Annotated in this window: 208 protein-coding genes (1 of these 208 cut by a window edge); 107 read left to right on the top strand and 101 right to left on the bottom strand. The window is 59.3% G+C overall.

Annotation, left to right across the window (positions count from 1 at the left end; all coding sequences use genetic code 11):
• The 3 genes in view from nusA to infB are tightly spaced (at most 30 nt apart) and all read left to right on the top strand, a layout consistent with a single transcriptional unit that may run on beyond the window.
• A protein-coding gene (gene nusA, locus ACSHXH_RS03580; RefSeq protein ID WP_435670393.1) for a transcription termination factor NusA crosses the window boundary here: on the top strand, positions 1 to 1259 show its 3' portion. The gene continues 433 nt to the left of window position 1, outside the view; only the last 1259 of its 1692 coding nucleotides appear in the window; the start codon falls outside the window, past its left edge; it ends in the stop codon at positions 1257 to 1259.
• Positions 1260 to 1289: 30 nt separating this feature from the next.
• A complete protein-coding gene (locus ACSHXH_RS03575; protein ID WP_435670392.1) occupies positions 1290 to 1937 on the top strand; it encodes an RNA-binding protein in 648 nt (215 codons plus the stop codon).
• Entirely contained in the window at positions 1934 to 4420 is a 2487-nt protein-coding gene (gene infB / locus ACSHXH_RS03570) for a translation initiation factor IF-2 (RefSeq protein ID WP_435670391.1), read from the top strand. The genes ACSHXH_RS03575 and infB overlap by 4 nt, the downstream gene beginning before the upstream one ends.
• 311 nt (positions 4421 to 4731) lie before the next feature.
• On the opposite strand, the gene mutT is transcribed toward infB, so the two are convergent.
• The 3 genes from mutT to ACSHXH_RS03555 are packed head-to-tail and all read right to left on the bottom strand — an operon-like array spanning position 4732 to position 7211.
• On the bottom strand, positions 4732 to 5130 hold the full coding sequence (gene mutT / locus ACSHXH_RS03565; RefSeq protein ID WP_435670390.1) for an 8-oxo-dGTP diphosphatase MutT: 399 nt from the start codon (positions 5128 to 5130) through the stop codon (positions 4732 to 4734).
• Positions 5127 to 6356: a bifunctional glutamate N-acetyltransferase/amino-acid acetyltransferase ArgJ gene (gene argJ / locus ACSHXH_RS03560; protein ID WP_435670389.1), complete on the bottom strand. Its 1230-nt coding sequence runs from the start codon at positions 6354 to 6356 to the stop codon at positions 5127 to 5129. The genes mutT and argJ overlap by 4 nt, the downstream gene beginning before the upstream one ends.
• 3 nt (positions 6357 to 6359) lie before the next feature.
• Positions 6360 to 7211, bottom strand: a complete 852-nt coding sequence (locus tag ACSHXH_RS03555) for a peptidylprolyl isomerase (protein ID WP_435670388.1) — start codon at positions 7209 to 7211, stop codon at positions 6360 to 6362.
• Positions 7212 to 7386: 175 nt separating this feature from the next.
• Here ACSHXH_RS03555 and secA point away from each other — a divergent pair, with 175 nt between their 5' ends.
• From secA to ACSHXH_RS03540, 3 genes are all read left to right on the top strand, one after another.
• Positions 7387 to 10101: a preprotein translocase subunit SecA gene (gene secA / locus ACSHXH_RS03550; protein ID WP_435670387.1), complete on the top strand. Its 2715-nt coding sequence runs from the start codon at positions 7387 to 7389 to the stop codon at positions 10099 to 10101.
• A gap of 106 nt (positions 10102 to 10207) precedes the next feature.
• Positions 10208 to 11167, top strand: a complete 960-nt coding sequence (locus tag ACSHXH_RS03545; RefSeq protein ID WP_435670386.1) for a translocase — start codon at positions 10208 to 10210, stop codon at positions 11165 to 11167.
• A gap of 24 nt (positions 11168 to 11191) precedes the next feature.
• Positions 11192 to 12751, top strand: a complete 1560-nt coding sequence (locus ACSHXH_RS03540; RefSeq protein WP_435670385.1) for a substrate-binding domain-containing protein — start codon at positions 11192 to 11194, stop codon at positions 12749 to 12751.
• A gap of 8 nt (positions 12752 to 12759) precedes the next feature.
• Here the strand turns inward: ACSHXH_RS03540 and radC are convergent, their stop codons facing one another.
• The 3 genes from radC to dnaK form a co-directional block, all read right to left on the bottom strand.
• A complete protein-coding gene (gene radC / locus ACSHXH_RS03535) occupies positions 12760 to 13536 on the bottom strand; it encodes a RadC family protein (RefSeq protein WP_435670384.1) in 777 nt (258 codons plus the stop codon).
• 111 nt (positions 13537 to 13647) lie between these two features.
• Positions 13648 to 14802, bottom strand: coding sequence for a molecular chaperone DnaJ (gene dnaJ, locus ACSHXH_RS03530; RefSeq protein ID WP_435670383.1), 1155 nt, complete (start codon positions 14800 to 14802; stop codon positions 13648 to 13650).
• A 77-nt stretch (positions 14803 to 14879) separates the two neighbouring features.
• On the bottom strand, positions 14880 to 16799 hold the full coding sequence (gene dnaK, locus ACSHXH_RS03525; protein ID WP_435670382.1) for a molecular chaperone DnaK: 1920 nt from the start codon (positions 16797 to 16799) through the stop codon (positions 14880 to 14882).
• Positions 16800 to 17007: 208 nt separating this feature from the next.
• Between dnaK and ACSHXH_RS03520 the strand changes: the two genes are divergently transcribed.
• Positions 17008 to 17610 (top strand): alpha-ketoglutarate-dependent dioxygenase AlkB family protein, encoded by a 603-nt coding sequence (locus tag ACSHXH_RS03520; RefSeq protein WP_435670381.1) that lies wholly within the window; start codon positions 17008 to 17010, stop codon positions 17608 to 17610.
• Here the strand turns inward: ACSHXH_RS03520 and ACSHXH_RS03515 are convergent, their stop codons facing one another.
• Positions 17611 to 18441: an ABC transporter permease gene (locus tag ACSHXH_RS03515; RefSeq protein ID WP_435670380.1), complete on the bottom strand. Its 831-nt coding sequence runs from the start codon at positions 18439 to 18441 to the stop codon at positions 17611 to 17613.
• A 119-nt stretch (positions 18442 to 18560) separates the two neighbouring features.
• On the opposite strand from ACSHXH_RS03515, the gene cysQ reads away from it, so the two are divergent.
• The 8 genes from cysQ (at position 18561) to ACSHXH_RS03475 (ending at position 27976) form a co-directional block, all read left to right on the top strand.
• Positions 18561 to 19364 carry a 3'(2'),5'-bisphosphate nucleotidase CysQ gene (gene cysQ / locus ACSHXH_RS03510; RefSeq protein WP_435670379.1) on the top strand — a complete coding sequence of 268 codons (804 nt, stop codon included), beginning with the start codon at positions 18561 to 18563 and terminating at the stop codon, positions 19362 to 19364.
• A 7-nt stretch (positions 19365 to 19371) separates the two neighbouring features.
• The gene (locus ACSHXH_RS03505; RefSeq protein WP_435670378.1) at positions 19372 to 20604 is read left to right on the top strand and encodes a glycosyltransferase family 2 protein; all 1233 of its coding nucleotides are present in this window, start codon (positions 19372 to 19374) and stop codon (positions 20602 to 20604) included.
• A 115-nt stretch (positions 20605 to 20719) separates the two neighbouring features.
• Positions 20720 to 21610: a UTP--glucose-1-phosphate uridylyltransferase GalU gene (gene galU, locus ACSHXH_RS03500; RefSeq protein WP_435670377.1), complete on the top strand. Its 891-nt coding sequence runs from the start codon at positions 20720 to 20722 to the stop codon at positions 21608 to 21610.
• A 3-nt stretch (positions 21611 to 21613) separates the two neighbouring features.
• Positions 21614 to 22594, top strand: a complete 981-nt coding sequence (gene galE, locus ACSHXH_RS03495; RefSeq protein WP_435670376.1) for a UDP-glucose 4-epimerase GalE — start codon at positions 21614 to 21616, stop codon at positions 22592 to 22594.
• Positions 22575 to 23792 (top strand): glycosyltransferase, encoded by a 1218-nt coding sequence (locus ACSHXH_RS03490; RefSeq protein WP_435670375.1) that lies wholly within the window; start codon positions 22575 to 22577, stop codon positions 23790 to 23792. Before galE ends, ACSHXH_RS03490 begins: the two co-directional genes overlap by 20 nt.
• Positions 23793 to 23834: 42 nt before the next feature.
• Positions 23835 to 24845, top strand: coding sequence for a glycosyltransferase family 2 protein (locus ACSHXH_RS03485; protein ID WP_435670374.1), 1011 nt, complete (start codon positions 23835 to 23837; stop codon positions 24843 to 24845).
• On the top strand, positions 24842 to 26548 hold the full coding sequence (locus ACSHXH_RS03480; protein WP_435670373.1) for a DUF5927 domain-containing protein: 1707 nt from the start codon (positions 24842 to 24844) through the stop codon (positions 26546 to 26548). The genes ACSHXH_RS03485 and ACSHXH_RS03480 overlap by 4 nt, the downstream gene beginning before the upstream one ends.
• Before the next feature lie 42 nt (positions 26549 to 26590).
• Complete coding sequence (locus ACSHXH_RS03475) at positions 26591 to 27976, top strand: sulfotransferase family 2 domain-containing protein (protein WP_435670372.1); 1386 nt, start codon at positions 26591 to 26593, stop codon at positions 27974 to 27976.
• 26 nt (positions 27977 to 28002) lie between these two features.
• On the opposite strand, the gene ACSHXH_RS03470 is transcribed toward ACSHXH_RS03475, so the two are convergent.
• Genes ACSHXH_RS03470 through ACSHXH_RS03440 form a run of 7 tightly spaced genes read right to left on the bottom strand, consistent with a single transcriptional unit; the run spans position 28003 to position 31762 of the window.
• Positions 28003 to 28467, bottom strand: coding sequence for a PTS sugar transporter subunit IIA (locus tag ACSHXH_RS03470; RefSeq protein WP_435670371.1), 465 nt, complete (start codon positions 28465 to 28467; stop codon positions 28003 to 28005).
• 42 nt (positions 28468 to 28509) lie between these two features.
• A complete protein-coding gene (hpf, locus tag ACSHXH_RS03465; RefSeq protein WP_435670370.1) occupies positions 28510 to 29073 on the bottom strand; it encodes a ribosome hibernation-promoting factor, HPF/YfiA family in 564 nt (187 codons plus the stop codon).
• Positions 29033 to 29236, bottom strand: a complete 204-nt coding sequence (locus ACSHXH_RS03460; protein WP_435670369.1) for a hypothetical protein — start codon at positions 29234 to 29236, stop codon at positions 29033 to 29035. The genes hpf and ACSHXH_RS03460 overlap by 41 nt, the downstream gene beginning before the upstream one ends.
• A gap of 60 nt (positions 29237 to 29296) precedes the next feature.
• Entirely contained in the window at positions 29297 to 30055 is a 759-nt protein-coding gene (gene lptB, locus ACSHXH_RS03455; protein ID WP_435670368.1) for an LPS export ABC transporter ATP-binding protein, read from the bottom strand.
• The gene (locus ACSHXH_RS03450) at positions 30055 to 30537 is read right to left on the bottom strand and encodes an LptA/OstA family protein (RefSeq protein WP_435670367.1); all 483 of its coding nucleotides are present in this window, start codon (positions 30535 to 30537) and stop codon (positions 30055 to 30057) included. The genes lptB and ACSHXH_RS03450 overlap by 1 nt, the downstream gene beginning before the upstream one ends.
• Positions 30537 to 31130 (bottom strand): LPS export ABC transporter periplasmic protein LptC, encoded by a 594-nt coding sequence (gene lptC, locus ACSHXH_RS03445; protein ID WP_435670366.1) that lies wholly within the window; start codon positions 31128 to 31130, stop codon positions 30537 to 30539. The genes ACSHXH_RS03450 and lptC overlap by 1 nt, the downstream gene beginning before the upstream one ends.
• Positions 31131 to 31147: 17 nt before the next feature.
• The gene (locus ACSHXH_RS03440; protein WP_435670365.1) at positions 31148 to 31762 is read right to left on the bottom strand and encodes a ribonuclease D; all 615 of its coding nucleotides are present in this window, start codon (positions 31760 to 31762) and stop codon (positions 31148 to 31150) included.
• Between the two features lie 914 nt (positions 31763 to 32676).
• Between ACSHXH_RS03440 and ACSHXH_RS03435 the strand changes: the two genes are divergently transcribed.
• Complete coding sequence (locus ACSHXH_RS03435; RefSeq protein ID WP_435670364.1) at positions 32677 to 33366, top strand: sugar transferase; 690 nt, start codon at positions 32677 to 32679, stop codon at positions 33364 to 33366.
• Here the strand turns inward: ACSHXH_RS03435 and ACSHXH_RS03430 are convergent, their stop codons facing one another.
• The 3 genes from ACSHXH_RS03430 to ACSHXH_RS03420 all read right to left on the bottom strand — a co-directional run bounded on the left by ACSHXH_RS03430 (position 33367) and on the right by ACSHXH_RS03420 (position 35700).
• Positions 33367 to 33921 (bottom strand): NADPH-dependent FMN reductase, encoded by a 555-nt coding sequence (locus tag ACSHXH_RS03430; RefSeq protein ID WP_435670363.1) that lies wholly within the window; start codon positions 33919 to 33921, stop codon positions 33367 to 33369.
• 129 nt (positions 33922 to 34050) lie between these two features.
• A complete protein-coding gene (locus ACSHXH_RS03425) occupies positions 34051 to 34719 on the bottom strand; it encodes an OmpA family protein (protein ID WP_435670362.1) in 669 nt (222 codons plus the stop codon).
• 123 nt (positions 34720 to 34842) lie between these two features.
• Positions 34843 to 35700 (bottom strand): methylated-DNA--[protein]-cysteine S-methyltransferase, encoded by an 858-nt coding sequence (locus tag ACSHXH_RS03420; RefSeq protein ID WP_435670361.1) that lies wholly within the window; start codon positions 35698 to 35700, stop codon positions 34843 to 34845.
• Between the two features lie 122 nt (positions 35701 to 35822).
• Between ACSHXH_RS03420 and nth the strand changes: the two genes are divergently transcribed.
• Both nth and ACSHXH_RS03410 read left to right on the top strand, forming a co-directional pair.
• Positions 35823 to 36467: an endonuclease III gene (gene nth, locus ACSHXH_RS03415; protein WP_435670360.1), complete on the top strand. Its 645-nt coding sequence runs from the start codon at positions 35823 to 35825 to the stop codon at positions 36465 to 36467.
• The gene (locus ACSHXH_RS03410; RefSeq protein ID WP_435670359.1) at positions 36464 to 37456 is read left to right on the top strand and encodes an adenosine kinase; all 993 of its coding nucleotides are present in this window, start codon (positions 36464 to 36466) and stop codon (positions 37454 to 37456) included. Before nth ends, ACSHXH_RS03410 begins: the two co-directional genes overlap by 4 nt.
• A gap of 27 nt (positions 37457 to 37483) precedes the next feature.
• Here the strand turns inward: ACSHXH_RS03410 and ACSHXH_RS03405 are convergent, their stop codons facing one another.
• Both ACSHXH_RS03405 and polA read right to left on the bottom strand, forming a co-directional pair.
• Positions 37484 to 38662, bottom strand: coding sequence for a winged helix-turn-helix domain-containing protein (locus ACSHXH_RS03405; protein ID WP_435670358.1), 1179 nt, complete (start codon positions 38660 to 38662; stop codon positions 37484 to 37486).
• A gap of 73 nt (positions 38663 to 38735) precedes the next feature.
• Complete coding sequence (gene polA / locus ACSHXH_RS03400; RefSeq protein ID WP_435670357.1) at positions 38736 to 41537, bottom strand: DNA polymerase I; 2802 nt, start codon at positions 41535 to 41537, stop codon at positions 38736 to 38738.
• 237 nt (positions 41538 to 41774) lie between these two features.
• Here polA and ACSHXH_RS03395 point away from each other — a divergent pair, with 237 nt between their 5' ends.
• Positions 41775 to 42293, top strand: coding sequence for a hypothetical protein (locus tag ACSHXH_RS03395; RefSeq protein WP_435670356.1), 519 nt, complete (start codon positions 41775 to 41777; stop codon positions 42291 to 42293).
• Positions 42294 to 42320: 27 nt separating this feature from the next.
• On the opposite strand, the gene ACSHXH_RS03390 is transcribed toward ACSHXH_RS03395, so the two are convergent.
• The gene (locus ACSHXH_RS03390) at positions 42321 to 42506 is read right to left on the bottom strand and encodes a zinc-finger domain-containing protein (protein WP_435670355.1); all 186 of its coding nucleotides are present in this window, start codon (positions 42504 to 42506) and stop codon (positions 42321 to 42323) included.
• A gap of 76 nt (positions 42507 to 42582) precedes the next feature.
• Here ACSHXH_RS03390 and ACSHXH_RS03385 point away from each other — a divergent pair, with 76 nt between their 5' ends.
• Positions 42583 to 43500 carry an ABC transporter ATP-binding protein gene (locus ACSHXH_RS03385; protein ID WP_435670354.1) on the top strand — a complete coding sequence of 306 codons (918 nt, stop codon included), beginning with the start codon at positions 42583 to 42585 and terminating at the stop codon, positions 43498 to 43500.
• Between the two features lie 34 nt (positions 43501 to 43534).
• Here ACSHXH_RS03385 and ACSHXH_RS03380 read toward each other — a convergent pair whose 3' ends face one another.
• Positions 43535 to 43906, bottom strand: a complete 372-nt coding sequence (locus ACSHXH_RS03380; RefSeq protein WP_435670353.1) for a histidine triad nucleotide-binding protein — start codon at positions 43904 to 43906, stop codon at positions 43535 to 43537.
• Between the two features lie 11 nt (positions 43907 to 43917).
• A complete protein-coding gene (locus tag ACSHXH_RS03375; protein WP_435670352.1) occupies positions 43918 to 45495 on the bottom strand; it encodes a DUF5928 domain-containing protein in 1578 nt (525 codons plus the stop codon).
• A gap of 141 nt (positions 45496 to 45636) precedes the next feature.
• On the opposite strand from ACSHXH_RS03375, the gene ACSHXH_RS03370 reads away from it, so the two are divergent.
• Positions 45637 to 46455 carry a sulfotransferase family protein gene (locus tag ACSHXH_RS03370; RefSeq protein ID WP_435670351.1) on the top strand — a complete coding sequence of 273 codons (819 nt, stop codon included), beginning with the start codon at positions 45637 to 45639 and terminating at the stop codon, positions 46453 to 46455.
• An 84-nt stretch (positions 46456 to 46539) separates the two neighbouring features.
• Here ACSHXH_RS03370 and ACSHXH_RS03365 read toward each other — a convergent pair whose 3' ends face one another.
• Positions 46540 to 47130: a DUF1285 domain-containing protein gene (locus ACSHXH_RS03365; protein ID WP_435670350.1), complete on the bottom strand. Its 591-nt coding sequence runs from the start codon at positions 47128 to 47130 to the stop codon at positions 46540 to 46542.
• 69 nt (positions 47131 to 47199) lie between these two features.
• Here ACSHXH_RS03365 and ACSHXH_RS03360 point away from each other — a divergent pair, with 69 nt between their 5' ends.
• Genes ACSHXH_RS03360 through ACSHXH_RS03345 form a run of 4 tightly spaced genes read left to right on the top strand, consistent with a single transcriptional unit; the run spans position 47200 to position 53889 of the window.
• Positions 47200 to 48207, top strand: a complete 1008-nt coding sequence (locus tag ACSHXH_RS03360; protein WP_435670349.1) for an AAA family ATPase — start codon at positions 47200 to 47202, stop codon at positions 48205 to 48207.
• A complete protein-coding gene (locus ACSHXH_RS03355; RefSeq protein WP_435670348.1) occupies positions 48204 to 49079 on the top strand; it encodes a DUF58 domain-containing protein in 876 nt (291 codons plus the stop codon). Before ACSHXH_RS03360 ends, ACSHXH_RS03355 begins: the two co-directional genes overlap by 4 nt.
• On the top strand, positions 49076 to 51847 hold the full coding sequence (locus tag ACSHXH_RS03350) for a DUF4159 domain-containing protein (protein ID WP_435670347.1): 2772 nt from the start codon (positions 49076 to 49078) through the stop codon (positions 51845 to 51847). Before ACSHXH_RS03355 ends, ACSHXH_RS03350 begins: the two co-directional genes overlap by 4 nt.
• Positions 51847 to 53889 (top strand): glutamine amidotransferase, encoded by a 2043-nt coding sequence (locus tag ACSHXH_RS03345; RefSeq protein WP_435670346.1) that lies wholly within the window; start codon positions 51847 to 51849, stop codon positions 53887 to 53889. Before ACSHXH_RS03350 ends, ACSHXH_RS03345 begins: the two co-directional genes overlap by 1 nt.
• 175 nt (positions 53890 to 54064) lie before the next feature.
• On the opposite strand, the gene ACSHXH_RS03340 is transcribed toward ACSHXH_RS03345, so the two are convergent.
• Together ACSHXH_RS03340 and ACSHXH_RS03335 are read right to left on the bottom strand one after the other, a co-directional pair.
• Positions 54065 to 54745, bottom strand: coding sequence for a DsbA family protein (locus ACSHXH_RS03340; protein WP_435670345.1), 681 nt, complete (start codon positions 54743 to 54745; stop codon positions 54065 to 54067).
• A 31-nt stretch (positions 54746 to 54776) separates the two neighbouring features.
• Entirely contained in the window at positions 54777 to 55289 is a 513-nt protein-coding gene (locus ACSHXH_RS03335; RefSeq protein WP_435670344.1) for a DUF721 domain-containing protein, read from the bottom strand.
• 61 nt (positions 55290 to 55350) lie between these two features.
• Between ACSHXH_RS03335 and ACSHXH_RS03330 the strand changes: the two genes are divergently transcribed.
• Together ACSHXH_RS03330 and ACSHXH_RS03325 are read left to right on the top strand one after the other, a co-directional pair.
• A complete protein-coding gene (locus ACSHXH_RS03330; RefSeq protein WP_435670343.1) occupies positions 55351 to 56427 on the top strand; it encodes an A/G-specific adenine glycosylase in 1077 nt (358 codons plus the stop codon).
• Between the two features lie 78 nt (positions 56428 to 56505).
• Positions 56506 to 57648 (top strand): alkane 1-monooxygenase, encoded by a 1143-nt coding sequence (locus ACSHXH_RS03325; RefSeq protein WP_435670342.1) that lies wholly within the window; start codon positions 56506 to 56508, stop codon positions 57646 to 57648.
• Between the two features lie 63 nt (positions 57649 to 57711).
• Here the strand turns inward: ACSHXH_RS03325 and ACSHXH_RS03320 are convergent, their stop codons facing one another.
• On the bottom strand, positions 57712 to 58200 hold the full coding sequence (locus tag ACSHXH_RS03320; protein WP_435670341.1) for a peroxiredoxin: 489 nt from the start codon (positions 58198 to 58200) through the stop codon (positions 57712 to 57714).
• A gap of 93 nt (positions 58201 to 58293) precedes the next feature.
• On the opposite strand from ACSHXH_RS03320, the gene ACSHXH_RS03315 reads away from it, so the two are divergent.
• Genes ACSHXH_RS03315 through ACSHXH_RS03305 form a run of 3 tightly spaced genes read left to right on the top strand, consistent with a single transcriptional unit; the run spans position 58294 to position 60261 of the window.
• The gene (locus ACSHXH_RS03315) at positions 58294 to 59505 is read left to right on the top strand and encodes an NAD(P)/FAD-dependent oxidoreductase (RefSeq protein WP_435670340.1); all 1212 of its coding nucleotides are present in this window, start codon (positions 58294 to 58296) and stop codon (positions 59503 to 59505) included.
• On the top strand, positions 59502 to 60074 hold the full coding sequence (gene rsmD / locus ACSHXH_RS03310; RefSeq protein WP_435670339.1) for a 16S rRNA (guanine(966)-N(2))-methyltransferase RsmD: 573 nt from the start codon (positions 59502 to 59504) through the stop codon (positions 60072 to 60074). Before ACSHXH_RS03315 ends, rsmD begins: the two co-directional genes overlap by 4 nt.
• Positions 60075 to 60087: 13 nt before the next feature.
• Positions 60088 to 60261, top strand: coding sequence for a hypothetical protein (locus ACSHXH_RS03305; RefSeq protein ID WP_435670338.1), 174 nt, complete (start codon positions 60088 to 60090; stop codon positions 60259 to 60261).
• A gap of 75 nt (positions 60262 to 60336) precedes the next feature.
• On the opposite strand, the gene ACSHXH_RS03300 is transcribed toward ACSHXH_RS03305, so the two are convergent.
• A complete protein-coding gene (locus tag ACSHXH_RS03300) occupies positions 60337 to 61380 on the bottom strand; it encodes a TRAP transporter substrate-binding protein (RefSeq protein ID WP_435670337.1) in 1044 nt (347 codons plus the stop codon).
• A 271-nt stretch (positions 61381 to 61651) separates the two neighbouring features.
• Between ACSHXH_RS03300 and ACSHXH_RS03295 the strand changes: the two genes are divergently transcribed.
• Positions 61652 to 62620: an MBL fold metallo-hydrolase gene (locus tag ACSHXH_RS03295; protein ID WP_435670336.1), complete on the top strand. Its 969-nt coding sequence runs from the start codon at positions 61652 to 61654 to the stop codon at positions 62618 to 62620.
• Here the strand turns inward: ACSHXH_RS03295 and ACSHXH_RS03290 are convergent.
• Both ACSHXH_RS03290 and ACSHXH_RS03285 read right to left on the bottom strand, forming a co-directional pair.
• The gene (locus ACSHXH_RS03290) at positions 62617 to 63804 is read right to left on the bottom strand and encodes an MFS transporter (protein WP_435670335.1); all 1188 of its coding nucleotides are present in this window, start codon (positions 63802 to 63804) and stop codon (positions 62617 to 62619) included. The genes ACSHXH_RS03295 and ACSHXH_RS03290 overlap by 4 nt on opposite strands.
• 5 nt (positions 63805 to 63809) lie before the next feature.
• Positions 63810 to 64763 (bottom strand): L-threonylcarbamoyladenylate synthase, encoded by a 954-nt coding sequence (locus ACSHXH_RS03285; RefSeq protein WP_435670334.1) that lies wholly within the window; start codon positions 64761 to 64763, stop codon positions 63810 to 63812.
• A 139-nt stretch (positions 64764 to 64902) separates the two neighbouring features.
• Here ACSHXH_RS03285 and ACSHXH_RS03280 point away from each other — a divergent pair, with 139 nt between their 5' ends.
• Positions 64903 to 66603: an acyl-CoA dehydrogenase gene (locus ACSHXH_RS03280; protein WP_435670333.1), complete on the top strand. Its 1701-nt coding sequence runs from the start codon at positions 64903 to 64905 to the stop codon at positions 66601 to 66603.
• Positions 66600 to 67646, top strand: coding sequence for an MBL fold metallo-hydrolase (locus ACSHXH_RS03275; RefSeq protein ID WP_435670332.1), 1047 nt, complete (start codon positions 66600 to 66602; stop codon positions 67644 to 67646). Before ACSHXH_RS03280 ends, ACSHXH_RS03275 begins: the two co-directional genes overlap by 4 nt.
• Before the next feature lie 62 nt (positions 67647 to 67708).
• On the opposite strand, the gene ACSHXH_RS03270 is transcribed toward ACSHXH_RS03275, so the two are convergent.
• Positions 67709 to 68266: a YqgE/AlgH family protein gene (locus ACSHXH_RS03270; protein ID WP_435670331.1), complete on the bottom strand. Its 558-nt coding sequence runs from the start codon at positions 68264 to 68266 to the stop codon at positions 67709 to 67711.
• A gap of 133 nt (positions 68267 to 68399) precedes the next feature.
• Here ACSHXH_RS03270 and ACSHXH_RS03265 point away from each other — a divergent pair, with 133 nt between their 5' ends.
• Positions 68400 to 69221, top strand: a complete 822-nt coding sequence (locus tag ACSHXH_RS03265) for a protein-disulfide reductase DsbD domain-containing protein (RefSeq protein ID WP_435670330.1) — start codon at positions 68400 to 68402, stop codon at positions 69219 to 69221.
• An 8-nt stretch (positions 69222 to 69229) separates the two neighbouring features.
• Here the strand turns inward: ACSHXH_RS03265 and ACSHXH_RS03260 are convergent, their stop codons facing one another.
• The 4 genes from ACSHXH_RS03260 to ACSHXH_RS03245 all read right to left on the bottom strand — a co-directional run bounded on the left by ACSHXH_RS03260 (position 69230) and on the right by ACSHXH_RS03245 (position 75511).
• A complete protein-coding gene (locus ACSHXH_RS03260) occupies positions 69230 to 72634 on the bottom strand; it encodes an efflux RND transporter permease subunit (protein ID WP_435670329.1) in 3405 nt (1134 codons plus the stop codon).
• Between the two features lie 3 nt (positions 72635 to 72637).
• Entirely contained in the window at positions 72638 to 74095 is a 1458-nt protein-coding gene (locus ACSHXH_RS03255) for an efflux RND transporter periplasmic adaptor subunit (RefSeq protein WP_435670328.1), read from the bottom strand.
• Positions 74096 to 74188: 93 nt separating this feature from the next.
• Positions 74189 to 74731, bottom strand: coding sequence for a molybdenum cofactor biosynthesis protein B (gene moaB, locus ACSHXH_RS03250; protein WP_435670327.1), 543 nt, complete (start codon positions 74729 to 74731; stop codon positions 74189 to 74191).
• A 3-nt stretch (positions 74732 to 74734) separates the two neighbouring features.
• The gene (locus ACSHXH_RS03245) at positions 74735 to 75511 is read right to left on the bottom strand and encodes a uracil-DNA glycosylase (RefSeq protein ID WP_435670326.1); all 777 of its coding nucleotides are present in this window, start codon (positions 75509 to 75511) and stop codon (positions 74735 to 74737) included.
• A gap of 104 nt (positions 75512 to 75615) precedes the next feature.
• Between ACSHXH_RS03245 and ACSHXH_RS03240 the strand changes: the two genes are divergently transcribed.
• The 5 genes from ACSHXH_RS03240 to plsY are packed head-to-tail and all read left to right on the top strand — an operon-like array spanning position 75616 to position 79441.
• Positions 75616 to 76578 carry an aspartate carbamoyltransferase catalytic subunit gene (locus ACSHXH_RS03240; RefSeq protein ID WP_435670325.1) on the top strand — a complete coding sequence of 321 codons (963 nt, stop codon included), beginning with the start codon at positions 75616 to 75618 and terminating at the stop codon, positions 76576 to 76578.
• Positions 76575 to 77123 (top strand): aspartate carbamoyltransferase catalytic subunit, encoded by a 549-nt coding sequence (locus ACSHXH_RS03235; protein ID WP_435670324.1) that lies wholly within the window; start codon positions 76575 to 76577, stop codon positions 77121 to 77123. Before ACSHXH_RS03240 ends, ACSHXH_RS03235 begins: the two co-directional genes overlap by 4 nt.
• Positions 77124 to 77143: 20 nt before the next feature.
• Positions 77144 to 77533: a hypothetical protein gene (locus ACSHXH_RS03230; RefSeq protein ID WP_435670323.1), complete on the top strand. Its 390-nt coding sequence runs from the start codon at positions 77144 to 77146 to the stop codon at positions 77531 to 77533.
• Position 77534: 1 nt separating this feature from the next.
• Positions 77535 to 78830, top strand: coding sequence for a dihydroorotase (gene pyrC, locus ACSHXH_RS03225; RefSeq protein ID WP_435670322.1), 1296 nt, complete (start codon positions 77535 to 77537; stop codon positions 78828 to 78830).
• The gene (gene plsY, locus ACSHXH_RS03220; protein WP_435670321.1) at positions 78830 to 79441 is read left to right on the top strand and encodes a glycerol-3-phosphate 1-O-acyltransferase PlsY; all 612 of its coding nucleotides are present in this window, start codon (positions 78830 to 78832) and stop codon (positions 79439 to 79441) included. Before pyrC ends, plsY begins: the two co-directional genes overlap by 1 nt.
• 34 nt (positions 79442 to 79475) lie before the next feature.
• On the opposite strand, the gene msrA is transcribed toward plsY, so the two are convergent.
• The 6 genes from msrA to mtgA form a co-directional block, all read right to left on the bottom strand.
• Positions 79476 to 79982 carry a peptide-methionine (S)-S-oxide reductase MsrA gene (gene msrA, locus ACSHXH_RS03215; protein ID WP_435670320.1) on the bottom strand — a complete coding sequence of 169 codons (507 nt, stop codon included), beginning with the start codon at positions 79980 to 79982 and terminating at the stop codon, positions 79476 to 79478.
• Complete coding sequence (gene msrB, locus ACSHXH_RS03210) at positions 79979 to 80428, bottom strand: peptide-methionine (R)-S-oxide reductase MsrB (protein ID WP_435670319.1); 450 nt, start codon at positions 80426 to 80428, stop codon at positions 79979 to 79981. The genes msrA and msrB overlap by 4 nt, the downstream gene beginning before the upstream one ends.
• A gap of 65 nt (positions 80429 to 80493) precedes the next feature.
• Entirely contained in the window at positions 80494 to 82503 is a 2010-nt protein-coding gene (locus ACSHXH_RS03205) for a hydantoinase/oxoprolinase N-terminal domain-containing protein (RefSeq protein WP_435670318.1), read from the bottom strand.
• 27 nt (positions 82504 to 82530) lie between these two features.
• Positions 82531 to 83589 (bottom strand): tRNA epoxyqueuosine(34) reductase QueG, encoded by a 1059-nt coding sequence (gene queG, locus ACSHXH_RS03200; protein WP_435670317.1) that lies wholly within the window; start codon positions 83587 to 83589, stop codon positions 82531 to 82533.
• 96 nt (positions 83590 to 83685) lie between these two features.
• A complete protein-coding gene (fzlA, locus tag ACSHXH_RS03195) occupies positions 83686 to 84351 on the bottom strand; it encodes an FtsZ-binding protein FzlA (RefSeq protein ID WP_435670316.1) in 666 nt (221 codons plus the stop codon).
• 122 nt (positions 84352 to 84473) lie between these two features.
• On the bottom strand, positions 84474 to 85259 hold the full coding sequence (gene mtgA / locus ACSHXH_RS03190; RefSeq protein ID WP_435670613.1) for a monofunctional biosynthetic peptidoglycan transglycosylase: 786 nt from the start codon (positions 85257 to 85259) through the stop codon (positions 84474 to 84476).
• A 155-nt stretch (positions 85260 to 85414) separates the two neighbouring features.
• On the opposite strand from mtgA, the gene ACSHXH_RS03185 reads away from it, so the two are divergent.
• Complete coding sequence (locus ACSHXH_RS03185; RefSeq protein WP_435670315.1) at positions 85415 to 85747, top strand: hypothetical protein; 333 nt, start codon at positions 85415 to 85417, stop codon at positions 85745 to 85747.
• 122 nt (positions 85748 to 85869) lie between these two features.
• Here the strand turns inward: ACSHXH_RS03185 and gltB are convergent, their stop codons facing one another.
• Both gltB and ACSHXH_RS03175 read right to left on the bottom strand, forming a co-directional pair.
• Positions 85870 to 90408: a glutamate synthase large subunit gene (gltB, locus tag ACSHXH_RS03180; RefSeq protein ID WP_435670314.1), complete on the bottom strand. Its 4539-nt coding sequence runs from the start codon at positions 90406 to 90408 to the stop codon at positions 85870 to 85872.
• Positions 90409 to 90476: 68 nt separating this feature from the next.
• Positions 90477 to 91910 (bottom strand): NAD(P)-dependent oxidoreductase, encoded by a 1434-nt coding sequence (locus ACSHXH_RS03175; protein WP_435670313.1) that lies wholly within the window; start codon positions 91908 to 91910, stop codon positions 90477 to 90479.
• A 219-nt stretch (positions 91911 to 92129) separates the two neighbouring features.
• Between ACSHXH_RS03175 and ACSHXH_RS03170 the strand changes: the two genes are divergently transcribed.
• Positions 92130 to 92933, top strand: a complete 804-nt coding sequence (locus tag ACSHXH_RS03170; protein ID WP_435670312.1) for an undecaprenyl-diphosphate phosphatase — start codon at positions 92130 to 92132, stop codon at positions 92931 to 92933.
• Positions 92934 to 92987: 54 nt separating this feature from the next.
• Here the strand turns inward: ACSHXH_RS03170 and rlmH are convergent, their stop codons facing one another.
• The 5 genes from rlmH to ACSHXH_RS03145 form a co-directional block, all read right to left on the bottom strand.
• Positions 92988 to 93461, bottom strand: a complete 474-nt coding sequence (gene rlmH, locus ACSHXH_RS03165) for a 23S rRNA (pseudouridine(1915)-N(3))-methyltransferase RlmH (RefSeq protein ID WP_435670311.1) — start codon at positions 93459 to 93461, stop codon at positions 92988 to 92990.
• Positions 93462 to 93827, bottom strand: coding sequence for a ribosome silencing factor (gene rsfS / locus ACSHXH_RS03160; protein WP_435670310.1), 366 nt, complete (start codon positions 93825 to 93827; stop codon positions 93462 to 93464).
• Positions 93828 to 93979: 152 nt separating this feature from the next.
• A complete protein-coding gene (locus tag ACSHXH_RS03155) occupies positions 93980 to 96328 on the bottom strand; it encodes an aldehyde dehydrogenase family protein (RefSeq protein ID WP_435670309.1) in 2349 nt (782 codons plus the stop codon).
• 33 nt (positions 96329 to 96361) lie between these two features.
• Positions 96362 to 97348 carry a deoxyribose-phosphate aldolase gene (deoC, locus tag ACSHXH_RS03150; protein ID WP_435670308.1) on the bottom strand — a complete coding sequence of 329 codons (987 nt, stop codon included), beginning with the start codon at positions 97346 to 97348 and terminating at the stop codon, positions 96362 to 96364.
• Positions 97349 to 97436: 88 nt separating this feature from the next.
• On the bottom strand, positions 97437 to 98120 hold the full coding sequence (locus ACSHXH_RS03145; RefSeq protein ID WP_435670307.1) for a hypothetical protein: 684 nt from the start codon (positions 98118 to 98120) through the stop codon (positions 97437 to 97439).
• A gap of 110 nt (positions 98121 to 98230) precedes the next feature.
• On the opposite strand from ACSHXH_RS03145, the gene ACSHXH_RS03140 reads away from it, so the two are divergent.
• Together ACSHXH_RS03140 and ACSHXH_RS03135 are read left to right on the top strand one after the other, a co-directional pair.
• Complete coding sequence (locus ACSHXH_RS03140; protein WP_435670306.1) at positions 98231 to 98962, top strand: 4'-phosphopantetheinyl transferase family protein; 732 nt, start codon at positions 98231 to 98233, stop codon at positions 98960 to 98962.
• Positions 98963 to 98990: 28 nt separating this feature from the next.
• Positions 98991 to 99308, top strand: coding sequence for an antibiotic biosynthesis monooxygenase family protein (locus ACSHXH_RS03135; RefSeq protein WP_435670305.1), 318 nt, complete (start codon positions 98991 to 98993; stop codon positions 99306 to 99308).
• Between the two features lie 24 nt (positions 99309 to 99332).
• On the opposite strand, the gene ACSHXH_RS03130 is transcribed toward ACSHXH_RS03135, so the two are convergent.
• Genes ACSHXH_RS03130 through ACSHXH_RS03120 form a run of 3 tightly spaced genes read right to left on the bottom strand, consistent with a single transcriptional unit; the run spans position 99333 to position 101367 of the window.
• A complete protein-coding gene (locus tag ACSHXH_RS03130; protein ID WP_435670304.1) occupies positions 99333 to 100130 on the bottom strand; it encodes a metal ABC transporter permease in 798 nt (265 codons plus the stop codon).
• Positions 100130 to 100873, bottom strand: coding sequence for a metal ABC transporter ATP-binding protein (locus ACSHXH_RS03125; RefSeq protein WP_435670303.1), 744 nt, complete (start codon positions 100871 to 100873; stop codon positions 100130 to 100132). The genes ACSHXH_RS03130 and ACSHXH_RS03125 overlap by 1 nt, the downstream gene beginning before the upstream one ends.
• Positions 100870 to 101367: a transcriptional repressor gene (locus tag ACSHXH_RS03120; protein WP_435670302.1), complete on the bottom strand. Its 498-nt coding sequence runs from the start codon at positions 101365 to 101367 to the stop codon at positions 100870 to 100872. The genes ACSHXH_RS03125 and ACSHXH_RS03120 overlap by 4 nt, the downstream gene beginning before the upstream one ends.
• Positions 101368 to 101444: 77 nt before the next feature.
• Here ACSHXH_RS03120 and ACSHXH_RS03115 point away from each other — a divergent pair, with 77 nt between their 5' ends.
• From ACSHXH_RS03115 to ACSHXH_RS03105, 3 genes are all read left to right on the top strand, one after another.
• Entirely contained in the window at positions 101445 to 102500 is a 1056-nt protein-coding gene (locus ACSHXH_RS03115) for a zinc ABC transporter substrate-binding protein (protein WP_435670301.1), read from the top strand.
• 111 nt (positions 102501 to 102611) lie between these two features.
• Positions 102612 to 105596 carry an error-prone DNA polymerase gene (locus ACSHXH_RS03110; protein WP_435670300.1) on the top strand — a complete coding sequence of 995 codons (2985 nt, stop codon included), beginning with the start codon at positions 102612 to 102614 and terminating at the stop codon, positions 105594 to 105596.
• Between the two features lie 45 nt (positions 105597 to 105641).
• Entirely contained in the window at positions 105642 to 105986 is a 345-nt protein-coding gene (locus tag ACSHXH_RS03105) for an antibiotic biosynthesis monooxygenase family protein (protein ID WP_435670299.1), read from the top strand.
• Positions 105987 to 106145: 159 nt separating this feature from the next.
• Here the strand turns inward: ACSHXH_RS03105 and ACSHXH_RS03100 are convergent, their stop codons facing one another.
• From ACSHXH_RS03100 to smpB, 3 genes are all read right to left on the bottom strand, one after another.
• Complete coding sequence (locus ACSHXH_RS03100) at positions 106146 to 107330, bottom strand: aromatic amino acid transaminase (protein ID WP_435670298.1); 1185 nt, start codon at positions 107328 to 107330, stop codon at positions 106146 to 106148.
• Positions 107330 to 108187 carry a 3-mercaptopyruvate sulfurtransferase gene (gene sseA, locus ACSHXH_RS03095; protein WP_435670297.1) on the bottom strand — a complete coding sequence of 286 codons (858 nt, stop codon included), beginning with the start codon at positions 108185 to 108187 and terminating at the stop codon, positions 107330 to 107332. Before sseA ends, ACSHXH_RS03100 begins: the two co-directional genes overlap by 1 nt.
• Positions 108188 to 108357: 170 nt before the next feature.
• On the bottom strand, positions 108358 to 108831 hold the full coding sequence (gene smpB / locus ACSHXH_RS03090; protein WP_435670296.1) for an SsrA-binding protein SmpB: 474 nt from the start codon (positions 108829 to 108831) through the stop codon (positions 108358 to 108360).
• Positions 108832 to 109047: 216 nt separating this feature from the next.
• Here smpB and ACSHXH_RS03085 point away from each other — a divergent pair, with 216 nt between their 5' ends.
• A complete protein-coding gene (locus ACSHXH_RS03085; protein ID WP_435670295.1) occupies positions 109048 to 110433 on the top strand; it encodes a cytochrome ubiquinol oxidase subunit I in 1386 nt (461 codons plus the stop codon).
• Positions 110434 to 110437: 4 nt separating this feature from the next.
• Entirely contained in the window at positions 110438 to 111448 is a 1011-nt protein-coding gene (locus ACSHXH_RS03080; protein ID WP_435670294.1) for a cytochrome d ubiquinol oxidase subunit II, read from the top strand.
• Here ACSHXH_RS03080 and ACSHXH_RS03075 read toward each other — a convergent pair.
• The 3 genes from ACSHXH_RS03075 to ACSHXH_RS03065 form a co-directional block, all read right to left on the bottom strand.
• The gene (locus ACSHXH_RS03075) at positions 111435 to 112172 is read right to left on the bottom strand and encodes a metallophosphoesterase family protein (RefSeq protein WP_435670293.1); all 738 of its coding nucleotides are present in this window, start codon (positions 112170 to 112172) and stop codon (positions 111435 to 111437) included. The genes ACSHXH_RS03080 and ACSHXH_RS03075 overlap by 14 nt on opposite strands.
• A gap of 35 nt (positions 112173 to 112207) precedes the next feature.
• Positions 112208 to 113803, bottom strand: coding sequence for a phosphoglycerate dehydrogenase (gene serA / locus ACSHXH_RS03070; protein WP_435670292.1), 1596 nt, complete (start codon positions 113801 to 113803; stop codon positions 112208 to 112210).
• A gap of 97 nt (positions 113804 to 113900) precedes the next feature.
• Positions 113901 to 115055 (bottom strand): phosphoserine transaminase, encoded by a 1155-nt coding sequence (locus ACSHXH_RS03065; protein WP_435670291.1) that lies wholly within the window; start codon positions 115053 to 115055, stop codon positions 113901 to 113903.
• Positions 115056 to 115355: 300 nt separating this feature from the next.
• On the opposite strand from ACSHXH_RS03065, the gene serB reads away from it, so the two are divergent.
• Positions 115356 to 116246, top strand: a complete 891-nt coding sequence (gene serB, locus ACSHXH_RS03060) for a phosphoserine phosphatase SerB (RefSeq protein WP_435670290.1) — start codon at positions 115356 to 115358, stop codon at positions 116244 to 116246.
• On the opposite strand, the gene ACSHXH_RS03055 is transcribed toward serB, so the two are convergent.
• Positions 116218 to 117216 (bottom strand): asparaginase, encoded by a 999-nt coding sequence (locus ACSHXH_RS03055; protein WP_435670289.1) that lies wholly within the window; start codon positions 117214 to 117216, stop codon positions 116218 to 116220. The genes serB and ACSHXH_RS03055 overlap by 29 nt on opposite strands.
• Positions 117217 to 117391: 175 nt before the next feature.
• Here ACSHXH_RS03055 and ACSHXH_RS03050 point away from each other — a divergent pair, with 175 nt between their 5' ends.
• The 6 genes from ACSHXH_RS03050 to ACSHXH_RS03025 all read left to right on the top strand — a co-directional run bounded on the left by ACSHXH_RS03050 (position 117392) and on the right by ACSHXH_RS03025 (position 124416).
• Positions 117392 to 117922 carry an invasion associated locus B family protein gene (locus ACSHXH_RS03050; protein WP_435670288.1) on the top strand — a complete coding sequence of 177 codons (531 nt, stop codon included), beginning with the start codon at positions 117392 to 117394 and terminating at the stop codon, positions 117920 to 117922.
• A gap of 310 nt (positions 117923 to 118232) precedes the next feature.
• On the top strand, positions 118233 to 119420 hold the full coding sequence (gene rlmN / locus ACSHXH_RS03045; RefSeq protein ID WP_435670287.1) for a 23S rRNA (adenine(2503)-C(2))-methyltransferase RlmN: 1188 nt from the start codon (positions 118233 to 118235) through the stop codon (positions 119418 to 119420).
• A gap of 185 nt (positions 119421 to 119605) precedes the next feature.
• A complete protein-coding gene (locus ACSHXH_RS03040; RefSeq protein WP_435670286.1) occupies positions 119606 to 120052 on the top strand; it encodes a hypothetical protein in 447 nt (148 codons plus the stop codon).
• 98 nt (positions 120053 to 120150) lie between these two features.
• A complete protein-coding gene (locus ACSHXH_RS03035) occupies positions 120151 to 122607 on the top strand; it encodes a heavy metal translocating P-type ATPase (protein WP_435670285.1) in 2457 nt (818 codons plus the stop codon).
• Positions 122604 to 123002, top strand: a complete 399-nt coding sequence (gene cueR / locus ACSHXH_RS03030) for a Cu(I)-responsive transcriptional regulator (RefSeq protein WP_435670284.1) — start codon at positions 122604 to 122606, stop codon at positions 123000 to 123002. The genes ACSHXH_RS03035 and cueR overlap by 4 nt, the downstream gene beginning before the upstream one ends.
• 190 nt (positions 123003 to 123192) lie before the next feature.
• The gene (locus tag ACSHXH_RS03025; protein ID WP_435670283.1) at positions 123193 to 124416 is read left to right on the top strand and encodes an MFS transporter; all 1224 of its coding nucleotides are present in this window, start codon (positions 123193 to 123195) and stop codon (positions 124414 to 124416) included.
• 3 nt (positions 124417 to 124419) lie between these two features.
• Here the strand turns inward: ACSHXH_RS03025 and ACSHXH_RS03020 are convergent, their stop codons facing one another.
• Both ACSHXH_RS03020 and ACSHXH_RS03015 read right to left on the bottom strand, forming a co-directional pair.
• Positions 124420 to 125016, bottom strand: a complete 597-nt coding sequence (locus ACSHXH_RS03020) for a ferric reductase-like transmembrane domain-containing protein (protein WP_435670282.1) — start codon at positions 125014 to 125016, stop codon at positions 124420 to 124422.
• Between the two features lie 24 nt (positions 125017 to 125040).
• Entirely contained in the window at positions 125041 to 125529 is a 489-nt protein-coding gene (locus tag ACSHXH_RS03015) for a twin-arginine translocation pathway signal (protein ID WP_435670281.1), read from the bottom strand.
• 352 nt (positions 125530 to 125881) lie between these two features.
• Between ACSHXH_RS03015 and ACSHXH_RS03010 the strand changes: the two genes are divergently transcribed.
• Complete coding sequence (locus tag ACSHXH_RS03010; RefSeq protein WP_435670280.1) at positions 125882 to 126601, top strand: hypothetical protein; 720 nt, start codon at positions 125882 to 125884, stop codon at positions 126599 to 126601.
• Here the strand turns inward: ACSHXH_RS03010 and ACSHXH_RS03005 are convergent.
• From ACSHXH_RS03005 to pncA, 9 genes are all read right to left on the bottom strand, one after another.
• Positions 126553 to 127347: a helix-turn-helix domain-containing protein gene (locus tag ACSHXH_RS03005; RefSeq protein ID WP_435670279.1), complete on the bottom strand. Its 795-nt coding sequence runs from the start codon at positions 127345 to 127347 to the stop codon at positions 126553 to 126555. The genes ACSHXH_RS03010 and ACSHXH_RS03005 overlap by 49 nt on opposite strands.
• A gap of 168 nt (positions 127348 to 127515) precedes the next feature.
• Complete coding sequence (locus ACSHXH_RS03000; protein ID WP_435670278.1) at positions 127516 to 128937, bottom strand: homospermidine synthase; 1422 nt, start codon at positions 128935 to 128937, stop codon at positions 127516 to 127518.
• Between the two features lie 114 nt (positions 128938 to 129051).
• Positions 129052 to 129783: an amino acid ABC transporter ATP-binding protein gene (locus tag ACSHXH_RS02995; protein WP_435670277.1), complete on the bottom strand. Its 732-nt coding sequence runs from the start codon at positions 129781 to 129783 to the stop codon at positions 129052 to 129054.
• Complete coding sequence (locus ACSHXH_RS02990) at positions 129783 to 130616, bottom strand: amino acid ABC transporter permease (RefSeq protein ID WP_435670276.1); 834 nt, start codon at positions 130614 to 130616, stop codon at positions 129783 to 129785. Before ACSHXH_RS02990 ends, ACSHXH_RS02995 begins: the two co-directional genes overlap by 1 nt.
• Positions 130617 to 130629: 13 nt before the next feature.
• Positions 130630 to 131442 (bottom strand): ABC transporter substrate-binding protein, encoded by an 813-nt coding sequence (locus ACSHXH_RS02985; protein ID WP_435670275.1) that lies wholly within the window; start codon positions 131440 to 131442, stop codon positions 130630 to 130632.
• Positions 131443 to 131559: 117 nt separating this feature from the next.
• Positions 131560 to 132852, bottom strand: a complete 1293-nt coding sequence (gene pncB / locus ACSHXH_RS02980; protein WP_435670274.1) for a nicotinate phosphoribosyltransferase — start codon at positions 132850 to 132852, stop codon at positions 131560 to 131562.
• Between the two features lie 60 nt (positions 132853 to 132912).
• Positions 132913 to 133368 (bottom strand): TerB family tellurite resistance protein, encoded by a 456-nt coding sequence (locus tag ACSHXH_RS02975; RefSeq protein WP_435670273.1) that lies wholly within the window; start codon positions 133366 to 133368, stop codon positions 132913 to 132915.
• Between the two features lie 124 nt (positions 133369 to 133492).
• Positions 133493 to 134194 (bottom strand): YkgJ family cysteine cluster protein, encoded by a 702-nt coding sequence (locus ACSHXH_RS02970; protein ID WP_435670272.1) that lies wholly within the window; start codon positions 134192 to 134194, stop codon positions 133493 to 133495.
• Positions 134191 to 134784 (bottom strand): bifunctional nicotinamidase/pyrazinamidase, encoded by a 594-nt coding sequence (pncA, locus tag ACSHXH_RS02965; RefSeq protein ID WP_435670271.1) that lies wholly within the window; start codon positions 134782 to 134784, stop codon positions 134191 to 134193. Before pncA ends, ACSHXH_RS02970 begins: the two co-directional genes overlap by 4 nt.
• A 112-nt stretch (positions 134785 to 134896) precedes the next feature.
• On the opposite strand from pncA, the gene ACSHXH_RS02960 reads away from it, so the two are divergent.
• Complete coding sequence (locus ACSHXH_RS02960; protein ID WP_435670270.1) at positions 134897 to 135817, top strand: rhodanese-related sulfurtransferase; 921 nt, start codon at positions 134897 to 134899, stop codon at positions 135815 to 135817.
• A 103-nt stretch (positions 135818 to 135920) separates the two neighbouring features.
• Here ACSHXH_RS02960 and ACSHXH_RS02955 read toward each other — a convergent pair whose 3' ends face one another.
• The 3 genes from ACSHXH_RS02955 to ACSHXH_RS02945 are packed head-to-tail and all read right to left on the bottom strand — an operon-like array spanning position 135921 to position 137413.
• Complete coding sequence (locus ACSHXH_RS02955) at positions 135921 to 136253, bottom strand: hypothetical protein (protein ID WP_435670269.1); 333 nt, start codon at positions 136251 to 136253, stop codon at positions 135921 to 135923.
• Positions 136254 to 136288: 35 nt separating this feature from the next.
• The gene (locus tag ACSHXH_RS02950) at positions 136289 to 136999 is read right to left on the bottom strand and encodes a DUF599 domain-containing protein (RefSeq protein WP_435670268.1); all 711 of its coding nucleotides are present in this window, start codon (positions 136997 to 136999) and stop codon (positions 136289 to 136291) included.
• A gap of 3 nt (positions 137000 to 137002) precedes the next feature.
• Positions 137003 to 137413, bottom strand: a complete 411-nt coding sequence (locus ACSHXH_RS02945; RefSeq protein WP_435670267.1) for a CopD family protein — start codon at positions 137411 to 137413, stop codon at positions 137003 to 137005.
• A gap of 122 nt (positions 137414 to 137535) precedes the next feature.
• On the opposite strand from ACSHXH_RS02945, the gene ACSHXH_RS02940 reads away from it, so the two are divergent.
• The 5 genes from ACSHXH_RS02940 (at position 137536) to ACSHXH_RS02920 (ending at position 142977) form a co-directional block, all read left to right on the top strand.
• On the top strand, positions 137536 to 138984 hold the full coding sequence (locus ACSHXH_RS02940) for an FAD-linked oxidase C-terminal domain-containing protein (protein ID WP_435670266.1): 1449 nt from the start codon (positions 137536 to 137538) through the stop codon (positions 138982 to 138984).
• Positions 138985 to 139074: 90 nt separating this feature from the next.
• Positions 139075 to 140178 carry an FAD-binding protein gene (locus tag ACSHXH_RS02935; RefSeq protein ID WP_435670265.1) on the top strand — a complete coding sequence of 368 codons (1104 nt, stop codon included), beginning with the start codon at positions 139075 to 139077 and terminating at the stop codon, positions 140176 to 140178.
• 3 nt (positions 140179 to 140181) lie between these two features.
• Complete coding sequence (gene glcF, locus ACSHXH_RS02930; protein WP_435670264.1) at positions 140182 to 141495, top strand: glycolate oxidase subunit GlcF; 1314 nt, start codon at positions 140182 to 140184, stop codon at positions 141493 to 141495.
• Positions 141496 to 141564: 69 nt separating this feature from the next.
• Positions 141565 to 142392, top strand: a complete 828-nt coding sequence (locus ACSHXH_RS02925; protein WP_435670612.1) for a trypsin-like serine peptidase — start codon at positions 141565 to 141567, stop codon at positions 142390 to 142392.
• Positions 142393 to 142509: 117 nt separating this feature from the next.
• Positions 142510 to 142977, top strand: coding sequence for an Hsp20 family protein (locus ACSHXH_RS02920; protein WP_435670263.1), 468 nt, complete (start codon positions 142510 to 142512; stop codon positions 142975 to 142977).
• Between the two features lie 109 nt (positions 142978 to 143086).
• Here the strand turns inward: ACSHXH_RS02920 and ACSHXH_RS02915 are convergent, their stop codons facing one another.
• Positions 143087 to 145261: an esterase-like activity of phytase family protein gene (locus tag ACSHXH_RS02915; protein ID WP_435670262.1), complete on the bottom strand. Its 2175-nt coding sequence runs from the start codon at positions 145259 to 145261 to the stop codon at positions 143087 to 143089.
• 143 nt (positions 145262 to 145404) lie between these two features.
• Positions 145405 to 145974 carry a carboxymuconolactone decarboxylase family protein gene (locus ACSHXH_RS02910; RefSeq protein ID WP_435670261.1) on the bottom strand — a complete coding sequence of 190 codons (570 nt, stop codon included), beginning with the start codon at positions 145972 to 145974 and terminating at the stop codon, positions 145405 to 145407.
• 96 nt (positions 145975 to 146070) lie between these two features.
• Here ACSHXH_RS02910 and ACSHXH_RS02905 point away from each other — a divergent pair, with 96 nt between their 5' ends.
• Complete coding sequence (locus ACSHXH_RS02905; protein ID WP_435670260.1) at positions 146071 to 146661, top strand: TetR/AcrR family transcriptional regulator; 591 nt, start codon at positions 146071 to 146073, stop codon at positions 146659 to 146661.
• A gap of 75 nt (positions 146662 to 146736) precedes the next feature.
• Here ACSHXH_RS02905 and ACSHXH_RS02900 read toward each other — a convergent pair whose 3' ends face one another.
• The gene (locus ACSHXH_RS02900; RefSeq protein WP_435670259.1) at positions 146737 to 148212 is read right to left on the bottom strand and encodes an NAD-dependent succinate-semialdehyde dehydrogenase; all 1476 of its coding nucleotides are present in this window, start codon (positions 148210 to 148212) and stop codon (positions 146737 to 146739) included.
• A gap of 81 nt (positions 148213 to 148293) precedes the next feature.
• On the opposite strand from ACSHXH_RS02900, the gene ACSHXH_RS02895 reads away from it, so the two are divergent.
• The 5 genes from ACSHXH_RS02895 to ACSHXH_RS02875 all read left to right on the top strand — a co-directional run bounded on the left by ACSHXH_RS02895 (position 148294) and on the right by ACSHXH_RS02875 (position 154261).
• Positions 148294 to 149091, top strand: coding sequence for an alpha/beta hydrolase (locus tag ACSHXH_RS02895; RefSeq protein WP_435670258.1), 798 nt, complete (start codon positions 148294 to 148296; stop codon positions 149089 to 149091).
• Positions 149092 to 149216: 125 nt separating this feature from the next.
• Entirely contained in the window at positions 149217 to 150467 is a 1251-nt protein-coding gene (locus ACSHXH_RS02890) for a sarcosine oxidase subunit beta family protein (RefSeq protein ID WP_435670257.1), read from the top strand.
• On the top strand, positions 150467 to 150751 hold the full coding sequence (locus tag ACSHXH_RS02885; RefSeq protein ID WP_435670256.1) for a sarcosine oxidase subunit delta: 285 nt from the start codon (positions 150467 to 150469) through the stop codon (positions 150749 to 150751). Before ACSHXH_RS02890 ends, ACSHXH_RS02885 begins: the two co-directional genes overlap by 1 nt.
• Positions 150748 to 153702: a sarcosine oxidase subunit alpha family protein gene (locus ACSHXH_RS02880; RefSeq protein WP_435670255.1), complete on the top strand. Its 2955-nt coding sequence runs from the start codon at positions 150748 to 150750 to the stop codon at positions 153700 to 153702. The genes ACSHXH_RS02885 and ACSHXH_RS02880 overlap by 4 nt, the downstream gene beginning before the upstream one ends.
• The gene (locus ACSHXH_RS02875; protein ID WP_435670254.1) at positions 153695 to 154261 is read left to right on the top strand and encodes a sarcosine oxidase subunit gamma; all 567 of its coding nucleotides are present in this window, start codon (positions 153695 to 153697) and stop codon (positions 154259 to 154261) included. Before ACSHXH_RS02880 ends, ACSHXH_RS02875 begins: the two co-directional genes overlap by 8 nt.
• A gap of 6 nt (positions 154262 to 154267) precedes the next feature.
• Here ACSHXH_RS02875 and ACSHXH_RS02870 read toward each other — a convergent pair whose 3' ends face one another.
• Positions 154268 to 156055 carry a sensor histidine kinase gene (locus tag ACSHXH_RS02870; RefSeq protein WP_435670253.1) on the bottom strand — a complete coding sequence of 596 codons (1788 nt, stop codon included), beginning with the start codon at positions 156053 to 156055 and terminating at the stop codon, positions 154268 to 154270.
• A gap of 190 nt (positions 156056 to 156245) precedes the next feature.
• Between ACSHXH_RS02870 and ACSHXH_RS02865 the strand changes: the two genes are divergently transcribed.
• From ACSHXH_RS02865 to ACSHXH_RS02840, 6 genes are all read left to right on the top strand, one after another.
• Positions 156246 to 156866: a helix-turn-helix domain-containing protein gene (locus ACSHXH_RS02865; RefSeq protein ID WP_435670252.1), complete on the top strand. Its 621-nt coding sequence runs from the start codon at positions 156246 to 156248 to the stop codon at positions 156864 to 156866.
• Positions 156867 to 156986: 120 nt separating this feature from the next.
• The gene (locus tag ACSHXH_RS02860) at positions 156987 to 157916 is read left to right on the top strand and encodes a class II glutamine amidotransferase (protein ID WP_435670251.1); all 930 of its coding nucleotides are present in this window, start codon (positions 156987 to 156989) and stop codon (positions 157914 to 157916) included.
• A 1-nt stretch (position 157917) separates the two neighbouring features.
• Entirely contained in the window at positions 157918 to 158595 is a 678-nt protein-coding gene (locus ACSHXH_RS02855) for a protein GlxC (protein WP_435670250.1), read from the top strand.
• An 11-nt stretch (positions 158596 to 158606) separates the two neighbouring features.
• Positions 158607 to 159950 carry an FMN-binding glutamate synthase family protein gene (locus ACSHXH_RS02850; protein ID WP_435670249.1) on the top strand — a complete coding sequence of 448 codons (1344 nt, stop codon included), beginning with the start codon at positions 158607 to 158609 and terminating at the stop codon, positions 159948 to 159950.
• 69 nt (positions 159951 to 160019) lie between these two features.
• Positions 160020 to 161348: a type III glutamate--ammonia ligase gene (gene glnT / locus ACSHXH_RS02845; protein ID WP_435670248.1), complete on the top strand. Its 1329-nt coding sequence runs from the start codon at positions 160020 to 160022 to the stop codon at positions 161346 to 161348.
• 72 nt (positions 161349 to 161420) lie between these two features.
• Positions 161421 to 162419, top strand: coding sequence for an ester cyclase (locus tag ACSHXH_RS02840; RefSeq protein ID WP_435670247.1), 999 nt, complete (start codon positions 161421 to 161423; stop codon positions 162417 to 162419).
• Positions 162420 to 162468: 49 nt separating this feature from the next.
• Here the strand turns inward: ACSHXH_RS02840 and ACSHXH_RS02835 are convergent, their stop codons facing one another.
• The 3 genes from ACSHXH_RS02835 to ACSHXH_RS02825 form a co-directional block, all read right to left on the bottom strand.
• Positions 162469 to 163590, bottom strand: coding sequence for a serine/threonine protein kinase (locus ACSHXH_RS02835; RefSeq protein WP_435670246.1), 1122 nt, complete (start codon positions 163588 to 163590; stop codon positions 162469 to 162471).
• Between the two features lie 24 nt (positions 163591 to 163614).
• Positions 163615 to 163956 (bottom strand): cupin domain-containing protein, encoded by a 342-nt coding sequence (locus ACSHXH_RS02830; protein WP_435670245.1) that lies wholly within the window; start codon positions 163954 to 163956, stop codon positions 163615 to 163617.
• A gap of 126 nt (positions 163957 to 164082) precedes the next feature.
• On the bottom strand, positions 164083 to 164646 hold the full coding sequence (locus ACSHXH_RS02825; RefSeq protein WP_435670244.1) for a hypothetical protein: 564 nt from the start codon (positions 164644 to 164646) through the stop codon (positions 164083 to 164085).
• Positions 164647 to 164826: 180 nt separating this feature from the next.
• Here ACSHXH_RS02825 and ACSHXH_RS02820 point away from each other — a divergent pair, with 180 nt between their 5' ends.
• From ACSHXH_RS02820 to ACSHXH_RS02780, 9 genes are all read left to right on the top strand, one after another.
• Complete coding sequence (locus ACSHXH_RS02820; protein ID WP_435670243.1) at positions 164827 to 165903, top strand: hypothetical protein; 1077 nt, start codon at positions 164827 to 164829, stop codon at positions 165901 to 165903.
• Positions 165900 to 167015, top strand: a complete 1116-nt coding sequence (locus ACSHXH_RS02815) for a hypothetical protein (RefSeq protein ID WP_435670242.1) — start codon at positions 165900 to 165902, stop codon at positions 167013 to 167015. Before ACSHXH_RS02820 ends, ACSHXH_RS02815 begins: the two co-directional genes overlap by 4 nt.
• Before the next feature lie 76 nt (positions 167016 to 167091).
• Positions 167092 to 169026 (top strand): ATP-binding protein, encoded by a 1935-nt coding sequence (locus ACSHXH_RS02810; RefSeq protein ID WP_435670241.1) that lies wholly within the window; start codon positions 167092 to 167094, stop codon positions 169024 to 169026.
• Entirely contained in the window at positions 169023 to 169538 is a 516-nt protein-coding gene (locus tag ACSHXH_RS02805) for a hypothetical protein (RefSeq protein WP_435670240.1), read from the top strand. Before ACSHXH_RS02810 ends, ACSHXH_RS02805 begins: the two co-directional genes overlap by 4 nt.
• The gene (locus tag ACSHXH_RS02800) at positions 169539 to 170873 is read left to right on the top strand and encodes a DUF6638 family protein (RefSeq protein WP_435670239.1); all 1335 of its coding nucleotides are present in this window, start codon (positions 169539 to 169541) and stop codon (positions 170871 to 170873) included.
• A gap of 3 nt (positions 170874 to 170876) precedes the next feature.
• Complete coding sequence (locus ACSHXH_RS02795) at positions 170877 to 171143, top strand: hypothetical protein (protein ID WP_435670238.1); 267 nt, start codon at positions 170877 to 170879, stop codon at positions 171141 to 171143.
• Positions 171144 to 171154: 11 nt separating this feature from the next.
• Positions 171155 to 171799, top strand: a complete 645-nt coding sequence (locus ACSHXH_RS02790) for a DUF1523 family protein (RefSeq protein ID WP_435670237.1) — start codon at positions 171155 to 171157, stop codon at positions 171797 to 171799.
• A 62-nt stretch (positions 171800 to 171861) separates the two neighbouring features.
• A complete protein-coding gene (locus tag ACSHXH_RS02785; RefSeq protein ID WP_435670236.1) occupies positions 171862 to 172386 on the top strand; it encodes an ester cyclase in 525 nt (174 codons plus the stop codon).
• Complete coding sequence (locus tag ACSHXH_RS02780) at positions 172383 to 173381, top strand: LacI family DNA-binding transcriptional regulator (protein WP_435670235.1); 999 nt, start codon at positions 172383 to 172385, stop codon at positions 173379 to 173381. Before ACSHXH_RS02785 ends, ACSHXH_RS02780 begins: the two co-directional genes overlap by 4 nt.
• Before the next feature lie 3 nt (positions 173382 to 173384).
• Here the strand turns inward: ACSHXH_RS02780 and ACSHXH_RS02775 are convergent, their stop codons facing one another.
• From ACSHXH_RS02775 to ACSHXH_RS02755, 5 genes are read right to left on the bottom strand one after another with little or no spacing between them, the layout of a single operon-like run.
• Positions 173385 to 174359, bottom strand: coding sequence for an ester cyclase (locus tag ACSHXH_RS02775; RefSeq protein ID WP_435670611.1), 975 nt, complete (start codon positions 174357 to 174359; stop codon positions 173385 to 173387).
• Positions 174360 to 174371: 12 nt separating this feature from the next.
• Complete coding sequence (locus ACSHXH_RS02770) at positions 174372 to 175244, bottom strand: dimethyl sulfoxide reductase anchor subunit family protein (RefSeq protein ID WP_435670234.1); 873 nt, start codon at positions 175242 to 175244, stop codon at positions 174372 to 174374.
• Positions 175244 to 175993 carry a 4Fe-4S dicluster domain-containing protein gene (locus ACSHXH_RS02765; RefSeq protein ID WP_435670233.1) on the bottom strand — a complete coding sequence of 250 codons (750 nt, stop codon included), beginning with the start codon at positions 175991 to 175993 and terminating at the stop codon, positions 175244 to 175246. Before ACSHXH_RS02765 ends, ACSHXH_RS02770 begins: the two co-directional genes overlap by 1 nt.
• Positions 175990 to 176154: a hypothetical protein gene (locus tag ACSHXH_RS02760; protein ID WP_435670232.1), complete on the bottom strand. Its 165-nt coding sequence runs from the start codon at positions 176152 to 176154 to the stop codon at positions 175990 to 175992. Before ACSHXH_RS02760 ends, ACSHXH_RS02765 begins: the two co-directional genes overlap by 4 nt.
• On the bottom strand, positions 176151 to 178979 hold the full coding sequence (locus tag ACSHXH_RS02755; RefSeq protein WP_435670231.1) for a molybdopterin oxidoreductase family protein: 2829 nt from the start codon (positions 178977 to 178979) through the stop codon (positions 176151 to 176153). Before ACSHXH_RS02755 ends, ACSHXH_RS02760 begins: the two co-directional genes overlap by 4 nt.
• A 180-nt stretch (positions 178980 to 179159) precedes the next feature.
• Between ACSHXH_RS02755 and ACSHXH_RS02750 the strand changes: the two genes are divergently transcribed.
• Positions 179160 to 180020: a phosphate acyltransferase gene (locus ACSHXH_RS02750; RefSeq protein WP_435670230.1), complete on the top strand. Its 861-nt coding sequence runs from the start codon at positions 179160 to 179162 to the stop codon at positions 180018 to 180020.
• Here ACSHXH_RS02750 and ACSHXH_RS02745 read toward each other — a convergent pair.
• A complete protein-coding gene (locus ACSHXH_RS02745) occupies positions 180017 to 181177 on the bottom strand; it encodes an acetate/propionate family kinase (protein WP_435670229.1) in 1161 nt (386 codons plus the stop codon). The genes ACSHXH_RS02750 and ACSHXH_RS02745 overlap by 4 nt on opposite strands.
• A gap of 1 nt (position 181178) precedes the next feature.
• On the bottom strand, positions 181179 to 182957 hold the full coding sequence (gene xsc / locus ACSHXH_RS02740) for a sulfoacetaldehyde acetyltransferase (RefSeq protein ID WP_435670228.1): 1779 nt from the start codon (positions 182955 to 182957) through the stop codon (positions 181179 to 181181).
• A gap of 309 nt (positions 182958 to 183266) precedes the next feature.
• On the opposite strand from xsc, the gene ACSHXH_RS02735 reads away from it, so the two are divergent.
• The 3 genes from ACSHXH_RS02735 (at position 183267) to ACSHXH_RS02725 (ending at position 188139) form a co-directional block, all read left to right on the top strand.
• Positions 183267 to 184661, top strand: a complete 1395-nt coding sequence (locus tag ACSHXH_RS02735; protein ID WP_435670227.1) for an O-antigen ligase family protein — start codon at positions 183267 to 183269, stop codon at positions 184659 to 184661.
• Between the two features lie 14 nt (positions 184662 to 184675).
• Complete coding sequence (locus ACSHXH_RS02730) at positions 184676 to 186013, top strand: glycosyltransferase family 4 protein (protein ID WP_435670226.1); 1338 nt, start codon at positions 184676 to 184678, stop codon at positions 186011 to 186013.
• Positions 186014 to 186186: 173 nt separating this feature from the next.
• Positions 186187 to 188139, top strand: a complete 1953-nt coding sequence (locus ACSHXH_RS02725) for an SGNH hydrolase domain-containing protein (protein WP_435670225.1) — start codon at positions 186187 to 186189, stop codon at positions 188137 to 188139.
• Here ACSHXH_RS02725 and ACSHXH_RS02720 read toward each other — a convergent pair whose 3' ends face one another.
• The 7 genes from ACSHXH_RS02720 to ACSHXH_RS02690 form a co-directional block, all read right to left on the bottom strand.
• Entirely contained in the window at positions 188140 to 189141 is a 1002-nt protein-coding gene (locus ACSHXH_RS02720; RefSeq protein ID WP_435670224.1) for an ABC transporter ATP-binding protein, read from the bottom strand.
• Entirely contained in the window at positions 189138 to 190133 is a 996-nt protein-coding gene (locus tag ACSHXH_RS02715) for an ABC transporter ATP-binding protein (protein ID WP_435670223.1), read from the bottom strand. The genes ACSHXH_RS02720 and ACSHXH_RS02715 overlap by 4 nt, the downstream gene beginning before the upstream one ends.
• Entirely contained in the window at positions 190130 to 191296 is a 1167-nt protein-coding gene (locus tag ACSHXH_RS02710) for an ABC transporter permease (RefSeq protein ID WP_435670222.1), read from the bottom strand. Before ACSHXH_RS02710 ends, ACSHXH_RS02715 begins: the two co-directional genes overlap by 4 nt.
• Before the next feature lie 4 nt (positions 191297 to 191300).
• Positions 191301 to 192305, bottom strand: a complete 1005-nt coding sequence (locus ACSHXH_RS02705) for an ABC transporter permease (protein WP_435670221.1) — start codon at positions 192303 to 192305, stop codon at positions 191301 to 191303.
• A gap of 119 nt (positions 192306 to 192424) precedes the next feature.
• Positions 192425 to 194464: an ABC transporter substrate-binding protein gene (locus ACSHXH_RS02700; RefSeq protein ID WP_435670220.1), complete on the bottom strand. Its 2040-nt coding sequence runs from the start codon at positions 194462 to 194464 to the stop codon at positions 192425 to 192427.
• A 234-nt stretch (positions 194465 to 194698) separates the two neighbouring features.
• Positions 194699 to 196225: a sulfatase-like hydrolase/transferase gene (locus ACSHXH_RS02695; RefSeq protein WP_435670219.1), complete on the bottom strand. Its 1527-nt coding sequence runs from the start codon at positions 196223 to 196225 to the stop codon at positions 194699 to 194701.
• A 72-nt stretch (positions 196226 to 196297) separates the two neighbouring features.
• Positions 196298 to 197173 carry a LysR substrate-binding domain-containing protein gene (locus tag ACSHXH_RS02690; RefSeq protein ID WP_435670218.1) on the bottom strand — a complete coding sequence of 292 codons (876 nt, stop codon included), beginning with the start codon at positions 197171 to 197173 and terminating at the stop codon, positions 196298 to 196300.
• A 70-nt stretch (positions 197174 to 197243) separates the two neighbouring features.
• Here ACSHXH_RS02690 and ACSHXH_RS02685 point away from each other — a divergent pair, with 70 nt between their 5' ends.
• The 6 genes from ACSHXH_RS02685 to ACSHXH_RS02660 are packed head-to-tail and all read left to right on the top strand — an operon-like array spanning position 197244 to position 205028.
• On the top strand, positions 197244 to 198476 hold the full coding sequence (locus ACSHXH_RS02685) for a 2-aminoethylphosphonate--pyruvate transaminase (protein ID WP_435670217.1): 1233 nt from the start codon (positions 197244 to 197246) through the stop codon (positions 198474 to 198476).
• A gap of 10 nt (positions 198477 to 198486) precedes the next feature.
• Entirely contained in the window at positions 198487 to 199746 is a 1260-nt protein-coding gene (gene phnA / locus ACSHXH_RS02680) for a phosphonoacetate hydrolase (protein ID WP_435670216.1), read from the top strand.
• Positions 199743 to 201185 (top strand): phosphonoacetaldehyde dehydrogenase, encoded by a 1443-nt coding sequence (gene phnY / locus ACSHXH_RS02675; RefSeq protein WP_435670215.1) that lies wholly within the window; start codon positions 199743 to 199745, stop codon positions 201183 to 201185. The genes phnA and phnY overlap by 4 nt, the downstream gene beginning before the upstream one ends.
• The gene (gene pbfA / locus ACSHXH_RS02670; protein WP_435670214.1) at positions 201173 to 202528 is read left to right on the top strand and encodes a (R)-1-hydroxy-2-aminoethylphosphonate ammonia-lyase; all 1356 of its coding nucleotides are present in this window, start codon (positions 201173 to 201175) and stop codon (positions 202526 to 202528) included. The genes phnY and pbfA overlap by 13 nt, the downstream gene beginning before the upstream one ends.
• Positions 202525 to 203352: an EamA family transporter gene (locus ACSHXH_RS02665; protein ID WP_435670213.1), complete on the top strand. Its 828-nt coding sequence runs from the start codon at positions 202525 to 202527 to the stop codon at positions 203350 to 203352. The genes pbfA and ACSHXH_RS02665 overlap by 4 nt, the downstream gene beginning before the upstream one ends.
• A 14-nt stretch (positions 203353 to 203366) precedes the next feature.
• On the top strand, positions 203367 to 205028 hold the full coding sequence (locus ACSHXH_RS02660) for a Na/Pi cotransporter family protein (RefSeq protein ID WP_435670212.1): 1662 nt from the start codon (positions 203367 to 203369) through the stop codon (positions 205026 to 205028).
• Here ACSHXH_RS02660 and ACSHXH_RS02655 read toward each other — a convergent pair.
• Entirely contained in the window at positions 205020 to 205889 is an 870-nt protein-coding gene (locus ACSHXH_RS02655) for a MurR/RpiR family transcriptional regulator (RefSeq protein WP_435670211.1), read from the bottom strand. The two genes, ACSHXH_RS02660 and ACSHXH_RS02655, sit on opposite strands and share 9 nt — an antisense overlap.
• A 95-nt stretch (positions 205890 to 205984) precedes the next feature.
• On the opposite strand from ACSHXH_RS02655, the gene ACSHXH_RS02650 reads away from it, so the two are divergent.
• The 7 genes from ACSHXH_RS02650 to ACSHXH_RS02620 all read left to right on the top strand — a co-directional run bounded on the left by ACSHXH_RS02650 (position 205985) and on the right by ACSHXH_RS02620 (position 213751).
• On the top strand, positions 205985 to 206764 hold the full coding sequence (locus tag ACSHXH_RS02650) for an N-formylglutamate amidohydrolase (RefSeq protein WP_435670210.1): 780 nt from the start codon (positions 205985 to 205987) through the stop codon (positions 206762 to 206764).
• Positions 206761 to 207342 (top strand): TRAP transporter small permease subunit, encoded by a 582-nt coding sequence (locus ACSHXH_RS02645; RefSeq protein WP_435670209.1) that lies wholly within the window; start codon positions 206761 to 206763, stop codon positions 207340 to 207342. Before ACSHXH_RS02650 ends, ACSHXH_RS02645 begins: the two co-directional genes overlap by 4 nt.
• On the top strand, positions 207342 to 208667 hold the full coding sequence (locus ACSHXH_RS02640) for a TRAP transporter large permease (RefSeq protein WP_435670208.1): 1326 nt from the start codon (positions 207342 to 207344) through the stop codon (positions 208665 to 208667). Before ACSHXH_RS02645 ends, ACSHXH_RS02640 begins: the two co-directional genes overlap by 1 nt.
• A 55-nt stretch (positions 208668 to 208722) precedes the next feature.
• A complete protein-coding gene (locus ACSHXH_RS02635) occupies positions 208723 to 209760 on the top strand; it encodes a TRAP transporter substrate-binding protein (RefSeq protein ID WP_435670207.1) in 1038 nt (345 codons plus the stop codon).
• A 108-nt stretch (positions 209761 to 209868) separates the two neighbouring features.
• Positions 209869 to 211221 carry a glutamine synthetase family protein gene (locus ACSHXH_RS02630; protein WP_435670206.1) on the top strand — a complete coding sequence of 451 codons (1353 nt, stop codon included), beginning with the start codon at positions 209869 to 209871 and terminating at the stop codon, positions 211219 to 211221.
• A 2-nt stretch (positions 211222 to 211223) separates the two neighbouring features.
• Complete coding sequence (locus ACSHXH_RS02625) at positions 211224 to 212600, top strand: aldehyde dehydrogenase family protein (RefSeq protein ID WP_435670205.1); 1377 nt, start codon at positions 211224 to 211226, stop codon at positions 212598 to 212600.
• A 5-nt stretch (positions 212601 to 212605) separates the two neighbouring features.
• Positions 212606 to 213751, top strand: a complete 1146-nt coding sequence (locus ACSHXH_RS02620; protein ID WP_435670204.1) for an iron-containing alcohol dehydrogenase — start codon at positions 212606 to 212608, stop codon at positions 213749 to 213751.
• 55 nt (positions 213752 to 213806) lie between these two features.
• Here ACSHXH_RS02620 and ACSHXH_RS02615 read toward each other — a convergent pair whose 3' ends face one another.
• A complete protein-coding gene (locus ACSHXH_RS02615; protein ID WP_435670203.1) occupies positions 213807 to 215033 on the bottom strand; it encodes a urate hydroxylase PuuD in 1227 nt (408 codons plus the stop codon).
• Between the two features lie 101 nt (positions 215034 to 215134).
• On the opposite strand from ACSHXH_RS02615, the gene ACSHXH_RS02610 reads away from it, so the two are divergent.
• Both ACSHXH_RS02610 and ACSHXH_RS02605 read left to right on the top strand, forming a co-directional pair.
• Entirely contained in the window at positions 215135 to 216043 is a 909-nt protein-coding gene (locus tag ACSHXH_RS02610) for a LysR family transcriptional regulator (RefSeq protein ID WP_435670202.1), read from the top strand.
• A 352-nt stretch (positions 216044 to 216395) separates the two neighbouring features.
• Positions 216396 to 216611, top strand: a complete 216-nt coding sequence (locus ACSHXH_RS02605) for a TIGR03643 family protein (protein WP_435670610.1) — start codon at positions 216396 to 216398, stop codon at positions 216609 to 216611.
• Between the two features lie 4 nt (positions 216612 to 216615).
• On the opposite strand, the gene uraH is transcribed toward ACSHXH_RS02605, so the two are convergent.
• A complete protein-coding gene (gene uraH / locus ACSHXH_RS02600) occupies positions 216616 to 216972 on the bottom strand; it encodes a hydroxyisourate hydrolase (RefSeq protein WP_435670201.1) in 357 nt (118 codons plus the stop codon).
• A 148-nt stretch (positions 216973 to 217120) separates the two neighbouring features.
• Here uraH and puuE point away from each other — a divergent pair, with 148 nt between their 5' ends.
• The 3 genes from puuE to ACSHXH_RS02585 all read left to right on the top strand — a co-directional run bounded on the left by puuE (position 217121) and on the right by ACSHXH_RS02585 (position 220502).
• Positions 217121 to 218533: an allantoinase PuuE gene (gene puuE, locus ACSHXH_RS02595; RefSeq protein WP_435670200.1), complete on the top strand. Its 1413-nt coding sequence runs from the start codon at positions 217121 to 217123 to the stop codon at positions 218531 to 218533.
• Positions 218530 to 219018, top strand: coding sequence for an ureidoglycolate lyase (locus tag ACSHXH_RS02590; protein WP_435670199.1), 489 nt, complete (start codon positions 218530 to 218532; stop codon positions 219016 to 219018). Before puuE ends, ACSHXH_RS02590 begins: the two co-directional genes overlap by 4 nt.
• 68 nt (positions 219019 to 219086) lie before the next feature.
• A complete protein-coding gene (locus tag ACSHXH_RS02585) occupies positions 219087 to 220502 on the top strand; it encodes a uracil-xanthine permease family protein (protein WP_435670198.1) in 1416 nt (471 codons plus the stop codon).
• A gap of 110 nt (positions 220503 to 220612) precedes the next feature.
• On the opposite strand, the gene bhcD is transcribed toward ACSHXH_RS02585, so the two are convergent.
• From bhcD to ACSHXH_RS02555, 6 genes are all read right to left on the bottom strand, one after another.
• Positions 220613 to 221578 (bottom strand): iminosuccinate reductase BhcD, encoded by a 966-nt coding sequence (bhcD, locus tag ACSHXH_RS02580; RefSeq protein WP_435670197.1) that lies wholly within the window; start codon positions 221576 to 221578, stop codon positions 220613 to 220615.
• A 131-nt stretch (positions 221579 to 221709) separates the two neighbouring features.
• The gene (gene bhcC, locus ACSHXH_RS02575) at positions 221710 to 222873 is read right to left on the bottom strand and encodes a 3-hydroxy-D-aspartate aldolase BhcC (protein WP_435670196.1); all 1164 of its coding nucleotides are present in this window, start codon (positions 222871 to 222873) and stop codon (positions 221710 to 221712) included.
• Between the two features lie 32 nt (positions 222874 to 222905).
• A complete protein-coding gene (gene bhcB / locus ACSHXH_RS02570) occupies positions 222906 to 223874 on the bottom strand; it encodes a beta-hydroxyaspartate dehydratase BhcB (protein ID WP_435670195.1) in 969 nt (322 codons plus the stop codon).
• Entirely contained in the window at positions 223871 to 225064 is a 1194-nt protein-coding gene (gene bhcA, locus ACSHXH_RS02565; RefSeq protein WP_435670194.1) for an L-aspartate--glyoxylate aminotransferase BhcA, read from the bottom strand. The genes bhcB and bhcA overlap by 4 nt, the downstream gene beginning before the upstream one ends.
• A gap of 187 nt (positions 225065 to 225251) precedes the next feature.
• Positions 225252 to 226079, bottom strand: coding sequence for a bifunctional allantoicase/(S)-ureidoglycine aminohydrolase (locus ACSHXH_RS02560; protein WP_435670193.1), 828 nt, complete (start codon positions 226077 to 226079; stop codon positions 225252 to 225254).
• A gap of 130 nt (positions 226080 to 226209) precedes the next feature.
• Positions 226210 to 227214 carry an NAD-dependent epimerase/dehydratase family protein gene (locus tag ACSHXH_RS02555; protein ID WP_435670192.1) on the bottom strand — a complete coding sequence of 335 codons (1005 nt, stop codon included), beginning with the start codon at positions 227212 to 227214 and terminating at the stop codon, positions 226210 to 226212.
• A 179-nt stretch (positions 227215 to 227393) separates the two neighbouring features.
• Here ACSHXH_RS02555 and ACSHXH_RS02550 point away from each other — a divergent pair, with 179 nt between their 5' ends.
• On the top strand, positions 227394 to 228128 hold the full coding sequence (locus tag ACSHXH_RS02550) for a metallophosphoesterase (RefSeq protein WP_435670191.1): 735 nt from the start codon (positions 227394 to 227396) through the stop codon (positions 228126 to 228128).
• 92 nt (positions 228129 to 228220) lie between these two features.
• Positions 228221 to 230428, top strand: coding sequence for an NADP-dependent isocitrate dehydrogenase (locus ACSHXH_RS02545; protein ID WP_435670190.1), 2208 nt, complete (start codon positions 228221 to 228223; stop codon positions 230426 to 230428).
• Positions 230429 to 230686: the final 258 nt, after the last annotated feature.

Here is a 230686-nt window from a genome sequence, read left to right as displayed (position 1 = left end):
TGCAAAAGGTGCGCGAAGCCGAACGGGATCGTCAATACGAAGAATTCCGGGATCGTGCGGGCACCATCATCAACGGTGTGGTCAAGCGCGAAGAATACGGCAACGTCATCGTCGATGTGGGTCGGGGCGAAGGCATCCTGCGTCGCAACGAAAAGATCGGCCGCGAGAGCTATCGCAATGGCGACCGTATCCGCTGTTTCATCAAGGATGTGCGCCGCGAGACGCGTGGACCGCAGATTTTCCTGTCGCGGACAGCGCCGGAATTCATGGCGGAACTGTTCAAGATGGAAGTGCCGGAAATCTATGACGGCATCATCGAAATCAAGGCCGTTGCCCGTGATCCGGGCTCGCGCGCCAAGATTGCCGTGATTTCCTATGACAGCTCAATTGACCCTGTGGGTGCCTGTGTGGGTATGCGCGGTTCGCGTGTGCAGGCCGTTGTGAACGAGCTTCAAGGCGAAAAGATCGACATCATCCCGTGGAATGAGGACATCCCAACGTTCCTCGTGAACGCGTTGCAACCTGCTGAAGTGAGCAAAGTTGTTCTGGACGAAGATGCAGAGCGCATCGAAGTTGTTGTTCCCGACGAGCAACTGTCGCTGGCGATTGGTCGTCGTGGTCAGAACGTCCGCCTGGCATCACAGCTGACGGGCCTCGATATCGACATCATGACCGAAGAAGAAGAATCGGCGCGTCGTCAGAAAGAATTCGAAGAGCGTACGCAGCTGTTCATGGACACGCTGGACCTTGACGAATTCTTCGCACAATTGCTGGTGTCCGAAGGCTTTACCACATTGGAAGAAGTCGCCTATGTCGAACTAGATGAGCTTTTGGTCATTGACGGTGTCGACGAAGGCACTGCCGAAGAACTTCAGACCCGTGCCCGCGAAAACCTCGAAGCTCAGGCGAAAGCCGCGCTCGAAAACGCCCGTGCATTGGGTGCCGAGGAAAGCCTGATCGACTTTGACGGCCTCACGCCGCAGATGATCGAAGTTCTGGCAAAGGACGGCGTTAAGACGCTTGAGGACTTCGCCACCTGTGCGGATTGGGAACTGGCCGGTGGCTGGACCACGATCGACGGCGCGCGTCACAAGGACGAAGGCCTGCTTGAGCCCTTTGATATGTCGCTGGAAGAAGCACAGACATTGGTGATGACCGCGCGTGTTCTGCTGGGCTGGGTCGATCCGACCGAGCTTGAAGCCGAAGCAGAGGCGGACGAAACCGACCCGTCTGACATGGACGACGAAACGCAGGCCTAACCTGCACCTAACCAAGAGGCACAGACACACGTGACACGTGGCGGAAAAGACAAGGACCGGGAAAGCGGACCCGATCGCAAGTGCATTGCGACAGGAGAGGTGCGCCCGAAATCCGAACTGCTCCGCTTTGTCGTGGGCCCCGAAGACCAACTGGCACCCGATCTTGCAGAAAAACTGCCGGGTCGGGGCATCTGGGTGACATGCACGCGCGCCGCCCTGGAAGCTGCCATCAAGAAGAATATGTTCGTGCGGGCTGCAAAAACACAGCTGCGCATCTCTGAAACGCTTGTCAGCGATATTGAACAGCAGCTTGCGCGCCGTGTAGTCGATCTGATAAGCCTCAGCCGAAAATCCGGCGTTGCCGTTTCGGGCTATGAAAAGGTCAAAGACGCGCTTTCCAAGGAAATCGCCGAAGTGCTTTTGCAGGCGGAAGACGGATCAAGCCGCGGAAAATCGAAACTCAGCACGCCGCATTTCGGCCATTACATTGGTTGGCTTACGGCAGATGAGCTTGGAATGGCCTTCGGGCGACAAACTGTGATACATGCCGCGCTTGGCGCTGGTGGACTCACGCAACGTGTTGTAGAGGAAGCCCAAAGATTGAAGGGCTTTCGCATCGGAACGTCTGATGCAAAGACAGCGGCAGGGGCTGCTGGGAAGGAAAAAAGAGCTAAATGAGCGATAACGACGGCAAAAAGACTTTGGGTTTGCGCGGCGGCGGTCCCCGGTCAGGGAACGTAAAGCAGAGCTTCAGCCACGGGCGTACCAAGAACGTCGTGGTGGAGACCAAGCGCAAACGCGTTGTGGTGCCGAAACCCGGTCCATCCCAAACTGGTTCTGGCGCAACCGCCAGCGCAGTGGTTGCGGCCGCCGGGAGCAAACGCCCGGCTGGTATATCCGATGCAGAAATGGAACGCCGCCTAAGGGCGCTTCAGGCTGCCAAAGCGCGGGAAGGCGAAGAAGCTGCCCAGCGTGAGGCCGAGGAAAAGGCCCGTACAGAAGAACGCGACCGCATGCGTGCCGAGAAAGAGGCCAAGGAGCGCGAACAGCGCGAGGCCGAGGATCGCGCACGTCAGAAGGCCGAAGACGAAGAGCGCAAGGCACAGAAAGCCGCCGATGCCGCAAAGCAAGCGGCTGCTGGTCCGGTCGAGACGCCTGTTGCGCGTCAACCTGCGGGTGGCCCAAAGCCATCGCAAGCCGCACCGCGCAAGGTTGACCGTGAACGCGAAGATCGTGGTCGTCGGAAAACCGACGATTCTGAACGTCGTTCAGGCAAGCTGACGCTGAACCAGGCACTTGGTGGCGAAGGCGGTCGTCAGAAATCCATGGCCGCAATGAAGCGCAAGCAAGAGCGGGCGCGTCAGAAAGCCATGGGCGGCAATCAGCCGCGCGAAAAGGTTGTCCGCGAGGTCAGGCTTCCCGAAGCGATCACGGTGGCCGAACTTGCCAACCGTATGGCAGAGCGCGTGGGAGACGTTGTGAAATCGCTAATGAACAGCGGGATCATGGCAACGCAGAACCAGTCGATTGATGCGGACACTGCCGAACTCATCATCGAAGAGTTCGGCCACAAGGTCACACGCGTGTCCGACGCGGATGTGGAAGACGTTATCAACGAAATCGTCGACAATCCCGCTGACCTGAAACCGCGTCCTCCGGTCATCACGATCATGGGCCATGTTGACCACGGCAAGACATCCCTGTTGGATGCGATCCGCGATGCGAATGTGACCTCTGGCGAAGCTGGCGGCATCACGCAGCATATTGGTGCCTATCAGGTGACCACGAAGGACGGCGCAGTTCTGTCGTTCCTCGACACACCCGGCCACGCAGCGTTTACGTCGATGCGCTCTCGTGGGGCACAGGTGACGGACATCGTGGTGCTGGTGGTTGCGGCGGATGACGCTGTGATGCCGCAGACAATCGAAGCGATCAACCATGCGAAAGCGGCGAAGGTGCCGATGATCGTGGCGATCAACAAGATCGACAAACCCAGCGCGAACCCGACCAAGGTGCGCACCGACCTCCTCCAGCACGAAGTCGTGGTGGAACAGATGTCCGGTGATGTTCAGGATGTCGAAGTTTCGGCGAAATCTGGTCAGGGCTTGCCTGAACTGCTTGAGGCGATTGCGCTTCAGGCCGAGATTCTGGAGCTTAAGGCCAACCCGGATCGTGCAGCCCAGGGTGCGGTGATCGAAGCACAGCTGGACGTGGGTCGTGGCCCTGTGGCGACGGTTCTGATCCAGAACGGCACATTGCGTCAAGGCGATATCTTTGTGGTCGGTGAGCAGTACGGTAAGGTCCGTGCGCTGATCAACGACAAGGGCGAACGCGTCAAAGAAGCCGGACCGTCGGTCCCGGTTGAGGTACTTGGTCTGAACGGAACGCCCGAAGCGGGTGACGTTCTGAATGTCACCGAAACCGAAGCGCAGGCGCGCGAGATCGCGGAATACCGCGCCAACGTCGCCAAAGAAAAGCGCGCGGCGGCAGGTGCGGCAACAACACTCGAACAGCTGATGCAAAAGGCCAAAGAGGACGAAAGCGTTTCAGAGCTTCCGATTCTTGTAAAAGCCGACGTACAGGGGTCTGCCGAAGCCATCGTTCAGGCGATGGAAAAGATCGGCAACGACGAAGTGCGCGTGCGGGTTCTGCATTCGGGCGTGGGTGCGATCACCGAAACCGATATCGGCCTTGCCGAGGCGTCTGGCGCGCCCGTCATTGGTTTTAACGTGCGGGCCAATGCGTCTGCCCGGAACACGGCTAACCAGAAGGGCGTCGAGATTCGCTATTACAGCGTGATCTATGACCTTGTGGATGACGTGAAAGCCGCTGCATCGGGTCTGCTGAGCGCCGAGATCAAGGAAACCTTCATCGGGTATGCCGCGATCAAGGACGTCTTCAAAGTATCCAACGTCGGCAAGGTTGCAGGCTGTCTGGTCACCGAAGGTGTTGCCCGTCGCAGCGCCGGTGTGCGTCTGTTGCGTGACAACGTGGTGATCCACGAAGGTACGCTCAAGACGCTCAAGCGCTTCAAGGATGAAGTGTCCGAAGTGCAGTCTGGTCAGGAATGCGGCATGGCCTTCGAGAATTACGATGATGTTCGTCAGGGCGATGTCATCGAGATCTTCGAGCGTGAGGAAGTTGAACGCGCACTCGCCTGAGCTGCGGTTCACCATCAAACAGAAAAGGGCAGCGTCACCGCTGCCCTTTTTCTTTCAACTAACTGTTAAGTCAGGCCGTCTTCAACACCGGTAAGCCGGTAAAAATACGGTTTCCAACTCGCACACAAATGCGCCCGTCCGGCAAAGTGCGTTCGAGAATACCCTGCACAGACATGCAGCTTCCAATAATGATTGTCTTCAACACATCATATCTCCCCCAAGTTGTGACACAACTTTGTTAAAATGTTGCCAAATTCATTGCCAGAAGAAAAGCGCCTGTTGCACACAGAGATGTGCGCAAAAGCGCATTTTCACAGCCAATCGCGCAAAATTGGGATCAATGGAATATCAGCAGCAGGCATTGGATACTCTTTAAGCTGATTTGCCCGCACCCATTTGAGCGCTTGCCCTTCTTTTGATTCGGGGGTGCCTTTCCATTTTCGGCAGGCAAAGAGCGGCATCAAAAGGTGAAAGCTGTCATAGCTGTGCGATGCAAAGGTCAGCGGCGCAAGGCAGCTTTCCCAAGTGTCAATCCCAAGCTCTTCCTGCAACTCGCGGATGAGGGCCTGTTCAGGGGTCTCGTCGGGTTCAACTTTGCCACCGGGGAATTCCCACAGACCGGCCATGGACTTGCCTTCGGGGCGTTGCGCCAACAGGATGCGCCCATCCGGGTCGATCAGCGCAACAGCCGACACCAGGACGATCTTCACGAACGATAATCCGCGTTGATCGAAATATAGCCATGGGTCAGATCACAGGTCCACACGGTGGATGTGCCTGTGCCCATGCCCAGATCAACGGTTATTGCGATGGTCTGTTCCTTCATGATTGCCGCGCCCTCTTCTTCTCGGTAGCCAGGATCAACCCACCCGTTCGACGCGACTTTGACGTCGCCGAACGCAATACTGAGCGTGTCGCGGTCAGCGGGTGCGCCTGATTTCCCAATGGCCATAACTACACGCCCCCAGTTGGGATCTTCGCCCGCGATAGCGGTTTTCACCAACGGCGAATTGGCGATGGCCATGGCGTGGGTTTTGGCATCCCCATCGCTGAGCGCGCCGGTGACAGTGATTTCAACAAATTTTGTGGCGCCTTCCCCGTCGCGGACAACCTGATGCGCGAGGTCTTGCATCACGTGGTGCAGCCCGTCGCGGAACGCGGCGTCTTTGGCCGTGACAGACACGCCGGATGTGCCAGTGGCCGCAACCAACAGCGTATCAGAGGTGGAGGTGTCGCTGTCCACTGTGATGCAGTTGAAGGTCTTTTCATTGAGGTCCAACACAACCGCTTGCAAATCGCCCTGCGCGATCTTGGCGTCGGTAAAGATATAGACCAGCATTGTTGCCATATCCGGCGCGATCATGCCCGAGCCTTTGGCGATGCCCGCGATTTTGATCGGGCCGCGGGGGAGCTCAACAGTGACGGTCGCCCCCTTGGCAAATGTATCGGTGGTCATGATCGCCTTGGCGGCAGCAGGCAGGCCGCTATCGTCCAGCGTCTCGTGCAATTCCTGGACTTTGGCCTGAATACGGTCATGCGGAAGGCGTTCGCCGATGACGCCGGTCGAACTTGTGAAAACGCGCGAAGCCGGAAGGCCCGTCACGTGGGCAACCTCGTCACAGATGGCCTTGACCGACGCATCCCCAGCCCGCCCTGTAAAAGCGTTAGAGTTGCCAGAATTGACGATGATCGCCGCACCCGTTTCACCAGACAAGTGAATTTTCGATTGGCAATCCAACACGTTGGCAGAGCGCGTCGCCGATTTGGTGAACGCGCCCGCCACGCATGATCCGGGGTCAAGCAGGGCCAGCATCACATCGGTGCGCCCGGCATATTTGACACCCGCCGCAGCGGTGGCGAACCGGGCACCCTTGATGACGGGCAGATCCGGAAAACTGGTCGGAGCCAGTGGGGAAACCGATGTGATCTTGGCCAAGATTTACTCCTCCAAGAGGTCGAGATTGCTGAGAACCGATGTATCCACCTCTTCACCAGAGGTGCGCGAAATCTCGGCGGCCGTGGTCAATTCTTCGATTTTTCCAGTCACCGCGTTTTGGCTCAGAACGCTTTCCAGCTCGGCGCGGATCGCGTCCAGTTCGGGGGCTGCCTTGTTGCGCTTTTCATTCAGGATGATGACGTGCCAGCCAAACTGCGTCTGGACCGGAGCAGAGATCGCACCGACCTCCATCGCCTCAACGGCGCTTTGGAATTCCGGCACCATCATGCCAGCTCCGAACCATCCCAGCTGGCCACCGTTGGGGCCGGATGGGCCGGTTGATTTCTCGCGGGCGACCTCGGCAAAGTCTGCACCGCCGTTGATTTCTTCGACAACGGCTGCGGCCTCTTCTTCAGTGGTGACAAGGATATGCGAGGCGTTGAATTCTTCCGTCGGTTCGCCCTGAAGATAGGTTTCTTCGTAAAGAGCCTGGATTGCGTCATCGGTGACGGCCTCGTCCACCAAGCCCTCAATGGCCTGTGCAGCCAAAAGCGCGCGGCGTTCGTTTTCGAGCGCAAGCTGGACGCGGCGGCTTTCTTCTCCGGTTTCAAGCTGGCTTAGGACGGTTTGTTGAACGATTTGATCCATGATGCCATCCCAAAGCACATCATCCGGAAGCGACTGGTACTGGTCCGGCAGGGACGCGCGCACCATAAGCATGTGGCCCAGCGTGATCTCAGTGCCGTTGACGTTGGCCACCACCGAGTCCGCTGTCAGCGTGTCTTGTGCCAGAGCCGGCAGCGCCAGCAACAGGGCGAACGCGCCAGCAGACACTTTCGTGATGAGATTTGTCATGTTTGATCCTTTCAGAGCCCCCCGCAACGGCGTGGCGACATTGACAGTGTATTTCCCTGACCTTACATCGCCTTCAGGCGTTGTTAAGCCAGTCGTTCCCCTGTGACATATGGGCTGTGTGCGAGGCGGGCAAGCAGATGCCGCACACGAAGATGTCAAAGCTGAAAGTGAGTGCATGCTGGGATTAGGTAAAGTCGCGCGCAAGGTGTTCGGAACTCCGAACGACCGCAAAGTCAAGGCGACGCGCCCGCTGATCGAAAAGATCAACGCACTGGAAGCGGAGTTCGAAAAACTGAGCGACGCGCAGTTGATCGAGAAAACGGCCGAGTTCAAAGCGCGGTTCGCCAATAGTGAAACGCTCGATGCACTTCTGCCCGAGGCGTTTGCCAATTGCCGCGAAGCGGCAAAGCGTGCGTTGGGGCTGCGGGCCTTTGATGTGCAGCTGATGGGCGGAATTTTCCTGCATCAGGGCAATATCTCGGAAATGAAGACCGGCGAGGGCAAGACCCTTGTTGCAACCTTTCCGGCCTATCTGAACGCGCTTACGGGGCGCGGTGTGCATATCGTGACGGTGAACGATTATCTTGTGCGCCGCGATGGCGAATGGATGAGCAACGTCTTTGGCGCGCTTGGCCTGACCACCGGCGTTGTTTATCCGCGCCAGCCAGATGTGGAAAAGCAGGCGGCCTATGCCTGTGACATCACCTATGCGACGAACAACGAACTTGGCTTCGACTATTTGCGCGACAACATGAAATCCGAGCTGAGCCAGATGTATCAGCGCGACCATTTCTTTGCGATCGTGGACGAGGTGGATTCGATCCTCGTAGATGAAGCGCGCACGCCGCTGATCATCTCTGGTCCGGCGCAAGATCGCAGCGAAATGTATGTCTCCATCGACAAGATCATTCCGCTGCTGACGGAAGAACACTTCACGCTTGATGAAAAGACGCGGAATGTCACGTTCACGGATGATGGCAACGAGTTCCTTGAACAAACGTTGCACGAGTTGGGGCAGCTTCCCGAGGATCAATCGCTGTACGATCCCGAAAGCACGACCTTGATCCACCATGTGAACCAAGGCTTGCGGGCGCATAAGCTGTACCAGCGTGACAAAGATTACATCGTCCGTGATGACGAGGTTGTGCTGATCGACGAATTCACCGGACGCATGATGGCCGGGCGGCGCTTGTCAGAAGGACTTCACCAGGCCATCGAAGCCAAAGAAGGCTGTGACATCAAACCAGAGAACGTCACTCTGGCCTCTGTCACCTTCCAGAATTATTTCCGCCTTTACGAAAAGCTGTCCGGCATGACCGGCACGGCTGCCACCGAAGCTGCCGAGTTTGCCGAGATTTACGGGCTGGGTGTCGTCGAAGTGCCGACCAATCGCCAGATTGCGCGAATTGACGAAGATGACCGGGTCTATCGCACTGCGCAGGAAAAATACGACGCTGTCGTCAAGGAAATCAAAGAGGCCCACACCAAGGGTCAACCCGTTCTGGTGGGCACCACCTCGATCGAAAAGTCCGAAATGCTGAGCAAGCTTCTTAGTGATGCAGCGCTCCCGCACAACGTTTTGAACGCGCGCCAGCATGAACAGGAAGCGCAGATCGTTGGCGATGCGGGCAAACTGGGCGCGATCACCATTGCGACCAACATGGCCGGTCGCGGCACCGACATCAAACTTGGGGGCAACATGGACATGCAGGTGATGCAGGCCATCGCCGCTGACCCGGATGCCGACCCCGAAGAACTGCGCAAGACCATTCAGGCAGCGCATGATACAGACGAAGAGGCTGTCAAAGCCGCAGGTGGCCTGTTTGTTCTCGCCACCGAACGCCATGAAAGCCGCCGCATCGACAACCAGTTGCGGGGCCGATCTGGCCGTCAGGGCGATCCGGGGCGATCATCGTTCTTTTTGTCGCTGGATGACGACCTGATGCGCATTTTCGGGTCCGAGCGTCTGGACAAAGTGCTGTCCACCCTGGGCATGAAAGAAGGCGAAGCGATCATTCACCCGTGGGTCAACAAATCACTGGAACGCGCGCAAGCCAAAGTCGAAGGCCGCAACTTTGACATCCGCAAGCAATTGCTCAAGTTCGACGATGTGATGAACGACCAGCGCAAGGTGATTTTCAGCCAGCGCCGCGAGATCATGGAAGCGCAGGATCTGGCCGAAGTGGCGCGGGATATGCGCCATCAGGTGATTGACGATCTGGTGGACACCTACGTCCCGCCCAAAACCTATGCCGACCAATGGGACACGCAGGGACTTCAGGACGCGGTCAAGGAATTGGTCGGCACAGAGGCCCCCGTGGTCGAATGGGGCGATGAAGAAGGTGTCGATGCCGAGGTTATCCGCGAACGACTCGAAGAGCTGTCAGATGATGTAATGGCGAAAAAGGCAGAAGCGTTTGGCCAGGACACGATGCGCCAGATCGAAAAGCAAGTTCTGCTTCAGACAATTGACGGTAAGTGGCGTGAGCACCTGCTCACGTTGGAGCACCTGCGGTCGGTTGTTGGATTCCGCGGCTACGCCCAACGCGATCCGCTGAACGAATATAAATCCGAGGCGTTCCAGTTGTTTGAGTCAATGCTGGACAGCCTGCGCGAGGACGTGACCAAACAGCTTGGTCAGGTGCGCCCGATGAGCGAAGACGAACAAAAAGCGATGCTGCAACAACTCGCGGCACAGCAAGCGGCAATGGCGCGCACAGTCGAGGCGGCAAAACCCCAAGATGGGTCCGAAACGGCGCCGACGTTCGAAGACGCGATTGAAGGGTTCGTGGAAGCTGATCCAACAACATGGGGCAACCCCGGCCGGAACGATCCCTGCCCCTGCGGATCCGGCAAGAAGTTCAAACATTGTCACGGACGGCTCACCTAGGCCGTCCATGTCACAAAGCCGACGCAAAGTGACCAAACCTGTGCCCTAGGCGCACCAAATTTATCTGGCATCTCTCCCGGTGCAGCACATGTACCGGGAGCCTTCCATGGACCGCAAATTTACTGTCCGCGTTGCCGCCATCACGATTGTGAGCGCGATTGCAATCGGTGCTGTCATGCAATCCTGGCCGCCAGTCGACGGGGACATCGCAGAACAGCCCATGATCGTGTCTGACGTGCAGACGGTGTCATCTGCCCCACGCACTGCCATACCTATGGATGTTCCGGTTCAGGTAGCGCTCCCCGACGCTGTGGTCAGTGCAGCTTCGGCACAGATCGACATGCCCAGCATTGGTATTCCCGCAACACCGCAGGGCGGCGGGTTTGCCTGCGATGTAGACATGACGGCGACCCCGATTGCTGGTGCCATGATGAACGTGGCCTTGAACGCACCCTGCCACGGAAGCGAACGGGTCACATTTCACCATAGTGGGCTGATGTTTACCGAAACGATGCAACCCGATGGTACCCTTTCAGTAGACATGCCCGCCTTGACGGAAGATGCGCTGGTGATTGCGTCATTTCTTGATGGCACGGGGGGTGTCGCCACGACACAGGTCACCTCGGTTCCATTCTACGACCGGGTTATCCTGCAATGGCGTGGAAATGCTGGCCTGCAATTGCATGCCCGCGAATTTGACGCCGATTACTTTACCGAAGGCCACATCTGGCAAGGCGCGGCATCGGACCCAACCCGCGCCGCAACGGGCACCGGCGGGTTTCTGACAAAACTGGGTGCGGTGGATGCGCCAGAGTCACTTTTCGCAGAGGTCTACACCTTTCCAACCGGGATGACCGACCGGTCCGGCACCGTGGCCTTGACTGTCGAGACAGAGATCCTCGCTTCTAATTGCGACACCAGCGTCGAGGCGCAAACGCTTGAACTTCGCAATGGCAACGCGCTGATGTCACGCGAACTGACCGTTGACGTACCGGGATGCGACGCCGTGGGTGACTTCTTGCTGTTGAAAAATCTTGTCGAAGACCTGACAATCGCCGCAAAATAAGCGGGCGGATCAAAGGCGCTTTTCATGAACTATGTCTGTGCGGCACTTTGGGCCGCACTTTTCCTTTCGATCACCGCGGCTTCGGCAACGGCGGATGACGTGACCCTGCGGTCGCGCGACGGGGCTATCGAGTTGTCAGGCACGTTGCTGGGCTTTGATGGCGAATTCTACAGGGTCGAAACACAATACGGCGAACTCACGGTCGATGGGTCTGGTGTTCTCTGCGAAGGGCCGGGATGCCCGTCTTTGACCGATTTCGTGGCAGAGCTTTCGATCTCAGGCTCTTCAACAGTGGGTGACGTGCTGATGCCCGCGCTTGTTGAAGGGTTTGCTTTGCAAAACGGTCTCAAAGCCAAACGGGTCAACACGGACGAGACGCATTTCGAATACGTCTTGGCGCCAGCAGATGGCGCGCCGCCAGTTGCCCGGTTTCAGTTTCGCGTATCAAGCACCGACGAAGGCTTTGCCGATCTGTTGGCCGATGAGGCAGACCTTGTGATGGCGCTGCGCGAAATCCGCCCCGGTGAACTCGATCTCGCGGCTGAGGTCGGTTTGGGACAGTTGGACGACGTGAATCGCAGCCGAGTTCTAGCGCTGGATGCGATGACGGTGATCGTGTCACCGACCAACCCCGTGTCATCCCTGTCAGTGTCAGATTTGGCCCGCGTCCTGTCCGGCGAGATCGACAATTGGCGCACGTTGGGCGGCGCGGATGCCCCGATTTCGATCCATATGCGGGACGTTCAATCCGGAATCGCGCAGGCGGTAGACGACCGGGTGATGAAACAGGCAGGTGTGCCGCTGATTGAAGACGTGATCCGGCATGCGACGAATCCCGCGCTGGCGCAGGCCGTGGCAGATGATCAACTTGCCATCGGGGTGGCCAGCTATTCCGAGATCGGCAACAGCAAACCACTTGCCCTGAGTGGCCCCTGCGGGTTTCAGCTTCGTGCGAACCGATTGACCATCAAAACCGAGGATTATCCTCTGACTGCACCGATGTTTCTTTACATTCCCGCGCGGCGTCTGCCCAAACTTGCACGCGATTTCTTGGCTTATACCCGGACAGGGCCTGCGCAAATCATCACGCGGCGGGCAGGTTTTGTCGATCAGGCGCCCGAGGAAATTGCGATCAACGCACAGGGTGACCGGTTCGCCAATGCGATTCGCGTGGCCGAAGGGGATGACGGACTGGCTACGCTCAAGCAGATGGTTACCACGTTGAACCCACTACGGCGGTTGTCAACGTCGTTCCGCTTCGAAGCAGGCGCAGCGCGGTTGGACGCGCAATCGCGGTCCAACGTACAGCAACTGGCGCAAGCGATTGAGGCGGGGGTGTATGACGGGCGGCTCTTGGTGTTTGTCGGGTTTTCAGATGGCGAAGGCCCAGCGGACGGCAATCTGCGCATCGCGCAACAACGCGCACAGGCGGTTAAACAGGCGATTGAGGCAGCCGTCGAGGTATCAAACCTGTCTCAGGTGCGTCTATCGACCGACGCGTTTGGTGAGGCTATGCCAATGGCCTGCGACGACACCAGTTGGGGACGTCAGGTGAACCGCCGGGTCGAAGTTTGGGTGCGGTAGGTATCAGCTTAAAGATGGCCCTCGGATTTAAAGCTTACCTCCTTGGATTTTCCGATGATGAGATGGTCATGTACGACAATGCCAACCGCATCGCAGGCGCGAGAGATTTGTTCCGTCATGTCGATATCCGCAGTTGAGGGCGTTGGGTCACCCGAAGGGTGGTTGTGCACAAGGATCACCGCACTGGCGTTGAGGTCTAGCGCGCGTTTGATCACCTCGCGTGGGTAGACAGGAACATGATCAACCGTGCCCTTGGACTGCATTTCATCAGCAATCAGCACGTTCTTGCGGTCAAGAAAGAGGATGCGAAACTGTTCAGTTTCACGGTGAGCCATTGTCACGCGGCAATAGTCAAGCAGGGCGTTCCAGCTTGAGAGGACGGGCCGTTTAAGGACTTTGCCTTGCGACATTCGGTGGGTTGCCGCCTCTATCAGTTTGAGGTCAAGCGCGACTTCAGGGCCAATACCATCCACCTCTTTCAGGCGTTCGATGGGGGCCGATACTACACGATTAAAATCACCAAAAGTTTTGATAAGCCGGTGCGCGATAGGTTTGACATCGCCATTTTTCAGGGATCGAAACAGCACCAGTTCCAGCAGCTCATAATCAGGCAGCGGCTCTGCACCGCCGACAAGGAAGCGGTTGCGCAGGCGTTTGCGATGCCCCCCGATGTAGGACGGTTGCTTGGCACGGGATGGTGGCACGACAGGTTCTGCCAACGGCAGCGTCGGGGCAAGCGCGGCAGTTTCGAACAAAGAGGGTTGTGAAGAACGAGAGCGCACCATGCCATTACGATGGACCCGAAGCTCTTAAAGAAACACTAACAGAGTTGCATTTTCAGCATAGTAATTGATGCTGAAAAGCGGCCCCGGAACATGTCCGGGGCCAACATGCCATCAGCCTTTCATGGAATCCCAAAAGCCCTTTACAGACTTGAAAAAGCTCTTTGATTCCGGGTTGTTATCTTCACTGAGGTCTTCGAATTCGCGCAGCAGGTCTTTCTGTCTTGACGTGAGGTTGACCGGTGTTTCCACAGCCAGTTCGATAAACATATCCCCCTGTCCAGCCCCGCGCAGCGCAGGCATGCCTTTGGCACGCAGGCGCATCTGACGGCCAGATTGGCTGCCATTGGGAATGGCAACGCGGCTGCGGCCACCGTCGATCGTGGGCACTTCGATATTGCCTCCCAGCGCGGCCACGATCATCGAAACGGGCACACGGCAATGCAGATGCACACCGTCGCGTTCAAACAGTTCATGCTGCGCCACCTCGATGAAGATATAAAGATCGCCCGGAGGCCCACCGCGCAGGCCTGCTTCGCCTTCGCCGGCAAGCCGGATACGAGTCCCGGTTTCGACCCCTTTGGGAATGTTGACGGACAGCGCGCGTTCCTTGTGGACACGCCCCGCACCAGAACATTCCTTGCACGGGTTCTTGATCGTCTGGCCCAGACCCGAACAGGTTGGACAGGTGCGTTCAACGGTAAAGAATCCCTGTGTCGCGCGGACTTTGCCCATGCCGGAGCAGGTCGGGCAGGTTGTCGGCTCAGCCCCGCCTTCCGCACCCGAACCCGTGCAAGACCCACATTGAACAGAAGTCGGTACCTGAATGGTCTTCTGGATGCCGGCATAGGCGTCTTCGAGCGTCACGCGCAGGTTGTACCGCAGGTCAGCCCCACGCGAGGCACGTTGGCGTCCACCGCCACCGCGCCCGCCGCCCATCATGTCACCAAACAGGTCGTCAAACACGTCCGAGAACGCACTGGCAAAATCGCCCTGCCCGCCGCCGAACCCACTGGGACGCCCACCGCCGCCGCCCATGCCACCCTCAAACGCGGCATGGCCGTAGCGGTCATACGCGGCTTTCTTGTCCGCGTCCTTGAGAACCTCGTAGGCTTCGTTCGCTTCTTTGAATTGGTCTTCGGCCTTGGGGTTGTCTGCGTTGCGATCTGGATGCAGCTCTTTCGCTTTGGTGCGATAGGCTTTCTTGATTTCGTCAGCAGCGGCGCCTTTTTTGATGCCGAGCACATCGTAATAGTCACGTTTGGACATCATGCCCTCCTTTGCCGGAACGAAAGAGGCCGGCCCGGTGTCCGGTCCGGCCCCATTTCAGTTCCGCCCAACAAGCGTCAGGCGCGCTTGTTGTCGTCGAGATCTTCGAAATCGGCATCGACGATGCTGTCATCGTTGTCACCGCCACGGTCGGCTGCTGCGGGTTCCGCGTCGCCATCCTCAGCTTGGTTCTTGTAGATCGCTTCGCCCAGTTTCATGGCCGCTTCGGTCACGTTCTGAATGCCCGACTTGATCTTGTCGGCTGTGGATTTTTCATCCTCCAAATCGTCCTTGAGCGCCGCAATGGCCAATTCGATCACTTCAACTGTGGTCGGATCGACCTTGTCTCCGTGTTCTTCCACCGACTTTTCGGTCGAGTGAATGAGGCTTTCGGCCTGGTTGCGAGCTTCGACCATTTCGCGGCGGTCCTTGTCCGCCTCGGCGTTGGCTTCTGCGTCTTGGACCATCTTTTCGATGTCCTCATCCGACAGGCCACCCGATGCCTGGATGGTGATGTTCTGCGTCTTGCCGGTTCCTTTGTCCTTGGCCGACACGGACACGATGCCATTGGCGTCGATGTCGAACGTCACTTCGATCTGCGGCATGCCGCGCGGTGCGGGTGGGATGTCTTCGAGGTTGAACTGACCAAGCATCTTGTTGTCAGCCGCCATTTCACGTTCGCCCTGGAACACCCGGATCGTCACAGCGTTCTGGTTGTCTTCGGCTGTCGAGAAAATCTGCGACTTCTTGGTCGGGATCGTGGTGTTGCGGTCGATCAAGCGTGTGAACACACCGCCCAGCGTTTCGATACCCAGCGACAGCGGCGTCACGTCGAGCAGGACAACGTCCTTCACGTCACCTTGCAGAACACCTGCCTGAATCGCAGCACCCAGCGCCACAACTTCGTCCGGGTTCACACCCTTGTGGGGCTCTTTGCCGAAGAACTTGGTCACTTCTTCAACAACGCGGGGCATACGGGTCATACCGCCAACCAGCACGACTTCGTCAATGTCGGACGTGCTTAGACCGGCGTCTTTCAACGCGGCAGCACAGGGCTTCATTGATGCCTTGATAAGATCACCCACAAGGCTTTCCAGCTTGGCGCGAGTCAGCTTCATAACAAGGTGCAGCGGCTGTCCGGTTTTCCCGTCCATCGAGATGAACGGCTGGTTGATCTCGGTTTGGCTCGACGAGCTGAGTTCGATCTTGGCCTTTTCCGCCGCTTCCTTAAGACGCTGAAGCGCCATCTTATCTTTGGTCAGATCGACGCCATTGTCCTTTTTGAACTGGTCAGCAAGGAAGTTGACAATCCGCATGTCAAAGTCTTCGCCACCCAGGAACGTGTCACCGTTGGTGGATTTCACTTCGAACAGACCATCGTCGATTTCAAGGATGGTCACGTCAAATGTGCCACCGCCAAGGTCATAAACCGCGATGGTGCGGGCTTCTTTTTTGTCGAGGCCATAGGCCAACGCCGCGGCTGTCGGCTCGTTGATGATCCGCAGCACTTCGAGGCCGGCAATCTTGCCCGCATCCTTGGTCGCCTGGCGCTGTGCGTCGTTGAAATACGCAGGCACGGTGATGACCGCTTGCGTCACTTCTTCGCCAAGGTACGATTCGGCGGTTTCTTTCATCTTTTGCAGGATGACAGCCGAGATTTGCGAGGGCGAATATTTGTCGCCCTTTGCTTGCACCCATGCGTCGCCATTGCCGCCATCAATCACTTCAAACGGCATGTTCTTGCGGTCCTTGGCCAGATCCGGATCGTCGTTCCGACGACCGATCAGACGCTTCACGCCAAAGACAGTGTTTTCGGGGTTGGTGACAGCCTGACGCTTTGCAGGCTGGCCGACGAGGCGTTCGTCGTCGGTGAATGCCACGATGGACGGGGTTGTCCGTGCGCCTTCGGCATTTTCAATCACGCGCGGTTGCGATCCATCCATGATCGCGACGCAGCTGTTGGTTGTACCGAGGTCAATACCAATCACTTTGGCCATGTTTTCGATCCCTTCATATCTTAAGGCGATGTCACGAGACGATGACCCATTCCGGCATCCCGCCCCGCATTTCAATCCACTGACGTTACCCGTCAGCGGGTCCGGTGGGTATATAAGGAGGCATCAAGACGCCTGCAAGCGCCGCAGGTACCGTGAATTTCTGAAAATTCGGTATGTGTTTCCAGTTTGAAGCACTTATTCTTGCGACATGGCTGTTTTGCGCGTCCGCGACTTCGACATACATTTGGGATATTTCACGGGAGTCGATCAACGGCGGCTGGTCGATCTATTGCGCGCATGCCTTGTCCAGGCACCGCTTGTGCGGCCTGTCACGCCGCGCGGCACCCCCATGTCGGTGCGGATGAGCGCGGCTGGGCAGTTCGGTTGGGTCAGCGACAGGGCGGGGTACCGCTATGAACCGGTGCACCCTTCGGGACAGCCATGGCCTGCAATCCCGGATATGCTGATAAACATGTGGCACGATCTGGTGCCAGACGCCCGGTCACCGGAATGCTGCCTGATCAACTGGTATGACGCGACCGCCAAGATGGGCATGCATCAGGACAAAGACGAGGCCGATTTGTCACAACCGGTGGTGTCCGTATCCCTTGGGGATGAAGCGCTGTTTCGGATGGGCAACCAGACGCGCGGCGGCAAAACCGAGTCGGTCTGGCTTCGGTCCGGGGATGTGGTTGTGATGGCCGGCGCTGCGCGGACCACCCATCACGGGATCGACCGGGTGCGCGCGCAAAGCGCGACCCTGCTACCCAAAGGCGGACGGATCAATCTGACGCTGCGGGTTGTGACCTGATCAGCGACGCGCGAACCACGATGCGGACACATGCCTGCGGGTGTAAAATTCGCCCATAAGGCCGATCATCACCAATGTCAGCGACAGGTACATCACGTATTCCCAATTGCTGTTGCGCGGCACGTAATTGATGAACGCAAAACCACGCGCCTGATCAATCGTGTGAAACAGCGGATTCCAGTCAAACATGGCAATCATGAAGGACGGCAGGGAATTTGCGACAAACATCTTGCCCGAGGCAATCATGTTGGCCCGTTTATAAAGCGTGGACAGCGTTCCGGTCAGGCCGGGAAACCACGGCTTCATCGCCAAGAACACGAGGCCCACAGCACCGCCCGAGAACCACGACAAAAGCAGCATGCCCATGACCGGCACCGGATCAACGATTTCCTTGAGCACATTGGGATTCATGGCCACGTCATAGACAAACAGGATAAAGAACACCGCGAGCATCTGGATGTAGAGCGTCGAAAGCATGCCCGCCGCGATCGAGATAAACGTGTTCATCGGCGCGTGCTGCATCATCGGACTGGAGGGTCCCTCGCTTCCCAGGACAGCGCCAACCGCCTTGTTGTGGGTCATGAACATGAAAATCCCGGTAAGCAGGAAGATCACGAAATCACCACGTAGGGCCATGCCCTTGATGCCCATGATCGTGAACATCGCATAGAAGAAGAGCACGAACATAAGTGATTGAAACACGCTCATCGCAATGGACATGAACGCGTTGCCATGCGTCTTTCGGATCGCACGGACCGTGTTGTGATAGATGAGTTCGGCAATATTCACAGCCGAAGCCGCCCGGTTCATCGGAGCCGTTTTCTGAAACATTGTTGCTCGCCTTTGCCTCAGCCCGCGTTTTTTCGCCAGTTTGCCTGACTGTTGTTGCGGACATTTCTTAAGCAGATGATAAGAGAGGCGCGTTTTTAAATCAATCGACGTGAGGACAGATGGCCATAAACTATGATGCACTGATGCACGCCATGCGCCGTCTTGCGCTCCAAGCGGGCGATAAGATTATGGAAATCTACCATGCCGATGATTTCAACGTGCGCGCAAAATCGGATGACAGCCCGGTGACAGCGGCAGATGAAGCCGCCGATGCGCTGATCTCGGCAGGGCTGCGCGCGGCATTTCCAGAACTGGCGTTGATCACCGAAGAACAGGCCGACACGCATAAATTGACCGCACGCGATTTCCTGATTGTTGATCCGTTGGATGGCACCAAGGAATTCATTCACCGGCGCGGCGATTTCACCGTCAATATCGCGCTTGTCGAAGACGGTGTACCAACGCGCGGCGTTGTCTATGCGCCCGCCAAAGACCGTTTGTTTTACACCGATGCAACCGGCCAAAGCGTTGAAGAGACCGGCGATTTTGCCAAGGACACCATTGGCGCAACAACCCCAATTCATGTGTCGACGCCGGACACGGACGCGCTGATGGTGGTGGCATCGAAATCACACCGCGATCAGGCAACCGATGACTATATCAACCGCTATGCGGTCAAGGATAGCAAGAGCGCGGGATCGTCGCTCAAGTTCTGTCTTGTGGCCACCGGCGAGGCAGATTTTTACCCCCGGCTTGGACGCACGATGGAATGGGATACAGCCGCAGGTCACGCAGTACTGACCGGTGCAGGTGGGCAGGTTTTACGGTTGGATAATCTGCAAACGTTGACCTATGGCAAGCCGACATTTGCCAATCCGTTTTTTGTCGCAACCGCGCCGGGTATTGACCTGACCACGGTGTGACCTCGCAATGGTGCCACTTTCGATCAGTGTCGTTGTTGTAAGCCACAATAGACCGATCTGGTTAAAGCGCTGCCTGCGGGCCATTGGCCAACTGGACTACCCAAGGTTTGAAATCACTGTCGTCGCCTGCCCTGACGGTGCAGGGGTGGCGCGGAATATGGCCGTCAACCAGATCATTCCGTTTGACACTGCCAATATCTCGGCCGCGCGCAATATCGGCGTCGCCGACGCCTCGGGCGATGTTGTGGCATTTATTGATGATGACGCCGTGCCTGAACCTACATGGCTTTGGCACCTCGCGCATGGGTTTGAAGACCCGCTGGTCGCACAAGCCGGAGGCACAACGCTTGGGCGCAATGGCATTACCGTGCAGCACGGTGCGGCAAGGGTCGGATCATCGGGGCAATCGGCGCCGGTGGCACACACTGGCCATGAGCCTGTCGAGATCACCCCAGAACAAGGCCTTTACCCGCGTCTGCACGGTACGAACATGGCGATCCGACGCGCCACGATATTGGAACATGGCGGATTTGATGAACGGTATGCGTTTTACCTCGACGAGACCGATCTGAGCTTTCGCATTGCACAGCAGGCCGGGAAAACCCTCTTTGTTCCCAAGGCCGTGGTGCACCATGCCAGCGGTCCAAGCCAATATCGAGACGATGCGCGCACACCGAGAAGTGTCTTTGAAATCGCAGCGTCTGCTGCGGTATTTCATAAGACGCATTGCGCCGATGCCGATACCATGCGTGCTGCGTTCTTGACTGAGCGCCGGAATTGGATTCTTCGGCATATGGTGCGTGGAACCCTGCCACCGGATCGAGCAAATGAGTTGATCAAAGAACTGGCCAAGGGCTACGCGGCTGGGCTGCAACGCCCGCCACAAACGCACCGGCACCTGGTCACACACGACCAGCGCGAGGTGTCAGACCGCCCAACCCACACGAATGACGTATGGCTTGTCGTTGGCCCGTCCAACAGGCCGGACATTTTGGCAAAGGCCCGCGATTTGGTGCAGGACGGACACAGGGTGACCGTTTTTGACTATGACCGCAGCGCCCGGTTTCACCGGGTGGCCTATACTGACGCTGGATATTGGCACCACACCGGAGGCATCTTTGGCCGCGAGGTTCGAACAGAGCCTTTGTTCCAAAAAAGCACTCAATCAGAGCGTATCCACAAAACTCTGGTGAGACTGGATGGAATACGCGCAAAAAACTGTCCGTTAACGCGGCTTTAGACAAAATTTCGACAAATGACCGCATTAATTCCGCAGTTATGTCATACATCAAAAGCCATTAATGTGGCATAATCAATGACGCGCAGTAAGACGCGACAAAAGAAGGAGCAGCACGATGCGTAGGAAAGTTACAAAGGCCGTTTTCCCCGTTGCCGGGCTTGGAACACGCTTTCTGCCTGCAACAAAGTCTGTCCCCAAAGAAATCATGACACTCGTGGATCGTCCGCTGGTGCAATACGCGATCGACGAAGCTCGCGCTGCCGGGATCAAGGAATTCATCTTTATCACCTCGCGTGGGAAAAGCGCGCTTGAGGATTATTTTGACGAATCCCCGATCCTTGAACAAGAACTGCGCCGCAAAGGCAAAATGGATATCCTCGAAGACCTGAAATCCACCAATATGGACAGCGGGGCGATTGCCTATATGCGCCAGCACAAGGCGCTTGGCCTTGGACATGCCGTCTGGTGCGCCCGCCGTCTGATCGGGAACGAACCCTTTGCCGTGATGCTGCCGGACGATGTGATCTCGGCGGAAAAGCCCTGCTTGCAGCAGATGGTCGAAGCCTATGAAGAAACCGGCGGCAACATGGTCGCGGCAATGGAAGTGCCCCGCGCCAAAACATCAAGCTACGGCATCCTCGATGTTGACCAAGACATGGGGTCCATGGTGTCGGTCAAAGGCATGGTCGAAAAGCCCAAGGTCGAAGACGCGCCATCGAACCTTGCCGTGATCGGACGCTACATCCTCGATCCCAAGGTTCTTAAGAACCTCAACAAGCTCAAGACCGGGGCCGGTGGTGAGATCCAGCTGACCGATGCCATCGCGCAGGAAATCGACGGCACGGGCGTCTATGGCTACCGCTTCCGGGGCCAGCGGTTCGATTGCGGATCGAAAGCCGGGTTTCTTCAGGCGACCGTGGCCTTTGGACTGGCCCGCGACGATCTGAAAGATGATCTGCGCAGTTTCCTTGATTCCGTTATGCAGATCGAAAACGCGGCAGAGTAAAACATGAATATCCTTGTTACCGGCGGTGGGGGCTATATCGGCTCTCACGCTTGCAAGGCACTGGCCCGTGCCGGGTTCACGCCCATCACCTTTGACAATTTTTCAACCGGATGGCGCGATGCCGTCCGGTTTGGTCCATTTGTCGAAGGCGATCTGACCGACCGCGCTGCGATCAACCGTGCGTTTGAAGAATACCGCCCCAAAGCGATCCTGCACTTTGCCGCGCTCAGCCGGGTGGACGAAGCCATGAGCAATCCCGGGCTTTACTGGCGCAACAATGTTTTGGGGTCGCTCAACCTGATCGAAGCGGCGGTAGAGCATGGCTGTCTTGATATCGTATTCTCCTCGACCTGCGCCACCTATGGCGACCAGGACAACGTCGTTCTTGACGAAAACACGGTGCAAGACCCGCTGAACGCGTATGGCGCGTCGAAATTGGCGGTAGAGCGTATCCTGCATGATTTCGGGGTCACGCATGGCCTGCGCCATGTGATTTTCCGATACTTCAACGTCGCCGGTGCCGACCCCGACGCAGAGGTGGGCGAATTTCACCGCCCTGAAACACATCTGATCCCCATCGTGCTGGATGCTGTGGCCGGTATTCGCGACGGCGTGACAATCTATGGCAGTGACTATCCCACCAAGGACGGCACCTGTATCCGGGATTATGTGCATGTCTCTGATCTGGTGGATGCACATATCCTTGGGCTGGGTTGGTTGATGGACGGCAAAGGCAACCGCGTCTTCAACCTTGGCACCGGATCGGGCTTTTCCGTCCGCGAGGTGATCGACTCGGCCCGCCGCGTCACGAACAGAGATGTTCCGACAACCCTTGGTGAGAGGCGCGCAGGCGATGCAGTCAAGCTGGTATCGGGGTCCGTCCGAGCCGCAGACGAACTGAACTGGCGTCCCGAAAAATCGACGATGCCACAGATGATTGAAGACGCATGGCGGTGGCATCAAGTTGCAGATTATCGCAAATAGCCCGGCCTCTGCGCATCTGCTGGATGTGACCCGCACGGTCCGCCGTGCCGGTATGCGCCCAACCGGAATTGACCGGATCGAACGCGCCTATCTCAACCAGCTGATAGCGGACCCTGCCCCACTTTTTGGATTGGTCCGAACCAAGCTGGGATATCTGCTCCTCGACAAGCAGGGCTGCGCTGCGCTGCAATCCCATTGTGATCAGCCAATCTGGGATAAAGCTGACTTGCTGTCGAAGCTATCTCAGAAAAATGATCCAGACCGGAGCAAGACCGAAAGCGGGCTGCGCAAGATAGCGCGGGATTGGTCTATCCCGTCCCGTCTGACCAAGATGCTGGAAAGCCACATGCCGCGCGGCGCGGTGTATTTCAACATTGGGCAGGCCAATTTCAACGACCAGATAGTGCATGCCTTGCGCGCCTGCGCGGACCTACGCATCGTGGTGTATGTCCATGACACGATCCCTCTGGACTGGCCCAAGATGCAAACCCAGAAATCCCGCCTCGCCTTTGGTCGGTTCTTTGACCGCGTGGATCGCCATGCCAATCTGGTGTTGTGCAATTCTCACAACACAAAATCTCATGTGTTGAAACATGCCCGTCATCTGTCTGAGGATACTGTTAAGGTCATTCTGCCAGGCCTTCCAGAGATGCAGTTCGGAACGGCCCCCACCGGTCCGTGGGACGGCAAACCCTATGTCATGGCCATTGGTACGTTGGAGCCGCGCAAGAATATCGGTTTTCTGCTGGATGTCTGGGACATGTTTTCTGGGCCAGACGATCCACATCTGATCCTGTGCGGGCGTCGGGGATGGCTGAATGACGATGTGTTTGCGCGCCTCGATAAAGCGCCGCCCAACGTGCACGAGCTGTCATCGCTGGAAGACGCAGCGATGTGGGCGCTTTTGGACAACAGCTGCGGATTGCTGTTTCCAAGCATCGCCGAAGGCTTTGGGTACCCCGCATTAGAGGCTGCGCAGCTTGGAGTGCCGCTCATCTGCAACCCTTTACCCGTCTTCAAAGAGCTGTTGGGTGAATACCCTATTTACGCAGACGAATCAGATTGCTACGCTTGGAACACAATAATTGGGCAACTGACGCAAAGACGTTGGGCACAAAGCGGTGAGCAAACTAAAGCGGAGCCTTTCAAGGCCCCGACATGGCAGAAACATTTCAACAAGCTGTTTACCGAAATTTGATACCCACGCGGCACGTGCGACGGCAATAACAGGCGACTACTCTTGGGTGTGGTACAAAGATATGGGCTTCGGCTCCAGCGAAAGCGCTGGAGGATTCGCGCGTTTCGCAAACGGCGCGAATTAAAACCTGTTTCCAATCGCACAGACACCATTCGAAAGTCAGATATCCTGCTGTTCTGCACCTTGCGAAACGAAGGCATCCGTTTGCCGTATTTCCTGAAATACTATCGCGAGATGGGTGTCTCGCACTTCTTTTTCGTCGACAATGACAGCACCGATGGCACCGCCGAATTGTTGGCGCAGCAACCGGATGTTTCAGTCTGGCACAGCCGCAAAAGCTATAAGCGGTCACGCTTTGGCATGGACTGGATGAACTGGCTGCTGCGGAAATATGGCCATGATCATTGGTGCCTGACCGTCGATCCCGATGAATTCTTTGTCTATCCCTTTTGCGACTCCCGCCCCCTGCCCGCCCTGACCGATTGGCTGGATGCGTCGTCGATCCGATCGTTTAGCGCGATGCTGTTGGATATGTATCCCAAGGGACGGATTGATGCCGTGCCCTATCAGGCGGGCCAGAACCCGCTGGATATCGCTTCTTGGTTCGATTCCGGCAACTATACGCTCAAGCGCAATCATCTGTTGGGCAATCTGTGGATACAGGGCGGTCCGCGCGCACGGGTGTTCTTTGCCGATCAACCCGATGCGGCACCGGCGCTGAACAAGATACCGCTGGTGAAATGGCACAACCGCTATGCCTATGCCAGCTCGACCCACATGCTTTTGCCGCGCGGCCTGAATTACGTCTATGACGAATGGGGCGGCGAAAAAGCGTCAGGCGCTCTGTTGCACACGAAGTTCATCAGCACTTTCAACGAAAAGGCAATGGAAGAGCTTAAGCGCCGTGAACACTACGCAGGCAGCCGGGAATATGTGGCCTATTCCAACACGCTTCAGGACAATCCTGAACTGTGGTGCAAGTGGTCCGAGAAATACATCAACTGGCGCCAGCTTGAAATTCTGGGTCTCATGTCGATGGGCAATTGGGCATGAGCATCGGCATCATCATGCTGTGCCACACAGCGCTGCACCGCGCGGAACAGGTGGCCCGCCATTGGACCAAGGCGGGTTGTCCCGTGGTGATCCATGTCGACAAAATCGTGTCAAACAAGCGCTTCAAGATATTCACCGAACGGCTAAGCGATGATCCGTTGATCCGGTTCTCAAGCAGACATCGCTGTGATTGGGGCACCTGGGGGCTGGTTGCAGCCAGCCAGGACGCCAGTGAATTGATGTTGGCCGAATTCGAAGATGTCAGCCACGTCTACCTGACCTCCGGGTCTTGCTTGCCGCTGCGTCCGGTTCAGGAATTGGTGGATTACCTCAAGGCCCGCCCGCGCACCGATCACATCGAAAGCGCGACAACTGCGGATGTCCCATGGACGGTTGGCGGGCTGGATGAAGAACGCTTTACCATGCGGTTCCCGTTTTCGTGGCGGCGCAACCGCTATTTGTTTGACCGCTTTGTCGAACTGCAACGCGCGGTGGGCTATAAACGCAAGGTGCCCGAGGGTCTTACACCCCATATGGGCAGCCAGTGGTGGTGCCTGACGCGGCAGACACTGGCGTCGATCCTCGAAGACCCCAAACGCAAAACCTATGACCGCTATTTTCGACACGTCTGGATTCCGGACGAAAGCTATTTCCAATCGCTGTCTCGGCTGTATTCGACCAATATCGTCAGCCGGTCATTGACCCTGTCGAAGTTCGATTTTCAAGGCAAACCGCATATCTTTTACGAAGATCACCTGCAACTTCTGCGCCGGTCGGACTGCTTTGTCGCGCGCAAGATCTGGCACAATGCGGACCGCTTGTATGAAACGCTCCTGAACCCAAAACCGGGGGAACTTAGCCTTCAGGAACCCAACCCCGGCAAGATTGACCGCATTTTTGCCAAAGCGGTTGATCGTAGGACACGTGGGCGGCCCGGTCTTTACATGCAAAGCCGCTTTCCGAATGAAGACTGGGAAAACGGTGTGACCGCAGCCAAGTATTCCGTGTTCCAAGGCTTCACCGAGCTGTTTACTGATTTCGAACACTGGCTGGGGCAAGCCACCGGCGCGCGGGTGCATGGCCATCTCTTTGCGCCGGACCGGGCGCATTTCGCGGATGGGCAGTCCTTTATGAATGGGGCGCTGTCGGACAACGCGACCTTGCGGGACTATGACACCAAGATGTTCCTGACCAACCTGCTTTGGAACACGCGGGGTGAACGCCAGTGTTTTCAGCTTGGTCCAAACAGCAGCAAGCACGTCATTTGGGATATTGCCAAAGACCCCAACGCACAGGTGTCTGTGATCAGCGGCGCATGGGCGATCCCGCTATTTCAGTCCAACCGCAGCTTTGGCGACCTGCGGCGCGAGGCGGCACAGTTGCAAAAGATCGAAACCGAGATGCTTGACGCGCTGCGATCGCCCTATTCGAAGTGCCGCAAACGCATCTGGACCATGGCCGAGTTCATGGAAAGCCCGATGGAGTCCATTCAGGTGATCGTGGACGAGATCGGCGTGCAACCCAACCGTCGCCTGACCCAAGCACCAAGAATGGTTGATCTGACAGGCTTTGGCCAATTCCTTCAGAATCTGAAAAATCAGGGGATGCATCCCTACCTGATGGGGGATTTCCCGGCGGACCCGATTGCCCAGAGCCCGACGCGCGAGGCTGACCGCCCCCGCCCCTATCTGGTAAAGAAATAAGCCATGTCCGGCCCTTTTGATTTTTTTGTTGTTTTTGCCGAAATGCGGACCGGGTCAAACCTTCTGGAAGATTACATCAACCGGATTGAGGGCGTCACCTGCCATGGTGAGGCGTTTAACCTGAACTTCATCGGATATCCGAACCGGGACGATATACTGGGCGTCACCCACCGCCAGCGCGAAGAAAACCCCGAAAGGCTGTTGCAGGCGATCCGCACGCAAAGCACCGGGCTGGGTGGATTTCGGTATTTCCATGATCACGATCCCCGTATCCTGCCCGCCATCCTGTCTGATCCGCGCTGTGCCAAGATCGTTCTCACCCGCAACCCGCTGGACAGCTATATCAGCCTCAAGATTGCCAAGGCGACGGATCAGTGGAAGCTGACCAACGTCAAGAACCGCAAGGACGCCAAGGCGCATTTCGATCTGCATGAATTCGAACGCCATCTGGGGCAGACGCAAAACTTTCAGCTGGAGATCATGCGCGCCATGCAGGTCACGGGGCAAAGCGCATACTATATCGGCTATGACGATCTCCACGACACCGAAGTCCTGAGCGGCCTTGCCCGCTGGCTGGGCACCGACGCCGCCCCCGAAACGTTCCAGAGCGATCTGAAACCCCAAAACCCACAGCCCTTGTCCGACAAGGTTGCCAATTTCAACCAGATGGAAACGGCATTGCGTGGGCTTGACCGCTTTGACCTGACCCGCACGCCGAATTTCGAACCTCGGCGTGGCCCGGTTGTGCCGTCTTACGTCGCCTGTGCGCATCATCCGCTTTTGTTCATGCCGATGCGCTCTGGTCCAGAGGCGCTGGTCACCAACTGGATGGCGGCTTTGGATGGGGTCGGCGCCGATCTGGTGTCAGATTTCAATCAAAAGACGTTGCGCGGCTGGATGCAGGACAACCCGGGACACCAACGCTTTACCGTTTCGCGGCATCCCCTGCTGCGCGCACACGCGGCATTCTGCGACAAGATCCTAAGCAACGGCTCGGGCAGCTTTACGAAGATCCGCAATCAATTGATCCGCTTTCACGATTTCGACCTGCCAGATGGCCCCAGTGATTCAGGATATGATCTGCGCGCCCACAAAGCCGCGTTTGAGAAATTCCTGCACTTTCTGAAATCGAACCTGAACGGCCAGACAAGCATCCGTGTCGATGCCCATTGGGCAAGCCAGGTGACCTGTCTTCAGGGCATGTCCGAGTTCTGCCTGCCGGATCATGTATTTCGCGAAGACGAACTGCCGATCTCTTTGCCACAACTTGCCCGCACGTTGGGTATCGCGTCAATACCAACGCTGCCCGTCACCACCTGCGCACATTTGGATCGTCTTACGGCGATCTATGACACCAATCTGGAACAGCTCTGCCGTGACGCCTATCCGCGCGACTACATGATGTTTGGATTTGCAGATTTCGCATAAACCCGTCTGCTTGCGCAGGGGTATTTTTATGCGGCTTTATCGGCTGCGGCTTCGGTGATGATCGTGTGGAGCGTGGTTGGATCAGGGTTCGCGCGCAGTTTGGCGCAGAAGTTCTGATCCCGCAACGTACGCGACACCAACGCAAGCGCCTTGAGGTGTTCAACCCCGGCATCTTCAGGCGCAAACAGCGCAAAGATCACATCCACCGGCTGCCGATCGACCGCATCAAAATCAATCGGCTTTTCCAATAATATAAACACACCAACAACCGCATCCACGCCATCAAGACGTGCATGCGGAAGGGCGACGCCATGGCCCACACCAGTTGGGCCAAGGCTTTCACGTTCCAAAAGCGCCTCAACAGCACGAGGGGCAGAGATGCCATAGGCAGACTCGGCAAGGTCGGCGATATCATGCATCAAGCGCTTTTTGCTGGATGCACTTGTCACGGCCTTAACAGCCTTTTGGTTTAACAGATCTGCAAATTTCATGTGCTGCTCGTTTATTGGACGAACGACGCCCGTGTTCTGGATTTATGGATCAATCCAGCCGATGTTTCCATCTTCACGGCGGTATACGACGTTCACACCGTCCTTTTTGTCATTTCGGAATACCAAAACCGGCAGCCCCGCTAACTCCATCTGCATCACCGCTTCGCCCACTGTCAGGGATGGGATTTTGGTCTCCATCTCTGCGACAATGATCGGCTGCAATGATTCCGGCTCGTCGTCTTGCGTCTCAACTTCGCTGGCGAGGATATACGAGGACGCCCCAAAAAGTTCAACTGGTTCCGTTCGGTCCTTATGGTGGTCCTTCAAACGCCGTTTATAGCGGCGCAGCTGCTTGTCCATCTTTTCAGAACAGGCATCAAACGCCGCATAGATTTCAGTCGCATGCGCCTTGGCCGTTGCGTTCAAACCGGTCGACAAGTGCACAACTGTCTCACAAACAAATTCATGGGCGCTTTTTGAAAACACGACGGTCGCATCCGTCGGACGCCCGGCATACTTGCCCAGCATCGTGTCCAATTCAGTCCTCACATGAGTCTGAAGCGCTTCACCAACGTCGATCTGTTTGCCGGTTATCTGGTAACGCATAGGATATCCTTTTTTTGTTTTGGCTCCGCACGAAAACAGCACCGGTCACGCCGGTATCATGTTCGCGGGCGAAGGGAATATGGCAGTCTGACCATTGCGTTTCACCGTCCAGCCGATGAGGCGGGCAAGGCAGAATTTGACGGTCAGTATCTTCAAGCGCCATGCAATCATTTCAATCGCGCAACGGCTATATGTCAATCACTTCCGTCAAATGCTGCGGGAATTATCCAATGCGGAAACTGTCACCCAAATAGACACGGCGCACGTTTTCGTTGCGGACAACTTCGTCCGGCGATCCCGACATCAGAACCTTACCGTCATGCAGGATATAGGCCCGATCTACGATTTCGAGTGTCTCGCGCACGTTGTGGTCGGTGATCAGCACACCAATGCCCCGTTTCTTGAGATCGGCAACCAGATGTCGGATGTCGCCAACACTGATCGGATCAACACCGGCAAAGGGTTCGTCAAGCAACAGATACTTGGGATCGGCCGCCAGGCAGCGCGCGATTTCAACGCGGCGACGTTCGCCGCCAGACAACGCAAGGGCGGGTGCGCGGCGCAGATGTTCGATCGAGAACTCGCCCAAAAGGTCTTCAAGCCGCTCGCGCCGTTTGTGGCGGTCAGGTTGGCTGATATCGAGAATGGCACTGATATTGTCTTCGACACTCATCCCACGAAAGATCGACATTTCCTGTGGCAGATACCCGATGCCCATCCGCGCCCGGCGATACATCGGCAGGTAGGTGACATCCTGACCATCAATCAAAACCTGACCGCCCTCGGGGTTCACCAAACCGGCAATCGCGTAGAATGACGTGGTTTTGCCACTTCCATTCGGACCAAGCAAGGCAACCACCTCACCGCGCTGCACCTCAAGGGACACGTCGCGGATCACAACGCGCTTTTTGTAGCTCTTGCGAAGATGGCTCACTATCAGCCCGCTTTGGCCCTCGGTCACCGAAAGCTGCGGCGGGGACATCAATTGTCCCCCGACTGGAACACCGTGCGCACGCGCCCGTTCATCCGGGCAGTTCCGTTTTCCAGATCGACATCCATGCTGTCCGAAACAAGCGTGTTTGCCCCCTGCGTCAGCAGCACATTGCCCAACATACGGATGGTGCCCCGGTTGACTTCGTATTCCGCAGTGGTGGCCTCAGCCGCCTGATCGCCGTTCACAAGCGTTACCCCGCCCGTCGCCTCAAGCCGCTCCACCCCGCTTTGATCATTTGTGTAAAAGACCAGAACCCGTGGCGCAGACAGGCGCATGTCGCCCTGACCGATAACCACATTCCCGGTAAAAAGCGCTGATCCATCGCTTTGCGATACTGACAGCGCATCAGCGCTGACCTCAACAGGAAGGGACGTGTCCTGCTGAACCGTGCCAAAGGCAACTTCGGTGCCCTGCGCAAAAGTAGCGGTTGCAAGGCACAGCATCGTAACGGTCATCACTGTTCGGATCATCACTCGGCCTCGTCCTGTTGCGGCGTGTATAGCAGCTTTACCCCGTCCGTGAACAGCAACTGAATCTCTGCAGAGCCGTCTATGTCATCCACTCGGAGTTTTCCCGCCGTCAGGGTCAATCCGGGGCCATCGGCTTCGACTGTGCCCGTACTTTCGATTGCAACGCGGTCCATAGCGGCAGTCAATCCATCGGTTCTGACCGTATAACCGGAACTGCTTTGCAACGTCACACCCTCACGCAAAATCAAGGTGTCGCCATTTTCCACCTGACCGACAGTGGCATCAATCACGATACGGTTGCCGTCCTCAATGTCGATCACCGCCTGCACGTCATCCGCGATCATGCCCGAAGTGTCCGGGCCGCTGAGCCGCGCCTGCCGCGCCGAGAGGGTCAACCCCTGCCCGCTTTCGGTTGTGCCCGCGTAAAACGGACCGCCCACCTGTTCAGTCCGGGTCGGGTCTGCGCCACCGGTGAGCACCGGGATGGTAGCGATCGGATCGGGCCCGCGCGAATACAGAAAGATCGTCGACAAAAGCACAAGCGCGCCCAGCGGAAACAGAATTTTCAACCAGGCGATAAGGCGCGAATACATATGTGCCGTCCGCGCAATCAGCTATGCGCAAAAATGTCAGTGTCCGGCCAACCCGCCAGATCAAGATGTGCGCGGGTGGGCAAAAAACTAAAACAAGCCTGCGCCAGCACCGCACGGTCTTCACGTTCGAGCATGCCATTCAGCACATCGCGCAGCTTGTGCAGGTAAAGAACATCCGACGCGGCATATTCTACCTGCGCCGCGCTCAAAGTGGCCGCGCCCCAATCGCTGGATTGCTGCTGCTTCGAGATATCCACCCCCAGCAATTCCTGCAAAAGCACTTTGAGACCGTGACGGTCCGTGTAAGTGCGCACAAGTCGGCTGGCAATCTTGGTGCAGTAGACTGGGGCCGTCACAACTCCAAAGGCGTTTTGCAACGCGGCAATATCAAACCTACCAAAGTGAAACAGCTTGAGAATCTTGGGATCGGTCAACAGCCGTTCAAGATTGGGTGCAGAAGTCTGGCCCTTCTCGATTTGGACAAGATGCGCTTTGCCATCGCCGCCCGACAACTGAACCACGCAGAGCCGGTCCCGATGCGGATGCAACCCCATCGTCTCGCAATCAATGGCGACCTCCGGACCCAGATCAAGGTCATCAGGAAGATCGCGCGGATAAACTTTGTGGGACATTGGACAACCATCCTGGTTCAGAGAGACATGTGCGCAAATAGACCGCCACAGATCATGGCGCAACCTTGTCCAGCCGTGCCGCAGTTTCACCCGATTCTCGCTAATCAGACACGATTCGGACTGAATTGGGGCGCTCGGGCGAAGGTGCGTGCCCAATTTCCGCCCAATATATTTCATATTGTGACAGTTCGTGATCTGGTCAGATTTATCGTTGGCCCCCAAGAACGTCGGCAACCGCTCATGGAAAGCCAGAATTTCGAACGCTTCTATTGTTACGGTATTTCGAACAATGGAACCCTATGGCGCAGGCATTGCGCGCCATGTTGCCGTTTCCACTTTGGAAACAATAACGTCGATTTCATTTAAATTAATCAAAACTGAGTCTAAATTTTGCGCCCAATGCTGCACGTGCAGCATGAATTGTCAGGAATTTAGGTCCAATTCGAAGCAAAACGGCGCTCGGGAAAAACACCTTTTTGCAACAGATAAAAATCAATGTGTCGCAACGAATGAAAGATTGCCCACGAATTGTCAAAAGTAAATTCCGCCTCACGGCGCGAAACACCTCCTTTAGTCATGCACACGCTATGGTTGAACAGCACATGGGAACGCACGATATAGTTTCCCCGGACTCTCAAAGTTGACCTAAATGAGGCGAAAGCTCATAAACAACCTATCGATCGGCAGGTCACAATCCTGCCATTTTTTAGTTTGGCACTTGGGGGTTGGTGCTTCCACTTGGGAGTTGCGTAAGGTTCGTCTGCTGAAGTCTGCCACATAGCCTGTAAAGCCTGAGCTTCGGAACAATTCCGAAGAAAACCTGCTTGAAGCATTGCGCTCCAAGCAACCAGTTCTTGCACGCCACTGGCAACCCCGCAGTCAGCCCCAGCACAGAGGGTCAAAAGGGTGTTCCAATGACACTGCATATTCGTCAACCGCTGCCTGCCACTGATATCGAAGCAATGGTAAACGCTGCTTTTTCAAGCGGCGAACCAAAAAGCGCCTACCGTGATTTCTTTAAGCGCGGCGTCGATATCGTCTTGGTGTTGATGGCGGCGTTGCCCGTGATCCTCATACTGGCTGTATGCGCCATACTTATCGCGCGGGATGGTGGATCGCCCTTCTATCACCAGACACGCGTCGGCCGCTTTGGCAAGACGTTCAAAATGTGGAAACTGCGCACCATGGTCGCGAACGCAGATCAGGCACTTGAGGCGCATCTGCGCAACAACCCCGAGGCCCGCGCCGAATGGGACCGCAACCAGAAACTTCGCAACGACCCGCGCATCACGAAAGTCGGCCAGTTTCTGCGCAAGGCATCGCTCGACGAACTGCCCCAGCTTTGGAACGTGCTCAAGGGCGAAATGTCGCTGGTTGGCCCACGTCCGATGATGGTGGATCAGCAAGCTCTGTATCCCGGCTCTGCATATTACGCGCTGCGCCCCGGCCTTACCGGCTTCTGGCAGGTGTCTGTGCGCCACCAAAGCAGCTTTGCACAGCGCGCGCAGTACGATGCGGAATATCTGGGCAAAATCACTTTCGCCCAGGATATCTCGGTCATGCTGAAAACCGTTGGCGTAGTTACAAAAGGCACAGGCTGCTGATCAGGCAGCCCGCTTTGCCTCCGCATAGCCACGCAGGTCCTGCATCAACGCATCCAACGCCTTGGCATTAACCTCGTTGGTCAGCCGCCCGTCGTCGTCCCATTGCTGTGCCGTGGCAGCGACCATCACCTCTGGCCCGGTCAGCAGCAAAGGCCGGAACGGCGTCAGGCAAAGCCGCGCCATGTTCTGGGTCCGCTCGCCCCCGGCACGCCCAGCCGCCGCTGACATCAACGCGACGGGCTTGCCCGCCCAAGGCGCGCCCTTGGTCCGGCTGACCCAATCCAGCGCGTTTTTCAGAACACCAGAAATGCCCTTGTTGTATTCCGGCGTTGCAACGATCACCGCATCGGCCGCCCCGATCTGGTCCGCCAGAGTTTGAACCGCATCCGGGACACCAGTCGCCTCTTCCATATCCCCATCGTAAAGCGGCAGCCGCAGGTCCCCTTCGACAAAGGTCGCCGGGCCAAACCGGCGCGCGGCCTCTTGCATCAAAAGGCGATTGGTGGACGCGCTTCGAAGCGATCCGCAAAGGCCAAGTAGGGTAAGGTCTGCCATGCTGTGTCTCCTGTAAGCTTGCGCTGCAAACTGGCACATAAGCCGACCATGGCAACCCATGCAGACCGCACCACGCACAAAAAAGCCCGCACCATGACAGTGCGGGCCGGTAATGCTCCGAAAACCGGATCAGGCGTTCGGCAGGATCACGATCTCAACCCGGCGGTTCTGCGCACGGCCTTCAGGTGTCAGGTTACTTGCAATTGGCTGATCTTCGCCGCGACCAATGCTCTGGATGCGAAAGGCGGGAACCCCCTCGGAGGCAAGGATTGTGGCAACTGACTGCGCACGCTGCTGCGACAGGTTAAAGTTAAACGATGCATCGCCGGTGTTGTCGGTGTGTCCAACAACCTGCACAGTCGTATCAGGATAGGCGAGCAGGCTTTGACCAACCGTGCGCAGGTCGCGCTGGAGGTCCGGGCGCAGCGTCGCGCTGTTGGTGGCGAACAGGATGTCCTGCGGCAGCGTCACGATCAGACGGTCTCCCGTGTTGCGGATGCTGACATTGTTGTTGCCCAGCTGCGCCCGCAGATCGGCTTCCTGCCTATCAAGCTGGTTGCCGATAACCGCACCACCGGCCCCGCCGACAACGGCACCAATCAGCGCCCCGCGCCGGCGTTCTTCGGGATCGTCACCCGCAAGGATGCCTGCCAATGCGCCAACGCCAGCCCCAATGGCCGCACCCTGTTTCGCCTGACGGTTCGGATCGTTCGGGTCACTGAACCCGCCCTGCGTACAGGCGGACAGGACAAGCGCGCCGATCAGCGCGATGGGAAGGGTAAATTTCGAAAGTGTCATGCTGATGTGCCTCTTGATGATTGCGCCCATGCTTACGGGTCTCATTGCTGCTATTCGATAACATACCAAGCCTGATGGTCCGTGTCGCGGGGAAATCGGCACCTTTCCGCGCACGCCAGTCGGTCAGCTTTCGGCCTCGCGGCGCGCGGATTCCCATGCAAGGATGGTGCGCTTGACCGGCAACCCCCAGTGATAGCCCCCCAAACCGCCCGATTTGCGCAGCGCACGGTGACAGGGGATCAGGTAGCTGATTGGGTTGCGTCCGACCGCCGTGCCCACAGCGCGCACCGCCTTGGGATGGCCGATGAACTCCGCAATCTCCGAATAGGTGGTCACATGGCCGGACGGCACCTGCATCAGCGCCTCCCACACCTTGATCTGGAACGGCGCGCCAATCATGAAAAGCGGCGTTGGCTCCAATGCGCCATCCGCACCAAACGCGCTCAACACCCAAGGGCGCAACATCATTGGATCTTCGACATAATCCGCCCTTGGCCAGCGACTGATCAGGTCTTGCCACGCGTGGTCTTCTCCGGTTTCCGCAGAAAACCCTATCCCGCACAGCCCCTTGTCCGTCCCCATAACCAAGGCCGGACCAAACGGACTTTCGAACCAGCCCCAGAAAATGGTCAGCCCCGCACCCTTGCGGGCAAAGTCACCGGGGCTCATCGACTCCCAACGCAGAAACAGATCGTGCAGCCGTCCGCCCCCGGACAGGCCGGTTTCATGCGCAGTTTGCAAAGTTGTGAACCGGTTCTGCAAAAGCGCCTTGGCATGGCCCAACGTCAGGTATTGCTGATAGCGCTTCGGGCTGACGCCCACCCACCGGGAAAAGACACGTTGAAAATGCGCGGGGCTCATGTTCATCTCGGCAGCCAGCGCATCAAGCGGCACAGTCGGCCCATGTCCGTCAATGATATCCAGCGCACGGCGCATGACGTTGAAATGATAGCCTTGGCTGTTGTCCTCGTTCTGCGTCATCCGGCCATCCTTTCCGCACGTGTTGGATCAGATGTAGCCGATAGGGCAAGCCCGGCGCGACCCGAAACCTGCGCAAGCAGAAGGCTTGCCCCTCCGGCCCCCGCGCGGCATATGGGACAAATATGGCCAAGCAACTCGATTATCACACCATCCGCGAGATCTTTACCCGCTTTCAGGCCGCCGAGGCCGAACCGAAAGGCGAATTGGATCACGTCAACGCCTACACTCTTGTGGTGGCGGTGGCCCTGTCGGCGCAGGCCACAGATGCCGGCGTGAACAAAGCCACCAAAGAGCTGTTCAAGATCGCCGATACACCGGAAAAGATGCTGGCGCTTGGCGAAGAGGGCGTGACCGAGCACATCAAGACGATTGGCCTCTATCGCAACAAAGCCAAGAACGTCATCAAACTCAGCCGTATTCTGGTCGAAGACTACAACGGCGATGTGCCCAATTCCCGCGCCGCCTTGGAAAGCCTGCCGGGCGTCGGCCGCAAGACCGCGAATGTGGTGCTCAACATGTGGTGGCACCATCCATCGCAAGCCGTGGACACTCATATCTTCCGCCTTGGCAACCGCAGCGGCATCTGCCCCGGCAAAGACGTGGTCGCAGTCGAACGCGCGATTGAAGACCATATTCCCGTCGATTTTCAGCAGCACGCACACCACTGGATGATCCTGCACGGGCGCTATACCTGCGTCGCGCGCAAACCCAAATGCGGGGCCTGCCTGATCCGCGATCTCTGCCAATTCGAGGACAAGACCGAATGAAAAAGACCTACCAAGTTGTCGGCATCGGCAACGCCGTTGTCGATGTGATCGCGCGGGCCGAGGACACGTTTCTGGATCTGATGGGCATCCAAAAAGGCATCATGCAACTGGTGGAACGCGACCGCGGCGAAACACTGTATGCCGCCATGAAGGAACGCACACAGACGCCCGGCGGATCAGTGGCCAACACGTTGGCGGGCCTGGGAAATCTGGGGCTGCGCACCGGGTTCATCGGGCGGGTGCATGATGACGCGTTGGGCCGCTTCTACGCCGATGCGATGGAAAAGGACGGCACAGATTTCGTGAACGCCCCGGTGGCGGGTGGCGAATTGCCGACATCGCGGTCGATGATCTTTGTGTCCCCGGATGGCGAACGGTCGATGAACACCTATCTTGGCATTTCCGCCGAGCTAAGCGCCGAGGACGTGTCCGAGGATGTCGCTGCACAGGCCGAGATTGTGTTTCTCGAAGGCTATCTCTTCGACAAGGACAAGGGAAAAGACGCGTTTATCCGCACCGCCCGCACCTGCCGCGCAGCAGGTGGACTGGCCGGTATCGCCATTTCCGATCCGTTCTGCGTCGAACGCCATCGCACCGATTTCCTGAACCTGATCGAACACGAGATGGATTACGTCATTGGCAACGAGGCCGAGATCATATCGCTGTATCAGAACAACGATCTTGAGACCGATCTGGCAGCAGTAGCTGCAATCTGTCCGCTGGTCGTCTGCACCCGGTCCGGTGACGGCGTGTCGATCATCCACAACGGCGCACGCGTCGACATTCCTGTCAAAAAGGTGGTGCCCGTGGACGCAACCGGCGCAGGCGATCAGTTTGCCGCCGGGTTTCTTTATGGACTGGCCACGGGCCGCGATATGGAGACCTCTGGCCGCATGGGCTGCGTGGCCGCCGCCGAGGTGATCTCGCATATCGGACCGCGCCCCGAGACGGATTTGCAGGCACTGTTCAAGGCTGCCGGGCTGATCTGACCCGTCACTTGTGTTGGTACAGCAGACCTAAGCCGGGGGCTGGTCGGACAGGTTTGTTCGATCAACACCTACCAGACGGGCAAGGCGAGCCAGCTCTGCGTCAAGCTTCTGCATACGCTGTTTCGATGCGCTGACCCCTGGCTCCCACCAAAGGTTCAGCACAGTCATACTGCCCTTCGCCCGATCCGCCTTAACCTCGATCCGCCCAACAAACCTGTCCCCTTCGAGCAGCGGATACACATAATACCCCCATTGACGCTTGGCGGCGGGCACGAACATCTCGACCGTATAGTCGAAGCCGAACAGCCGTTTCAGGCGCACACGGTCGCGGATCGCGGGATCGAACGGGTTCAGGATGCGCAGCCGCGACGATGGTGGCGCAAGCGCTTTCAGCCGGGCGTCGATATCGGGTGCGGCGAACGCCTTGGTCCAACTGCCATCAGCGGCTTCCACCTCGACCGGAACGATCACAGACGCATGCAGTCGCGCCCAATCCGCAACCTCGGCCACCTCTGTTGCTTCCCAGAACTTGCGGATCTCACCCAAGCTGCCAAAGCCAATGCGGTCCAGCGCAGCGTGGCACAGCCAATCAATCTGATCCCGGTCCGCGATATCCTGATCACGCAGATGGGCCGGAAATACCCGTTCTGCGAGATCGTAAACCTTTGTAAACCCATCCCGATGGCTGGTGGCCAATTCCCCCGCATACCACAGGAAATCAAGCCCGATCTTATGCGGCGGGCGCTTCCACATCTCGCGCGCGCCAACGATTTTGGTATCAAAATCATGGGTGGACAGCGGCCCTTCCTCGGTGATGCGCCGCCGGATGACCTCAAGATGGGCCGGATCAAGGTGTTTGCCATACCACGACGACCGACTCGACTTGTCCTTCATCCGCCGAAACTGGCGCTGCCACATTGGCAGGAACTCCATCGGCAGAACAGAGGCGTCATGGGTGAAATGCTCGAACACGGCCCGGTCCTTGGCCAAAAGCCCGTTGAGCACCGGTTCCCGGTAAGTCGCGTCGCGGCTCCAAAGAATGTGATGGTGCGCCCGCGACACCACTTGGATCGTATCAAGCTGCACAAACCCAAGCGATTGGATCAGAGCGGCGGTCTCCCCCTTGCCCAGAGGCGCGTCCGCCAACCCGTTGGTCGACAGCCAAAGACGGCGCGCGTCCCGGTTGGAAATACGAAGGACGGTCAAACATGCCTCCTTGCGGGGTGGGCAAAGGCCCTTTCAAAGGCCATGAGGCGAGATTTTGAAATCTCGTCGCCCGTCAATGCGCTTCAGCCCAGTTCGCTCCTTGCCCGGCATCCGCGACCAAAGGCACAGTCAAATGCACCACCGGATCAGCCGCACCTTCCATGATCTCGCGCGCGACTTTGATCAATTCGTCTTCGGCCCCCTGATCGACCTCGAACAGCAATTCGTCATGGACCTGAAGCAGCATCTTCGCGGGCAAACCGGCAATAGCATCCGGCATACGGATCATCGCGCGGCGAATGATGTCGGCGGCAGTGCCCTGGATGGGCGCGTTGATAGCGGCGCGTTTGGCGAACCCGGCGCGGGGGCCTTTGACGTTGATCTCAGGCGTGTGGATCACACGGCCAAAGAGCGTCTCGACGCGGTTGTGTTTCTTGGCGAATTCCGTGGTTTCTTCCATATAGGTCTTGATGCCCGGAAAGCGTTCGAAATAGCGGTCGATAAACCCCTGCGCCTCGGCGCGCGGGATGCGCAGGTTGCGGGCAAGTCCAAAGCCGGAAATGCCGTAGATCACCCCGAAATTGATCGCCTTCGCCTGACGGCGCACATCGGGTGTCATCTCGTCCAGCGGCACATTGAACATTTCGGACGCGGTGGCGGCGTGAATGTCCTGCCCGTCTTTGAACGCATCCTTGAGCGCCTGAATATCGGCGATATGCGCAAGGATGCGCAACTCGATCTGGGAATAGTCCAGCGCCACCAGCGTTTTGCCATCTTCGGCCACAAACGCCTCTCGGATGCGGCGGCCTTCCTCGGATCGGATCGGGATGTTTTGCAGGTTTGGATCGGTTGACGCCAGACGCCCGGTGTTGGCCCCGGCGATCGAATAAGACGTGTGCACGCGACCCGTATCACGGTTGATGTGGTCTTGCAGCGCGTCCGTGTAGGTGGATTTGAGCTTGCTGAGTTGCCGCCAATCCAGAACCCGGCGCGGCAATTCGTGCTCCGTCGCCAAATCTTCAAGCACATCCGCCCCAGTGGCATAGGCCCCGGTCTTGCCACGCTTGCCGCCTTCAAGACTCATTTCGTCAAACAGGATTTCGCCCAACTGCTTGGGGGAACCGACATTGAACTTTCGGCCCACCAACTCGTAAATTTCGTCCTCCAGCCCGGCCATTTTCTGGCTGAACGCGTTGGACATGCGCGACAGCGTATCGCGGTCCACCTTGATCCCATGCCGCTCCATCTGCGCCAGCACCGGCACAAGTGGACGCTCCATCGTCTCGTACACACGGGTGACCTTCACTTTGTGAAGTTGCGGCTTGAACATCAGCCACAGGCGCAACGTGATATCCGCGTCTTCTGCCGCATAGGGTGTGGCCTGTTCGATGGGCACGCGGTCAAAGGTGATCTGACTTTTGCCCGAACCCAACAGCTCTTTGATCGGGATCGGCGTATGCCCCAGATACCGCTCGGATAACGTGTCCATCCCGTGGCTGTGCAGACCCGCGTTCATGGCATAGGACATGAGCATCGTGTCATCGATGGGCTGCACATCAACCCCGTAGCGCGACATGATCTTGGTGTCGTATTTCATGTTCTGGCCGATCTTGATCACCGCCGGATCTTCGAGCAGCGGCCTAAGCGCAGCCAATGCATCATCCAGCGGGATTTGACCCTCGGCCAAAGCATCCGACCCAAAGAGCCCTTCGCCGCCCTCGCCCTTATGGGTCAGCGGCACGTAACACGCCTTGCCGGGCTCCACGCAAAGCGAGATACCGACAAGGTCCACAACCATGTCATCCAGGCCCGTGGTTTCGGTGTCGAACGCCAGCCACCCCTTTTCGCGGGCGGCATCAATATAGACCTGCAACGCCGTCAGATCGCGCACACACTCATAGCTCGCCGGGTCCATGGGCGGCAGTTCCGGCGCATCCCCTTCGGGCGGATTGGCCCCCTCCGGTGTGGTGTCGGGAATGACCGGCGCCTCAACTGACAGCGCATCGGCAATCCGTTTCGTCAAAGTCCGGAACTCCATTTCCGCCAGAAATGTCATCAGCTTGTCCGGGTCAGGATCGCGCACTTCCAGATCATCCAGCGTAAAGTCCAGCGGCGTGTTCTCGTCCAGCAGAACAAGCTTCTTGCTCAGTTCAATCTGGTCCCGCTTCTCGATCAGCGTTTCGCGGCGCTTGGGCTGTTTGATCTCGCCCGCGCGGTCCAGCAAGTCTTCCAATGACCCGAATTCGTTGATCAGAAGCGCCGCTGTCTTGACCCCGATCCCCGGTGCACCGGGCACGTTGTCAACGCTGTCGCCCGCAAGCGCCTGAACATCGACAACCCGTTCCGGGTAAACACCGAATTTCTCGAACACGCCGTCGCGGTCAATTGTGCGGTTCTTCATGGCATCGAACATCTCGACGCCGTCACCCACGAGCTGCATCAGGTCTTTGTCGGACGAAATGATCGTCACCCGCCCGCCCGCCTTTCGCGCCTGAACGGCAAGAGTGGCAATAATATCGTCGGCCTCATAGCCTTCCTTTTCCTCGCAGGCGATGTTGAACGCCTCGGTCGCACGGCGGGTCAGGGGGATCTGTGGGCGCAGGTCTACGGGCATCGCTTCGCGGTTGGCCTTGTAAAGGTCGTACATATCGTTGCGGAACGTATGACTGCCCTTATCGAAAATCACCGCCAAATGGGTCACATCGGACCCGGCATTCCCTTCGACATAGCGTTGCAGCATGTTGCAAAATCCGGACACCGCGCCAATCGGCAACCCGTCGGATTTGCGCGTCAGCGGTGGCAGCGCATGATAGGCGCGAAAGATAAAGGCCGACCCGTCGATCAGGTGAAGATGGTGTCCTTTGCCGAATGCCATGTCGCGCACGCCCCTTGTTTTGAATGGATCCGGTGTGCCACGGACAGAGGCCCGGTTCCAGTGCGAACGTCGGGGTGCCCTCTTCCGAACCTGTCAGCTTTTGCCAACCTTTAGCCGTGTTCATCTTGGCAAGAATCTGCCGATTTTTTGCATCTGATTGATCCACAACATACGGTTCCTCTAGCAACGCGCAATTCGAGGACTAAACTTCTGCGCGAATGCGTCAAAGAGCTTATCATGGTCAAACACTTTGGAATTCTGTTTTTTGCAACCACAGCCTTGGCCACCGGCGCAATGGCAAACGAAACTCTGCGGTTGGATGGTTTAAGCCCAGAAACCAGCCGACAATCCACGCTGCCCGCATGCGAAAACATCCCCTTTGACAAAGCCAATTGCGTCCGCGCGCTGGCCTGCCTTGGCAGTGAAGGCGTGTATTTCGACGGTCAGGCCCATGGCTGGGACACCGGGATCGTGGTGGGCTTTCTGGACGACGACACCGCGTGCACCGGCGAATGGGTTGCCGGAGGGCCAAACACGCCGGGCCGGGCGGGGCTGATATGCGAAAACGGGGTCGAGGCGAATATACTCTATCACACGCTCGACAACGAAACCGGCACTGTCATCAGCAGCGGTCAGGACAATCGCGGACGCGAGATCACCGCCTGGTCCGGAGACTTGGTGCTGCAATTCCTGACCGGCCCTGAGGATGACACTCCGGCGCTGCCCTGCGGGCCTGCACCTATTCCGATCAGTTGACACGCACGCAGGAAATTCTGCCCGCTGTCAGGTATCTTGTCCGTCTGCGAAATCCCGATGCACATACTTGGCATCGCAATACGGACATTCAACCCAGCCATGCTCACCAGAGATTTGCAGCCAGACGCGCGGGTGCCCCAGGGCTCCTTCACCGCCATCACAGGCGATGCGGTAGCTGTCCACGATCTTGGTTTCGGGCGCTTGCGTTGCCATCTGCTGCGTTTCCTTCATTGGCGTTATCCACTAGGAGCGGTGTAAGACGACACGGCCGAGGGGGCAAGAGACAGCGATGATACAGAACGCCATTCAGATCGAAGGTCTGCGGAAAACCTATTCCGGGGGAAAAGAGGCGCTCAAGGGGATCGACCTTACTGTGCCGCGCGGATCGGTGTTTGGACTTCTGGGGCCAAACGGCGCTGGCAAATCGACGCTGATCAACATCCTGGCCGGGTTGGTGACCAAAACCGCAGGCAAAGTCACGATCTGGGGCTGGGATCAGGACGTGAACCCGCGCCAGTCCCGCGCCGCCATTGGTGTCATGCCGCAGGAATTGAACCTTGATCCGTTCTTCACCCCGCGCGGCGCGCTTGAGGTGCAGGCCGGTCTATACGGCGTGCCCAAATCCGAACGCCGGTCCGACGACATCCTCAAGATGATCGGCCTCACCGACAAGGCCGAAGCCTATGCGCGCACGCTGTCAGGCGGGATGCGGCGGCGACTCTTGCTGGGCAAGGCGCTTGTGCACCGGCCGCATGTTCTGGTGCTGGATGAACCCACCGCCGGGGTGGATATCGAACTGCGGCAGATGCTCTGGACGAATGTGCGCAAGCTCAACCGCGAAAGCGGCATGACGATTATCCTGACGACGCATTACCTCGAAGAGGCCGAAGAGATGTGCGACGAGATCGCGATCATCAACCACGGCGCAGTTGTCGCCCGCGACAGCACCAAGAATCTGTTGGGCGCGCTGGACGCCAAGACGATGGTGATCCAGCCGGAAACCGATATTGCCACCCTGCCCAATGTGGACGGTATTGGGATCACCCGGCGTGACGACGGCACAATCGCTGTCAGCTACCGCGCACGCCAAACCACCGCCGAAGACGTACTGGGCATGCTGCGCGACAGTGGTGTGCGCATCCGCGATGTGCGCACCGAACAGGCCGATCTTGAAGACGTGTTCCTGTCGCTGACGCGGTCAGCCTGACGCTGTGCGCGGGCAAGCGTTTCGTAACGCCCGCCTACCGCGCCGGTTGTAACATCCGTCCCAGACCCCGCCCGCCCAGAACGTGGATGTGCAGATGCGGCACTTCCTGCACACCAGCCTCTCCCGCGTTCGAGATGATGCGGTATCCGCCGTCTTGCACGCCTTCCATCTTGCAGACCTCCCCCACAGCACGGTTGAAATCCACGATCTCGGCGTCGCTGGCCTCGAGCGCGAAATGGTCGTAGCACACATACGGACCCTTCGGGATCACCAGAACATGCACCGGCGCTTGCGGCTGAATATCCCGAAATGCCAGCGTGTGTTCGGTTTCCAGAACCGTCGAATTGGGGATCTCGCCCCGCAGGATCTTGGCGAAGATATTCTGGTCATCATAGACGTAAGACATGCAGCGGTTCCTTAGTCTGCAAACAAATGATCGGTGCGCGCGATCTCCAGCGCCTGTTCCGGCGCGATCGACAGGAAACTTGCCAAGGCAGCGGCGTTCACGTCGATGCTGTCTTCCTCGCGGATGCGCTGGTGATTTTCGAACTCCGCGTCGCGGATACTGTCGCTTTCATGCAGGATGTCATTGCGGATCGTGGGCAACAACCGCTCAAGCGTTTCTTGCGGCGTCCGTTCCCCCGCCAGACCAACGCGCATGGCGTGGCCGGTCAGATACTCATCTGTGAAAGTGCAATTGACCTCAAGCAATCGCGTGGTCGCCCGGTCACGGCAAAAATCTTCAAGCAGGTCCAGATTGCCGGGGTCCATACAGACGACCATGCGGTCGGATTCGTAGTAATCATACAGCATCCGCATCAGCGACCGCCGATGGCGATGCCGCTTGCCCAAAGTGGATTGAATCCCACCCATATCCGGCAGATCGGTGTTTTCCTCGTTAAAGAGGTACTCGATACACGGGATATTGGTCAGCTGCCGGATTCGCGACACCAACCGCTTGGCAACATGCCATTTCTTGCACACCACGATCAGCAATTCGCGTTCCCGGCCCAACGTGCTTTCGGTTTCCCAGAACCGGGGCGCAAAGCGGCGTCCGATCCGCCCCTTGCCGGTCAGGAACTTGTAAAGCGACCGCCCTTCGTTCGAGATCTCGAAATTCACGTTCTTCGCGGAATAAAGCGTGCCCAACCGCTCCTTGAGCTGCATCGCTTCGGGGCTGATCTTGCGGGCAAACAGGAAATCCTGGCTCAGCAACAGATCGAAATGGTCATTGTAGAACGTCACCGGCATCCCGTAATCCGAGAACATGAGGAACGTCAGCGTGCGGCACTCGATCTCGCGCTCTGGCACAAGATGGCGCACGAGGGTTTGGAAAAACGTCTCGTCGGGAATCCAGGTCGTGCTGAAAAACCGCATCACGTCCGGGCGCGCTTTGACAAAACCGAGGATCGCCTCGACAGTGGGCCGGCGCAGGCACCACCATTGGCTGCCGATCTGGATCTCAAGATCTTCCGGGATTTTCCGGGTCAGGCCAAATCTCTGCTGAAGATGGTAGCTCTGGTAAAAAATCCGTTTCTGCGTGCGTTCGTTGAAGTAATGCCGGTAGATCAGCCGTTCTTCTTTCATCCCCGTCTTGATCCAGTCAGACGCAAAGAAATCAAAGCTTTCGATGAAATCTGCGTCCATGCGATCAAGGTAGTCATGGGCGTATTCGGCGGTCTTGATGGCCTGGCAATCCCCGGACAGCATATAGAAATGCGTGGCCCGCGGAAACGCGTCTACAGCGGCCTGAACCGCGTAAAGCGTGGCCTGCACCAAGGACCATTCCCCCCACCCGCATTTGATCCGCTTTTTGGCGAACGTGACGTTGGGATTGTCCGACAATGCGGTCTGGATCGCGGCATAGGCGGACGCATCTGCGCGCGCATCAAAGTGTATCGAAATGTAATCTCCGACCGCAGTCAGGCTCAGCGCCTGTCGGATGATTGCATCGGGGTCTTTGTGACACAGCAATATGAAGGCGATATTTGCCATTCAGGTCTTCATCTTGCCCATTTATAAACTCATTGTTGTAGTGATAAGCATGTTCAGAGATTGAATAAACCGACTTTCTTTGATTTTTTGTTTACGTTACGGGACAACAAGAGCCCAGAATGAGGCTGGAGGCAGCAGGATATGGGATTTCCGGGAACTTGGATGACCGAAAGCGAAAGCATGGTCTATCGCGTTGTGCCGAAATGTGCGTGCTCGACCATCGGTCAGATCATGTTTTTTTCAGATCATGGCAGCTTTTTTGACGGCGATATCCATGATGCGCAAAACGGCCTGCACAAATGGGCGCTCGATCACAGCAAAGATCCGATCACCAAGCGCATTCAGGCGCACGACACCTATTCCTTCACCTGCGTGCGCAACCCCTACACCCGTATCCTAAGCTCGTTCTTCGACAAGATTTGCGGCATTCAGCGCAATGGCAAACGCTACCGGGGCAACCTTGTCCCGCTTTTGATCCAGAAATACGGGATCGAAGTAGGTGGCGAGGACGGCAAACAGGAATTCGACCAAATCCAAAGCTTCCGCCGCTTCCTGCTTTTTGCCCGTGACACCATTCGCTGGCGGCGCCCCATGGACCCGGACATTCACTGGTCCGCCATGTCAGGCCACATCAGCACCTTCATCGTGAACGGTGGCCGCTACGACAACATCTTCTGGACCGAAAGCTTCAATGACGGCATGGCCGATGTGCTGGCCCATGTGGACACCAAGCAAAAGATCGACCTGACCACGATCCCCCGCTTCAACGAAAGCGAAGGTCACGGGCCAAAACGCGCCCATCCGATTGAGGACTATTTCGACGACCTGTCGATGCATCTGGTCTACGAGATCTACAAAAAAGATTTCGACCTGTTCAAATACGATTTCGAAAACCCAGGCAACAAAATGCCCATCGGCAAAATCGACTTGGAAGAGGTGCACGCCAAACTGGGCGACTAACGTTCACACCCTCTTGCACACGCCCTGTGATGAGCCTGTGAGCCCCCGCTTCAAAGCGGCGTTCCCATGATCAATCAGACAGGATCAATCAACCAGCTCCACCGACGGAATAATCGAAAAGAACTGCCCGCTGGACCAAACCCCGAACCAGCTTTGCCCATCAACGTCGTGATGCGCGCCGCAATCGACCAAGCGGTAGAAACTCTTGCGATCAATCAACGCCTCAAGGTTTGCGCGCACCAGCACATAGGGCGACGGCTCGCCTGTCTCGGGATCACGGTCCACCCGGATCGGATGCTCCGGTCCTGCAACAGCGGTGTCTCCGACATGGGTGGTGAAGGTCAGCACCTGCGCCGTGCCCGCACCGGTCACATCGAAATCAGTTGCTACAAATGGCGCATCATCAACGGTGATTCCCACCTTCTCAACCGGGGTCACGAGGAAATATTTCTCGCCATCCTTGCGCAGAATCGACGAAAACAGCTTGACCAAAGGGGCCCGCCCAATCGGTGTGCCAAGATAGAACCATGTCCCGTCGCGCGCGATGCGCATGTCCAAATCTCCGCAGAACGGCGGGTTCCAAAGGTGCACCGGTGGCGAACCCTTGCTCTTTGTGGCGCGAACAGAGGCAGCAATGCCTTCTGCGGACGGAATAACACGATCTTGTGCGCTCATTGCTTTTGCCATTTTCCCTTTGCGCGTTACACTTTCCTGAAACCAAGTAATGCGCAAGGGAGACACGTCATGGTCGCAGCCGAAGATTTGGTCGCTGAGATCGAAGCGCTGGAAGACAAACTGGCGCAGGCCAAGACCGCGATCACCCGCCGGTTCATCGGTCAGGAACGCGTGGTCGAGCTGACGCTGACATCGCTTTTGTGCGGCGGCCACGGCCTGTTGATCGGCCTGCCGGGATTGGGCAAGACCCGTCTGGTTGAAACCGTGTCCACGGTGATGGGCCTCAATGGCAACCGGGTGCAGTTCACGCCCGACCTGATGCCCGCAGACATTCTTGGGTCCGAAGTGCTGGAAACCGGAAGCGATGGCAGCCGCGCGTTCAAGTTCATTCAGGGCCCGATCTTCTGTCAGTTGCTCATGGCTGACGAAATCAACCGCGCCTCGCCCCGAACACAATCCGCGCTTTTGCAGGCGATGCAGGAAAAGGTGGTCACCGTTGCGGGCGAAACCCGCAAGCTCGACGCGCCGTTCCACGTTCTGGCCACGCAAAACCCGATTGAACAAGAAGGCACCTACCCGCTGCCCGAAGCCCAGCTTGACCGCTTCTTGGTTCAGATTGACGTGCAATACCCGGATCGCAAGACCGAAAAGGAAATCCTTCTGGCGACCACCGGGGCGGAAGAGGCCGACGCCTATGGCGTATTCACCGCCGACGAACTGATCGCGGCGCAAAAACTTTTGCGCCGTATGCCCGTCGGCGATGCCGTGGTGGAAATGATCCTCGATCTGGTCCGCGCCTTCCGCCCGCATGATCCATTGTCCAGCGACCGCGTCAAAGACACCGTCGCTTGGGGCCCCGGCCCGCGTGCGGCACAGGCGCTCATGCTGACGGTCCGCGCCCGCGCCTTGCTCCAGGGGCGTCTGGCCCCATCGCCCGAAGACGTGATCAACATGGCCCGGCCGGTTCTCACCCACCGCATGGCGCTGACCTTCTCGGCGCGGGCGCGCGGCGAAGATTTAGGCACCCTGATCGACGATATCGCCCACCGCATGGTGGCCACCGAGGCTGCTGCGTGACACCTGTCACCGCCCTTCGCCAACGCTCGGAAGAAGAAGCCGCCAAACTCCCGGCGCTTCTGGCGCGTGCCGAACACTTGGCCGGGACCGTCCTTTTGGGCGATCACGGACGGCGGCGCGCGGGGCTTGGCGATGACTTCTGGCAATACCGCCCGATGCAGCAGGGCGATGCCCTGCGCGACATCGACTGGCGGCGCTCGGCACGCAGCGATGCGCAATTCGTACGCGAACGCGAATGGCAAATCGCGCAAAGCGTCATTCTCTGGGTCGATCAGGCCGCGTCGATGCGCTTTGCCTCGGATGCCAACCTAACCACCAAGGCCGACCGCGCCCGCACCCTTGCTCTGGCAAGCGCGATCCTGCTGATCCGGGGCGGCGAACGGGTCGGTCTCACCGGGTTCGATCTGCCCCCACGCCGGGGTCAGGCCCAGATCACGCGACTGGCCGAAATGCTGTCGGTGGATCACGGCGACGATTATTCCAAACCCGAAGCGCGTGGCATGATCCCGCAATCCCGCGCGATCTTCTTTTCCGATTTCCTTGGCGACCCAGCCCCGGTCGAGGCTGCCCTGACAAAAGCCGCCGATCGCGGCGTGCGCGGTGCACTGGTGCAGGTCCTCGATCCCAGCGAAGAAAGCTTTCCCTTTGACGGGCGTACGATTTTCCAAAGCATCGGCGGCGGGATCGTGCACGAGACGCTCAAAGCCGGCGATTTGCGCACCCGGTATCTTGACCGGCTGGCCGAGCGCAAAGACCGTCTTGAACAGCTGTCGCGCCTGACGGGCTGGCAATATATTTGCCACCACACAAACGACAGCGCGCAAACCGCACTGCTCTGGATTTACCGCGCGATGGATGGGACCCACGGATGACGCTCTTCGGACTCGGTTTTGCGACCCCCTGGCTTCTGCTGACGCTTCTGGCGCTGCCGATCCTCTGGCTGATCCTGCGCGCCGTGCCACCCGCCCCGATCCGGCGGATGTTCCCCGGCGTGGTGCTGCTGCTGGGCCTCAAGGATGACGATCAGGTCAGCGACCGCACCCCGTGGTGGCTTTTGCTGCTGCGCATGCTGGCTGTGGCCGCGCTCATCATCGGGCTGGCCGGACCGATCCTGAACCCGCAAACCGACGATATCGCCACCGGTAACCGGCCATTGCTGGTAGTCATGGACGGCTCATGGGCCAGCGCGGCAAGCTGGCGCGCCCGAACCCAGGCATTGGACGGGCTGATGGCCCAAGCCGCGCGCGATGACCGGCGCGTGGCGCTGATCAAACTCACTGCCCCTGAACCCGCCAGTTTCCAGACCGCTGACGATCTGCGCGCCCGGATCGTCGGCCTGACACCCGATCCGTGGGAACCCGGCACAGACCAAGTCGACCGCGCCCTTGCGCTCTTGCCCGAGGGCAATTTCGACACCTACTGGATGTCGGACGGCCTTGCCCGCGAGGCCCGCGCGCCCCTGCTGATCGCGCTCGAAACCCGTGGCACCGTCACCGTGTTTCAAGCAGGTCAATCCATCCTTGGCCTTGCGCCTGCGCGCTTTGAAGATGGCAATATCATCCTGACCGCGCTGCGCGCCCAAGCTGGCAGCGAACGTGAGATCGCAATCCTTGCCCAAGGCCGCGACCCGGCGGGCAACCCCGCTGTTCTGGCCCGCGCCACAGCGACCTTTGGCGCGGACGCCACGACCGCAGAAACCGCCCTGTCCCTGCCGTCAGAACTGCGCGCGCGCATCCTGCGCTTTGAGATCGAAGGCAACCGCAGCGCCGGTGCCACCACCCTGCCCGATGACAGCCTGCGCCGCCGCGAAGTCGCGCTGATGGCAGGCCGGGAAGACCGCGAAGGGCTGCAACTCTTGTCGCCGCTGCACTACCTGCAAAAGGCGCTGGAACCCAGCGCTGACCTGCTCACCGGCGCGTTGATGGACATGATCCCGGCAAACCCGGACGTCATCGCACTCGCCGATGTGGCCACGGTGGGCGCTGCCGAAGAAGACGCGCTGCTCGAGTGGCTGGACGGCGGCGGTATCCTGCTGCGCTTTGCCGGGCCGCGCCTTGCCGCCAGCGACATCAGCCGCGACAGCGAAGATGCGCTCATGCCCGTCCGCCTGCGCGCCGGCGGCCGCAGTGTCGGCGGCGCAATGAGCTGGGGAGAACCAAAATCGCTGGCCGAGTTTGGCGAAGACAGCCCGTTCTTTGGCCTGTCCATCCCGCCGGATGTCACCATATCAGCGCAGGTCATGGCACAGCCCGACCCGGCACTGGCCGAACGCGTCATTGCCCAGCTCAGCGATGGCACCCCGCTGGTCACGCGCAAAGCCGTCGGGCAGGGGCAGATCATCCTGTTCCACGTGACCGCCAATGCCGAATGGTCCTCACTCCCCCTGTCCGGCCTGTTTGTGCAAATGCTCGAACGTCTGGCCATTGCTGCTGGCAGCGGCGCGCAGCCCAGCGCCGAAGACCTTGCTGGCACCATCTGGCAACCGACCCTTGTACTCGACGCATTTGGTGCACTGACCGATGGCAGCACCCTGCCCGGCGTGACAGGCGAAGCGCTGGTCGATGCCGCACTCAGCCCTGATCTGCGCCCCGGCCTCTACCAGAATCAGGACCGCGCCCTGGCGCGCAATGTGCTGACCACAGACACAACCCTGACCCCGGTCGACTGGCCCTCTGACATCACTGTCGAAGGCCTGACCCAGTCCGAGGAAACGCCGCTCGCGGGATGGCTTCTTGCCACGGCAATCGCGCTTCTGCTGACCGATATCGTCGCCTCATTGTTCCTGTCCGGGCGCCTGTCCGGCCCGCGCGCCAGCACCGCCGCGGGGCTGGCCTTGGCCCTCCTCGTGATCCCCGCATCGCACGCACAAGCGCAATCCACCGATGACGCCTTTGCCCTGCAAGCCACGGCCGAAGTGTCCTTTGCCCACGTCATCACCGGCGACGCAACGCTGGATCAGGTGGCCCAAGCCGGGCTGCGCGGCCTTTCTGAAACGCTGTTCTTCCGCACCTCCGTGGAACCGACAGACCCGGTTGCGGTGAACCTCGAAACCGATGAACTGGCGTTCTTCCCGTTCCTCTACTGGCCCATCACACCCGATCAACCCACCCCCTCGGCCGAGGCGTATGCAAAACTGAACACCTACCTGCGCTCGGGCGGGATGATCATGTTCGACACCCGCGATGCCGATATCGCCCGCTTCGGCGCCGGAAGTCCAAATGGCCGCAAACTGCAACAGCTCGCAGCGCCTCTCGACATCCCGCCGCTCGAACCGATCCCGCAGGACCACGTCCTGACCCGCACCTTCTACCTGCTTCAGGATTTCCCGGGCCGCCACAACAGCGCGGATGTCTGGGTCGAAGCAGCACCACCCGACGCTGAACTGGTGGACGGCATGCCGTTCCGCAACCTCAACGATAACGTCACCCCGGTGATCATTGGTGGCAATGACTGGGCCTCGGCCTGGGCCATGGATACGCGCGGCAACCCGCTCTATCCCATCGGGCGCGGCTATTCCGGCGAACGCCAGCGCGAAATCGCGTATCGCTTTGGGGTCAATCTGGTCATGCACGTGCTGACCGGCAACTACAAATCCGATCAGGTGCACGTGCCTGCACTTCTGGACAGATTGGGCAATTGATGACCGGCAGCATCGTCTTTGATCCGCTTCTCCCGTGGATCTTCATCGCCGTGCTTGCGGCACTGGCCACCATCGGCATCGCACTTGCACTGGTGCGCGGCTTGCAGGGCTGGGCGCTTCGGGCGCTGGCAGCATTGGTCGTGCTCGCCGCCCTGGCGCAACCCTCATATCAGATCGAAGACCGCGCACCACTGTCCGACATCGTCCTGATTGTCGAAGACCAAAGCGCCAGCCAATCTCTGGGCGACCGCTTGGGCGACACCACGAACGCCGCCGTTGCGCTGGCCGCGCAACTCAATGCCCGCGACAACACTGAAATCCGCCGGATCGTGGTCGGCGATGGCGACGGCGACACCGGAACGCTGCTGATGTCTGCCGTGTCCGATGCGCTGGCCGAAGAACCCCGCGGGCGCATTGCAGGCATTTTCCTGCTCAGCGACGGGCGCGTGCATGACCTTGAACGCACACCGGACCTGCCCGCGCCGTTGCACCTGCTGCTCACCGGCAAGCAAACCGATTGGGACCGCCGCCTGATCGTACAAAACGCCCCCGCCTTTGCCATTCTGGGCGAACCCGTGACACTGACCCTCCGGGTCGAGGATGAAGGCGCCGCACCACAAGAAACCTCGACCGTGATCGACATTTCCGTCGATGGTCAGGAACCCCGCCGCTTTGACATGCCCATCGGGCAGGACATCGAGCTGCCCATCACCCTGCCGCATGGCGGGCTGAACGTGATCCAATTCACCGTGCCCACCGCAGTGGACGAACTGACCGATCGCAACAACACCGCGCTGGTCCAGATCAATGGCGTCCGCGACCGTCTGCGCGTGCTTCTTGTGTCGGGTGAACCCCATGCAGGCGGGCGCACATGGCGCAACCTGCTGAAATCCGACAGCTCGGTTGATCTGGTGCATTTCACCATCCTCCGCCCGCCCGAAAAACAAGACGGGGTGCCCGTCACCGAACTGTCTCTCATCGCGTTTCCCACCCGCGAACTGTTTCTCGAAAAGATCGAAGATTTCGACCTCATCATCTTTGACCGCTACAAGCGGCGCGGCATCCTGCCCGCGATCTATCTGGACAACGTGCGCAACTATGTCGAACAGGGCGGCGCTGTGCTTGTTGCGGCGGGCCCGGATTTCGCCAGCGCGGACAGCATCTACCGCTCGCCGCTTGCCGATATCATCCCTGCTGAACCCACCGCCCGCGTAATGGAACGCGGCTATAGCCCGACCATCACCGATCTGGGCGACCGCCACCCGGTCACGTCCGGGCTTGCCGGGGAAGACACATGGGGCCGCTGGATGCGCCAAATCGAAGTTGAACCAATAAGCGGCGATGTCGTGATGACCGGAATCGACGACAAACCGCTTCTGGTGCTCGACCGTGTGGGCGAAGGCCGCGTCGCGTTGCTGGCCTCTGATCATGCGTGGCTTTGGTCACGCGGGTTCGAAGGCGGCGGCCCACAGCTCGACCTGCTGCGCCGTCTGGCACACTGGATGATGAAAGAACCCGAGCTTGAGGAAGAAGCGCTCTGGGCAGAACCCACCGGCCAGACAATGCGCATCATCCGCCGCACGCTGGATGAAACGGTCGGCACCGTGACCGTCACCCGCCCCGACGGCACAGAAGACGCGGTTACGCTCGAAGAGGTCACACCGGGCCGGTTCGAGGCGCTCTATACCGGCCCCGAGATTGGTCTGTATCGTCTGGCCGAAGGCGATCAGGACACGGTCGTCGGCCTTGGCCCGGCCGCGCCGCGTGAATTCGAACAGACAATCGCCAGCGGTGATGCCCTGGAACCCGCCGTCGACAGCACCCGTGGGGGCGTGCGCCGTCTTGAAGACGGTGTACCCAGCATCCGCGCGGTGGGCGAAGGCCGCCCCGCTGCGGGGCGCGGCTGGCTTGGCATCACCCCGCGCGAGGCGTTCGAGACACTGGATGTCACCCAAACACCCATGCTGCCGGGATGGCTTGTGCTGCTTCTGGCCTCTGGCCTGATCCTTGGTGCGTGGCTGCGCGAAGGGCGTCGAACCTGACCGCCCGCTGGATGAATAATCAAATGTTAACAACGGGTTAATAGGTCCACATCGGACCAAATGTTTCGCGCGCGAAACTATAAGTTCGGTTCGGACCTATCCCACCCGCAGACAAAAAAAGACCGGCCACCCAGCCGGTCTTTTACATGGTGTTTTGTGCGCTGCGGCTAAGGGATCAGCCGCCCAGCTTTTCGTCCAGAATTTCCCGGAACTCGCGGTAACTCATGTTGGAATAGGTCTGACCATCAATCACAAACGACGGGGTAGAGCTGATACCGTGTTCTTCCGCATTGGCCTGATACCATTCAATCAACCCACGCGCCTTGTCGTTGTCGCTCAGGCATGCCTCAAGCTGTTCGGTCTCCAGCCCGGCAATCCGCCCAATCTTGCGCAGCTCGTCGGCAATCGCAGCCTCAGACCCGGCACGGCTCCAGGTGCTTTGCTGGTCATAGATCATTTCTGTGATGCCAAAGAACCGATCCTCGCCACCGCAACGCGCAACAAGCGATCCCCACAGACCGTAGCGGTCGAAATACACTTCGCGGTAGGTGAACTTGATCTTGCCGGTGTCAATGTAATCCTTCTTGAGATCCTTGAACACACTCTGGTGGAAGGTCGCACAATGCGGGCAGGTGAAAGACGCATATTCGATCATCTCGATCGGCGCGTCCTCGGCCCCCAGAACCATTTCCTGAATGGTGACTTCAGCAGTCGCGCTTTGCTGCGCATTCGCAGCGCCCGGCAACACAATCGCTTGCCCGTTGATCGTCGGGGCGGTGCCTGTCCCTGCAATCCACCATCCGGCGCCTGCCACGAGGGCCGTTGCGAGTGCAATCGTCATCAACCGTTGTTTCATCAAGAAACCCTTTGCTCTGTTTGCCTTGGACCTAGGTCCGATCTTGCGTTTTTGAATAGACGTTCGTCGCCAAACGTTCCAGCGCGGCGCGCAACCCATCATCGCGCACATCGCCCGCCATTTGCTGCGCCTCAGGCAGGATCGCAGCGGGCGTGTCGTCTCGGGCGTGTGCAGGACGGTGATCAAAGCTCACCTGACCTTCGGAAAACCCGGTCGCCGCTGTCTGCGTGACCCGCACCTTGGAAATGGCGTTATAGCCATAAACCGCGTTCACTTTTTCGCGCAGCTTTTCCTTTTGCATCTCAAGGATCGGCGCATTGGCCCCCGTGGTCAAAAGCGTGAGCGTCGCGCCCAAACCGCCCCGACCGTATCGCACCTCAACCGGGCGGCTGATCGCGGCAATGTCGTCGCCTGCAATTTCCGGCCAATGGGTCAAAAGCCGCGACTGTGAAAAACCACGCGTCTCAGATGTCTTGCGGATCTGGGTCTGCAAGAGGCTCGATGTGCGTTTAAACCCTTTCGTGTACCCGGTGCGCGGCGGCATGTTTGACTCCCCTGTCCGAACGCTATTCTAGTGACCCGACGTCCTCGCAACCAGCCCACAAATGAGACCAGATATCAAAGGTATGTCAGACCTGCGTGATCGGCCGGAACCGGCCCTGATTCTTGAATGGTACGACAGGCATGCCCGTGCCATGCCATGGCGTGTCGGACCCAAGGCACGGGCACACGGACAGCGCCCCGACCCGTACCGCGTCTGGATGTCGGAAATCATGCTGCAACAAACCACGGTTGCCGCTGTGAAAAGCTATTTTGAGGCGTTCACAACCCGTTGGCCCAGTGTCAGCGATCTGGCACAAGCCGAAGATGCCGATGTCATGGCCGCCTGGGCGGGCCTTGGTTACTATGCCAGGGCGCGCAACCTGCTCAAATGCGCCCGCGTGGTGCATCACGATCATGGCGGCGTGTTCCCCGACACCTATGACGGCCTAATCGCGCTGCCCGGCATCGGGCCCTATACGGCAGCGGCCATCTCCTCGATTGCGTTTGACCTGCCGGAAACCGTTTTGGACGGAAATGTTGAACGGGTCATGGCCCGGCTCTATGATGATCACACGCCCCTGCCCGCTGCGAAACCTGTGCTCATGGGCTACGCCTCGGCGCTGACACCGCGTGACCGGCCGGGCTGTTACGCGCAGGCGGTGATGGATCTGGGCGCCACGATCTGCACCCCGCGCAACCCGGCCTGCGGGCTATGCCCATGGCGCACGGCCTGCGCCGCGTGGTCGGCAGGCACAGCCAAAGACCTGCCAAAGAAATCCCCAAAGAAACGCAAGCCCACACGGCTTGGCATCGCCTATCTGGCCCGTCGCGTCGATGGCGCATGGTTGCTCGAACAACGCCCCGACACCGGCCTGCTGGGCGGGATGCTGGGCTGGCCCGGCAGCGATTGGTCGGAGGCCCCGTCCGAAGATCCCCCCATCCGCGCAGAATGGCGCACCCTGCCCACCGAAGCGCGGCACACCTTCACCCATTTCCATCTCAAGCTGACGGTCAAAACCGCGCTGGTGCCGATGGACCGCGCCCCCACACGCGGCCATTTTGTTGAGCCGGACGCCTTTGACCCCAACGATCTGCCCACAGTGATGCGCAAAGCCTACGCCGTCACCAAAGGTGACTGACACAGCGCAACGTCAGGCTTGGTGAAATCCCCCAAGACCCGTACCCTCATGGTCAGACACCCAAGCCACATGGACCCCATGACTGACAGCACCCAACCCCACCTTCCATCCCGCCTGCCCCTTCGGGCCGCGCTGCCGTTCTGGCTGTCGCTGTTCATGATCCCGCTGGTTTTGTCCGCCGCCTATATTGGCGGGCTTTGGACACTGGTACCGATGCTCGCCACATGGGGCGTGTTTGCCGCTCTCGATGCAGCCCTCGGGCTGGACACGGACAACCTCGACCCACAGACCAAGGACAACGCGCTGTATTGGCACCGGATGATCACCCTCATCTGGCCACCGCTGCAATTCATGATGATCTTCGGCCTTGTGTGGTACCTGCCCCGCGCCGCACACCTTGGGCCGCTTGAAGTTTATCTTGTGACCATCGGCATGGGCGTTCTGTCGGGCAGCGTCGGCATCGTCTACGCGCATGAGCTTATGCACCAGCGCAACAAGCTGGAGCGCTGGCTGGGCGATCTGCTGATGACAATGGCGCTGTATGGGCATTTCCGGTCTGAACACCTGCTGGTGCATCACCGCTATGTCGGCACACCGCGCGATCCGGTGACGGCCCGGTTCAACGAAAGCTTCTGGCGCTTCTACCCGCGCGTCCTCAAAGGCAGCCTGGTGTCATCGTTTCGCGCCGAACGCGACATGCTGGCCCGCAAGGGTCTGCGCTGGTGGCACCCAAGCAACCCGTTCTGGCGGTATTGGAGCCTCCAGACCGCGTTTCTTGTGCTGGCCTTTGCGCTGGCGGGGTGGACGGGTGTTGTGATCTTCGTGCTGCAAGCGCTTGCCGCGATCTTTCAGCTTGAGCTGGTCAACTATGTTGAACATTACGGCCTGACCCGCAAACATCTGGGGGATGGCAAATACGAACACGTCAAACCGCGCCACAGCTGGAACGCATCGCATACCGCGTCCAACTGGTTCCTGATCAACCTGCAACGGCATTCAGACCACCATTACAAACCCGACCGGCGGTTTCCATTGCTTCAGACCTACGCCGAAGACGAGGCCCCGCAATTGCCCTATGGCTATCCGGTGATGACCTTCTTTGCGCTGTTCCCAAGACGCTGGCGCGCGATGATGAACCCACGCGTCAAAGCATGGCGCGCACGCTACTATCCCGAGATCACCGACTGGTCCGCTTACAACAAGGCCCGGCACGGAGTATGATCCGGTACCGGGCCTGAACGTTTCAAAGAAGTTGCGGCACTCCTTCGAAGGAGTGCCAACCGCTTACAGTTCTGCGAGCAGCGCTTCGCCACCGGACACGTCGCAGACGCCGGGGCTTTCTTCGACATGCAGGGTTGTAACCGTGCCGTCCTCAACGATCATCGCATAGCGCTTGGACCGACCAATGAGGCCCGCGGGCGGTGCGTCGAAATCCATACCGATAGCCTTGGTGAAGGCGCTTTCCGCATCGCCCAGCATGGTGATCCCGGCAGCGGTTGCGCCTGTCGCCTCGCCCCACGCCTTCATCACGAAGGGATCGTTGACCGACACGCAGATGATCTCGTCCACGCCTTTGGCGGCGAACTGATCCTTGGTGCGGACAAAGCTGGGCACATGCGCCGAATGGCAGGTTGGCGTGAACGCGCCCGGCACGGCGAACACCACCAGTTTCTTGCCCTTGGCGTGATCTGCCAAAACCACCGGTTCAGGGCCATCGGCCCCCATTTTCACAAGTGTTGCCTCTGGCAGAGTGTCGCCCTGTGCAATTGTCATGGTCCATCCCTCGCTGTTGAATTGCATTCCTGATGATCACGCATATAGGGTCGCGCGTGGGGAGACCAATGCATTGTGCAAAAAGGGGCAGGCATGAAGCGTGTAATTGTTGTCGGCGCCGGACAAGCGGGCGCATCCTGTGTCGCACGTTTGCGCAGCAAAGGTTTCGACGGGCAAATCACCCTGATCGGAGAAGAACCGGTCCCCCCCTATCAGCGCCCACCGCTGTCCAAAGCGTATCTGCTGGGCGAGATGGCGCGAGACCGTCTGTATCTCCGCCCCGAGAGTTTCTATGCGGAACAGAACATCACCCTGAAGCTCGGCACAGCGGTAACGGCGATTGATGCCATGGCCCAAACGCTGACCCTTGCCGATGAGGTGTTAAACTATGACGATCTGGTTCTGACCACCGGGTCCACACCCCGTCGTCTGCCTGCGGCCATTGGCGGTGATCTGGACGGTGTGATGGTGGTGCGCGGGCTGAACGATGTGGATGCGATGGCACCTCGGTTTACCAAGGGCGCGCGGGTGCTGATTGTTGGCGGCGGATATATCGGGCTCGAAGCGGCGGCAGTCGCGGCCAAGCTGGGGCTGAACGTGACGTTGGTGGAAATGGCCGACCGCATCCTGCAACGGGTCGCCGCCCCTGAAACCTCCGCGTTCTTTCGCCACCTGCACAGCGCCCATGGTGTGGACCTGCGTGAAGGTGTGGGGCTGGATCACCTCACCGGCGACGGCGGGCGCGTCACCGGCGCGGTGCTTGGCGATGGCAGCACGGTAGCCGTGGATTTCGTGCTGGTGGGCGTGGGTATCATGCCCAATACCAACCTGGCTGACGCGGCGGGTTTGCGGCTTGAGAATGGTATTGCCACCGACGCGCAGGGCCGCACATCGGACCCGCATATCTGGGCCGCCGGTGATTGCGCGTCGTTCCCGTGGAAAGGCCAGCAGCTTCGGCTTGAAAGCGTGGGCAATGCGATTGATCAGGCGGAATGTGTGGCGGACAACATTCTGGGCCATGCCCGCGCCTATGACGCGAAACCGTGGTTCTGGTCGGACCAATACGATGTGAAACTTCAGATTGCCGGGCTGAACACCGGGTATGACCACATCGTGACCCGCAGCGGCGACACCGGCGTGGTGTCGCATTGGTACTATGCCGGTGACCAGCTTTTGGCGATTGATGCGATGAACGATCCGCGCGCCTACATGGTGGGCAAGCGGTTGATCGAAATGGGTAAATCCCCCGCCCCAGAGGCGGTGCGCAACACGGACACCGACCTGAAAGAATTGCTGAAAGCGTGAGGATCATCGCAGGCATTTATCGCGGACGCGCCTTGGCGAATGTCGGCAAAGGCGATCCGGCCGCACATCTGCGCCCCACCACGGACCGGGTGCGCGAAAGCCTGTTCAACATGCTGGGCGGCGGCCGCTTTGGTGAGCCGTTCACGGGTGCGCGGGTGCTTGACCTGTTTGCGGGCACCGGCGCGCTGGGGCTAGAGGCGCTGTCGCGCGGTGCGGAGTCGGCGGTGTTTGTCGATGACGGGCGCAAGGCGCTGTCGCTGATCAAGGCGAATATCCAGACTTTGGGATGCGAGGCCACGCGGGTGATGTCACGCGACGCGACACGCTTGCCGCCCTGCGATGCAGACCCGGCCACGCTGGTGTTTCTTGATCCGCCCTATGGCAAGGCGCTGGGGCAAAAGGCCCTGAGCGCAGCTGTTGCTGGCGGATGGATCGCCGATGGGGCGCTGATCGTGTGGGAAGAGACTGCGCCACAGATCGCGCCTGAGGGCTTTACCCGGCTGGACACCCGCCGCTATGGCGACACCCATGTGACGGTTTTGCGATTTGGGGACGACCCCGAGGCGTGATAGGCTGCAGCCCATGTCAAGCTATGCGCCCAGCGTGCAAGACCTGCGCGCCGTCGCGGACACCGCCCGAAGCGACACACGCCCGCCGGTCAAAGGCGGGCCAGTGCTGATCGCCGATTGCACCACGCCGCTGGCTGGAGAGACCCTGCTGTCCCTTCTTTGGAAACGCTGGGACAGCAAGGGCTGATCCATCAGGGGCATTTTGCATCAACGCAAAACGACGCGGCACTGATGCCGCGTCGCCATTGGTTGGTGTCCGGCCCTATCCGTCGGTTCCGCTGCTGCGGGCCGCTTGGACCGTCGCGCGCGCGTCGTCTACCAGTTGGGCCGCGTTCAAACCGCGCTGCGTCATGTCCGCGATCCACTCTTCGGTGACCGCGTCGCCCAGCGCCACGATGCGTGCTGTCTCAGCCTCGCTCAGGGTTGCGATCTCGTTGCCTGCCTCTTGCATCAAAGCGCGCCCGTCCCGGTCACCCGTATCATGCGCCCGCCCGGCCATCGCCGAGGTCTCCAGACCGGAATTGGCATCAATCACCGCTTTCAGATCGTCGGGCAGGGCTGCGTAGCTGTCCTTGTTCATTGCCCAGATGAAATAGAGGTTGTAGAGGGACTTGTCGCCCGCGACATCGGTATGGCTGTCGGTCAACTCATCCAGTTTGAGCGAGGGTGACATCTCCCATGTGATCACACCGCCGTCGACTACGCCCTTGGACAGGGCTTCGGGGAATTGCGGCACTGGCAGACCGATAGGTTCTGCACCCAGCTTGTCCAGCAACAGCGTGGCCGCGCGCGATGGGCCGCGCAGTTTGAGACCGGCAAAATCGCTCAGATCCTGAATGGCACCGCCGGTTTTGTGAATGATCCCCGGCCCGTGCATATGGGCGGCGATCAGATGCACATCGGCGAAATCGTCCATCAGGTGCTTCTGCGTGAATGCCCACGCCGCACGCGAGGCGTCTTCGGCGCTTTTGGTGACCATGAAGGGCAACTCTAGCGCCTCGGCCTCGGGGAAGCGACCGGGCGTATAGCCGGGGATGACCCAACCGCCGTCGATCACGCCATCGCGGATCAGGTCATATTGCGCGGTGGCTTTGCCGCCCAGTTGCATGAACGGATAGATCTCGATCTTGATCCGACCGTTGGACTCGGCCTCGACCTTTTCGACCCAAGGGGCGAGGAAATATTTCGGGTTTGCGGAATTGGGCGACACGAAATGCTGAAAGCGAAGTGTCACCTCCTGTGCGACCCCTGTGGTTGCGATAAGGCCAAGCATGGCGGTCAAAGCGGCTGTCTTGAAAAAACGCATGTTTCCGCGCCTCCTGTCTGAAGCGTTGGTTGCGTGCTGCTGCGGTGCGGCACGATGTGTATGTAGAGACGCCCGCGTGAAGTTGCAAATGGCTCGCAACAAACTTGCCCATGGGCAAGTTTTTCAAACATCTGAATCCACATCAAAATCTGCGGTGCCGGGGAATTACCGCGTCTGTTTCCCAAACGCCCTGTGCCGCAAAATCACAATTGCGGCTGGGCTTGCGACCATGTTATTCACGAAACTGAATTTATCTCTGGGAGGAGACACCATGCTTTTGCGTCCGACCCGCCGCGCGTTCCTGAAGACAGCTGCCGCCATGCCCGCTTTTGCCCTGCCCGGCGCACAGGCCATGGCCGAACTTGGAGGGCCGGAAGGCGGCAATGCAGGGCATTTCCGCTTTACGCTGGGCGAGGCAAAGATCACGATCCTGTCTGACGGGTATCTGAGCCTGCCGACCAACGGGCTTGGCGTGAATGCCGATCCTGCCGAGGTACAGGCGTTTCTGGCCGCGCATTACCTGTCGCCCGAGACCAACACATCGCACACCAATCACCTGCTGGTCGAGATCGGAGACACCACCGTTCTGGTCGATGTCGGATCGGGCAACCGGTTCCTGAACACCGCCGGGCGTCTGATGACCAACATGGAAGCGGCCGGGATTGATCCGTCCAGCATCACCCATGTTGTCATCACCCACGCCCACCCGGATCACATCTGGGGCGTACGTGATGATTTCGACGAAGCGATTTTCCCGGATGCCGCCTATTATCTGGGTGAGACCGAACATGATTACTGGATGCAGGACGGGCTGGCGTCGCAGGTGCCCGCCGAGATGCAGCAATTCGTCGTCGGCGCACAGAATTCGATTGCCGTTGACGGGGCCGAGTGGGAGCTGATGTCAGACGGGTTCGAAGTGGTGCCCGGTGTGCGCGTGATCGACACCCCCGGCCACACGCCCGGTCATATGGCGGTTGTCGTGGAAAGCGGCGGTCAGCAATTGATCGCGCTTGGCGACGCCATGAGCCACGCCTACACCAATTTCGCACATCCCGATTGGTACAATGATTTTGACGCCGACGGGGATCAGACTGTCGCAACCCGCACGCGGCTTTTGGATATGGCGGCCACGGATCGGATGGCGGTTCTGGGTTATCACTTTCCCTTCCCCGGTGTTGGCCATGTCATGCGCGACGGTGATGCCTACAGCTTTGTGCCCGCGCTTTGGAAGTTCGACTAGCGCCCACGCGCGCGTAGATTCGCGGCGCGGTGGGACCACAGGATGTGCCCCAGCGCGCCGAACGCGGCAATGCCTGCCGCCGCCCCCAACCATGTCAGGTCACCCACGGTCTGCACCAAACCGCCGAGCGCCGACCCGGACGCCGTGCCGATATAGATCGCCGCCGCATTCAAAGCGAGCACCACGCCCGCAAGGCTCGGGGCCAGTTGCAACAGCCGCACCTGCTGCGGGGCAACGAATGACCAGCAAAAGGCGGACCATACAAAGACCAGCGCCATCAGCAGGCCCTGCGCCATAGGCAATGCGGAAAAGAGCGGCAACAGCACGATCTGGCCAAGGCACAAAACAACCAGAGATGTGACCGATCCCAGCCTGTCGGTCATGAACCCGCCGATCAGGTTGCCTGCCACAGCCCCCGCGCCGAACATAAGCAGGACAAGCGTGATTCCATCGCGGCCAAAGCCCATGGTCTCTTCGACCAGCGGGGCGAGGTAAGTGTAAAGCACGTAGATCGCACCCAGAAAGCTGGCCGTGAACAGAACCGCGCCCATGATCACACCATCCTTGAGCGCGCGTCCCAGATCCGACAGGGACACCGGCGTGAACCGCAACCCGGCGGGCACCCGCACCCAGATCAGCACCGTGGACAGCGCCGCAAGCGCCAACACGATCCAGAACGCCACGCGCCAACCAAAGGTAAAGGCGATCCAGCCGCCGATGGGCACACCCAGAACCTGCGACAGGGTCAGGCCGAAATAGAACGCTGCGATGGACTTGCCCTGTGTCGTCTTTGGCGCAAGGGCCGCGACCACGGCCGCACCCACGGGTGTCACAACGCCAGCCCCCGCCGCCGCCAAAGCGCGCGCGATGTAAAGCACCGTCACGTTCGGCGCTATGGCCGACAGCGCTGCCCCCAGCGCAAACACCACCATCCCCGCCGCAATCACCCGGCGTCTGCCGATATGGCCGGTCAGCGAGACCAACAACGGCGACAGCACCGCATAAGACAGCGCATAAACCGTCATCGCGCCACCAGCGGCGGCTGTGCTGATGTCAAGATCGGTGGCCAGCAGCGGCACCATGCCAATCACCACAAACGCGCCCATGCCGATCACGAAGTTGCACGCGGACAGCAGCGCAATAAGACCGACGGGCGGTCGGCTTTGGTCGGTCTGATCTGTCATCGGGGTTATCCTTCGCGCGGGGCGGCTGCACGGCTGAGGCGGTCATTGATGGCAATGCCCAACCCTTCGTGCGGGATGGGGGAAACTGCAATCACCCTGCCCCCTCGGGCATCGAGCTTGTGCAGAAAATCGAACAGGTTGGCGGCAGCCTCGATCAGGTCTTCCGAAGGTGACAGGTTCAGATCACAGGCCATATCGCCAAACCCAAGCCGAAGCTCGCCCGGTTCCCATTCGGTCGCGTTCAGGCGCACCAGCGCGTTGGGTGCGTAATGCGACATCAACTGCCCCGGCGCAGAGATCGCTTCTGCCTTGTGCCGGACTGTCAGGTGACGGCCAAGCGTCGCGGCAAGCGCGTCTTCGGTGATGCCTCCGGGGCGCAGGAGGACGGGTTTGTCCACCAACCCGACAATCGTGGATTCAACGCCCACCGCACAGGGGCCACCATCCAGAACCGCCTCGACCCGGCCTCCTAGGCTGGCAATCACATGATCCGCCAGTGTCGGGCTGATCTGGCCGGACCGGTTGGCCGATGGGGCCGCAACCCCCCGCCCCAACGCACGCAGGATAGCACGGGCCGACGGATGCGCAGGCACCCGAACCGCGAGCGTCTCGAGCCCCGCCGACACAAGCGGCGATATTGGGCTGTCCGGGTGTTTCTTCAACACAAGCGTGAGCGGTCCCGGCCAATACGCCTGCGCCAAAAGCTCGGCCTCGGGCGTCCAGAACACATGCTGTTTCACCTGCTCAAGATCCGCGAAATGCACGATCAGCGGATTGAAATCAGGGCGCCCTTTGGCCGCGTAAATGCCTGCTACCGCACGATCATTGCCCGCATCCCCCCCAAGTCCGTAGACCGTTTCGGTTGGAAAGGCGACCAATCCACCGGACCGCAGAACCTCTGCCGCCTTGGCGTGGCCTGCATCGGTATCGGGCAGTCTTTCTGGCAGGGGCAGGTTCATCGGTTATGACGCCGCGTTTTTGTTGATGGGGTTGGCCGCATTCGTCAGGGTCGCTTCACACGTTGATGGTTGCTTATCGGTCCTGCACGCGATTGCCAAGCCGCCACGCGAACGCCCAGACGCCAGAGGATCGTTGTCTATGCCCTATCGTGCCCCCGTTTCCGAATTTCGTTTCCTGTTCGATCACGTTGTTGGCTTTGATCAGGTGGCGGCAACGGACCGTTTTGCAGAAGCCACGCCAGAGACGGTAGAGGCCGTTCTGGGCGAAGCCGGAAAGCTGTGCGAAGAGGTGTTGGCCCCGCTGCGCCGTGCCGGAGACCTGCACCCTGCCCGGCTTGAGAACGGGGTTGTGCGAACATCTCCGGGCTTTGCCGAGGGCTACCGTGCGATTGCAGAGGGCGGCTGGATCGCGATTGCCGCCGATCCGGCCTATGGCGGCATGGGCTTGCCGATGGCGATGACCACAGCGGTGAACGACATGATGAGCGCGTCCTGCCTGTCGATCCAACTTGCGCCGCTGATGACCCAGGGCCAGATCGAGGCGCTTGAAAACCATGCCAGCGACGCGATCAAGGACCTGTACCTTCCCAAGCTGATTTCCGGCACATGGATGGGCACGATGAACCTGACCGAGCCGCAAGCGGGCAGCGATGTGGGTGCGCTGACAACACGGGCTGTGCCGAACGGCGATGGCTCTTACGCGATCACCGGACAGAAGATCTATATCTCGTGGGGGGACAATGATTTCACCGAGAATGTCTGCCACCTTGTTCTGGCCCGCCTGCCCGATGCAGGACCGGGAACCAAGGGGATCAGCCTGTTCCTTGTGCCCAAGCGCATTCCCGACGGTGCAGGCACACCCGGCAAGGCCAACAGTCTCAAGGTGGTGAGCCTTGAGCACAAGATGGGCCTGCATGCCAGCCCCACTGCCGTGATGCAGTATGACGGCGCGACCGGTTGGCTGGTGGGCGAAGAACATGACGGCATGCGCGCCATGTTCACCATGATGAACAACGCGAGGCTTGGTGTCGGCATGCAGGGCATCGGCGTCGCAGACGGGGCCACACAACATGCGCTGGCCTATGCCGAGGGGCGCAAACAAGGCCGGACCGAAAACAACAGCATCACCGATCACGCCGACGTACGCCGGATGCTGGCCACAATGAAAGCTGACACGTTTGCCGCGCGCGCCATTGCGCTGGCCAATGCCGTGGCCATTGATATGGAAACCGCCACTGGCCATGCCGACTGGGCCGCGCGTGCCGCACTTTTGACGCCAATCACCAAGGCGTTCGGCACCGATACCGGCATTGACGTTGCGACATTGGGCGTGCAGGTGCATGGCGGTATGGGATATATCGAAGAAACGGGGGCCGCGCAGTTTTCACGCGATGTGCGGGTGACCGCGATCTATGAGGGGACCAACGGCATCCAGTCGATGGACCTTGTCGGGCGCAAGCTTCTGGATGGGGGCGAGGCCGCGTACCGCCTGCTGGACGAGATGGAGGCAGACGCCGAAGCCGCCCGCACCGACCTTGCCGAATTGGCCGAACCCGTGTGGCAAGCCTGCGAAACGCTGCGCGAAACCACCGAATGGATGGTTGCCCAAGGCATGCAAGATCGGTTTGCCGGGTCTGTGCCTTATCTGCGCGGCTTTGCCCGCGTGCTGGGTGGGCATTTCCACCTGCGGGCGGCAGGGGCAGACAGGGGCGGCAAATACGAACGTCTGGCGGCGTTCTATATCCACCGGCTGTTGCCCGAACATACCGGCCTTCTGGCCCATGCGCGTCAGGGCGCGGACGACCTTTACGCGCTGAGCATGGATGACCTTGCCGCATGAAGGACCGGAGCAGCGGCGGCATCAGGTATCCTTGGGACACCCCGCCCGAAGAAGGCAGCGCGATCGAAGTGGCAGACGGGATCTTGTGGATTCGCCTGCCCCTGCCGATGAAGCTTGATCATGTGAACATCTACGCGCTGGATGATGGTGAGGGCTGGACCATCGTGGACACCGGGTTTGCGTCCAACCGGGGCAAGGCGCTTTGGTCCCGGCTGATGGACGGGCCCTTGGCTGGCAAGCCGATCACCCGCGTGATCGTCACGCACCACCATCCCGACCACATCGGCATGGCGGGTTGGCTTCAGTCCGAACACGGGGCAGACCTGACCACAACCCGCACCGCGTGGCTGATGGGGCGGATGCTCCAGCTGGACGAACAGCCAACACCCAGTGCCGAAACTATCCGCTTTTGGCAACGCTGCGGCATGGACCCGGCAATTCTTGAGAGACGCAAAACCGAGCGCCCGTTCAACTTTGCCGATTGCGTGGCGCCTCTGCCACTGGGCTATAGCCGTATTCAGCAGGGCGATACAATCAGCGCCGGGGGTCGGACATGGGACATACATATCGGCAACGGCCATGCGCCGGAACATGCAACGCTCTGGTCGCGTGATGATCCTGTGATCCTTGCAGGCGATCAGATCCTGCCGTCGATCAGTTCCAATATCGGGGTCTATGCCACCGAACCCGAGGCAGACCCCGTGGCCGATTGGCTAGAGGCCTGTGAACGTCTGTCCACCATCGCGCGCGACGATCATCTGGTTCTGGGGGGGCACAAGCTGCCCTTTACCGGCCTGCCGCTGCGCCTGCACCAGCTGATCGAAAACCACCACGGCGCGCTCCGTCGCCTGGAGGCCCATCTGGACACGCCCCACTCGGCGGGCGATTGCTTTGCGCCCCTGTTCAAGCGCAGCATCGGTGACGGTGAATACGGCTTGGCCCTTGTCGAGGCGATGGCGCATTGCCAACACCTCTGGCACGAAGGCCGCGCCACGCGCACGCTGAATGATCAGGGCGCCTGGGTGTTTCAGGCCACGGGCTGATCTTCTCGGGTTACCAAATATCCCGGGGTGAGGCGCATCTGCGCAGAGGGGCAGCGCCCCTTTTACGCCCGCCCGCCTTCGGCCGACAGCGCAAGGGGCGACACACCAAGGCTGGCCAATGCGGCTTCCCACTTGTCTGTGTTGGCAGTGTTGAACACCAGGTCGGGATGCGCGTCACAGGTGAGCCAGCCATTCGCGGCAATCTCGTTTTCGAGCTGCCCCGGCCCCCAACCCGCGTAGCCCAGAAAGATCAGGCTATTGTCCGGCCCGGCGCCTTGGGCGATGCTGTCCAGCACATCCAGCGTCGCGGTCATGGCAAAGCCATCATCGAAATTCAACGTGGTCATCTCGGATTGAAAATCCGGCGAATGCAGGACAAAGCCGCGTCCCAATTCCACGGGACCGCCGAAATACACCTTAATTCCGGTCAGGTTCGCAGTGTTCTCGATCGACAGCTGGTCGATGAGGTTTTCAAAACTCACATCCGCCGAGGGCTTGTTGACGATCAGGCCCATTGCTCCGTCTTCGGAGTGGGCACAGACGTAGATTACGCTGTATTCGAAGCGAGGATCAGGCATCCCCGGCATCGCAATCAGCATCTTTCCAGTCAAATTGGTCATGGGTTCTGTTTCAGTCACATGCCGAACATGGACAGCGCAGCATGGGGTTGCAAGGGCACAGGCGGGTCCAGCACACGCGGGATCGCCGGTTTGTGACTTTTCATCGCGGCAGAAAACCGCCATCTGCTTAGAGATGATGCATTTCCGCCCCCTTATGTCCGCGCTGGCCGTGGCTCTGACCAGCCTCGCTCCGGCAATGGCTCCTGCCAGCGATATGACCACCGGCCTGTCCAAGGTTGACCTGCGCCCCGGCTGGCGGATGGCGGATGGCACCCATATGGCCGCACTGCACATTGTGCTGGAACCCGGCTGGAAGACCTATTGGCGCGCACCAGGCGATGCGGGTATCCCGCCGCAATTCGACTGGAGCGGGTCGCAGAACATCAGCGGGATCTCTACGGAATGGCCAACGCCGCATGTGTTCTACGAACAAGGTATGCGGTCGGTCGGTTATCAGACCGAGGTGATCATTCCGCTGCATATGCGTGCCGCCGAAGCTGGCACAGACATAAAGCTGAGCGGCCATATGCAGATCGGTATTTGCAAGGATGTCTGCATCCCTGCCGAACTGACCTTTGCCGCAACGCTGCCGCCGTCGCAGACACAACCGGACCCAACCATTGCAGCGGCCCTGACCGACAGGCCCTATACGGCGCGCGAAGGTCAGGTCAGTGGCATCACCTGCGAGATCGAACCCGCACAGGATGGCGGGCTTGTTCTGCGCACCAAGATCGACTTGCCCTCGACCGGCGATCCCGAACACGTGGTTGTCGAAGCGGGCAATCCACAGGTCTGGGTGGCCGAACCTGACAGCATGCGCGACGGTGGATCGCTTTATGCCAGCACCCGGCTGGTGCATGTGAACGGGGGCAGTTTCGTTCTGGACCGATCACAGCTTCGGTTCACCGTGATCGGCACATCGCGCGCTGTGGATATTCAGGGCTGCGCGCGCTGAACCGCCGCTCAGGCGGGCCGCCGGGCGCGTGATACTCCCAGCGCGATTGCTGCAACGCAGTAGAGCAACACACAGATCACCGCAGCCCCTGCCACGAACAGGGCAAAGGCCACCCCCAGTGTTGTTTCGGAACCGGACATCGCTCCGGCAAGGACTGTCTGCAACACCTGTGGCAACGCGCCGGTCAGGGCAAAGGCGCCCATCGTTGCGCCCAACCAAGCCACGATCAGGCCCGAGGCCACAATCAAACCGGCCCGCACGCCGTTTTGACGGAACCGCAAGCCGCGCCGCGCGGTCTGGGTCAGGCGGCCGATGTCGTTCTGTATGGCGATCAGTGATGGGACGATCAGCAGCACGAGGAACATGCCAAAGCCAAGACCGTAAACCAACGTGATCACCGTTGGCTTGAGAAATTGTGCCTGACTGGATTGCTCGTACAAAAGCGGGACAAGTCCCAGAACAGTGGTGGCCGTGGTCAGGAAAACCGGCCGCAAGCGGTCTGCCGCGCCGTCAATGATCGACGGGACCAAGCCGCGATCCTGCGCCTTTTCGTCGATGGTGGTCACCAGAACAATGGAATCGTTGATGATGATCCCGGTCATGCCCAACAGGCCCACCACCGTGAACATGCTTAGCGGAACATCCCATTGTGCGTGTCCGTAGATCGTGCCCACCAATCCGAACGGGATCACCGACATGACAACCAACGGTCGGGTCCAGCTTGCGAACACCCAAGACAGCACGAGATAGATCGCCAGCAACGCCAGGATCAGCCCCGTGCGCGCATCGTTCAGGAATTCACCCTCCTGTTCGCTTAGCCCCGACAACCGGTATTCGACCTGCCGTTCGCTGGCGATTGTGGGCAGGATTTGAGTCTCCAATGCCAGCATGATCTCGTTGGCGCGGGCGGGATCGTCTTCGGAAATATCCCCCGTGACCGAGATCAGGCGAATGCCATTTTCGCGCCGGACGGTCGAAAAGCCGGTGCGGCGATCCACGCTGACGATATCAGCAAGCTGGACATAGGCACCCTCGGGGGTGCGCATCTGGGTGCGTTCAAGAAAATCCGCGGTCAGCTCTCCGGCGGGGAGTTCGACGCGGATTTCAGCGCTGCGGGGGCCGTCGGGATAGGTGGCCGCCTCAAGGCCACCAAGGCGCGCGCGCAGGACGCTGCCCAGCCCGTCGATGGTAAAGCCAAGCGCTTGCCCTTGTGGTGTCAATTCAAGGATCAGCTCTTCCTTGTCATAGGCCAGATTGTCTTCGACCGCCGATACTTCGGGATATTGCAGCAGCGCGGTCTTGAGGTCTTCGGACGCCGCCTTGAGCGTCTCGGCCGTTGCGCCATAGAACTGAACGTCAAGTGCATCGCTGGCAGGGCCGCTGCCCCAGCTGCGGAAACTGATGGTTTCGACCATCGGGTGACGCGGCACCGCATCCTGCAATTCGCTGACAAAGGCACCGCTTGAGAACGGGCGCAAATCCGCGTCGATCAATTCGATCGAGATGCCGCCCAGCTGATCGGCGTCTTTGGTGTCGGACCCTGCAATCCCGCGCCCGGCATTGCCGCCAACTTCGGCGATCACATAGTCGATGGGATTGACGCCATGCCGCTCTTCAAACGTGCGGGCCATGTCATTGACCGACGTCTGAAAGATCCGCATCATTTCGAACGTGTCTTCGCGGGTCGCCCCCGGTGCCATCGCAAAATTGCCGGTGATCGAGCTTTGTTCCGGCGAATTGAAGAACCGCCATTGCACGTCGCCGCGAATGAACAGCGCCGCCTGCGAGGCCAGCAGGACCACCGCCCCGGCCAGAACCGCATAGCGCGCCTGAATGACCCAACCCATCATCGGGCGGAATAGCGTTTCGCGCACCCACATGAAACCTTTGTTCACGACCCGCGAGGGCACATCATACCAGTGCTCTTTCGCACTATGGGCCAGTGCATGCGCCATGTGGTTGGGCAGAATGAGAAAGCATTCTATCAGCGACGCGGTCAGCACAACGATCACAGTGAACGGAATATCGGAAATCAGATCGCCAAAGCGCCCGCCAATCGCCACCAGCCCGAAAAACGCAATCACCGTGGTCAGCGTGGCGGCAAACACCGGGAGCGCCATGCGCTGCGCTGCGCGCTCTGCGGCCTCGACCGGGGGCAACCCGCTGCGTGCCAGATGATCAGCGTGTTCGCCCACAACGATGGCGTCATCCACCACGATCCCCAAGGTGATGATCAACGCAAAAAGCGAGATCATGTTGATCGTGATGCCCGCCGCATACATCAGCGCAATCGCCGCCATCATCGCCGCAGGGATACCGGCGGCCACCCAAAAGGCGGTCCGCGCATTCAGGAACAAAAACAGCAACATGACCACAAGCGCGAGCCCAGTCAGCCCATTGTCGAGCAGGATATCAAGGCGCCCCGATATCGCCTCGGCACGGGTGCGGATCAGGTCCACCGATACGCCATCGGGCAAGGACGCTGAAAATTCCGCCGCGACCTCTTCGACCTTGTGCTGGATCGCAATGGCATCGCCTTGGTCGCTGCGGTCAACGCGGATCGAAATGGCCGGATTGTCACCGACGAAATAGCTGCGTTCCCGGTCGATCCCCTGAACAAAGATCGTGCCGACATCCCCAACGGTCAGGTTCGATCCATCGGCATTCGAGCGCAGAACGATGTCTGAAATCTGCTCGGCGCTGCGTTTTTCCACACCTGTGCGCACACGGGTGTTGCCAGTGCCCACATCCCCAGCCGGGTCCGCATCGACCTCTTGCGCGATGGCGTTTGCGATCTCGCGCATGGAGATGTCAAAGGCGATCAGGTTGGCAGAGGGCACTTCGATCACGGTGCGCGGGGCAGACAACCCCCGGATCGTGGTGCGCGTGACACCTTCGGCGAACAGCCTGACACTCAGTTCATCGGCAAACCGGGCCAGTTGATCCACACCCACCGGACCGGTGATCACAACATCTGTCACCCGGTCGCGCCAACCGCCGCGTCGCACAAAGGGGTCTTCGGCTTCGGCAGGCAGGTTCGTCACCGCATCCACCGCCGCTTGCACGTCATCTGCGGCGCGCGACATATCCCAGCCGGGTTCAAATTCCAGCCGCATCGTGGCACGGCCTTCGCGCGAGGACGATTCAGAGCTTTCAACACCTTCAACCGCGAGGATCACAGGTTCCAGAACCTGCACAATCCCCCGGTCCACATCTTCGGCTCCTGCACCGTCCCAGACGACAGACACATCGACATCGTCCACCACCACATCCGGGAAGAACTGCGCCCGCATATTGGGGATCGAAAACGCCCCTGCCGCAAGCAACAGGATCAACAGCAGGTTCGCCACCGTCCGGTGACGAACGAAATAGCTAAGGATGCCGCCGGCTTTTTCAGGCAGGGCGCGGACCATGGGTTATCCTCCCATCCGGGATTCGATGCGTTCAACAACCTGCGCCGGTACAGTGCCCTGCGACAGCTGTTGCAGGATGCGTTGCCGTGCCTCTTCGGGCATGCGGGTGTTGGCCTCGACAAAGGCCGTCAGACGCGCGCGGCGTTCCTCGGTCAGCTCGACCATCTCCGGCTCTTCGGGAGCGGCTTGTCCTGCGTCACGCAGGGGACGAACCTTGATGCCTTCGCCGAGAAGCGGCGTGCGTTCGGCCACGACCTCGCGGCCCTGCAAGCCACGGGCGCGGACCAGCACATCATCGCCCTGACGCCGCAAGAGCGTGACGGCGATCGTCTCAAGCCGGTCTTCATCAGCCAGAACCAGCACTTCGTTCGCAGCATTGAGCGCCGAGGCTGGCAGGCGCGCCACCTGTTCCAGGGGCGGTTCTTCTATTTTGACGGTGACGAAATCACCCGGACGGAACCCCGGCGCGCTGTTGAGCGTGGCAAACAAAAGCCGTCCGGTTTGACCATCCCCCACAGCCGCGCCTGCACGGCTGAGCGTTCCGGTCGCTGTCAGGTTGGTGCCGAACACGTCCAGAACCACAATAACGTCCGATCTGGTCAAGTTGCCGGTATCATCCAAAAGCCGCGCGAATTGTTGCGTGGACACGCGGAACGCCACTTCGAGCGCCTCTGCGTCGATCAGGCGGGCAAGCTGTTCGTTGGACGACACAAGCCGCCCCTGCACCACCGACACATCCGCCAGCGTACCCGAGAAATCGGCCCGGATGAGCGTGTCATCCAAACGGCGCTGCGCCTCGGCCTCGGCTATGCTGGCGCGGGACAGACGGGTGGTCGACTGATCAATCCGCGCCTCGGCCTGTGCGACGGCCTGACGGCGCGACAACACCGCCTGCCGCGCCTGTGCTGCGGCCAGTTCCGCGACCTCGACCGCTGCGGCGGTGCCAACGCCGCGGTCTTGCAGATCACGCTGGCGCTGAAAGGCGCGTTCGCGCAAATCCGCCTGTTCCTGTGCCGCCTCAAGCTCGTCCTGCGCCAGCACAATCGCCCGCTCTGCCTCGCGCTGTTCGGCTTTGGAATCGACGATATCACTTTGGACACGCTGGAGCACCGATTCCGCATCGGTGGGGTCAATCCGAACCAACAACTGGCCTTCGGTCACGCGCCCGCCTTCGACGAAATCCGGCGCAATTTCAATCACGCGCCCCCCTGCCGCTGCACGCAGTTCCAGAGTGCGCACGGATTCGATCTGACCAAAGGCGGTGAGGACAGGGGTGATCGTCTGCAACTCTGCCCCGATCACGTTCACCGCGAAAACGCGTTCGCGCTGCGGAAAGCTGCGGGGTTCTTGCGACATGCGATCCTGCACGGCATCCCGCACCTGCACCCCGGCAAAGGCCAACAAGCCAAGCGTCACGGAAAGAAGAAAAAGCCCGGTCAGGCTACGGCGCAGGAACCGCATATGCGACAATCCTCAATAACAGGTCTGACCAGACAGATAGCCAGATCTGAATGTTTTCCAATATCACGTCTATGCGTTACACGCAGTTAAACGCTATTTCCGTCGCAAATGTTCGTCCAATCGCGGCAAAATCTCTACAAAGTTACACGGCCGGTGCCGGTAATCGAGCTGAAGGCTCAGAATTTCGTCCCACGCGTCCTTGCAGGCCCCCGGACTTCCGGGCAGCGCAAAAAGATACGTGCCATTGCGCACGCCGCCCGTCGCGCGGCTTTGGATGGCGCTTGTGCCGATCTTTTGGAACGACACCATGGTGAACACCGTGCCAAAGGCGTCGATCTCTTTCTCGTAGACATCGCGGTGCGCTTCGACCGTCACATCCCGCCCCGTCAGCCCGGTCCCCCCGGTCGAGATCACCACGTCGATATCCGGCGTGTCGCACCAAACGCGCAGCTGTGTCGCGATCTGATCGCGTTCGTCCTGAATGATCTTGCGGTCCGCCACGATATGCCCCGCCGCTTCGATCCGGCCAACAAGCGTATCGCCAGAGCGGTCTTCACTCAGAGAGCGCGTATCGCTGACCGTAAGAACGGCAATGCGGATCGGCATGAAATCTTTGGTGTCGTCGATACGGCTCATGGGTCAGGCTTTCTTGGTCAGATGCGCGCGCAGGTCCAAAAGGTCGGCCCAAGCCTCGCGCTTGGCTGCCGGGCTGCGCAACAGATAGGCAGGGTGGAACATCGGGATCACGGGGAGACCTTCGGCTGCGTCCCATTGGCCGCGCAGTCGGGTGATGCCGCGTTTGCCAAGCAGGGCCTGACACGAGATATTGCCCATGACCACCAAAACCTCGGGTTTGGCAAGGACGATATGCCGTTTGAGAAAGGGCATCATCATGGCCATTTCATCCGGCTTGGGATCGCGGTTTTGCGGCGGTCGCCACGGCAAAACGTTGGTGATGTAGACCGAGTGCGCGTCGGTCCGGTCGCGGCCCAGATCAATCGCGGCAAGCATCTTATCAAGCAATTGCCCCGCGCGTCCGACAAATGGCTTGCCGACCTGATCCTCTTCGCGCCCCGGCGCTTCGCCGATGATCATAACGCGGGATCCGGCCACACCATCGCTGAACACCAGATTACGCGCGCCCTTTTGCAGATCGCAATGCGGGTAGGCTTCCATCGCCGCTTTCAACGCGGCCAAATCACTTGCCCCCCGTGCGGCGGCTTCTGCCTCGGCAACGGGGTTGATTTCTACCGGCATCACCGGGGCCTGCGACACGGCGGCAAGCCCTGTTTTGGGCGGCGGTGCGACCTGCTCAAAACGGTTGATGGGCGTTTCCGAGATCGACTCGGTCACGCCAAGGTCAACCTGCCATTCCAGCGCGGCGCGAGCCGCATGCCAATCCATGTGCGAATCCATGCAGTCACCCTATCCCGGCAATGTGGCGCGCAAAAGGGATGACGCTCTTGCCGCGCGGCAGTGCAGTTTCTATAAGCGGCCAAGCACTCCGAAAAGGCCAACCGATGCGTTTCGATCAACGACACTTGCTTGGGATCGAACCCCTTCGACCGGATGAAATCACCACCCTTCTCGACCTGTCGGACCAATACGCAGACCGCAATCGCACACGCACCCCCAGCACCGATGTTCTGGCCGGGCTGACGCAGATCAACATGTTCTTTGAAAACTCGACCCGGACGCAGGCCAGTTTCGAGCTGGCAGGCAAGCGTTTGGGCGCGGATGTGATGAATATGGCGATGCAGGCGTCATCGATCAAGAAAGGTGAAACGCTGGTTGATACGGCGATGACGCTGAACGCGATGCGCCCTGATTTGCTCGTGGTGCGGCACCCTCAGGCCGGCGCGGTGGATCTGCTGTCGCAAAAAGTCGATTGCGCGGTCCTGAATGCCGGGGATGGCAAACATGAACACCCCACGCAGGCGCTTTTGGATGCGCTGACGATCCGGCGCGAAAAGGGCCGGTTGCACCGCCTGTCCATCGCCATTTGCGGCGATATCGCCCACAGTCGCGTCGCGCGGTCTAACATCCTTCTGTTGGGCAAGATGGAAAACCGCGTGCGCCTTGTCGGCCCACCCACGCTCATGCCGTCGGGGATCAGCGAATTCGGCGTTGAGGTGTTTGACGACATGCGCGAAGGGCTGCGGGACGTCGACGTGGTGATGATGTTGCGCCTCCAGAAAGAGCGCATGGACGGCGGGTTCATCCCGTCCGAACGTGAATACTATCACCGTTACGGGCTGGACGCCGATAAACTTGCCTGTGCCAAGGACGATGCCATCATCATGCATCCCGGACCAATGAACCGCGGAGTCGAGATTGACGGAACACTGGCTGATGACATCAACCGGTCGGTCATTCAGGAACAGGTGGAAATGGGGGTCGCGGTGCGCATGGCGGCGATGGATTTGCTGGCCCGGTCGCTTCGGGATCGACGCGCGGCGCAACCGGGAGGTGTCATGGTATGAGCACGTCCATCCATATCAACAGCAGCGAACGCGGCGTCATCCGTGTGTTTCACATCGACCTCCCGCGCGAAGCTGTTGAACGGTTTACCACGCAGGCAGGCACCGGCGAATGGCCACTGCAATACGCGCTTGGCGCGAAATCCCTGCGTGCGGCCTTTGTCGACACCATCGACATCCGCGATCTGGGCGACATGCCGCTGTCGCAATACCTGATCAACGCCCATGATGTGAACGGGTCAGACTTTGCCGCGATGCGGCCCCGGCTGGATGCGTTAAAGGGATTTGTTCTGGTGCTTCCGTCGCAGGCGTTCAATCACACCGAACAGGATCTGGCGATTGCAACGCCCCTGCGCTGGGTCGGCACGTTCAATGAACCCAAGGCCGCGATGAGTGCAACGCCGATCCGAACCGCCTCGGCCAAAGGCAGCATCGGCGGGGCACCGACTGGCAACGTCGCACAATCGAACACCGCCCTCTGGGTGGCGCTCGGCCTTTTTGCGGTGATCTCCGTTGGGATCATCGCTGCCAAGATCATGCTCAACTGACCAGCCCGCAGAAAGCCCACATGACCGAATTCAAACCTGACATGGCCACCTACACCCGCGCCCATGCGGTGATGTCCGCAATTGCGATGGTGGTCGGGATGGCGCTGTTATGGGTGGCGGGCAATCCCCATGTCTGGACTGGTGCAATCGGCGGTCTAGCGGCCATCGCCCTGCGCGGATGGTATATGGCCGATGAGGTGATGGACGAGATCTGGACGATGTCCGACACCCGCCTTGATGGGCCTTATGAACGCACGACGCCGCTGAACGAGATCGTCAAGCTGCGGATCATTGCAGGTGCGGTCCAGATCATTACAAAGTCCGGCAACAAGCACCTGATCAAGTACCAGCCCGACCCTGCGGCAGTGATTGCCCAGATCAATGCCGCCCGCCAGAAACAGGGGGCCTGACATGACCTTACTCATCACCAACGCGCGTCTTGTCGACCCAGAGGCGGGCACCGTCACCCCCGGCGCAGTTCTGATCCGCAACGGCGTGATTGCCGAGATTTTCGAGACCCCTGCACCGGATCTGAGCACCGACACTGTGCCGCTGGACCAGCGCCGCGATGCGGGGGGCAAGTACCTCGCGCCGGGCATAGTCGATATCGGCGTCAAGATCTGCGAACCCGGTGAACGGCACAAGGAAAGCTATGGCTCTGCCGGTCAGGCAGCGGCGGCAGGCGGTGTGACCACCATCGTCACGCGGCCCGACACCAGCCCGGCAATCGACACGCCCGAAGTTCTTGAATTCATTCGCCGCCGCGCCAACGAGGCCGCCCCGGTGCATGTTCTGCCCATGGCCGCGCTGACCAAAGGCCGCGACGGGCGCGAGATGACCGAGATCGGGTTTCTCATGGATGCCGGTGCCGTGGCCTTCACCGATTGCGACCGCGTGGTGCGCGACACCAAGGTGCTGTCCCGCGCCATGACCTATGCGCGGGCTTTGGGCGCGCTGATCGTCGGGCACCCGCAGGAACCGAACCTGTCCGCCGGGGCCGCCACGACATCGGGCAAATTCGCATCGTTGCGCGGTTTGCCGGGCGTGTCGCCGATGGCCGAGCGCATGGGGCTGGACCGGGACATTGCGCTCGTGGAAATGACCGGCGTGCGCTACCATGCCGACCAGATCACCACGACCCGCGCCCTGCCCGCGCTGGAGCGGGCCAAGCGCAACGGATTTGACGTGACCGCAGGCGTGTCGATGCATCACCTCACGCTCAATGAATTCGACGTTGCCGATTACCGCACCTTCTTTAAGGTCAAGCCGCCCCTGCGTGCCGAAGATGATCGACACACCGTTGTCGAAGCCGTCAAATCCGGCCTGATCGACGTGATCGGATCGTTCCACACGCCACAAGACGAAGAAAGCAAACGCCTGCCCTTTGAAGAAGCCGCAAGCGGGGCGGTCGGCCTGGAGACAATGCTGCCAGTTCTGATGCGCCTGTACCATTCCGGCGATCTGGATCTGCCGACGCTGTTCCGCGCGCTGTCTCTGAACCCCGCAAAGCGGCTTGGTCTGGACTGTGGCCGTCTGACCAAAGGCGCGCCTGCCGATCTGGTCTTGTTCGACCCGGACAAACCCATCGTGCTTGACCGGTTCAAGCTGCTGTCCAAGTCAAAAAACACACCGTTTGACGGCGCGCGCTTGCAGGGTAAGGTTCTTGAAACCTTCGTAAGTGGAACCTCGGTCTACCGGAGCACCTGATGCCAGCACTTGAATCAAGCATAGCTCTGGTCGTTCTATGGGCCGCAATCGGGTATCTGCTGGGATCAATCCCGTTTGGGCTGATCCTAACCAAGGCTATGGGCCTGGGCAATCTGCGCGAGATCGGGTCGGGAAATATCGGCGCAACAAACGTGCTGCGCACCGGCAACAAAGGGGCTGCGGCGGCGACCTTGCTGCTGGACGGGGCCAAGGGCGCGGTTGCCGTTCTATTGGCCCGCGCAATGGCAGGCGAAGACGCCGCACAAATCGCAGCGCTGGCGGCGTTTCTGGGACACTGTTTCCCGGTCTGGCTTTCCTTCAAAGGGGGCAAGGGCGTGGCGACGTTTCTTGGCCTGATGCTGGCGCTGGCGTGGCCCGTTGGACTGTTGGCCTGTGCGATCTGGCTGGCCACCGCCGCGATCAGCCGTATCTCAAGCCTGTCGGCACTGGTGGCGGCGGCTTGGTCTCCATTGATCTGCCTCGTCATCGGGCAAGGCCAGATTTTCCCGCTGACAATCGCCCTCGCGCTGCTGATCGTCTGGCGTCACCGCGCGAACCTTACGCGGCTCAAGGACGGGACCGAACCGCGGATTGGCGCGGCGAAAAAATAGGCCGGGCGGGATCGCCCGACCTAAGGGTTTCACATCACTCGGCCGCGTCGCGCTTGGGAAGAACCCAATCCGCACGCGGGAAATGGCAGGTATAGCCATTCGGGAACCGTTCAAGATAATCCTGATGCTCGGGCTCGGCCTCCCAGAAATCGCCCACAGGCTCTACCTCGGTCACCACCCTGCCGGGCCACACGCCAGAAGCATTCACATCGGCAATCGTGTCCAACGCACAGTCTTTCTGTGCCTCATCGACATAGTAGATCGCTGACCGGTAGCTTAGCCCACGGTCATTGCCTTGCCGGTCGAGCGTGGTCGGATCGTGGATCTGAAAGAAGAACTCCAAAAGCTGTCGATAGGAAATCACCGTTGGGTCAAAGACAATCTCGATCCCTTCGGCATGTGTGCCGTGATTGCGATAGGTCGCGTTGGCCACATCACCACCGGTGTATCCCACGCGCGTCCCGTGAACGCCGGGCAGCTTGCGGATCAGATCCTGCATTCCCCAAAAACAGCCACCAGCCAACACTGCACGTTCGGTCATGCCACGTTCTCCACTTGATCCAGATAAGCACCATAGCCTTCGGCCTCCATATCGTCACGATGGATAAACCGCAGGCTGGCGGAATTGATACAATAGCGCAGACCACCCCGGTCTTGCGGACCGTCGGGAAACACATGCCCCAGATGGCTGTCACCATGGGCTGACCGCACTTCGGTGCGGATCATCCCAAGCGTCAGGTCGCGCAGCTCGTTCACATGTGCGGGCTCGAGCGGCTTGGTAAAGCTTGGCCAGCCACAGCCCGACTCGTACTTGTCGGCGCTTGCAAAAAGCGGCTCACCGCTGACGATATCGACATAGATACCCGGCTCTTTGTTGTTGAGGTATTCCCCCGTACCGGGCCGTTCCGTGCCGCTTTCCTGCGTCACGTAGAACTGTTCTGGCGACAAGGTCGCAATAACGTCCGGGTTCTTTTCGTATTTGGCCATGGAATGCCTCCTGTCCGTGATCTCGGTCCTATAGATGGCGCTGATGGGCGAAAGTCCAACCCTTGTTACAGGGCCGTCGCCACGTCGTGAGCGGCGATCCGAGGTCGGCCTGTTGCCTCGACCACGATGCGCGCCTCGACAAACATCTCGCGCGCCTCGATCTCGGCCTGCTTGATATCGCGCGTGATATGCAGATGCACCGACTCTGCGCCTGCGTCTTCGGCATCCGCACGCGCCGCTGCTGTCAGCACTGCTTCCAGGGCATTCATTGCAGTGTGTGCATCCGGGAAAACCTGCGGCGCCTCGCCGATATAGGCACGAAAACGGCCCTCGGAGGGGCTTGTCACCATACCTTCACGCATCATTCGTATCCGCCCGGTCACAGCCCCGATGGCATTGGCCACATCACCATGATCCGGCAACAGCGTTTCCGCATTGAGCCACGCCCCCACCGCCGGATAGCTGACCCGCGCCGACGCCCCAAGCCCCACAACCGGCACGCCCAACGCTGCCGTCAGCCGCACCAATCCCGGCGTTTCACGTAAGCCGCGAAACAACAGAGGATGCCGCGCAAGGGCCGCAACTTCGTCTAACCCATCCGCCGCAAACGCCGCCTCAAGCAAAGCGGTTCCAGTGGCTTGGGTCAAGGCGTCCACGATCTGTTGCGCCATCGCCTCTGCTGTTTCGGCATGTCGGTTGCCAGACCCGCCGCGTTTGCGCGCCAGAAGCCGCATCGCCTTGTCCGACGCTTCGGCGTCCCAATGGGCAAACCGCCCCAGCACATGCAGCGCATCGGTTGGCGTAGGCCCGGCCATTTGGACCAACCCGCGCGACACCAACAGCCGCAGCGCTTGCGCCTCAAGCCGCGAGGACAACACCTCGCTCACCGGCTTTGGCGTCTCTGACACGCGCGCCAACACCGCCTGCGCCCGCTCTGGCAGCCCAACGTCATCCTGCCCCGGAACACGGCGCACAAATCGCGCGTCATATTCGCCCGGAACAGCCCGGTTAAGCTGCTCGTCCAGCACCCGGTGCACCATCTCAGGCGCGTCCCCGGCGATCAGGGCAATTGGCAAAACCCGTTTCGGCCCCAGAGTGACCGACGCTTCCAACCCCTGATCCGAGACATGCACCTCGCTGTCGCCGCCCAAACCGTGCGTGCGCATGGCGACCGCCTCGACCATCGTGCGGTGCGGACCAACCCGCGCGCCTTCAGGGTCGATCACCGGACGCCCGTCGCGCAACAGGGCTATGTCGGTTGTTGTGCCGCCGATATCCGACACCAGCGCCTGATCCGCGCCTGTCAACCAGCGCGCCCCAACGATAGACGCGGCAGGCCCGCTGAGAATGGTTTCAATCGGACGTTCGCGCGCCTGTTCCGACGACATCAGCGCACCGTCCCCGCGCACCACCATCAGCGGCGCATCAATTCCCAGTTCGCGTAGCGCGCCTTCGGCCCGCCCGATCAACCGATGCGTCAAGCCGATCAACCGCGCATTCAACACCGCTGTCAGCGCGCGCTTTGGTCCACCCAGCTTGGCCGAAAGCTCGTGCGAACAGGTCACGGGACGACCCGTTGCCGCGCGCACCGCATCGCGTGCCGCCATTTCATGCGCCGGGTTGCGGGTGCCGAACTGTGCCGCAATGGCAAAGGCGGACACATGCTGCGCGGCGGCCCAATCGGCGATCGCCACCACGTCCAAAGCGGCCGCCTCGGACCCGGCATGGGTGTGACCGCCTTGGGCAAGGAACACCGGATCATCGCCCAACGCGTCCCGCAATCCCTGCGCGGCAAGGTCTTTTTCCGCAAAGCCGATATAGATCAGCGCCACCCGCGCGCCCTGTCCTTCGACCAGCGCATTGGTGGCCAAAGTTGTGGACAGGGACGCCAGAGCGATCTCGGACGCCGCGATGCCCGAGCTGTCCAGTACCGCGCGCACCGCAGCCCCGACGCCAATTGCCAAATCCTGGCGCGTGGTCAGCGCCTTGGCTTTGGCGATCACCGCATCTTCGTCGCGCATCAACACCGCATCAGTGTATGTGCCGCCCGTGTCCACACCCAATAATATCGCCATAATCGCGCCTCCTGGACCTGACCTAGCCTAGTCGCCAGAGCCCGACCGTGTGTTTGCGACATCGGCAAGTCGCAGGACGGCCCAACGCGCGGCGTCCGCAACGGTCGGATCGGGATCATCCACCAAACTCTGCGCGACACCCCGCAACCGTGGCGCACCAGAATTGCCAATCGCATATAGAACGTTGCGCACAAACCGGTTGCGCCCGATCCGCTTGATCGGAGACCCTGAGAACCGCGCCCGGAACGCCGCATCGTCCAGCAACGCCAGCTCCGCCAAGTCCGGAGCCATCAGGTCGTCACGCGCATGATATTTTATCTCGGTTGCGCGGCTGGCAAACTTGTTCCACGGACACACGGCAAGACAATCATCACAGCCGTAAATCCGGTTGCCCATCAATCCGCGCAGGTTTTCGGCCACAGGCCCGTGATGTTCAATCGTCAGATAGGAAATGCAACGCCGCGCGTCCAACCGGTACGGCTCCGGAAACGCATCAGTCGGGCAGACATCCAGACAGGCCCGGCACGATCCGCAATGGTCGACCTCTGCCGCATCCGTGTCCAAATCCAGCGTCGTGAACACCGAGCCGATGAAAAACCATGACCCAAGCTCTCGTGACACAAGGTTCGTATGTTTGCCCTGCCAGCCCAGCCCAGCCGCTTGCCCCAATGCTTTTTCGGGCACAGGCGCGGTATCGACAAACACCTTAACCTCGCCACCTGCCTGATCAATCAGCCAGCGTGCCAACCGCTTGAGTCGCTTCTTGACCACATCATGATAATCGCGGTTCTGCGCATATACGGAAATCGCCGCACGCTCGTGGTGCGCCAACACATCCAGCGGATCATGCTCAGGGCCATAGTTCTCGGCCAGCATGATCACCGATTTCGCCTCGGGCCAAAGCACCTGCGGCGCAGCGCGCCACTGCGCTCGGTCCTCAAGCCAGCCCATCTGACCCTGATAACCAGCATCTAGAAACGCACGCAGCCGCGTGGGTACTTCGGGAACATCCCAAGGGCGACAGATGCGACAGACCGAAAAGCCTTCGGTCACAGCCTGATCCTTTATGCGTTCCGTCAGATCCATGACACAGCCAGGCTTCTTTGGGCACAAAATACCTCGGGGGGCTTGGGGGGCTGGCCCCCCAATGTCGGGTTTTTCGTCAGAAAAATCCGACTGACCTCAAAAATCGAGATCAGCATAATGTGGCGGCTGTGGAAAACCCGGCACCTGATCGGCAAGGATCGACCGGAATGCAGGCCGCGATTTTATTTTCGCGTACCAATCCTTGACCGCATCGCTGCGGTTCCAATCCACATCGCGGATATAATCCAGCGACGACAGATGCGCAGCAGCGGCAAAATCGGCAAGGCTCATCGTGTCCCCGGCAAGCCAACGGCGGTGATCGAGCAACCACGCCATGTAATCAAGATGGTACTTGATCGCCTTGGCACCGGCTTTGACGTTGCCACTATCTGGGAAGCCTTGCTTGGTCACCTTCTTGTTGACCCGCTCATACAAGAGCTTTGACGTGACCTCATTGTGGAACTTGTCGTCGAACCACCCAACCAGACGCCGCACCTCGTAGCGCGATTCAAGCGACCGGGGCATCAGCGGCGGCGCGGGGTATTTTTCTTCGAGGTATTCGCAGATCGCGGCGCTTTCGGACATCGTGCGCCCGTCGATCTTGAGAACCGGAACCTTGGCTGCCGGATTGCGACGCAGGAAATCCGGGTCTTTTTCCCAGTATCTTTCCTCGATCAATTCACACTCGATCTTCTTTTCTGCGAGGCTCAGGCGCACCTTCCGGCAGAACGGAGACAAAGGGACATGATACAACTTGGCCATGCGAAACGGATCCAGAAAATGGTGGGTCAGACAGTCTCTCATTGCCGCGAAGTGCCTCGCAATACAATGGCCCAGCGCCGGTTTAATCCCAGACGCGCGGTTTTCGTCTCACCAGCGGGGGGTCATTTCTGGAAACACGCAGCGCGCCCATCCTGATTAATCGTCTCGGCCCCGCTTCGGATAGACCGCGCGCGGCGCTCCACCGCATTGCTCGGGTTTGAGGCAGACCGGGTCTTGGGCGACGGCAGAACCGCGGCCAGACGCGCGGCCTGCGACGCGCTCAGATCGCTGGCATCGACACCAAAATAATGCACAGCGGCGGCCTGCACGCCAAACACGCCTTCGTCAAATTCCGCAACATTGAGATAAAGCTCAAGGATACGCCGTTTGGACCACATCGCCTCGGACACCGGGGTCAGAACCGCCTCCAAGCCTTTGCGCACCCACGAGCGGTGCTGCCAGAGAAACACGTTCTTGACCACCTGCTGCGAAATGGTAGAGGCCCCGCGTGCGCCCCCTGCCTCGATCGCGGCCTGGATCGCCTGCACGTCAAAGCCCCAATGCAGGCAGAAATTCGCATCTTCCGCCGCCACGGCCGAGCGCAGCATGACCGGCGCGATCTGATCAACATCGACCCAAATCTGATCCACCGGCGCACCCAACCTGCGCCCCTCGGACCACATCGTATGGGTCGTGGGTGGAGGCAGGACCCCAAACAGGCCAACCACCACAAGCATCAGTACCCCAAGCGCGAGCATCAAACGCAGGCTCCACTTCACCACCCAGCGATAGGGCGCAAGAACGCGGTCCACGAAAGTAGGGGCTTTGGTCTTGCGCGCACGCTTGGCCTTGGGCTTGTCGAGCCGTGGACCCTGCTGTGACGGTGATTTGGATTTTTCGCCTGCCATCGCGGTCATATTAGGGGCAACCGTCATCCAGGAAAACACCTTCACTGGTTCTGTGTGCCGCAGGCCATAATGCCCGAATCCGGTTCAAGCGCGGCGCGACAAAGGCAATACCGTGAAACGGTTTACTTTCGCGCCACAACTGGCAAGACCGGGCCATGCTGTTGATCATGCTCTATTGCGGATTCTACCTGACTGGCCTGGTTTTCGCGCGTTGGTTCACGCTGCCGCGCCAAGCAGTTGTCAGTGGCCTTGGCACAACGGGTGCTGCATTGGTGGCGGCGTTGACCCTGTGGTTGTTGACCCGGACGCAGCTGACCGAACCCTGGCTTGCCATCGCCATGACAGGCGCGATTGCCTTGCCCGCCCTGATGCTGGGGCTTGGCCTTTTGGCCGGCGGGTGGGTGCGGCTTGCGCATCGCCGTGCTCTTGCGTTCTTGGTGGCAGCGATACTGCCCACCGCGTTTGCAATGCTGTCCGTCCTACCCTAATCGCAGCATGCGGTTCATCTGCTCTGGCGTGCAATCGTTGGATGCAGAACATCCGGGCGCGGCCCCCAAGACACAAAAAAAGCCCGGCGCACTGGCCGGGCTTTTCAGTCATTTCATGCGCGTCACTCGGCCGGAACGGCTGTCTTTTCGATCCACAGAGGGTGCTTGATCTTGTCCAGCATCTCTTTCGGGCAGACCTGAAGGAAGTTGCCCAGTTCGAGATCCCAATGCTGCAAGATGTCTTGCGCCTTGCGGCTCATGGTTTCCTCGACATGGCGTTCGATCAGACCTTTCAGCTGGTCAACCCAATGGTCCACAGTGGCCGGACAGGTCACAAGGCTTTCCATATTCATGATCGCCTGTGCCTTGCCTTCGGGGTCATACAGATACGCCATCCCGCCGGTCATGCCCGCACCAAAGTTGGCCCCGATGCTGCCAAGGATCACCGCAACACCGCCGGTCATGTATTCACACCCGTTCGATCCACATCCCTCGACCACCACTTTGGCGCCCGAGTTCCGCACCGCAAAGCGTTCGCCCGCGCGACCGGCCGCAAAGAGGTAGCCGTCGGTCGCCCCATAAAGCACGGTGTTGCCGATGATCGTGTTCTCGGCTGCTACCAGCGGGGACATCATTGGCGGACGCACCACGATGGTGCCGCCCGACAGACCCTTGCCGACATAATCGTTTGCATCTCCCGACACTTCGAGTTTCAGCCCCGGAGCGGCAAACGCGCCCAAAGATTGGCCCGCAGAGCCGGTTAGCTTGACCGTGAGGTGGTTCGGCTGCAACGCGTTGCGCATCCCGAACTTGCGCACGATGTGCGATGATGTCCGGGTGCCCACCGTCCGGTGCGTATTCTGCACAGCGTAGGACAGCTGCATCTTTTCACCGTCTTCGAGGAACCGCGCCGCGTCGCGCACGATTTCCGCATCAAGCGTATCCGGCACCGGATTGCGCGGGCGGTTGCGGTCATAGACGATCTCGTCCGACCCATCGACCCGGATCAAAAGCGGGTTGAGGTCCAGATCATCAAGGTGATCCGATCCGCGCGACACTTGCGACAACAGATCCGCGCGCCCAATCACCTCTTCCAAAGACTTGGCCCCGATGGACGCCAGCACATCCCGCACTTCCTGCGCGTAGAAGGTGATGAGGTTCACAACCTTGTCCGCGTTGCCGGTGAACTTGGCGCGCAGGTCTTCGTCCTGCGTACACACACCGACGGGGCAAGTGTTCGACTGGCACTGACGGACCATGATACAGCCCATCGCGATCAGTGCCGCTGTGCCGATGCCGTATTCTTCGGCCCCCAGCATCGCAGCCATGACGATGTCGCGCCCGGTGCGCAAACCCCCATCGGTCCGCAAGGTCACGCGGTCCCGCAGCTTGTTCATCGACAGAACCTGATGCGCCTCGGTCAGACCCATTTCCCATGGCAAACCGGCGTATTTGATCGACGTTGCAGGCGATGCACCTGTGCCACCATTGTGGCCGGAAATCAGGATCACATCCGCCTTGGCCTTTGCCACACCAGCAGCAATCGTGCCAACGCCCGAAGACGCAACCAGCTTCACCGTCACCTTGCAGCGCGGGTTGATCTGCTTGAGGTCGTAGATCAACTGCGCAAGGTCTTCGATCGAATAGATATCGTGGTGCGGCGGCGGCGAGATCAGCGTCACGCCCTTGGTCGAATGGCGCAAACGGGCGATCAGGTCGGTGACCTTCATCCCCGGAAGCTGACCACCCTCACCGGGCTTGGCGCCCTGTGCGACCTTGATCTCAAGCTCTTCACACTGGTTCAGATATTCGGCGGTCACACCGAACCGGCCAGACGCCACCTGCTTGATCTTCGCAGATGGGTTGTCGCCATTCGGCTCTGGCACGAAATGCGCCGGATCTTCGCCACCTTCACCACTGTCGGACTTGGCCCCAATCCGGTTCATTGCCACGTTCAGCGTTTTGTGCGCCTCGGGCGACAACGCACCCAGCGACATGCCCGGTGTCACGAACCGCTTGCGGATGCTGGTGATCGATTCCACCTGCTCAAGCGGGATCGGTTCACCCAAAGGCTTGATCGCCAAAAGGTCACGCAGATGGATTGGCGGGTTCGCCTGCATCGCTTTTGAATAAGTCTTCCAAATCTCATACGACGCTTTGTTGCAGGCCATCTGCATCAGATGCATCGTCTGCGCGCCCCACGCGTGCGTCTCACCCGATTTGCGCGCCTTGTAGAACCCACCGATGGGCAACACGTCCTGACCACCGCGGAAGCCAAGCGCATGGATTTCCTCTGCCTTGCGCTGAAGCCCGTTCAGACCAATGCCCGAAATACGGCTGAGCATACCGGGGAAGTATTCGGCACACATGGCACGGCTCAGGCCCACGGCCTCAAAGTTCAGACCACCGCGATAAGACGAGATAACCGAAATCCCCATCTTCGACATGATCTTGAGCAAGCCTTGGTCCACCGCTTCACGGTACTTGGCAACCGCCTCGGTCAGCGTCAGGTCGAGCAGACCCCGGCTGATCCGGTCATTCAGCGAATCTTCGGCCAGATAGGCGTTCACCACGGTCGCACCTGCGCCGATGAGCACGGCAAAGTAATGCGGGTCGATACATTCGGCGGACCGCACGTTGATCGAACAGAAGGTCCGCAAACCCTTGCGGGTCAGGTGACTGTGCACGGCGCTGGTGGCAAGGATCATCGGCATCGCCACTTTGCCTTCGCCGCAATACTCATCTGTGAGGGTGATGTGCCCCGCACCGGACCGCACCGCGTCTTCCGCCTCAGAGCGCACCCGCTCCAGAGCAACCTGCAACGCGCCCTGCCCTGCGTCTGCCGGGAAGGTACAGTCGATCTCGCAAAGACCGGCGTTGAAATGGTTGGCCAGTTCCTTGAACTGCGTATTGCCGACAAACGGGCTGTCCAGCACCAGAATCTCGGTCTGTGCGCTCGACTCGTCCAGCACGTTCTTGAGGTTTCCAAAACGCGTCTTGAGGCTCATCACACGGAATTCGCGCAAGGAATCAATCGGCGGGTTCGTCACCTGGCTGAAGTTCTGGCGGAAATAATGCGAAAGCGGACGGTACTTCTTGGACAGAACAGCCGACGGTGTGTCATCGCCCATCGACGCCAGCGTTTCCTTGCCGTCCTCGGCCATCGGCGCGAGGATCTGTTCCAGCTCTTCAATCGTATACCCCGCCGCGATCTGGCGACGACGCAGTTCAGCACCCTCGTACAAAGGCGTCTCGGTCACGCGGCCCAGCTCTTCGTCAAGCTCGTTGATCTTGCCGACCCATTCGCCGAACGGCTGGCTGGCAGCCAATTTGTTCTTGATCTCAACGTCGTGGTACAGCTTGCCTTCCTGCATATCGACCGCCAACAACTGCCCCGGTCCAAGCGCGCCTTTTTCGCGCACGGTGCCTTCGTCAATCGGCACCATACCGGCCTCAGAGCCAGCGATCAGCAGGCCGTCACCCGTCACGACATAACGCATCGGACGCAGACCGTTACGGTCAAGCCCAGCGCAAACCCAACGACCATCGGTCATGGCCAGCGCGGCAGGGCCGTCCCACGGCTCCATCACGGAATTGCAATAAGAATACATATCGCGCCACGCCTCGGGCAGCTCGATTGCCTGCTTGGACCACGATTCCGGGATCAACATGGTTTTCGCCATTGGCGCATTGCGCCCCGCGCGGACCAACACTTCGAACACTGCGTCCAGAGCGGCGGAATCCGAAGCGCCATTGGCGATGATCGGCTTGATATCCTCGGCCATGTCGCCGAATGCGCCCGACGCCATGCGGATCTCGTGGCTCTTCATCCAATTGACATTGCCCTTGAGCGTGTTGATCTCGCCGTTATGGGCCAGCATGCGGAAGGGCTGCGCCAACCACCACTGCGGGAAGGTGTTGGTGGAATAGCGCTGGTGATAGATCGCAAACGCGCTCTCGAAGCGTTCGTCCTGAAGATCGGGATAAAACTCTGCGACCTGCTCGGCGAGCATCATGCCCTTGTAGATGATCGAGCGACACGACAGCGACGCGATATATAGCTGACCAACGCCCGCGCCAGCCGCCGCTTTTTCGATCCGACGACGGATCACGTAAAGCTCGCGCTCGAATGTTTCCTCGTCCACACCCTTGGAGTTCGAGATCAGGATCTGTTCGATCTCGGGACGGGTCGCATTGGCCTTTTCGCCCAAACATCCCACAGCCACCGGCACATGCCGCCAGCCATAGATGTAATACCCCATGCGCAGCACTTCGGTTTCCACAATGGTCCGGCAGGTTTCCTGCGCGCCGAAATCGGTGCGGGGCAGGAACACCTGACCAACGGCCATCAGCTCGTTCATACGCGGCGTGTGGCCGGTGCGCTCGATCTGGTCGTAAAAGAACGGTGCGGGGATCTGGACGTGAATGCCCGCGCCATCGCCGGTCTTGCCATCGGCATCAACAGCACCCCGGTGCCAGATCGCCTTGAGCGCATCAATGCCCGCATCAACCACCTTGCGGGACGGCTTGCCATCCAACGAGACCACAAGCCCGACACCGCAAGACGAATGTTCGTCTTCTTCGGAATAGAGACCATTCTCGGCCATCCATTTGCGCTTGGCTTCTTCGGCGGCAACCCAATCCGCATCATACTTGGTCATATCATGTCTCTCCTCAGAGGCCCGGCTGCAAAGGACAGTTTTCCTTGCGCGGGCAGTGTGGTTTTTTGCTATTCCGCCGCGACGGCGCTGGCACCGTTCAACTGCTGCAACACGGCCTCAGCACAGTCGCGTCCATCGCGGATCGCCCAGACAACCAAAGACGCGCCGCGCACGATGTCACCCACGGCATACACGCCGGGAAGCTCCGTTGCGCCCGTGGTGAAGGCCGCTTTGACAGTGCCCCAACGGGTCACAGCCAATTCCGGCACACCCCAAAGCGTCGGCAGTTCTTCTGGTTCAAAGCCAAGCGCCTTGATCACGAGATCCGCAGGCTCAGCATAATCTGACCCCTCGATCAGCTCGGGCATCTGACGGCCCGTGGCATCGGGCAGACCAAGACGCATCCGCTGAACGATCACGCCGTCCACCGGGTCACCGGTAAAGCCCTTGGGCGCAGTGAGCCATTCGAACTGCACGCCTTCTTCCTCGGCGTTCTGCACTTCGCGTTGCGACCCCGGCATGTTGGCGCGGTCACGGCGGTACAGGCATTTCACGCTCTTGGCGCCCTGGCGGATCGCAGTGCGCACGCAATCCATCGCGGTATCACCACCACCGATCACGACAATGCGCTTGCCCTCGGCGTTCAGCTCTCCGCTGTCGAACGCGGCTACATCATCGCCAAAGCTCTTGCGGTTGGACACGGTGAGGTAATCGAGCGCCTTGACGATGCCATCGGCACCAGACCCCGGTCCGCCCAGATCACGAGACCTGTAAACGCCGGTGGCGATGATGACCGCGTCATGCTGCGCGCGGATTTCTTCGAACGACATGTCTTCGCCGATATTGCAGTTTAGAACAAAGCGCACACCGCCCTTTTCCAACTGATCATTGCGGCGCATGACAACCGGCTTTTCCAGCTTGAAACCCGGTATCCCGTAGGTCAACAACCCGCCAGCGCGGTCATAGCGGTCATAAACTGTGACCTGCACACCCTGACGGCGCAGCACATCGGCCGCTGCCAGACCACCGGGACCGGCCCCGATGATGCCCACGCTTTCTTTGCGCTCCCGTGCAGGCGTGATCGGTTTGACCCAGCCATTTTCCCATGCCGTGTCGGTGATGTATTTCTCGACCGACCCGATGGTCACTGTGCCGTGACCGGATTGCTCGATGACGCAATTGCCTTCGCACAGGCGGTCCTGCGGGCAGATGCGGCCGCAAATCTCGGGGAAGGTGTTGGTCGCTTGGCTGACCTCATAGGCCTCCTGCAACCGACCTTCGGCGGTCAGGCGCAGCCAATCGGGGATGTTGTTGTGCAGCGGGCAATGTGTCTGGCAATAGGGTACCCCACATTGCGAACAGCGGCTTGCCTGCTCTTCGGCCTTGGCCTTGGCATATTCGGTATAAATCTCGTGGAAGTCTTCGCGTCGTTCATCGGCGGCACGCTTTGTGGGCATGTCGCGTTCAACTTTGACGAACTTCAACATCGGCTGCTTTGCCATGGCTCACGTCCTTCCCTTCAACTGGTTGCGATTGATTATAGAAGTGCACCACGAAAGAAAAGTCACTTATGCTGACCTATTTTTGCGATTTTCAGCCCACGGGCAACAATTTCATGCTGCGATGCAGCTATTTTAGGTCCGATCCGGACTTAAAATAAACCTTCCCCTTGGTTTTTAAGGCTTTATACCCAACTCCGACGCGTATTTGGACAGACCGCTATGCCCCTGACCCATCTTCTTATCTTGGCATTGATTCAGGGCATTACGGAATTTTTGCCGATTTCGTCCTCAGGACACCTGATTCTTCTGCCGAATCTGACAGGCATGGCCGATCAGGGGCAGGCGCTGGACGTGGCGGTGCATGTGGGCACCCTGCTTGCCGTTATCCTCTATTTCCGCTCCGACGTACAGGCCGTGACCATTGGACTTGGCCGCCTGCTCAAAGGCAAGATCGACACACAAGGCGCGTTCTGGGCGCTGTGCCTGATCGTGGCAACAATCCCGGTGGTGCTGTTTGGCCTTGCCCTCAAACTGTCCGGCTACAATGACCTGCTGCGCTCCACCGCGGTGATCGGATGGACCATGCTGATCTTTGGTCTGGTTCTTTACTGGGCAGATCAAACCGGCCCCGTCACCAAACGGGCCGTGAACTGGACACTGAAAGACGCGGTCATCATGGGGCTATGGCAAGCGCTCGCGCTGATCCCGGGCACCTCCCGGTCCGGCATCACAATCACCGCAGGTCGTCAGCTTGGCTATGACCGCGAAAGCGCCGCGCGGCTGGCGATGCTGATGTCGATCCCGACAATCCTTGCCTCGGGCGCATTACTCAGTGTCGAAGTGGCACAAGAGGCAAACGCGGCCATCATGCACGATGCAGCCATTGCCGCGCTTTTCGCATTCTTTGCTGCACTGGCCGCGCTGACCCTGATGATGCGCCTGCTCAAATCGGTCAGCTTCACACCCTATGTGATCTACCGCGTGATCCTTGGTATCGTCCTGCTGGTGATCGCCTACACCTGACTTTGGGCCTGTTTTCGTCATCGGAAACAGGCGATGCGTCAACGCATCGTTCGCCTAGACCCTATGATAAGGTGTCCCCGCCACAATCGAAGCCGCACGATAAAGCTGTTCCGCGATCATCACCCGGACCAGTTTGTGCGGCCAGACCATCTTGCCAAAGGACAACAGAAAATCCGCCTCGTCGCGCAAGGACGTATCAATCCCGTCCGCACCACCAATGACAAAGCTCACATCGGATCGACCTTGTTCCGCCCAACCTTGCATCTTTTCCGCAAAAGCCGGCGAAGACATCACGGTCCCGCGCTCATCCAGACAGACAATCAAAGATCCTGTCGGAATGGACGACCGCAAAAGCACTGCTTCTGCCGCCATCCCACCGTTCTTCTTGTCTTCAACCTCAGTCTCACCTTCAAAGCGCCAGCCAAGCCCGCGCCCGGTCTGCCCAAAGCGAGACAGATAATCGTCAACAAGTGCACGCTCCTCAGAGCGGCCCGCAAGCCGCCCTACAGCGCGAAGATGCACCCGCATTTAGTTGGTCAGCGCCGTCCCTGTCGGGAGCCACATCTTTTCCAACTGGTAAAATTCGCGCACTTCAGGCCGGAAGATGTGAACAATCACGTCCCCGGTATCAATGAGCACCCAATCGCCAGTTTCCTTGCCTTCGACTTTGGAAAAGATACCGCGTTCGGTCTTGAGCGTCTCCATCAGCATTTCCGCCAGTGCAGACACTTGCCGGGTCGACCGCCCCGAGCAGACAACCATGTAGTCCCCGATAGACGTTTTGCCGCGCAGGTCGATCTGCACGATATCTTCGGCTTTGTTGTCGTTGAGTTCCGAGAGAATCACCGCGAGCGTCGCTTCGCTGGCTGATCCGTTTCCGGGTGTGCCAGTCATTGGCAGACCCCCGTCAGCGGCATGTGCCACATCCGTTTGAAAAGACAGGACATCGTCCTCCTAGGTGTAGACGCCGTTCCGCCCCGGCGCTGGGTGAATTGAAATTAGCATTGCCGAAGAGGATTCTCAATGACCCCAGCGAAAATTGGCCGTCACGCGCCATAGGGCACCCACACGGTCTTCACTTCGGTGGCCGCATCAAGGAATACGCGGCCCTCGCCATCGGGGCCCGACCAGTCGCGCACGCGGCCGCTGTTCACCCATGTCCGCTTGAGGTTTCGCGCAGCACCGCGTTCGATTTCGGCAGACAGATCCGAGGACGAAAACGTCCAGACCGCCTCCAAATCCATATGTTGCGCAAATGTCGGGGCCAGCTCTGCGTGACGCCCCGTCAGGATGTTGACCACCCCCCCCGGCACGTCGGACGTGTCGAGCACTTGGTAGAAATCCGTCGCAGCCAGCGGGAAGGGTTCAGACGCGACAAGCACCGCGCGGTTGCCCATCGCAATCGCCGGGCCCATCACCGACACGAGCCCCAAAAGCGGATGATCATCCGGGCAAAACGCCCCGATCACCCCGCAGGGTTCGCGCATGGCCAAGGCCACACCGCGCAGCGGCACCTGTGCCACGCGCCCATCAAATTTGTCGGCCCAGGCGGCATAGGAGAAGAGACGGTTCACCGACACATCCACCTCTTTTGCGCCCGTCTTTGCCCCGGTCATCTGGTTGATCCGGGTGGCGAACTCGTCTTTCCGGGCGGCCAGATTCTCGGCGATGTAGTACAGGATCTGCGCCCGCAGATGCGCCGTTGTCCCGGCCCAGCCCGCCGCGCCGCGCGCCGCCTCAACCGCGTTGCGGACATCCTTGCGGCTGGCCAGCGGCGCTTGACCGATCAGCTTTCCCGCCTTGGTGAACACCTCGTAGGCATAGCCGCTATCGGGCCGCGTCTGCTTACCCCCGATATAGAGCTTGGCCGTCCGGTCCACCGCCTGCGGTTCCATATCCGGGCCGCTGCTGAAACCCGCGATCTGTTTCAAAACCTTGGATGTCCCCACGGGGACAGTATAAGAATCAAGACCTTCCGGCCCACCCTCGCGCCCGAACCCGCTTTCGCGCACGCCGCCAAACGGCGCGGCGGCGTCGAACATATTGGTCCCGTTGATCCAGACAACACCCGCAGCCAGCTTGGGCGCGATGTCCAACGCGACGTTGATGTTCTCGCTCCACAGCGTCGCCGCCAACCCGTAGCGCGTATTGTTCGCAACCTCGACCGCCTCGGACGGCGTGCGAAACGTGGTGCCCACCAGCACAGGTCCAAAGATCTCTTCCTGCATCAGCGGATCAGCTGTGCTTAGCCCGGTGATCAATGTCGGCGGATAGAAACAGCCCGTCTCAGGCATGGCGCAGGACGCCTGATAGGTCTCGCCTGCACTGTTCCCATCAACCAGCCGCCGGATCACTTCTAACTGTTTTTGATCGACAATCGCGCCGACATCTACCGACTTGTCCATCGGCGAACCAACCCGCAGCTTGTCCATCCGCGCGCGCAGCTTGGCATAGAACCGCTCCGCCACACCTTCCTGCACCAAGAGCCGTGACCCCGCGCAGCACACTTGCCCCTGATTGAACCAGATCGCATCGACCAGTCCTTCGACAGCACTGTCAAGATCGGCATCCTCAAACACGATGTAGGGTGACTTGCCGCCCAGCTCTAACGTCAACGCCTTGCCTGTGCCTGCCGTCGCCTCGCGGATACGTCGCCCCACGGCTGTGGATCCGGTAAAGGCCACCTTGTTCACATCCGGGTGCATGACGATCATCTCGCCCACTGCGCCGTCGCCGGTCACGATATTCACCACGCCCTTGGGCACCCCCGCCTGACGGCAGATATCGGCAAACAAAAGCGCGGTGAGCGACGTATATTCCGCAGGCTTCAACACCACAGTGTTGCCCGCCGCCAGAGCGGGCGCCACCTTCCATGCCAACATGAGCAGCGGGAAATTCCACGGGATCACCTGACCGCAGACGCCATGCGCCGCGCGCCCGGCATAGTCTGTGTCGAACAACTGCGCTTGCCCTGCGTGATAATAGAAATGCCGCTGTGCCAAAGGCACGTCGATGTCCCGGCTCTCGCGGATCGGCTTGCCGTTGTCCAAGCTCTCCAACACCGCAAACAACCGCGCATGCTTCTGCAACAACCGCGCGAGCGCGTATAAATACCGCGCCCGTCCCGGACCGCCCAGCTTGGCCCAGCCCTTCTGCGCCGTGCGCGCCGCTGCAACGGCGGCATTCACGTCCGATTGACCGGCCTGAGACAGATGGGCCAGCACCTCGCCCGTCGCCGGATTGCGGCTTTCGAACACATCCCCCGGTGCGGTCATCGCGCCATCGATGAAATGCCCGAACCGATCCCCCTGATCGACCAGCCACGCCAAGGCGTCAGCAGCGGATTCAGGCGCGGTTCCATACTCCATTGTTTCGAATATCTCTTGCACGGTCATGGCTTCTTCTTTTCAAAAATACGCAAACGCGACCTATCCAATCGCATGACGCCAAGACGCCGAATAGGCCCCCGTCACATGATGCTCCAACTGCCGCTCGATGTCTCCCAGCAGGGACGACGCGCCAAAGCGGAATAGGTCATTCTGCAACCAACGGTCACCCAGTTCTTCCTTGATCAGCGAAAGATAGACCAACGCATCCTTGGCCTTGGAAATCCCGCCAGCGGGTTTGTAACCAACGCGGTAGCCTGTCGCCTTGTGATAGTCCCGAATGGCCCGGATCATCACCAATGACACCGGAAGCGTGGCGTTCACGCTTTCCTTGCCGGTCGAGGTTTTGATGAAATCCGCTCCGGCCATCATACAGACCAAAGACGCCCGCGCGACGTTCTGCAACGTGCCCAGCTCACCTGTCGCCAGAATGGCCTTCACATGCGCATCGCCGCACGCTGCGCGAAACGCTTTCATCTCCTCGTAGAGGGCGTGCCAATTGCCGGTCAGCACATGCCGACGCGAAATCACGATGTCGATCTCGGTGGCACCTGCTTTCACGCTTTCCTCGATCTCGGCCACCCGCAGATGGAAGGGCGACAGGCCTGCCGGGAACCCGGTACTGACCGCTGCAACGGGAATGCCCGATCCGGCCAATGCCGCGACCGCAGGCTCTACCATGTCGTGATAGACACAGACCGCGCCCACGGTCAGGCCGGACATCCCCAGCGCCTCAAGCAGATCAGCCCGCACCGGTTGCCGCGCCTTGGCACACAGCCGGTTGACCCGACCCACCGTGTCATCCCCGGCAAGCGTCGTAAGGTCGATGCAGGTGATCGCCCGACACAGCCAAGCCGCCTGGTAGGCTTTCTTGACCGACCGCCGCCCCGGCAAGGTCGCTGCGCGCCGTTCAATCGCCGAGCGGTTGGCGGTCGCCCGCATCACCCAGTCCAGATCCAGCGCGATCCCCGGATTGCGGGGCTCAAGCGTTTGGGGCAAATGCACCCGTTCCGTCTGTGTTGTCTGCATGGGTCAACTCACTCCTTGAGCAGGGATGCTGACACGGCCAAACACCGCGCACAAGCTGCGACGCCGCGTAGGGTGGTCCGTCTCCATCTCAGCGGATCAAATTCGAAAACCATCGTTTGAACCCGTTCTTCTGCGGGCGCAGGATCGGAAGATGAAGGATGCGCGGTTTTGGCTGGTCGGAATACACCAACTCTGACGCCTCGAAGATGCGCTTGTTGAATTGCGGCGGAAACACATAGAACCGCAGGTCCGAGTGCCACAATACCTCGCGGAATGTCGGTTGGTCGATCTTCATGCCCGCCGCATCATAGGCCGCCTGCCAATCGTCAAAAAACGCCTCGGTCTTGGCGTTCTTGCGATAGAGCAGCACCCCGCAATTGATCTCGGGAAAGGTCTCTGGCACTTTGGTCTGCCACATCCGCTTGTGACGGGGTCGATGCCACAGCATGACATGCGCACCGCATAGATCGAACTTTTGCAACAAATCGAACAGCGACGAAAGATCGGCGCGGATCATCGTGTCATTGTCCAGATAAAGTGTCTCGTCATACGGGCTAAGCTTTAGCGCGCCGACCTTGGGCCGCGTCATGTCGGCTGGGATGACGAAGGCGTCGTCAAACCCGGTCGCGTCGTCATCCGCAGCACACCAGATCACACAAGGCAGCCCCGGATTGTGCTTTTTCACCGACGCCGCAGACCGCCGTGCCACGTCCACATGGGCCTTGCCCCACGCGACATAAACGACTCCCCGAGACCGGGACTGATCCGACATTTCATGCCTCCTATTGACGGCTAACGCCTAGCGCCCGGCGGGCTCCAAGTAAATCCACCCGTCGGTTTTTGCTTGACCCAAGACAGGGTTGCGGGGATTTCAGGCAAGCTATGGATCAGACCCCGCTTCTTACCTTGCAGGACCGCGCAAACGGGTTCCTGAACGACATTGCCGCGCAGGACAGCCTGATCCAAGGTGCTGTGCTTGTGACCGGCAGCTATAACAGCGCGGCCTATGGCGATGCTCTGTTTGAGCGGCTGGATATCCCTTTCCCGGCGCAGCTGGGGCGTGCCGTGGACACGCGCAAGGCCGATCTGCTGGCAGGGCGCGCAATGGCGCAGGCGGCGATGGCGTTGTTGCACGTCCCACCGCAACCGGTTCTGTCCGCGCCAAGCCGCGCACCGATTTGGCCCAACGGGCTGTCAGGGTCGATCAGCCATGCACGCGGGCGCTGTGTGTGTCTGCTGTCACAGGACACGACCCACAGCTACGGCGTCGATACCGAGGCCATCGCATCGGGGCGCAGTCTGACCGCGATCCTGAAAGAAACCCTGAACATTCGGGAACGAGCGATGGTGACTCAGGGCCGCTTGCCTGCCGCCGCAAATGCCACCCTCGCCTTTTCTGCCAAAGAGGCACTGTTCAAGGCGCTGTATCCCCGCGTTGGGCAATTTTTCGGATTTGACGCCGCCGAATTGACCCATGCGCCCAACGATGCGCGTCTTGCGCTGACGCTGACCACCGATCTCGCCGACGGCTTGCCGAAAGGCCGCAGCTTTGACATCCATCACCGCCTGACAGACACCCATGTGCTGACATGGCTCTGCGTCCCTGCCGCATGACAGGGCAAACCCATCAAGGAGACTGCCAATGTATCTTGCCATGAACAGGTTTGTCGTACCAACCGAGAACGCTGCCGAATTCGAGGAGATTTGGCTGAACCGCGAAAGCCGCCTTCAGGACATGGACGGGTTTGTGTCGTTCCACATGCTGAAAGGCGCCGAAGACGATGGGCGCGTGCTTTATGCGTCGCACACAGTGTGGGAGACCGAAGACCATTTCCGCGCCTGGACAACAAGTGATGCGTTTCGAGCATCCCATGCGCGCGCCGGGGACACCCGCACGCTTTATGAGGGCACACCGCGTTTCGAAGGCTTTCGCGCGATCCAGAAGATCAACGCGGTCTGACCGAACAGGCCACGCATCAACACGCTATGTGCTGCGCATCCCCTGCCAACGAATAAGGTTGAAACACCCAAAAAGGATCGCCGCCACGCACACGATGGACGGCCCTGCTGGTGTGTCAAAGATATAGGCGGCGCGCAGTCCTGCCACCGCTGACACCGCACCCAGCGCCGCTGCAATCAGCGCCATCGCTTCAGGTGTACGCGACAGGCTTCGGGCGGCCGCGGCGGGAATGATCAGCATTGCTGCGATCAGCAACACGCCCACGACCTTGATTGCCACCGCAACGGTGATTGCCAAAGACACGGTCAGAACCAGTTGTTCACGCCTTGGATCAAGGCCATTGGCGTAGGCCAGATCTTCGTTAAGCGTCGCCATCAAGAGCGCAGACCACCGCCATGCAATTAGCCCAATGACCAGCAACGCGCCGCCCCAGATCACCGCAAGATCGGTGGTCGAGACCGCCAGAATATCGCCGAACAAATAGGCCATCAGGTCGATCCGCACGCCCGACAGGAACGACACCGCGACCAGTCCAAATGCCAGCGCAGAATGGGCCAGAACCCCCAAAAGCGTATCCATCGCATAGCCGCGCCCAGCCAGAACAGTCACGGTGACGGCCATGACCAAAGCTATCGCCAAGGCTCCGGGAAAAATCGACATGTCAAGCGCCAGCGACAACGCGACGCCAAGGATCGCGGCATGTGCCGTCGCGTCGCCGAAATAGGCCATCCTGCGCCAAACGACGAAACACCCCAAAGGGGCCGCAGCAAAAGCCACACCGACGCCGGCAAGCGTGGCGCGCATCATGAAATCATCCAGCATCACTGCGCCGCCTCGTGTCCGTGATCATGATCATGTGTGTGGTCATGATCGTGATCGTGTCGATACAGCGCCAGCGCCCCTCCCGTTCCCGTGCCAAACAAGGCGCGATATTCCGGGGCCGAGGCCACGATCGCCGGTGTGCCTTCGCAACAGACATGGCCATTAAGGCAGATCACCCGGTCCGAGGCGCTCATGACGACGTGCAATTCGTGGCTGATCATCAGCACAGCACAGCCCGTGTCGCGCCGAACCGCTTCGATCTGGCGGTAGAACGCGGCTGAGCCGGGCTGGTCTAAGCCTTGCGTCGCCTCATCCAGCAGCAGCACCTCGGGCCTGTTGATCAACGCTCGGGCCAGAAGCACCCGCTGGAATTGCCCGCCAGACAGGCGCGACATCTGCCGTGTCACAAGGTCGGTCACACCTGCGGTCTGAAGCGCCGCCACGCAATCGTCATGGCTTGCTTGGGTACCAAGCCGCATAAAGCGGTCCACCGTGATCGGCAGCGTCGGGTCAATATGAAGCCGTTGGGGCACATAGCCGATCCGCAGCCCCGGCTTGCGGACAATCTCGCCCTTGGCGGGCTTGTTGGCGCCGATGATGGCGCGCAGCAGACTGGTTTTGCCCGATCCGTTGGGACCGACAATCGTGACAATTTCTCCGGGTTCAATGGTCAGATCGACATGCCGCAACACGACATTGGCCCCGTAGGCCACGCTTAGGTTTCTTACGGCAATCAGGCTCACGCGTCTGCCTTTTCCGAACAGGCCGGGCACACGCCCAGCGCTTCGACGACGGTGCGTTCAATCTGAAACCCAGTGGCGCGGGCCGCAGCGCCCAGCGTGCCTTTTGCAAGGGCGGCATGCGCTTCGGCCACAGAATTGCACAAACGGCAAATCATGAACGCGGGTGAATGGTTTTCGCCGGGATGAACACATGCGACAAAGGCATTGAGCCGCTCGATCTTGTGCACAAACCCGTGCTCGGCCAGAAAATCAAGCGCCCGATAGGCCACAGGGGGCTGTGACCCGAACCCCGCTTCGCGCAGCAGATCAAGAATCGCATATGCGCCCAGCGCCCGGTGTTCCTGCAACAACAGTTCGAGCACCTTGCGTCGCACAGGTGTCAGGCGCAGCCCTTCGGCGGTGCACCGCGCCTCAACTGATGCAAGCGCATCGGCCATGCAGGCCTTGTGATCGTGCTGTTCGAACCCAAGCGGGATCGCGTCATCGGTCATCATGTTTCGCGCCTGTCTTGTCATGTTATTTCATATCGTTTATGCACGCCATAGTGTTACAAAATCACATGGAGTTCCTGATGTCCACCAAGCTTGTCTCTCTGTCCACCATGGCTGCTCTGCTCGGCGGCGCGGCGATGGCCGATGTCCCGCGCGTTGCCGTCGATATCGCCCCGATACATTCGCTGGTCGCACAGGTGATGGACGGGCTGGGCACCCCCGATCTGATCGTACAGCCCGGTGGAACACCCCATGAATACAGCCTGCGCCCATCAGAGGCCGCCGCGCTTCAGGACGCCGACCTTGTGTTCTGGATGGGCGCAGACCTGACCCCCTGGATGGCAGACGCGATTGGCACCTTGGCCAAAGATGCCGAGGTGATATCGCTGTTGGATGCGGACGGAACGATCTTGCTGAACTTCCGCGAAGGCGCGCTGTTCGAAGCACATAGCCATGGTCACGATGGTGCACATGCGGATGAAAAAGATCACGCGCATGATCATGACGACCATGACCATGACCATGACCATGCGCACGAGGCAGAAGACGCAGGCCATGACGATCACAATCATGACGCAGACCATGCAGACCACGATGACCACTCTCATGAAGGCCATGCCCATGGTGCCCATGACCCGCACGCATGGCTGTCGGTCGACAATGCCGCGACATGGCTGAACCTGATTGCGGCAGAACTGTCTGCGGCGGACCCCGATAATGCGGGAACCTATTTCACCAATGCCGCGGCTGCCCGCACCGAAATGGATACGCTTGTGACCGAGGTCAACGCGACCCTTGATCCGGTGCGTGGCGGCAGTTTTGTTGTCTTCCACGACGCCTATCAGTATTTCGAAACCGCCTTTGATTTTCTCGCATCCGGCGCGATTTCCCTGAGCGATGCAACCGACCCAAGCCCCGCCCGCATTGCCGAGATCCAGGGACGTATTCGAGAACAGGGTATTGATTGCGTGCTGGCAGAACCGCAATTCAACCCCGGCCTCATTACGACTGTTCTTGACGGGACCGAAGCCACCACCGGCGTGATCGACCCGCTGGGTGCAGATCTTGAACCGGGTGCCACGCTCTATGGGCAGGTTATCCGCAATCTCGCTGCCACGCTGGCAGAATGTCTGTAATCCCGGCATTGTGAACGCAAAAAGGGGGCCCAAACCATTGCCCCCTCAAACAACCACCCTTCAACATTCGAATCATTTAAAAGGGAACAAAAGAAGAACATAAAGCAGTGTATGTTCGCAGAGCTGTCGATCACCTCCAATTTCACCTTTCTCACCGGGGCGTCCCACCCCGAGGAATACATGGAGCGTGCCGCCACGCTGGGCCTGTCAGCCATCGCCATTGCCGACACCAATTCCGTGGCCGGTATCGTGCGCGCCTGGTCAGAGGCCAAAAACCTGACACGCCAGCTGCGCGAGCGCGCAGGGCTTGAGGCGAAAAATGGCCCCATCGGTCCGCCGGTGCCAGACCATATCACCCACCAACGCGCCCAGATCCTCAGCCATGTACCCCACCTGATCCCGGCCGCAAAGATTGTCACCGACACCGGCTTTACCGCCACGGCGCTGGCCACCAACCGCCAAGGCTGGGCGCAGCTCTGCCGCCTGATCACGACGGGACGCCGCCGCGCGCCCAAAGGGGCGTGCCATCTGACACTGGACGATCTGTTGGGCTGTCAGGACGGCCTGCACTGGCTCCTGCACCCTGCCCAACAAGCGCCCTCATCACAGGGCAGCGCAGGTGATTGGCTGTCACAGGCGCACCGGCTGGCACGCCGCTTTGCCGGGCACAGTCACCTGCTCATCAGTCCCCGCTATGACGGGCAGGACCAAGAGTATTTCACCCAAATCGCACACCTTGCCCAAAGCCTGAACATGCCCACTCTCGCATCGGCCCTGCCGATCATGCACCACGGACGCCGCCGCAAACTGGCGGATGTGGTCACCGCGATCCGTCAGGGGTGTCGTGTGGATGCCTTGGGCACCCGCGCGCAGGCCAATGGCGAACAGCGGCTGCGCTCTGACATGGACATGCGGCATATCCTTGGGCCCCATGCCGATGCCGTGGACCGCGCCACACAACTGGCAGACACCTGCACCTTCGATCTTGGAGACCTGCGCTACGAATACCCCAGCGAAGTCACCGGGGCCGAAACCGCCCCCCAACGCCTGTCGCGCCTCGCCCATGAGGGGCTGAAATGGCGCTACCCGCACGGCGCGTCGGACAAGGTGAAAAAGTTGCTCCAGCACGAGCTCACCCTGATCGGCAAACTGCGCTATGAGCCTTACTTCCTCACCGTGCGCGACATCGTCGCCTTTGCCCGCGAACGCGGCATCCTCTGTCAGGGCCGTGGCTCTGCCGCGAATTCGGTCGTCTGCTACTGCCTCGGCGTGACCTCGGTCTCGCCCGAGATCGGCACGATGGTGTTTGAACGCTTTGTGTCCGAGGCACGGGACGAGCCGCCCGACATTGATGTGGATTTCGAACATGAACGCCGCGAAGAGGTGATCCAGCACATCTATGACCGCTACGGCCGCCACCGCGCAGGTCTTTGTGCCACCGTCATCCACTACCGCGGCAAACGCGCCATCCGCGAGGTGGGGTCTGCGATGGGCCTGAGCCAAGACACCATCGGCGCACTGTCCTCGCAACTCTGGGAGTTCTTCTCGACCAATGGGCTTGAGGAACAGCGCATGCGCGAAATTGGCCTCGATCCCACCGATCACCGCCTCAAACTCACGATGGAGCTGATCTTCGAAATCATCGGTTTCCCGCGTCACCTGTCGCAGCATGTCGGCGGTTTCATCATCACCGAAGGCCGTCTGGACGAACTCGTCCCCATCGAAAACGCCACGATGGAGGACCGCACCGTCATCTGCTGGGACAAGGACGATATCGACGCGCTGGGCATCCTCAAGGTTGATGTGCTCAGCTTGGGGATGCTGTCGTGCATCCGCAAATCCTTTGACCTGCTAAAGCTGCATCACAACCAGACCCACACGCTGGCCACGCTGCCGCCCGAAGACCCGGCCGTCTATGACATGCTTTGCAAGGCTGACAGCATCGGTGTCTTCCAGGTCGAATCCCGCGCGCAGATGAATTTTCTGCCCCGCATGAAGCCGCGCACGTTCTATGATCTGGTGATCGAGGTCGCAATCATCCGTCCCGGCCCCATTCAGGGCGATATGGTCCACCCCTATATCCGCCGCCGCAACGGCGAAGAAGAGGTGAGCTTTCCGTCAGACGAATTGGGCACGGTGCTGGGCAAAACCCTTGGTGTGCCGCTGTTTCAGGAACAGGCGATGCAGATCGCCATTGTCGGTGCAGGCTTCACCCCCGAACAGGCCGACCGCCTGCGCCGGTCATTGGCCACCTTCAAAAAGCACGGCAATGTCAGCGAATTCCGCGCCCTGTTCCTGCGCGGCATGCGCAACAAAGGCTACGACGAAGACTTCGCCAATCGCTGTTTTTCGCAGATTGAAGGTTTCGGCTCCTACGGTTTTCCCGAAAGCCACGCCGCCAGCTTTGCATTGCTGGTCTATGCAAGTGCGTGGATCAAACACCATCACCCCGGCATCTTCGCCTGCGCGCTGCTCAACTCCCAGCCGATGGGCTTTTACGCCCCCGCCCAGATCGTGCGCGACGCCCGCGAACATGGCGTGACCGTCCGCCCCGTCTGCATCAACACAAGCTTCTGGGACAACGTGATGGAACCCGATGAGACAGGTGGTCTTGCCCTGCGGTTGGGCTTTCGTCAGATCAAGGGCCTGTCCGAGGAAGACGCCCAATGGATCGCCGCCGGGCGCGGCAATGGGTACCAAAGCGTTCAGGATCTCTGGCGCCGTGCCGGTCTTGACCCGGCGACGATCACCCGTCTGGCCGAAGCCGATGTGTTCCGCAATATCAGCCTCACCCGCCGCGCCGCCCTGTGGGAGGCCAAGGCGTTGACCACCCGCAAGACCCTGCCGCTGTTCGATGGCGATATCGACGGCGAAGCGATCCATGAACCCGCAGCCCATCTGCCCGCGATGACCGAAGGCGAACAGGTTGTCGAAGATTACGTCGCCCTGCGCCTCACCTTGCGCCACCACCCTGTGGCACTGTTGCGGCACATCCTGACGCCCGGTCCCTCCCATAAGCCGAAAGCCTATGTTTCAACAACCAAACCCTACACACCTCCCATGCCGTTGCCCTTCACCCGCGCAAACCCGGATTGACACCTCCGGCCCCGACAGGGATGAGTCACAGAAAAAGGAACCACAATGATTGCTATCATCTTCGAACTCATGCCCGCCGAAGGCCAAAAAGACGCGTATCTCGACATCGCCGCGACCATGCGACCCATGGTCGAAGAGGTCGAAGGCTTCATCTCGGTCGAGCGGTTCCAAAGCCTGACCAACCCGGACAAACTCTTGTCGATCAGTTTCTTTGAGGACGAAGACGCGGTTCTGCGCTGGCGCAAACTCGCCGCCCACCGCAACGCGCAATCCAAAGGCCGGAACGGCATCTTTTCGGACTATCGGCTGCGCGTTTGCCATGTGCTGCGCGATTACGGCATGTTCGACCGCGATCAAGTGCCCGAAGACAGTGTCAAAGTACACGGCTGACGGCTTTTTCCGAATACACCGACGCACCATCGCCACCTGCCCTTGGTCCAACAGAGGCGTCACATAAACACAGGCCCGAGAACAATGCCGTAGGCGGCGGACGAGACAAACAGAATGGGCGCCAACAGGCGCCCATACACTTAAATCTCTGATGTCAGATCAAATTCCCACGTCGATCATCGCCTTGGCAAGGATCGGCACAGAATCCTTGTTCAGACCGGCGATGTTCAGGCGGGAATCTCCAACCAGATAGATCGCGTGTTCATCGCGCAGGCGGTCCACCTGCTCGGGCGTGGCCCCAAGCCGCGAGAACATGCCACGATGCTGGGCGATAAAACCGAACCGATCGGACCCGGACAGGCGTTGTAACTCGGCCGCCAATTGTTCGCGCAGCGCCAACATGCCAGTGCGCATCTCTTCCAGCTCTTTCGCCCATTCCGCGCGCAGGGTGTCATCGGTCAAAACCATCGTCACCAAGCGTGCGCCGTGATCCGGCGGGAAGGAATAGTTCTGGCGGTTCAGATAGGCCAACGTACCTTGATTGAGCTTGTGCGCCGACGGATCAGCCGCCACCGCCATCAGCAACCCTGTGCGTTCGCGGTAGATCCCAAAGTTCTTGGAACAGCTTGCTGCGATGATGGTTTCCGGCACCGACGAAGCTATCAAACGCGTTGCTGCCGCGTCTTCCTCAAGCCCGTCCCCAAAGCCCTGATAGGCAATATCGACCATCGGGGTTGCACCGGTTTTGAGCAGCAGGTCAACCAGCGCCTTCCATTCGGTGATGTTGAGGTTTGCACCGGTCGGGTTGTGACAGCAACCATGCACCAGCACGATGTCCCCCGGACCGGCTTGCGCCAGATCAGCCATCATGCCGTCAAAATCAAGGCCGCGCGTGTCTTCGTCGAAATAGCGGTAGAGCACCACTTCAAGCCCCATATGCTTGAGGATCGACAGGTGGTTTGGCCATGTCGGATCACTGACAAACACACGGGCTTTGGGATTGGCCATTTTGACCATGTCAAAGCCCTGACGTACCGCACCTGTGCCGCCGGGCGTGGCCACCGCCGCTACGTTTGCACGCGGCACTGCATCGCCCAGAACCATAGCAACCATCGCATCCGCAAAGGCCGGATCGCCGGCAAGCCCGGTATAGGCCTTGGTCGTTTCCGCCTCCCAAAGCTGCTGTTCGGCAGTTTTGATGGCGCGCATGATCGGCGTGTTTCCGGTTGCGTCCTTGTAGACACCGACCCCGAGATCAATCTTGGGATCGCGCGGATCTTCGCGGTAGGTCTGCACCAAAGCCAGGATTTTATCGGCGGGTTGTTCCTTGAGGGTCTCGAACATCAGTCGTCTCCAGTGGCCACGGGAACGGTGGGGAACATCCCCCATTCGGACCAAGAGCCGTCGTAAAGGGAAAAGTCGTCTTTGCCCATGCGGGCCATGGCCAGCGACAGGATCGCTGCCGTCACACCGGACCCGCATGTCGTGATCGCGGGCTTCGCCAAATCCACCCCTGCCGCTTCAAAGATCGCGCGGGTCTCTTCCGGCAATTTCAGCGTCTGATCCGCGTTCAGCAGGCTGGCATAATGCACGTTCTTTGAACCGGGAATATGCCCGCTGCGCATGCCGGGGCGGGGTTCGGGCTCTTGCCCCTGGAACCGGCCCGCAGACCGCGCGTCGATGATTTCATGATCATGCAGTTTAGAGGCCGCCGACACCTGCGTCACGTCCTTGACCAGATGCGCCTGACGCCGCACCGTCATATGCCGGTCGCGGATCATCGGCGGTAGGTCTTCAACGTCGCGGCCTTCGGCGACCCATTTGGGAAACCCACCGTCGAGCACCGCAATGTCGTTCTGGCCCATCAGCTTGAACAGCCACCAGACCCGCGCGGCAGAAAACAGACCCATGCCATCATAGACAACCACCTGATGGCCGTCGCCCACGCCAAGCGCACGCATGCGGGACATGAATTTCTCAATGGGCGGCGCCATGTGCGGCAGATCAGACCGGTTGTCTGACACGTCGTCGATATCAAAAAAGCGCGCTCCGGGTATATGCCCCGCCGTATATTCCGCCTTCGCGTCGCGGCCCGAGTCGGGCATATACCAAGACGCATCCAGAATGCGCAAATCCGGGTCGCGCATGTGTGACGCGAGCCAATCTGTGGAAACAAGCGTTTTTGGGTCGTCCTGTGCCATAAGCGCCCTCTGAACTGGTGTCGCACCTGCATAAGTGGGGCAGGCGCGACTCGCAAGGCCAAGGGCGCTTTGCGCTTACTTGGCCATCATGTTCGTTACGACGCCCACCAGCGCCAAAAAACACCGCCGCCGCCGCATGACATATCGCGGGGACGGAATCGTGACGTGGATCAGCCTGCGTTCTTGAGCAACCGCTGTTTTTGGCGGCCCCAGTCGCGCTTGGCTTCGGTTTCGCGCTTGTCGTGGTTTTTCTTGCCCTTGGCGATGCCCAGCTTCATTTTCACCATGCCTTTATGGTTGAAATACATCACCATCGGCACAAGCGTCATGCCCTTGCGCTGGGTCTCGTTCCACAGACGCGACAATTCTTTGCGTGACACCAACAGCTTGCGCCGCCGCCGTTCATCATGCGGGAACATTGCGCGGTTGTAGGGCGCGATATACGAATTCACGAGCCACAACTCTCCGTCTTCGACTGCGGCGTAGCATTCGGTGATGTTCGCGCTGTTCTCGCGCAGGGATTTCACTTCGGACCCCTGAAGCATGATCCCCACTTCAAGATCGTCCTCGATGGCATAGTCGAACCGCGCACGACGGTTGTCGGCGATCACCTTGTAGTTCGTGTTTTCCTTCGGCTTTGCCATCGCTGCGGCCTCCTTCGTCCGCGAGAGCGCTAGATATAAGACCTTGCCCCGAATTTGAAACCGCTTTCGCACATGCCGCAGCGAACCGGACAATCCGGTGCGTCAGTCTGCCCCTGCGCTCTGGGTGTGCAATGCTGTCGCAGCAACCAGTAAACCTACATTTGACACCTACCTATGTCTCAGACACAAACAGCTTTTGCCAAAGGTCGGCTCTCCATGGACACTCTTATCCTGTCGCGCATCCAGTTCGGAGCGAACATCTCGTTTCACATCCTGTTCCCGACGATCACGATCGCCTTGGGTTGGGTGCTGCTGTTCTTCAAGTTGCGCTTCAGCCGCACGGGCGATCAGAAATGGATCGAAGCCTATCGCTTCTGGGTCAAGGTCTTCGCGCTGAGCTTTGCGATGGGGGTTGTGTCGGGCATCACCATGTCCTTCCAGTTCGGCACCAACTGGCCGGGCTTTATGGAGTCGGTCGGTAACATTGCGGGCCCCTTGTTGGCTTACGAGGTGATGACCGCGTTTTTCCTTGAGGCGGTGTTCCTTGGGATCATGCTGTTTGGCATGTCCAAAGTGCCAAGCTGGTTGCACACGCTGTCGACCTTTCTTGTGGCCTTTGGCACCACCATGTCGGCCTTCTGGATTTTGGTGCTGAATTCATGGATGCACACGCCTGCGGGCTTTGAGATGCGCGACGGCGTCGCCTTTGCCACCGATTGGTTTGCAATCATCTTCAACCCGTCGATGCCTTACCGCCTTGTGCACATGCTGCTGGCGTCGGGCCTGACCGTGGCGTTCCTGCTGGCCGGGCTAAGCGCGTTCCGCTGGTTGATCGGGGATCGGTCGAGCGGCGTGCGCGCAACGCTCAAAACAGGCATGACCCTTGGTGCGGTGTTGATCCCGCTGCAAATCCTTGCTGGGGATTTTCATGGCCTGAACACGCTGGAACACCAGCCCCAAAAGGTCGCCGCGATGGAAGGCAACTGGGAGACCGGGCCAAACGTGCCGCTGGTTCTGTTCGCGATCCCGAACGAGGAAACCCGGTCCAACGATTTCGAGATCAGCATCCCCAATGGCGCGTCGCTCATCCTGAAGCATTCGCTCGATGGCGTGGTGCCCGGACTGAACGACTTTGTCCTCGAAGACGGCACCGTCAAACATCCGCCCGTGGCCCCGGTGTTCTTCAGCTTCCGTATCATGGTGGCCACAGGCATGGCGATGCTGCTGCTCAGCTGGGCGTCCGTGTTCTTTATGGCGCGCAAACGGCGCGGGGTTGAGGGACTGCCCAAACCGCTGCTTTGGGCGATGGTCCCGATGGCATTTTCCGGCTGGGTCGCCACGCTTGCAGGGTGGTACACCACCGAAATCGGCCGTCAGCCTTGGCTGGTCCAGGGTGTGCTGACCACCGAAGCTGCCGTGGCCGATGTACCGGCGCCGTTGGTGGCAACCACGCTGTTTGTCTACCTGTCGATCTATGTGGTGCTTCTGACCGCTTATATCGGTGTGCTTTTCTATCTGGCGCGCAAGGCCGCAATGGGCGAACCGGTCCGGCCACGCGGGCCGGTTTCAGCCGAAGCCCAAGTCACAGTCGCAGCGGAGTAACACCATGTACCTTTTCGGAGACCCTGCCGTTTGGCTTCCGCTGGCCTTCGCCGCGCTTCTGGGCGTGTCCATTCTGATCTACGTTGTGCTTGACGGGTTCGACCTTGGCGTCGGCGTGTTGTTTCCCTTTGCCGAAAAGGACGAAAAAGACCGGATGATCGCATCCATCGGGCCGTTCTGGGATGCCAACGAAACATGGCTGGTGTTGGCCATCGGCATCCTTCTGGTGGCCTTTCCCACTGCGCATGGCACGATCCTGACCGCGCTCTACCTGCCGGTCGCAGTGATGTTGGTCGGGTTGATCCTGCGCGGTGTATCGTTCGAATTCCGCGTGAAGGCCCCGGCGCGTCACAAGGCGTCCTGGGACCGGGCGTTCTATATCGGATCGATGATGACGTCGCTGAGCCAAGGCTACATGCTCGGCATGTATATCATGGGCCTTGAAGTCACCGCCTTTACCCTCGCCTTTTCGGCGGTGACGGCGGTGTTCCTGACCGTCGCCTATTCGTTCATCGGGGCGACATGGCTGATCCTGAAAACCGAAGGCGCGTTGCAGCGCAAAGCCGTGACATGGTCCAAAGGCGGCATCTGGGGCGTTGTCCTTGGCCTTGGCGCGATCTCGGTCGCGTCGCCCCTGGTCAGCCCGCGCATCTTTGACAAATGGTTTTCCATGCCGGAATTTTTCCTGCTGTTGCCATTGCCGTTGATGTCGGGCGCGTTGATCGTCCTGTTGTGGCTGGCGCTGCGGCGCTTGCCGACCAGCGATGACAGCTTTGCATGGTTCCCCTTTGCGGCGACCATCGTTCTGTTTGTGCTTGGATTTTTCGGTATGGCCTATTCGTTCTACCCGTTCATCGTGCCGGACCAGATTACGATCTACGAGGCAGCCAGCGCACCGGAAAGCCTGTTCATCATCCTGATCGGGACAATTTTCGTATTGCCGATGATCCTTGGCTATACCGCGCTGGCCTATACGGTGTTCCGCGGCAAGGCGACGGCGCTTAGCTACGATTAGGGATGCGCTGGCGGCCTTGCGCCGTCAGCCTGAACACCTCACCACTGTCGAACACGGCAACGGTCAGCGGGCGTCCATAGCCCGCGCCGGTGTCAAGGTTGATCCGGTTCGTGTATCGCTCGGGCACGTCGACAGGCGTGTGCCCGTGCACGACAACCGCACCGTGATCGCGCTTGTCGGAATGGAACTCCTGACGAATCCACAGCAGATCGTTTTCGTCCTGCCGGTCCAAGGGAACGCCGGGGCGAATACCGGCATGGGCAAAGAACAAACCGTCTTCGGCATGGGATGTCCTGAGACCACGCAAAAACGCCTGATGCGTCTCGGGCACCGCCTCAATGATCTGACTGGCAAGGTCACTTTGACGGATACGATCCGGCGGATAGACATCATAGGACGCAATGGTTTCCGTGCCGCCAATTGATGGATGAAACCAGTGATAGCCAACCAGAAGATGTGGATCGCTTCGCGGGCCATCCGGGTGAATGAACCACTCGAAGAACCGGTCGTGATTGCCCTTGAGACACACCCAGTCACGGCCGTCGGCCTGCCCTGTGGCCAGCATGTCGATCACACCCCGGCTGTCCGGGCCACGATCCACATAATCACCAAGAAAAACGATGCGGGCATCTGCACCGCCATCCGCCTCGACCAGCGCAAGCGCATCTTCAAGCATGCCAAGCTGGCCGTGAATATCGCCGAAGGCGTAAAGAGCGCGTGTCATCCGCGCTCTTTCGCATGTGTCAGGTCACGCTGCAATCACGCCACGTCAAACTGAAGTGGCTTTACCTGCTTGAACAGGCCTGTTGCATGCAACTTGGCGACAACATCGGCTGGCACCGGTTCATCGACATAGAGCAGGGCAATAGCCTCGCCCTTGGCAGCAGAGCGGCCCAAGGTGAAGTTTGCGATGTTGACGTTGTTCTGGCCCATGGTCATGCCCAACGTCCCGATGATGCCCGGCACATCTTCGTTCGTGGTGTACACCATATGCGCCCCGATCTCGGCGTCGATATTGATGCCCTTGATCTGGATAAACCGCGGCTTGCCATCGCTGAACACTGTGCCCGCAATCGACCGTTCGCGGCTGTCTGTGACCACGGTCAGCTTCACATAGCCATCAAACGCACCCGATTTCGCCTGATTGGTCGTGCTGATCTTGATCCCACGTTCCTTGGCAATCAGCGGCGCGCTGACCATGTTCACATCCGGGTTCACGCGCTTCATGATCCCGGCAATCGCCGAACAGTTCAGCGCATCGAGGTTCATCTCGGCCACGGTGCCATCATACAGCACATTGATCGCCTTGATCGGCTCGTCCGTCATCTGGCCGATAAAGCTGCCCAAATGGTCGGCCAGCTTGATCCACGGGCCCATGATCTTGGCCTCTTCAGCCGTCACGGACGGCATGTTGAGCGCGTTTTCAACGGCCCCTGTCAGCAGGTAATTCGCCATCTGCTCGGCCACTTGCAACGCCACGTTTTCCTGCGCCTCGGTCGTTGCCGCACCAAGATGCGGCGTACAAACCACGTTGGGCAGGTTAAAGAGCGGGTTGTCTGTGGCGGGTTCTTCCTTGAACACGTCAAACGCGGCACCTGCAACGTGCCCGGATTTCAAAAGTTCTGCCAAGGCTGCTTCGTCCACCAGACCGCCCCGCGCACAGTTGATGATCCGCACGCCTTTCTTGGTCTTGGCAAGATTTTCCGCTGAAAGGATATTCGCAGTCTGGTCCGTGTAGGGCACGTGCAGCGTGATGAAATCAGCGCGCGCCAGAAGATCGTCAAGCTCAACCTTCTCGACTTGCATCTTCTTGGCCTTTTCTTCGCCCAAGAAAGGGTCATAGGCGACAACCTTCATCTTGAGCCCGCGCGCGCGGTCACACACGATGCCACCAATGTTGCCAGCACCAATCACACCCAGCGTCTTGCCGGTCAGCTCAACACCCATGAATTTGGACTTTTCCCACTTGCCGGCATGAGTCGATGCAGACGCTTCGGGGATTTGACGCGCACAAGCGAACATCATCGCAATCGCGTGTTCGGCGGTGGTGATCATGTTGCCAAAGGGCGTGTTCATGACGATCACACCTTTCTTGGAGGCGGCGTCCTTGTCGATATTGTCGGTGCCAATCCCGGCGCGGCCAATCACCTTGAGGTTGGTGGCATTGTCCAGAATGGTCTGCGTCACCTTGGTCGCCGAGCGGATCGCAAGGCCGTCATACTGGCCGATGATTTCGGCCAGCTTGTCTTTGTCCTTGCCCAGCTTGGGCTGGAAATCGACATCAATGCCGCGGTCCTTGAAGATCTGGACGGCTGCGTCGGAAAGTTCGTCAGAGATGAGTACACGGGGGGCCATGTTTTTGGTCCTTTGTCAGAAATGCGCGCTCATCAGGGCGTTTGCCCTTCTTCGCAAAGAAAGCCGTCAGGCTTGATGAGCGCTGAAAATGTTTGGATCAGGCCGCTTGGGCCAAGGCGTCGATCTCGGCATGGAAGGCCCAGTCTAGCCACGGCAACATCGCTTCGATATCTGCCGTCTCGACCGTGCCACCGCACCAGATGCGCAGCCCGGCAGGGGCATCTCGATACGCGCCGACATCCAGCGCCACGCCTTCCGCCTCAAGCCGTTTGGCGACTGCCTTGGCAAAGACCGTGCCATCAGTGATACGGGGATCGGTGAATTTCAGGCAAACGGACGTGTTCGACCGCGTTGCCGGATCATCAGCCAGATTGGCGATCCAGTCGTTTGCCGCGCAGAAATCCCAGATCGCTTGCGCATTGGCATCAGCCCGCGCCATCAGGCCCCTTAGCCCGCCCACCGACCGCGCCCAATCGAGCGCCAGCAGGTAGTCTTCGACCGCAAGCATCGAGGGCGTGTTGATTGTCTCGCCAACAAAGATTCCGTCGATCAACTTACCACCCTTGGTGAGGCGGAAAATCTTGGGCATCGGCCAAGCGGGTGTGTAGCTTTCCAGACGTTCAACCGCGCGGGGCGACAAGATCAGCATCCCATGCGCGGCTTCGCCGCCCAGCACCTTCTGCCAGGAGAACGTCGTCACATCGAGCTTGTCCCACGGCAGGTCCTGCGCAAAGGCCGCCGAGGTGGCGTCGCAGATTGTCAGACCGTCGCGGTCTGCCGGGATCGCATCGCCATTGGGCATCCGCACACCCGAAGTGGTGCCGTTCCACGTGAACACAACATCGGTGTCATAATCCAAAGCCGCCATATCCACGATCTGGCCGTAATCTGCGGTCTTCACCTCGGCGTCGATCTTGAGCTGCTTGACCACGTCCGTGACCCAGCCTGCACCAAAAGATTCCCAAGCAACCATTGTCGCCTTGCGTGCGCCCAACAGCGACCACATCGCCATTTCAACCGCACCCGTATCGGACGCAGGAACAATGCCGATCTTGTAATCAGCAGGCACACCAAGCAGTTCGCGCGTCTCTTCGATCGCGGCCTTCAGCTTGGCTTTGCCGACACCAGCCCGGTGCGAGCGACCCAAGGGCGCGTCGGCGAGTTTGTTTAACTCAAAAGCGGGGGGTTTGGCACAGGGGCCAGAGGAAAAACGCGGGTTGGCCGGCCGCGCGCCGGGTTTTGCAATAGCCATTTGTGCTATCCTTCCAGATAAGCGCCCTTCGTTGGGGAAGGGTGTCCCGCCGCTGCGTCTACGGCCCCGATTGCCCCCGCGCAAGTCGGAAAATGCAGCCAAGGTGACGCATTTGCAGATCGGGTGCGGGCGCGTTGCGGATCGGAAACTTTGCTGCTTTCACGCTTGCCACAACGTGGTGATGCCTCCGACGGGCAGTATTCAGGAAAAGAAGAAGATGCAGGCGGTGCCTGTGTGCCATCTGGTCTTTTGCTTGTGGCATAGGTACATCGCCGCATGTTTTGACCAAGGACGGATGCCATGTTCACAGCCACTTTGATTGCCCGCCCCGGTGCGTTGGACCCAGCTTTGGCAGAGGCGCTGCGCAATGCGTGGGGCGGAGCGGACCTGCTGTGGTTGTCCCCGGACGAGGCCGCAGAGTTCGACATACCGACTGTGCCGGACACTGCCGGGGCAAGCTGGACCGCGCTTCAGGATCAAGGGGTTGATCTGGTCATCCAACCCGCCGAGGGGCGGCGCAAGGCCATGTTGCTGGCGGATATGGACAGCACGATGATCCAGCAGGAATGTATCGACGAACTGGCAGAGGTCGCAGGCGTTGGTGCGCAGGTGAAGGACATCACCGCACGCGCCATGAATGGCGAACTGGATTTCGAAGGCGCGTTGATCGCGCGGGTCGCATTGCTGCGGGATCTGCCTGACACAGTGATCCAAGATGTCCTGAAGTCCCGCATCACCCTTATGCCCGGCGGGCCTGTCCTTTTGGCGACGATGAAAGCCAGAGGCGCATATGCTGCGCTGGTGTCTGGCGGGTTTACCGCCTTCACCGCGCGGGTGGCCGCCGCTTTGGGCTTTGACGAAAACCGCGCCAACACGCTGCTGGTCGACGGGGGCCGACTGACTGGCGATGTGAGCCGCCCGATCCTGGGGCGGGACGCCAAGGTTGCCGCGCTTGATGACATCACCGCACGGCTCGGGCTAAGCGCCGCCGACGTGCTGGCTGTGGGCGACGGGGCCAATGATCTGGGCATGCTGCAACGCGCAGGGTCAGGCGTTGCATTGCATGCGAAACCCAGTGTGCAGGACGAAGCCAGACTGCGGATCAATCACGGCGACCTGACCGCCCTGCTATTCCTGCAAGGCTACAGCCGCTCGGAATTTGTTATGCCAGAAGGCCCGGCGCAGGTTTAATCTCTCCGGTGACCAGCCCATCCCAGTTGTGCACCAACGGGTTGAGAAACGCTTTGACTTCGGGATGCGCGGGGTCGAGCACATCAAGCCGCACCAAAAGCGCCGCAATCGCACATTCCGCCGCCCGCGTGGCCCCGTCGGCCGCTTTGACGGCTATGCCCAGACCCCGGTTCGGCAAGATGGCGATGAAATAGCCCTCTGCCCCGGTCTTGAGCGCGACAGGCTCCTTGGCCACACGCATCAAACGCGTGCAGGCACGGCCTTCGCCAGCGACCAGTTCGGGATGGGTGTGCATCGCCGCAACCAGCCGTGCGGCGGCCGAGCTCATGGTGTCTGACCGCTGGCCGGCCGTGGCAAACCACGCCATAGCCCGCGCCATCCCGTGCATGCTTGTCGCAAAGTTGGGGGCCGAACAGCCATCAATCCCAAAGCCGGGGCTTGTTTCGCCGGTCACGGTCTCGAAAGCGTCAAGGCAAGCACGCTGCACTGGGTGATCCGGGGTCACATAGTCCGGCCCCGCCCCAAGATGCTGGGCCAGCGTCAGGAACCCGGCATGTTTGCCCGAACAATTGTTATGCACCCGGCAGGGGGGGTCTTGCGCACGGATCATCTCAAGCTTGAGCTCTGTATCGCGGCTCACCTGCGGCCCGCAACACAACGCGCCGTCACCAAGACCCAGATCCGCAAGCCACCGGTTAACGCGCGTGACATGAATCGGCGCACCTTGGTGCGAAGCGCAGGCCAGCGCGAGCTGTTCCGACGTCAGGCCTCGTCCATCCGCAGCCCCCGATGCCAGCAATGGCAGCGCCTGGATCATCTTCGACGAACTGCGCGGCAATACCACCGCTGTCGCATCACCCCAAGCGTCAACAATCTGCCCGGTGCCGTCGCAGATCACTGCATGTCCGACATGATGGCTTTCTTGGAAGGGGCCACGCCAGACTTCGGCCAGAGATGCAGGCTGTGCCATTCGGGGCGCTCCTTGGAAAATGGGCAGAAATCTGCCAATTGGGCTTTGAAGACACCCGTAAATCAGGCTAATCTGACAAGGTCGAGAGCAAAGTTGCAGTGACATAATCGCGGGCTAAACCCATACTGTGACGAAGAAACGAGTTGAGGCTAAGGACGGTCTGGAGGCTGGACGCATGAAATCATGGATTGGCGGAGCGGTGATCGGCGCAATGGCGCTGGTATCGGCAAGTGCGAGTGTCGCACAGGAAACGAGCACCAACCGCGTGAATGCCATCACCGACTGGAGCGTGTTCGAAGGGCAAGAGCCCCGCGAATGCTGGGCAGTGACAACCTATAAGGAAAGCGTAAACACGCGCGGCGGCCGTGTCGTGGCCGTGACCCGAGGCGAAATCCTGCTGATGGTGTTCTACCGTCCCGGCGCCGAGGTGCAGGGACAGGTCGCCTTTACCGGGGGTTATCCGTTTGCACCGGGATCGACCGTTAACGTCAATATCAGCGGCACGGAATTCGAATTGTTCACCGAAGGCGAATGGGCTTGGCCCGCAACGCCGCAGGACGATTCCAAGATCGTCACCGCGATGAAACGCGGCGCGGATGCCGTGCTGACGGCACAATCCGCGCGCGGTACCGTGACCAAGGATACATTCTCTCTTCTGGGCTTTACCGCCGCAGTCGAAGATGCGGAAACGCGCTGCCGGTCCTGAGGATTTGCAGGAAAAAGGGCCTGACAGGTCGGGCCAGAGCGTCCGGCCATTTGCTCGTGTTCCAATGCGAAACTGAAAAATAAGCCATTTTGTAATTCCCTCCGTCAAGGACCCCATTGCGAGATAAAGGGCGGGGCCATGCCTCAGAGCGTCGGCTTGCCCTAGGTAAATCTGGCAGTGTGCCCCTTTTTGGCGCGCGCGGTGCATCAAGGGATTTGGGCTATGCTTGAAAATCGGGGCGCATTCACCCTTTGGCAAAAGCAAAAGAATCCTATATGTGCCTCATCTCTTTTCGAGAAAGGCTGACCCCATGACCGGCGCTGCACCGATTACTCAAGACGTTCTGACCCTCCCGCGCAAGATGCCCGAGGGCGGTAAGACGAATATTGTCGGTCTGACACGCACCAAGCTTCATGACGCGTTGATCGCCATGGGCACGCCGGACAAGCAGTCCAAGATGCGCGTGAACCAGATCTGGCAATGGCTCTACCAGTGGGGTGTACGCGATTTCCATGCGATGACGAACCTTGCCAAAGGCTACCGCGCGCAACTGGACGATCATTTCGAAATTGCCCTGCCCGAGGTAGTGTCCAAACAAGTCTCGGCTGATGGCACCCGTAAATACCTTGTCCGTATCGCAGGCGGGCACGAGGTCGAGGTCGTCTATATCCCCGAAACTGATCGCGGCACGCTGTGCATATCGTCTCAGGTCGGCTGCACGCTCACCTGTTCGTTCTGCCACACCGGCAGGCAGAAACTGGTCCGCAACCTGACCGCTGGGGAAATCGTCGGTCAGGTCATGCTGGCCCGTGACGATTTGGGCGAATGGCCGGAACCGGGCGTCGGCACCGGCGAAAACGGGCCGCGCCTTTTGTCCAACATCGTGTTGATGGGCATGGGTGAGCCACTTTATAATTTTGACAACGTCCGCGACGCCATGAAGATTGCGATGGACGGCGAAGGCATTGCCCTGTCGCGCCGCCGCATCACGCTGTCGACCTCTGGGGTTGTGCCGGAAATTGCCAAAACCGCCCAAGAGATCGGCTGCCTGCTGGCCGTCAGCTTCCACGCCACCACAGATGAGGTGCGCGACAATCTGGTCCCGATCAACAAGCGCTGGAATATCGAGACCCTGCTTGATGCGTTGCGCGAGTACCCCAAAAATTCGAACTCCGAACGCATCACGTTTGAATATGTGATGCTCAAGGATGTGAACGATTCCGACGCAGACGCGCGGCGTCTGGTCAAACTGATCGCGGGCATCCCCGCCAAGATCAACCTGATCCCGTTCAACGAATGGCCCGGCGCGCCCTACAAGCGTTCGGACTGGAGCCGCATCGAAGCGTTTGCAGATATCCTCTACAAGGCCGGGTACGCCTCCCCCATTCGCACCCCGCGCGGCGAAGACATTATGGCAGCCTGCGGTCAGTTGAAATCCGCCACTGAACGCGCCCGAAAATCCCGTGCACAGATCGAAGCCGAAACAGGGGCTGGGTGACTCCCCCCTCCTTAGACCGATCTGTTAGGCGAAGTGGGGGCGGAAATTGCCCCAAAATCTACTTATTTTCCAGGTTCCCTATTTCTGTAGGCATCAAACCTTGTGCTCAAAACACATTCCTGATTGTTTTAATCAGAATTATAGGCTAGCTTTTGCGCTATGACCCAAGAGCAAAGGTTTTTTCCATGCATCATGGACCGATCCTCCTCCCTGACACAGATCTACGCGCGCCCGAAAAGCGGGTGATCGCTCTTTTGCGTGCGTGGGAATCCGGCCCCGAAGCTCAGAACCGGATGTGGGATGACCTGTGTCACTCCATGGGCCAGGCGCGCGCCCGCGCCTGCTTGCAGGCATTTGAACAGATGTTGCGCTTGCTTCGACTTCATGGATGGCAAGCACTGACAATCCTCACCGAAGACACGCAAGGCGTATCACCTGACGAAGCGTCCTTGGCCCGCTTTGTCATGGCCGCCACCGAACAAAACCGCGACCGCGCGCTGGCAGAAGCCGGGATGCTTGTTTCACCGACTGCCTTGCTGCCGTTATTGTGCAGCGCCTCACGCTTTGGTCTACCGATTCTGTGCGAGGAGTGCCGCGCACGGCTTTGCACACCCAGATCCCACCTCAACTGACCCAAAGACCAATGTTGCAGGACAAATAAAACCAAACCCCCTTGACCTTCCAGTGACTGGAAGCCCTATCTGATCCTCAAGGCACAAGGATCAGTCCCATGACAACGCTTCGCTTCGCCGTCGAAAACCTAAGCTGCGCCGGCTGCGCAAACCGCGCCGAACGCGCGCTTGCCGCTGTGCCCGGGGTCGCATCGGCCTCGGTCAATATTGCAAACCGCATGGCACAGGTCACCGGGGATGCCTCGACCGACACGCTGCGCGCCGCATTGAAAACCGCGGGCTACCCAGCCAAGGAAACCACGCATCGGCTGTCGATCACCGGCATGACCTGCGCGTCCTGTACGGGCCGCGTCGAGCGCGCCTTGCAGGACCGTCCCGGCGTTATCTCGGCCGCTGTGAACCTTGCCACACAAACCGCCACCGTGCGCAGCCTTGACGGTGCAGTCACCATCGAAACCCTCGCCAAAACGGTGACAGACGCCGGGTATCGTGCCAAACCCATCACCTCTGACACCCCGACCGAGGTTCCGTCGGACATCCTGCCGCTCAAACGCGACACGCTGATCGCGGGCGCGCTGACCCTGCCTGTGTTTCTCACCGAAATGGGCGGGCACCTGTTCCCGCCGATCCACCACGCGATCATGGGCAGCATCGGCATGCAGAGCTTCTGGATTCTGCAATTCGTGTTGATCACGCTGGTTCTCGCATGGCCCGGGCGGCGCTTCTTCCGCATCGGCCTGCCGCTTCTGGCCAAAGGCGCGCCCGACATGAACAGCCTGGTCGCTTTGGGCACCTTGGCGGCCTGGGCCTATTCCACCATCGCCACCTTTGCGCCAGCACTGCTGCCCGACGGCACCCGCGCCGTCTATTTCGAAGCGGCGGGCGTGATTGTCACGCTGATCCTTGCCGGTCGTTGGATGGAGGCCCGCGCCAAGGGCCGCACCGGGGCCGCCATTCGCCACCTTGTCGGCCTGCGCCCTGACACAGTGCATGTGCTACGCGATGGCACGGAGACGGACATTCCCCTGTCAGAGGTCGTCACAGGCGACTTGATCACCGTCCGACCGGGCGGGCGCGTCGCCGTTGATGGTGTGGTCACCGACGGCACGTCTTTCGTGGACGAGGCCATGATCACCGGCGAACCCGCACCCGTGGCGAAATCTGAATGCGACCGCGTCACAGGCGGCACGATCAATGGCCAACGCCTCCTGACCTATCGTGCCACAGCCGTTGGGTCGGATACGGTGCTCGCCCGCATCATTGACATGGTCCAGACCGCACAAGGTGCGAAACTTCCCATTCAGGCACTCGCCGACACAGTTGTGCGCATCTTCGTGCCTGTGGTGCTGGCCATTGCCGCGCTCACAGTCGCGGTCTGGCTTGCCATCGGGCCATCACCTGCTGTGGGCTATGCGCTGGTGGCTGGTGTCGCGGTTCTGATCATCGCGTGCCCCTGTGCCATGGGCCTTGCCACTCCGACCTCCATCATGGTGGGCACGGGGCGTGCGGCCGAATTGGGTGTGCTGTTTCGCAAAGGCGACGCGCTGCAACGGCTGGATGCGGCCAAGGTCGTGGCCTTTGACAAGACCGGCACCCTGACCCAAGGCCGCCCGACCCTGGTCGACCAGATGACCGCACCCGGTATCGATGCTGCCCGCGCCCTGCACCTCACAGCCGCCGTCGAAAAAAGCTCGGATCATCCCGTTGCCCGCGCAATCCTCGCAGCAGCGCCCGATGACCTGCCCGATGTCACCGACGCCGAAACCATACCCGGCTACGGCCTGAAGGCACATATAGACGGCACATCCCTACTGGTGGGTTCTGAACGACACCTGATCGAACACCTGATCGACACAAGCCCTTTGCAGGGTGCGATCACACGGTTTGCAAACAAGGGTCACACGCTGGTCTGCGTCGCCATCGACGGACAGGCTGCCGCCGTCTTCGCCGTGGCCGACCAGATCAAACCCAGTGCAAAACCGGCCATCGACGCGCTGCATGCGCAGGGTCTCAAGGTGGCGATGATCTCGGGCGACAGCCCCGCCGCCGCGCAAGCCATTGCGCAGCAGCTTGGCATTGACCATGTGACAGCGGGCGTCCTGCCTGATGGCAAAGTCGCCGCGATCAAGGCCCTGCGCGCCCAGTTCGGCCCGGTTGCTTTTGTCGGCGACGGCATCAACGACGCTCCGGCACTGGCCGAAGCCGATATCGGACTGGCCATCGGCACTGGCACCGATGTCGCCATCGAAGCCGCCGATATCGTGCTGGCCTCGGGCCGTGTGTCGGGCGTGGTAAACGCGGTTGAAATCTCGCGCCGCACGATGCGCAACATCCGCCAGAACCTGTTCTGGGCCTTCGCCTACAACACCGCGCTGATCCCCGTGGCAGCGGGCGTGCTCTATCCCACCTTCGGCCTCCTGCTGTCACCAATGCTTGGGGCGGGCGCAATGGCGTTGTCCTCGGTCTTTGTAATCTCGAATGCGCTGCGCTTGCGCAACATTGCACCAGCCCAACAGGACGCCCCATCCCCCAGCTACCAAGAGGCTCCCGCATGAACATCGGAGACGTTGCCACCCGCGCTGGCCTGCCGCCCAAAACCATCCGCTACTACGAAGACATCGGCCTGATCGCGCCCTTGCGCGACAGCAACGGCTACCGCCGCTTCCGCGACAGCGACCTGCACAAGCTGGCGTTTCTGGGACGCGCCCGCGCGCTCGGCTTCACCATCGAGGATTGTCGCACGCTGCTGGCGCTTTACGACGACAAGACCCGCGCAAGCGCTGATGTCAAAGACCTCGCACAGGCGCATCTGCACACGATTGAAGACAAAATTTCCCAACTGCAATCCATGCGTGACACGCTGTCAGACCTCGTCCAAAGCTGCGCCGGAGACAACCGCCCGGACTGCCCGATCCTCAGCGATCTGGCGGCCCCTCCGGCCAAGGCCTGATCTTCTTCTTTTTCCAAATATGCACACTCCGCACACAACCTGCGCGACAAATTCCAAAGGCACCGCCGCCGCCACCAGCACCACCTTCCGTAAGCGGAAAGATACGATGCGCCCCTGCATCATTCCTGCCTCGAACAAGCGTCCCACAGATTTCACTGGCACCCCAGCCGCGCCCGGCTAATGTGACCGGATGATTGCGCCAACCGTCCTTGACAGCCGCTACGCGTGGCTCCGCCTGCTTGTCACGCTTTTGATCGCGGTGATGGGCAATGTCGGCATGTGGGCAATCATCGTGGTGATGCCCGAGGTCCAGACCGAATTCGGCGCAGGCCGGGCGGATGTGTCTTTGGCCTACACGCTCACCATGATCGGCTTTGCGCTTGGTAACTTCTATGTCGGGCGCGCGGTGGACCGCTTTGGCATCACCACAGCGCTGATCACCTGCGCCGTGATCCTGACAGTCGCCTATGCGCTGGCAGCGCTCAGCCCTTCACTTCTGATCCTGACCGCGCTGCAATTCATTATCGGCTTTGCCACCGCCTGTAGCTTTGGCCCCCTCATTGCCGACATTTCACAATGGTTCCTGAAACGCCGCGGCATCGCCGTCGCCATCGCTGCATCGGGCAACTACCTGTCGGGCGCCATCTGGCCACTGCTGCTGGGCAGCCTTGCGGGCGATGCAAGCTGGCGCTGGAGCTATACTGCCCTGGCGGTGCTGACCCTCATCGTCATTCCCCCTCTGGCCATAATGCTGCGCACCCGCGTCCCCGCCGAGGCAATCGAAACCGCCGACACACAATCCGCCAGCCGCACCCGCGCCACCGGCTTCACCCCGCGCCAACTGCAATGGATGCTTGGGCTTGCCGGCATTGGCTGCTGCGTGGCGATGTCGATGCCACAGGTCCACATCGTCGCCCTGTGCGTCGATTACGGGTTCGGGGCCGCCGTCGGAGCCGAAATGTTGTCGCTCATGTTGATCGGAGGCGTTGTCTCGCGCCTGATCTCGGGCACATTGGCCGACCGCATTGGCGGGGTGCCAACACTTCTCATCGGCTCCACGCTGCAAGCCATCGCGCTCTTTCTCTACCTGCCTGCGGGCGGGCTTGTGTCGCTCTACCTTGTCAGCCTGATCTTTGGGCTCAGCCAAGGGGGCATCGTGCCCAGCTATGCCGTCATTGTCCGCGAATACATGCCCTCGCGCGAGGCCGGTGCACGGGTCGGGTTTGTCATGATGATGACCATCATGGGCATGGCCCTTGGCGGCTGGATGTCGGGCTGGATCTACGATCTGACAGGCAGCTACCAATGGGCCTTTGTGAACGGCATCGTCTGGAACGGTCTGAACATCGCCATCATGATCTTGATCGTGATGCGCGGTCAACGCGGTGGCACATTGCGCGCCGCCCCCGCCTGAGATTTACCGAAACGCCCAGGCCCGCAGGTCAATAACCACCTTCAGCGTGGCAGCACCCAGCAACGCGGCCAGTACGGCTTTCGTTACACTCTCCATGGTGCCGTCGATCAACAGGGCATGAACCACAGTTCCAACCACAATGACCGCCGCCAGAACTGTATGGGCAAACCGCCACAGCCGCAGCCGCAACCCAATCCGGCGGCGCATCGCAGCCAACACCGCCGCGCCAATAATCGCCCACATGGCGACGACGCCCCAGATGGCAAAAGGCGTCGGCGACACGAACAAAAGCGCGTCGATCACATCAGGCGGGCTGGTGATCCACAGCCCCGCAACATGGATCAAAACCGCAAGCACCAAGGCGGCCCCCACCACGCGGTGCACCCGCCTGCCGCGCATCGCGCCCAGTCCGGGAAGGTGCCCGCCCACCAACAACGGCTGGAGCAACAGCAACGCCATGCCCACAACACCGGCAAACCCCGCGATGATGTAAACCGGGTCGCGCCATTGCAAAAGCGGGCTGGTCAGGGCAAAGGCACTCGGCACCAAAATTGCCAAAGCAACCCCTGCCCAGATCAGCACTGCACGACTGAGGGTCATATCACCCGGCCCATCTTAGCCAGATCAGGCAGGTTGCAGAACGAAATCGACACTCAGGCTGGTGTCCTTGGCGCTTGCCATCAGGGGGCGCAGAAAGACCGTTTCGAACTCACCGCTGTCATAGGCAAGATGCCCATGCGCCTGCCCAAAAGCCGGGACAATCTGCGGCATTTCAAGCCGGAATTCTCCATTGGCATCGGTCAGTGTTGCGCCATGGCTATGCGCATCACGCTCGTGGCCTTCGGTGGTATGCGCCCACATCTGGATGCGCTGCCCCGGCAAAGGCGCACCGTCCCCTGCCCGGCGCACGGTTCCGGTCATCCAGAACCCACCGCCGCCAATACGGTCCACGATGGGCGCGCCGGGGCGGTAATTGTTTGAGCCACCGCGCATGGTCTGCGTGGGTGCGACGCCATTTGCGCGGGCAGGTAAAAGCAGGCCAGAGGCACCGGTCGTCAGCACGGCAGTGCCCGCAGCCAGCAAAGTCCGGCGGGTGAAAGAACGGGTCGTCATCTTTGGCCTCCTGTCAGGTGGCGCTGGGCCGGAACCGGTCTGATCAGACACTCCCAAGCCAGCCCTTTGGGTAACAGCTGATTAATAATTTAAGTCAAAATCCGACTTCACAAAATGGCCCCCACAGCATCGTGATGCACAGCGGCCAAAACACGCCGCAGCATATGTCCGCCTGCAGGCGCGCACCGGACCACACTCAGACTGGGCAAGCCGCAAAACACTCATGTTACAGATCAAGGTCGCGCCAGCAAAAGGTGTATCGCATCACGGAAAACAACCTTAAGGCTTGGCGCGCGACGACGAATGGGATCGTCTGGTGACGTTGTTCAATACCCTTTGATGGAGAAACCTCGTGGCCAAATCTTCTATTCTCGACCTTATGACATTCTTCAGCACATGCCTGCGCACCCTTGAGGACCGAGGGATCACACTCGAAGAATCCTCTGATTTTCAAGCCTGCGAAGACCGGATGCGTGCAATCGGCAAAAATTCAATCACTCCGATGATCTCATCCGAACACAACGACCTGTCAAAAGACGCTGCCGGATGGCTGATCCTGCGCAAGGATGGCCACGATATCGGCGGGGTCGCCGCGCGATGTGATATGCTTGTTTCCGAAACGCTTTCAGGCTTTTGGGCGCGCAGCTATGGCAGGCTCTACAAGGGGCAGGGGCACCTTCGCGTTGTCTCGGACTCCCCCCGCCCCTGCGACGAGATTTGTGGCCGCGTGATCTATATGGGCGAGTTCTTTATCTCCAAACAGATGCGCGGCTCACGGCACATGCTGTCGCTCTACACACATCTGCTGTTTGTCTATTGCCAACTGCGCTGGCACCCCGATTGGCTTTATGCCTTTGTCCGGGCTGATGATGCCCGGCTGGGCTATGCCACGGAATACGGATTCACCCGGCAATATCCGGGTGCCCATGTTTGGGGCGCCTTGCCCAAAGGTCGGGCGGTCGGCGAATATCTTGTTGCCATAAAGTCACGCGAACTGACGGACATGGCGCAGTATTTCAACCTTCATCCATCCTGTCTTCTGGGCGCAGATTCGCTCAGAAGGGTTGAATAGTTCAATACGAACAGGGTTCCAGACACATCCCGGACCGGCAACATCAGACGAACGAAACTCACCTCCACGGTTTCGTTCGTTTCTGGCAACGATACGATCCGCTTGAGCGGGGTAATCATGCCAACGCCAGTATGGGCCACGGATCGGATTTGCCCGTTCAGCTCGGCCAGATCCGATGTGCTGAGACTTTCCAAAAAGGTCTCAAGTTTTGCATTCTCAGTGGACCCCAATGTCGTAGCAGACAACCCAAGCGCCCCAACGTGGTGAATACGCGGAACCGAGGTCAACGCCTCGGCAGCGCTGACCAGATCGAAATGCGGCGCAATCTGATCGCTGCGGGACAGATCACCATCGGTCTCTTTCCACCACGAAATGATCGAATCAAGCGTTGGTCGCGTCCCGATCCGGTCCAGCGACCGCTCGGCAGAGGTGAACACCGCTGACAAAAGCTGCGCTGCTTGCCGGTCAACTTCTTGGATCGGGACCGCTTCGAACTGGTGATGAAGATGGGACCGTGCGTCGCGCAACAAGACATCAACGGGAACGCCCAGCGCATTGGCAAGTTGCACCATCACGCCCATGTCCGGCAGGCGACTGTCCCCCATCATTTTGGCAACGGCACCGTCCTCTTTGAAACCGGCGCGCAGAGAAAGCTCTGCCGCGCTCAGGCTTTGCGCTTTCAGGATCTGTTTCAGGTTCGTTTTCAGATTATCGAGGACATCCAGTTCCGTTTGGCCTGAGGACATTTGGCAACCCAACTCTTGTAACAATCACCCGCACCCGCATCACAGGTAACGTCACGAATTTGGCATGTATAGAAAAAATGCCCTCCTAAGGTGAACGACCCCACGACAGACACAATCGCCAAGCGCATCTCCAATGCCGAAGTGACCATGCCAAACCTGTCGGGCAGATCAGCTTGCCAACACGTTGCGGAACAGCCACGGATCACTTTCGTCGATATCTTCGGGGAAGTGTTCCCAACGATCCTGCAACGGCGTCCAATCGGTGTAATGCGCCTCGACCGGGCCGAGATACGGGCGTTGCACCTCAAGGCACCGCGCGTGGTCCATCTCATCGGTCTCGACAATCCCGGATTGCGGGTTTTCCAAGGCCCAGACCATGCCCGCCAGCACAGCAGAGGTCACCTGCAAGCCCGTCGCGTTCTGATAAGGAGCCAGATCGCGGGTTTCCGCGTTGGACAGGCGTGACCCGTACCAAAGCGCGTTCTTCTCGTGCCCGTAAAGCAGCACACCCAGCTCATCGATCCCCTCGACAATCTCATCTTCCGTCAGGATGTGATGCACCTTCTGCTGTTTCCCGGACCCGAACATTTCGTGTAGCGACAGCACAGCATCGTCGCACGGGTGATAGGCATAGTGACAGGTCGGGCGATACTCGGGCGCACCGGCATCGCCCACGGTGTAATAGTCAGAGATCGAGATCGCCTCGTTATGCGTCACCAAAAATCCGAATTGTGGTCCGGGTGTCGGACACCACGTATGCACCCGCGTGATCGCGCCGGGCCGTTCGAGCCAGATGCCCGCCTGACAGCCCACATCGTAGGAATGCGCGTTCTCTGGGAACCATGTCTCATGGGTACCCCAACCCAATTCCGCAGGCTGGAACCCTTCGGCAATGAACCCCTCGACCGACCATGTGTTCACAAACACATCTCGGGGCCGGGGCGTCCGCCGGGCCTGCGTGTCACGTTCGGCAATATGCACACCCTTGACGCCCAACGACTGCATCAATCCGGCCCACCCCGCGCGATCCTGTGGGAATGCCACATCGCGGCCAGTGTCCTTGGCCAGCGTCAACAGAGCGTCTTTCACAAACCAGGACACCATGCCGGGATTGGCCCCGCAGCAACTCACCGCGGTCGTGCCGCCGGGATTGGCGGCCTTTTCGTCCCGCACCTTTTGGCGCAGCGCATAGTTTGTGCGGTCCGCATTGTCAGTCGTGTCAAAGTAATAGCCCGCCCACGGCTCAACCACCGTGTCGATATAAAGCACCCCCATCTCGCGGCAGAGCTTCATCAGGTCCAAAGACGAGGTATCCACCGACAGATTCACGCAAAATCCTGTGCCTTCGGCAAACAGCTCTCCCAGAACCTCGCGGTAATTCTCGGGCGTCAGGGCGACTTGCAGATGATTGATCTTGTGCTGTCGCAGGAAATTGGCCTGCCGCGCGTCCGGTTCAATCACGGTGAACTTGTCCGCGTCATACTCAAAATGTCGTTCGATCAGCGGCCATGTGCCTTTGCCAATCGACCCAAAGCCGATCATCACGATGGGGCCGTCAATGCGGCCGTACACGGGGTGGGTCTGCGTCATGATCGTTCCTTGTCGCCTAACTTTCTGCGCCCATCGAGGGCAAACCGGTCTGCTCTTGTTATCCTGCGCGTCACGCAGAGTCCAAACACCGTAGACTTGCGAGGGACAGAAATCCTATTTCAACGCGCGTTGCAAAAACGCCTGCGTCTCAGGCCGCTGCGGCGCGGTAAACACAGCCGAGGGCGGACCCTCTTCAATGATCTTCCCGTCTTTGAGAAAGCACACCTTGTCCGCCGCCTGACGCGCAAACTCCATCTCATGCGTGGCCAGCAACATGGTCATTCCTTCGGCCTTGAGCTGCAAAAGCACGTCCAACACTTCGCCCACCAATTGCGGATCAAGCGCCGAGGTGATCTCGTCGAACAGCATCACTTCGGGTTTCATCGCCAACGCCCGCACGATGGCCACTCTTTGCTGCTGTCCACCCGAAAGCTGATCAGGGTATTTGTCCATGCGGTCCGCAAGGCCAAAGCGTGTAAACAGGTCCGCGACCGCCGGGCGCACCTCATCGCGTGTTTTGCCCTTGACCCGGCGCGGGGCCAGCATCGCGTTTTCCAGCGCGGTCATATGCGGAAACAAGTTGTAGCTTTGAAACACCATGCCAATCCGCGACCGCACGCGCTGCGGATCAAGACCGGGCAACGATACATCTTCGCCGTCCAGATAGATCGCACCATCCTCAATGGGTTCCAAAAGGTTGATACACCGCAGCAGCGTTGATTTCCCACCGCCGGACGCGCCGATAAGACAGACCATCTGGCCTTGCTCGACATCCAGAGTGATGCCGTCGCAGACAGTCACATCGCCAAAGCGTTTGACGACATCGCGCAGTTCCAGCTTTGCCATCAGCGCCGTTCCCGTCTTTGACGCGCCATCAGGTGATCCGCATACCGCGTGGCCGGGATGGTCACGATCAGGAAAATGATCGCCGCCCCGACATATGGCGTGAAATTGGCCAGCAGGGATTTAAACACCCCGGCCTGCCGAAAAATCTCTACCGGGCCAATAAAGCTCAGAAGTGACACGTCTTTCTGAAGCGCGATCAGCATGTTCATCTGCGATGGCACCACGTTGCGAATGGCCTGCGGCAACACCACATCGCGTGTGACCTGCCGTTCGGTCAGCCCAAGCGACAATGCCGCTGCGCGTTGACTGTGATGCACGCTGTCGATGCCCGACCGAAACACTTCGGCCACATAGGCCGAATAGGTCAGGATCAGCGCAAGCGACCCCCAGATGAACGGCGAATTCCATGGGCGTGGCAGGCCCAGACCCGGGATGCCAAACCCGATCAGGTACACCGTCAGGATGACCGGAACCCCGCGAAACACATCCGTAAACGCCGCTCCGAAGATCCGAAGCGGGAAAAGCGCGGGGGATGTCGTATCGCGTGCCAACGCGATCAGCAGTCCCAGAATGGCGATCGCCGGGGCAGACCAAGCAAAGATCATCACATTGATCTTGAATGCCTCGACAAGCTTGGGAAAGGTCTGAACCAACGTGTCGAGGTTGAAGAAACTGCGCTGCACTTTCTCCCAACCGGGGGTCATCGGAACCAGGATCACAATGGCCGCAACCACCAACACCGTGCTGGTCGCCGCGATCATCGCAGCGCGCCTGCGCTGCGCGGCCTCATAGCGTTGGCGGCGGGTCAGCCCCGCCGCTTTTTGCTGCGTCATACGCCCTGACCGCTTATTGGATCAACGGCACGCCAGTGGTGTCCTGCAACCACTGCGCTTCGATCTCTGCCAGCGCCCCGCTGTCTGTCAACGCCATCAGCGCATCATCAACACAGGCCCTGAGCGGGTTGCCCTCTTCGAACAGCATCCCGAACTGATCCGGATTGTCGCTGAGGTCGGGGGCGAACTGACCGATCACCTTGGACCCTTCGATCATGACCGCCGACAGGAACAGCGCCGTCGGAAGGTCGAACAGGGCCGCATCAATCTGGTTCGCGCTCATCGCGGCGTTCACGTCGGCATTGTCGCCATAAAGCAATGGCGCGCTCTCGGGCTGAATCACAGCTTCCAGCTTGGGCACAGCGGTCGTCGATCCGACGGCACCCCATTTCAGCCCCCGCAACGCCTCAAGCGTTGGTGCGGTTTCCGTCGCACCGGGACTGACCAGAACCGCCATCGGCGCGGTGTAATAGGGCGCAGAGAAATCCACGACAACGTCCCGTTCGGGCGTGATCGAATATTGCTGCATGTTGAGATCAAAGTTCTTCACGCCGGGCTGGATCGCCTCATCAAACGAGGATCGCACCCAAACAACGTTCTCCGCGGCAAAACCCATTTCCGCGGCCACCGCATAGGCCACCGCCGCCTCGAACCCTTCGCCACTTTCTGGCGCATCGTTCAAAACCCACGGGTAATAGGCAGGATTGCCGGTTGCGATGGTCAGCTTGCCGTCTTCAAGCGTCTTTCCAGCGGCACATTCGCCGGCCGCCATCGCAGACGTCGAAACCAAAGCCAGCACCGCAGTGAGAGAAAGTATCTTGGACATATGAAACCCTTCCTGATGGATCATTTTGCAAGGATATGGCCGAGCGTGAAACAGAGTCCAGCACCATCGCCAAGGGCCACAGGCCCAGAACGACGGTCCGGGACAAACGCATACACCTTAGACAACCACCTCGAAACTGTCCTGATCGCCGACGCTGAACACACGCTTGTAACGGTCGATCTGATCCTGCGGTCCCATCGCCTTGTTGGGATTGTCCGACAGCTTGACCGTCGCACGCCCATTCGCCTCTACAGCCTTGCACACAAGGCTGAACGGCGCGAGCCGATCATCCGGCGTCAAACCCCGGAAATCATTGGTCAGCAGCGTTCCCCAGCCGAACGACACCCGCACACGGCCCCTGAATTGGCGCTGCAATTCAAGGATCTTGTCCGCGTCCAATCCGTCCGAGAAAATCACGAGCTTCTTGGTCGGGTCCTCGCCTCGCGCTTTCCACCAGCGGATCGCGTTTTCCGCGCCCGTCGCCGGATCACCGGAATCGATCCGTATGCCCGTCCAACCAGCCAGCCAGTCCGGCGCGTCACGCAAAAACCCATCGGTCCCATAGGTGTCCGGCAGGATCATCCGCAGATTGCCCTCGTGCTCTTCGTGCCAATCGGCAAGCACATCATAGGGCGCTTGCTTCAACGCGGCGTCGTCCTTGGCCAAAGCGGCATAGACCATCGGCAATTCATGCGCGTTGGTACCGATCGCCTCAAGGTCACGGTTCTTGGCAATCAGACAATTCGACGTGCCGACAAAACTGTCGCCCAACCCCTCGAACATCGCCTGCACACACCAATCCTGCCAAAGAAACGAATGCCGCCGCCGCGTGCCGAAATCGGCGATGCGCAGGTCCGGCACCTCGCGCAGACGGTCGATCTTTTCCCAAAGCTTGGTCATGGCGCGGGCATAGAGCACCTGCAATTCGAACCGCCCCATATCGTTCAAAACCGCCCGCCCTCGCAGCTCCATCAGCACCGACAAGGCCGGGATTTCCCACAACATCACCTCGGGCCACGCCCCCTCAAAGGTCAGCTCGTACTGATCGCCGACCCGTTCCAGATGATAGGGCGGCAGGCGCAGTCCCTCGAACCACTCCATGAAATCCGGGCGAAACATCTGGCGCTTGCCGTAAAATGTATTGCCGCGCAGCCATGTGCTTTCGTTGCGGCGCAGCGACAGCGACCGGATATGGTCCAATTGTTCACGCAGCTCGCCCTCGTCGATCAACTTGGCCAAGGGAACATCCTTGGACCGGTTGATCAGACTGAACGTCACCTGCGTGTCCCGCTTGTTGCGAAACACCGACTGGCACATCAGCAGCTTGTAGAAATCCGTATCGATGAGCGACCGCACAATCGGGTCGATCTTCCATTTGTGGTTCCAGACTCGGGTCGCAATATCAACCATGACGGTCTCCGAAGGCGCAGGCGCGTCGCTTAGACCAACCCGGCCCCGACTTGTCCAGAGTCAGTGGCCCTTGCCACGGCTGGCCAGCTCTTGATCCCGGATACGTTCACAGGTGTCTTCGTCCACCCCCAGAAGACCCGCGATTTCACCCAAAAGCATGTCTTCCTTGGCGTGGCGATTGCCGTCCGCGTACACAACGTCCCACAATGCAGCCACCGCCATTTCACGTTTTTCCTGACTGATGTTGTCGGTCAGGATCGCCGCAAGATCGGCAGTTTTGGGCAACGCATGCTCCAGACGTTCGCATTGCGCCCGCATCTTGGCGGCCTCGATTGGCTTAAGATTGTACATCTTGGCCAGAACCCGGTCGATCTCTTCCACCTCTTGGAACAAATACGCTTTGTCCGCCATCGCCGTGCGCACCATCAACGCACCCAGCGCGTATTTCGCATCGGCCGGAGGCAACGGCGTCTGCGGAACGGTTCTGTCAAACAGGGCGAGGATACGTTCAAACATGCAACAGGCCTTTTTAAGGTAGGTCTGGTGCAGCTTACGCAACTCTGCCACCCGGACAAAGAGGGAAACAACAGAGCTTTCAACGCAGACCCACAACCGTGGACGTTCAGAAACACCCCACCATTCAGGCCCGTGACACATCCCGCTTGCTGCGTTTCAGCTCTGCATCAAGCTCTGTCGGTTTGTGACGCGCCACCGCCAACGCATCGTCCAGCGATTGCCCTTCAACCGCCGCTGCCGCAACCCGCGCCAACGCATAGGTCGCCACGCGCCGCGTTCCCTTGAGCGCAGCGCGGCTAAGGCCAATCGCCGCAAGATAGGTGTGATACGGACCCAACGTCCCCGGCCCCGGCACGGCCTGCCCTTCGGACACGGACTTGCAGGCATCCACATCGGTCGACACATACGCGCGGCAGATCACAGGACGCGCATCATAGGCCCGGCACTTGCGTGTCTCGGGATCAAGCGACGGACATGCCTTTGGATGCCAGTCACGCCCATCAGGCTGCCCCGCCAAGGGTGACAAAGCTGCGTGCAGGGCACCTGCTTCGGATTCCGTGATCGTACCACCATCTGCGCCGGAGAGGATGCAACAGAACGCACAGCCTTGCGCACAGGCCAGGCCGGTGGGGGCCATGGTCGTCAGGCCAAGCCGCCCGATGCCCGTGGCCGCCGTCCCATCAGCCAATTCCGCCAGCGCCTTTTGCGCGTTGTCCTGCGCCCCCGCATAGGCCATCAGCCCGCGTTTCGCGCGGTCGGCAACCTCGGGGGTGCTGGCAACACGGGCCTTGTTCAAACGGTCCAAAAGCGACGGTGATTTGCTCATGCCAGAGCCACACCAGCCTGCGTCATGTCCCACAGCGCCGCCGCAAGCGATCCGTCCAGATCAATCGCACGGCACAGCTCAAGACGCACAGTCACATCGAAGCCCAGCTTGGCCGCATCAATCGCGGAATAGGCAACACAAAAATCCGTGGCGAGACCAACAAGCGTCAGCGATGTCAGCCCGCGCGTTGTCAGATACCCTTCAAGCCCGGTGGGCGTGCGTTGGTCGTTCTCGAAAAACGCCGAATAGCTGTCGATGGCGCGACGATAGCCTTTGCGGATCACCAGATCAGCCCGATTGATGTTCAGATCCGCGTGAAACGCCGCCCCCGCTGATCCGATCACGCAATGATCTGGCCAAAGCACCTGCGGGCCGTAAGCCATGTCAATCACGCTATAAGGGACCTTCGCGTCATGTTGCGACGCGAAACTGGAATGATCCGCAGGGTGCCAATCCTGCGTCAGGACCACTGCGTCGGCATCGGCCATCAGCGCGTTGATGCCAGGAACGATGGTGTCGCCCTCTGGCACAGCCAAGGCGCCTCCGGGACAGAAATCGTTTTGCACATCGATGACGATCAGCGCGGACATGGGGCAGCCTCCTGTTGGGTCCCCCTTGGGTAAGAAGCCCACACGGCACGGTCAAGGGTTGCGGCATTGCGGAACCTTGCGCCTGTCCCGGACCAGGCGTAATGCCGCGCGCATGTTTACGGTTTGCGCACTTTATCACTTCACCCGCTTTGACGACCCCGAGGCTTTGCGGGGTCCGCTGCTTGCACTTTGCCGGGATCACGCGATCACCGGTACGCTGCTTTTGGCGCATGAAGGGATCAATGGCACAGTGGCAGGCCGCGCGGCAGACATTAACCATTTGTTAACCCACTTGCGCGCCTTACCCGGCTGCGCAGATCTGGAATGGAAGCTGTCCACCACACAGGACCGCCCGTTTCCCCGCATAAAAGTGCGCCTGAAAAAAGAGATCGTCACGATGGGCGTGCCAGACGTCGATCCGCGCGCCAAGGTTGGGCATTATATGCACCCATCAGACTGGAACGCGCTGATCCAAAGTCCCGATGTTGCCGTGATCGACACCCGCAACGACTATGAGGTGGCCATCGGTACATTCGAAGGCGCGGTTGACCCAAAGACAGAAAGCTTTCGTGACTTCCCCGCGTGGTGGGAACAAAACAAAGCCCGGTTCCACAACAAGCGTATTGCGATGTTTTGCACAGGCGGCATTCGCTGCGAAAAATCGACGAACTACTTGCTCAGCCAAGGGGTCGAAGACGTCTATCACCTCAAGGGCGGCATCCTGAAATACCTTGAGGAGGTGCCGCAGGACCAAAGCACGTGGCAGGGGGAATGCTTTGTCTTTGACGGTCGTGTGTCGGTGGGGCACGGGCTTACCGAAGGGCCGCATGTTTTGTGCCATGCCTGCCGGTGTCCAATCCTGCCCGAAGACAGGAACCACCCAGAATATGAGCACGGCGTATCTTGTCACCTGTGCGCCACTGAGACATCGGACGACGACAAAGCGCGGTTCCGCGAACGGCAAAAGCAGATCCGACTGGCAGAGGCGCGGGGCGAACGGCATCTGCGTGCCGATGTGGTTGACGAAACGTAAATAGGTCCGAACCGGCCTCTTTGTTTCGCGCGCGAAACATTAGGTCAGAAATGTTCACCTTTTCTCAAGACCTCGGGGCCTAAGATTTTTCGTACGAAAAATCTCAGCGCGGCACGGGAACGCGTGTCTCTGACCAGCCATCAACTGAACATTTCGCACGCATGAAAAGCGCGCCTTCGGGCAGGTCCGTCACAGTCATGCTGCGCGTGAAGGGCTGTTCCTCAACATGCGGGTGCAGCAATATGCGCGTACCAACAATCGTACCGTCTTCGGCCTCGATCCGCCAGCCGTCAGCGTAATGGTCCCACCCTGTGTCAGGATGCGCCAAGGTCACGGACACGCGCGTGCCGTCTATCTCAACCGCAATGATATCAGGCGGGTCAGCCAAAACCGGCTCTGCGAAACAGGCGAGGCAAATCAGAACACGGGTCAACATGGCTTCACCTTACCAGACGATGCCCGAACCCCAAGTCACGTTTCCGCGTCCGGCGCACCATGCAACAACACATGCCGCGACTGCGAGGCGAATTCCCGCCTCAGCACCACCAGAATCGTCACCAGCGCAGCAATAACCAAAGGCCCTGCCCCCAAAAGCCAGGTTGACGACGCGATGCCGAAATAGACCGACCGCAAACCACGATTGTACCCGCGTGCGGCGGTGATGTTGAGCTCTGCCGCCTGCAACGCCATCGGCATCGCCTTGGGGTCCTCAGGATCGTTGGGCACCGCCGACATGATGACCGAGCAATATCCAAAAAGCCTGTGCGACCAGACGAATTTCAGAAACGCGTTCGCCGCGAACAGCAGCAGCGCCAGCAGCTTGACTTCGAGCAGGAAGATTGGATCGCTTTCCAGCGTCAAATCCTCGGCCACGCCGCGCAAGCGTTCCGCGTTGCCCAAAAGCGCGAACCCGCCCCCAATGGCGATCATGCTCGCCGATGCGAAAAACGCGGTGCCCTGGCGCAGGCTTGCAATGATCTGGCTGTCAAAGATGCGGGGCTGCCGCGTCACGAACTGGCGCATCCATTCGCGGCGATACCCGGCCATGATCTGTGACGTGGAGGGATGGGACTTGGGTGCGTTTTCGACAACGAGGCTGCACGCCACCCACCCTCCGCTCAAAAGGCACAGACCCACCGCGTCAAGGACCGTGAACAGGTAAAGGCGATCAAACCAATCCATGCCTCAGAACGGTTTGACGACAACAACCCAAAGGATCGCAATGGCGCCCAGAACGCTGATTTCGTTAAAGATGCGCAGATAGCGGTCTGATTCACTGAACACGCCGCGTTTCGCGCGCAGCACCAGCCGCCCGGTCCATGTGTAATGCAGCGCCAGAAGCAGAACGAGAAACAGTTTCACCCAGACCCAAGTCGGGAACTGCCAGATCGACCCAAGCCAAAGACCGGTGATCAGGGCAATCACACCAAGCCCTGCGGAAAAGCGATACAGCCGAATGGTCAGATCGCCCAAGGGACCAAATTCGCCGATGCGGGCATATTCGCGTTTCCAAAAGATCAACGCGCGCGGCACCGCGAAGATCGAGGTCATCCACCCCATCACGCAGAGAATATGAATAATCTTGATCCAGTCCATGACCGCTTGGTGACCGGGGTTTCGGTCAAAGGCAAGAGGCGCCAATGCCGCGTGCGACGAAATAATCTCTGGCTTCTTTGGTAGTATTGGTTATATCTTCTTACCAATTCGGAGGAAACGCCATGCAAATGCCCATACCCGATTCCAGCGTGCTGGCCCGCAAGGCCCAGATCGTTGCCCGCCTGCGCAGCGCGATCCCGGCGGATGCCGTGATCTCGGACGAGAGCGAGACCCGCGCCTATGAGTGCGATGCGCTCACCGCCTATAAGTGCCCGCCTTTGGCAGTGGTCCTGCCGTCCTCGACCGAGGAAGTCGCGGCGGTTCTGAAAGTTTGTTACGACATGGGCGTTCCGGTTGTCCCGCGCGGGTCCGGCACATCGCTGGCCGGGGGCGCGTTGCCCACGGCGGATTGCGTGCTGCTGGGTGTGGCGCGCATGGCGGACGTGCTTGAGACCGATTACGACAACCGCTTTATCCGCGTGCAGACCGGGCGCACAAACCTGAGCGTGACAGGCGCGGTCGAAGCAGACGGGTTCTTTTACGCACCTGATCCGTCTTCGCAATTGGCCTGCGCCATCGCGGGCAATATCGCGATGAACTCGGGCGGCGCGCATTGCCTGAAATACGGGGTGACCACCAACAACCTGATGGGCGTTACGATGGTGCAAATGGATGGCACCATCATGCAGATCGGCGGCGCGCATCTGGATGCTGGAGGCTATGACCTTTTGGGGTTGATCTGCGGATCCGAGGGACAATTGGGTGTCGTGACCGAAGCCACCCTGCGCATCCTGCCCAAACCCGAAGGTGCGCGTCCGGTTCTCATGGGGTTCGACAGCAACGAAGTTGCCGGGGCCTGCGTCGCCGATATCATCAAGGCGGGCGTGTTGCCCGTGGCGATCGAATTCATGGACCGGCCCTGTATCGAGGCGACCGAGGCCTTTGCCAAGGCGGGCTACCCGATGTGCGAGGCGCTGTTGATCGTTGAGGTCGAAGGCAGCCCGGCCGAGATCGACGAACAACTTGCCCTGATCCTGGAAATTGCACGGCGGCACAACCCGGTAGAACTGCGCGAGGCCAAGGACGCGGATGAGGCCGGGCGCATCTGGCTGGGCCGCAAATCTGCCTTTGGCGCGATGGGTCAGATCAATGATTACATGTGTCTGGACGGCACCATCCCGGTGTCCGAGCTGCCTTATGTTTTGCGCCGGATCGGCGAAATGTCCAAGGAATACGGGCTGGACGTGGCAAATGTGTTCCATGCAGGCGACGGCAACATGCACCCGCTGATCCTATTCGATGCGAACAAGGACGGTGATCTTGAGCTATGCGAGGCGCTTGGCGCCGACATCCTGCGGCTATGCGTTGAGGTGGGCGGATGCCTGACCGGCGAACATGGTGTGGGGATCGAAAAGCGCGATCTGATGTTTGACCAGTTCGCGCCTGCCGATCTTGAGGCACAGATGGCGGTTAAGGACGTGTTTGATCCGGCATGGCTGCTGAACCCGGCCAAGGTGTTCCCGCTGGCCGCATCACAAAGCCGACGCGGTATGGCGCTCGCAGCCGAGTAAGCACATTGGAGGGCTGATGCCCCAAACCGCACATCTCTTGGGGGGCCAGCCCCCCAAACCCCCCGGCATATTTGCAAAAAGAAGAAGATCATGAGACCAGAAACAGAAGCCGAATTGGCCGACATGATCGCTGCGGCCACAGGGCCGATCTGCGTGCGAGGTGGGGGAACGCGGGGCGTTGCCCTGAATGGAGACCTGCTTGAAACCGGCGGGTTATCGGGCATCACGCTCTATGAGCCGGGCTCTTTGACGCTTGTTGCGCGATCGGGAACAGCTTTGGCCGAAATCGAGACTGCATTGGCAGCCGAAGGACAACGTTTGGCGTTTGAACCGATGGACCATCGCAGTTTGATGGGCACCAAGGGCACCCCGACCATTGGCGGTGTCGTGGCCGCCAATGTCAGCGGGCCACGCCGGGTGTCTGTTGGGGCGTGCCGCGATTTCATGCTGGGGGTGCGCTATGTCGATGGGACAGGCACCACCGTCAAGAATGGCGGACGCGTGATGAAGAATGTCACGGGCTATGATCTGGTCAAGCTGATGAGCGGGTCTTGGGGAACGTTGGGTGTTCTGAGCGAAGTGAGCCTCAAGGTGTTGCCGCAACCGGAAACCGCAGCCTGCGTAATGATCGACGGGTTGAGCGATGCCGAGGCCGTGGCGGCAATGGCACGCGCGCTCGGGTCGCCGTTCGAGGTGTCGGGTGCGGCGCACCTGCCTGTCGGGACGGATGGCACGCCAGTGACGATGCTGCGGGTCGAAGGATTTGCTGGGTCAGTGGCCTATCGTGCCGATCAGATCGCGGGGCTGTTTTCCGATCTGGCGGTGCGGATTGAGCGCGACCCCGAGGCAGTTGCCACGCAATGGGCGCAAGTGCGGGATGTAGCAGCGTTTCATGGCAGCGATGGGGATGTCTGGCGCGTGTCCTGCACCCCGTCCGAGGCGGCACAGCTTGGTGCAAAGACGGGGGCTGATGCGCTGCTTTATGACTGGGGTGGCGGGTTGATCTGGGCGCGGGTAGCGACGGGCACCGATGTGCGCGCGCGATTGGGGGCCTTTGATGGCCATGCCACGCTGGTGCGCGGCACCGGCCAGCCAAAGTTCCAACCCGAGCCAGAAGTGGTTGCAGCGTTGACGCGCGGGTTGCGGCAGAAATTCGATCCGAAGGGTCTCTTGAACACAGGATTGATGGGATAATCGATGCAAACGACATTTACCGAAACGCAGTTGCGCGATCCCGAAATCAAGCGGTCGAATGAGATACTGCGGTCCTGCGTGCATTGCGGGTTCTGCACCGCGACCTGCCCGACCTATCAGGTTCTGGGGGACGAGCTGGACAGCCCGCGGGGGCGGATTTACCTGATCAAGGACATGCTCGAAAACGAGCGGAAGCCTGATGAGAAGACGGTCAAACATATCGACCGCTGCCTGTCCTGTCTTGCCTGCATGACAACCTGCCCTTCGGGGGTGCATTACATGCATCTGGTCGATCACGCGCGCGCCTATATCGAAAAGAATTATGACCGCCCGTGGCATGACAAGGCGCTGCGGTGGACGCTGTCCAAGATCCTGCCCTATCCGACGCGGTTCCGGGTGGCTCTGTTGCTTGCGAAGATCGGCAAGCCCTTTGCGCCATTGATCCCGGATGCGCGGCTGAAAGCGATGCTGGAGATGGCCCCGAAACGCATCCCCGCAGTAAGCCGCAATGACGATCCGCAGAGCTTTGCGCCTGCGCAACCGCGCAAGAAGCGGGTCGCGCTGATGACGGGATGTGCGCAAAAGGCGCTGAACACCGATATCAACGATGCCACGATCCGGCTGCTGACGCGGCTGGGATGCGAAGTGGTGGTGGCCCAAGGTGCAGGCTGTTGCGGGGCGCTGACCCATCACATGGGCAAGATCGACGAAAGCCATGGATCGGCGGCGGCCAACATCGCAGCCTGGACGCGCGAAATGGATGGCGCGGGCCTTGATGCGATTGTGATCAACACCAGCGGCTGTGGCACAACGGTCAAGGATTACGGCCATATGTTCCGAAATGATGCACTTGCGGCCGATGCGGCACGGGTTTCGGCGATTGCCAAGGATGTCAGCGAAGTGCTGGTTGAGCTGGTAGACGAAGCAGCGGTGGCTGAGGCCAAGACCGTTCATGGCGGCGCGCGCGTTGCCTATCACGCCGCATGCAGCTTGCAGCACGGGCAGCAGATCAAGACGCATCCCAAGACGCTGCTCAAGGCGGCGGGGTTTGACGTTGTAGAACCGGCGGACAGCCATTTGTGTTGTGGATCGGCAGGTACGTACAACCTGATGCAGCCCGAGATTTCCAAGCAGCTCAAGGCGCGCAAGGTGAAAACGCTCAAGGCCAAACAGCCCGAGATCATTGCCGCTGGCAATATCGGGTGCATGATGCAAATCGGGTCGGGTACGGACATTCCTATTGTTCATACAGTCGAGCTTTTGGACTGGGCGACGGGCGGTCCGAAACCTCCTGCCCTGCAAATGTCGCAAAGCTGACGCAGCGACATAGTTTCGCCCAATTTACGGCCTATCCGGACTATCAAACGGAGGTGATCTGTGCGCCATATGCTCTGGGGGGCATTGTTGTCGCTGCTGCCAGCCTTTGCTGGTGCGCAGAGTGCCGGGCTGTTCTCGATGGAGAGCCGCCAGGATGGCCGCGCATGGGAAGCGGTTGGGCGGCTTGAACTGGCCGGTAAGGCCTTCTGTACCGGATCGCTGATCACACCCAAAGTGGTTCTGACCGCTGCACATTGTTTGTACGACGACACAGGCACGCTTATTGCCCCCGAAGACATTCAGTTTCTGGCAGGCTGGCGCAATGGCCGTGCCGCAGCCTATCGGCGCGTCAGGCGCGCGGTGGCGCATCCGGATTACGACGTCAACGCGGCACCCAGCTCTGACCGGGTTTACAACGACATTGCCTTGATCGAATTGCAGCACCCGGTGCGCAACACGACGATCATTCCCTTCGTGACTGGACAGCGCCCGCCTGTCGGAGAAAGCGTCGGTGTTGTCTCTTATGCCCATAACCGCTCTGAGGCACCGTCGATGCAGGACACCTGCGACGTGATGTCGGCGCAGCAAACCGTTCTGATCATGTCCTGTTCCGTGGATTTCGGCAGCTCTGGGTCGCCTGTCTTTGCGTTTGGTCCTGATGGGCCGCGGATCGTGTCGGTGGTGTCGTCCAAGGCAAAAAGCGGCGATCAGCCAGTGTCGTTGGGCGCGCCGTTGGACACGCAGATCGACGTGATCCTGGGATTGATGGAAGACGGTGCCGGGTTTGCAGAGGGCTCTGTCTTTCGACCGTTCCGCGCTGACGCGGGCGCGCGCAAGAATACCGGCGCGAAATTCATTCGCCCGCAAGAGCCCGCCTCTGACCTCTTGAAACCCTGATCGCGCTTCCCCAGATATTCGGTGTCGGGACGCCCAGACGGGGCCTGACGTCTTTAACTGAGCCTGTCCGTTATGGAAGGCTTGTCACAACTGGTATCGCTCACTGGAGGATGACCTATGCGTAGCTATGATTTTGCACCCTTGTACCGTGCAACTGTCGGCTTTGACCAAATTGCCGACCTGATGGACCGGGTTCTGACAAACGAAGTCAGCCAACCCACTTACCCACCCTACAATATCGAGAAAACCGCCGACGACGCCTATCGCATCTCGATTGCTGTTGCCGGGTTTTCGGATGATGATCTGACTGTTGAGGTCAAGGACGGTGCCTTGCATGTATCCGCCCGCAAGGTGGACGAGGACACGGCCCGCACATTCCTGCATCGCGGCATTGCGACCCGCGCGTTCCAGCGTCGGTTCCATCTGGCCGACCATGTCCGCGTTGTCGGGGCCAGCCACGAGAACGGCATGCTGCATATTGATCTGGAGCGCGAAATCCCAGAGGCGCTCAAACCGCGCCGGATCGCAATTGCCAAGGCCGATGCGATCGAGAAAGACGTGCTTGACGCAAAAGCGGTCAATTGAGCGCGTTGAGGATTTCCGAAAATTCACGACCAACCTCTTGAGTGAGATTGGAGTGCTGACACGACGAAGGCCCGGCAATGCGCCGGGCCTTTTATGTTTGTGGGTAAGATTATGACCCGCTCGCAACCGTACCGATGGAAAAGAACATCGTCTCGCCCGAGTGATCATCGACGCCATCATTGTCGGTGGACACGAACGCCTCGCCTGAGGGGGTGATTGCCAGGCCTTCAACCTTGTCGAGCACATAGCCGCCCGTGGATTTCAGGTCAGGCAGAAGGTCGCGGACCAGTTCCTTGGACACCACAGGCAGATCGCTCCCCAATGCCGCAGGCTGCATCTCGGACAGCGGGATGCGGTAAACCTTTTTCGTCACGGCCCGGAAATCATGCTGGTTGTCGCGTTCAACGAGATACACGTGATCGCCATGCGCCGTGATCTCGGACAGGCCAACCCAGCCGGTTGTGGCTTCGGCCTTGGGATAATGCACTGCACCCCATTCCTCGGTCTCAAGGTTGTAGGCCACCAGCTTTGCATGGTTTTCCGGGTCATCGCCCCATTCACGCTGCAGCGCCATCCAGAGGGTGTCACCAACCTTGGTGATTCCCTCGAACCCAAAACGCCGTTCAACCGCCATCAGTTCGGCGGGAAGACCAATTTCGGCTTTGATCTCACCTTCGGCACTGATGTGATAGAGCGCGTGCGGGATCACCCGGTCGGTGCGGCCTTCGGAGGCGGCCCAAAACCCACCTTCGCCATCCAAAGTGATGCCTTCCAGATCAAGCTTCTGTGCAATGTCACCATTGGCCCGAATGATGCGGATTGCGTCGGTGATCTTTGCCGGGGTTGATGAGGCGTCGATACGAAAGATCGTCGGCTGGTACCCATAAAAGCTGTCATTGACGGCCCAAACGGTGTCTTCCCCGTCCGCCACCATGCCGGAAATCGCGCCCCACCCCGTGAGCGTGTCCATGCCTGCGCTGGTCAGGTGCGGATAGGCTGCGGGGGCGTCCTGGTACTGATAGATCATCACATGCGCCCGCGCGCCGCCATCTTCGATCAGATCGGATTCATTGGCCGAGACAAGCAGGTTGCGGCTGGGGATCGTCACATAGCCTTCCGGCCCGACGCCCGAGGGCAGCAATTGTTCCAACACCGGATTGGCCACATCGGTCACGTTGTAGACGCCGACGACGCTGGCACGTTCAGCGCCGACAAACAGATATGGCGTGTCGTTGAACGTGGCGAACGTCACGCTTTCTGGCTCTACGCCCTTGGCGTCGGAACGGCGGTCGGGGTAGTGGCCGATCTGGATGATCGCATGTTCGAACTGGGTGCCATTTTCATAAACGACCGTGCCGTCTTTGTGAAAGATCGTCCAACCCCGCGACCCGCCTTCGTAATCGCCTTCGTTGGCGGTGGCAAAATGCTGATCGTCGATCCATGTGACCGCGTCAGGTTCGCGCAGGCGGCCCGGCTGGCTTTCAGTAAAGACCAACGCGGCGCGTTCGTCGGTGGCATCGATCCCTTCGAGATCCACGCTACCAGCAGAGAAATGGCTGATGATGGTCCCGTCCCGCGAGACGACAACCATGTGGTTGTTTTCCTGCAAGCTGACGACGGTTTCCCCAAGGCTGTTGATATGCACGTATTCCGGTTCGGGATCAGTTGGTGCAACCTCTGCCAGCCCGGTCAGGTCAGTCACGATCATGCTGTCGCAGTTCAGGCCAGCCTCAGACGCGTCGATCATGATCAGGTTGCCCGCGGGCAATTGCGGGATGAGACCATCGTTCAGGTCTTCGTCGCGTTCGTTTTCAATCGCGATCGAGACAAACGTACCATCCGGCGATTTGGCAAGGCTGTCGGGCTGACCACCCAGATCGCACATGCCCAGTTCCGTCCCAGAGGCGACATCGATGGCTTTGATCATGCCTGACGGCGCGGTGTAGCTTTCGGAGGTGTTCACGCCGACAAAGGCGGTCTGGCCAATGACGACGACGCTGGTTGGCTCGCCGCCCAGATCAAGGTTGCCCAAGGGGCGCGGATCAGCGGGGTTCGAGATATCGATGCGGCCCAGCGCACCCAGCGGGCTGTCAGTGTAGATCAGCGTCATGCCGTCTGCGGTGGCGTCGATGATCTCGGGGCTGGATTCGCGGTTGCGATCCTCACCTTCGGCCATGTTCATCACCACCGGAAACGATGCGATGCGGTTGAAGTTCATCTCGGCCGACGCGGCAGAGGCTGTCAGAGCGATGACGGATGTCAGGCACACAGCGCGGTTTGTCATGGAAAATCCCCCTTGGATGGACAAAGGGGACGTGCCCTAGGGGCAAGACGCCCACATGACAGTTTTGATTCAGATTTGTGAACTTTGCCCGATGGCATGGGCGGGCGACCCCAGACCTGGGATCGCCTGCTGTCTTGGCGGGCTTATGCGGCGAGAGGTTTTCCGGCACGCGTCCATGCGAAGCCTTGAACCGGCTCGTCCAGCGGTGTTTCCGCAATGTGGTTGATGTAGTTGGACATGAGTTTCTGCGAGAGCCCCAGAATGACATCCAGCACGGCGCGATGGCTATATCCAGCATCAAAGAACGCCTGCATCTGCGCTTCTGTCACGTTGCCACGCCCGCGCAGTACCTGAAGAGTGAAGGCGCGCAGCGCTTCGAGCTTGGCTGTCGGAAGCGGTGTCTCGTTGCGCAGGGCAGTCGTGATATCGTCAGACACTTTCATCCGTTTGGCGATGCCGGTGTGTGCCGGAACGCAATAATGGCATTCATGCTCTACGTTGATCGTCTGCCAGACAACAGTCTGTTCCTCTGCGTCGAACGCAGTCTGGGTGAAAAGCTTGTGCAGCACCTGATACCCTTCGAGAACCTGCGGGCTTTCGGCCATCACCTTGTGGAGTCCGGGCAAACGGCCAAAGGCTTTTTGGCTGTTTTCAAGCAGCGGCTTGGAGCCGTCTGGCGCTGTTTCGAGATCGTGCGAGGGAAAGTCGGTCATGGGTCTGTCCTTTTTTGAGGTGTGGGGAGCAATTGCGCTTTCTTGAGCAATCATTCAAGTATATAATTGAGTGATTGATCAAGAAAGGGTGATCTCGTGCCACGCAAACCTGAATATGACCGGGACGCCTTGATAGACCGCGCACGCGATCTGTTCTGGAAACAAGGCTGGGCAGGCACGTCCCTTAAAGATTTGGAGCACGCGCTAAACGTAAAACCCGGCAGCTTTTACGCGGCTTTCGGATCAAAAGGCGCGCTGTTCGAGCTGACGCTCGACCGGTATGCGGAAAACGGGACCGCACGGCTTAGGGCTTTGGTCGATGCGCATGGAGCCCTTGGCGCGCTGAAGCGCTATCCGGCTTTGGTGATTGAACCATCCGGGTCCAACCCGCGCGCTTGTATGCTGGCAAAGACAGTCCTGGAATTGGGCAGTCTTGACGACCCGCTTGCCGCGCGCGCCAATTTTCATCTGTCCAACATGGAAATGCGCTTTGCCGCCCTGTTTCGCGCCGCGCAGGCAAAGGGCCAGATTTCCAAGACCTATGACGCGGATGCGCTGGCGCGCCGGTATCAGTCAGACCTTCTGGGCCTGCGCGTATCTGCCGAACGGGATGGCGTTGATGCCAACGCAATCGCTACAGAAATCGCCAGTGGCTTGGACAGGTTGTCCATCCCGGCCACCAATTGAGACAACAGCTTTGTCACAAGGTCTGGGTGCGATGAGGCCCTAAGTGGGTCTCATCAGAGTTCATGCGTCCGCGCTTTATACGCTTAGGCAAACATATTTCATCTCAAGGAAATCGTCGATCCCGTGGTGGCTGCCTTCGCGGCCAAGGCCCGATTGCTTGACGCCGCCAAACGGCGCAACCTCGGTTGAGATGATGCCGGTGTTCACGCCGACAATGCCGTATTCCAGCGCCTCGGCGACCTTGTAAACGCGGCTGAGATCCTTGGCGTAGAAATAGCTGGCAAGGCCAAAGATCGTGTCATTGGCCAGCGCAATTACATCGTCTTCGGTGTCAAACTTGAACAGCGGGGCCAATGGGCCAAAGGTTTCCTCGGTCGAAAAAGCCATGTCACGGGTCGCACCCGTGACAATTGTCGGGGCCATGAAGTTGCCGTCATTCTTGGGTGTCTCATCGCCAAGGATCACATGCGCGCCTTTGGCTTTGGCGTCAGCGATATGTTCGCGCACCTTGGTCACTGCATCGGCGTTGATGAGCGGTCCAAGGTCTGTGCCTGCCGCAAGCCCGTCACCCACTGTCATCTTGGCCACGCGATCCTTCAGCTTGGCGGCAAATTCATCGTACACGCCGGCCTGAACATAGATGCGATTGGCGCACACACAGGTCTGACCGTTGTTGCGGAATTTGCACAGGATCGCGCCTTCGACTGCCGCGTCGATATCGGCATCGTCAAACACGATGAACGGTGCGTTGCCACCCAGCTCCATCGAGCATTTCATCACCTGATCCGCCGCCTGCCGCAGCAGAATGCGCCCCACCTCGGTCGAGCCCGTAAAGGTGATCTTGCGCACGGCCGGGTTCTCGCACATTTCCTTGCCAACCTCGGACGACGACGACGAGGGCACGACATTGAACACACCCGCAGGAATGCCTGCGCGTTCGGCTAGCACCGCCATCACAATCGCCGACAACGGCGTTTCAGCAGCCGGTCGCGCGACAAAACTGCACCCGGCGGCGAGCGCAGGCGCGGCCTTGCGGGTGATCATTGCGTTCGGGAAATTCCACGGTGTGATCGACCCGACAACGCCGATGGGCTGTTTCATCACCATGATGCGCTTGTCGCGCTGATGGCCGGGGATGGTTTCGCCGTAAATGCGCTTGGCCTCTTCGGCGAAGAATTCGATGAAGGATGCGCCATAGGCGACCTCTCCCTTGGCCTCGGTCAGTGGCTTGCCCTGTTCGGCGGTCAGGATCGTGGCCAGATCATCCTGATGCGCCATCATCAAATCAAACCATTTGCGCAGCACCTGGCTGCGTTCCTTGCCGGTCCATTTGGCCCAGTCTTTCTGCGCCACTTCGGCGGCAGCAATGGCATCGGCCACCTGCGCGCGGGACAGATCTGCCACCTGAGCGATGGTGTCGCCGCGCGCAGGATTGTCGACCGGGAAAGTGCCGTCATCGCCGTCGATCCACGCACCGTTCACATAGGCGCGGGTTTCAAGCAGCGACGGATCCCTGAGCAAACTGGCAAGATTTGTGGTCTGGTCGAGCATGGAGTCCCTCCGAATAGATGCTGACAAAGGTGGAACACTTGAGGCATTCCTTGGCAAGTGCTGTTAACCTGGAGACGCGCAGTGGATTTTGACGACGCCTACGCCAATAGCAAGCATATCCCCAACGGGGACGCGTATCCGCAACAATGGCGCGCGGATGCGGATGCCTTTCGTCAGCGCATGTCGGTTCTCGGGCGGGCGCGCCTTGGTGTGATGTACGGACATGGAACGCGTGAGGTTGTTGATCTGTTCCAACCTGACCGCGTGCCAAAAGGCACGATGGTCTTTGTGCATGGCGGCTATTGGCGTCAGACGGATGGATCGCTGTGGTCGCATTTCGCCCAAGGTGCGTTGGACGCAGGCTGGGCTGTGGCCATGCCCACCTATGATCTGTGTCCCCGTGTGCGCATCGCAGATATCACACGGCAGGTGGCTGCGGCGATCTCGGTTGTGGCGCATGACAGCGTGGGGCCGATCCGGCTTGTCGGTCATTCCGCGGGTGGGCAGTTGGTCGCGCGCATGCTTGCCCCCGGAGTGCTGCCCGAAGACGTGCTTGCGCGTGTTGCGAATTGCGTGCCGATTTCGCCGCTCTCTGACCTGCGCCCCCTGATCAACACCGCGATGAATGCCGATTTCAAGTTGGACACGGACAGCGCGGTTGCAGACAGCCCGATCTTTATGGACCCGCCTGCTGTGCCGGTGACCGTCTGGGTCGGCGCACAGGAACGCCCGGTCTTTCTGGATCAGGCGCAATGGCTGGCCGACGCATGGGGCTGTGCCCATGTGGTCGATCCGGGCACCCATCATTTTGACGTAATAAATGGCATGACGCAGGCAGACAGCCCCTTGATGCGGGCAATTATGGGCGCGGCTTCTTGACACTTTGCGCAATTCGGAAAGAGCTTGCCGCCACGCGATGTCTTTTTTGGACCGTGAATTGACCAAAAGAGGCGAGGCGCGCCGTGCAAACGGGTGCAAGGATCGCCGGGAAGGAGTCTAGGACCATGCGATATTCAGGATTTCGGGTGATCAAAGAGGCGCTGACCGGCCATCGCGGTTGGGGGCCTGCCTGGCGCGATCCCGAACCGCAGCCTGCGTATGATTATGTCATCATCGGTGGCGGCGGGCATGGTCTGGCGACGGCCTATTATCTGGCCAAGGAATATAAACAGTCGCGGATTGCGGTGCTTGAAAAGGGCTGGATCGGCGGCGGCAATGTGGGGCGGAACACCACGATTGTGCGGTCGAACTATATGCTGGACGGCAATATCCCGTTCTATGAATTTTCGATGAAGCTGTGGGAAGGGCTTGAGCAGGATCTCAACTATAACGCGATGATGAGCCAGCGCGGGGTTATCAACCTGATGCATTCCGATGCCCAGCGCGACGCCTATATCCGACGCGGCAACGCGATGATCCTGCACGGGGCGGATGCGCAATTGCTGACCCAAAAGCAGGTGCTTGAGAAATACCCGTTCCTGAACGTCAAAAACGCGCGCTTTCCAGTCATGGGCGGCCTTTTGCAGGCCCGTGCTGGCACCGCGCGGCATGATGCCGTCGCCTGGGGGTATGCCCGCGCCGCAGACCAGCACGGTGTCGACATCATCCAGAACTGCGAGGTTACGGGGTTCAGGATCGACGGCGGCAAGATTCTTGGAGTTGAGACATCCCGCGGGTTTATCGGCGCGAAAAAGGTTGGGTCTTGCGTGGCAGGATCATCGTCCAAGGTGATGGCGCAGGCCGGGATGCGCCTGCCCATCGAAAGCCATGTGTTGCAAGCGTTCGTGTCCGAGGGCCTAAAGCCCGTTCTGCAGGGTGTGATCACCTTTGGCGCGGGTCATTTCTATTGCAGCCAGTCCGACAAAGGCGGGCTTGTCTTCGGTGGCAATATCGACGGCTACAATTCCTATGCGCAACGCGGCAACCTGCCCATGGTCGAAGACGTGATGGAAGAAGCGATTGCCATGTTCCCAATGATGGGCCGGGCGCGGGTTTTGCGCATGTGGGGCGGCATCATGGACATGTCGATGGACGGGTCACCCATCATCGACAAGACCCATATCGACGGGCTCTATTTCAACGGCGGCTGGTGTTATGGCGGGTTCAAGGCAACGCCTGCCTCGGGCTTTGTTTATGCGCACCTTCTGGCCACCGACACCCCGCATGAAACTGCCACCGCGTTCCGTCTGAACCGGTTTGAAACCGGGCACATGATTGACGAAAAAGGGATGGGCGCGCAGCCCAATCTGCACTGATGATTATAAATCACCCCATCCTTGGCCCCCGCGATTCAAGCGAGTTTGTCTATCTGGGCGATGCGACGCTGGTCAACCGCCCCGATTGGCAAGCTGCGGATGCATTGGCGCAATTCACGGACTACATCCACACCCGCGACAACCCTGCCGGGCTGCACCGCGAATTGTGGTATCACGAACAAGGCGACCGGTCGTGGCTGGTCGTCACCCGCGATACGGTCACGCACGAGATCACAGCGGTCGAAATGGCGTCTGATGTGGCGCGGGCCGGAGGTGCATCATGACCCAGAAGAACCGTTTGGACGGCGGGTTGATCAACCGTGCCGAAACCTACAAGTTCCGTTTCGACAACACCCATTACACGGGCCATAAAGGCGACACACTGGCATCCGCGCTGCTGGCCAACGGCGTGCGGCTCATGGGCCGGTCGTTCAAGTACCACCGCCCGCGTGGTGTGATGACCGCTGGATCGGAAGAACCTAACGCGATTGTCGAACTGCGCGAAGGCGCGCGCAAGGAACCCAACACGCGGGCCACCACGGCAGAGCTGTTCGACGGGTTGCGCGCCAATTCACAGAACCGCTGGCCGTCACTGGCCTTTGACGCGATGGAGGTGAACGACCTTCTGTCGAACTTCCTCACCGCCGGGTTCTACTACAAGACCTTCATGTGGCCCGCCGCGTTTTGGGAAAAGCTCTATGAGCCGATCATCCGCCATGCCGCTGGCCTTGGATCGCTCAGCACGCAAGACGACCCTGACGGGTACGACAAGGGTTTCCTGCATTGCGATATTCTGATCATCGGCGGGGGTCCTGCCGGTCTGGCCGCTGCGCTGACCGCTGGAGAAAGTGGCGCGCGGGTGATCTTGGCGGATGAGGACTTTGTTGTTGGCGGGCGCCTGAACCTTGAGACCTATGAGGTCGGCGGCACATCTGGTTCCGCTTGGGCCGCCGAGACCGTTGCGCGGCTGGCTGCGATGCCGAATGTGCGTGTCATGCCCCGCACCACCGTGATTGGCGCGTTTGACCACGGTATCTACGGCGCGGTCGAGCGGGTGAGTGATCACCTGAAAGCCCCTGACGCTGGCAAACCGCGGCAAATCCTGTGGCGCGTCACGTCACAGCGCGCGATTCTGTGTGCCGGTGCCACCGAACGCCCGATTGTGTTCGAAAACAACGACCGCCCCGGGATCATGCAGGCGAGTGCCATCCGCGCCTATGCAAACCGCTGGGCGGTGACGCCAGCACGACAAGTGGCGATTTTCACCAACAACGATGACGGACATCGGACCGCGTCTGATCTGGCGGCAAAGGGTGTTGAGGTTGTGTCGGTGATCGACACCCGCGCCGATGCGCCGACATCGCCTGACTATGACGTGATCGCAGGCGGTTTGATTGATCAGACCTGGGGTCGACTTGGCCTGAAACAGGTCGAGGTGAAAATGCCCAAGGGGGGCATCCGCCGGATCACATGCGGCGCGTTGGGTGTGTCGGGCGGATGGAACCCGAACGTGCATCTGACCTGCCATCAGCGCGGATGGCCGGTATGGAACGACGCAATTGCGGGATTTGTCCCCGGTGGGGTGATGCCCGCTGGCATGACCGTTGCCGGGGCGGCCAGTGGCGTATTCTCGACCCATGGCGCGCTGGTTTCTGGGGCAGAGGCGGCTGCCAAGGCACTGTCCGATCTGGGGATCAAAGCGAACGCCCCCACCCTGCCCGAGGCGGAAGACTCCCCGGTCAAGATCACCCCCTTCTGGCACGTCAAGACCGCCAAACGCGCGTGGGTCGATCAGCAAAACGATGTCACCTCCAAAGACATCAAACTGGCGCATCAGGAAAACTTTGTCTCGGTAGAACACCTCAAACGCTACACGACGCTGGGCATGGCGACGGATCAGGGGAAAACCTCTAACACCGCCGGTCTGGCGATCATGGCCGAAGTTGCGGGCAAACAAATTCCAGAGGTTGGCACCACCATGTTCCGCCCGCCCTACACGCCCACCGCGATGGGGGTGTTTGCTGGCCGTGCGTGGGGTACCGAAACCCGCCCAACGCGCCTTACACCCAGCCACAGATGGGCCAAGGAACAAGGCGCAGTGTTTACCGAGGCGGGGCTTTGGCTGCGCGCCCAATGGTTCCCGAAACCGGGCGAGACGCATTGGCGCGAAAGCTGCGACCGCGAGGTGCTGCAAACCCGCAAGTCCGTGGGCATCTGCGACGTGACTTCGCTTGGCAAGATCGACGTGCAAGGAACCGACGCCGCCACGTTTCTGAACACGGTCTACTGCAACGGCTTTGCCAAGCTGGCCATTGGCAAGGTGCGATATGGCCTTATGCTGCGCGAGGATGGGATCGTCATGGACGACGGCACCGCCGCGCGCATGGCCAAGGACCATTTCGTTGTCACAACCACTACCGCACATGCCGTTGGCGTGTACCGGCATATGGAATTCGTGCGGCAATGCCTGTGCCCTGAAATGGATGTGCAGTTGATTTCCACCACCGACGCGTGGGCGCAGTTTGCGGTTGCCGGTCCCAATTCCCGCGCGCTGTTGCGCAAGATCGTGGATGCCGCATTCGACCTGTCAAATGACGCCTTCCCCTTCATGGCATGCGGTGACGTGACTGTCTGCGGCGGTTTGCGCGCGCGGTTGTTCCGCATCTCGTTCTCGGGTGAACTGGCCTATGAGATCGCCGTGCCAACCCGCTATGGGGACGCGCTGATCCGGCGTTTGATGCAAGCGGGTGAAGATTTTGACGTGGTGCCTTACGGGCTTGAAGCGCTGAACGTCATGCGGATCGAAAAGGGTCATGCGACGGCGAATGAGCTGAACGGAACAACCACTGCGCTGAACCTTGGGATGGGGCGGATGGTGTCGAAGGCAAAGGACTCGATTGGGTCGAAACTGTCCGAGCGTCCGGGCCTGAACGAAGCCGATGCGCTCAAGCTTGTGGGCCTTAAGCCGGTCGATCCCGCACACCTGGTGCCTGCCGGTGCACATCTGATGACCAAGGGGGCAAAAGTGACAGGTGCAAACGATCAGGGCTATGTGACCTCAGCCTGTTATTCGCCAAACCTTGGACACCACATCGCGCTTGGCTTTCTGAAATCAGGCGACACGCGGCTGGGCGAAGTGATACGTCTGGTCAGCCCCCTGACCGGCGTCGATCACGATGTCGAAGTGGTCAGCGCCCATTTCCTTGATCCCGAAGGAGACCGCCTCCGTGCATGATCTTGCCCCTATCTGCGCCTTGGGCGGCGCGGACCCGCGTGTCGATACCGTGGCGGGTGTGACCCTGACCGAGAACCCGGGATTGGCCCTTGCGTCTGTATCTGCGCGCAAAGGACACGAAGATGCTTGCCGCGCGCATCTGGGCACCTTGCTTGACGGCACAGCTCCCGAACCGGGCAAGACCGTGCTGCACGATCCCGAAGCGTCGTTCTGGATAGGCCCAGACCAATGGATGGTGGGCGCGCCGATTGCCACGCATGAGGATCTCGCAGCGCGACTGAAAGCGCGCTTTGGCGACACCGCGTCGATCACCGACCAAACCGATGGATGGGTCTGTTTCGACTTGCGCGGTCGCGGGGTTGAGGCGGTCATGCAGCTTTGCGCGAATTTCGATATCGAACGGATGCAGACCGGCGATGCACAACGCACGGTCATTCACTATATGGGCGTTTACGTCCTGCGGCGCGACCCGGCGGATTGGCTGCGCATCCTTGGCCCGCGATCTTCGGCAGAATCCCTGCACCACGCCCTGGTCACAGCGATGAAAGCAGCTTTGTAAGCGGCATCAGTCAGGCGAAAACGGCTTGTAGTCAAAGGTCAGGACCATTCTGTGCCGGTCGTCTTCGTCCACATGTTGCAGATCACCGCTCAACTGGCTGGCAAAGGCCAGCATCAACCGCTTGCCGAGGCCCGTGCCGACCTGTGCCTGCACTGTTGGATCAACGCTGTTCTCAATCGTCAGCCGCATGCGTGTCGCATCGCAATCACCCAATTTCTTAAGGTGCACCCTGAGACGAAACACCCCGTCACGCCCCGGTCCGCCATATTTGAACGCGTTTGACAATGCCTCGGCGGTCATCATCGCAAGCGGGCCGGACTGGTCTGGCAACAACGTCACCGGATCAAGATCAAGGTCGATTTGCACAGGCTGCGCGCCCGCAGGTGCGCTGGCAGCATTGACCTTTGCCACGAGGTCACCCAACAAAACGTCAAAGCGGATTTTCGTCAGCGACGGCTCTTGGTACAGCGCGCGGTGCACCGATGCGAGGCTGGTCACCCGATCCTGAAACTGGCGCAGTGCCGTCACCGCCTCGGGGCTGGACACCTGCCGGACCTGCATGTTGACGATGGACGAGATAAGCTGAAGATTGTTCTTTACCCGGTGATGCACCTCTTTGAGCAACACCTCCCGTTCGTACACCGCGTTTTCAAGATCGGCTTCGTCGCGCAGCAATTGATCGGCCATCGCTTCAAACGTGGCATTGATCGTCTGTATCTCATTCGGCGCATCGTCGATCCTGCCCGCGACCTCGACTGCGCGGCGGGTTGCAAAACCGCGCATCCGACGACCCAGATCGCGGATGTGGCGCAACACCAAGCGGTTCAACGATGTCACCGCCACTGCAATACCGACCAGCCACATGAGAAACGGGAAAAGCAGTGTCGATACCGCGAACCAAGGTGACGCTGTTCCCTGCAACGCCGAGCGTCCCCAACTGCCCAACGCGTAGACCTCTCCGGGAAGGATCGGCACAACCGAAATCAGCCGCTTTTCCCCGGTCAGCGTGGTTGCCAAGAAGAACGTGTCTTCCTGATCGACAAACCCATCAAGCGCCATGCCATCGGGCAAATAGTCGTCTATCGACCCTTGCGGAGCGAAAGAGGTCAACATTTCCCCAAACTTGTTGAACGTCACCAGTGCAAAATCCCCACTTTGACCCAGACCGGAATCCGACTGCACCAAGGGCTGTGCTTGAAACGAAATCGTCACAAACCCCTTAAGGCCGCCGCCATCGGCATAGGTGGGATAGGCGACGATGATCACCGGCAATTCAATGGCCGACCCGTTGGGATTGTACGAGATATACGGCTCGGGATTCGTAAACAGCGCCGCTGCGCGGGGGTCTGTGGGAAACTGTAACGTCCGCCCGACACTGTTGCAGCGCGACACCGATCCCCGCTCCATCAACCCGGCATAGGCAAGGCGCGGGCTGGTTTCGAGAACCCTCTTCATAATCGCCATGCACTCTTCCGTGCTGAACTCTGTCGCGCCAAGCGTATCGGCAAGGGTCCGAGCGGTGCCTATCTTGGTAAACAACGCGCGGCGTTCCGGTTCGACCAAGGCACTGGTGCGCGCATGGATCGACGCCTCAAGATTGTCATTCGTGATGTGCAGCGCGCGCCACGTCTGGCCCATCGCAACAAGGCCAATCGGCAACAGCGCCAGCGACAACAGAAACGCGATGCGCACAACAAGGTTTTGCCGAAGCGGCTTAGCCTCGGTCTCTGCGTCGCCATGGTTGGTGCCACCTGACCGACCGTCCGATGATCCGGGCTTACGAGGTGCTGACATGACTGGCCTGTCTCAAAAACACAAATGCGGTCCAACACTGCAACGCGCCAAGATGCATCTTGTTCCCACACGTTTCAAAGAAACTGAACCGGGCGGAGCAACGCGCACCCCATCGTGTCCGTCGCTCTGGCCTTTTTGAAACACTCTCTCTAACATGGAAGATGCTACTTTGCCGCTGAACGGGTGATCTTTGGTCAAACTCACACAGAACCCGCACCGCAGTTCGGAAAGTCAGGAAAAGGTTCTTGAGGTCGCCATCGGACGTGCCCTGCGGTCTTTCCGCAAGCAACAGAACATGACTGTGGCCGATCTTTCGAAACAGACCGAGATTTCTGTCGGCATGTTGTCCAAGATCGAAAACGGCAACACGTCGCCTTCGCTCACCACGCTTCAGACCTTGGCAAATGCACTTTCCGTGCCTCTCACCGCGTTCTTTCGCGGGTTCGAAGAAAAACGCGAGGTCATACACACACCCGCCGGGCAGGGCGTCACCATCGAACGCGAAGGCACGCGCGCGGGGCATCAATATAACCTGTTGGGCCATATCGGCGCGAACACCAGCGGCGTGATCGTGGAACCATATCTGATCGTGCTGACGTCGGAATCGGACACATTCCAGACCTTCCAACATGACGGGATCGAAACGATCTTCATGCTCGAAGGGGCGGTTGATTATCGGCACGGATCAAACATCTATCCGCTGCGCCCCGGTGACACGCTGTTTTTTGAGGCAGATGCGCCGCATGGACCCGAGACCTTGGTAGAGCTGCCCGCCCGGTACCTGTCCATCATCAGCTACGCCCAAAGCTGAATTTTTAGGCACTTGCAATTTTCCTCTGGGGAAAATTTCATTCCCCTTGTTGTCGGCGACCACTGGCGATGCTATCCAGCGCTATCGTCTTGACCCCCAACAACGCAGAAGGAACGCGGGATGTGCGGAATCGTCGGATTATTCCTGAAAGACCCCTCGCTTGAACCCCAGCTTGGGGCGATGCTGACCGACATGCTGATTACCATGACAGATCGCGGCCCCGACAGTGCGGGCATTGCGATTTACGGACGGGACAACGCCGCGATTTCGAAACTGACGGTTCAGTCAGATACGCCAGACCCCGCTTTTGCGACGTTAGAGCACGACCTTGGCACCGCGTTGGGAACCCAAGTGCATCTGCGCCGCCAAGACACGCATTCGGTTCTCGAAATTCCACGCGGGACGTTGGGGGCGGCGCGCGCGGCCCTGACCGCGATCAACCCCGATCTCCGGGTTATGGCCTCGGGCGACACGGTGGAAATCTACAAAGAGGTCGGTTTGCCCAAAGACGTCGCGGACCGGTTTGGCCTGTGGTCCATGTCCGGCACCCACGGCATCGGTCATACCCGCATGGCGACCGAGTCCCTTGTGACGACCATGGGTGCGCACCCGTTCAACACTGGCCCCGATCAATGCCTTGTGCACAACGGGTCACTGTCGAACCACAACCGCCTGCGTCGCAAATTGCAACGCGAAGGCATCCACATCGAGACCGAAAACGACACCGAAGTCGGGGCCGCTTACCTTACATGGCGGATGCAAAACGGGGCGACTTTGGGCGAAGCGCTGGAAAGTTCGCTGAACGATCTCGACGGGTTCTTTACATTCCTCGTGGGCACCAAGGACGGCTTTGGTGTGGTCCGTGACCCCATCGCCTGCAAACCCGCCGTGATGGCGGAAACTGACCAATTTGTGGCCTTTGGCAGCGAATACCGTGCTTTGGTGAACCTGCCGGGCATAGACCACGCCCGCGTCTGGGAACCCGAACCCGCAACCGTGTATTTCTGGAGCCACCAAGACACCGTCACACCCACTAAGAAAGCCGCCTAAGATGCAGACCATCGACATGGAAACCACCCCGCTGCGAGATCTGAATGCCACGCTTCAGGCGCAGGCTGAGGCGACCAACCAAACCGCGTGGGAAATCGTGAACCCCAAGGGCAGTCACGCGATTGCGGTCGGACTGGACGCCGCGATTGAGGTCACGGTCAAAGGCTCTACCGGATATTATTGCGCCGGGATGAACAAGCAAGCAACGATCAACGTACATGGCTCTGCCGGGCCGGGGGTGGCCGAGAACATGATGTCCGGTACTGTCGTGATCGACGGCGATGCGTCGCAATATGCCGGGGCAACGGGACATGGCGGCACGCTTATCATCAAGGGCAACGCGTCGTCCCGCTGCGGGATTTCGATGAAGGGCATCGACATTATTGTGCATGGCAATGTGGGTCATATGTCGGCCTTTATGGCGCAGTCGGGCAACCTTGTTGTGTGCGGCGATGCAGGGGACGCTTTGGGCGATTCCATCTACGAAGCGCGGCTGTTCGTGCGCGGGTCGGTCAAATCGCTGGGCGCGGATTGCATTGAGAAGGACATGCGGCCCGAACATATCGCGCTGCTGGCGGACCTGCTGATGCGCGGCGGGTGCGATGCGAAACCCGAAGAGTTCAAACGCTACGGATCTGCCCGCCAGCTCTACACTTTTAACATCGACAACGCGTATTGAGGGCCGGACACATGAAAGACGACAACACCAGCGCCCCGCGCACGGTTCCGATCCAATCCGCCACGTTTTCCAACCCGGTGAACGCAGAAATCCGCCGCGCAGCAGCGACCGGGATTTACGACATCCGGGGCGGCGGCGCGAAACGCAAAGTGCCGCATTTCGACGATCTGCTGTTTCTTGGCGCGTCGATCTCGCGCTATCCGCTCGAAGGCTACCGCGAGGCGTGTGACACCTCTGTCACCCTTGGCACGCGCCACGCGAAGAATCCGATCACCTTGGACATCCCGATCACAATCGCGGGCATGTCATTTGGCGCGCTGTCTGGCGCTGCGAAAGAGGCTTTGGGGCGTGGGGCCACATTGGCGGGAACGTCTACCACCACTGGCGACGGCGGAATGACCGAAGAAGAACGCGGGCATTCCAAGACGCTGGTCTACCAATACTTGCCGTCGCGCTACGGGATGAACCCAGACGATCTGCGCCGCGCTGACGCCATTGAAATCGTGGTAGGCCAAGGGGCCAAGCCCGGCGGCGGTGGTATGCTCTTGGGTCAAAAGATCACCGACCGGGTCGCCAATATGCGCAACCTGCCCAAGGGGATCGACCAACGCTCGGCCTGTCGTCACCCTGACTGGACCGGGCCAGACGACCTTGAGATCAAAATCCTGGAACTGCGCGAAATCACCGGATGGCGCGTTCCAATCTACATCAAGATCGGCGGCGCACGGCCCTATTTCGACACCACGCTGGCGGTCAAGGCGGGCGCGGATGTCGTTGTCCTTGATGGGATGCAGGGCGGCACGGCAGCCACGCAGGATGTGTTCATCGAACATGTCGGTATGCCGACGCTGGCCTGTATCCGCGAAGCCGTGCGCGCACTGGATGATCTTGGGATGCACCGCGAGGTGCAGCTGATCGTGTCGGGCGGTATCCGCACCGGGGCTGATGTGGCGAAATGCATGGCGCTGGGGGCCGATGCCGTGTCTATCGGCACCGCCGCCCTGATCGCGCTGGGGGACAACGATCCGAAATGGGAAGACGAGTATCAGGCACTGGGCACCACCGCCGGGGCCTATGATGACTGGCACGAGGGCAACGACCCTGCGGGCATCAGCACACAGAACCCCGAGCTTGCCGCGCGGCTTGATCCCATTGAGGGCGGGCGGCGCTTACGCAACTATCTCAAGGTGATGGCGCTTGAAGCGCAAACCATTGCGCGCGCCTGCGGCAAGAACAAGCTGCACAATCTCGAACCCGAAGACCTTTGCGCCCTCACAATGGAGGCCGCTGCGATGGCCAAAGTGCCGCTTGCCGGAACCGACTGGTGGCCCGGCAAGCAAGGCACAGCATTCTAGGACACTCAAAGGCGCGGCTCCCCTGCTGCGCCTTTTTCAATTCATAACAGATAACGGGGACCGGACCGCATGACTATTGATCTCGCCACATTCGCCAAGGACAACGGCGTCAAGTATTTCATGATTTCGTTTACCGACCTCTTTGGCGGCCAACGCGCCAAGCTGGTCCCGGCGCAGGCTATCGCGGAGATGCAGGAAGATGGCGCCGGGTTTGCGGGCTTTGCCACATGGCTCGACATGACGCCTGCCCACCCCGATATGCTCGCCGTGCCTGACCCCTCCTCGGTCATCCAACTGCCTTGGAAACCCGAGGTCGCGTGGGTCGCTGCCAACTGCGTGATGGAAGGCGAAGACGTCGCCCAGGCCCCGCGCAACGTGTTGCGCCGCTTGATTGACGAGGCAGCAAGCGAAGGTCTGCACGTCAAGACGGGGGTAGAGGCCGAGTTCTTCCTGCTCACGCCCGAAGGCGACCAGATCAGCGATCCGTTCGATACGGCAGAAAAACCCTGCTACGACCAGCAAGCGGTGATGCGCCGCTATGATGTGGTGCGCGAGATTTGCGATTACATGCTTGAGATGGGCTGGGGCCCGTACCAGAACGACCACGAGGATGCGAATGGCCAGTTCGAGATGAATTGGGAGTTCGACGATGCCCTGCGCACCGCCGACAAGCATTCGTTCTTCAAGTTCATGACGAAATCCGTCGCTGAAAAACATGGCTTCCGCGCAACCTTTATGCCCAAGCCGGTTGAGGGCCTGACCGGCAATGGCTGTCACGCGCATGTGTCGGTCTGGGACGCGCCGGGATCAGACGCCAAGACCAACGTTTTTGCAGGCGACGGTGAAGGCCAGACCGGAGAGGTCGGCCTGTCCGAACGCGGCAAGCATTTCCTTGGCGGGATTATGAAACACGCCAGCGCCCTCGCCGCGATCACCAACCCGACGGTGAACAGCTACAAGCGCATCAACGCGCCGCGCACAATGTCGGGGGCAACCTGGGCGCCCAACACCGTCACATGGACCGGCAACAACCGCACCCACATGGTGCGTGTCCCCGGACCGGGGCGGTTCGAACTGCGCTTGGCCGACGGGGCGGCGAACCCGTACCTGTTGCAGGCGGTGATTATCGCGGCGGGTCTGTCTGGCATCCGGTCCAAGGCCGATCCGGGCAAGCGCTATGACATTGATATGTATGCTGAAGGTCACAAAGTCCGAGGCGCGCCGCAGCTGCCGCTGAACATGCTGGACGCCCTGCGCGCCTATGACAAGGACAAGGCGTTGAAGGCCGCGATGGGCGAAGAGTTCTCTGCCGCGTTCCTGAACCTCAAGACCCAAGAGTGGAATTCCTACGTGTCGCACTTCACCCAATGGGAAAAGGACAACACGCTGGACATCTGACTTTCAGCTTGTCGGCACCGGGAAATCGGGCATTGTGAAGGCCGACTGCATACGATTGCAAAAGAGTGTCCCATGCCCGATTTCCAGAGCGAAAAACAGCTTGTCCAAGACTATTACGCGGCTCTCTCCTCTGCCGAGGATACGGCGCAGGTTCTCGACCGCTACTGTCACCCTGACCTGATCTGGCGCGGCTATCATCCCGTGGGTCTGTTGACCGGTCCCGCGGCGGTGGCCACGCAGTTCTGGCATCCGGTCAAAACCGCGCTGACATCGCTGCAACGGCGCACGGACCTGTTCTTTGCCGGGCGCAACCACATGGCCGACGATGGCGCGGTCTGGGTGGCGTCTATGGGGCATCTGATGGGCCTGTTCGATGCGCCGCTTTGGGGCGTCCGACCAACCCGCAAGATTGGAATGTTGCGCTTTGGCACGTTCCACAAGATCGAGGGCGGCAAGATCACCGAAGAAGTGATGTATTTCGACCTGCCCCACCTGATGATGCAGGCCGGACAGAACCCGTTCGGCCCCCAGACCGGCGCGCATCTGGTGCAGCCGGGGCCGGTGACCCATGACGGTTTGCTCTACGCCGATGCGCCCGAGGCCGAGGGGGCCGCGACCCTGCACGCGATCAACGCGATGGTGGGCGATCTTGGGGACTGGAACCTTGGCCTGCCTCTGGTCGAGGAACTGCGTCGCACCTGGCACGAGGATATGATCTGGTGGGGGCCTGCGGGTATTGGCGCGACCTACACGATCCCGCGCTATGCCGAGCAGCATTCGGCGCCATTCCGCGCGAGTTTTACCAATCGGTCAAAAACCGGCCACCTGTGTCGCATGGCCGAAGGGCATTTCGGCGGGTTCTTTGGCTGGCCCAACTTCACCGCCGAATTCACCGGCGGGTTCATGGGGATGCCCGCAACGGGCAAACACGTTGAATTCCGGGTGATCGACTTTTACCGCCGCGACGGTGACAAACTAGCCGAGAATTGGATCTTCATCGACCTGCTGCACCTCTGGGCGCAGCAGGGAGTGGATTTGTTGGAAAGGACAACCGGGATTGAGGGCGGGTAGAAGGCTCTTCGAAGTGCCTACACAAGCGTTTTCGACATCGCTTCCGCCATCACTGAACCGGGAAGTAATCCTCGCAGTCGCCATCGCGGTAGACATCCGCCGTGCAGCAATGCAGCCCGCCGCCAAATGCGTAGGCGTCGCGCAGCTCGACCGGGATGACTTCCATGCCCAGCTTGTCCATCTGCTCCATCTGGTAGACCTCTGACGCCTCGACACAGACCGTCTTGGGATCAAGCACCAGTACGTTCATCGACAGCCATGTCGAGGAATAGCACAGCGGCGGCGGTGCGTTATGCGCAGGCTGGGCAGCATCGACGATTTCCCAATCGTTCTTTTGGAAATACGCGCGCTGTTCGTCGGGGAGGCGGCGGTTCGGGTTGTTCAGGATCAGACCGGGGCGCAGCGGAGTGAAGGTCGCATCAATGTGGATCGGGTATGGATCGCCGGGGAAATTGACGGCGCGCACGCGATGATCTGGATAATGACGGCGCAGCCATTCAATGCCTTTGAGGTTGGTCGTAAACCCGTGCTGCACGATCAGGTCTTTGCCAAAGCGCAACACGTCAGCCGCATCAAAAAGCGGTTCTTCCTCGGTGGTGACAAAGTGCTTGTCCGCCGTCCATTTCAGGCGCTTCTCGATGCCGATCTTCTCCGACAGGTAATCCGCGTGATAATCCGCATTTGTCAGGCGCGGCTTCGGCGCGGTTTCGTGCCGGAAGTTCTGATCTTCGTCAAAATATTGCTGCATCAGAGGACGGTAGCAGAGGTATTCGAACCAGCGGCAGCGATAGGACATCGTTGCCTCAAGGATCTCGTGACCCACTGTCAGCAACACATCACGCGGTGGCATGCAGCCGAACTGGCTGTCGGTGTGGAAGTCAGGCGTCGTGACCGGCAGGCTGAAATCAGTCGGTGTCGGACGGTCCACGCGGATGCCGCGTTTGGCCAGCATTCCTGCGAAATTGTCCAGCAGCTCGTTCGCGCGGTCGATGGTCTCTTGCGGGCGACGCCCCCACTGGCCGCGCATGTCGCTGTCTTCGGGCACCTTGGCATCCAGCGCCGGTTCCTCTGGCGGGATGTGGCAGTCGTCTGCGCGGCCCACGATCACGTGGCGCAGCCTGTCCCATTCGTTCCAGCTTTTGACTTGCGTCTTGTCCGGTGACCAGCTCATTCAGATATTCCTTACAGCTAGGGTTTACGTGCGGATCACGTATTCTTTTCGGGTGGTTTCAATGACATTCCATGAGCCCTGAAATCCGGGACGCAGGATAAAGCTGTTCCCCGCTTTCAGCACATGCTGCCTCCCATCCGCATCGGTGATGATCGAATGACCAGACAAGATGTGGCAGAATTCCCATTCATCGTAGGAAATACGCCAATGACCCGGCGTCGATTCCCAAATGCCGCAATAGAGCCCATCCCTGTCCTCAACGTTCCACGTTCGAAACCTTGGCAATCCTGAGATCACACGGTCAGGTGGCGGGGCATCTTCCTCGGGGTCGAACGAGGGCAAGGCACGCAGGAACAGATCAGACATGAAGGAGGCTCCCAAGCTTGGTTGCGCAAGGGATGCGGGAGGACACGCGTCACGGCAAGCCCAAAGACGACGAAAGGCGTCGCAGGTTCGACGCCTTTCGATTTTTTACCAATTGGTCAAATTCGATCAATTGCCGAAATTCGCCAACGCATCAAAGTCGATCCGCTCCATCGCTTGCATCAGCACCGCTTCGTCCCTGCCTTCGATGGTGATGAGGATGCGGTTGTTGACCAGTGCCATCGCCTGACCATCGCTGAGGGCAATGCGCTGCCGACCGATCCGCTCTACCTTCATGCCCATTGCAGCGGCGTTGGCGACCATACCGCCCATAGTCGCCACCATCGCGTTGTCGGCCATCATGTTGATCGAATAGGATTGCGCATTGTCCGGTGCGTTATAGCTGGCGCTGGCACCCATGCCGCCGCCCATCATGGCAAGGCCCGCCTGCATGTCGCTATCGACCACGCGGGTCCAGCCTTCGGGGGCCTCTGGCAGGAATTGCTGGAAGGCATCAGCGCGGAGCGCCATCATTTTCTGCCGCGCGAAATCCAATTCTTCGAGCGCATAGGCCACGTCGCCAGCAGAATAGGCGTCGAGCGCTGATTGCAGCGTGTCGGAAATTTCGTCAGCCGTGGCCATCACCGGTAGGGCAACGCATGCGGCAAGGACGAAGGAAGCAATTCGTTTCATATCAATATCTCCGGTTAAATTTGTTCGTATGGAGGCGGTGCACATCGCCCTGCACATCTTTAAGCGCGATCTTGGCTTTCCTTTCAACTGGGCTTTTGCGAAAGTTTCATCTGAGCCGGGTTCATATCGGACGACACGCCCCACATTTGTAAAGCGGGCAGATTGATTGGAGGATTTGAAATGGCAGATTTTGACACGCAGGTCCGGGAAAGCCAGACGCAGGTGGCCGAAGCGCAGGCAAAGATCGCAGAACTGACCACCCGGATCGAAACCGCGCGCACCAAGATGAAGACCGGCGACGACATCACCTTCGACATCGAGAACGCCTCGCTTGAAGACGTGCACGCGCATACCGATGTGATGAATGCCAATATTGCCGAGCTGATTATGGGGCTTGACGATGTGACGGCCGCCTTCTCCAAGGATTTTGACGAGATGCGGTCCAAGACCGGTTGGGAAAGCTTTGTCGGCATTTTCGCCAAGGGCAAATCCGAATCGATGCGCCAAGAGCGCATGAAGACCGCCTCGATTGATGACAAGTTGCAGGACCTGATCGCCAAGTCCGACGTGATTGTCACGTTGCTTCAGGGCCAGTTGAACTTGCTGAACGAGCAGAAAGACAAGGTCGAGGTGAACCTGTCCGAGACGTTGGATGAGCGCGAGGCAACAGTGGGTGAGCTTGAATCGGCGCGGGCCGAGATACTGGCGATGGATCCCAAAATCATCGAACTCGAAAACAAAATCAGTGTCGAACAGGACGCTGCCAAACGCACCAAGCTGGAAACCGAACTTGCAGAGTTGAACACTGGCTACAATGCGCTGGTGCAGGACGAGCAGGTCAAGCTCGCCAAGTCGCAAACGCTGGAGCGGTATATCGAAAAGGGCAAGACCTGGATCGACAGCCTCCAGAACCAGGCGGCGACGCAAATGGTGTTGATCAACAAGTTGCAGACGGACACGAAACAGCGTGTGGTTCTCTATGATGCCTTGTCCAAGTCGTTGAAGACCGCGCAACAGCAGGACGTGGCGCACCGGATCAACGAGATCGGCGTGCAGACCGACCAGGAAGCGCAATCGGCGATGGCGGGGATCGGTGCGGCGACCAACCAGAGGATGGCGGACATGCTGGAAAGCCACGAGGACCACATGGTCTTTGCCCGCGAAGTGCTGGAAGCCAAGGCCAAGGCGGACGAACGCTTTGCCCGCCGGTTCCAAGCTATTGTCGAGAAGCACGACAAGAACCTGTATGGGGCATGACAAACACCGCCAACGACCATCGCGGCATTCCTGACACGCTCGCCAGCCGCCGGTATTTCACGAAGTTCGACAAGATCCTCGGCCATCTCGGACGCGTGGCTGCTATGCTGCATGTCGAAAAGCGGCTGACCAAGTCAGAGGTCGAGGTGCTGACCCGTTACGTGATCGCGCTCAACCTGACGTTCCGGGCGTTGTCGATGAAGTACCTGCTGGTGGGGCGCGACACCGGCCAGTTTTTCGGGTCGCTCACGATGGATGTGCAGGAGAGCGGGTTTCCGACGGTGACGGAGTTGCTGGTGATGGCCAATGACGCCGCGCAGGCGGGGCAGCATTTGCGGTCAATGCCGTCGGTAGAGGCGCTCAAAGACCAGATGGTGACCGAGATTATCGGCGACCAAGCGATCCCGACGCGGCTGCAATTCACGCTAAGTCAGCGGCTCTATTACGAGGAGCTGGCGCGTGGCAAGCTCTTTTGGGCGCGCAACGATCCGCAATGCTTGTGGCTCTCGGGCGAGGAGCGGCGGCGCTATCTGCTGCACTGGGCGGTGTATGACAGTCAGGTGAACTTACCGACCGTATACCTGATGGAGGTCGAGGACAGCGGGCGCGATGCTTTGCCCAAGGACGACCGGCGGTGGCCCGAGGTTCAGGCGCATCTGATGGCGCAATCGCTGGGTGGTCTGAAGCTGCTCACAATTGCGCAAGGCTTTGACGAGACCTTTGATCATTTACACCCCAAACGCCTGCGACGGTTCCATATTGGCCCGATGTATTCTCATTCGTTCACGCAACAAAGCGGCCCGATCCGCGAGGTACTGGAACAGGCGCGCGCACCGGAGGGGCAGGACTGGGCGCTTGCGTGGACATTGGAAGATTTGGAAAGCGAACGTGTGCGGGAAGAGAAATCCGGCTGGTTTTCACGCGTTGAACGCGAGGTGTTTGCGCTTGATCCGTTCGCCGGGCGCGGGGCCGAAACGGGGACAACGGCGACCGAGCGGATGGTAATTCTGCCCGAACGGCCATTTCAAGCGCTTTCGGAGTTGAGCCCGCCGGGATTCGCACAGGTGCGCAAGTTTGTGGTGAGCGAAACGGGGCGGGTCTTGAGTTATTGATTGCTGCGCTTGCGTTTCGTGCGGGAGCCTCCGGCAGGAGTTTATTTGGCAAGATGAAGTTGAGGAGCGTGGTGAGATGAGCGTGACATCCGACCTGATGGAATTGCGCGAGGACGCAATCCGCAAGCATTATCCGGCGGCCAATACGATGCTGGAGGGGTTTGATCATACGCCCCGGGTGGCGTCTGCGGCGGAACCTGCGACGCAGACGCGATCCTCTGGCATCGGCACGCGGCGGCGGTTTCGGTCGACAACACCGGGATTGGTGACGCGGTCGACGGCGCGGCCTGAAGGGGTGCATTTGCTCGACCGGATTGCGGGGGCGGATGGGGAGGATCCGTTGACCTCGCCCGCGCAGGCGGCGGTGATGCACGGGTTGCGGCGAGCGCTTGGGATTGCTCTGGCGATGGGGAAGGCGTTTTCGGATGCCACCGGGTTGGCGGATCTTAAGCGGACGAATCTGCAAGGGTCTTTGGGCGCGGATCGGAAGGCGGAGTTTTCGGCGCTCTTGGAGGGTGAGGCGTTGGCGGTGGGGTATGTGTTTGCCAATGCGACGGCGTTTTTGCTGGCGGCGCAGGCGAGCGAAGTGACCGTCGATGTGGGTGAGGTGCAGGAGGTTCTGACCGACAATGCGCAGCTTGCCCTGCACGGCGCGCTTTGGGAGTTGGATCAGAAGCTTGCCCTGCATGCCAGCAACGAGCCGCGTTTGGTGGCGACGGTGCTGGCCTTTGCCGAACAGCTGATGGAGCGGATCGCTTTGCGCGGGCAGAACGGGGCGCGGACGGGGGCGTTCACCAGCGCCAATTGGCGGGTGGAGGCGGATGATCTGACGATCCGGGGGTTCACGCCTGCGACCAAGGCCAAAAGCACCACCCTCACCATGCAGTTCAAGAAGCCACACCAGGTGGTGGGCAACCATATCGCCAAGTACCAGGCGATGCGGCTGGCGAAGATGTTGATGGCGTATGACTTTGAACGGCGGCTGAACCCGTTTGCAGAACTGGGGGGCTTCATCTTCACCTTCATGGGCGACGGTGCGCCGGGGACGGGGAAGACGACGCTGATCCAGATGATGGCGGGGATGATCCACGAGTATTGCCAGAACGCGGGTTACACGTTTCGGTATCAGAACTTCGGCATCGACAATATTGACAGCTATCAGGGCAAGTCGGGGCAGAACGCCAAGGCGTTTGTCAACAATGTGCTCGACCCGTCGGTGATCGGGTTCGGCACGATTGACGACATCGACCAGATCGCGGGGCGGCGCGGCGACCGGCAGTCCAGCGCGGGACAGCAGGAGGTTACGGCGGTGTTCATGGAGGCCTTTGCCGGGGCCAATACGGTGGTGCGGGGAAACTGCACCTTCGGGATGTTCTCGAACTTTCCAGAGAACGTGGATGACGCGCTGCGGCAGCGGGCGGGGGCGCGGTTTCTTGTGGACGGACCGCAGACGCGGGAGGATTACATCGACATCCTCGCGCTCTTGATGGGGCGCAAGCATGATATTCCTTTGGGGGATCACGAGCTCTACGCAGCGCAGCAGATCCAGAAAGCGGTGGCGGCGTCGTTTGAATCCCACAACCGGCCCAAGGAACCGGGGTTGATGGAGGTGTTCGACCGGGTGTCGTCGCAGATCGGCGCGCTCGACACGATTGCCAAGATGGGCACGTACCTCAAGGCCATTCAGGAGGCCGACCCGCGCTTTACGGGCCGCGCGATCAAGAACATCACCGACGCGGTGAAGGTCCGCGCGATGGATTTTGAATTGCCGGATGAGTGGATGGAGCAGCCGGATCTGTTCCTGTTCAAACCCTATGATGAGAAAGCGGCGATGATCGAAGAGCTGCGGCGGCCGATCACGACTCAAATGGTGATCCAGGAGATCAACCGCTACGCGGATTCCGAGTTCCGCTATGCGGACAAGTCGGATGAGGTGGCCATCGAGGCGATGGTGCGGGATATGGGGCGTCAGGAAGAGGCGAAGAGACGGTATTTGGAGGGGAAGGGGTGATTACAGAGTTAAATCAGTGGATTTCTGAAAATCAAGCTTTGGTAATTTCCTTTGGAATTCCTGCTTTCACAGTATTCGTATCAGGATGGGCAGCATTCTTAAACCACCGTTCAAAAATTGCTGATGCAAACCTTCAGGCTAACCTTGCTGTCCACGAAATACAGAGAAAGAGCTTTGAACGAGTACAGGAGAACCTTGCGAAGACTCTTCAGGTTTTTCACTATTTTGTCGAAATCAACATCAAAGCGAAGAATAAAATGACTGAACGGGTCTACGATGGGGAGATGGTTACGGAGTTTTTTAGAGCAACCGACGAAGTAGAAATGAACATTTTATCTGAAGATAAAATCGCCGCAGACTTCAAAATGGCTGTTGACAATTTTCTCGCTGAGTTGGGGCAGGAAACAATATCATCAGCCAACCAAGAGGTATGCATACAACTTAGGAACGCTTGTCGCCAAGTATTACAAACTGAATGGCAAGCGATGAATAATCGTTTGACCAAGAAATAAATGAACCGCCTCATCCAATCCGGCCTGATGTTCGGCAACCTGATCCATGTCGCCTCGCCTGCGCTGGTCGAACGGTATAACCGGGCGCTCAAGCATTTGACGGGCAAGACCACGACCCAGACCGATTTCCACATCGACATCTCCGGCTTCTCGCCCGAGATCGGAGACGAACTCAACGACCCGCTCTACCTCAACCACAACGGGGTGAACCGGCAGTTCATTCTGCTGACGACTCAGCAGAAGACCGCGCCGCTCTTGGATGCGAAATTCTCGACCTCGCGGGATATTCTGCAGCAGTTCATCGAGGCGAATGAGAGCCAGTTGTTCGCGCTCACCGCCAAGGATGCGGTGGCGGGGGAGTTGGTGAACACAGTGTTTGACGTCAGAAGCCCCGAGCGGCTGTTCGACATTCACACCATCCGGATCGAGGCGGACACGACCAGCGGCACGGTGCGCGATGCGGAGAAGCTGGGTGCGCTGGTGGATCGGTTCAAGACGGAACCCGACGGCTGGCACGATGATGTGCTGATCGCGGAGATGATCACCTTGGCGAAACGCACGGGCGACGTGGTCCGCAATCCGGTGCGGTTGAAGCAGATGGAGTTCCGGCAGGAGAATTTCCACACCAGCCATTTCGGCGGGATGTATGTGTTTCGCGCGGTAGAGCACCCGGCGGCGATCTGTGCGGACGATCTGATCCCCGGTTTGCCGATTGCCTATAGCTTCACGCTGCACGACCGGAACAAGGTGGCGAAATTCCTTGACCTGAACGGGCTGGTGGAACCCATCGTCAAGGCGCGCGAGATCGACGCAAGCGCGATCTTGCGGCAGAAGATGGATTTCATCGTTGTCGATATCGCGCAGGAAGCCGAGATCGACCTCAAGGGTGCGACACGGCGGGATATTCGCGGGCTGGCGCGGCGGTACTCGGACCGCTTGCCGCCGGAATGGCACGCGCTGAACCAGTTGGTGCAGTGGGCGGATGGCGATGCCAAATGGCCCCGGATCGCAAGCGACCACCCGGCCTATTTCTACACGATCCGGGCCAGCGACACACCCGATGCCAGCTTCATCAACATGCTTCTGTCCGAGCTGTCGCCCAAGGATATCCGCCAGCTTTACATCTGCCACAAAGAGGCGTTCTACGCAGCCTATCGGGCGTGGTCCGACACGAAACGCGCCTATGTGGTCGATTTCCTGACCCGCGAATATGTTGCCGACAAGGCCGGTGCGCGCGAGGCGCTGTTCGGGCATGACGCGCCACTTGAAGAACCGGCCACGATCCGCGACGATGTGATCGCGCGCGTCGGACCCTGGGGCGCGGTTCGGAGGTAGGCTATGTTTGCACTTGGGCGTTTGTTGGTGATCGGGTTCCTGGCCCTGAGCGTGGTCTATATTTGCCTGTCGCTCTATTCGCGTGCGGTGCGCCGTGACAAGCTGGAACAAGAATGGGATGAGGAGATCCGCGAAGGCGACCGCGACGCCTTTGTGAAGGCGGGATTGCGCGACTATGACGGATCGCTGCGACGTAAGCTCATTCTGGGGGTGTATATCGTGCCGCTGACGCTTATTTCGGTTATCATCTACTTTACGAATTTCTACTAGGGGACGGCGACGTGGGTTATATCAAGTGGGCTTTTATCCTGACCTTCTGGGTCTTGTTCGCGTCGTTCCTGCACTACACCCTGCCGCAACACGATATTGCGCGGATCACCGACACCGAGGTGCGCCGGATCGACCCCGGTGAGAACCGATGGTTCTGGGCTTCTGCCGATGCCGGGAGTGATGGCAGTCTGGCCAGCCGTGATGTGCAGTTTATCTCGGCTGTGTTGGAAAATGGCCGCGTCATGGTCTACCGCAATGAAGACACCGGCTGGGGCTGGCCACCGTATTTCAAGTTCGACACATCGAACCTTCAAGCAGAAGCGGCCGATCTGCGGAGCTCCGCGTCTGATCCGCAATGGGCTGTGATCAAGCACTATGGCTGGCGCAACGAGTTCTTCACCATCTTCCCCAACGCCATCTCTGTCCGTCAGGTCGAAAGCCCGGATGTGCGGATCATACCGTGGATCAACATCCTTATCCTGACATCCATGGCCGCGTTGTTCTGGGCGATATATGTGCGCTGGCGGCGGTTTCGCATTGCGCGGATCGACCCGGTTCTTGAAGACGTCGAGGAGGGCTTTGACTCAGTTGGTGACGGGTTGGCCCGCCGCCGGAATGGTTTGCGCCGCTGGGTGGATAGCTGGAAGTCAAAGTAACGCGCTTGCCAAATCGGTTGGGTTGCGGGCACTCTCTTGCAAACGCATGCAGTGAGGGCATTATGACAGGCGCGCGACCAGAGCAGGCAGTCCTGACGCGGGACACGGACTTAAACAAGACCGAAGACACCCGCCGTGTGATCGAAAGCATGGTTGACGGCCTGAACGATCACCGGATCGCAGATATCGGTGAGTTTTTCGCCGAGGGCTTCCGTTGGATGGGCAACACAGGGTGCGGCACCAAGGACAGTCTGCGTGACTTTCAGGACAATTGGCAAAAGCCCTTTCAAGCCGCTTTTTCAGACAAGGTCTGTATCGATGAGGCGCGCCTTTACATGGGCGAATGGGCCGCAGCTTTCGGGCGACAAGAGGCGGTGCATTCAGGCCCTTTTATGGGGGTGGACGCCACGGGCACGCGCGTCACGATCCGTTACATGGATTTCTGGAAAGTGGTCGATGGCAAGATCGTCGACAATTACGTGATGGTCGATTTCCCGCATGTGTTGGCACAGCTTGGCATTGACGTGTTCAATGGAGAAGGCTGGGAGGCGTTCGACCGGGGGGACAGGACCCCACCCGCGCCATGACGACCCCTCGCAAAGTCACCTCTTTGGACGTGGCCAAGCGGGCCGGGGTAAGCCGCTCTGCCGTGAGCCGCGTGTTCACGCCCGGCGCATCGGTCAGTGACCGCACCGCGACGAAAGTGCGTGAAGCGGCCAATGCCCTTGGCTACCGCCCCAATGTGCTGGCCCGCGCAATGCTGACCGGCAAGAGCAAGATCATCGGCCTGGTGGTGGCCTATCTCGACAATCATTTCTATCCAACGGTACTGGAGCTGTTGTCCGAGGCGTTGGAGCGTGAGGGCTATCACGTTCTGGTCTTCATGGCGGCCCATACCGCGCATGATATCGAAGACGTGGTTGGCCAGATCCTTGACTACCAGGTGGATGGTCTCGTGCTGGCGTCGGTTGCACTTAGTTCTGATTTGGCGAACCGCTGCCGGGCGTCTGGCGTGCCCGTCGTGCTGTTCAACCGCAAGCTGGAGGCCGAGGGCGAATTGGCAGTGGTGTCAGACAACCGAAGCGGTGGACGTATGGCGGCAGATCATCTGGTGTCGCTTGGTCGTACGCGCATCGGACATATCGCAGGATGGGACGGGGCAAGCACGCAGCGCGACCGTGAAGCCGGGTTTGTCGAAGGTCTGCATGCGGCCGGGTTGGGCATGTTTGCCCGTGAGGTTGGAGATTTCCGCCTGCCCCGCGCCAAGGCCGCCGCACGACGCATGTTCGACACGTCCGACAGGCCGGATGCCGTGTTTGTTGCCAATGACTACATGGCGTTCGGAGTGATGGATGTCTTGCGCGCTGAATTGGGGCTGCGCGTCCCCGAGGACGTTGCCGTTGTCGGGTTTGACGATGTGCCAAGCGCGGCATGGCCTGCTTATGATCTGACGACGATCAGGCAGGATGCCGAAGCGATGGTGACAATAACGGTCTCTTCCTTGTTGGCTGAGATTGGTGGCAGCAACGTCACACCGCCCGATCCCTTGCCAGTCCGCTTGGTCCGCCGGGGCACGGCCTAGCGCCTAAACCTGACCTGTCGCCAAAAGGATCTGTTTCCAGATCGCCGTCTCGTCAATCAGTGTCCACTCCCGGCGCAGGCCATTGCGGCCAAATTCGGCGTGGGTGATCCCCATGATAAAGACCTCGACCCCGGTTGGCCGGCCGAACATGCCCCAACCGGAATGTGTGCCGTGCAAAGACCACCGCACCGCGGCACGCGCTGCACTAAGCGGGTCTTCCATGCCAATTTGGTGGTCGATCGAAAACCGCGCAGTCGGGAAGGCCGCGTGCAACTGCATCCAGAACCGATCCGCATCTGCATGCCCCACGCCCGTGACATGGCCGGGATAGGCCAGTTCCGCCGCACGATGATAAGCCTGCGGGATGATCGAAAACTCGGCCAGCGCAATCCGCGACAGGATATCGGCCAACGCCTGTCCCCATGCGGTGTCATTGCCCATGCCGGTATAGGGACCAGGCAAATCGGTGGCGGGGGTCATTGGTTTGACGCAGGCCTCTGGCCCGCCTTCGCGCGCGATCAGATCACGCGTCCAGGCGGTCACGTCCTGACCCATCTGGCGCACAATCGCCCCTTGATCACGGATCAACCATTCGTCGTACACACCGTTTTCGCGGCACCAGCAATCCGCAAGGATACGGTATTCCAGCCTGCGCCCGGTCGGCGCGCCGTAGACGCCCGGCCCGTCATGGGTAGCCGTGCAATAAAGCCGGTGTGACGACAGGAAACTGTCCGCCCCGGTGGAACACCAGATCACATCTTCGCCCAAAAGCGCGCGGTCGGGAAATTCGGCCAGCGTTGCCTCGGTTGCGGCGATGATCCCTGCATTGCCTTTGACCACAGAGGCCGGCGAGCGGACCACAAGCTCCGGCCCGTAATAGGCGTGCAACGTGTGGATTCCGCGATCTTCCCAGATATCCTTGGTGATCCCGAGGATGTAGTCTGGCACATCTGTCCAACGATCATCAAAGCCGGGCATAAAGGGCATGGGTCAGCGCATTCCGTAGTAGAGGCCCACGACATGCTCGGCCTCGGCAAAGAACAACCAGCGCGACACAAGCACGCCTGCAATATGGCTGATCAGGGCCAGCAGACCAAAGATGTGCGGATAGGGCAAAAGCAAAAGCAGAACCGGCAGCACCAGCATCAGCAGCAGCGCCACAGTTCGCAGCTTTTGGGCATGGCGGCGGCCCACCGTGTAGACCATTTCATTCAGCAGATAGTTGGTGCCGGTATGGGGCGCTTCAAACGCGCGCACCTCACCGATAAAGCCAAGCCCGGTGGCGGTTTTCATGTCCGTGCCACTTTGTTTGAACCGGGTATCGCCGGTTTTCCACCAAATCCCCTGAAGGGCACCGGCAACAACCAGCAGCACCAGACCGATGGTCACCCGCCCCGACAAAAGCGCGCCCCCTGCGACAGACAAGGCCACAAACAAGGCCGAGGTGAGCACCGTGTTCCACCGCGGCACAGTCTTGAGCTGCGCATAGATCATCGAGGTGGTGTAGACTGTCAGCAGACAGAACACTGCGCCGATCCAGCCCAGAACCGCGACCTGCGTGTCGAAGAACACAAGCAAGAACCCGTAGAGACCCATCGTGACAAGGGCTGCAACGGCGCACCACGCCTCGCGGCTCAGCCAGCTTGTCTGCCATTGGCTGAACGCCTTGATCGCGCGTTCGGGGCGGCCAAGGTGGAACGTGGAAGAGATCAGACCACCGACCGCAAGGATGTAACCGATGGCAAAGAACGCGAACGCCACCCAGCCGGTGGGTGCGGTTGCATCGATCCCCAGCCAAAACAACAGGCCAAGCCCAAGCCCGGAAAACGTGCTAAACGCAATAATGGACGGAGCCGGATGCATCAGAGTTTCTCCAGCGCTTTATCGAGCCATCCAAGGAAGCCTTTTGGCTCTTCCGCAATCGGCGCAAGCAAGGGCGCAAGGATGTCGATTTCTTCGTTCAGCCGGTCCTTGGGACGCGGCGGCAGGTATTTGTTCACCGGCTTGGTGCCAAGTTCGGGCATCAGGTCTATTCCGCCGCGTTCGGCCACCAATTGGCTGACGTCACTGTCGGGATCGCCCAGATCGCCGAAATGGCGCGCGTTGGATGGGCAGGTGCGCACACAAGCGGGCACGCGATCTTCTTCGGGCAGGTTTTCGTTGTAGATGCGATCCACGCACAGGGTACATTTCTTCATCACCCCTTCCGCCTGATCCAGCTCGCGGGCGCCATAAGGGCAGGCCCAGGCGCACAGGCCGCAGCCGATGCAATCTTTCTCGTTGACCAGAACGATGCCATCTTCGGTGCGCTTATAACTTGCTCCGGTCGGGCACACGGTCACGCAGGGTGCGTCATCGCAATGCAGACAGGATTTCGGAAAATGGACAAGCTGCGCCGGGCCGGAGGCTGGTTGGACCTCGTAGGAATGCACCCGGTTCAAGAAGGTGCCTGACGGATCCGCACCATAGGGGTTCTGATCAGACAAAGGCGCACCGTAGTTTTCGGTGTTCCACCCTTTGCAGGACACGACACAAGCATGGCACCCGACACAGGTATCAAGGTCGATCACCAGACCCATCTTGCGGTCGGTTTTTTCGGGAAGCTGCGTCATGTGATGCGATCCTCCGGCGCGAGGTATGCCGGTGACAGGTTGAACCCGATAGGGGGCTCTGCGTCTTTGTCCCATGTGGCGACGAACCAGATAAATGACAGCGCCATACCGATCAGGACAACAGCAATGGTGATCAAGGTGGCTTTCATAGCTCCGGTCATGTCTCTACCTTCCAGCGTAGCTCATCTGGCCCCTGTGCAACGGGCGATTTCAATTCGTCAAACACCGGATGCGATTCCTTTGGGGCAGCGACCTTTTCGATCTTCACCCGCAAGTCAAACCACGCCGCCTGTCCGGTAATCGGGTCAGAATTCGCCCAGCGCAGGCCATCCCCTTTGGGCGGCAGCAATTCGTGGATCAGGTGGTTGAGCAGGAACCCCTTGGTTGCCTCTGGCGCGTCCTTGTCCAAGGCCCACGCACCTTTGCGTTTGCCAATCGCGTTCCACGTCCAGATCGTATTTTCATTGAGCGCCGCCATATGCGCGACCGGCACCGTGATCTCACCATGCGCCGAGGAAATGCGCGCCCAATCGCCGGTTTGGAAGCTGTTCAGTTCCCAAAGCTTGGTGGGCAGGTACATCGGGTTGTGCCCATGGATCTGCCGCAACCACGCGTTCTGCGTGCCCCAGCTGTGGTACATCGCCATCGGGCGTTGTGTCAGGGCATGAACCGGGAATTCCTCTGGGTCGACATGGCCGTCCTCAAATGGCGGATACCAGATCGGAAGCGGATCAAGCGTATGCTTGATGCGTTCGCGCAGGTGATCCGGCGGCTGTCGATCCCCCTGCCCTTCAGCAGCCAGCTGAAATTTACGCATCGGTTCGACATAAAGCTGGAAAATGTAGGGCGCGGGCGCATCGTAGAGACCGATCTCTACCGCCCAATCCTGATACGCTTTGTTCCACGGCTTATAATACAACCCCTCATCAGGAACATGTGACGACCAGAACCCGCCATTGGCGATGTAGCTGTCAATCTGCGCCTCGTTCGCATCACCACGCCCGCCGGTCACGCCATGTTCACCTAGACGCCACCCTGCCAGCGGGCCAACTCCGGGACGGCGCTGGTGGTTGGTGATGTAATCAGCATAATCGGCGTATTTCTGGCTGCCATCCTCATTCACAAATCCCGGCAGATCGAGCATCGCACCCAATTCGCAGAGCACCGACTGGAACCCACGCACATCGCGATCAGGTTCCACAACAGGCCACCGGATTGCATCCGCAGCTGCGTCTGCTTCACAGATCGGACGGTCGAGCAGGGAAATACAGTCGTGCCGTTCGAGGTAGGTCGTATCGGGCAAGATCAGGTCGGCATAGGCGACCATCTCGGAGCTATACGCATCCGAATAGATGATGCGCGGAATCACGTAATCGCCGTTCTCATCGGTATCCGTCAGCATCTTCATCACGCCCGTCGTGTTCATCGACGAATTCCAAGACATATTCGCCATATACATGAACAGCGTATCAATCTTGTACGGATCACCCGCATAGGCGTTCGAAATCACCATGTGCATCAGCCCATGCGCGCTCATGGGGTTTTCCCACGTGAACGCTTTGTCGATGCGCGCGGGCGTGCCGTCATCTTTCAGGCAAAGGTCATCGGGACCATGCACAAACCCAAGATGCGGACCATCCAGTGGCTTGCCCGGTGTGACCTTGCAATGCGGTTTCGGATGCGCGGTCGCCGGTTTCGGATAAGGCGGCTTGAAGCGGAAGCCGCCGGGGGTTTCAACTGTTCCCAGCAGAATTTGCAAAACGTGCAGCGCGCGGCAGGTCTGGAACCCGTTCGAATGCGCGCTGATCCCGCGCATCGCGTGGAACGACACGGGACGACCGATCATTGTGTCATGCTTTTCGCCGCGGAAATCGGTCCACGGCTGATCAATCTCGATCGCTTCGTCAAAGGCGACGCGCGCAATCTCGGCTGCGATGCGTTTGATCTTGGTCGCTGGCACGCCGCAAGTGTCGGCCACAGCTTCGGGCGCGTATTTCGGATCAAGATACCGCTCGGCCAACAAGTGCATCACGGGCTTATGCGTGATCCCGGCGTGGCGGTAATTGGCGGATAGATCAGGTTTCACACCCGGCTGATCAAAAGGCGTCAGCTTGCCTGTCACGCGGTCCATGACCAGCGGCTTGCCGTCATTATCCTTGAGGAACAATCCATGCTCCGGCGACTTCGGGTCGCCATTCACCAGCACCGGTGCGTTGGTGTAGCGGGCAAGGTAATCGAGGTCGATCTTCCCAGCCTTGAGCAGCTCATGCACCAGCGCAAGGATAAACAACCCATCTGTGCCCGGTGTGATCCCCACCCAATCATCGGCAATCGCATTATAGCCGGTGCGGATCGGGTTGACGCCAATCACCTTGGCCCCGCGCGCCTTGATCTTGCCAAGGCCCATCTTGATAGGATTGCTATCGTGGTCTTCGGCAACGCCGAACAACATGAACAGTTTGGTGTGATCCCAATCGGGCTGACCAAATTCCCAGAAAGCACCACCCATCGTGTAGATGCCCGCAGCGGCCATGTTCACAGAACAAAACCCACCATGCGCAGCATAGTTCGGCGTGCCGAAATTCTGCGCCCAAAAGCTGGTAAAGGATTGCGACTGGTCGCGCCCGGTGAAAAACGCAAGTTTTTCCGGCGCTTCGGCGCGCAGTGGTGCCAGCCAGCCTTTGGCGATGCCCAGCGCTTCTTGCCACGAAATCTCTTCAAACTCACCCGACCCACGCGGCCCGACCCGTTTCAACGGCGCGCGCAGACGCGACGGCGCGTTGTGCTGCATGATGCCCGCGCTACCTTTCGCACACAAAACACCCTTGTTCACAGGGTGGTCGCGGTTGCCTTCAATATAGGCGACCTTGCCATCCTTCATATGCACGTCGATCCCGCAGCGGCATGCGCACATATAGCAGGTGGTTTTGCGCACCTCGTCAGACACTTTCGGTGACAGATTCAGCTCTGGCTGGACGTGACCCATCGGATTCCTCCCTCTCCTGGCCGAATGTATCCCCGGTCAGATTTTGCCGTAGTGTTCATGTTTCCGCGCCAATGGTAAAGCAGCAAAATGCAAGCGCTTACATCGGGTCGCCTCAACCGAGTTCCCCTTGACGTTGGCTGTCGACAATGCCTCCTCTGACGTCCGGAACAGGAGGTCAAGATGAGCATATTGGACAGGGCACGCAGGGTCGCGGCTTCGGCTGATGCAAAGGTGGTCTTTCCCGAACTGGACGACCCCCGCGTTGCAATGGCCGCAGACCGGTTGCGCGCAGATGGGCTGTGTACGCCTATTCCAGTCACGAAAGACACCACGGATGATCTTGTTGCGGCAATGATGGCAGTACGCGGCACGAAAGAAGCGCTGGTGCGACGACTTTTGCAAAAGCCTCTGTACCGCGCTGCTGCCATGGTGCGCGCGGGTAAGGCCGACGCAATGGTTGCAGGCGCCGACAGCCCGACCCGCCGCGTGATCGAAGCGGCAAGCATGGGGATAGGATTGGCCGACGGCGTAGACATCCCATCGTCGTATTTCCTGATGACCTTTCCGGATGGGCGGGACTTCATTTTTGCCGATTGCGCGGTGAACGTCATGCCTGACGCAATGGCTTTGGAAGCCATTGCGCGCGCTTCCGAAGCGACAGGCCGTACGCTACTGGGGGATGCACGCGTCGCATTGTTGTCATTCTCGACAGCTGCAAGCGGCGCGGGCGACAGCGTCGACATCGTGCGCGCGGTGGCCGAGGCAACCGGGTTCACCGGACCGATACAAGCGGATGCCGCCCTGAATGCCAGCATCGCTGCCAAGAAAGGCTTTGGCAATGGAAACGCGAATGTGCTTGTCTTCCCATCGCTTGACGCAGGCAACATCGCGTACAAGCTCTGCCAGGAATTGGGTGGAGCGCAGGCGGTTGGGCCGTTCCTGCAAGGCTTTCGCCACCCGGTTTGCGACCTGAGTCGCGGCGCCACGGTAGATGATATCGTCGCCGCAACATTGATTACCATCTCGCTTGCCCTCCCTTAGCCTTCGGCCAAAAGTCGGACCGCATCCATCGCAATCTCACGCTCTTCTTCGGCGGGGATGATCCAGACGGATACGGCAGATGCATCCAAGTGCAACTGAGTGGCGTTCTGCACATTCAGAGTCGGATCAAACCGCACACCCGCCCACGCCAGCCCGCCAAGGATGCGTGCACGCACATCGCGGGCGTTCTCGCCAATACCGCCTGTAAAGGCGATGGCGTCCAGACCTTCAAGCGCAGCAATCAAAGACCCGGCATGGCGCAGCGTCCAATAACAGAAATGTTCGACTGCAAAGGCACTGTTCTCGGAGGGGTCAAGCATCAGGTTACGCATGTCTGATTTGCCGCCGGACAGACCCAGCAATCCGCTTTCGTGGTTAAGAATGGCCTTTGTCCGGTCCAAACCGTTGTCTTCCACCAGCCGCAGCACGGCGTTCGCGTCGATCCCACCGGACCGCGTGCCCATTGTCAGCCCGTCCAGAGGCGAATAGCCCATCGTGGTCGCAATCGACTTCCCTGCCTTAATCGCACATAGCGACGCGCCATTGCCGAGGTGAAAGGCCAGCACCCGCTCGGGCAAGGCCACGCCGGACAGATCAGGAAGGCGGCGCACAAGCGAGGCATAGCTGAGCCCGTGGAACCCATAGCGGCGGATGCCTTTGGTCTCGACGGTTTTGGGAATGGCGTAGCGCGTTGCCACCTTGGGGTTGGTGGCGTGGAACGACGTGTCGAAGCTGGCAAATTGCGGAACATGCGGGGCGATCTGCGCCAAGGCCCGCATCGGGGCAAGGTTGTGCGGGTTGTGCAGCGGCGCAAGCGGCGTGCATTTGGCAATCTCGGCTTGCACGGCCTCTGTCACGCGCAATGGCCCGGTCAGGGTCGCCCCGCCATGCACAACGCGGTGCCCGACAGCGCGCAGCGATTGCGGATCAATACCCCTGTTCGCCAATGCGCCCAGAATAGCCTCAAGCGCTGTGCTGTGATCTACAAGCGAAACAGAGGACACCGCGTCCCCGACCCGCAAAGTGGATGCGCCGCCAATCGCGTCAGCGAGGCCAGACAGGGTTTGCTCCAGCGCCCCATCAAACAGCGCAAACTTGATCGAGGACGACCCCGCATTCAGGACCAGAACAGGCCCATCCGATGCGGGGTCCACCATATCAGGCGACCTTTTGCGGACGCATATCCGCAGGATCAATGCCAGCAACGGCCACGGGGGCTTTCATCGCATCGCGGCGGAACGGCTCGCCCAGTTCCTGATTGATCATGGCTTCGATCAACGTGGTCTTGCCATGTTCCATCTGGTCTTTGATCGCGGTGTTCAGCGCATCGCGCAGTTCATCCATCGTATGCGCAACGATGCCTTGCATGCCGCATGCCTTGGCGATGCCAGCATAGCTGACCCCGTCATCGAGTTCGGTACCGACGAAGTTATCATCATACCAAAGCGTCGAATTCCGCTTTTCCGCGCCCCACTGGTAGTTGCGGAACACGATCTGCGTGACCGCTGGCCATTCGGGACGACCAATCGCGGTGAGTTCGGTCACAGCAATGCCAAAGGCACCGTCCCCTGAAAACCCGACAACCGGCACATCCGGGCAACCGATCTTGGCACCAACAACAGATGGCAGACCATAGCCACACGGCCCAAACAGACCCGGCGCCAGATATTTCCGGCCCTCTTCGAACGACGGGTAGGCGTTGCCGATGGCGCAATTATTGCCGATGTCAGAGCTGATGATCGCGTCTTTTGGCAACGCGCTCTGAATTGCGCGCCATGCCGTGCGCGGGCTCATCCAATCGGGTTTGGCCGCACGGGCGCGTTCGTTCCAGGTTGTGCCGGGATCATCGTCTTCGTGATCCATGCTCGACAGTTGCTGCGCCCATGTGGATTTGGTTTTCGCAATTGTCGCTTTGCGCTCTTCGCGGCCCTCATCGCCAGCGGTGCCTGACAGACGAGACAGAATACCCTCAGCCACCTTTTTCGCATCACCCACGATGCCGACACTGACCTTTTTCGTCAGGCCAATCCGGTCCGGGTTGATATCCACCTGAATGATCTTGGCGTTCTTGGGCCAGTAGTCGATGCCATAACCGGGCAGCGTTGAAAACGGGTTGAGCCGGGTGCCGAGGCATAGAACCACGTCCGCCTGCGAGATCAGCTCCATCCCGGCTTTTGATCCGTTATAGCCCAAAGGCCCGGCAAACAGCGGGTGCGATCCGGGGAACGCATCATTATGCTGATAGCCAACGCAAACCGGCGCGGTCAGACGTTCGGCCAACTCCATCGACGCGGGGATCGCGCCTGCCAGAACCACGCCCGCACCATTGAGGATCACCGGATTTTTGGCCTGCGACAGCAGCTCTGCCGCCTGCTGAATCGCTGTATCTCCGCCAGAGGGACGTTCGAATTCAACCACTTCGGGCAGGTCGATGTCGATCACCTGCGTCCAGAAATCGCGCGGCATGTTGATCTGTGCCGGGGCCGAAGCGCGCTTGGCGTTCAGGATCACCCGGTTGAGCACTTCAGCCACGCGCGAGGCATCGCGCACCTCTTCCTGATAGGCGACCATGTCTTCGAACAGCTTCATCTGTTCGACCTCTTGGAACCCCCCCATCCCGATGGTCTTGTTGGCAGCCTGCGGTGTGACGAGCAACAGCGGCGTATGGTTCCAGTAGGCGGTTTTCACAGCGGTGACGAAGTTGGTGATGCCGGGGCCGTTCTGCGCAATCATCATGCTCATCTTGCCAGACGCGCGGGTATACCCGTCAGCCATCATGCCACCCGACCCTTCATGTGCGCAATCCCAGAAGGTGATGCCTGCTTTGGGAAAGATATCGGAAATCGGCATGAACGCAGACCCGATGATCCCGAATGCATGTTCAATTCCGTGCATCTGGAGGGTTTTGACAAAGGCTTCTTCGGTGGTCATTTTCATGGTGGCTCTCCCAAACAACACCGCAGGCTTGGGTGCCCGCGCGGTTGCGCAGACAGTAGCGACGAGTCGCCCCCGCCAATAGGGCCACATTCACAGGCGGCTTATAGCCAAAACCAATCACCAACCAACTTGCGACGCCCCAACACCTGAACGCGGAAACACGCATTTGCTGCAATCCCGTGCTATTTGTGCCGAAATTCAAATGCAGTATGCTTCCGAGCATCTGACCGGGAATTGACGCAATGCGCGTCGGCCCGTCTCTGAAACACGCGATCCGCGCCCGTTGGCAGGACAAAGACAGGACCCCGAATGCCAAATGCATTGGCAACGCTCACATTGGCTGTCTGGCCACTGGTCACGGTGTTTCTTTTCCTGAAACTGCCGCCGGGCAGAGCTGTGATCGCAACCCTGCTTGTTGGCTACCTGTTCCTGCCAGAACCGCCGGCCGGATTTGATTTTCCACTGATTCCACCCTTGACCAAACACACCATTCCCGCGCTCAGCGCGATGATGATGTGGGTGTGGCTCTATCCACAGAACCTCAACCTGATGCCAAGATCACCGCTGGCTGTAGGTCTGTTGCTGATTTTCGTGTTCTCGCCTGTGGGCACAACGGTGTTGAACCTCACTCCGATCTATTGGGGCGAATTCTACATTCAGGCGATGACGCTGAAGGATTCACTCGGGCTGGTGATTCAGCAGGTTTTGCTGATCCTGCCGTTTCTGTTGGCGCGCCGCTTTCTCTATCGTGCCGAAGACCAGCGCGATTTGCTGTTTGCGTTCATGATCGGCGGTTTGCTGTATTCGGTGCCGATGCTGATCGAAATCCGTTTGTCACCGCAGCTTAATATGTGGATCTACGGGTATTTTCAGCACGATTTCATCCAGACGATCCGCTTTGGCGGCTTCCGCCCGATGGTGTTCCTGTACCACGGGATCTGGGCCGCGTTCTTTCTGCTCATGGCCATCCTTTCGGCCTATGCGCTTTGGCGGACCAAGCAGATCACATCGAACTGGAAGCTGCTTTTGATCGCCTTCTATCTCACGGGCGTTCTGGTGCTGTCCAAGTCGCTTGGCGCATGGCTGTTTGCCGCGATCCTGATTCCAACCATCGTCATGTTGGGCGCGCGGTGGCAGATGCGACTGGCCGTGGTGATTGCCAGCTTTGCCATTGCCTATCCCGCGCTCAAGGGTGTGGACCTGATCCCGCAGGATGGAATTCTTGAGGCAGCGGCAAGCATCGATCCGGAACGCTCTGCTTCGCTTGCATTCCGGTTTGGCAATGAAAACGCGTTGCTGGAACGTGCCCAGGAACGGCCCCTATTCGGGTGGGGCAGCTACAACCGGAACCAGATCCTTGACACCACCTCGGGTGAGGTTGAAACCGTCACCGATGGCCGCTGGGTGATCTTGATTGGGCAGTTCGGCTGGCTGGGGTTCCTTGCTGAATTTGGTCTGCTGGTCCTGCCTGTGATCTTTCTCTGGCGCGAAACCCGCTATCGAAAACCCGAGGATTTTTCCCCGCTGATCGTGCCTTTGTCGCTGATCCTCGCAGTGAATGTGTTCGACATGTTGCCCAACGCCACACTGACGCCGCTAACTTGGCTGATGGCGGGTGCATTGACAGGTTATGCCGAATCCTTGCGTCACAATCGTAACGCGTACCAGTCACGGCATCACCTGCTGTGGCGTCCAGTTTTGTAGGTATCGAGACCAATATGACGTCAGCGAAATCAACCCGCCCCCGCGTGCTTGCCATTGCCGAAGCCGCGAACCCCGAATGGGTCAGCGTTCCGCTTGTCGGCTGGTCACTGGCGCAAGCCTTGCGCGAGGTAGCGGATGTGCATCTTGTCACTCAGATCCGAAACCGAGAGGCGATCTTGCGGGCCGGGCTGATCGAAGGACAGGATTTCACCGCCATCGATTCAGAGGCGGTGGCCCGCCCACTTTGGGCCGTCGCAGAAAAGCTTCGGATGGGCGAGGGCAAGGGCTGGACTACGCTGCAAGCGATCAACGCCCTGATCTATCCATGGTTCGAACATCTGGTCTGGAATAAATTCGGACCTGCAATCACTGCTGGTGAGTTTGATGTCGTCCACCGGATCACACCGCTGAGCCCAACCATCGCGTCGCCAATTGCCAAAAAAGTGGCCAAGGCGGGTGTGCCTTTTGTCCTTGGCCCACTGAACGGCGGTGTGCCTTGGCCGCGCCAATTCGATGCGGAACGGCGTGCCGAAAAGGAATGGCTCAGCTATCTGCGCAGCGCCTACAAACACCTGCCCGGACGCACCAGAACGTTGAAACATGCGTCCGCCATCCTTGTCGGATCGCACCACACCCAAAGCGAAATTCCGGAATGCTATCAGGACAAAACTGTCTATATCCCCGAAAACGGCATTGATCCGACGCGGTTCAATCAAATCGCACAGCCGGACAATGACGTTCTGCGGGCCTGTTTCGTCGGCCGGTTGGTACCCTACAAAGGCGCTGACATGCTGATCGCGGCGGCGGCGGATTTGGTGCGCGCAGGGCGCATGACGCTGGACATTATCGGCGATGGCCCGATGTTCAACCACCTGACAGCACAAGCTAAGTCACTGGGATGCGACACGGGGCTGACATTCCACAAATGGGTGCCGCATGCCGAAGTGCAGGCAATCCTTGCCCGATCCCACATCCTGAGCTTTCCATCGATCCGCGAATTCGGAGGCGGCGTTGTTCTCGAAGCGATGGCCTTGGGGGTCGTTCCGGTAATCGTCGACTACGCCGGGCCTGCAGAACTTGTGACGCCAGAGACCGGATACAAAGTGCCCTGCGGCCCAAGAGACGACATTATCGCAGGTTTTCGCAAAACACTGACAGAGCTCGCCAAAGAGCCGGCGTCGCTTGAGCCCATGTCGCGCGCAGCAAAAGACCGGGTTGATGCGCATTTCCTATGGGGTCGCAAGGCCGGGCAGGTGCGTCAGGTGTATGACTGGGCGATGTCGCAAAACCGATCAGAGAAACCCGACATTTTTGCGGCACCGATACGGCAATTGTCGCCCAAATCGGCATAATTTGAACGACACATTGTTTCCGCCTTTCCCGTTGCCACAATACCGCCAAAACAGCTATCAATGCGGAACGGTGGGGGCCGTGCTAGTAGAATTGTGTATACATGAAAGCCCGTCGTCCCTTCAGAATTTCGGACATTCTGGATCTGAAAGACACTGATTCTGCCCGCTCTGAAATGCGGCAGTTTCTTTTGGCGATGGCAGCGCTTGCCTTTATCTTTGCAGCCCTTGGCACAGGAAGTGTGGGGGCAGATGCATTTGCCAAGGATATCATCCTCGTGTTCTGCGGCGGCTGGTGCGCCAATAAGCTGGTTGGCGGCACGGACGTGTTCAAATCCCAGCTTGTCTCGGTCCTTCAGGCTTATTTCACTGGCCTCTTGTGCTGCTCGGTTCTGATGTTCGCCGTGGGGTGGATGGTGTTCCTGCCCCAAGAATACCAGAACTTGGGCCATTCCCTTCTTCTAGCGGCAACACTGTCGACGAACCTTGGGCTGGCGCTGTTCCCGGTTGGGTCAGGGCTTCGGTTTGACGGGTTGTTCGATCATCTTTGGCTGCCGGCACTGATTGCCCAGTGCTGCGCCGTCCTGGTTCTTCTCCAGGCAGTTCTTGGTAAAAACCCACAACGGCTCTTGACCGTATTGGGCGCGATTGCAGCGTTGTCATTGGCGCTGGCGATGTCTCCAAGCCCGGTCATTCAAATGCTGCCCTTTGGCGGGCTTTGGGCGTTCTTGTTTGGCGCAATTCCGTTCATCGCCACGCATCGGTTTGCAATACTGAAATACGCGATACTGATCGGTCTGATCAATCTCATGGCCGGCATCCTGACCATCACAACCTCTGGCGATACCTTGCTCGCCCGCGCATTGGTGGCGCTTGGATTGGCGTTTTTGTACGTGGGCAGCCGCAATAGCGCGGTGTCATCCACAATCGTTTCCCAAAGCCAACGTTGGTTTGGCATGGCGCTTCACACATTCCTTTGGGCTGTGCCCCTGACCTTGCTGCATTCCGCACTTAGCATCACCGATCAAAGCCAATCGGACTTCCTGATGCTTATCATTCCATGTCTTCTGTTTGCGATTTTCTCGTGGACGATCTGGCAGCATTTCGAAGCCCGTGTCGGGTCTGATCGATTGATCATCAGCGGGGTCTTGGCCTTTGCACTGTTCATGAACGGTCTGATCGGGCTTAGCGCACAGGGTTTTCAAATCCGCTTTCCCGATGGCGCACAAGCCTACATCCACGCGCTCGACAGCGCCGAGCCTGTGTTCGACTGCCCGTTGGTCACCGATGGCCCCTTGGCCGGTCTGAATGTCTGTCGTCTGGGGCCCGACGGACCACCAAAGGCCCTTGTTTGGGGCGATCATCAGCTTGACACCATTCGCGCTGGCTTTGCCGAAGCAGCACGGCGCGCGCAGGTACCAACACTCTTGATTGCCCAACCCAACTGCATTCCCGTTGACGGGTTACAGACCCGGTTCTCGACCGCTGAGGTTCATTCAGGCCGCGAATGTGACCAACATTCCGCGCAGGTTCTTCAAGCCATTCCACATATCCACAGCATCCGTCAGGTGACCTTGGTCGCAGATTGGACCTATTACACCGACACCAAAGGTGCAGAGCTTTTTCAGCGCCCGGCACTTCGCCTTGGCCCAATGGACGGAACCCCGATCGACGTGACGCGGCAGGCGGATTACGTTGCCGCTGCGACACAGAGCACAATTCACTGGATGACAGAGCGCGGCTTGCGCGTTTCGGTTTTGCGGCAGGTTCCAGCACAACCGCGGTTCGATGCAGAAATGGCGGCGCGTGCCAGCGTGCCCGGCGCACGCATGTATCTTGGCATGCCTGCTCTTGCTGACGCGATCACAATAGACGTCGCCACGCGCATCAATGCACCTGTTGACACAATGTTCAGACGCTTGGCAGCGACCGGACAGATGTCCTACGTAAATTCCTGGAGCGCATATTGCTCAGACACGCGCTGCACTGCCCGAGGCGGTCTGTCGAGCGACTACATCACATCAACGCGGCTTAGCCCAAGCGGCGCGCTTGCATTGGCGCCCATCCTTGAAGCCGACCTGAAACGTGCGCTGACCCATGTCCCCTTCAGGCGCGCTGCAGGAAGCTGATCAGGCAGCCTGCGGGACCATCAGCTCTTTCCACCGGTGACACGACACGTCATGCCCGGTTCCGTCCGTTTCCAGTTGCGGCTCCACCTGTTTGCAGTGGTCAATCGCAAACGCGCAGCGCGTGTGGAACTTACACCCTGACGGTTGATTGGTCGGTGACGGGATTTCTCCAGTCAGCTTTTGCGCCGATCCCCGGTCATCCGGGTCAAGCGACGGGATCGCGGAAAAGAGCGCCTTGGTATAGGGGTGACGCGGCGCCGCAAAAAGCTTGCGCGTTGGTGCGGTTTCCACCAACCGGCCAAGATACATCACCGCAACATGATCACAGGTGTGCGCCACAACCGACAAATCGTGGCTGATGAACAAAAAGGTAAGGCCCATGTCAGACTGGATCTGCTTAAGCAGGTTCAGAACGTCTGCTTGAATCGACACGTCAAGCGCCGCGACACTTTCATCGGCCACGATGAACTTGGGCGCAGAGACCAACGCACGGGCAATCGAAATACGCTGACGCTGACCGCCTGAAAAGGCGTGCGGAAAACGCCGAAGATGTTCAAGGTTCAAACGGCATTTCGCAGCAATTTCGCGCACGCGGGCATCCGTTTCAGCCCGCGTCCTGGTCAGCTTCATCACCTCAAGCGGTTCGGCAATGATGTCGCGCACTGTCATCCGAGGGCTAAGCGCGGCGTAGGGATCCTGAAAGATCAACTGCGCGCGTTTGCGGTAATCCTTGAGCTGGTCCTTGGTGATTGTTTCAAGGTCATAATCGACCTCGCCATCGCTATATTGCGCGCCACCCGCCGTGATCGGAGCCGCCTTGAGCAATGCGCGACCCAGTGTCGTTTTGCCAGACCCGCTTTCCCCCACAAGCCCAAAGAAAGATCCCTTCTCGATATCGAGTGACACGTTATCGACTGCCTTGAGAATCTGCTTGTTGAACAAACCGCCCCCGATGGGAAACCCAACTGAAAGCCCTTTTGCGCGGATCAGAACATCACTCATGCGGGCACCTCGTCGTAGATATGGCAGGCTACTTTATGGCTGGCGTCGATCATCCGATCCTTGGGATCGACGCGTTTGCAAACATCGCCGACGATCTTGCTACAACGTGTATGAAACACACATCCTGTAGGGCGCTCCAGCGGTGACGGAATGTCCCCCGGAACCGGCGTCAAGGGCGAGTCGAGATCATCCAGCTTGGGCAGCGCAGCAAGCAGGCCTTGGGTATAGGGGTGTTTCGGATTGCGGATCACCTCGCGCACCGGGCCTTCTTCGATCATCCGGCCCAGATACATCACGTTCACCTTATCGGCGGTCTGGGCCACAACACCCAAATCATGGGTGATGAACACGATGCCCATATGGAACTCGGCCACAAGGTCTTTCATCAGGTCGATCACTTGCGCCTGAATGGTCACATCAAGCGCCGTTGTCGGTTCGTCCGCAATCAACAGTTTGGGTTGGGTCGACAGCGCCATTGCGATCATCGCGCGCTGACGCATCCCGCCAGACAGCTCGAACGCGTATTGGTCAAACCGTTTTGCAGGGTCCGAAATTCCGACGCGGTCCAGCATCTCGATCGACCAGCGTTTTGCTTGATCCTTGGAATAGTCCCCGTGCAGCAAAAGCTGCTCGACCATCTGTTTGCCAATGCTGATGGCAGGCGCAAAGCTGGCCATGGGTTCCTGAAAGATCATCGACACCGCACCACCGCGCACGATGTTCAGGTCACGCGGGGTCTTGAGGGACAGAACATCGACCGGGCCACTTTCGGTGTGCAGCGTGATCTTGCTTTCGGGCGTGTAGACCGCGTTGCGCGCGTTCAGATGCATCAGCGCCTTTGCGGTCACGGATTTGCCCGATCCGGATTCACCCACCAACCCCATCACCTCGCCGGTGTTGAGCGAAAAGCTGACATTGTCGACAGCGGTGATCAGCCCTTCATCGGTGCGGAACTTCAGAGTAAGGTTTTCAACGTCGATCAGGGCGGTCATTTGGTATTGTCCGAATAGGGGTCTGCCGCGTCGCGCAAGCCGTCTCCGACAAACACAAACGCCATCACCAGTGCGATGAAAAAGATCACCGGGATGAAGTACCATTGATAGTTAAGAAGCACGTCAGCGCTGGTCACATTCTGGAGCATGACGCCAAGGCTGTTCACCGGATCCTTGAGGCCAAGACCGATGAACGACAACGCGGTTTCAGACAGCACCATGTAGGGAAACGAAATCACCAGATCGACGATGATGTAGCTGGTGAAACTCGGCAGAAGATGCCGCCGGATCGTGTGCCCCGACGAGGCCCCGCACAACTGCGCTGCGAGCACGTATTCCTGATTGCGTTCGGTCAACAAATGCGTCCGCACGCGCCGCGCCAATGTGGGCCAGCCGATCAGACCAAGGATCAGCGAGATATAGAAGAACCGTTCCTCTGCCGAAAGCTCAGGTGGCATGAAGGCCGCCACCGCCATGAACAAGGGAATAGCTGGCACTGTTCGCACCGCGTCGGTGATCATCTGCAACACAGAGTCGATCCAACCACCGTAATACCCCGACACCCCGCCAATCACGAGAGCTAGCACAAAAGCGATCAACACGCCGATTGTCCCCACCTGTAACGATGTCCAGATTGCGTGGAAGGTACGGGAAAAGATGTCTTTGCCGCTCGCATCGGTGCCAAAGACATGCACGAAGCCGTCTTGCGTGCCAAAAAGATGGGTGTCCATTGGGATGAAGCCAAAAAGCTTGTAGTCCCAACCTTCAACGAAGAAGTAGATATAGGTGCGTTCGTCTTCGTTCACGGTGGTGACCCAGCGGAAATTCGTGGCCATCGACCGTTCCCGTTCGACCGTGTGCACAAAGGGCCGCAATGAACATCCGTTCGCATCGCAGAACATCGGGATCTGCGGCGCACCGTTGGTGTATTCGTCGTTCTTGCCCGCAATCGTCGGATCGTAGGGCGAAAGGAATGGTGCAAAAATCCCGGACAGGACTAGAAACAGCAAAACGCTTGCCGCGATCATCGCCGATCGCTGACGTTTGAACCGCGCCCAGATAAGTTGCCCCTGCGAGGCGGTGAAATACGCCTCTTTCGACTTTTGTGCCGATGCTGTTGCGGACAATTCCGGTTGCGTGTGGGGATCGGGAACAGATGTCATCGCATCACCTCACAATGCTTTTGCGAACGCGCGGATCAAGCACCGCCAAAAGTACGTCCGTCAGGAAGTTGAGCGTCACGATGGACGCGGTCAGAAGGAAGATGATCGCGCCTGCTAGCTGCTGATCATTCGACCGCGCGAGCGCTTCAATCAGCAACGCGCCCGCCTCGGTCAGTGTCAGGATCAGCGCGACGATAGGCAGTTCGTTGAAGATACGGTTGAGGTCAAAGCCAAGGCTGTTCACGATCGGGCCCAGCGCATGCCGCGCCGGGTAGTTCCACAAGAGCTTGCGCCCATGCACTCCGCGCGCGGATGCAGCCGTCACATAGAGTTTGCCAATCTCGTCCGACATAAGCGCCCGCACCGTTTGCAAGGCAAACGCCGTCGCGGACCAGCCCAGAATGAAGATCGGCAACCACGCGTTGCTCAACAGGTCCAAAACCCTGTCGAAACTCCAATCCGCATCCCGGTATTCCGCCGAAAACAACCCAGTGAGCGTGTCCCCGAAATACACGGTTGAGAACAACATGATCATCAACGCCAACAAGAAGTTCGGCAGCGCGAGGCCCAGATAGCTGAACAGACGCAGCGAGTTATTGAGAACCGCATTGTCCGACGCTGCCGCGATGATGCCAACCGGCAGCGCAATCGCATAGGCCAGCATCAGCGATGCAAGGCACAAACCAAGAGAAATCCAGAACTTGTCGCCCAAAAGCTGTGCAATGTTCACCCGCAGGATGCAGCTATCGCCAAATTCGCCTTGGAACGCGTTCACGATCCATTTGCCCCACCGCTCCAAGAACGGACGGTCCAGGCCAAGCCGGATGCGTTCATTGTCGATATCGGCGGCGGAAATGCCAGAGCCCTGGGTGTTCTTGAACGCCAGATATCGTTCGGCGCAATCGCCCGGCACAAGCTCCATGAGCGAGAACACAACCAGTGACACGATAATCAGCGTGATCATCGCCAGAACTGCGCGTGTCGCCACAAAGCGCGCAAAATTAAACATGAAGCTGGCCCCTGCTGTGCGTCTGCGCCCCCGGTTGACCCGGCGTGTTCATCAGACTGCGGTCGTTTCTAAATGGTGACACGGGCGACAAGACGCGCCCGTGTCGATGCCGAATGGCCTTATTCGTCCAACCACCACTGCGTGGCACGGTACGGATAGGTCCGGTAGTATTCGTAGGACCACGTCTTGAACTCGGTGAAGTTCTTGAGGTTGTTGCTCGCATAGACTGGCTCGGGCGCTTTGACGGTCCCGATCATCACCAAATTGCTCACAAAGTTCTCAACCAGACCGGCACCAAGCGCGTCTGCCTCGGCAGAGCCCGGAGTTGCGGACTGGAAAGCGTCGATATCGGCGGCTAGCTTTTTAGCGTATTCCGGCGGCTCAATGCCCGATGCACCATTTGTGTCCAGCCATTCACCCCAAAGCATCCCAGTGCGGTGTTCAAAATAGGTGCCAAACGGTGGGCGGAAGAAGGTGTTCAAGCCCAGATGGATCGCCAAAGGCGCCCCGTACTGCCACAGGCCAACATCCAATTTGTTCGACGATTGCGCCGACCGGTATTCGTCTGGCGTGACTTCCTTGACCTGCGTCTGAACGCCAACATCGGCCCAGTTCTGGCCAACAAGTTCGACCACACGGCCAGCGATACCCTGTGTCGAGAACTGCATGTTGAGCGTCATTTCATCGCCGTTGGGCAATTCGCGGAACCCGTCACCATTGGTGTCGACCATACCGATCTCGTCCAGAAGCGCCTTGGCGGTATCAGGATCGAATTCTGCCTTGTAGGTTCCCCACTTCGGATCAACAAAGGACGGTTCCGGGTTGAACGGAGCAACCTGACCCGGTGTCCCCTGACCAAAATACGCGATCTCGTTCAGCTCATCACGGTTGATGGCAATGGACATCGCTTCACGGAAGCGCAGGTCATTGAACACCGCGCGCTTGGCTTCGTCCTCGGATGTCATGTTAAAGCTGAAGGCAGGCATGCTGACCGTCGGCGTCAACTGGATCGAGTAGTTGCCACTTTCCTGATTTTCCAAAAGCAGCGGCGCGGATTCAAGACGCACGGACTGCGATTTATAATCCACTTCGCCGTTCACCAGCTTGAGGATGCGCACTTCGTTATCGTTGATATACAGCTCGTCTTGGGTCGAGATGTAAGGAAGCTGCTGACCCGTGGGGTCGACCTGGTGGAAATAGGGGTTGGCAACCAGCGTCCGGCCTTCGGTCGTATCAGTGATGTAGATATGCGACTCGAGCGTGGGGACCGTTGCCTTGGGCAGACCGTCAACGATTTCGGACCGCGACAGCATAGGCGACGGCGTGTCCGTCCAATCCGAGTTGCCGTAATACGCAAGGATCGCATCATAGCCATTTTCAAAGCCAAGGCTCTGGGCAAAGCTGTCGGCATCCGGGTTGATGTCCGGGTGGAACTGACCCAGGAAATGCTTTGGCTGGAAACCTTGCGCATAAGACGTCGCAAAGTGAACCAACAAGCCGGGCTTGGGCGCGGGAAGGTTGAAGATCACCGTGACATCGTCGGGTGTTTCGACGGTCATCGTCTCGCCGCCGACTGTCACGTAGTCACGCACCTGTTCAAAAATGTTCGTATCAAGCATGATATTGTCATGCCAGAACGCCACGTCGGCGCTGGTAAACGGCGCACCGTCGGACCACTTGTGGCCTTCGCGCAGGGTGAATGTCAGCTGCGTGTAATCGTCATTCCAAGACCACGACTTTGCAATGTTCGGAACGATGGTTTGCAAATCGTCCGAATACCGCACGAGGTTGACGTGACGCACGGACAGAAAATCCGACGTTCCGGCTTCGGTCGCGTTGGACAGGACGTTCAGTTCGCCGCCGTATTGACCAACACTGTCATAAGGCACAACAACCAGCGGTTCTGCCGGAATACGCTCTGCCAAAGGCGGGAGGTCCGGGTTGCCCTTGATCTGCGCATTCAGCGCCTCGATTTCGGGATTGGCCGAGAATTCCATCGTGCAACCGGCAGCATCCTGAAAAGCGCTCAGCTCAAATTGCTGGGGGAATTCACCCGCAGCAACGCCCTGCATATCGGCGACCGTGATTGCGGGGCAGTTGGCAAACGCGGCCGCCGGCAGTGCAATCAGGGCAACACCTGAGAGTAAAAGTCGTTTCATTATATCTCCTGTTGGTTCCAAGTGGTGAACGGGGGCTGTTCCCCCTTATTGTCCCGGCACATGATTTGTCCGGTCATCTCGGGTGTCCTTGAGGTCGCGCAGGGCCGATGGCAGCATTGGTCGCGCGCAGGACAAAACTCTGGCGTAGCGTCTCCTTCGTAACGTCAGCCCGCGAATGAACAGCCGGGCTTTGTATCACTGGCAACCATGACAGATCCGTGACAGCAGACTGGATCACAAAGCCACCTTCACGCCGTCTTCGGTAATTAAGGTCCGTGAAAACGTGCCATCGGTGTTAACCATACGATGGCAAAGCAATTCCTGCATCAAATCAAGCATTGTCTGCGCATATGCTGAATTATTAGCCAGATTACCGGCCTCAATGCCCTTGGAAGCATCCATGAGGACAGGCGGAAGTCCCCCGGCGAACTGAACGAATCGCATCGGCCCTTTGCGCAGAACCGCCAGATTCGCGGCATCAATCGGCAGAGCATGGTCCGTTTGCCAAAGGGTGGGCGTGATCGGATCTCCGAAATCAAGCTCAGACACAGAGACCTGACGCCACTCCTCAGGCGTCGTGCCATTCAGGAAGGGTCGCAGACTTCGCCCATCCATGGAATGGGGTGCCACCAGGCCAAGGCAATCCAGGATGGTTGGCGTGACATCAATGGATTCCGTCGGCACGGTGACAACCGTTCCGCGTTCGTTGGCATTCGGATCACGAATGATCAGCGGCACATGAAAGGCGGCGTCGTGAAACGTCATCTTGCCCCAAAGCCCGTAATCCCCGAGCAGTTCGCCATGATCGGCGGTCAAAACGATCAGCGTGTTGTCGTATTGGCCACTGTCCTTGAGCCACGCCATCACCCGCCCGATATGATGATCAACTTCGGCCGCCAGCCCAAAATAGAGCTTCCGGATCATCCGCGTGTTGTCATCGGTCTTGGCAAGATCGGGAAACCCGATCACGGTCGACGCCACGTTGCTCTTGCACCGCGCAGTCGCAACATAGGGGTGCCAATCCGGGTCATCCGACTGACGCGCAGACGGCATATCCGCGTCATCATACATCGCGTTGTAGGGGGCGGGGGCGACAAACGGGGGATGCGGGCGGATATAGGTCAGCATCGCAAGCCACCCGTCCGGACGCCCGTCCAATTCTGCCAAGGTCCGATCCGTCAGAAACGCCGTATCGCTATGCTCTGCTGCATAAAGCGCAGGTGAATCCGGTGTGTCGCCAACGGGGCGGTACATCTCGGGATAGGGCGGGACGTCATAGCCATGAGACCGCAGATGCGTCTCCCATTCGCTGGAATCTCCCTCCATCCGCATGCGCACAACTTCGGTAAAACCGGGGGCAAGTTCCTCATAGGAAAACAGACGCGGATCATCTGGCGGCAGGAACCGGGGATCATGAGACGTGTCGGTGTAGCCAAACAAGATCGGGTCATACCCGCCGTCCCGTGCCACCGTGGCCAGGTTCGGCACATCCCGTCTAAGCGGCGTCCCATTACGCCGCGCCCCATGGTTCGACGCGTATTGCGCTGTCAAAAGCGATACGCGGGACGGCCCACAAGGCGATGTGACGGAATGATGGTTCCGAAAAGACACAGCATCGCCTGCAAATGCCCGAATGTTCGGAAGATCAAGATGGGCTGCAAGCGCGCCAAACACGCAGTCTGCGCGCAACTGGTCGATCACGATGAAGAGCGTATTCAGTTTGGATTTTGACACGGCATTTCCCAGGACTGAAAGGATCATGCCAAGCGCGATTTATATGTAAAGACAGGAGTTTGATATAATTCCATAGGCCAAGCCTATAGCACCTCACCTCTAGCCCACCGCGTCCAACGATTTCTGGACCGCTTTGACAAAGCCTCGGATCAACGGCACGTCCCGACGTGCAGACAATGTGACCAACGATTCCGACATGCCGATATCGACATCGCTGAACGGAATAGCCCTAAGCCGCCGGTCATGTCCGAACTCGGCCTCGCTGATAAACCCGATCCCTGCACCCGAGGCCACAACTTCGCGCATCGCCTCGCGGCCTTCGACTTCAATCGACGCAACAAGGTCGATCTTGAGCCGCGCCGCCTCTTCTTCGACCTGCCCGCGCGTGCGCGACCCCTCCTCGCGGTAAATGAGCGGATATTGCGCCAGATCCCGAAACCGCAGGGATCGTGTGTCTTTGGGCAAATACTCCTTGGCAACAAGCCCAAGGATCGGCGTACGCCCTAGATCAACGCTGTCCAGATCTGAGGCCGATATGGAATTGCCCACCACCCCGATTTCCGCCTCGTAGTTTCGTAAACGGCGCAACAGGTCTTCGGTATTGCCAGTGCGAATGGTGACGAACACATCTGGGCTGGATTCTCGAAACCTGCGCACTGCATCTGTAATATGCATTGCGGAATCCGCCATAATCCGCAGATGTCCAGAAAGGGCCAAACGGTTTTCATCGAACAACGCGCCAATCCGTTCTTCAACTTCGAACATCTCGCTGGTGAGACGGAACAGTGCCTCGCCCGCATCTGTCATCCGCACCTGCCGCGCCTCGCGGGTGAATAAAAGCACATCGTGCCGCTGTTCAAGCTGGCGCACCTGATCGGACACCGAAGGCTGCGACACGTTGAGCGCCCGCGCCGCGCGGGAAAACCCGCCATGCAGGGCAACATGGTGAAACGCACGCAATTGGCTATAGCGCATGGGACCTCCGCAGGGTGTGGCTTCGATATAGGTATATCTTATCAATCAATAGAGAACAAAGATTTTACATATGTCAGTTGCCACCGCATATCAGGTGGAACAACAGCACTGGATCTGCGCCATGTCTGAAACGCCCCTGCCAGAACCCGAACTCGGGGAACCGTATCTTCTGACCCCTGGCCCGCTGACCACGTCCTATGCGGTCAAGCAGGCCATGCTCAAAGACTGGGGCAGCTGGGACGATGATTTCCGCGCCATGACCCGCGACATGCGCAACCGTTTGTTGGCTCTGATCGGCGATGGTGCACCTGACTACGATTGCGTGCCGATCCAAGGCTCGGGCAGTTATTGTGTTGAGGCGATGCTGGGAAGTTTCGTGCCACGTGAGGGCAAGGTACTGGTGCTGGCCAACGGCGCTTATGGCCTGCGCGCGGCGCAAACGCTTGGCTATCTCGGGCGCGAATGTCATCTGCTCGACAAGGGCGATTACCTGCCTCCGCGCGGGGAAGAGGTTGCTGCAATCCTCGCCAATGATTCCACCATCACCCACGTTCTTGCGATCCATTGCGAAACCTCCAGTGGCATCCTGAACCCGATTGAGGAAATCGCAGAGGCCGTGCAAAAAGCAGGCAGAAAACTCTTGATTGACTCTATGTCGGCCTTTGGCGCTCTCCCACTCGACCCTATCAAACTCAATTGCGCCGCGTTCGTTTCGTCCGCCAACAAATGCATAGAAGGCGTACCCGGCTTCGGCTTTGTCATCGCCTGTAAAGACGAAATCGCAACGTCCAAAGGCAACTCGCATTCCCTGTCGCTCGACGTGCATGCGCAATGGGCGGCACTGGAAAAAACCGGCCAGTGGCGCTTTACGCCGCCCACCCATGTGGTTGCCGCCTTTCTCACCGCGCTGAATTTGCACGAGGCCGAAGGCGGCGTTCCTGCCCGTGGCGCGCGCTACACCAAAAACCGCGATGTCATGGTGCAAGGCATGCGCGATCTGGGGTTCGAGACTCTCTTGGCCGACCGCTGGCTCAGCCCGATCATCGTGACCTTTTTCTGCCCGGCCGATCCGAACTTTACCTTCCAAGGCTTTTATGACGCCATGAAGGCGCGCGGCTTTATCATCTACCCCGGAAAGTTGACTGTCGTGGACAGCTTTCGCATCGGGGTGATTGGCCAGATGGATGAACACGTCATGCGCCGCGTGGTGGACGCCGCGCGCGATGCCCTGACCGATATGAACGTCCAAACCGCGGCACCCCCCATCGCTGCCTTGGAAGAACGCAAGAAACTCGCCGCCTGAAGGAACCGACATGCAAATGAACACGCCCGTGATTGCCAATGATCGCACCTACCCAATACCAGAGACCTGCGCGATTGCGATCTGTCTGGACGGGTGCGAACCCGAATACCTTGAGGTTGCGATTGCCGAAGGCCTGATGCCGACCCTCAAGCGCATCCGCGAAACCGGGACAGCCCGTCTGGCCCATTCGGTGATCCCGTCCTTCACCAACCCAAACAATATGTCCATCGCCACAGGTCGCCCGCCTTCGGTGCACGGCATCTGCGGCAACTTCCTCTATGACCCGGACACGGGCGAGGAAGTCATGATGAACGACGTGCGCTTCCTGCGCGCACCGACGATATTTTCTAAGTTCTACGAGGCAGGTGCCCGCGTTGCTGTTGTGACCGCCAAGGACAAACTGCGCGCATTGCTCGGTGCAGGCCTAAAGTTCGACGAAGACCGCGCCATCGCGTTCTCGACCGAAAAGTCCGACACCACCACCAAGGCTGAACATGGGATTGAGAACGCCTGCGCCTGGATGGGCCTGCCAGTGCCAGAGGTCTATTCGTCAGAACTCAGCGAATTTGTCTTTGCCGCCGGCGTGAAACTGCTGAAAGAGTGGAAGCCAGACGTGATGTATCTGTCCACAACCGACTACATCCAGCACAAGTTTGCCCCGAACGAAAAGGGTGCGAAAGACTTCTACGCGATGTTCGACAAGTACCTGACCGAACTGGATGCTATGGGCGCGGCCATCGTCGTCACCGCCGATCACGGCATGAAACCCAAGCATGACGCAAACGGTGATCCAGCGGTGATCTACGTCCAAGACTTGCTGGACGAATGGCTGGGCGAGGCCGCCGCGCGGGTGATCCTGCCGATCACCGATCCCTACGTGGTGCACCACGGCGCGCTGGGCGCGTTTGCAACGGCCTACCTGCCCGAAGGCGCGGATCAGGCCGACATCATCACCCGCCTCTCTGCCCTGCCAGAAATGCTCGAAGTGGTGGATAAAGCCACGGCTGTGCAAAAATACGACCTGCCCGCAGACCGCATCGGTGACATCGTCATGATCTCGACCGAGAACATGACCATCGGCACCTCCGCCCATCGCCATGATCTTGCCGCGCTCAAGGAACCGCTGCGGTCGCATGGCGGCCTGACCGAACAGGAAGTCCCGTTCATCGTAAACCGCGTGATTGATTTGCCAAACGCACCGATATTGCGCAATTTCGATGCGTTCTTCTACGCCACAACAGCTGCCGCTCTGGAAGAGGTCGACGCATGACCGACATCCGTCACGAGACGATGCGCATTGGTGGCGAAATGGTCGATACCGATGCGCGCCTCGAAGTCCGCTACCCGTACACCAACGAGGTGATCGGCACCGTCCCTATGGGAACCGCCGAACACGCCCGCAAAGCGTTCGAGATTGCGGCAAATTATCAGTCCAAACTCACCCGCTACGAGCGCAGCCAGATCCTGCAAAAGGCGGGGGAGCTGATCGGCGAGCGCCGCGATTACCTTGCCAAGTGGCTGGTGCTGGAACTGGGCATCTGCCACCAGCATGCCATTTACGAGACCAAGCGCGCGCAGGACGTCTACCAATTTGCTGCCGCCGAAGCGCTCAAGGACGATGGCGAGATTTTCTCGTGTGACCTGACCCATAACGGCAAGGCACGCAAAATCTTCACCATGCGCGAACCCGTGGGTGCGATCAGCGCCATCACCCCGTTCAACCATCCGCTGAACATGGTCAGCCACAAGATCGCGCCGTCGATTGCGACCAACAACTGCATGGTGTGCAAGCCGACCGAACTGACCCCACTTACGGCTCTAACACTGGCGGATATTCTCTATGAGGCAGGCCTGCCACCTGAGATGTTCCAGGTGGTCACAGGCATGCCCGCCGATATCGGCGACGAGATGATCACCAATGAACATATCGACATCATCACCTTCACTGGCGGCGTGCCAGTGGGCAAACTCATAGCCTCAAAAGCCGGTTACAAACGCACGGCGCTCGAACTCGGCGGCAACGATCCCCTGATCATCTGCAACGATCTGACTGACGCTGACCTCGACAAAGCCGCGACCATCGCTGTGGCCGGGGCCACAGGCAATTCCGGCCAACGCTGCACCGCGATCAAGCGCATTCTTGTGCAGGAAAGTGTCGCCGACAGATTCGTGCCGCTGGTGGTCGAGAAGGCCAAGAAGATCAAATTCGGCGACCCGCAGGATCCTGAAACCGAGCTTGGCTGCGTAATCCATGCACAAGCCGCAGAGCTGTTCGAAAAGCGCGTCTACATGGCTGCCGACCAAGGCGCAAACATCCTCTACCATCCCGAACGCAAAGGCGCGCTCCTCCCGCCTATAGTGGTCGATAACGTCCCCCACGACAGCGAACTGGTGATGGAGGAAACCTTCGGCCCCATCATCCCCATCGTGCGCGTGCCCGACGACGACGCAGAGGTGATGCGCATCTCCAACAGTACCGATTTCGGTCTCAGCTCTGGCGTCTGCACCAACGATCTGAACCGCGCGATTGCCTATATCAACGGCCTCAACGTCGGCACCTGCAACATCTGGGAACAGCCCGGCTACCGGATCGAGATGTCCCCCTTCGGCGGCATCAAGGATAGCGGCAATGGCGTCAAAGAAGGCGTCATCGAAGCGATGAAGTTCTTCACCAACGTCAAAACCTACAGCCTGCCGTGGCCGGGGTGATCCGCCACACCGAAAGCGAAGCCAACACAAGCGCCGCGCGGGCCGATTGGTCCGCGCGCGAGACGCATAATGAGACGCGCGACCTGCTCGCCCGCGATGCGAACGCCTTCCTGCACCAGTCGCTGTCCTCACCCTGCCTCAGCACCATCGCCAAGGCCGAAGGCATCTGGATCGAAGACACCTCTGGCCGCCGCTTCATGGATTTCCACGGCAATTCCGTGCACCATATCGGATACGGCCACCCGCGCCTTGTGCAGGCGGTGAAAGATCAGATCGACGCGTTGCCCTTTTCGCCCCGCCGCTTCACCAATGATGTGTCCGTCACGCTGGCCGAACGCCTTGGCACACTCGCCCCCGGCAACCTGAACAAAGTCCTTTTCACCACAGGCGGATCAGACGCGGTTGAAGTGGCACTCCGACTTGCCCGTGCCGCCACCGGTCGATTTAAAACCATCAGCTTTTGGGACGCGTTTCATGGAGCAGGGTTTGGCGCGTCCAGCGTCGGCGGCGAAGCGACCTTCCGCAGTCACATTGCTGGTCCGCTTCTGCCCGGCGCAGAACACGTCGCACCCTTCCACTGCTACCACTGCGCCTACGGCCATCCGGGCCCGGAAACCTGCGCCCTCGCCTGCGCCAAGATGGTCGAATACGCCCTTGAGCGCGAAGGCGATGTCGCTGCCGTTATCGCCGAACCCATGCGCGCCGTTCCTGTCGTGCCTCCGCCGGGCTACTGGCAAGCGGTGCAAAACGCCTGCCACAAACAGGGCGCGCTGCTCATCATGGACGAGATCCCAACAGGCCTTGGCAAAACCGGCAAGATGTTCGCGTTTGATCATGACGACATCACCCCCGACATCGTGGTGCTGGGCAAAGCGCTTGGCGGCGGGATGCTGCCCATTGCGGCCATCCTTGCGCATGAACGTTTGAACGTGGCAGGCGATTTCGCCATCGGTCACTACACACACGAAAAGAACCCCATGACAGCGCGGGCCGCACTGACAACGCTGGACATCATAGAAGACGAAGGGCTGGTCGACCGCGCGGCCAGCCTCGGCACGCATGCCCAAGACCGCCTGAAAAGCGCGCTTCAAGACCACCCAAATGTCGGTGACATTCGCGGGCGTGGCCTGATGTTTGGCGTCGAGATCGTGACCGACAAAGAAAGCCGCACGCCCGATCCAGACCGGGCAGAACGCATTTACTACACCTGTCTCGACCACGGTCTCAGCTTCAAGATCAGCGCGGGCAATGTCTTGACTCTGTCGCCTCCGCTGGTCATCGACAAACAAGACCTCGACGCAGCGCTCACCGTCGTCATCGACGCCATCAAGGCCCAAGGGTGACCACTGCCGTTCTTGCCATCGTCCTTCTTGCCGCGCTGTTGCATGCGCTGTGGAACGCGTTGGTCAAGGCGTCTGGCGACCGGGCGATTACGTTGGGGTTGGTGGCCACCGGGCATTGCGTGCCAGCGTTGCTGCTGTTGCCGTTTGTCCCTGTACCAGTTGCCCAGGCGTTTCCGTTCATCATCGCGTCAACCGTGATCCACTGGGCCTATTACTATTTCCTCAATGTCTCGTATCGCTTCGGCGATCTGTCTCTGATCTATCCCATCGCCCGCGGCACAGCGCCGGTGATGGTGGCGCTGGGCGCAATGGTGTGGGCCGATGAATATCTGTCACTCTGGGCATGGATCGGGATTCTGACGGTCTCTGCCGGGATCATGATCTTGGCCGCCGTGCGCTATGCCGACAAGCGCGGGATCGGCGCTGCGCTGCTGACATCGGGCATCATCGCCGCCTATTCCATCGTGGACGGGATCGGCATTCGCCTGTCCGGCACCCCCATCGGCTATGTGGTCTGGCTCTTTGCCGCCGAGATCTGCGTGGCCGTGTTTGTCCTCGCCTCGCGCTTCGATCGGGCCCGCGCGATCAGCAGCAAAGCGCTGACCCTCGGGCTGGCAGGCGGCGTGATCTCGGGCCTAGCCTACGGATTGGCACTTTTTGCCAAGACACTGGCCCCCATCGGCATCGTGTCCGCCGTGCGCGAAACATCTGTCATCTTCGCAGCCCTGATCGGCGTGTTCTGGTTGGGCGAAGGCCCGGCACAGCGCCGCCTCTTGGCCGCAACCATCGTCGCCTGCGGGGTTGTGATCCTCTCGCTGTCCTGAAAACCTGAAACATCATGCAAATCCTGATCTTCCTTCTACATCTCTCTGGCGCGGTTCTGTTGCTGCTTTTTGCCGTGCGCATGGTACGCACCGGAATTGAACGCGCCTTTGGCCCGCGGCTGCACCGCGCAATTGGCCGGCCGCGTGGCACGATCACGATGATGGCGTCAGGGCTCCTGATGGCGATGGTGCTGCAAAGCTCGGCTGCGGTGACGCTTCTGGTTGCAGGGTTTGCAGGCACAGGAGGACTGACCTTTGCATCAGGACTTGCGTTGGTTCTGGGCGGAGATCTGGGGTCAGCACTGCTGATCATGCTGCTGTCTTTCCCACTTCAGGAATTGGTGCCTGCGCTTCTTGCGATCGGGGGGCTGCTTTTCCTGAAATCGCAGACACGGAATTGGAAGCAAGTGGGGCGCATCCTTGTTGGCGTTGCGTTGATCCTGATTGCCCTGCGCTATCTGCGCGAAGCGGTCGAGCCAGTGCGCGACAGCGCCATTCTGCCTGCCCTTGCCGGGTATTTCGAACGCGATTTTGTGACCGCATTTCTCACTGGGGCGGCGCTTGCCTTTGTCATGCACAGCTCGGTTGCCACGATCCTGATGACCGTGACGGTGGTTGGCATCGGCGCACTGCCATTGGCGGCGGGGATATCGCTGGTGCTCGGGGCAAATCTTGGGTCAGCAGTGATCCCGGTCTGGCTCACCCGTCGGGCCGTTCCAGTGGTGCGGCGCATTCCGCTGGCCAATCTGATTCTGCGCGGCATCGCGGCGCTGATCGCGGCAACCGCGATTGACAGGTTCGGACTGCCTACCGCCCTTCCTCCGATGGGGGACGATGCCATGCTCGTCGCGGTACATATCGGCTTTAACACGCTGGTCCTAACACTCATCTTGTTGGCCAAACCGCTGAACACCGCGCTATTGCGGCTTGTGCCGGACGTGCAAGCGCCACATGTGGCCGCACCATTGCACAGGTCACACCTTGATCCGGGCAGCACAGACACTCCGGTGCGTGCCTTGGCCTGCCTGCGCCGCGAGGTGATCCGCATGGCCGATGTGCTGTCCGAAATGCTGGCCCCGGTGATGGACCTTTACCAGAAATACGATCGCGATCAGGCCCGCGCACTGACCGCAGAAGATCAAGTGTTGAACACCGCATTGGACGACATCCGACTCTTTGCCACCGAACTGCCACATCATGCGATGCAGAAATCGGAAAAGCGCGAATTGCGCGCGCTGGTGGATTACGCCATCGCGCTTGAGGCGGCAGGTGATCTGCTGGTCAAACGGCTCTTGCCACTGGCGCAAGAGAAATCGGACCAGGGCATTTCTTTCTCAAAGGAAGGCTTTGCCGAACTGTCCACGATTTACGCAAGGCTGTGCCAGAACCTCGAAACCGCGTCGAGCGTGCTGATCAGCAACGATCTTGTCGGCGCGCGACAACTGCTTGAGGAAAAGACCGAAATGGCACGGCTTGAACGCAAGACCCGCAAGGAGCACCTCAAACGCCTAAGCGCGGGTGTGCCCGAAAGCTTTGCCTCCAGCGATGTGCATATCGAAACTGCGTATACGCTCAAGGAAATGCATTCCTGGATCGTGACCGTTGCTCATCCGATCCTGCTGCGCGAAGGGCAATTGTTGGACAGTCGGCTTGCAGACGATGTGCCGTCAGGTTGACTTTCGGAAGATGCGGGTAGACCGGAACATATCCTCCAACGCCTCAATCCGTTCCTGCGCAGTATCCGACACCCTTGTCTGAACCTCAGCAATTAGGGCTTCGATCACAAGGTTGATGGCCAGCGTCGAATCCCAACTTGAGGGCACTTCGATCATCGCGTTGACCACATGGTCAGCCAGACGCGCAATCGGCGACCCCCATTGGTCGGTGAACAAAATAATCGCCGCCTCGCGTTCCTTGGCCAGTTCGGCCAGCCGTTCCAAATCACGCTCATAGCGCCGGATGTCGAACAGGATCAGAACCGACGCTTGGTCCATGTCGAGAATGTATTGCGGCCAAACATTGGGTGACGCCCCCAAAAGGGTCACACCGGGGCGGATGATCTGAAGATGGTTATAGAAGTAGTCCGCATTGGACCGCGTGATCCGCCCCCCAGACAGGTAGACTGGCCGTTGACGATCGGCCAGAACCCCGGCAATTGCATCAAGCGTTCCCGGCTCCAGCCGGTCGATGGTGCGGCTTAGATTGTCAAACACAGCTTCGGCAAACGCCTTGAATGCGGCCGATCCCGGTTTTGCATCGCCCCACCCTTCGCGCTTGCGGATTGGGGTTTTGAACTGCGCCGACGCCTCATCGCGCATGGCGGCCTGCAATTCCGGAAATCCGTCAAACCCAAGCTTGCGTGCCAAGCGGATCACCGTTGGCGTGGACACACCCGCCGCCTCTGCGACACGCGTGATAGATTGCAAGCCACCCACAGGATAATCACGCATCAGAATGCTGGACAATTGCCGTTCCGCCGGGGTGAGCGCACCGGCCTGATCGTGCAGACGGTCCTTGACCGAAAGAGGTTTTGCCATGCTTTGACGCCTTTTGTAGCAATCGTTACAGCTTTACCAAAGTTAGTAAAATAATCAACGGAATTTTCTTGACAGTGCACGGGCCGACAACCCTAATGACCCTCGTGAACAAACCGACGCAACATACGATTCTGACCGGTGCCGAAGGCCCCGCTGCCGAGGTGATCAACCCAGGCGGGTTAGCGCCAGTTTGCCTTGTCTGCGAACATGCCAGCGCATTTATTCCCGCGTCTTTGGACCAACTAGGCGTCGCCCCGGACCACCGGCAAAGCCACGCCGCGTGGGATCTTGGTGGGCGTGATCTGGCCGTGGCCCTGTCGCACGCGCTTGATGCGCCGCTGGTGGCCTCACGGGTTTCCCGATTGGTCTATGACTGCAACCGCCCGCCCAGCGCGCCGGGTGCCATTCCCACCAAATCCGAAGTGATTGACGTGCCCGGCAATGCCAGCCTAACCGATGCGCAACGCGCCGCCCGCGTAACGGATGTGTATGACCCGTTCCGCACCCTCCTGCGCGACACGTTGGACGGGTTCACGACCCCCCCCGCCATTGTCACCATCCACACCTTCACGCCCCTGTGGTTTGGAGAACCGCGAAAGGTTGAACTTGGCCTGCTGCACGACACCGACGACCGGCTGGCACAAGCGATGCTGGCCCATGCGCCCGGCGATCTGGATGCGCGCCTGAACGCACCCTATTCCGTCACCGATGGTGTCACCCACACGCTACGCGAACACGCAATCCCGCGGGGGCTTCAAAACGTAATGATCGAGGTGCGCAACGATCTGGTCGCAGATCCGGCTGGGGTCACACGCTTTGCGAATGTACTACGCACCATGCTCCGCAGTGCCTTGGCGGAAAAGGTGCCGTCATGATCCGCGCGCTTCAAGCATATGTTGGCGTCATTGACCCGTTCAACCGCATGATCGGGCGTATCGTGATGTACGGCATCTTCGTGATGATGGGCATTCTGCTCTGGTCATCATTGACCAAGGTGTTTTTCCTCCCCTCGCTCTGGACGCTGGAAATGGCGCAGTTTGCGATGGTTGCCTATTACATCCTTGGTGGCCCCTATTCGATCCAGATGGGATCAAACGTGCGGATGGACCTGATCTATGGCGAGATGTCAGACCGCCGCAAAGCCGCGATCGACACGATGACAGTGATCTTCCTGCTGATCTATCTGGGCTTCCTGCTGTATGGCGGCATCGCGTCAACCGCCTATTCCTTTGGCTATTTCGGGTCTGAACCCATTGGTTTTTTCACAGGTCTGGTCACCGGAAGCGAAGAAATCGGCTTTATGGAACGCAGCCCAACCGCATGGCGCCCCTATCTTTGGCCAATCAAGACCATCATGGTGATCGGCATTTTCCTGATGATCCTGCAAGTGCTCTGCGAATTGGCCAAAGATATCCTGCGGCTCAAGGGACATGACATGGGGGCCAAGGTCTGATGCCGTATGAAATGATTGCGGCGCTCATGTTTTCGACCATGATGCTGATGCTTCTGACGGGGCAACGCGTGTTTGGCGCCATCGGCTTTGTCGCGGTGGTCGCGGCCTTCTTCCTCTGGGGGGATCGCGGAGGGTTCGATCTGGGCTTCTCGGCGGCGATGAAGCTGATGAAGTGGTATCCGCTTCTGACCCTGCCGATGTTCATCTTTATGGGGTACGTCCTGTCCGAAAGCCGCATCGCGGATGACCTCTACAAGATGTTCCACGTCTGGATGGGTGGCCTGTCGGGTGGTCTGGCCGTGGGCACCATTGGCCTGATGGTTCTGATCTCGGCCATGAACGGTCTCAGCGTGGCAGGCATGGCCATTGGCGCGACCATCGCGCTGCCCGAACTGCTAAGGCGCGGATATGACAAACGGATGGTGACGGGTGTCATACAAGCGGGGTCATCGCTTGGCATCCTTGTGCCCCCATCTGTCGTGCTTGTCCTTTATGCCATGATTGCGCGTCAACCAGTGGGCCAGCTCTGGCTTGCAGGAGTGATCCCCGGCCTGATGATGGCGACCATGTTCGTCCTCTACATCGTGATCCGCTGCAAGATGAACCCAGCGCTTGGCCCGATCCTGCCCGCCGCCGAACGCGACCTTCCCCGCGCCGAAAAAATGCGTCTGCTGCGTGCGGGCCTGCTACCCTTGGCAATCTTCTTCATCATGATGGTGCCGTTCATCAACGGCTGGACATCGCTTGTCGAAAGCTCGGCCATCGGCGCTCTGGCCGCGTTTGGGGCAGCAGTCCTCAAAGGCCGCATGACCCGCGACGTGTTCGAGAACTCGGTCAGAAAAACCCTTGGCATCTCGTGTATGTTCATGTGGATCATCCTCGCCGCCCTCGCCTTTGGCGCGGTGTTTGACGGCCTTGGCGCGGTCAAGGCGATCGACAACCTGTTCACCGAACAACTGGGCCTGTCACCTTGGGTGATCCTGATCCTGATGCAGCTGAGCTTCATCATCATGGGCACGTTTCTGGACGACACCGCGATGCTGGTCATTGTTGCGCCGCTTTACGTCCCACTCGTCGGCGCGCTGGGCTTTGATCTGATCTGGTACGGGATTCTTTACACGATCACGACGCAGATCGCCTATATGACACCGCCCTTCGGCTACAACCTGTTCCTGATGCGCGCCATGGCCCCGCCCGAAATCAGCCTCAAGGACATCTATGTCTCCATCATCCCCTTCGTATTGGTGATGATCGCAGCCCTCGCCCTTGTGATGCTCTTTCCACAGATCGCCCTTTGGCTTCCGGAATACGTATACGGCAAATAACAACAATCAAGACTCCGGGAACGGAGCATCCCCAACCCAACCGAGAGGAAATGACATGACCACCAGACGTAAGTTTCTAACAACCGCCAGCATCGGTGCCGCCGCAAGCCTTGCCGCCCCCGCTGTTGTCAAAGCTCAGTCCGGCATCACATGGCGCTTTCAGACCTATGCCGGTGCAGCACTTGGCGAACATGTGACCAAGCCGGTCATCGACTACATCAACGCCAACTCCAACGGCGAACTGACGGTTGAGCTTTTCTACGCTGACCAGATCGTCCCAACCGGCGAGCTTTTCCAGGCCCTTCAGCGCGGCACCATCGACGGCGTGCATTCGGACGACGACTCCATGGCGTCGCCGACACCGCTGCGCCAATTCGGCGGCTACTTCCCCTTTGCGACCAAGCACATCCTCGACGTACCGGTACTGTTCAACCAGTACGGCCTCAAGGAAATCTGGGAAGAGGAATACAACAAGGTCGGGGTCAAATGGCTCTCTGCCGCGGGTCAGGATCCGTGTAACTTTAACACAACCAAGGAAATCACCTCGGTGGCCGATCTTGACGGCCTGCGCCTCTATACCTTCCCGACCGCCGGTCGCTTCTTGTCGAAATTCGGCGTTATACCGGTGTCGATCCCCTACGAGGACGCCGAAGTCGCGGTCCAGACAGGCGAGATTGACGGCATGGCGTGGTCCGGCATCACCGAAGACTACACCGTCGGATGGGCGGACGTGACCGACTACTTCCTGACCAACAATATCTCGGGCGCTTGGATCGGCTCTTGGTTCGTCAACCAGCAGCGCTGGGCCGACCTGCCGGATCACCTCAAATCCGTGGTCATGGCCGCGACCGAGGCAGGCCACACCTACCGCAACCAGTGGTACTGGGGTGGCGAAGCAGCCCTGCGCGCCAATGGCGACAAGCTGGCCTTGCGTCAGGTGCCGGCCAACGAATGGGCCGAGGTCGAGAACGCTGCGAAAGAGTTCTGGACCGAGATTGCAGCCGAAGGCGAAATTCAAGAGAAGATCATCAACATCTTCCGCGAATACAACAGCGTCATCAATCAGGCTGGCGCGCCGTATACATTCGAATAAAGCAACACAGGGCATCGCTTGGTTTGATCCGAGCGGTGCCGATTCCTATCACGAAAATGGTCAAATCCCTTTGCGGATTTGGCCACCCTGACCACCCCGGAGGCCATAATGAAACTCGACGATCTGCACGCCAAAGCCGAGTCCGGCGATATCGACACCGTTCTGGTCTGCATGGTCGACATGCAGGGCCGCCTCATGGGAAAACGGTTCACCGTGTCGAACTTTCTCGAAAGCGCTTGGAAAGAAACCCATTGCTGCAACTACCTGCTGGCCACCGATCTCGAAATGGCGACGCCCGATGGTTACAAATCCACGAGTTGGGCCGCAGGCTATGGCGATTATGTGATGAAGCCCGACATGGACACGCTGCGCCCGGTGCCATGGCTCGAAGGCACCGCGATGGTTCTATGCGATGTGCTTGATCATCACACCCATGAACCGGTTCCCCATTCCCCGCGCCAGATGCTCAAAAAGCAAATCGCGCGCATGTCTGCGATGGGCTTGACGCCCATGATGGCGACCGAGCTTGAATTTTTCCTGTTCGAAAAAGGCTTTGATGAAATCCGAAAGGGCGGATTTCGCACCCTGACCCCGATCAGCGGTTACAACGAGGATTACAACATCCTTCAGACCACCCGCGAAGAACACGTGATGCGCCCGATCCGAAATCATCTGGTCGCTGCTGGCGTCCCGGTCGAGAACTCCAAGGGCGAGGCCGAGACCGGTCAGGAAGAGCTGAACATCCGCTACGCCGACGGCTTGGCCTGTGCCGACAACCACACCATCGCCAAACACGCGGTCAAGGAAATCGCCCATATGCAGGGCCACGCGGTGACCTTCATGCCCAAATGGCACGCCGACAAGGTGGGCAGCGCCGCGCATGTCCACCAGTCATTGTTCAAGGACGACACCAACGTCTTTCACGACCCGGACGCGCCCCTGAGCATGTCCGCCACAATGAAAAGCTACGTTGCGGGCCTGATCAAATACGCCCCCGACATGACCGTGTTTCTTGCGCCCTACGTCAACAGCTACAAACGGTTTCTGCCGGGCACCTTTGCCCCCACCAAGATCGCGTGGTCTGTCGACAACCGCACCGCGGGCTACCGCCTTGTGGGCGAGGGCACAAAGGGCGTCCGCATCGAATGCCGCATCCCCGGCTCCGACATCAACCCGTACCTTGCCTGCGCTGCACAGCTTGCCGCTGGTCTTAAAGGAATGGAAGACGGCCTGAAGCTGGGCGACCCCGTCACCGGCGATGTCTATCACATGACCGAGATCCCCGAGATTCCCAACACCCTGATCAAGGCTACAGAGACGCTGCGTGGCTCTGCCATGCTGCGCGAGGCGATGGGCGATGACGTGATCAACCACTACACCCGCGCCGCCGAAGTGGAACAAGAAGCGTTTGACGCCGTTGTCACCGACTGGGAAATCCAGCGCGGATTTGAAAGAGCCTGACCATGACCAAGACTGTTGACCTTATCTCGCCGATCGATGGATCGGTGTACCTCACGCGCGACGTGCTGACCCAGGATGCCGCTTTCACCGCTGCGACGCGTGCCCGCGCCGCGCAGGCCGCATGGGCCGCGCGCCCAGTATCGGAACGCATCGCACTGGTGCGTAAAGCCGCCGACATCATCGGCACGCAGCAAGACCGCATGACGCAAGAAATCGCGCACCAGATGGGCCGCCCCATCCGGTATGGCGGGGAGTTCGGCGGCTTCAACGAGCGCTTGTCCTACATGGTGGACGTCGCCGAAGAGGGACTGCAAGAGACCACAATCGAAGACAGCGACACCTTCCGCCGCGTGATCAAGCGCGTGCCATGGGGCACCGTCATGGTCATCGCACCGTGGAACTACCCCTACATGACCGCGATCAACACAGTCGCGCCCGCGCTGATCGCAGGCAACACCGTGATCCTGAAACACGCAGGTCAAACCCTTGCCGTAGGCGACCATCTGGCAGAGGCGTTTCATGCCGCTGGCGTCCCCGAGGACGTGTTCCAGAACCTCGTGCTCGACCATGAAACAACCTCTGTGCTGCTGTCGCAAAAGGCGGTTGATTTCGTCAACTTCACCGGCTCCGTCGGTGGGGGCAAAGCCATCGAACGCGCGGCAGCGGGCACGTTCATGCCCGTCTCGACCGAGCTTGGCGGAAAAGACCCCGGCTATGTCCGCGCAGATGCTGATGTGGACGCAGCCGTCGATACGCTGCTGGACGGTGCGATGTTCAACGCAGGCCAATGCTGCTGCGGGATCGAGCGTATTTATGTGCACGAAAGCCTCTTTGACCAATTCGTCGAAAAAGCCGTCGCATGGGTCAACGCTCAGAAACTCGGCAACCCGCTTGATCCGGACACAACGATGGGCCCAATGGCCAACGTCCGCTTCGCCAACGAAGTCCGCGCCCAGATCTCCGAAGCCGTCGCAGACGGGGCCAAAGCCCATATCGCCACAATGCCCGCCGACGATGGCGGCGCATACCTGACGCCGCAAATCCTGACAGACGTCACGCACAAGATGCGCGTCATGCGCGACGAGAGCTTTGGCCCGGTCGTCGGCATCATGCCCGTCAAAGACGACGCCGAAGCCATCGCCCTGATGAATGACAGCCAGTTCGGCCTCACAGCCTCTATCTGGTCCAAAGACACCGCGAAAGCCGAGGAAATCGCCGACCAGATCGAAACCGGCACCGTGTTCCTCAATCGCTGCGACTACCTCGACCCGGCGCTCTGCTGGACCGGCTGCAAGGACACCGGACGCGGGCAAGGCCTGTCGAAACTCGCATATCAGGCTCTGACACGTCCCAAATCCTACCATCTCAAGAAGGCATGACCGCAATGGCCCTCACCGCAAACTGGTCCTATCCCACCGCAATCCGCTTCGGCGCAGGCCGCATCTCGGAAATCGCCGAGGCCTGCATTGCCGCAGGCATCACCAAGCCATTGCTCGTCACCGACCGGGGGCTGGCAGGCATGGACATCACCACCACAACACTCGACCTTATCGAACAGGCCGGGCTTGGCCGCGCGATGTTCTCGGATGTCGATCCCAACCCAAACGAAAAGAACGTCGAGGACGGCCTCAAGGTCTACCGCGAAGGCGGCTTTGACGGCGTCATCGCGTTTGGGGGTGGCTCCGGCCTTGATCTGGCAAAGACGCTTGCCTTCATGGCTGGCCAGTCTCGTCCACTCTGGGATTTTGAGGATATCGGCGACTGGTGGACCCGCGCCGACCCCGCCGGCATCCACCCCATCGTCGCCGTGCCCACAACCGCCGGCACCGGATCCGAAGTGGGCCGCGCCAGTGTGATCACCAATTCGGAAAGCCACGAGAAAAAGATCATCTTCCACCCCAAGATGCTGCCCGCAGTCGTCATCTGCGACCCAGAGCTGACCGTGGGCATGCCCAAGTTCATCACCGCAGGCACCGGCCTTGATGCCTTCGCCCATTGCGTTGAGGCGTTCAACAGCCCACATTACCACCCAATGAGCCAGGGCATCGCTTTGGAAGGGATGAAACTGGTCATCGACAACCTACCCAAGGCCTACAATGACCCAACCAACATCGACGCCCGCGCCAACATGATGAGCGCTGCCGCCATGGGCGCAACCGCATTCCAAAAGGGTCTTGGCGCGATCCATGCGCTATCACACCCCATCGGCGCACATCACCACACCCACCACGGCACCACCAACGCCGTCTTCATGCCCACCGTGCTCAAGTTCAACGCAGACGCCATCCGCGACCGCTTTGACAGCGCTGCGGGGTATCTGGGGATTGAGGGCGGCTTCGACGGCTTCTGCGCCTTTGTGGATCAATTCAACAACAGCTTTGCGATCCCGAAAACCCTGTCCGATCTGGGTGTCAAAGACCCCGATCTCGACATTCTGGTCCGCGATGCCCTGAATGATCCCTCAACAGGCGGCAACCCGGTCAAGATGACCGAAGCCAACACGCGGGCATTGTTCGAATCCGTCCTTTAAGGGCGTGCAATTATTCGAAGAATTGCGGGAGACTTCTGGACAAGTCTCCCGCAGTTTACTCCACCGCCCGATACCAAGCCACAATCTGCGCGCGCGCCTCGGCATCCATTTGGATCGCATTCGGCGGCGGCATCGCATGGCTGCGCCCCGCTTGCAGGTAAATCTGCTGCGCGTGCTGCGCGACATCTGCTTCCGTCTCCAGATACACGCCCTTGGGGGCCCAGCGAATACCGTCCCAATTCGGCTCCCGCGCGTGGCACATCGAACAGTTTCCTTGCACCACGTTATAGGCATCATCGAACCCGTCAGCCGACGCGAACTGCTGCTCAAACGCGGTCAAAGGGCGCTCTGCGGCTTCGTCATAGGTTCCAAAATCCCCAAGCGATGACAGCCATGCAATAACGATAAAGATCAGCGCAGTCACCGCCCAGGTCCAGTTTGGCTGACCCAGTCCGGCATGCATCGAGTTGAAGTAATGCCGGATCGTGACCCCCATCAGGAACACCAGCGACGCGATCAACCATGCAAATTCAGTACCAAAAGCCAGCGGGTAATGGTTCGACAACATCAGAAAGATCACCGGCAAGGTCAGGTAGTTGTTGTGGGTCGACCGCAGCTTGGCGATCTTGCCGTATTTCGGGTCAGGCGTCCGCCCTGCTTTCAAATCCGCCACAACGATCCGCTGGTTCGGCATGATGATGAAGAACACATTCGCCGTCATGATCGTCGCCGTGAAAGCACCCAGATGCAGCAGCGCCGCACGGCCCGTGAACACCTGATCATAGCCCCAAGCCATCACAACAAGGATCACAAACAGCAGCACCATAAGCACTGTCGGCTGTTCCCCAAGTGGCGACTTGCACAGGTAGTCATACAACAACCAGCCAATGGTCAGCGACAGACCAGAGATCGCAATGCCCTGCCACAGGGCCAGATCGGCCTTGGTGGGATCCAGCAGGAACAACTCGCCTCCAACCCAGTAGACAATCATCAACAAAGCCGCGCCGGACACCCAAGTGATATAGCTCTGCCATTTGTGCCAGATCAGATGCTCGGGCATGTTCTCGGGTGCAACCATGTATTTCTGGATGTGATAGAACCCGCCGCCATGCACCTGCCATTCCTCGCCAGACACACCGGCGGGCGCATGTGCGGCCTTCCTTAGCCCCAGATCCAGCGCGATGAAAAAGAACGACGCGCCGATCCACGCCATCGCGGTGATCACATGCAACCAGCGTACCGCAAAGGCGATCCAGTCCCAAAGAACGGCGAAATCATACATGGTGAAAAGCTCCGGTTTGGCAGGTTTCGTGTAGACTATCGGCACAGCGATTATTCTGCTATTCCAATCAAACCCCAAGCTGTATCAAGAATCTCGGAAGAATGAGCTACCTCGACAACATCAGAACCTTCGTGCGTGTCTACGAATTGGGCAGCATGTCCGCCGCTGGTCGAGATTTGCGCATTTCGCCAGCCGTGACCTCGACCCGGATTGCCCAGCTTGAGGATCACCTGTCCGTTCGCCTGTTCCAGCGCACCACCCGCAACCTGACCCCAACCGAACAGGGGCGGCTGTTCTACACCGGGGCCTGCGAGGTGCTTGAAGCGGTCGAGGTCGCCGAAGCGCAGGTCGTCAACATCACCGAAAACCCCCGCGGGTCGATCTATGTCGCAGCCCCTTTGGGCGTTGGCCGCCGCCTGATCGCGCCGCAGGTGCCCGCCTTTATCGAGCAATACCCCGAAGTTTCGGTCCGGTTGCGCCTGACGGATCGCAAGGTTGACCTCACAACCGAAGGTCTTGATCTGGCGTTCTTTCTGGGAGAGCCGGAAGACAGCACCTTGCGCATCCGCAAGATCGCCGATGTCGATCGTGTGCTCTGTGCCGCGCCAGATTACGTCAAGAAACGCGGCATGCCGAATTCAGGCGAAGACCTGCTCGGCCAGAATCACGAATGCCTCAACCTGCGCTTTCCAGGGGCCACCGAATTTCAGTGGCGGCTGCAAACCAGCGACGGACCAAAACGGTTCAAAGTCACCGGCCGCTACGAGTCCGACGACGGCGACGTCCTGACCGACTGGGCGCTGTCCGGGCATGGCATCGCGCTCAAACCGATCTTCGAAGTCGCCGACCACCTGCGCACCGGACGTCTGATCATTGTCGCCAAGCAGACCCCGCCGGTGCCAATCCAGATGGCCTGCCTGTTTACGCACCGGCGCAGGCAAGACCCCAAAACGCGGCTGTTTATGGACTTCGTGATTGGACGGGTGGCGGCGGCGGTCAAGAATGCGTAGATAAGTCGAAAAGGTCTGCTGTGCGGGACAAGGTGGCCGAAAACTATTCTTCAGGTTTGCGCAAAAATTTCCAGAGTTGGTAAAGTTCGTAGCAAATGCAGTAAGCTAGGAAAAAGGATGCTACCAACGCAACACGTGGGTGAGAAAGTCGTTCACTTTCAAACACTAAAGTGTATGCCACTAACAGCGACAAGATAATCATTCTAGACAGAGCATTCTTCATATGCTGTTTTTCCATGATAGAATATTAAGAATATTTGCCGAATAATTGGTAGTGGTGAAAGTGCAAGAAGGGCTCACAGCCGCCGGTCACCAAAATTGCCATCGGCGCGGCCCGACTTATCTCGCTAATATGGCGGATAAACCAGACCTTCCCGAAGACCTTAAAAGCGGCGTTATCGAGATGGCGCTTTCAGATCATGTGTCCTTCGCCGATATTCAAACCGAATACGGGCTGAGCGAGAAAGACGTCAAAGAACTGATGCGAAGCTCACTCAAAAGCGGAAGCTACAAAGCCTGGCGCAAACGCGTGCGGCGCTTTGGGGATCGCCGCGAAACCTACAAGTGAACGCCTAGCTGCCCCGGTACGTCGAATACCCATAGGGCGACAGCAACAATGGCACATGGTAATGCGCCGCCGCATCCGACATGCCAAAGCGCAATGGCACCTGATCCAGAAACAGCGGATCGTCCCCGGCTTGTCCCGATGCGCGCAGGTAGTCGCCCGCATGGAACACCAGCTCATAGGTTCCCGTCGCAAACGCCTCTACCGGCAGGATCGGGCTGTCGGTGCGGCCATCATCATTCGTCAAAGTCTCTGCGATCTGGACGCGGTTTTCGCCAGACACACGGTACAGCACGATCTTGATCCCCTTTGCAGGGCATCCCTTGGCGGTATCCAGAACATGGGTGGTCAAATAGCCGGACATCGCGCTCTCCTTTGTGTGGTTGCCTCTTTATGCAGCCATCCACAAGAAATGCGCAAACAGTAAGCCGTTTGAGACAGCTTTCGGGATTTCTTGAAAAAGGAATTGGATTATTCGGATTACAAAGACAACCACTCAGGAGGACCCGCACGTGCAACGCTATCCCCGCGACATGACTGGATATGGACCCAACCCGCCTCGCGCCAACTGGCCCGGGGGTGCAAAGATCGCAGTTCAGATCGTGCTCAACTATGAAGAGGGTGGAGAGAACAACATCCTGCATGGCGATGCAGCCTCCGAGGCATTCCTGTCCGAGATCACCGGCGCGCAACCGTGGCCAGGAATGCGGCACTGGAACATGGAATCGCTTTACGAATACGGGTCGCGTGCCGGGTTCTGGCGTCTGCACCGGATGATGCAGCATCTTCCCCTCACAATTTACGGCGTTGCAACGGCGCTTGCGCGTGCACCCGAACAAGTTGCCGCGATGAAGGATGCCGGCTGGGAAATCGCGTCTCATGGCCTCAAGTGGGTCGAACACAAGGACATGCCCGAGGCCGAAGAACGCGCGCAGATTGCCGAAGCGATCCGCCTTCATACCGAGGTCACGGGTGAGCCACCCAAGGGCTGGTACACAGGCCGCTGCTCCAACAACACCGTGCGTCTGGTCGCAGAAACCGGCGGGTTCGATTATGTCGCCGACAGCTATGCTGACGACCTGCCCTATTGGATGACCTTCGGCGACACCCATCAACTGATCATGCCCTACACGATGGATTGCAACGACATGCGGTTCGGCATTCAGGCGGGGTTTACCACGGGCGATCAGTTCGAAAGCTATCTGAAAGACAGTTTCAATGTCCTTTATGCCGAAGGCGTGGATGGCGCGCCCAAGATGCTGTCCATCGGCCTGCACTGCCGCATCATGGGCCGCCCCGGTCGCACTGCCGCGTTGAAACGCGTGCTTGACTATATGGCCGGTCACGACGGCGTCTGGTTCGCCACTCGCCAGCAGATTGCACAGCATTGGGCCAAGGAACATCCCGCACGATACGCGCAACGCCCCTCCGACATGCAGCGCGACGACTTTGTCGCAGCGTTTGGGGGCATCTTTGAACATTCGCCATGGATCGCAGACCGCGCCTGCGACTATGAATCCGGTCCAACCCACGACTCCGCCCGCGGCGTGCACAACCTGCTCTGCCGGGCCTTCCGTTGTGCATCGGACGATGAACGCCTTGCTGTGCTGAACGCGCACCCCGACCTTGCTGGCAAGCTTGCCGCTGCGGGTCGCCTGACCGCCGAATCCACCGCCGAACAGGCAGGCGCGGGCCTCGACATGCTGACGGACGACGAACGCGCCACGTTCCAAAACCTCAACGCCGACTACGTCGCGCGCCACGGCTTCCCGTTCATCATCGCGGTGAAGGACAACACGAAGGCCAGCATTCTTGCCGCGTTCAAGCGCCGGATCGACAATGACCGCGACACCGAATTTGCCGAGGCTTGCCGCCAGGTCGAACGCATCGCGGAACTCCGCCTGATCGAGAAGTTGGGCCAATGACCCAACAGATCCCCATTCAGCCGATCACGGCCACAGCCTTTGCCCCTTTCGGAGATGTGCTCAACTGTGCGGGTGAGCCGGACAAGATCATCAACCAGGGCAAATGTGGCCGCTACCATGACCGCGCAACGCTTGATTTCAGCGATGGTCGCGCTGGGATCAGCCTGTTCAAAGCCGAGTTGCGCGCGCTTCCACTGATCCTTGATCTGATGGAACGCCACCCCGAGGGCAGCCAGTGTTTTGTTCCGATGAGCCATGACGCTTTTCTGGTGATCGTGGCCCAAGATGCAGGCAATGCGCCGGGAACGCCCCTCGCCTTTCGTACCGAACCGGGGCAGGCGATCAATTTTCACCGGAACACATGGCACGGTGTTCTCACGCCTCTGACAGGCACCGGCCTGTTCACCGTGATCGACCGCATCGGCGCAGGCGACAATTTGCAAGAACACTGGTTCGACACACCGTGGACGGTGATCGACCCTTAGAACAATCCGGGCTGTCTTTGAGGAGGGGCATCCCGGCAATACGAAATGGTTACGAGGGAGAGAGAACCATGTCTGACACATCCATCGGCACGCCGGAGCAACTCCGCGATCCGAATTATACCCCGCCGCTTATCAAAGCGGTGCCACTCGGCATCCAGCACGTTCTGGCGATGTTCGTCTCGAACGTCACACCCGCCATCATCGTCTGCGGTGCGGCGGGTTTCGGATTTGGCTCCAACAGCCCCGACTTCCCGCAGATGATCTACATGATCCAAATGTCGATGTTCTTTGCGGGCATCGCAACTTTGTTCCAGACCATCGGCATGGGGCCAGTGGGCGCGCGCCTGCCGATCGTACAAGGCACATCTTTCGCGTTCATCCCGATCATGATCCCACTGGTTGCAGGCAAAGGCGTTGACGCCGTTGCAGTCCTGATGGGCGGCATCCTTGTGGGCGGTATATTCCACGCGTTCCTTGGCCTCTTCATAGGCAAACTGCGCTTTGCCCTTCCGCCTTTGGTCACCGGCCTAGTCGTCACGATGATCGGTCTCGCACTGGTCAAGGTCGGCGTGCAATACGCCGCTGGTGGTGTCCCGGCGATGAGCCAGCCTGAATACGGCTCGCTGCTCAACTGGACCATGGCAGGCACGGTGATCATCGTCACCTTGGGCCTCAAGTTCTTCACCAAAGGCATGCTATCGGTCTCTGCCGTGCTTATCGGCCTGCTGGCAGGCTACGCGCTGGCCTTCATGCTGGGCGAAGTGAACCTTGGCAATGTGGGACGTGCTGCACCCTTTGCCCTACCAAATCCACTGCATTTCGGACTTGAGTTCTCGGTCGCGGCGATCATCGGCTTCTGCCTGATGTCTTTTGTGTCAGCGGTTGAAACCGTCGGCGACGTCAGCGGTATCACCAAAGGCGGCGCAGGGCGCGAAGCGACTGACAAAGAAATTCAGGGCGCGACCTATGCGGACGGGATCGGCACGGCCATTTCCGGCCTGTTCGGCGCACTGCCCAACACTTCGTTCAGCCAGAATGTCGGCCTGATCGCCATGACCGGCGTGATGAGCCGGGGCGTCGTGACCATCGGCGCGATCTTCCTGATCCTGTGTGGCCTTGTCCCCAAGATCGGTGCAGTGATCTCGTCTGTCCCAATTGAAGTCCTTGGCGGCGGCGTGATCGTGATGTTCGGCATGGTTGTTGCAGCGGGCATCTCGATGCTGTCCGACGTCAACTGGAACCGTCGCAACATGGTGATCTTTGCGATTGCCCTGTCATTGGGGCTTGGCCTGCAACTGGAACCAAACGCGCTCCAGTATCTGCCGCAGACTCTCAAGGTTCTGGCCACAAGCGGCATCCTTCCCGCCGCCCTGATCGCTATTGTTCTGAACCTCGTTCTGCCCGAAGAGCTGTCGGACGAAAGCACCGAAGAAGTCTCTGGTGGTATGGCAGGTCACGGCAGCGGATCGCTGAAAGGCGAGTGATCCGCCCGATCGAGCCATCCCAAAAGCAAAAGCCCCCGGAACATCTCCGGGGGCTTTTTCACTACCAATCAAGTGCTTAGGGGTGCGGTTTCAACCCACTCCAAGCACTCTCAAAAATCCACCTCAATCGCCACACCGCGCGCGATGGCCAATTCCACAACCTTCGACGCAACAGCCAAGTCCTGAAGCCCGACACCCGTGCCATCAAACAGCGTGATGTCGTCGTCCGAGGTTCGCCCCGGATGCGTGCCATTGATCACCGCGCCAATCTCGATCACGTCACTTTCGGCAATCAAACCAGAGCCAACTGCATGCTGCGCCTCACCAATCGAAACCGATTGTGCGACCTCGTCAGTAAACACCTTGGCGCGCCCCAACAACGCCGCTTCGACCTCTTGCTTGCCCTTGGTGTCGGTGCCCATGCAAGCCAGATGCGTGCCGGGGCTGACATGATCCGCCATCAATGACGGCGCAAAGGCCGAGGTGATCGAGATGATCACATCCGCCTCACCCATACCCGGAAGGTCCACCGCTTCAAACGGCACACCCGCCTCCGCCGCGACTTTCTCGATATTGGGCAACATTGCGGGGTGATAGTTCCAGCCAATTACCTTCTCAAACGCCCGCTGCTCCAACGCAGCACGCAACTGAAAGGTCGCCTGATGCCCTGCCCCGACCATGCCAAGCACCGTCGCATCCGGACGCGCCAGATGCTTGATCGACACCGAAGACGCCGCCGCCGTCCGCAGCGCAGTCAAAAGATTGCCACCCACCATCGCATGCACGCGGCCCGTGTCGGGATCGAACAAGAACACCGTGGACTGATGGTTGATCAAGCCGCGTTTCTCAAGGTTATGCGGCCAATACCCGCCCGCCTTAAGGCCAAGCGACCCGCCAACCCGGTCAAACCCGCCCTTGAACCCGTAAAGCGCATCTTCGTGGCCAATCGCCTCGCGCACGACCGGAAAGTTATAGGCATCCTTGGACGCCATCGCAGCGAACACCTGTTCGACCGCCTCGAACGCCGCCTCGCGCGACACAAGATCGCCAATCCGCGCTTCTGGTACAATATACATCGTCTCTCCCTCACAAAAACGGCGCGACAGTCCTCACTGCGCACCGTCTTGATCTTCTTCTTTTTCCAAATATTGCCGGGGGGTGTGGGGGGCTGGCCCCCCACGGATCGACGCGCGTCAGCGCGGCGACATCAATAGGCCCGACCGCGCGCAGAGACCGGCCAAACCACTTCGACCACACCACCCCGCACACCGACATACCAGTCGTGCACATTGCAGGTTGGGTCGCAATGACCAGGAACCAGCTTGAGCTTGTCATTCACCTTAAGCACCCCATCCGGATCAGCCACCACACCATGCTCGTCCGAACATTTCACGTAAGTTACATCGTCCCGGCCAAAGATCACTGGCAGACCGCTATCCACCGATTGCGCCTTGAGCCCCGCATCGACAATCGCCTTGTCGGCCTTTGCGTGGCTCATCACAGAGGTCAGGATGAACAGCGCGTTCTCCCATTCGCCCTGGTCAATCCGCTTGCCCTCTTTGTCGAGGATACGGCCGTAGTCCGCATCCATGAACGCATACGACCCACATTGAAGCTCGTTGTAGACGCCGGAATTTGCCTCAAAGTAATACGACCCGGTGCCACCACCGCCAACGATGTCACATTCGATGCCATCCGCCTTGAGCGTATCAACTGCGTCCTTCACCTGCGCCACTGCAACCGCGATCTTGGCCTCCCGCTCGGCATAGGAATCCATATGCTGCATCGCGCCTTGATACGCCTGAATACCCGCAAATTTGAGGCCCTCTGCCGCATCGATCGCCTTGGCAATCTCGACCACAGCAGGCGTCGTTGTCACACCGCACCGCCCAGCGCCGCAATCGATCTCGACCAGACATTCGATCTGCGTGCCATGCTTGACCGCCGCTGCCGACAGGTCAGCGACATTGGTCACATCGTCCACACAGCAAATCGTCCGCGCACCCAGCTTGGGCATCCGCGCCAGACGATCGATCTTGGCCAGATCGCGCACCTGATTGGACACCAGCACGTCCTTGATGCCGCCGCGTGCGAACACCTCAGCTTCGGACACTTTCTGACAGCACACGCCGCAGGCGCCGCCCAGTTCGACCTGCATCAGCGCGACATCGACAGACTTGTGCATCTTGCCATGCACCCGGTGGCGCATCCCGTGCGCCTTGGCGTAGTCGCCCATTTTCTTGACGTTGCGTTCAAGCGCATCGAGGTCAATCACAAGGCAGGGCGTCTGCACATCCGCCTCATGCATCCCCGGCTTGGCGGGAATGTCGAAACCCACTTCGAAATCGTCAAATACGGTCATGTCTTTCATTGTCACTCTCCCTTTGGCGTGGCGTGGGCTGATCAGCCCACCATCCACGGCAATTTGTCCAAATCCACGTTGCCACCGGTCACAATCACGCCGACACGCTTGCCGGCGAACCGCTCTTTGTTCTTGAGGATCACCGCTAGCGGTACGGCGCAGGATGGCTCCATCACGATGCGCAGATATTTCCAGGTGATCTTCATCGCGTCGATGATTTCCTGCTCGGACGCGGTCAGAATGTCCGACACATGGTTCGACACAAAATGCCATGTCAAGTCTTTGAGAGGCACCTTGAGACCATCGGCAATCGTCTCGGGCGCGTCATCTGCAATGATGTGTCCAGCCTTGAAACTGCGATACGCGTCGTCCGCCTGTTCTGGTTCCGCCGCGATGATCTGCACCTCGGGGGCCAGCGTTGACAGCGTCAGGCAGGTGCCCGAGATCATGCCGCCACCGCCAATGGGTGCCACCATCAGATCAAGCCCGTCTGTCTGCTCCATAAACTCTTTGGAACAGGTCCCTTGCCCCGCGATCACCCGCGGATCGTTATAGGGGTGCACGAACTCGCCCCCGGTTCTGGCCTGCACCTCGGCAAAGACCGCCTCGCGCGATGTGGTGGACGGCTCACACTCGGTGATCGTGCCACCATAGCGGCGCACCGCATCTTTCTTGGCTTGTGGGGCCGTGCGCGGCATCACCACATTACACGGAATGCCCCGACGCCCAGCTGCATAGGACAGACAAAGCGCGTGATTGCCCGAAGAATGGGTACACACCCCGCGCTTGGCCTCTTCATCACTCAGCCCAAACACAGCATTTGATCCACCCCGCACCTTGAAGGCACCGGGTTCCTGAAAGTTTTCGCATTTGAAGAAAAGCTGCGCCCCAGTCAGATCATTGAGGTAATCCGACTGCATCACCGGCGTGCGCCGGATATGGGGCTTGATCCGCTCATGCGCGGCAAGCATGTCCTCATAGGTTGGAATAATCAGGCCCAAATCCTTCATTGCGCCGCAACCTTCTGTTCGATCTGCACTCCATGGCGATAGACATCCTGCGCCGCCGCAACACCGGACCCAAGCGTGATATCCAGCCCAAGGTCCACCATACACATCTCGGCTGTGGCAATCCCCGAAAGCGCCATCACATCGGTCAGGCTGCCAAGGTGGCCAATGCGGAACACCTTGCCGGCGACTTCGCCCAGACCCACACCAAAGGCCACACCATACGTGCTGGCGGCATGAGTCACGATATCCGTCGCGTTGAAACCGGCGGGAGTGCGGATCGCACTGACCGTATCGGAATACACGTCTGGGCTGACTGCACACAGATCAAGCCCCCAGGCGCGCACCGCAGCGCGCACGCCGTCGGCAATCCGGGTGTGGCGGGCAAAGACATTTTCGATGCCCTCATCCATCAGCATCCGACACGCTTCGTTCAGGCCATTCATCAGACCAACCGCAGGCGTGTAGGGATAGGCGTTGTTGGCGTAGCCCTTCATCATGTCGCGCACATCAAAGAAGGTGCGATGCAACCCAGCCGTTTCCGTCGCGGCCATTGCCTTTTGGCTGAAGCCAACAATGGCAAGCCCCGCAGGCAGCATGAACCCCTTTTGCGATCCGGTGACCGCAACGTCGATCTTCCAGTCATCGAACCGAAAATCCATCGACGCGATAGACGACACACCATCCACGAACAACAGCGCTGGATGCCCGGCCGCATCCATCGCGCGACGCACGGCGGCAATGTCAGATTTCACACCCGTGGCGGTTTCGTTGTGGGTCGCCAGAACCGCTTTGATTGTGTGGCTGGTGTCCGCGGTGAGGATCTCTTCATAGCGATCCGCCGGGATACCCTGCCCCCACGGGACATCCACGATCTGTACGTCCAGACCAAAGCGCTGGCACATATCAATCCAACGATGCGAGAACATGCCATTGCGCGCAACAAGAACGCTGTCACCAGCGCTCAGCGTGTTGGTCAGCGCCGTTTCCCAGCCACCCGTGCCGGACGCTGGAAAAATGAACACTTCCGCGCTGGTGCTTTTCAGGATGGTCTGAACGGCCTTACGCGCCGGGTGCAGGATCTGACCGAACAAGGGCGACCGATGGTCGATTGTCGGCATATCGCACGCCTTGCGCAGAGATTCCGGGATGTTGGTGGGGCCCGGAATGAAAACTGGGTTTTGAAAACTCATGGCAATGCTCCTCCGCATGTGAGGACAGATTACAGGCTAATCACCAGCCTCCGCAATTTTTTCGAAATTATTTTTCATTTTTTGAAATTAAGGAATTTCTCATTAAAACAAGTGTTTATATTTTTCACGCAATGAAAGTATTTTTCAATAAATTTCGAGTGCTGTAAAACAGGACCGTAACTGCGCCTCAACGACCCAGTTTCAAAGGCATGTGCCGATTCACATCTTTATAAAGCAGATATCGGAACCGCCCCGGCCCGCCAGCGTAACACGCCTGCGGGCAAAACGCGCGCAGCCACATGTAATCGCCCGCCTCAACCTCGACCCAGTCTTGGTTCAGCCGATACGCCGCCTTGCCCTCCAACACGTAAAGCCCATGCTCCATAACATGGGTTTCAAGAAACGGGATCACCGCGCCGGGTTCAAAGGTCACAACAGTCACATGCATGTCGTGGCGCATGTCAGTCGGATCAACAAAACGCGTGGTCGCCCATTTCCCGTCAGTGCCCGGCATAGGCGTAGGCGCAACCTGCGCCTCGTTGGTCACAATCACCTCGGGGGCGTCCAGCCCGTCAACGGCCTGATACGCCTTGCGCAGCCAGTGGAAACACACCGGCGCAGAGCCCGTGTTCCGCAGGGTCCAGCCTGATTGCGGCGGCAGGTACGCATAGCCGCCCGCAGTCATCTCGTGGGTCTTACCGTCAACGGTCAGGCTCAAAGACCCTTCTACCACGAACAGCACGCCCTCGGCCTCGGGGTCTGTCTCGGTACGGTCCGATCCACCGCCGGGGCTGACCTCCATGATATAATGCGAGAATGTCTCTGCAAAGCCAGATAACGGGCGCGCGATCACCCAAAGGCGGGTCTTGTCCCAGAACGGCAGAAAGCTGGTCGTGATATCGCGCATCGTGCCTTTGGGGATCACCGCATAGGCTTCGGTGAACATCGCGCGGTCTGTCAAAAGCTGATCTTGGCCGGGATGCCCGCCTTTGGGGGCGAAATAAGACGTGGTCATGCGCGCTAGCCTTTTGTGAGGATGTCTTAGTATCGCGCCCACGCACCAAAGCGACCATACCTTTCGTCAATCAAGACTTTTCGGGTTTCTTTGAAAATCCCGCTCGATTGTCTTGCCCAACCGATCAATGTCAGACGCGGTAATAGTCGCGGTACCACGCAACAAACTTGGCCATTCCATCGCGTACATTGGTCTGCGGGGTATAACCTGTCAGCCTGTGCAACAGACTGGCATCGGCCCAGGTGGCAAACACATCGCCCTTTTGCATATCCATGTAGTTGCGCTTGGCGCGTGCGCCGGTGGCCGCTTCAATCGCCTCAATGAAATCCATCAACCGCACTTTGTCCGAATTGCCGATATTCACGATCCGGTAAGGTGCTGCGGGGCTAAGCGTGTCCCCGTCAACTGCGCTCTCTGGTCCGCCCGGCACCGCGTCGATCAGCAACCGGATCGCGCGCACAAGGTCTTCGACATAGGTAAAGTCGCGGTACATATCGCCATGATTATAAATGTCAATTGGCGTACCGTTAAGGATACCCTTGGTGAACTTGTAAGGTGCCATATCCGGGCGGCCCCATGGACCATAGACCGTGAAAAAGCGGAACATCGTTGTCGGAATTTTCCACAAATGTGCATAGGAATGGGCCATGCTTTCATTGGCCTTCTTTGTCGCCGCATAAAAGGTCAGCTGCGTGTCGGCCTTGTCAGTCTCTTTGAACGGCATCTCTTCGTTCGCGCCATAGACTGACGATGTTGACGCCATCAACAGATGCTCGACCTCCAACTGCCGCGCGGCCTCCATCACGTTGAACGTGCCGACAATGTTGCTGTTCAGATAGGCGCGCGGGTTTTCCAGCGAATAGCGCACGCCCGCCTGTCCCGCGAGATGGACAATAATGTCCGGCGCAAAATCCGCCGCCACCCGTTCAAACGTGCCATCCTCTTCCAACGTCGCATGGGTAAAGCTGTAGCCCTGCGCCTGCAAAAGCATCTGGTTGCGCCGCTCTTTCAGCGTCACGTCATAATAGTCCGTGATCGCGTCATAGCCGTGGACGACATAGCCTTCGTCCAGCAAAAGCCGCGCAAGATAAAAGCCGATAAATCCGGCAGTGCCGGTCACAAGGACACGCTTCATCAGGTCCGTTCACCCATGCCAACCACGTCAATCGCATCAGCGCCTAACATGATCGTGACGCCGCGACCACTCCGAGACGCGCAGAAAGGGCTTACTAATGTCGATTGGACACCCATATTCCCCTGTAGCGCCGACCAAAAAACTGGCACAAGCCCAACGTCCAACAAAAAGACCAAATGATGTTCTCTACTCTTTTCGGCAAGCGCACAAAACCTGAACCGAAGATGCAATTCGATCCGGTGAATCCGGCATCGCCATTTTGTGTGATCGGTGATGTGCATGGACGGATCGATCTACTGACGATGCTCGTCGACGCTTTGCCAAGAGATGCCAGCATCATTTGCGTCGGTGACCTGATCGACCGCGGCGATCACAGCAAAGAGGTGCTGGACTTTGTGAGACTGCATCCGCAAGTGACCGCACTGATGGGCAATCACGAACAGCTCATGCTCAACTTCCTGCGCGACCCGGACACCCAAGGGCGGCGGTGGATGCGCAATGGTGGCTTGCAGACCCTCGCCAGCTTTGGCATCGCCGGTGTCACCGAAGCGGCTGGGCCTGAGACATTGATCCGCGCCCGTGACGATCTGTTCGAAGCGATGGACACCGACATGGTGACCTGGCTTGCAGGCCTTGAATGCATTGCATGGTCCGGCAATGTGGCTGTTGTGCACGCCGGGGCAGACCCCAATACACCGTTGGAACATCATGACCCCGACACGTTTATCTGGGGCCATCCCGATTTCCGCACCACCCCGCGCAGCGACGGTTTCTGGATCGTGCATGGCCACACGATTGTCGATGGCCCAAAAATGCGGGACGGTCGCATCTCTATCGATACAGGTGCCTATGCGACCGGCCAGCTTACGGCTGCTTTGATCGCACCGGACGGTGTTGAATTCATTTCGACCTGATCCGCTGATTGCGGCAATGTATACCACTGTATGCTGTTTACGACTCACCTGCTTTGGCCTATGGCATGGACAAATCAGGAAAGGCGTGACCCATGGCTGACAACACCACCCCCGACATCATCTACACCAAGGTTGACGAAGCACCCGAACTTGCCTCGGCGTCGTTTCTGCCAATCATCCAGAAATTCGCAACCGCCGCTGGTGTCAGCGTCGGAACGAAGGACATTTCCCTTGCAGGACGCATCATTGCCACCTTCCCTGACGTTCTGACCGACGCACAGCGCCAGTCTGACGATCTGGCAGAATTGGGCCAGCTGGTGAAAACCCCAGAAGCGAACGTGATCAAGCTTCCCAACATCTCGGCCTCGGTGCCTCAGCTTGTCGCGGCGATCAAGGAACTGCAAAGCCAAGGCTACGCGCTCCCGGATTACCCGGAAACACCGGCAACGGACACGGAAAAAGCCGTGCGCGCCAAGTATGACACGATCAAAGGCTCTGCCGTGAACCCGGTTCTGCGCGAAGGCAACTCTGACCGTCGTGCAGCCAAAGCCGTCAAATCCTACGCCCAGAACAACCCACACCGGATGGGCGACTGGTCTGCCGACAGCAAGACCCGCGTGTCGTCAATGTCGGGTGGTGATTTCTTCTCGAACGAGAAATCTGCGACACTGCCCTCTGAAGCCACGGCCAAGATTGTGCTGGTTGGCAATGACGGGTCCGAGACAATCCTCAAAGACGGCCTCAGCTACCCCGCGGGCACAGTTGTCGATGCCACGTTCATGTCCGCCAAAGCGCTTGGCGCGTTTCTTGAGGACGAGATCGCAAAAACCAAAGCAGAAGGCACGCTGTTTTCGATCCACATGAAAGCCACGATGATGAAGGTCTCGGACCCGATCATCTTTGGCCACGCGGTCAAGACGTTCCTCAAGCCAGTGTTCGACAAATACGGCGATGAAATGACGGCTCTCGGCGTGAACCCGAACTCGGGCCTTGGCGACCTGCTGGCCCGTGTCGATGGCAATGCCGAAATCAAAGCCGCAATCGAAGCCACCATGGCAGACCAACCGCCGATGTATATGGTCGACAGCGACAAGGGCCTGACCAACCTGCATGTCCCGTCAGACGTTATCATCGATGCGTCGATGCCTGCCCTGATCCGTGCAGGCGGCAAGGGCTGGGGCCCGGATGGCGCCGAACATGACGCCAATTGCGTGATCCCCGACAATTCCTATGCGCCGGTTTACGATGAAACTATCAAGTTTTTCAAAGAGACCGGCAAGATGAACCCGGCCACCGCCGGTACAGTGCAAAACATCGGCCTGATGGCGCAAAAGGCCGAAGAATACGGATCGCATCCGACCACGTTTGAGATTCCGCATGCCGGTACGGTCAGGATGATCCTTGGCGATGGCACGGTTTTGCATGAACACGCCGTTGACGCCGGTGACATCTGGCGGTCTGCCTCGACCCGCAAAGCCCCGATCGAAGACTGGGTTCAGCTGGCAATTGACCGTCAAAAGGCCGAAGGATGCGAAGCAATCTTCTGGCTCGACGCGAACCGCGCACATGACGCCGAACTGATCGAATACGTCACGCCCCTTCTTGCAGCAAAAGGCGTGGCCGACCGGTTCAAGATCATGGCCCCACGCGAAGCAACCCGCGCGTCGTTCGAGACGATCACCGCAGGTAACACGTCCATTGCCATCACCGGCAACGTCCTGCGCGATTATCTCACCGACCTGTTCCCGATCCTCGAACTCGCAACCTCGGCCAAGATGCTGTCCATCGTCAAACTGATGAACGGCGGCGGCTTGTTTGAAACCGGTGCGGGCGGGTCTGCCCCCAAGCACGTTCAACAGCTGGTCGAACAGAACCACCTGCGTTGGGACAGCCTTGGTGAATTCTGCGCCTTGGGCGAAAGCCTTCAGTTCCTCGCGGACGCACGCGGCAACGAAAAGGCACGCGTGTTGGGCAAAGCCGTTGATGCCGCGACCCAAGGCATTCTTGACAACAACCGGTCACCCTCGCGCAAGGTAGGAGAACCGGACAACCGCGACAGCCATTACTGGTTCGCCCGCTACTGGGCCGAAGCTTTGGCTGCACAATCGGACGATGCAGATTTGGCTGCACATTTCGCACCCATCGCCAAGGGCCTGGCCGACAACGAAGCCGCGATTGTTGCGGAACTCGCCGCCGCACAGGGCAATCCGGCGGATTTGGGCGGGTACTATCACACCGATCCCGCCAAAACCGCAGAAGTGATGCGCCCTTCTGCAACGTTGAACGCGATCATTAGCTAAAGCTGGGGACGATCCAAAAGACCTGTAGGCCGGACAGCTTTGTCCGGCCTATATTTTTGCCCGTTCGAATTCCGAACGCAGCCAATCGCGTCTGAACCGCCGCGAAACCAACCCTCCCAAGTCGCCATTACCGACTCGCTTCCATAGGTCAGCGGCGCCCCCCCCAAAAAAACCTGACACACCGTTCACAGAACCACGCCTCAGCGCTCTCAGGTCGGTGTACCCGTTGAAACAATGGGCTTTTTCCAGACCGTCACA

It is taken from the genome of Marivita sp. (genome assembly GCF_051251565.1).
GTDB lineage: Bacteria > Pseudomonadota > Alphaproteobacteria > Rhodobacterales > Rhodobacteraceae > Marivita.
The sequence above is the reverse complement of the archived record's forward strand: the minus strand, read 5'-3'. Positions and strand labels throughout refer to the sequence as shown.

Excerpts from the sequence above, each read along its gene's own strand:
- infB (WP_435670391.1), top strand. The coding sequence starts at position 1,934 with ATGAGCGATAACGACGGCAAAAAGACTTTGGGTTTGCGCGGCGGCGGT.
- ACSHXH_RS03555 (WP_435670388.1), bottom strand. The coding sequence starts at position 7,211 with ATGACAAATCTCATCACGAAAGTGTCTGCTGGCGCGTTCGCCCTGTTG.
- secA (WP_435670387.1), top strand. The coding sequence starts at position 7,387 with ATGCTGGGATTAGGTAAAGTCGCGCGCAAGGTGTTCGGAACTCCGAAC.
- ACSHXH_RS03545 (WP_435670386.1), top strand. The coding sequence starts at position 10,208 with ATGGACCGCAAATTTACTGTCCGCGTTGCCGCCATCACGATTGTGAGC.
- ACSHXH_RS03540 (WP_435670385.1), top strand. The coding sequence starts at position 11,192 with ATGAACTATGTCTGTGCGGCACTTTGGGCCGCACTTTTCCTTTCGATC.
- radC (WP_435670384.1), bottom strand. The coding sequence starts at position 13,536 with ATGGTGCGCTCTCGTTCTTCACAACCCTCTTTGTTCGAAACTGCCGCG.
- dnaJ (WP_435670383.1), bottom strand. The coding sequence starts at position 14,802 with ATGTCCAAACGTGACTATTACGATGTGCTCGGCATCAAAAAAGGCGCC.
- dnaK (WP_435670382.1), bottom strand. The coding sequence starts at position 16,799 with ATGGCCAAAGTGATTGGTATTGACCTCGGTACAACCAACAGCTGCGTC.
- ACSHXH_RS03520 (WP_435670381.1), top strand. The coding sequence starts at position 17,008 with ATGGCTGTTTTGCGCGTCCGCGACTTCGACATACATTTGGGATATTTC.
- ACSHXH_RS03515 (WP_435670380.1), bottom strand. The coding sequence starts at position 18,441 with ATGTTTCAGAAAACGGCTCCGATGAACCGGGCGGCTTCGGCTGTGAAT.
- cysQ (WP_435670379.1), top strand. The coding sequence starts at position 18,561 with ATGGCCATAAACTATGATGCACTGATGCACGCCATGCGCCGTCTTGCG.
- ACSHXH_RS03505 (WP_435670378.1), top strand. The coding sequence starts at position 19,372 with ATGGTGCCACTTTCGATCAGTGTCGTTGTTGTAAGCCACAATAGACCG.
- galU (WP_435670377.1), top strand. The coding sequence starts at position 20,720 with ATGCGTAGGAAAGTTACAAAGGCCGTTTTCCCCGTTGCCGGGCTTGGA.
- galE (WP_435670376.1), top strand. The coding sequence starts at position 21,614 with ATGAATATCCTTGTTACCGGCGGTGGGGGCTATATCGGCTCTCACGCT.
- ACSHXH_RS03480 (WP_435670373.1), top strand. The coding sequence starts at position 24,842 with ATGAGCATCGGCATCATCATGCTGTGCCACACAGCGCTGCACCGCGCG.
- ACSHXH_RS03475 (WP_435670372.1), top strand. The coding sequence starts at position 26,591 with ATGCGGACCGGGTCAAACCTTCTGGAAGATTACATCAACCGGATTGAG.
- ACSHXH_RS03470 (WP_435670371.1), bottom strand. The coding sequence starts at position 28,467 with ATGAAATTTGCAGATCTGTTAAACCAAAAGGCTGTTAAGGCCGTGACA.
- hpf (WP_435670370.1), bottom strand. The coding sequence starts at position 29,073 with ATGCGTTACCAGATAACCGGCAAACAGATCGACGTTGGTGAAGCGCTT.
- ACSHXH_RS03460 (WP_435670369.1), bottom strand. The coding sequence starts at position 29,236 with ATGGCGCTTGAAGATACTGACCGTCAAATTCTGCCTTGCCCGCCTCAT.
- lptB (WP_435670368.1), bottom strand. The coding sequence starts at position 30,055 with ATGTCCCCGCCGCAGCTTTCGGTGACCGAGGGCCAAAGCGGGCTGATA.
- ACSHXH_RS03450 (WP_435670367.1), bottom strand. The coding sequence starts at position 30,537 with ATGATCCGAACAGTGATGACCGTTACGATGCTGTGCCTTGCAACCGCT.
- lptC (WP_435670366.1), bottom strand. The coding sequence starts at position 31,130 with ATGTATTCGCGCCTTATCGCCTGGTTGAAAATTCTGTTTCCGCTGGGC.
- ACSHXH_RS03440 (WP_435670365.1), bottom strand. The coding sequence starts at position 31,762 with ATGTCCCACAAAGTTTATCCGCGCGATCTTCCTGATGACCTTGATCTG.
- ACSHXH_RS03435 (WP_435670364.1), top strand. The coding sequence starts at position 32,677 with ATGACACTGCATATTCGTCAACCGCTGCCTGCCACTGATATCGAAGCA.
- ACSHXH_RS03430 (WP_435670363.1), bottom strand. The coding sequence starts at position 33,921 with ATGGCAGACCTTACCCTACTTGGCCTTTGCGGATCGCTTCGAAGCGCG.
- ACSHXH_RS03425 (WP_435670362.1), bottom strand. The coding sequence starts at position 34,719 with ATGACACTTTCGAAATTTACCCTTCCCATCGCGCTGATCGGCGCGCTT.
- ACSHXH_RS03420 (WP_435670361.1), bottom strand. The coding sequence starts at position 35,700 with ATGACGCAGAACGAGGACAACAGCCAAGGCTATCATTTCAACGTCATG.
- nth (WP_435670360.1), top strand. The coding sequence starts at position 35,823 with ATGGCCAAGCAACTCGATTATCACACCATCCGCGAGATCTTTACCCGC.
- ACSHXH_RS03410 (WP_435670359.1), top strand. The coding sequence starts at position 36,464 with ATGAAAAAGACCTACCAAGTTGTCGGCATCGGCAACGCCGTTGTCGAT.
- polA (WP_435670357.1), bottom strand. The coding sequence starts at position 41,537 with ATGGCATTCGGCAAAGGACACCATCTTCACCTGATCGACGGGTCGGCC.
- ACSHXH_RS03395 (WP_435670356.1), top strand. The coding sequence starts at position 41,775 with ATGGTCAAACACTTTGGAATTCTGTTTTTTGCAACCACAGCCTTGGCC.
- ACSHXH_RS03390 (WP_435670355.1), bottom strand. The coding sequence starts at position 42,506 with ATGGCAACGCAAGCGCCCGAAACCAAGATCGTGGACAGCTACCGCATC.
- ACSHXH_RS03385 (WP_435670354.1), top strand. The coding sequence starts at position 42,583 with ATGATACAGAACGCCATTCAGATCGAAGGTCTGCGGAAAACCTATTCC.
- ACSHXH_RS03380 (WP_435670353.1), bottom strand. The coding sequence starts at position 43,906 with ATGTCTTACGTCTATGATGACCAGAATATCTTCGCCAAGATCCTGCGG.
- ACSHXH_RS03375 (WP_435670352.1), bottom strand. The coding sequence starts at position 45,495 with ATGGCAAATATCGCCTTCATATTGCTGTGTCACAAAGACCCCGATGCA.
- ACSHXH_RS03370 (WP_435670351.1), top strand. The coding sequence starts at position 45,637 with ATGGGATTTCCGGGAACTTGGATGACCGAAAGCGAAAGCATGGTCTAT.
- ACSHXH_RS03365 (WP_435670350.1), bottom strand. The coding sequence starts at position 47,130 with ATGAGCGCACAAGATCGTGTTATTCCGTCCGCAGAAGGCATTGCTGCC.
- ACSHXH_RS03360 (WP_435670349.1), top strand. The coding sequence starts at position 47,200 with ATGGTCGCAGCCGAAGATTTGGTCGCTGAGATCGAAGCGCTGGAAGAC.
- ACSHXH_RS03350 (WP_435670347.1), top strand. The coding sequence starts at position 49,076 with ATGACGCTCTTCGGACTCGGTTTTGCGACCCCCTGGCTTCTGCTGACG.
- ACSHXH_RS03345 (WP_435670346.1), top strand. The coding sequence starts at position 51,847 with ATGACCGGCAGCATCGTCTTTGATCCGCTTCTCCCGTGGATCTTCATC.
- ACSHXH_RS03340 (WP_435670345.1), bottom strand. The coding sequence starts at position 54,745 with ATGAAACAACGGTTGATGACGATTGCACTCGCAACGGCCCTCGTGGCA.
- ACSHXH_RS03335 (WP_435670344.1), bottom strand. The coding sequence starts at position 55,289 with ATGCCGCCGCGCACCGGGTACACGAAAGGGTTTAAACGCACATCGAGC.
- ACSHXH_RS03330 (WP_435670343.1), top strand. The coding sequence starts at position 55,351 with ATGAGACCAGATATCAAAGGTATGTCAGACCTGCGTGATCGGCCGGAA.
- ACSHXH_RS03325 (WP_435670342.1), top strand. The coding sequence starts at position 56,506 with ATGACTGACAGCACCCAACCCCACCTTCCATCCCGCCTGCCCCTTCGG.
- ACSHXH_RS03320 (WP_435670341.1), bottom strand. The coding sequence starts at position 58,200 with ATGACAATTGCACAGGGCGACACTCTGCCAGAGGCAACACTTGTGAAA.
- ACSHXH_RS03315 (WP_435670340.1), top strand. The coding sequence starts at position 58,294 with ATGAAGCGTGTAATTGTTGTCGGCGCCGGACAAGCGGGCGCATCCTGT.
- ACSHXH_RS03305 (WP_435670338.1), top strand. The coding sequence starts at position 60,088 with ATGTCAAGCTATGCGCCCAGCGTGCAAGACCTGCGCGCCGTCGCGGAC.
- ACSHXH_RS03300 (WP_435670337.1), bottom strand. The coding sequence starts at position 61,380 with ATGCGTTTTTTCAAGACAGCCGCTTTGACCGCCATGCTTGGCCTTATC.
- ACSHXH_RS03295 (WP_435670336.1), top strand. The coding sequence starts at position 61,652 with ATGCTTTTGCGTCCGACCCGCCGCGCGTTCCTGAAGACAGCTGCCGCC.
- ACSHXH_RS03290 (WP_435670335.1), bottom strand. The coding sequence starts at position 63,804 with ATGACAGATCAGACCGACCAAAGCCGACCGCCCGTCGGTCTTATTGCG.
- ACSHXH_RS03285 (WP_435670334.1), bottom strand. The coding sequence starts at position 64,763 with ATGAACCTGCCCCTGCCAGAAAGACTGCCCGATACCGATGCAGGCCAC.
- ACSHXH_RS03280 (WP_435670333.1), top strand. The coding sequence starts at position 64,903 with ATGCCCTATCGTGCCCCCGTTTCCGAATTTCGTTTCCTGTTCGATCAC.
- ACSHXH_RS03275 (WP_435670332.1), top strand. The coding sequence starts at position 66,600 with ATGAAGGACCGGAGCAGCGGCGGCATCAGGTATCCTTGGGACACCCCG.
- ACSHXH_RS03270 (WP_435670331.1), bottom strand. The coding sequence starts at position 68,266 with ATGACCAATTTGACTGGAAAGATGCTGATTGCGATGCCGGGGATGCCT.
- ACSHXH_RS03265 (WP_435670330.1), top strand. The coding sequence starts at position 68,400 with ATGATGCATTTCCGCCCCCTTATGTCCGCGCTGGCCGTGGCTCTGACC.
- ACSHXH_RS03260 (WP_435670329.1), bottom strand. The coding sequence starts at position 72,634 with ATGGTCCGCGCCCTGCCTGAAAAAGCCGGCGGCATCCTTAGCTATTTC.
- ACSHXH_RS03255 (WP_435670328.1), bottom strand. The coding sequence starts at position 74,095 with ATGCGGTTCCTGCGCCGTAGCCTGACCGGGCTTTTTCTTCTTTCCGTG.
- moaB (WP_435670327.1), bottom strand. The coding sequence starts at position 74,731 with ATGAGCCGTATCGACGACACCAAAGATTTCATGCCGATCCGCATTGCC.
- ACSHXH_RS03245 (WP_435670326.1), bottom strand. The coding sequence starts at position 75,511 with ATGGATTCGCACATGGATTGGCATGCGGCTCGCGCCGCGCTGGAATGG.
- ACSHXH_RS03240 (WP_435670325.1), top strand. The coding sequence starts at position 75,616 with ATGCGTTTCGATCAACGACACTTGCTTGGGATCGAACCCCTTCGACCG.
- ACSHXH_RS03235 (WP_435670324.1), top strand. The coding sequence starts at position 76,575 with ATGAGCACGTCCATCCATATCAACAGCAGCGAACGCGGCGTCATCCGT.
- ACSHXH_RS03230 (WP_435670323.1), top strand. The coding sequence starts at position 77,144 with ATGACCGAATTCAAACCTGACATGGCCACCTACACCCGCGCCCATGCG.
- pyrC (WP_435670322.1), top strand. The coding sequence starts at position 77,535 with ATGACCTTACTCATCACCAACGCGCGTCTTGTCGACCCAGAGGCGGGC.
- plsY (WP_435670321.1), top strand. The coding sequence starts at position 78,830 with ATGCCAGCACTTGAATCAAGCATAGCTCTGGTCGTTCTATGGGCCGCA.
- msrA (WP_435670320.1), bottom strand. The coding sequence starts at position 79,982 with ATGACCGAACGTGCAGTGTTGGCTGGTGGCTGTTTTTGGGGAATGCAG.
- msrB (WP_435670319.1), bottom strand. The coding sequence starts at position 80,428 with ATGGCCAAATACGAAAAGAACCCGGACGTTATTGCGACCTTGTCGCCA.
- ACSHXH_RS03205 (WP_435670318.1), bottom strand. The coding sequence starts at position 82,503 with ATGGCGATATTATTGGGTGTGGACACGGGCGGCACATACACTGATGCG.
- queG (WP_435670317.1), bottom strand. The coding sequence starts at position 83,589 with ATGGATCTGACGGAACGCATAAAGGATCAGGCTGTGACCGAAGGCTTT.
- fzlA (WP_435670316.1), bottom strand. The coding sequence starts at position 84,351 with ATGGCCAAGTTGTATCATGTCCCTTTGTCTCCGTTCTGCCGGAAGGTG.
- mtgA (WP_435670613.1), bottom strand. The coding sequence starts at position 85,259 with ATGGCAGGCGAAAAATCCAAATCACCGTCACAGCAGGGTCCACGGCTC.
- ACSHXH_RS03185 (WP_435670315.1), top strand. The coding sequence starts at position 85,415 with ATGCTGTTGATCATGCTCTATTGCGGATTCTACCTGACTGGCCTGGTT.
- gltB (WP_435670314.1), bottom strand. The coding sequence starts at position 90,408 with ATGACCAAGTATGATGCGGATTGGGTTGCCGCCGAAGAAGCCAAGCGC.
- ACSHXH_RS03175 (WP_435670313.1), bottom strand. The coding sequence starts at position 91,910 with ATGGCAAAGCAGCCGATGTTGAAGTTCGTCAAAGTTGAACGCGACATG.
- ACSHXH_RS03170 (WP_435670312.1), top strand. The coding sequence starts at position 92,130 with ATGCCCCTGACCCATCTTCTTATCTTGGCATTGATTCAGGGCATTACG.
- rlmH (WP_435670311.1), bottom strand. The coding sequence starts at position 93,461 with ATGCGGGTGCATCTTCGCGCTGTAGGGCGGCTTGCGGGCCGCTCTGAG.
- rsfS (WP_435670310.1), bottom strand. The coding sequence starts at position 93,827 with ATGACTGGCACACCCGGAAACGGATCAGCCAGCGAAGCGACGCTCGCG.
- ACSHXH_RS03155 (WP_435670309.1), bottom strand. The coding sequence starts at position 96,328 with ATGACCGTGCAAGAGATATTCGAAACAATGGAGTATGGAACCGCGCCT.
- deoC (WP_435670308.1), bottom strand. The coding sequence starts at position 97,348 with ATGCAGACAACACAGACGGAACGGGTGCATTTGCCCCAAACGCTTGAG.
- ACSHXH_RS03145 (WP_435670307.1), bottom strand. The coding sequence starts at position 98,120 with ATGTCGGATCAGTCCCGGTCTCGGGGAGTCGTTTATGTCGCGTGGGGC.
- ACSHXH_RS03140 (WP_435670306.1), top strand. The coding sequence starts at position 98,231 with ATGGATCAGACCCCGCTTCTTACCTTGCAGGACCGCGCAAACGGGTTC.
- ACSHXH_RS03135 (WP_435670305.1), top strand. The coding sequence starts at position 98,991 with ATGTATCTTGCCATGAACAGGTTTGTCGTACCAACCGAGAACGCTGCC.
- ACSHXH_RS03130 (WP_435670304.1), bottom strand. The coding sequence starts at position 100,130 with ATGCTGGATGATTTCATGATGCGCGCCACGCTTGCCGGCGTCGGTGTG.
- ACSHXH_RS03120 (WP_435670302.1), bottom strand. The coding sequence starts at position 101,367 with ATGATGACCGATGACGCGATCCCGCTTGGGTTCGAACAGCACGATCAC.
- ACSHXH_RS03115 (WP_435670301.1), top strand. The coding sequence starts at position 101,445 with ATGTCCACCAAGCTTGTCTCTCTGTCCACCATGGCTGCTCTGCTCGGC.
- ACSHXH_RS03110 (WP_435670300.1), top strand. The coding sequence starts at position 102,612 with ATGTTCGCAGAGCTGTCGATCACCTCCAATTTCACCTTTCTCACCGGG.
- ACSHXH_RS03105 (WP_435670299.1), top strand. The coding sequence starts at position 105,642 with ATGATTGCTATCATCTTCGAACTCATGCCCGCCGAAGGCCAAAAAGAC.
- ACSHXH_RS03100 (WP_435670298.1), bottom strand. The coding sequence starts at position 107,330 with ATGTTCGAGACCCTCAAGGAACAACCCGCCGATAAAATCCTGGCTTTG.
- sseA (WP_435670297.1), bottom strand. The coding sequence starts at position 108,187 with ATGGCACAGGACGACCCAAAAACGCTTGTTTCCACAGATTGGCTCGCG.
- smpB (WP_435670296.1), bottom strand. The coding sequence starts at position 108,831 with ATGGCAAAGCCGAAGGAAAACACGAACTACAAGGTGATCGCCGACAAC.
- ACSHXH_RS03085 (WP_435670295.1), top strand. The coding sequence starts at position 109,048 with ATGGACACTCTTATCCTGTCGCGCATCCAGTTCGGAGCGAACATCTCG.
- ACSHXH_RS03080 (WP_435670294.1), top strand. The coding sequence starts at position 110,438 with ATGTACCTTTTCGGAGACCCTGCCGTTTGGCTTCCGCTGGCCTTCGCC.
- ACSHXH_RS03075 (WP_435670293.1), bottom strand. The coding sequence starts at position 112,172 with ATGACACGCGCTCTTTACGCCTTCGGCGATATTCACGGCCAGCTTGGC.
- serA (WP_435670292.1), bottom strand. The coding sequence starts at position 113,803 with ATGGCCCCCCGTGTACTCATCTCTGACGAACTTTCCGACGCAGCCGTC.
- ACSHXH_RS03065 (WP_435670291.1), bottom strand. The coding sequence starts at position 115,055 with ATGGCTATTGCAAAACCCGGCGCGCGGCCGGCCAACCCGCGTTTTTCC.
- serB (WP_435670290.1), top strand. The coding sequence starts at position 115,356 with ATGTTCACAGCCACTTTGATTGCCCGCCCCGGTGCGTTGGACCCAGCT.
- ACSHXH_RS03055 (WP_435670289.1), bottom strand. The coding sequence starts at position 117,216 with ATGGCACAGCCTGCATCTCTGGCCGAAGTCTGGCGTGGCCCCTTCCAA.
- ACSHXH_RS03050 (WP_435670288.1), top strand. The coding sequence starts at position 117,392 with ATGAAATCATGGATTGGCGGAGCGGTGATCGGCGCAATGGCGCTGGTA.
- rlmN (WP_435670287.1), top strand. The coding sequence starts at position 118,233 with ATGACCGGCGCTGCACCGATTACTCAAGACGTTCTGACCCTCCCGCGC.
- ACSHXH_RS03040 (WP_435670286.1), top strand. The coding sequence starts at position 119,606 with ATGCATCATGGACCGATCCTCCTCCCTGACACAGATCTACGCGCGCCC.
- ACSHXH_RS03035 (WP_435670285.1), top strand. The coding sequence starts at position 120,151 with ATGACAACGCTTCGCTTCGCCGTCGAAAACCTAAGCTGCGCCGGCTGC.
- cueR (WP_435670284.1), top strand. The coding sequence starts at position 122,604 with ATGAACATCGGAGACGTTGCCACCCGCGCTGGCCTGCCGCCCAAAACC.
- ACSHXH_RS03025 (WP_435670283.1), top strand. The coding sequence starts at position 123,193 with ATGATTGCGCCAACCGTCCTTGACAGCCGCTACGCGTGGCTCCGCCTG.
- ACSHXH_RS03020 (WP_435670282.1), bottom strand. The coding sequence starts at position 125,016 with ATGACCCTCAGTCGTGCAGTGCTGATCTGGGCAGGGGTTGCTTTGGCA.
- ACSHXH_RS03015 (WP_435670281.1), bottom strand. The coding sequence starts at position 125,529 with ATGACGACCCGTTCTTTCACCCGCCGGACTTTGCTGGCTGCGGGCACT.
- ACSHXH_RS03005 (WP_435670279.1), bottom strand. The coding sequence starts at position 127,347 with ATGTCCTCAGGCCAAACGGAACTGGATGTCCTCGATAATCTGAAAACG.
- ACSHXH_RS03000 (WP_435670278.1), bottom strand. The coding sequence starts at position 128,937 with ATGACGCAGACCCACCCCGTGTACGGCCGCATTGACGGCCCCATCGTG.
- ACSHXH_RS02995 (WP_435670277.1), bottom strand. The coding sequence starts at position 129,783 with ATGGCAAAGCTGGAACTGCGCGATGTCGTCAAACGCTTTGGCGATGTG.
- ACSHXH_RS02990 (WP_435670276.1), bottom strand. The coding sequence starts at position 130,616 with ATGACGCAGCAAAAAGCGGCGGGGCTGACCCGCCGCCAACGCTATGAG.
- ACSHXH_RS02985 (WP_435670275.1), bottom strand. The coding sequence starts at position 131,442 with ATGTCCAAGATACTTTCTCTCACTGCGGTGCTGGCTTTGGTTTCGACG.
- pncB (WP_435670274.1), bottom strand. The coding sequence starts at position 132,852 with ATGGTTGATATTGCGACCCGAGTCTGGAACCACAAATGGAAGATCGAC.
- ACSHXH_RS02975 (WP_435670273.1), bottom strand. The coding sequence starts at position 133,368 with ATGTTTGAACGTATCCTCGCCCTGTTTGACAGAACCGTTCCGCAGACG.
- ACSHXH_RS02970 (WP_435670272.1), bottom strand. The coding sequence starts at position 134,194 with ATGAGCAAATCACCGTCGCTTTTGGACCGTTTGAACAAGGCCCGTGTT.
- pncA (WP_435670271.1), bottom strand. The coding sequence starts at position 134,784 with ATGTCCGCGCTGATCGTCATCGATGTGCAAAACGATTTCTGTCCCGGA.
- ACSHXH_RS02960 (WP_435670270.1), top strand. The coding sequence starts at position 134,897 with ATGTTTACGGTTTGCGCACTTTATCACTTCACCCGCTTTGACGACCCC.
- ACSHXH_RS02955 (WP_435670269.1), bottom strand. The coding sequence starts at position 136,253 with ATGTTGACCCGTGTTCTGATTTGCCTCGCCTGTTTCGCAGAGCCGGTT.
- ACSHXH_RS02950 (WP_435670268.1), bottom strand. The coding sequence starts at position 136,999 with ATGGATTGGTTTGATCGCCTTTACCTGTTCACGGTCCTTGACGCGGTG.
- ACSHXH_RS02945 (WP_435670267.1), bottom strand. The coding sequence starts at position 137,413 with ATGGACTGGATCAAGATTATTCATATTCTCTGCGTGATGGGGTGGATG.
- ACSHXH_RS02940 (WP_435670266.1), top strand. The coding sequence starts at position 137,536 with ATGCAAATGCCCATACCCGATTCCAGCGTGCTGGCCCGCAAGGCCCAG.
- ACSHXH_RS02935 (WP_435670265.1), top strand. The coding sequence starts at position 139,075 with ATGAGACCAGAAACAGAAGCCGAATTGGCCGACATGATCGCTGCGGCC.
- glcF (WP_435670264.1), top strand. The coding sequence starts at position 140,182 with ATGCAAACGACATTTACCGAAACGCAGTTGCGCGATCCCGAAATCAAG.
- ACSHXH_RS02925 (WP_435670612.1), top strand. The coding sequence starts at position 141,565 with ATGCTCTGGGGGGCATTGTTGTCGCTGCTGCCAGCCTTTGCTGGTGCG.
- ACSHXH_RS02920 (WP_435670263.1), top strand. The coding sequence starts at position 142,510 with ATGCGTAGCTATGATTTTGCACCCTTGTACCGTGCAACTGTCGGCTTT.
- ACSHXH_RS02915 (WP_435670262.1), bottom strand. The coding sequence starts at position 145,261 with ATGACAAACCGCGCTGTGTGCCTGACATCCGTCATCGCTCTGACAGCC.
- ACSHXH_RS02910 (WP_435670261.1), bottom strand. The coding sequence starts at position 145,974 with ATGACCGACTTTCCCTCGCACGATCTCGAAACAGCGCCAGACGGCTCC.
- ACSHXH_RS02900 (WP_435670259.1), bottom strand. The coding sequence starts at position 148,212 with ATGCTCGACCAGACCACAAATCTTGCCAGTTTGCTCAGGGATCCGTCG.
- ACSHXH_RS02890 (WP_435670257.1), top strand. The coding sequence starts at position 149,217 with ATGCGATATTCAGGATTTCGGGTGATCAAAGAGGCGCTGACCGGCCAT.
- ACSHXH_RS02885 (WP_435670256.1), top strand. The coding sequence starts at position 150,467 with ATGATTATAAATCACCCCATCCTTGGCCCCCGCGATTCAAGCGAGTTT.
- ACSHXH_RS02880 (WP_435670255.1), top strand. The coding sequence starts at position 150,748 with ATGACCCAGAAGAACCGTTTGGACGGCGGGTTGATCAACCGTGCCGAA.
- ACSHXH_RS02870 (WP_435670253.1), bottom strand. The coding sequence starts at position 156,055 with ATGTCAGCACCTCGTAAGCCCGGATCATCGGACGGTCGGTCAGGTGGC.
- ACSHXH_RS02860 (WP_435670251.1), top strand. The coding sequence starts at position 156,987 with ATGTGCGGAATCGTCGGATTATTCCTGAAAGACCCCTCGCTTGAACCC.
- ACSHXH_RS02855 (WP_435670250.1), top strand. The coding sequence starts at position 157,918 with ATGCAGACCATCGACATGGAAACCACCCCGCTGCGAGATCTGAATGCC.
- ACSHXH_RS02850 (WP_435670249.1), top strand. The coding sequence starts at position 158,607 with ATGAAAGACGACAACACCAGCGCCCCGCGCACGGTTCCGATCCAATCC.
- glnT (WP_435670248.1), top strand. The coding sequence starts at position 160,020 with ATGACTATTGATCTCGCCACATTCGCCAAGGACAACGGCGTCAAGTAT.
- ACSHXH_RS02840 (WP_435670247.1), top strand. The coding sequence starts at position 161,421 with ATGCCCGATTTCCAGAGCGAAAAACAGCTTGTCCAAGACTATTACGCG.
- ACSHXH_RS02835 (WP_435670246.1), bottom strand. The coding sequence starts at position 163,590 with ATGAGCTGGTCACCGGACAAGACGCAAGTCAAAAGCTGGAACGAATGG.
- ACSHXH_RS02830 (WP_435670245.1), bottom strand. The coding sequence starts at position 163,956 with ATGTCTGATCTGTTCCTGCGTGCCTTGCCCTCGTTCGACCCCGAGGAA.
- ACSHXH_RS02825 (WP_435670244.1), bottom strand. The coding sequence starts at position 164,646 with ATGAAACGAATTGCTTCCTTCGTCCTTGCCGCATGCGTTGCCCTACCG.
- ACSHXH_RS02820 (WP_435670243.1), top strand. The coding sequence starts at position 164,827 with ATGGCAGATTTTGACACGCAGGTCCGGGAAAGCCAGACGCAGGTGGCC.
- ACSHXH_RS02815 (WP_435670242.1), top strand. The coding sequence starts at position 165,900 with ATGACAAACACCGCCAACGACCATCGCGGCATTCCTGACACGCTCGCC.
- ACSHXH_RS02810 (WP_435670241.1), top strand. The coding sequence starts at position 167,092 with ATGAGCGTGACATCCGACCTGATGGAATTGCGCGAGGACGCAATCCGC.
- ACSHXH_RS02800 (WP_435670239.1), top strand. The coding sequence starts at position 169,539 with ATGAACCGCCTCATCCAATCCGGCCTGATGTTCGGCAACCTGATCCAT.
- ACSHXH_RS02795 (WP_435670238.1), top strand. The coding sequence starts at position 170,877 with ATGTTTGCACTTGGGCGTTTGTTGGTGATCGGGTTCCTGGCCCTGAGC.
- ACSHXH_RS02785 (WP_435670236.1), top strand. The coding sequence starts at position 171,862 with ATGACAGGCGCGCGACCAGAGCAGGCAGTCCTGACGCGGGACACGGAC.
- ACSHXH_RS02780 (WP_435670235.1), top strand. The coding sequence starts at position 172,383 with ATGACGACCCCTCGCAAAGTCACCTCTTTGGACGTGGCCAAGCGGGCC.
- ACSHXH_RS02775 (WP_435670611.1), bottom strand. The coding sequence starts at position 174,359 with ATGCCCGGCTTTGATGATCGTTGGACAGATGTGCCAGACTACATCCTC.
- ACSHXH_RS02770 (WP_435670234.1), bottom strand. The coding sequence starts at position 175,244 with ATGCATCCGGCTCCGTCCATTATTGCGTTTAGCACGTTTTCCGGGCTT.
- ACSHXH_RS02765 (WP_435670233.1), bottom strand. The coding sequence starts at position 175,993 with ATGACGCAGCTTCCCGAAAAAACCGACCGCAAGATGGGTCTGGTGATC.
- ACSHXH_RS02760 (WP_435670232.1), bottom strand. The coding sequence starts at position 176,154 with ATGACCGGAGCTATGAAAGCCACCTTGATCACCATTGCTGTTGTCCTG.
- ACSHXH_RS02755 (WP_435670231.1), bottom strand. The coding sequence starts at position 178,979 with ATGGGTCACGTCCAGCCAGAGCTGAATCTGTCACCGAAAGTGTCTGAC.
- ACSHXH_RS02750 (WP_435670230.1), top strand. The coding sequence starts at position 179,160 with ATGAGCATATTGGACAGGGCACGCAGGGTCGCGGCTTCGGCTGATGCA.
- ACSHXH_RS02745 (WP_435670229.1), bottom strand. The coding sequence starts at position 181,177 with ATGGTGGACCCCGCATCGGATGGGCCTGTTCTGGTCCTGAATGCGGGG.
- xsc (WP_435670228.1), bottom strand. The coding sequence starts at position 182,957 with ATGAAAATGACCACCGAAGAAGCCTTTGTCAAAACCCTCCAGATGCAC.
- ACSHXH_RS02735 (WP_435670227.1), top strand. The coding sequence starts at position 183,267 with ATGCCAAATGCATTGGCAACGCTCACATTGGCTGTCTGGCCACTGGTC.
- ACSHXH_RS02730 (WP_435670226.1), top strand. The coding sequence starts at position 184,676 with ATGACGTCAGCGAAATCAACCCGCCCCCGCGTGCTTGCCATTGCCGAA.
- ACSHXH_RS02725 (WP_435670225.1), top strand. The coding sequence starts at position 186,187 with ATGCGGCAGTTTCTTTTGGCGATGGCAGCGCTTGCCTTTATCTTTGCA.
- ACSHXH_RS02720 (WP_435670224.1), bottom strand. The coding sequence starts at position 189,141 with ATGAGTGATGTTCTGATCCGCGCAAAAGGGCTTTCAGTTGGGTTTCCC.
- ACSHXH_RS02715 (WP_435670223.1), bottom strand. The coding sequence starts at position 190,133 with ATGACCGCCCTGATCGACGTTGAAAACCTTACTCTGAAGTTCCGCACC.
- ACSHXH_RS02710 (WP_435670222.1), bottom strand. The coding sequence starts at position 191,296 with ATGACATCTGTTCCCGATCCCCACACGCAACCGGAATTGTCCGCAACA.
- ACSHXH_RS02705 (WP_435670221.1), bottom strand. The coding sequence starts at position 192,305 with ATGTTTAATTTTGCGCGCTTTGTGGCGACACGCGCAGTTCTGGCGATG.
- ACSHXH_RS02700 (WP_435670220.1), bottom strand. The coding sequence starts at position 194,464 with ATGAAACGACTTTTACTCTCAGGTGTTGCCCTGATTGCACTGCCGGCG.
- ACSHXH_RS02695 (WP_435670219.1), bottom strand. The coding sequence starts at position 196,225 with ATGATCCTTTCAGTCCTGGGAAATGCCGTGTCAAAATCCAAACTGAAT.
- ACSHXH_RS02690 (WP_435670218.1), bottom strand. The coding sequence starts at position 197,173 with ATGCGCTATAGCCAATTGCGTGCGTTTCACCATGTTGCCCTGCATGGC.
- ACSHXH_RS02685 (WP_435670217.1), top strand. The coding sequence starts at position 197,244 with ATGTCAGTTGCCACCGCATATCAGGTGGAACAACAGCACTGGATCTGC.
- phnA (WP_435670216.1), top strand. The coding sequence starts at position 198,487 with ATGCAAATGAACACGCCCGTGATTGCCAATGATCGCACCTACCCAATA.
- phnY (WP_435670215.1), top strand. The coding sequence starts at position 199,743 with ATGACCGACATCCGTCACGAGACGATGCGCATTGGTGGCGAAATGGTC.
- ACSHXH_RS02660 (WP_435670212.1), top strand. The coding sequence starts at position 203,367 with ATGCAAATCCTGATCTTCCTTCTACATCTCTCTGGCGCGGTTCTGTTG.
- ACSHXH_RS02655 (WP_435670211.1), bottom strand. The coding sequence starts at position 205,889 with ATGGCAAAACCTCTTTCGGTCAAGGACCGTCTGCACGATCAGGCCGGT.
- ACSHXH_RS02650 (WP_435670210.1), top strand. The coding sequence starts at position 205,985 with ATGACCCTCGTGAACAAACCGACGCAACATACGATTCTGACCGGTGCC.
- ACSHXH_RS02645 (WP_435670209.1), top strand. The coding sequence starts at position 206,761 with ATGATCCGCGCGCTTCAAGCATATGTTGGCGTCATTGACCCGTTCAAC.
- ACSHXH_RS02640 (WP_435670208.1), top strand. The coding sequence starts at position 207,342 with ATGCCGTATGAAATGATTGCGGCGCTCATGTTTTCGACCATGATGCTG.
- ACSHXH_RS02635 (WP_435670207.1), top strand. The coding sequence starts at position 208,723 with ATGACCACCAGACGTAAGTTTCTAACAACCGCCAGCATCGGTGCCGCC.
- ACSHXH_RS02630 (WP_435670206.1), top strand. The coding sequence starts at position 209,869 with ATGAAACTCGACGATCTGCACGCCAAAGCCGAGTCCGGCGATATCGAC.
- ACSHXH_RS02625 (WP_435670205.1), top strand. The coding sequence starts at position 211,224 with ATGACCAAGACTGTTGACCTTATCTCGCCGATCGATGGATCGGTGTAC.
- ACSHXH_RS02620 (WP_435670204.1), top strand. The coding sequence starts at position 212,606 with ATGGCCCTCACCGCAAACTGGTCCTATCCCACCGCAATCCGCTTCGGC.
- ACSHXH_RS02615 (WP_435670203.1), bottom strand. The coding sequence starts at position 215,033 with ATGTATGATTTCGCCGTTCTTTGGGACTGGATCGCCTTTGCGGTACGC.
- ACSHXH_RS02610 (WP_435670202.1), top strand. The coding sequence starts at position 215,135 with ATGAGCTACCTCGACAACATCAGAACCTTCGTGCGTGTCTACGAATTG.
- ACSHXH_RS02605 (WP_435670610.1), top strand. The coding sequence starts at position 216,396 with ATGGCGGATAAACCAGACCTTCCCGAAGACCTTAAAAGCGGCGTTATC.
- uraH (WP_435670201.1), bottom strand. The coding sequence starts at position 216,972 with ATGTCCGGCTATTTGACCACCCATGTTCTGGATACCGCCAAGGGATGC.
- ACSHXH_RS02590 (WP_435670199.1), top strand. The coding sequence starts at position 218,530 with ATGACCCAACAGATCCCCATTCAGCCGATCACGGCCACAGCCTTTGCC.
- ACSHXH_RS02585 (WP_435670198.1), top strand. The coding sequence starts at position 219,087 with ATGTCTGACACATCCATCGGCACGCCGGAGCAACTCCGCGATCCGAAT.
- bhcD (WP_435670197.1), bottom strand. The coding sequence starts at position 221,578 with ATGTATATTGTACCAGAAGCGCGGATTGGCGATCTTGTGTCGCGCGAG.
- bhcC (WP_435670196.1), bottom strand. The coding sequence starts at position 222,873 with ATGAAAGACATGACCGTATTTGACGATTTCGAAGTGGGTTTCGACATT.
- bhcB (WP_435670195.1), bottom strand. The coding sequence starts at position 223,874 with ATGAAGGATTTGGGCCTGATTATTCCAACCTATGAGGACATGCTTGCC.
- bhcA (WP_435670194.1), bottom strand. The coding sequence starts at position 225,064 with ATGAGTTTTCAAAACCCAGTTTTCATTCCGGGCCCCACCAACATCCCG.
- ACSHXH_RS02560 (WP_435670193.1), bottom strand. The coding sequence starts at position 226,079 with ATGACCACGTCTTATTTCGCCCCCAAAGGCGGGCATCCCGGCCAAGAT.
- ACSHXH_RS02555 (WP_435670192.1), bottom strand. The coding sequence starts at position 227,214 with ATGAAGCGTGTCCTTGTGACCGGCACTGCCGGATTTATCGGCTTTTAT.
- ACSHXH_RS02550 (WP_435670191.1), top strand. The coding sequence starts at position 227,394 with ATGTTCTCTACTCTTTTCGGCAAGCGCACAAAACCTGAACCGAAGATG.
- ACSHXH_RS02545 (WP_435670190.1), top strand. The coding sequence starts at position 228,221 with ATGGCTGACAACACCACCCCCGACATCATCTACACCAAGGTTGACGAA.